Below are 227,912 nucleotides of genomic sequence, written 5' to 3' on the forward strand. Positions count from 1 at the left end.
ATTCCTCCCGGAACGCGGCGTCGTATGTCTTTCTGCGGGTGGTCATCTGAAACTGAGGCTCCCATCAAGCTGTCTCACAAAACCATACGGCCGCACGTCGCGAGGTTTGCCCCCGAAGCGGCGAGGGACACGATGGTCAGAAGTTTCATGACGCTGTCATCCACATCCCCAGGCATGCGACAGGCCGCTAAGTTGGCGCCAGTTCATAATTCCCTCCCCAAGGGTTACGTCGTTTGGTTAGGAAAGCCTGAGAGAAAGATAAACCTCCGAAAGCCCGTCTCCGTGTGGAATCGGTCGAATCTCCGTGCGTTTTGGGCGAATCTCCGTGTGAAAATCGCAAAATTCAGTGGAGGAGAGGCGGCGTCTACGTGTTTTGGGCTACCCGTGTCTACGTGTTCGCGCTGGAGGGCGCGCCGTCGAGCTCCGCGACGGAACCACGCAGGAACTGAACGCAACCGCCCAGGTGCCGGACGACGTCGTACGCCTCAACCTGGGCGACCCGACGCGCCACCTAAACCCTCACACGGTCTACTTTCTCTTCCGTCAGCAGCATGCCCTGGATTCGCGCGATACCCGCAGTCGCCTGGTCCACCTCATTTGGCTCTGAGGTCATGCGTGGGCTTGGGGGACTGGGCGGGGTTCTCGGTCGCCGCCCAGGAGGCGAGGAGTTTGAGGGCTTCTTCCGAGGGGCTGCCGGGAATGGCGGGGTAGACAGTCAGGGTGTGGCCGGGGTCGTCCTCGAGTTCCATGGCCTGGTAGGTCAGTTCCAGGAGCCCGACCACGGGGTGGTTGAAGAACTTGGTGCCTGAGTAGTGGCGGCGGACATTGTGTGCTGCCCAGCGCGTGCGGAATTCCTCGCTGCGCATGGAGAGTTCGCCAACGAGTGCTGCGATGTCTTTGTCGTGGGGGTTCCGGCCCGCGTCGCGGCGCAGAATGGCGACGTTGACATTCGCTGCGCGGTCCCAGTCGGGATAGAAGTTGTGGGCCCGGGGGTCAAGGAAGATGAAGCGCGAGTGGTTCGCGGGGCGTGCCGGGCTGCGGTACATCTCGGAGTAGAGGGCGTAGCCGAGGGCGTTGGCGGCAACGATGTCCATGCGGTTGTTGCCGATGAAGGCCGGGGCGCCGGTGATGGCGTCGAGCAGATACTGCATCACGGGCCGCACGGCTGACGCCGGTGGGCTCGCGGGTCTCCGCGCAGAGGTACCGGCCGCACGTGCCAGGTCATAGAGGTGGTCGTGTTCGGCGCGGTCAAGCTCAAGGGCCCGGGCGATTGAGTCGAGGACGCTGTCCGAGACCCCTGTGAGGTTTCCACGCTCGAGGCGGGTGTAGTAGTCGATGCTGACGCCGGCGAGACGGGCGACTTCTTCCCTTCGGAGACCGGCCACGCGGCGCCGGCCGCCGATGGGCTCGATGCCTGCCTGCTCGGGGGTGATGCGTCCTCGGCGGGAGACCAGAAACTCTCGTACCTCGGCTCGGTTATCCATAAGGAAACGGTACGGCGTAACCGGGAACGGTTGGGAGGTTCTGTCATAACCCGTTTCGGCAGAGCCCTCGCTACGCCTGCACGATGCGGGTTTCATGGAAATCGAAGGTCAAGCATTCGATGAAATGGAGCACCAGCGCATGCGCGCAGCAATCATGTATGCCCCCGGAGACGTCCGCGTCACGGAACGGGACAAGCCCGCTCTCCGGAAGCCGACGGACGCAATCATCAAACTGGTCGCAGCCTGTGTGTGCGGCTCGGATCTGTGGCCCTACCGCGGAGCCGACAGCATCGAGGCGCCCAGGCCGATGGGACACGAGTACGTGGGCGTCGTCGATGAGGTCGGCGCCGACGTGCGGAACGTCCAGGTGGGCCAGTTCGTCGTCGGGTCCTTCTTCGCCTCCGACAACACGTGCGAGATCTGCCGCTCCGGGTACCAGACCGGGTGCATCCACCGCGAGGGTGTCGGCGGAGCCCAGGCCGAGTACATGCGCGTGCCCCTCGCCGACGGCACCTTGGTTGCCACGCCGGAAATGCCCGACGCCGGCAAGGTCCCCTCGCTGCTGGCCGCGTCCGACGTCCTGGGCACCGGGTGGTTCGGCGCGAAGGCCGCAGAAGCAGGGCCGGGTAAGACGGTCGCCGTCGTGGGTGACGGCGCCGTGGGGCTTCTCGCGATACTGGCGGCGAAGCAGATGGGTGCCGAGCGGATCATCGCCATGTCCCGCCATGCCTCCCGGCAGGCCCTTGCCCGCGAGTTCGGCGCAACGGACATCGTCGAGGAGCGCGGCGACGCGGGCGTGGCAAAAATCAAGGAACTCACCAACGGCCTCGGTGCGCACTCTGTCATCGAGGCGGTCGGTACCCAGGAATCGATGATGCAGGCCATCCGTGCCACCCGCGCGGGTGGGCACGTGGGCTACGTCGGTGTCTCGCATGACGTCGAGCTCCCTGGACTGGAGCTGTTCTTCTCGCACGTCCACCTGCACGGCGGCCCGGCCCCCGTCCGGGACTACCTGCCGGAACTGATCGACCTGATCCTCCGCGGCGAGATCGATCCCGGCAAGGTCTTCGACCTCGAGCTGCCCCTTGAGGAGGCAGCCGAAGGCTACAAGGCCATGGACGAACGCCGGGCCATCAAAGTGCTGCTCCGCCCGTGAGCACGCCAACCACAACCAAGGTGCCGTCGTCGGGGGCGGTCCCGGCGGCACTCGTCGCCACCGTCATCTTCCTCACCGCCGTCGCACCGCTTGCCACCGACATGTACGTCCCGGCGTTCCCACGCGTGTCGCAAGAATTCGGCACCTCGGCCTCGTCGGTGCAGCTGACCCTGACGACCTTCTTTGCCGGGATGGGACTCGGGCAACTGGTCGGAGGTCCGTTCAGCGACCAACGCGGCCGGCGAATACCTCTTGTCGCCGGCACGATACTCATGACCATCGCGACGGTTGGCTGCGCCCTGGCACCGAGCATCGGATTCATGATGGTCGCCCGCTTCCTGCAGGGCTTTGGCGGGGGATGGGCCATGGTGATCGGCCGGGCCGTCATCGTGGACCTGGCCCACGGCCCGCAGCTGGTCAGGGTGCTCAACATCGTGATGGGCATCGGCGGCGTGGCACCGATCATCAGCCCCTTGCTCGGCGCGGTCATCCTGCAACTGACCGGGTGGCGGATGACCTTCTGGACACTGGCGGCCCTCGGCGTCCTGATGACCCTCTGTGCCCTGTTCATCGTGCCGGAATCCCTGCCGCCCGGGAAACGTCACGCCGGCGGACTGCGTGAATTCGGGCACGCGGCGCGCACTGTCCTGGCGAACCGCCGGTTCGTTGGATACGTGATGGTGGCGTCTTCGGCGTTCATCGCCTTGTTCGCCTACGTCGCCGCGTCCGCGTTCATTCTGCAGAACATGAACGGGTTGTCACCTGTGGCGTACTCCATCGTCTTTGCCGCGAACGCCGGCGGGATGACCATCGCCGCCCTCGTCTCGGCGCGGCTGGCGGGCCGGGTGCCCACCCGACGGGTCATCCTCGCAGGGCAGATCATCGCCCTGGCCGCCGGCGTCCTGATGCTGGCCGGCGCACTCTGGTGGGGCACTCCTTTGCTCGTCGCAATGGGCAGCTTCTTCGCCCTCATGGTGGCCCAGGGGCTCATCAATACCAATGGCGGTGCCCTTGCCTCGGCCGAAGTACCGGCGCACCCGGGCACGAGTTCCGCCGTCCTTGGCCTGGTGCAGTGGACCACGGCCGGCATCATCGCACCGATCGCAGGGCTGGGCGGCACTGACACAGCCGTCCCCATGGCAGCCATCATGATCGCCGGGGCACTCCTGTCCCTCGTCGGCCTCCTCATGGTGGCCCGGCCCGCCACTCCACGACCCGACTCCGATTCCCGGAACCCGCAACTCGAAGGAGCCAGCTCCCCGTGACAACCATCCCAATCATCGGCGCAATGTCACGGCCCGGCTACTGTCCGAAATAAAGTCAAATCGATTGACATGACGTAAGTCACTTTTTATATGCTGGAAATAGGTCAAGCAGCTGGCTTTCTCGATTTAGTACGAGGAGGTCAGTCATGGCACCTATTCAACCCAGTCACCCCCACCTTCATGGTCAAGGGGTCGGCCACCCCGATGTCCGCACTGCACGGCGCGGGGCGCCTTTCACGCAAGCGTCCTCCAGCGAACCTTGGCGGGGCTACCTACCCAGGCAAAGCGCAGTTCAACAACTGTTTCGGCGGTGGCCATCCGTGCCGACGCGCGAATTGGAACGCATCCGTCGCGTGCTTCTGCACTGCGACGAAATAGCGCGCCCGGCCGCAACGCACCGCCTCTCCGAACCAGCCCAAGCGTTGCTGGACCTCGTGACGGGCGAACTTGAGCGACGACGGGAATCGGGAAAACATCAACCACCCAGTGGCAGCCCGGCTACTGGGCATCCCGGACTGCCCAAGCTTGCTCCTGGACGCCGTCGGGGAGAACTTCTCTGATGGCCGGACATTTTGAAGTGTTCACCGACAACGGAGGCCGGTGCAGGGTCAGGCTGGTTGACGAGTTTGGAAAAGAGCTTGCTGTCTCCGCCCCTTTCCGTGATACGGACGCCGCGGCCCGCGGGATCTATGCCTTCCGTGAGATCGCGGCGAGCGGACTCATTGAAGACCACACTTCCCGATTCTGAACCTTTGTGCGCGCCGGTGGCATCACCGTCGCGGCAGTTACGTCTTCGACGAACGCGGTTTCGCAGCTTTCGGCGGGAGAGTCGCAACGTAGGCGAACGCCTTCTCGACCCATTCCGCCGTTTGCTCTTCGTCGCCGTTCCAGGCTTCGGGCAGGCCGACGTAGCCGCCCATGGCGCGGCCTTCCGGGCCGAATGGAAGCGTTTGGTGGCCGGCCTCCAGAGCTGCCTTGTCGGCGTCGGAAAGCTTGACGCCGATCATCGGACCGAACAGTCCGGCAAACATGTTGCCGTTCACGAAAGCGCCCAGGTTCCCGAACATCGGCTTGACGACGACGTCGGGATGCTCCGGGACCACCGCGCGGAAGCGGTCTTTGTCGGCGTCGGACGGTTTGGGTATCTGCATGTGTCTTCTCCGCGGTGGGGGATCGAAAGCCTAGGACTGCATGCAGCATACGACGGCGGGATGCGGGCTGCCAGCGTCGGGGCACCGTGCCCCTTGTCAAACAAGGACAGTGGGACGGGGCAATGTCGAGTCTGGTGGGCGCAGAGAGTGCGTCTGATTTCCTTACCGGGCTCACTCGACGACGGCCATCGGCAGGCCGCCCCCGTGCACGTTGGGGGCGATGCTGTCCAACTGCCAGCCGTTCCCAGATGAACGGAACGTCGCGGTTTGAGGTAGCGAGTAGCCCGACGGGACGCTGCTCGGCCCATTCGCCGTCGAGGCCTGGTATTCCTCGGTCAATTCCTTGAACCGGACGCTCGCCTCCGAACCGGTCACCTCGACCGATTCGACCGTTATTTTGGTCGAAAATGACGTGTACCAGAAGCCCATTGCCTTAAATCCGGCCTTCGAACGGGCCACCTTTGAGAGGTCCTGCTCGCGCTTGGAGAGGTAGGCCGCCGTCGCCTGCCCTCCGGCAAGGCTCGCGGCAGGGGGAGTGTCGAGGACTGTACCGTTTCGATCCTCGACGGCTGCCTGGATGATGGCCGCGAGCTCGGTCGGCGAGGGGCTTGGGGCTGCTGCGGGCGATCCCGCCGTGAGCGGCCCGGCGGCGGGCTGGCAACCGGCAAGGGCTAACCCGAGCACAGCCGCTACGGCGACCGCGTATGTCGGGTGCTTCATCGTGGTCCCCCTGCCGTAGATGTCCTCACAGCCTGCCGTGCCCGCCCCACCCCGTCAACAGGGGTCAGTGATGTGCCGCTACGGGCCTGGCTTACGGGCGCTGTCGAAGTGCGCGACCGTTTCAGTCGGGGTCCGCTACGTGTTAGTTGGAGGAAGCTCGGAGAACGCAGCTCCCTGCGCGCGCTGAGAGCGTGACGCTTGAGGATTCAGGTCGGTGCACCATGCCGGATAGACGCGGAAACCGCGCTTGCCGGGATGCAGGTCGGAGCTGACGTATCCGAGCGAGCTCAGGTGCGCCGCGGTGAATTGGAAGACCCCGAACCGTTCCTTCTCCTCTACGAACACGAGCAGTCCAGACATCGACTCGTCGGTGGTGAATGGGCGGGTCGATCCGCCGTCGCCGCGCTTCCAGACCGCGACGAAGGCGCCGGGCTTCGTCGGTGTGATCCGGGCGGTGCGGATTCGCCACTGTTCCTCCCCGATGCTGGCGACCCCAGATTCGTAGTCGCTGCTCTGTTCTTCAACCTGGATGAAAGGCTGTGCATCGGCATGCGCAGGCGTAAGGTCGATGAAGCGCTTGAACGCTTGGAAATTCACTCTCAAACTGTATTCGCTCAAAAATCCGGCCTGAAGTCTGTCTGGTTGACGGTCCCTAAGCATGCCCACCGTGGAAGCCAGGGGGCGCTGCATCGATTACTTGGCAGAGGGCTGGTCGCTGAAATGGAAGCGAGACGTGGTGTCCCAAGTGAAGGTGCCCCGGTTGACGTCCTGGTGGACGGCTATCAAGTGCACCTCGTTGATGGTCAGCGGTGGCAGCGCAGATGCCCTCAGCTGATCGGACGCTTGTTGAATGCGTTCGGTACTGCCTTCGGCGACGGCCTAGCCCAGGGTGAGATGGGGCCTGAAGGGGGCGTCGGGTAGGGGGCGGCCATTGTTGATGGTCTCGGCAGCTGCGTCGCGGACCGCTGCGGTCAGTTTCGCCCATGATGACGTTATGGTCCCTCTGACCCCGAGCGAGTAGTCATCCGCTTCCGGTTCGCCCAGCTCGACCCTGAACGGCTTGGTCTCGGCCGTCAGGCTCTTAAGCCTGACCATGAAGGCATCCATTTCTTCGGGGCTGACCTCGTCAGAGGCAACCGCGAACTGCTGCAATGTTGCGTGCAGGTAGTTTGCTGGCTGGATGGAGCAGTAGTCGAACGTCTCCAGGACGCGCTGACGTTCTTCCAGTGCCGACCGGAGGTCAGAGTCGGGCAATGCGTAGACGTGCAGGCGGTTCCGCATAGACGGCCACAAGGTCATGGGGTGCCCAAAAAAGCGCTTCACGTGGAAACCGTAGCGTCGTCGTATGAATCGGAGGTGAACCGCCTGCCTAGTAGGCAGCAGGAGGCGCCCCACGCGCCTTGATGGTGGGCGTGAGTCGATCTGTCTGAGGCTCTCAGCGGCCAAGTACCGAATGCGCGATCTGACGACGTCCCGTTCCCCGTCGTTCAGGCCCGCGGTGGTGTCGATCAGTTCGCGGACGTCGCGTTCGGCGTCGAGCCTCGCTGCCACCGATTCAGCATGGTCTGCCTCATGTTCGCCGTGCCGGGGATCCGAGTGCGGTAGCCTCGCAAGGAAATCCGCGTGCCGGCGGGAAGCCCTGGCTCGGTTGCGGTTCGCGTTCGTCGCGACCCCAAGCAGCCACGGAAGGACGGTTTCCCTCCGCGGTCTGAGCCTGTTCCGTTGCCGCCACGCCTCCAAAAAGGTGATCGAGACGAGTTCCTCGGCGTCATGCCAGGACCCGCACCGGGACAGGCAATAACGGAAGACCGCGTCCGCGTGTCTGTCGAACAGCACCCCGAATGCATCGGCGTCGCCCGCAACGCACTCACGCAACAGGTCTTCGTCGGTTTCCCCCATTAGCCTCATGCCTTGTAGTGTCCGCAGGACCCGAAAAGGTTCCCGAGTCCCAAACAATTTTCACCACCCGATGCCCCCAGCTTCCGTCGAACAGCTCACGGCACCGCTCGACGCTACCGGAATTCTGTGGTCAGTCGAGCGAGTCAACCCAACTGGTACTGCACGTTGGCGGACTCGGCTATGGGGTGTCCTGGTCGAAGCAGGCCGCGAGTTCTGTGATGCGTCGGGAGCGGCCTTCCGGACGCATGCGTCCGGCGCGTTCGAGTTGGCTGATGCCGTGCAGGGCACCCCAGAACACCTCGGTCCTCGTTCCATCGCCGTCATCGCGAACCGCATCGGCAAGGGCCTCGAATCCTGCTCGCAGTTCAGGCTCGGTGTCCTCGCTCGCGAAGCGAGTTTCGATCGGTTGCTGGAACATCGCTTCGTAGACAGCCGGATGCGCGGCGGCGAAGTCCAGATACGCGACGGCGACGGCTTCAATCGCGCGGGGTCCGCGCGTGTGCACGACGGCCGAGCGGCACAACCGCGTCAGCTCGACGAAGCCCTCGAATGCGATGACCCGCATGATCTCCGTCTTGCCGCCGGGAAAGTGGCGGTAAAGCACCGGCTGGGTGTATCCGATGGCATCCGCGAGGTGCCGGGTGGTCACGGCCGTCCAGCCCTCGGCATCGGCGCGCTCTTGTGCGGCATCGAGGATGCGCCTGCGCCGCTCGTCGCTGCGTCGTTGCCGGGCCGTGGGTCCAGTCATCGGTCCTCCTCTTGCGCTCTGGGTCTCCATGGGTTTATGTTAGCACCGCTAGAAAAAATAGCACTGCTAACTAGAGGGGAATGTCATGATCCCGGTTCTCTCCGTCGTCACCGCGACCGTCCTCGGCCTTATGGTCGGTGTGGAGTTCGCCGTCGCGTTCGTCATCAATCCGATCCTGCTGCGGCTGCCGGCTGGCGCGTCACTCGAAGCGCGCGCAGACGGCGGCCGAATGCTGGGACGCGCGATGCCGTTCTGGTACATCGGATCCCTGGTCCTCATCGCAGCACTCACTGCAGTCACCTGGGGTACGCCGACCGCTGCGCTGTCACTCGTCGCGGCAGCACTGCTCGCCGTGAGCATCATCATGTCTGTCGCGCTGCTCGTTCCTATCAACAACCGTTCGGTCACCTGGACGGCCGACGACCATCCGGCCGACTGGCGGGAACAACAGCAGCGCTGGGACCGCCTGCACTATGCCCGCGTCGCGATCATCGTCACAGCGTTCGTGCTCCTACTTGTCGCGACAGCGCGCTGACCATAGCCAGAGGCCGTTTCGTGACCGCTCCGTAGCCGTCACCCGTGCGTTGAAGGATCTACACCCGGCGCGCATGCCGCCACAAACCGTTGACAGAGCTACACCACTCACCGCTGCGATCCATCGCGCCTAGCGGGTCCCTTTATGGTCGGCTGACGCCGTCGATCTTGCGCTTGAGCGCCGCGCGTTCGGCGGCGTTCCCGCACAGCTCGAGGGCCTGCAGGAGTGCGGACCGCGCTTCGTCGCGGCGACCGAGCCGGGTGAGCATCTCGCCGCGCACTGCGGGGAGCAGATGCGAGCCGGTCAGTTCGCCCCGTGACGAGATCGCGTCTACCAGTTCGAGACCCTCCGCTGGACCGGCGGCCATCGCGACCGCGACCGCCCGGTTGAGTTCAATGACAGGCGAAGGCGTCAGCCGTCCGAGGGCTTCGTAGAGGATCACGATTCGCTGCCAGTCCGTTTCGGCAACCGAGCGCGCCACCGCGTGACACTCCGCGATGGCGGCTTGGAGGCCGTATGCGCCCAGCCCGCGTCCGGCCCCCGCGGCCCGCGCCAGCGCCGCACGTCCGCGCCGGATCGCCGACTGGTCCCACAGCCTCCGGTCCTGGTCCTCCAGAAGCACCGGGTTGCCGGACGCATCGAGCCGGGCCGGGAAACGGGCCGCCGTGAGTTCCAGCAGCGCGAGCAGGCCGAATACCTCGGGCGCGGGCGCGAGCCGCACCAGGACGCGGGCCAGCCGGCGCGCCTCGCCGGCCAGATCCGTGCGGATCCACTCCTCGCCGCCCGACGCAAACGAGCCCTCCGTAAAGATCAGGTAGATGACCTGAAGCACCGAGCCGAGCCGCTCGGTCAACTCCTGCCGTTCGGGCACAGCGAACGGCACCCGCGCGGCCGCCAACGTCTTCTTGGCCCGCGTGATGCGTGCCTGGATCGTCGCCACCGGAACCAGGAACGCCTTGGCGATCTCGTCGCTGCCCAGTCCGCCGACCACCCGCAGCGTCAATGCGATCCGTGCCTCCTTCGACAGCACGGGATGGCACGAGATAAACATCAACCCGAGCACGTCGTCCTCAATCGCGTCAGGGTCGAACAGCACGTCCGCCCCGGGCGCTGAGTTGTCCAGGCCGCGGGCGAGCACGGCGTACCGTTCGTCGCGACCGGCGCGCCGCCGGAAGGCGTCGATGGCACGACGGCGGCCGGTGGTCAGCAGCCACCCTGCCGGTTCGGTGGGCACCCCGTTTACGGACCAGGAGACCAGCGCCTCGGCGAGGGCTTCCTGCGCGAGATCCTCGGCCAGCGAGAAGTCGCCCGTATAACGGGCGAGGGCGCCGACGATGCGGGCGGACTCCATCCGCCACACAGCCTCGACGGCGCCCCGCGCCTCTGCGCTGCTCACCGTCGGGTCAGAGCTGCCCGGTCAGCTCGCGCCACGCGCGTTCCTTCTGGATCCACTGGTTGTCCTGCGGGAACTCATCGATCGTCGTCACGCGGCGGATCTCGGTCTTGCTACCCGCCGTGAGCGGCGCCCGCTTGGCCCACTCGACGGCCTCCTGCTTCGACGCGACATCAAGGATGTAGTAGCCGGCGAACAGCTCCTTGGTCTCCCCGTACGGGCCATCGGTGACAACCGGCGTCTCGCCGGTGAAGTCGACCACCACGCCCTCATTCGCATCGTCCAGGCCTTCGGCCGCCAGCAGGACACCGGCACGAATCAACTCGTCGTTGAACTTGCCCATGGCATCCATGATCTCCGCGAAGTCTGTGTTCGCGAAGTTCGCGAAGGACTCGTCCGTGGGACGCATGATCAGCATGTACTTGGCCATCGAATGCTCCTTGATTCCGGAAGGTCGCTTTTTCGACCTTCTCACCCACAGGTCGAACGGCGCGAGGCCGGATCGACACAGACCGAAGAATCTTTTTTGTTTGCTTCCGCGCGGGCTTTTGCCGCCGTTCGACCAACGCTAGCTGACCGGCAACTGACCGTATTGTCAAGGGCGCGCAGTGACCCCACCTGTCAGCGGATCCCTCACCGGGACAGACGTTGCAGTCTGCCGTGACGTCACGCCCAGAGGCGTTGATGGATCCAGCCGGCGTCGGTGATCCCGAGTCGGCCGTGAACGGTTGGGTCGGGTCTCCGTAACCGCGCGCAACCGACTCTAGGTGATCGCAGTACTCGTGCCACCACCGGAAGCCTCAAGGTCAGAAATCATTTGCGGAATCCAAGTGGCCGGTCCTGGAACCTGTCGCGGGATACGCACGCTGAGGGATCCTTTACCGGACACTTGCGTCCGGATTCAGTGTCCTTCACTGGTTGATAGACGCCGCGGGCGGCTCTTCGCGTGCGAAGAGCCGCCGTACGATCCTCACTACTAGCAGGGTGAATGTGAGCTCCACGGCAGCGAACTCAATGTCGAATTCGCCTCGCGGCCACGTGATCACGCTGTGAACGAAAGACTGATCCTGGATCTTCAGTTCGTCGCCGAGCACTTCGAACGCGGTGCCGGCCTCGCCGAAACCCGCCCTAACAACAGAGAGGCTGGCCAAGTAGCTGGCCTAAATCCACTCATAACCCAATTTGGCTGTCGCCGATCAATGCCCGGAGCTCGACGACGTCACGATCGACCTGGCCGAGCGAGTCGATAACACCGTCATGGACGTTGGCGTCGATGAGCTTCTGGGCTCCGGCGTGGAGCACGGGCCGGATCGACTGGCGGGCCCCCAACCGGCAGTCCCGGTGTCAGTGGGAGAAGTTTGCTGAGATCTCGGCGAGGGTGCGCCCTTTCGTCTCAGGCGCGAGCCATTGTGAGAGGGCTGCGCCGAGTAATGCGACGGCGGCGGCCACGACCATGCTTGGGCCCAGGCCGATGTTGCTGATCGCCCAGGGCAGGGCGAAGGTGCCGAGTGCGGCTCCGATGCGGCTGAAGGCGGCGGCGAAGCCCATGCCGATGCCGCGCAGGTGGCCGGGGAATACCTCGGCCGGATAGACCTGGGTCATCGTGGTGTAGCCGGCATTGAAGAAGGAGAAGGCGAGAAAAAGGGCGAGCACGAGGATCGCTGGTGCGTTCGTCCAGCCTCCGATGATCAGCAGGATGCCTGCGCAGAGCCACTGCCCGGGCACGGTGAGAATTCGACGGCCGAGCCTGTCAATCAGAAGCACGGTGGTGACAACGCCCGCGGCCGCAAGTGCGGACAGGCCGACTCCACCGGTCCAGCCGCCGAAGCCGAATTGGTTGAGCACGTCGTCGGCGAAGGTCGCGATCGCGAAGTACGGAGTGACCGCACAGAACCAAAAACCTGAGGTGAAGAGGGTGGTGCGCCAGTACTGCCTCGAGAACAGCATCCCGAAGGAAGCGCCCTTGAGTTTGGTCCTGCTCTGCGCGGCTTGGGCCTCCTGGATCATCCTCAGATCGATCTCTTCGGTGATGCTGTCGTGCATCTGGGGCGATTCGACGTATCTGCGTGCAATCGCGAGTGCTTCCTCACGCCGTCCCTTCGTAATGAGCCAGCTCGGCGATTCGGGGAGGCCCATGCGGGCGAGGAACAGGACGAATGCGAGTATCGTGCTCGTGCCGATTACGAGGCGCCATGGGGTGCCGGCGTCGTGCAGGAGCGTGCCGATGATGAATGCCATCATGAAACCGACGTACCAGGCGATCAGAGTCAGCCCGAGCAATCGCCCGCGGAGCTTTGGAGGGGAGAACTCTGATAGCAATGGCCCACCGATTGAGTACTCGCCGCCGATCGCGACACCCATGAAGAACCGGATGATGGCCAGCTGGATCACGGCCCCTTCTCCGGAGGTTACGAAGAACTGGGCCGCTGAGGCGACCAGGAACAGGCCCATGTCCACGAGGAACATGGGCTTGCGTCCGAACTTGTCAGTAGCCCAGCCGGCCAGCGGGGAGCCGACGAAGATACCAACCAGCGGGCCTGCAGCAATCATGCCCAGAGATAGTGCGTCGAGCTGGAGATCTGAGCGCATGAGTCCGCTGACGGGGCCGATGATTCCGAGGATGTAACCATCGAGGAACATCCCGCCGATGAAGACAGAGACAAGCCGCACCATGAAGCGGCGTTTGAACTTGGAGCTGGTCTCTCTTGATTTGGAGGTGTCGACGGAGGCCGTCGTCCCGGTCGGATTGATCATTGAGATTTGTTCCCTTCTGACTTCAGCGCAAACCGCTGACGCCGTTTCCTAGACGCACGGACAGCCGCAGCCCTTAGTGACCGGTGGACGATGCCGACCGGCTTGACGCCAGCCGATATGGCGGCGCAGGACTCGCGAGATGATTTCGGCGTCGTCATGTATCACTGTTGCCAAATGTGACATATGACTCATATATCAGAAAACTCTAAGGGTGCGATCCTCGCCCGGTCAAGAGTTTGATGTGTTAATTGGTTGTATCCGTCGGCTCACCTTAATTGGTTGTATCCGTCGACTCACGGGGGTCTGTCTGAACCGGCGCAGGTTCCGTGCCGCAGTCATAGGAGTTGCGGGGGGGGGGGGGGCGTAGTGGACCGCCTCGAATTCGGTCGGCGTGGCCATTTGCGATGGCTGCCGTGGAGCCTGCAGATCTTTAGGCCCCACAAGCATGAACCAAACGTCCCTGACCACGACTCGTAGTGCCCGGTGCAGGATCCTCTACCGCGCTGCGGTCACCCAACGCCGTTAGGCGAAGGAGTCAACAAAACCGGGGGCAGTCTCCCGACCAACGAATGTCGGTCACGTCTGAGATGCTTGACTGATGGCGCTCAAGAACCCTGTTTACCTCGATCTAGAGACCCTGCTCGCGCAAGCTGAGTACAACGACGTGCAAGTGCCGGTTCAAGCCGACATCGTGGAAAAGACAGTGAAGCAGCGCTCTGGTAAAGCAAATTTCGGCTACGGCGGCCTGGGTGCCGGTGGTTCAGCGGGATCCGAGGTTGAGTTTCAGACGAGCTACACGATGACACCTACCGAAAAGGCGACTGTCAGTAAGGTTATCGACGGATTGATTCGCGCCGACGTGGTGTCCATGGTTCCTGTGTCAAAATCTCTCGTCAAGGACGATCTTTTCGAGCTTGAGGGAACAGCCCGCATTACCGCGGCGAGCCTTGCCGGGAAGCTATTCAACCTTCTGTTCCAGTATCTGAAGGACATTGACCAGGACATCACGAATATTCAGTTCACGGACATTGCCCCAGACATCAAGCAGCTTATGCAGAAAGTTTACCTAGGCAACGAACTCGTTCCCATTCCCCTTCTCATCGAACTGGAGAACACTGGGCTCGAACAGAAGGTCTTCGTCAACCTTCGTCCGAGTTTCTTCATCGAGAGCGCTTCACTTGACCGCATCGAAGGCGAGATGCGCGTGTTAGGCACCATCCGCAATCTCATCGACGGCGGTGATGAAGGGTACCTAAGTTCCGAGGAGTGGCTCCTTCATGGCTGGGAGTACCTAATGAAACGCATGATGATGTTGAACCTCAACGAGCAGGTAGAGGGCCTCACGGCGGCCCTGAAACTTGATATGCCGGAAGATGATGTCCATGCCTGGATTAAGGGCCCCGCAATCGTAATCGACGCTATCGCCATCTACTAGGCGCCCTCTTCCACTGAGGTAACCTTCGGCCTATGCCGGAAAGCAGTGTCCCAGTGAAGGATCCCTGAAACGAGCTATGGCACGTCAGTCCACAACTGCAGCGATAGCCTCAATCTCGACGAGTTGGTCGGGGTAGCCAAGAACCGTGACACCCATCAGCGTGCTCGGCACATCGTGCCCGCCGAATGCCGCCCGGACCACATCCCACGCCGTTACCAGATCAGCGTGGTGGCCGGACGCGACGAGGACGCGGGTGGAAATCACATCGTCAATACCCGCGCCGGCGGCTTCCAGAGCAAGGTGCATGTTCTGGATCGCCTTCTCAGCCTGTGCCGCGTAGTCCCCGACACCAGCCGTCGATCCATCCTCATTCAACGGGCACGCTCCGGCCAAGAAGATGAGCCGCGCATTGCTGGGAGCGGTTGCCGCGTACGCATATTGGGCAACATCGGCAAGTGCGCCCGAACGAATCAGAGTGATCGAGGCCGGCATGGTAGTCGTGTTGGATCTTCTGGTGCCACCGTAACAACGGAGGACGCCAAGCAATCACCACGTCCCGTAAGCCGATCCCGCAACGGTAAACGGACAGCACGCGACCAGTTCAGCGCCCATCGGGCAACCTTGATCTGAGTTCTTCTGCACGGGAAGCGATGGCCTGACGCTGGTCCCGGGTGAATCTTTTGGCCTGCATGTCCAGGACTACACGGCTGCCGACTGCCCCCACGCCCAACAGCTGACCCACCCGACGGATGGCTTCGTCCACGTCCTCTGAATCGTCTATCACCTGGAAGACCTCGTCGCGCCGGTCCATCGCCTGCTCCAGGGCCTCGAGGATCATCAATTCATCCCTGGTCTGCCGCTCGTCCTCATCCATGCCGCGATTCTTGCACGACAGGCAGTCTTTGGGTCATTTCCATCCAGTTTGGGGATCCCCATCCGGGCAGCTCTACGCCAGCTAGCGAAGGAGTAGTTGACACGCTGGGTTGAACCTTCTGCGCTGGTCGAGGTGACCTGCTAGGCAAGCTCCTCGGGAGCAACTGTTGCGACGGGGAGGGGAAGTCCATTCGCCTCGTACAGCGCAAAAACGGTTTCTTGGATGGCGCTGGCTTTGAAGACGATTCCTAGGTCGATCATGTCGTCGAAGGTGGCTATACCGGCGCTCACCATCTGTACGGCTCCGTTGACCCGGCGGGTGTGAACCGCAGCAACGACGCCGAGGAGTGCCATTCGGGAACCGTGGTGGGTTGATCCGTCGCGAGTCGTGAACGTCCCGCGGTCGTAGAGCACAACCGGGCTTCCGCTGGATCCTGGGAAGACCGAAGCATCAATCAGGAAGGCTGGCAGATTGTTGTAGTCGTTGAAGATTGGCGTTGCTGTCTGACCACGTCTTGCGATCGGCAGCATGGAGGACTGGTCGAATAGGCCATTTGGGTATCCAATCATGGTGATTTGCTCGATAGAGTCGAGTGAGTTCGCGGTGTCTTGTGTAACAAGCTGCTCGGGCCTAAACCCTCGATAGAACGGGGCAGCACCCCTATTTTCCATCGACTTCACAACGTCGGCGAAGAACATGGCGCCGATGTCGACACCTGAGTCTGGGTGCCCTACCCAAGTTTGGGCATTGAATCCGGTGACCAACGTGCGTGTACCGCGGCTGGCTGGCTGGCCCGTGTTTTCCGCGGCGGGCATGGTGAAGGCAACTTGCTCTGCCCCGTCGAACACATGTTTGTTTGTGACGAGGACCGGCTTGTGGCCCCCCTGAACGGGGTAGTTGATTATGAAGCCTGTTCCCGTGGATCTAGCTGTAGGGGTAAAAGCTTCAATGAACACCGTTGTGAAGAAGAGCTGATCCGCGATCGTTTCAACTGGGGGTCGCACCATGGGCAAAGCCTATCCCGCCAGCGCAAGCCCGCGGTCATGAGACTCACACGGCTTCCCACCAGGGCTCACAATGCCCTGACCTCGTCGCGGTGGGATGTTTATCGACCATTCATGCGGCCCGTAAGCCGGTCCCTCTCCGGACCTCTCCAATGGTTGTATCCATGTGCCCGGTGAAGGATCCTTCACCGGGCACCCGAACCCACTTGCACGTTCCGTCGCTGTCATCGTCGCATGATCCAGTCCACGGGGTAGCCGAGTTCCTCGAGAGTTAGGAGCAGCGGTTCCGGGGGTGATGCATAGACATAGATCTCAAAGCCTTCCCCGCGGATGTGGATTCGCGTGGAAAATAGTCCCCGTGTTGTGAACACCTCGAATACCTGTTCCCTGCGGAAATGCCATGGCCCGAAAATGAGTCCAAGACCGAACCGAAACCTAAGATGGAGTTCCGCTGAGGTCGCGCTGAGTTCTACGAGCGGTATCGTGGCTCGGATTGTCCGGTACTCGATGCCGACATTACTTCGATAAGGCTCCGTCGGCCTTCGGCTCCCCGGTCGGCTGAGTGAGTTCGCCAAAAATACTGCCTCGTGCTCCTGCGCGCCACTTCCTGCGGAGTGTGGTGACCTCTTGCCGAGAGCCACCAGGATCATCCAGAGAGCCAAGGCGGCAGCGCCGACGAGTGTGACGGCGGCGCTCATCTCGGCCATGGCGGACGCCGGCTCGTGGCGTCTCCACGCGAACCAGAAGACGCCGCCGAGGCCAAGCCAGTAGCTCAGGAACGAAAACCCCAAGAGCGGCATGGCTGGTGCGGCTTCGCTCAATCCCTTGAGGTCGTTGCGCCTGAAGAGACTCAGAATCTTCCCGTAGTCGGGGTCGGGACCGGTCAGGGAGTTCACCGAGAAGATGAGGCCGACAATGACTGAAGCGTGGAGTCCGAAGGCCAGCAGCCCAAGGGGCCCTGATTGGGCCGTGCCGGACAGGACCGCCGCGGTGCTGCTGGATACGGCGTCTGCGATAAACACGCCCAGGATGATTAGGTTGGCCACGGCGCAGATGCCGACCGCAACCCGTCCGATCACCGGAGTTGCCCCGACGTCTGACTCTGAGTCCCCCATGGCTGAAAGTGTAGGCCTCCGCGCCGGTATTGGTTCGGTACTGCCAATTGAAGGATAGATTGCTGCCGGTGACCCTGACGGGACAACGTCCGTTAGCCGGTTGATCATCGCACTGTTGGTGCCCGTTAGCCGAAGGTCCAACGGGACGGACTCGCCAGGGCGTGGGGGTTGTCCCGCACGAGGATACCCACGGACGCCGCACCCCTAGGGCGACATCAATGCGGACCATGTCTCCAGCATGTGCCCATGAATCCCCCGAGTGGCTTACGGTGGGTGACATGTTTAGCCCAGGTCAGAGAGCAGCCGTGCGCTCCGCCTTTAACCTTGCGGGCTATCGTGGTCCGCTACGGACATTGACGGTCGAGTCCGAGGACGAGCGTTGGTTCATTCTCAGCGATGAAGACTTAGAGCGTCTCCACTCTCCCGGAGATCTGGATCAGGTCCTAACTCAGTTGCTTGGCCGGAAGGTGGGTGTCCTCCCACTCACGGACGACTCGCCCACGGTGCCTTTCGAATAGAGCCGCGAAAGTTGGGGTCCCGGTGAGGATCCTTCACCGTGCATAGGACTTCGAGCATCGACGACCGCAGGAAGCCGCGGTGCGGCGAGTTCAGAATGGCGGTTTCCAGAGCCCGGTTTGGCGGTGTTGAACTTGCGATCGGCTGAACTCTTACCGGCCGGCTTCTGCCAGCCTCAGTACAGGATCCTCGAAGAGGTCACTCCGGTGGGCCTCCAGGCTCTAATGTGCGGGCAAGGAACCTGCCAGCCCGCTGGAAGTCCCGGACAACGAACATCGTCCCAAGCACCAAGACAACCACGCTAGTCGCCATGAGCCATTGGATGAACCCGGCTCCGAATAGGACCTGGGGAATGAATACAAGCGGGAGCATTGACATCCAGATGAGCTGTGTGGCGAGATTCTTTCGCGGTTGCACGGCGGCGGCCCGCGAGACGACAAGATGGTCCGGGTCAACGGGTGTCTTCCCGAGAACCTGGCGCCGGATGTCCTTGCGCTCTTCGTCCTCCAGCGAGAGCAGCACGTCGATCCTGCCCACCTCCGCTGCAGGCGCGATCTTCTTCGCGTTGTAAATGAGTCCACCGATGGCGGCACCCAGCACTGCAAGGAAGAATCCGAACAGCAAAAAGGACGCCCAGTCCGCCGTGCCGCCTCCGAAGGCCAGCATCCCGCCGACGGTCCCCGCCGTGACAAGGATGATCACCCCGGCCGGGAAATAGAGCGTGTAATAGGTCTTCAGGGCACCGCCGAGGCCCAGGTCTGCAATGCCTTGCGCTCGTCTTGTGGCAGTGGTCCAACGGTCGTCGGACTTGGGTATGAGATCGTCGATTCCGCTCATCGTCCGCTTCCCACTGAGCACGAGCAGTGGTGCAGGGGCCCTCGGCTGTCCTCTGCCAATGCCACTGAACCTGATGCTCAAATCCTGAACTATCTACACCCAGAAGCCAATAGCACGCTACTTGACGAAAAACATAGGGGCACCTGTTCAGCACCAGGCATCGATTGCCGGCTTGAACGGGTACGGCCGGGCGAGGACCTCTCGGGCGTCTTCCGCGCCGGCGGACAGGGTCCGAAAAGGCCTGAGTTTTCCGCCCGGTCAAGGTTCCCCAAGCGTGATTCCACTACCGCCACTTGGGCTGCGATTTAATCGCCCTTCTCGACTAGCGCCGCTTGCGGAGGACTGGCCGGTAACCCCTGTCAAAAACGTTGGTTGTTAACCCTCGCTGTTAGCTAGGTGGTCGCCACTCAATCGGACTTCGGAGGGGCCTCCTATACTGAGCGCAAGTGCTGGACACGACCAAGGCAAGGCGTCGATGAACCGAAGCGAAGATGGGGAGGCGACTCGGCGTTGGGCTGAGGCGGAACGCTTGGCAGCAGGCTTGCCATCGGAGACCGAGCGTTCACGGAGTCGCCGGGCCTGGGCGGTCATCGTCTTAATCGTGTTGATCGTTGTGGCGCTCAGTGGCGCTGCCGCGTTCCTTCTGCCGCAGGACCTATTAGGTGATGCCGTCGCAGTGCCCGACTGGCTGAAAATAACGGGCTACATAATCGAGGCTGTCGGGATACTCCTAGGCATAACCATCTGGGTTCACGCCACCCGAACCGGACAACAGCCCACCACCCGGGGCCTGGTTCTGGCTCCCCTGTCGCTCACGCAACGGCGGCGCATCGCCAACCAGATCAAAGGTCGTGAGCCGGCCGTTTCCGACGAGATGCCCGTGGTGCTCGCCGTCGCCCGGCAAAGTCTGGTCAGCCAACGATTCTCTCTGCGCATTCTGCCGGCCTACTTTCTGTGCACTTTGGGTTACCTGTTGTGGACTGATTGGGGCCTCGCAAAGTTTCTCTTCGTCGTGGTGCTGATCATGTTTGTCGTGGCTGTTCCCATCGCGCTTAGAAGCTTGCGGCGGACGAAAGACTTCCTCAAGAACGCAGGCCCCGACGCGTCAAAGGCACAGTGAATCTGTCTTTCCGCGACCAGAGCACGGTAAAAGCAGGTGGCCAGAAAGTGATCGCATGAGGGGTCAGTCTCTACCAGCACCTTCACCGGTTTCCGCCGTCCTCGATATCGGGGATGGGGTTCCGGGGTCTTGCCAGTAGGGCCTGTTAACCGGCTTCTTCCGCAGTGTCGGCCGGGCAGTGAGGACCCCACACCGTCCTTTCAGTTGATGAGGAGGCGTCCGGTGCGGGATCCCTCTGCGAACGCGGACACAGTTGGCTTCGAGGACGATCCTAATCGGCGGTGCGTTTGATAGGCCCTAGAAGCTCGATCGAGTCCACTGCTCTCCCACCGCGGATCGCTCCGCTTCTTCGTTCGGACCTAGGTCGAGGACCTCAGAGACTGACGGGTCGCTGTCGATTACATGGCCGATGCCAACGACTCGGTATACGCTCGCATCATCTGGATGCTCATCACCGCAGAGCGCGCACCAATCCCCGTCTGGCCGAGCGACAAAGAGCACGGGCCTAATTCCGTCGAAGACATCAATGCACACGTAGCACCTCGTCTCATAGGGCGGACCCTGCTGTAGCGGTGGGTGCGTCACAGATATGCGCCCCTCGTCGGGGGTACTGGAATGCGCCCTACCGACAATCCGTTTCCCCGGCTTCATGCCGCAACTATCGCACGCGTCAATCTTCCGGCGGCTCAACGAAGTCGCGACGCGCGGGGCCAAAAATGCACACTATTTCGCGCACGGGCTTCCCCTTCCTTCCTTTCCCCAGGGCGTCCGTAAGCCCGTCGATTGCCGTGCCGCTGTAACCCGCCGGCCCGGCCCGCGGAATTGCTGATCACGGCCATGTACGCAAGACCCGCACGATGAAATGCACGATGACGGGGGGGTTACTGCAACCATTTCTCACCGCCCGCCACTCGCCCCGGAACATACTCGGCATCCACGCCCACCCCGCCGACGATCGACGAGTAGTGCCCTTGCAACCACGGCAGCCCGAGCGCATACAGCCCCGGTTGCTCAGTGAGGCTGCGGACGTGTCGCCCCTTGGCTTTTGGAAATTCCAGTTTTGGGCGCATGGAGCTCCGCCAGACGTTCAACGCTGAAGCCGCCGTCCGACGTCGCGATCCGCGTGATGTCCATGCCCGTCCGGACCGGGGCATCGATCCTCTGGGCATAGTAGCGGAAGTAGTGAATGACCAATCAGGCAACTGCCGCAACTTTTGGCATTCAGAACTGCTACAGAAGTAGCAGCCAATAATCGTAAAGTTCATTTTCAACTGCACCTTCGTCGCAGCCGATCTCATATGCAGGGAGGAAGCCAGAGAACTGGCCAGTTGAGAGACTGCGCCTACAGAAAATACTGGGGTTTCTGCTGAAGGACCGGAGGAGCATATTGCTGAACGCCCGACGGCCCAGTCCCGGCGATCAGCGCCGCGCCCCCAGGGACTCGGAGTCGCGCATCCGTTGGTTCCTACAGCAGACCATCGGGAAGCCTGCGGGATCGCTGGCCGGCCTAATCCCTCCGGTGTATCGCGCTTATCCTCGGGTGCTGAATCCCGCTACGTCGCCAGATGGGGGAGACGTCTGCGCTGGTCACAGCTTGCTGCTGATCTCGACGCCTGACTAGTCCTGGCTGTTTCTTGGCGGGAAGCGGGGACCATTTCGGCCCAGGTTATTACCTGTGCAAAGCCTGTTCGAGTCCTGTGCAAATACTGCGCCAAGTGAAGCAGGTATCGACGCATGCTTAAACACGCGCGGATAAAGCGCAGACGTACTTCTGGGGGGGGAATACGACACATGGGCAGACCATAGCGCGCCTCTCTCAGCGCCGATCCTCATCGAATCACGGACGTAACCCGTCCAGCGGATGACAAAACCTCGCACCCACCATTCCCACGTGGAAGCCCGCTTCAAGGGCGTCCCTTTGAAAGGAACCTCAATGAGTTCAGCTGACCCCTTCGGCGCGCCGCAGCAGCCGCAGCCGCAGCCGCAGCCGCCCTACGGGCAGACCCCCGCAGGAACCCAGCCCTATCCTGGCGCGCCGGCACCCTATCTGGGGGGCCCGGCCCTTGGCGGATACGGCATCAGTAGCAAGTCCTTCCTCGTTACTTGGCTCCTCTCCCTGCTCCTCGGCGTTTTCGGCGTGGATCGGTTCTACCTCGGCAAAGTCGGTACCGGCATCCTGAAGCTGTTCACCTTCGGCGGCCTCGGCATCTGGGCTCTCGTCGACCTGATCCTCCTGTTGGCGAACAAGACCCGCGACAAACAGGGTCGTCCGTTGGACGGTTATGACAAGCACAAGAAGGTGGCGCTGATCGTCACCGCCGCCTTCATCCTCCTGAGCATCATCCTGAACAGCACCCGAGCGGGCGCCGTCCAAACGTCTGCCTCGACCACCCCCGCACCGAACATATCTGCCGCCACCCCCTCGGCGGCTACAGCGTCTGAGGTCGCTGCGTCTGCCAAGGCTTCGGCTGAGGCTTCAGCTAAGGCCTCGGCTGACGCTGCCGCCAAAGCGAAGGCTGATGCCGACGCTGCCGCAAAGGCGAAGGCCGATGCTGACGCTGCCGCAAAGGCGAAGGCCGATGCTGACGCTGCCGCCAAAGCGAAGGCTGATGCCGACGCTGCCGCCAAAGCGAAGGCCGACGCTGACGCCGCCGCCAGGGCTCAGGCCGAGGCGGCCGCCAAAGCGGCAGCCGGGACAGTCAGTCAGCAGAACGCTCTCCGGAAAGCTGCTGATTACCTTTCTTTCAGTGCCTTCTCGCGCACCGGACTGATCGGCCAGCTGGAGTTCGAGAAGTATTCCACGGAGGATGCAACGTGGGCCGTGGATCGCGTGAAAGTCGACTGGAACCAGCAGGCAGCTAAGAAAGCCAAGGACTACCTAGGATTTACTTCCTTCTCCCATTCCGGGCTGGTCGACCAGCTGATCTTCGAGGGCTACACGCCGGAGCAGGCAGAGTACGGAGTGAGCCAGGCGGGTCTCTGACGGTCGAGCTCACCGCCCTGCCACGCACCCCGCGACATACTCCGCATCCACGCCCACCCCGCCGACTATCGACGAGTAGTGCCCTGTCAACCACGGCAGCCCCACCACATATAGGCCCGGACATTCGGTGACGCCGCGGACATGTCGTGGGTAGTTCCATGCGTCCAGGACAGGAATGTCCACGAAGCTGAGGGCGAGCTGGTAACCGGTGGCCCAGAGCACCGAGGTGATGTTCTCGGCCGCCAGGTTGACCCGCGCCGGCGAGGCGACAGGAAGCCAATCGTCCACCGGCGCCGGCAAAGCCGCAGGTGCATCGATGCCCGCGGCGGCGATGTAGGCGTCGAGGGCCCTGCCCATGCGCTGGCCGAACCCGGCCTCGACTGTTGCCAAGCGTTCGGGGAGGTCGTCCGTGAAGGTGAGCTCGCCGTCGTCGGCTCCTTCCAGGTGCCCGTGAAGCCGGACCCCCTGGCGGCCGAGTTCGCGGAGGTGGATATTGTGGCCGCCGTCGGTGCCGGAGAGCAAGGGGTTGCAGGCGAATCGGGCCGCGGGGGAGGGCAACTGCCCGACCGTCAGGGCGGTGATCCCGTACTCGGGCCCGTGGATTCCAGCTTGCAGGAGCCAATAGAGGATGTCGTGCCCGCGATACCGGCGCGGCGCCTCCGGACACGTCGACACCGCCAAATGCACCTCGCGCCCGGCTGTGAGCAGGTCCTCCGCGATCTGCCCACCGGACTGCCCGGTCCCGACGATCAGCACGGCGCCGTCGGGCAGCTGCTCCGGATTGCGATAGTCGTGCGTGTGAAGCTGCAGGATGCTCTTTGGGAGTCCGGCCGCTAGTGCCGGGATCTTCGGAATTTGATACGCGCCGGTCGCCAGCACCACATTGCGTGCCCGCCAGCCGCCGTCGGACGTTTCAACGCTGAAGCCGCCATCCGACGTCGAGATCCACGTGACGTCCGTGCCGGTCCGGACCGGGGCGTCGATCCTCCGCGCGTAGTCGCGGAAATAGTCCACGGCGTCGTCACGCGCCATGAACGCCTCCGGTTCCGGCCCTGTGTATGGCATGCCCGGCAGGTCGAGCGAGAAGTTCGGCGTGTTCAGCACGAACGCGTCCCAGCGATCCTGCCACGCGCCACCCAGCGCGGCCCGCCGTTCAAGGATCAAGTGCTCGACGCCGGCCCGGCTGAGAAAGTAGCTCGTGGCCAGTCCCGCTTGGCCTCCACCGACAACGAGCGTATCGATTTCGAAGGGGCGGTTCTGTTGTGCCGCTCTGTTCTGTTGAGCGGCTCTGGGCGGGGCAGTCTCCATGAGCGATCCTTCCGGTCCCTTGGCAGAACTTTACGCCCAGAGATTCGGGTGCGGGAGCCTGAAGCACGGGCATCGAGACGCGAGTGCAAGGTTTTGTCGAAGAATTGCCCAAGATTCGTCAATCGCCCAACCAGCTGGGGCAGCTTATGGAAGCATCGTGCTCGGGGCCTTTCCCGTTGGATGTTGGGGGTAGCGATGTTCGTTCCGAATTCCGATGATCACTTCCGCGAGGATGATCTTCCAGCCCAGATTCGCGCGCTACGGATGCCGCGTTGGGCTGGTGCGGCCCTCGGTGCTGGACTCGTGGTGATCGCCGTGGCAGCGGTCGCTGGCTCGATCCTCGTCAACGAGAGCGACCGGACGATCATCTCGTTTTGGGTCGAAGCGCTCATCCTGGCGGGAGCTGTAATTTCGGCGATTTCGGGTGCCGTCCTGCTCTGGTATGCCGGGGAGTGGGTCACGCTCACACGGGACGAGGCGATCGTGACGAAGGCATTCTTCGTCCAGGTTCGTGTCTCACGCATGCAGCTTGAAGACTTCCACGCCTACCTACACCAGTACGCCACTCGCGGGGGAGTCCAGTACCGCATGGTGCCGACCTTCACCACCAAGGACCTGTACGACCGGCTTCGGGACCTGCCACTTCCATTCCTGTCCTACTGGAACCTGGCCGGAGGCACGGAAGCTCCCTTACCGCCGCGCGCCGCGTATATTGAGGCCTGGACCCGCGCGGGCAGCAGCCCTTACTCGAGAACCATGCCCGCCGGCGTCGTACCCTACACACTCTCGATGCACCGGCAGGCCGTACGCACGGGCCTACGGCGCCGTGCGCTCATGTGGGCGATCCTCCTTCCGGTCGTCTCGATCGGGCTCGGTCTAAGCCTCGGCGTCGGACTCGGACCTGTCGCCAAAGCCCTGGGCCATAGCCGCAGCAGCCTCGACAACCGCAGCGTCGACGCCCAAACGAACCGCACCGGCATCCGCGACCTCGACGACGCGCTCACCCCCGCCGTTACCTCCTTCCAATGGCGTGCGATGGTGTATCCGGCGACCGGCACGAGGGATTTCACCTTCTTCCCGACCATACGGTCCCTGCCGTCGGCGCCGTACACGGTCCGATACTTCATCCGTGACCCCGCGCAGCACGGCACGGATCTCAGTGTCCCGGAGCAGAAGTACGGCCGAATCGTCTCGCAGGGGACAATTTCCGTAAAGAACCCCACGATCGAGTTCACGCTCGACCACGACGACAGCACCTTCACGTTCGAGGTCTACGTCACCGACGACCACGGGCACACCACGCTCGACTCGGATCTCTACGGGAACCTCGCCGCGCTTCCGGCATCGACACCCACTCCTATGCCCACACGCTGAGAAGCCCGGCGATTCAGGCGCGGGAGGTGGACAGCGCTGACAGCCCCGTGGTTGCGTGGAACTTGTCGGCATGGCCGCCAACGGAAGGAACAACAGTGAGCAAGCTAGCACTTATCACGGGCGCCAGCTCCGGAATCGGCTGGGCATTCGCCGAACGCCTGTCCGCCGACGGATACGATCTGGTGATCGTGGGCCGACGGCAGGAACGCTTGGAACAGTTCGCCGATTCGCACCCCAAAACAACGGTCCGGACCGTCGTTGCCGACCTGTCCACGACCGAGGGGATCGACTCGGTCGCTGCAATTTGCGCGACCGAGCCGGTGACAATGCTCGTGAACAATGCCGGCGTCGCGCACTACATGCCCTTCGCCGAGCTTCCCGCCGACAAGGCCACGGAACTCGTCAACGTCAAGGTCCTCGCTCCCACCATGCTCAGCCGCGCAGTCATCGCGGGCATGCAGGAACGTGGCGAGGGCACGATCATCAACGTGTCCGGAATGATCGCCTTCGGCGGCCCCGCCCCGCACACCCAGATGCCCCGCCGCGTCGTCTACGGCGGGAGCCTCGCGTACCTCGTCGCGATGTCCCAGACACTCAGCGCGGAGCTGGAGGGCACCGGAATCACGGTGCAGGTCGTCTGCCCGGGCGTGGTAGCCACCGAGTTCCACGAACGCCAAGGCATGGACTTGAGCCTGATGCCGCGGATGAGCGCCGCCGACGTCGTCACTGCGAGCCTGCGCGGGCTGGAACTGGGCGAAACCGTCTGCGCCCCGGGCGTAGAGGAAAGCGGAGTCCTCGACGCAGTCTTCCAAGCAGACCTCGCCGCTTTCGGAGCGCAGAGCCCGGAACTCGCCACGCGGTACCGCTAATTCGGACCGCAATTCCGACGGACAAACTTGGTGCGATCCTCCGGAAACGGTCCTAGAGTGTTGGCCATGGCTATCGCACGCTTCCCCGTTGTCGTACTCGATTGTCCCGACCCCAAGACCCTGGCCGAGTTCTACAGCGCCCTGCTTGAGTGGAAGATCGAGAGGAACGACGACGACTGGTGGTCCGTCCGCGCCGAGTACGGCGATTCGCTGGCTTTCCAGAAAGTCGACTCTTACAGGGCGCCTCAATGGCCCGGCCAGGACGTCCCGCAGCAGATGCACCTCGACGTCGTGGTCGAGGACCTCGACACGGCTGAGGCGGCTGTGCTCGAGCTCGGCGCGACCAAACACGAACACCAACCGGGAACGACATTCCGAGTGTTCCTCGACCCCGCGGGTCATCCTTTGTGCCTCTGCCTGGACTGATTTGACTGACGGGGAGGGCAGGCGCTGCGGTTTCCGTGTAAAAGTCTGGTCACAGTTGTCGATCTGTGCTTGTGGCGCGCGTCGTATAAGTAAGGGCCCGAATGGAAGGCCCTACTGACAGCGACGAAAGGAACAGGCCAATGTTGGAGAACGAGCCCACCGACGCTCAGTCCGAGGCGACCGACGAGGTCCGCAGCCTCTTCGGCGAGATCTACGCCGCATGGGCAGACAATGATGCGGATGCTTTCGTGGCATCGTATCGGGACGACGCCACGGTGGTTATGCCGCGGGCGTATCACCGCGACAAGCAGGAAATCCGGAGTTCCATGGCCGCCGGCTTCCAAGGTCCGCTCAAAGGTTCCCGGGCGGTCGATGAACCTCTGAGTATCCGGGTTATCGGTGGCCACACGGCGATCGTAGTCAGCAGGGCCGGCATTCTCATGGCGGGAGAGGCCCAACTCCCCGTCGACCGCGAAGTCATTGCCACGTGGGATTGGTTCGAGAGGATGGGCGCTGGCTCGTCGCCTCGTATGCCAATGCGCCGGCCCACTGAAAATCGTGTCGAAGAGCCGAACCCGCAAGGTGTTCGGTGTTGATGGAGCGAAAACCCAAATCAAAGTTCAGACGAAGGGACTGCGAAATGTCAAAGTATTTGGTCCTGATCTTCCAGGATGAGGTGGCTACAAAAGAAGTCGCGGGCGAGACGGTCAGCGCCGACTACCAAGCGTTCATGCAGCGCCGTGGGCGGTCTCTGCTCGGCGGGGCCGCACTTGAGCCGGCGGAGACGGCGACGTCCATCCGGCGCGACGGGTCCGGTGGATTCTCGGTGACGGACGGTCCCTTCGCCGAGTCGAAGGAGACGCTTGGCGGCTACTACCTCATCGAGGCCGCCGACCTCGATGAGGCGCTGGAGATCGCCAAGGAGGTTCCCGCCGGCGCCGGAGTCGAGGTTCGGCCCGTGCGAGTGGCAAGCTGATGCCGGCCGCCAGCTCACATGTCGCTGCTGCGGTCGCGGAGGCGCACCGTCGGGAGTGGGCGTTCGTGTTGGCGGCCACCATGCGTATTGCCGGTGATATCGACACAGCGGAAGAAGCCGTACAAGATGCGTACGCCAGCGCATTGTCGACGTGGGGTACGCGTGGCATCCCGGAGAACCCTGGAGCGTGGCTCACCGTGACCGCGCGGCGAAGGGCAATGGACATGCACCGACGGGCCGCGACGGCACAGCGGGCGCTCCCCAAACTTCTCGACCCGGAGGTGCAGTTGCTAGACGACCCCGGCCGCGAGACGGAAGACATCACCGATGACCGGCTGCGGTTGATATTCACGTGCTGCCACCCCGCCCTCGCGCTTGACGCTCAGGTCGCCCTGACGCTGCGCCTTTTGTGCGGGCTGTCCACGGCCGACGTCGCGCGCGCGTTTCTGCTCCCGGAGGCGACGATGGCTGCGCGGATTACTCGGGCGAAAAAGAAGATCGCGGCCGCGCACATCCCGTACCGTGTGCCAGCGGCGTCCGAGCTGCGCGAGCGTGTCGACGGCGTGCTGTCCGTTGTCTACCTGGTGTACACGACCGGGCACACCGCCCCATCAGGAGCGAACCTGATGCGCAGAGATCTCGCCGAACGAGGCCATGAGCTGGCGAGAATGCTGCGCGTCCTGCTGCCCGGCGACCGCGACGTCGCCGGGCTTCTCGCACTCGTGCTGCTCACCGACGCCCGCAGGGGCGCGCGGCTCGATGAGCACCGTGAACTCGTGCTGATGGAGAACCAGGACCGATCAAAATGGGACCGATCGGCCATTGATGAAGGGGTAGCGCTCCTGCGCGAGGCTTTGAACCTACGGCCACCGGGCCGTTTCGCCCTCATGGCGGCGATCGCTGCCGTCCATGACGAGAGCAAGTCGTGGTCCGACACTGACTGGCAGGAGATCCTGGGTCTCTACGACCTGCTCATGGAGACGTGGTCCTCTCCGGTCGTCAAACTTAATCGGGCCATCGCCCTCGGCTTCGCGGTCGGCCACGCGGAAGGTTTGGCCGAGTTGGATGCGCTCGGAGCCGAACCGCGACTCGCCCGATACCCGTATCTTGCCGCTGCACGCGCCGACTTCCTGACCCGGCTGGGCCGTTTCGACGAAGCCCGGGTTGCCTTTGAAGAGGCGCTAATCCTCACCGAGAACGACACCGAACGACGCTTCCTCCGGTCCCGACTGAGTGAACTGATGGAATGAATCCAGCAGGCACCGATCTGTCGGGCGTCCCCGCCGGCGGTGCAATTTGCCGGTCTGAAGGGCCACCGCTTGCGCGGGTCAGGCGCGATCGTGGAGGGTGATTTGGTATCCGTCGGGGTCGGCGAAGGTAAAGGTACGCCCGAATGGGCCGTCGAACGGTTCGACCACGATTTCGGTACCGGTTGCCGCTAATTTGTCATGGATCGTTTGCGTGTCCGTGGCGTGCAACCACAATCCGATGCCGAGGCCGGGCTGTGGCGTGGAGGCAAGGCTGACGCCCGGCGCCAGGTCCCGGACTGCGAACGCGACCGGTTTGGTGTCAAATACCACCGCGTGCGGAGGCCCCGCTGGGGAACGGGTCAGCCCGAGGTGCTGCTGGTAGAAAGCGGCAGATGCTTCGAGGTCGCGTACTTGAATTGAAATGAAGTCGGGTCCGGTGACCGGCATGAGGAGCTCCTTAGTGTCAGTTAGTTGACACTAAGGATATGTCAGAATATTGACATGAGTCAAGACGTCACAGGAGTCAGCCTCGATACATCGCTCGGATATCTCCTTAAGGAGGCGGCCAGTGCGCTTCGCACGGCAATGGAGAGTGTGTTGCGGCCGCTCGGCATGAGCATCACCCACTACGCATGCCTGGAGCTCCTTGCCCAGCGGCCGGGGCTATCCAACTCCGAGCTCGCGAGAGGCGCCTTTGTGTCCCGACAGTCGATGAACGTTCTGTTGCAAGCGCTGGAGCGTGAGGGTCTTGTTTCTCGCGCAACCGAGGCTTCGGTCGGCCGGATACTGCCGACTGAACTGACGGCGCATGGCCGCCAGCAGCTCGAAGCCGCCAGTGCTGCAGTCAAGGCTGTGGAGGACACCATGCGCTCGGGCCTCACTGGCGAAGAACAGAAACAGCTTCAGGCCATGTTGAGGACATGCGTCGCTTCCCTGCAAGCGGCCAGCCAATAGAATCGGTCAGGATCGGAGAAGCGGTCGATGGGGCCTCGGCATAAAGTCGAAAGCACAAAGCAACCCACTCACTGGAGGACCTGCCATGACCGCCATCGAATCAGTCACCCTCGAAGTTCCTGACCCCGCGGCCGCCACCGCTTTCTACGACGCCGCCTTCGGATTAGGCCCGCGGGTGCGCGTGCGGGCCTCGGATGCTCCTACTGACGGCTTCCGGGGGTTCACGCTGTCGCTCGTCGTGTCGCAACCGTCCACCGTCAGCAGCCTCATCGATTCCGCTGTGGAAGCCGGCGCCACGACGCTCAAGCCGGTGGCGAAGTCATTGTGGGGCTACGGCGGCGTCGTACAGGCTCCGGATGGCACGATCTGGAAGGTCGCGACGTCGGCGAAGAAGGACAGCGGCCCCGCCACCCGGGAGGTCGACAAGATAGTGCTCCTGGTGGCGGTCGCGGACGTATCGGCGAGCAAACGGTTCTACGCCGACCGGGGCCTTTCCGTGGGGAAGAGCTTCGGCAAGTACGTCGAGTTCGCCATGCCGTCGAGTCCCGTCCAGCTCGGGCTCTACGCGCGCCGCGCCCTCGCCAAGGACGCCGGCGTCTCTCCCGACGGTACCGGATCGCACCGGCTCGCGATCGGCAGCGACGCCGGCCCGTTCACGGACCCGGACGGGTTCGCGTGGGAGCCAGCCTCAGCGTGAGGCGTTAATGCCGGGGCCGTCGCCAGTAGTCCATCGGCCCGGTGGCTTGGATCGCAACCAGCGCGAAGCATCGGAAGCGGGCTTCGATTTCCTAAGTAGGGGCCCTACCGCGATTCCCATCGGAACCAGCGGATTCCGATGAAGGCGAACACCGCGACATAAGCGACGCACGCCAGGAGCGAGCCGGTGTCCTGGCCGCTCCATGCCGACTGGTTCAGAACGTCCGAAAAGAGCGTCATGAGGGCTCCGACTGGAGACCAGTCTGAGATTTCCTTGATCGTGTCGCCGAGGATGCCGGTTCCACCGAGGACGCCGAGAAGCAACAGGGCGATCATGAGCAGCCGGCCGATCGCGCTGATGGCGTTGGTGGACCGGATCAAGCCGACGAGCGCTTGTCCGATGGCCAGGAAGACGGCGGCCCCAAGAATAGCGACGGCGATGACCAAGAGGTACTGGCCAACGTTCAGTGTCAGGCCGTGAACGATTGCACCGACGATTACCACGATGACGGAAGCGATCAGATTGGTGGCCACCTGCACGATGAGGCGGCTGGTCATGATCATCCAGTTCGGTGCCGGCGTGACCCGCAACCTTTGCAGCACGCCGATGTCCCGGTCGTGTGCCAGGGCCAGCGTGAACCCGAGCAAGCACGACGTGAGCAGGCCAAGGGTCAAGGCCAAACCGACGATGAGGGTGGATCCGCCTAGCCGCGATTGCCCTTTGCCGAAGGTTGTGGCCACGAGGATCACGATCGGCAGCAGGGCGCTCAACACAAGTGAGGTCTTGCTGTTGAGCATCACAATGGAGTCCGCGCAAAGCAACGAGCGCATCGCCAGGCCCATCGGCGGGCGGGCGGTATCGACCCTGGCGTTAGTCACGGATCTCACTTCCTGTCAGCCCTATGAAGACGTCTTCCAGGGTGGGAGCGCCGTGGGCTACTGAGAGCACCCGCGGATCCTCCCTGTGCTTGTCGATCAGCTCCGATGGCTCTCCAACCGTGAGAAGCGCCCCATGGTCGATGATCGCCACCCGGTCACACACGGCCTGCGCTTCCTCCATTGAGTGTGTGGTGAGAAGAATGCTGTTGCCTTCACCCCGGAGTTCCTCGATGCGACGCCACAGTCCTCGGCGCGCCTGCGGGTCCAGCCCGGCGGTTGGCTCGTCGAGGAGCAGAAGAAGGGGGTTGTGGATGGTGGCAATGAACAGTGCGAGCCGTTGCTGCTGCCCGCCCGATAACTGTTTGAACCTCTTGCCCAGCTCTTGTTCGAGTCCGATGGCCCGCATGCTCGTACCGATCTGCTCACGCGAGAGTTTCACTCCGTAAAGCCCGCCGTAGAGCCTTGCGATCTGCTGAATGGTCAGTTCGGCCTGGAAACTGGAGGACTGCAGTTGCACCCCGAGGCGGGCTTTCGCGTCCAGAGGCTCTTCTTGAACGTCGATTCCGTCCACCAGCAGCCGCCCGGATTTCGGCTTGACCAAACCCTCGATGGCACTGAGTGTGCTCGTCTTCCCTGCGCCGTTCGGACCCAGCAGGCCGAAGATCTCACCGCGATGAATCTGAAAACTGACGCCGTCGACGACGGTCCGCGCACCATAGGCGACCCGCAAGTTGCTGACGTCCAAAACCGGCGGTTGTGTCGGCATATTCACTTCACTCATCGAGCCGTATCCCTCTCAGGCTGGCCGAGCCGCCCATGGCAGGGCGACGTTGCGATGAGTCTATATGCGGGAACCTGAGGTTTTCATGGGAGCCGAGGAGTGTCTAATCGGGCCTGTGCTACCTCGCTGATCGGTGTGAAGAAGTTGATCAGGTTTCCGTCCGGATCCCTGACGAGGAGAGAACGGTTACCCCAGGGCATGTCCGTCGGCTTATTGACGAACACTTCGACGACATCCTGAAGAGCCTTATAGGTGGCGTCGACGTCGTCGACGAGGAAATCCAAGATGATGCTGTGATTCGCGCGAGCCTCGGCGGCATTTTCTCCGAGCAACGGCACTGTGGCTGTGCTTGCGAAGGCTAGCGTGCCGAATGGGGTGCGAAGCTCGGCGAACAACGGGTGAAGCCGCACGCCCGTGATTCCGGTGGCTGTTTCGTAGAACGCGACGAGCGCGTCGACGTCGTCGGTGATGATGCGGGTGGCTGTCAACTGCATTGCTGTCTCCTCCTGTTGTGAACGTGAATTCGGCCCACGAACCTGGCCATGGACATGACGGTACCGGGTATACCGGGCGAAAACTGCCCGGTATTTTGGCGATAATGGGTGTCATGGCCGACACAACCGCGCGAGCGTTGCAGTTGCTCGAGCTTCTGCAGTCAGCGCAGCTGCGCACTGTTGCCGAGCTGGCAGAACGCCTCGGCGTTGACGAGCGGACGGTTCGCAGAGATGTGGCGCGACTGCACGATCTGGGACTGCCCGTCGAAACGCTGCGAGGGCGCTACGGCGGTTACCGGCTCGCGCCCGGCCAGCGCGTCCTCCCGCTCATGTTCAGCAATGAGGAAGTGGTCGCGGTCTTTCTTGGGCTTGCCCGTGCGAAGGCGGCGTCACACGAACCCGGGATTGCCGCACAGACTGCCCTGTCCAAGATCAAACGAGCATTGCCGATCGCTGACGCGAAGCGGATCGACACCCTGCTCGGGGTGATGACGCGTACATCCCAGCACAGGGGAGCCGCTCCCGACCCTGCCGTGATGTTGACCCTGGCGGAGGCCGTGAACCTTCGACGCGTCCTCGACGTGCGCTACCTTAGCGGCGACGGCGTCCCGTCGCGGCGGACGATCCACCCCTATGGCCTGGTCGCGCACTCAGACCGGTGGTATCTCGTTGCGTTCGACATAGACAAGCAGGAGGAACGTACGTTCCGGGTAGACCGGATTCGAACGGCTCGGTCGATACCCGGAACCTTCGAGCCGCCGCAGCAACCCGTGGAAGGTCGCCTCCTGGACCTTTTCGCCGATGCGGACTATCGATGGCAGGTCGTGCTGCGAATTCGAGAGACCGAGGACAACATCCGGGCACACCTGCCGCCCAGTGTTGCTCGACTCGAAAGACTGGACCGTGCGGCAGAGCAAGCGAGCGCAGACTCCCTGCCCTGGCATCGGGCAGAGATCCACGCCCAGAACCTCGACTGGCTACCGTCCGTCATTGCGGCGCTCGACTGCGAGGTGGTGATCGATCGCCCCGACGAACTTCGAAACCGGGTGAGGGCTGCAGCGACGAGGATGCTTCACTCGGCCGGTAACGATCAATGATCAACCCGGGCATGTTCGCAGCGGGCGATCCGCGACGAGTCCGCTGAGGGGGCGTGTGTCCTAGACAACCCGATCCGCACGTTCCCAATGCTCCCGCAGCAACGCTCCAAGCCGGTCGGGTTCGATCCGGTGCGGGGGATCGAAGTGGTGGCGGTCCGGGAACACTTCGAGGCGGAAGTCCTGGAACACCGTGGACAAGCGCTCGGCAACCTCGCCATAGTCGTCCGGGTTGCTCAGGCCGCCAAGGACGAAGAACACCGGCCGGTCGAACGCGGCAAGCCGCGCCCTGTCCAGGTCGTAAATCTTGAAGTCCCGCAGAAACGCCCTGATCCCCGCCGGCCGTTTGGCCATCCACGGCGGCGGTCCGCCTTCGGGCGGTGGCGGAAGGACGACGTCGGGCTTCACTCCCAGCCTCATGAACGCGGCCATGAACTGATCAGGCGGCAGCGATTCCAGCGCCTCGTATTCGTTCCAGAGTTGGGTGTGCGCGGGACTCCAGTCCCAGCTTCCCGCCCATGCGGGCTCCAGGAGCGTGAGGCTGAGCAGTCGCTGTGGATGCTTGGCGGCGAACGCCAAAGACGCTGCCCCGCCGCCCGAATAGCCGAGCAGATGGAACGTTTCCCAGCCGCGGGCGTCGGCCTCGCGGAGGACGCCCTCGATTTCGGTGTCCAGGTTCCAGCCCGGTGGCGGCTCATCGCCGTCGTACAGTTCCAGGTCCTTCGCGACGGCGTCGACGTCGGGACCCAGCGCTTGGATCAGCGCCCCATAGGCGGGTTGGGCGGGAAGAACGCTCCCCGGAAGAAGGACCACCCGAATCGGCTCCATGGCGGAACTCTACGCCGCTTGGGGCGCCAAGGGAGGGGGAGGAAGGACTATTTTCCGGGGGCGAGGACGGTGACGCCGGCGTCAAGGGCAGCGGCGAGAAGCGCGCCGTCGTAGGCCACCAGCAGATCAGTTTGGAGCCTGATCGCGGTAGCCAGATGGATCGCGTCTGCACTCCGCAGCCTGCCGGGAAGAGCGGCAGCGTACATCAGATCGGAACGGGCAATGTCTACCAGGTTGATGCCGCTCAGGACGGTGTTGACCGGCTCTGCGCCCAGTCCCCGTCGCCGCGCCGCGCAATGAAGCTCCGTATAGAGCAGCATCGAGGCTACGAGGCGGTGTCCTGTCGCCGCGGACGTCGAAAGATACTCAGCGAGGGCAACAGATTCCGGTTCGTCGACCAGAAGCTTGAGGATCGCCGAGGTGTCCACGTAAGTGATCACCGATCGCCACGCAGGTCTGCCAGCATGTCCGAGGTGCCCATCTCACTCTTGATGCGGGTCACGAGCCTGAAATCCACGGGACTCTCAGCAGCAGGGCGGACGCTGCCTGACTGCAGCAGCCTTTCGAACGGCGAGGCGGAAGGCGGAATGAGTGTGGCCGCAATTTCCCCATTATTTGTCACATCGATGATTTCGCCGTTTTTGACGCGCTCCAGAATCTTGCTGCTGTTGTTGCGAAGTTCGCGGTGCGGGATCGTAGTCATCATTACCTCCGTAGCAATCGTAGCACTTGCCGGGATTCTGGCTTCGACCGGTAGTTGCCGCAGACCGCAGGAGATCCAGTTCGCGGCGCGCGGCAGATGAAGGATTTTGAGAAATAGTAGCCATCCGCCCAAAGCCCTGTATGCTTGTAGCTGTTGTTGTGTTTGGCATTTGGTAGTTCAGGCAGTTCCCGCGGTTCATCAACCGCGACCTTCTGAAGTAACGGTGGAGAACACCCCACACCGGAGGCCCGACAGTCGGGACAACCTCCACCTTCAGTAAGGAAACTGAAAAAATGGCTACAGGTATCGTCAAGTGGTTCAACTCCGAAAAGGGCTTCGGCTTCATCTCCCCGGAGGATGGCAGCCAGGACGTTTTCGCTCACTACTCCGCAATTAACTCGGGCGGCTACCGCTCCCTCGAAGAGAACCAGAAGGTTTCCTTCGACGTCGAGCAGGGCCCCAAGGGTCCCCAGGCAGTAAACATCCAGGCTCTCTAAGCTTCGGATTTCAAAAAGCAGGGCCGGTCATTGACCGGCCCTGCTTTTTTGTGCCCTGTTTTTGGGTTGGGGTGACTAGGAAGCACTTCGCGACGCGAAAATTACCTGGAGATGCGCTAAATCCCTGTCGACACCTGAATACGGGTGTCGACAGGGATTTGGCGTGTCGCCCAGCTTTTGCTGTAGCGCTCGGTCCCGGGCCGGTCATGTCCGTCCCGGGAGCGTCTCCGCTGAGATGACGGATTCCGCTCAATCATTCGAATGGACAAATTCCGGGCCCGCGGAATCACGGGAGGGGCAACTTCGGCGGAGAGAATGATCCAGCAGAATCCGACGGTGTTCATAGATCGAGGAACCAGCTTCACCCGCCAACACTGGGAATCAAGCCCTTCCCATACGCACGTTTTGTCGTATAACCCCTATTTCTCGCAGCCGATGCCGTCGCCGTCGTTGTCGAGACCGTAGATGTCAGTCCCGATCACCTTCACCGGGCCACGCACATAGGCAGGCCCATTGCCTTTTCCTCCCGCGCAGTCGACGTCTGAAGCAATCGGAACGCAAGCCCAGGCATAGTTGGGGTCACAGCCCGACGGCGCTGCGGGTGCCGCTTGCTTTGCGGCCGCCGCCGCTGCGGCTGCTTGCGCCGCTTGTGCTGCGGCAGCATCGGCGTCTGCCTTCGCCTGGGCCGCAGCCTGAGCTGCCGCTGCATCGGACGCAGCCTTGTCAGCAGCGGCCTTGTCAGCAGCCGCCTTGTCGGCCGCAGCCTTGTCTGCCGCCGCCTTCGCCGCCGCTGCGGCGCGAGCGTCCGTCACTCTCTTGGACTCTGAGCGTTCCATCCAGACCAAAGCGCCGGCGTCGGACTTTGTGCAGATGTATTCCTTCGGCGAATAGCTCTCCGTTGCGTTCTCCGTCACGCAGGACACGGACTTCGGCGCGGTGGGTGTCGGGGTTGGGGTGGGTGTCGCCGATGCGGATGCCGACGCAGATTGCGTGACGCCCGCTTGGGAGGTTGTTGGGCCGGCTCCGCCGCATGCGGCAAGGGAGAGCGCTGCGGCTGTTGATGTGACGATGGCAAAGACCTTGAAAATAGCTTTGCGGGATTTCAAGAAGTCGTGCGACGCGTGCTTTATTGCCCCATTGTTTTCAGGCGCGCGAGTATTCATTTATTGCCCCCATGATTCAGTTCTTGATGCAAATGTCAGCAGATCTTAGCATCTGAAATGCGAGAAAAGAAGGAGTTGTCCACATCGCTGAGAGGGCCTCTTGACAGGGTCTTCAGAATCAGGGCGCCTGACTCAGATTAGAAACTGTGTTCGATATCAGAAAAGAAGATTCGAATAAATATCCACATGCGCGAGGTTCGATCTAGAGGCGGCCACGAAACCCCCGTAGCGTCGTAAACAAGAGACCACCACCAGGAGAGCCATGGAGAAACCACTGCCAAACCTCACCTCCTTGGACGCCGGGGGAACACTGAGTTTTCATCGGCGCACACGTAGATGCGGAACAAAACCCCACGTCGGCACACGTAGACGCCTCCCCGCGCACACTGAGTTTCGCCAAAACGACACTTAGACGGCGGTTTCGGACTTTACGGTTTCCCTTGGAACGAGGTTCGTCAGCGCACCCCGGGGGGATTCCGTCGGAGTGCCTGGGAGTCCGCTTGCCAACGCCCCGCTTTGGGCAGGAAACAGTTGAATCGGCTGGACCTCGCGCCACCCAGGGCCCGGAGAGTGCTGGATCAGCGCATCAGAGAAAGTTGGATCGCGAGTGTTCGATCAAGAAGTTCGGCGAACGCTGGACTACGTTGCTCGCGGAATGATGGTTCGAATTGTCGGCGCGCCTGGCAGCGGTCGCACGAGTGTCGCACAAAAAGCTATCGCCGATCTGGAAAATACCGGAGCAACGGTTTATTCCATTTCGGGACTCCGCTCACATCGCGGAATACCATTTGGTGGAATACATAGCCTGAGCCTGGATATTCGAATAGGGCAATTGGGAGTTCTGGGTGTGGCTGACACCCTGGCAAGCCGCCTCTCCAGGCCGGGGGAGCGCGTGATCGTAGTCGACGACCTCGAGTTCGTCGACACGGAGACTGTAGCGGTTCTGGACGCCGTCCGGCGTCGGACAAAACGGCCCATGATCGTCACCATGAGCGAGTCTTCCATCTACTCGATGGCACAGCCTGCGGTGCTCAGCCCCGGCCCGGAAGCCAGGGTTCAGCTGAATCCGCTTCGCTACGAGCAGGTGAACGAGCTCCTGACCGACATTCTGGGAGCTCCGGCGGACACCGACACCACTGCCCGGATCCTGACGAAATCGGCAGGGAACCCGCGGCTTGTGGTTCGTATCGCGGAAACGGCTTCGCTCAGTGGCTTGATTGTCCTCCACCATGGTCAATGGCACATGACGGGCGACACTCTGTGGAATGAGCACCTCCATGGCACGGTCGAATCCCTCCTCGAAGGACTTGAACCCGACGAACTCACGGGCCTTCAAGCCATGGCCATCGCCGGGACGACGCCCCTCGATGTGCTGCAACAGGTAGTCCATTCCGACGTTCTCGACAGGCTCGAACAGCGCGGCCTCGTTTCCGTCATTGAGGATCTCCACAACACGGTCTGCGCTTCGATCACGCCACCCGTCCTGGCCGACTACTTCCGTGGTCAAAGAGTGCTCACAAGCAGGCGGGTCCTGAAGAGTCGAATCGCCCGAGCCCTCAGTGGTTTGCCACAGGAATCCCACGTTGACGTCAACTCGGCCGATTCGCTGCTGAGGGTTCTGGCCGCGCTGCGCCTTGAACGGAGCTCCGACGACGCAGCCACGGCGCGCCATTTTCATGAGCAAATCTCCGTCCTGGAGCGTCAGCGCTACGAGCTGTGGAATGCCGACAGATCGGTATCGAATGCCGTGGCACTTCTGATGGTCTACTGGGGCTCTCCTATCGACGCATCGAGAATTGAGCGTGTCCTTGCCCAGACCTTGACCTCGGAAGGAGAATCCTGCGATCTCCTGTTCCTGGCATTTACCAAAGCGCTTTGGGCGATCCATCAAGGCAAAGGACTGGATTCTGCAGCCGCCGTCCTCAGGAGCTTCGGGGCGGAACGTCCCAAATGGTCCGCCGAAGCCGAAGCGGCGGAGCATTTCCTCGTGGCGTCCTACGACCGAATGCCGGAGAATCTCGACGAAATCTTCGCGCGGCTACACGATCGTCACCCTGAGAGCGGTGTCATATCCAGCATCCGGGGCATTCTGGAACTTTACCGATTCAACCCGTCTGCCGCGCTCAAAGCCATCGCTACTTCAGGCGGATTAAGAGGCATTCCGGGAATCGAACCGTTCATCCGCGGTATGGCTTTGTTCAGCTCGGGGCGGATTGAGGAGTCAATTGTTTTTGCGCTTGACCAGCGCGCAGAAGCTCGCCGCAACCTCGACCAACTCGGGATGATTACCAACACCTATGTGGCCGCCCAGGCCTTGATCTACCGCGGCTATTTCGACGACGCCGAGTACCTCATGGGGAGTGTCTTTGCCATGGGGCGGCCAGGCTTCCTGGTGGCTTCCCTCCACGATGCCATGCTCAGGCTCGCCGGACTGAGGACGGCGACGTCCGCGATCTTGCCTGCAGCGACGCTTGCCACCCAGGCGCGGCGCGAAGCTGAAGAGATCGGCCCGCTCCCCGGGACCGCGAGAGGAGTCTACGAGCTCGTCGCCGCGCGGCCCCTCATCCCGGCTGTATTCGACGGGAAAGCCGCGAAACTCATTCAACGGCAGCTCGAACGTGGCTATGTCCTCGAGGCGATCTATTCCGCCTTGTTCTTCACGTGCCTTCTCCCGGGCCGCAAGGTACTCGAACTCCTTCGGCAGACCTTGAAAGAGTATGCCCCCTCCACTTCACATGATCAGCTTTTGGCAATTGCCGCTGCCGTGGTGGAGGACGACCACCAAATGCTGGGCGCGTTGCTCGAGCATTACGAGCCCGACGCCGATTTCTACCAGGTACGGATGCTGCTCCGCGGTGCTTTCAAGCGGTATGCATTCGTGGACGACACCATCGGTGCGGCCGCGATGGACCGGGCGTACTCCATCTTCGCGACACGATTTCCATCGCCGGATGAGCCTGTCGCGTTTAGTTCCGGAAGCTACTCGCCCCTGACGGTCCGGGAAATTGAGATAGCAGCCCTCGCAGGTCATCGCTCCAACCCTGAGATTGCCGAGCATCTGGGAATCAGTATCAGGACCGTCGAAAGCCACATCTCCAACGCGCTGCGCAAGACGGGAAGCCCGTCCCGCACTGCCCTCTTCGACCTTGTCCGGGATTCGTCTCCGTTCCGCGAGAAACGGCTTTCCGAGTGATCCGGCGTTGTGGGTCTCTGTCTACAACCTTGCTTACTCCTGCTTGAAGACGAAGGAATGGCTAACGGCCAGCTGTTCCGGAACCGTGTGGGAGATAAGGACCACTACTTTGTGCTGTGCCCACTCGCCGAGCTCGCCGATCAGGGCCTCGATGCCTTGAACATCCATGCCGTTGAAAGGTTCATCGATGGCGACTACGGGGGTGTCGGCGACGGTGCACATGAGCAGCCAGAGCTTCCGGATATTGCCCGTGGACAGCATGGAGGCGGGCTGCTCCGCCCAGTCCTCCAATCCGTATCTGGCCAGTCGGGCGAGTCCGGCCTCCGGGCCGAGCTGACGGCTGCGGGCGGCAAGAGCCAGATGATCGTGAACGGTCATGGAGGGGTAGAGCGCCGGCGTCGTACGGCAGACGCTCCGTACGTGGCGCGCATCGGGAGAGCCGGCGTCGATGCCGCAAAGACTTACGCTTCCGGCCCAAGGTTGGAGGAAGCCGCTGATGAGCTCCAGGAGAGTCGACTTCCCGCTGCCATTGCTGCCGGCCACCCGGTAGAGCCCCGGCCCGTTCATGCTGAGACTGAGTCCGTCCAGGACGGGTGAGCCTTGCCGGTAGCCGGCGGTTACAGAATCAATTTCGATCGAAGCCTCAAAAGACGTTGGTGCAGGCATGCGGCGGCTCCCAGGATCAAGAGGATGGAATAGCCCAACAACAGCACGGTGCTGAACTCGGGGCTGACAATAAGGATGAGCGAGCAAGGAGAAATCAGGAGGAGTGTGAAGAGACCGTCCATCACATCATTGGACTTGGTGCCGTCAGTGGTGGTTGGCGGACGGGAGACGGATTCCGCGACGACTCCGGACGCTGCGACGATCAAGCCCGCGAGGACAGCACCAGGAGCCGGAATGTCCAGCGCGAGAAGTGCCCCTAGGAAAACAAATCCACCAGTCGCCGCCCCTGCCATGACGTAGATTCCAACGAGCCGGACGACGATCGCAGTGGCGGAGAAGCCGTTCTCCCACGCGAAACGGTAGTGGTACAGCTTCGCTGTGGGCCCGATCCGATAGAGCGTCGGTTCCGTGACCCCAAGGCCCAGGAGCACGGCAATACCAACCAAGGATTTGTGCAGATCCCCACCGCCGAGAGTCGAGTCGAGGGGGAGGATGCCCCTAGCTCCCAGAAGGATGCCAACGACGGCGATCCAGGCGAGGACGATGGTGGTGATCACCGAGCCCTGTTTGCTGCTCAACAGATCGGTGACAACGAAAAGCCCGAAGCTTTTCACCGCTCGTTGACCGGTCCGCCGTTCGGTGCTGAAGGAAATCCTGCGGTAGCTGAGGCGGCGCCACGCGTGGAGGCTGAGGAGGATCAATATCGCGGATGCAACGACCGCTAGCAAGCACAAGGCAGGAAGGAAGCCAGAGGGGCCCTGGTCGAGGCCGTCCAGCCGGGAGAGCTGAGGCACGAGGAATCCGGTGGCAGCCCCGAGCAACAGCCCGAGGATGAGAGCCAAGAGGCAGTACAGCCAACGGAGGCCTATCCGTCGTGCAGGTGTTGAAGCGAAATGGAGGACGCAGTAGACGCACGCACAGGTGGCGAAAGCCAGGACGGTGACCGAAGCAACCACGACGTTGAGGTAGCTCGACGATTCCTCGAAGAAGACTAAGAGGAATACCGCAGCTGAATACCAAAGGATGCCTGTGCGGCGGAGCGTAGGGAGCAGGCCGTATCTCACCACAACCTGCGGGAGAGGAAGTTCCATCGCACGGAAGAGCTCCAAGTGCGGACTGCCGGACACCGCCAGCCGTCGGCTTGAAACTACCTCGGTGAGCACTGTCGCGCCAGCGGAGTAGAGGATCAAGAGGAATCCCCAATTGAGTACGGTGGCCGTGTCATGGCGGAGCGGGCCGTCGCGGAGAACAGCCATCGTGGACGCGAACACGAGGGTTCCGAGCACGATCATGGCTATCGATCCGAAGATCGCGAGGGCCCTGAAGCCATCCAGCGTGAGCGGCAAACGCATCGCGTTGACGATTTCGAACGCGCGGAAGTCCCGCAGGGTTCGGTAATCGGACCCCCGGACCGACCCGGCAGGGGTCTTGGCGTTCGACATCTGGCCTGTGACGGCGACGGGAGAGACTTTGGTCCCCATCAGCGCCTAGAACTTGCTCCGCGGACTCTTCTTCTGGACCGAGTCCATGAAGGCCACAATGGTGAGGACCGCAAGCCCGAGCGCACAGACGGCGGCGACGGCCGACGTCGTTCCCTGGAACGGGACGACTATTACGGGACTGAGAGCAGCCGCGTTGGCGAAACCGGCGACGGCGAAAACGGCCGCTTTGAGCGGTAGCCATTTCCCGGCCGGGCTGAAGGCCGCAATCAGCGGTACGGACACGCCGAGGACGAGAAGTACGGTGACGGTCGTGTTCTTCAGGGCGAGGGGATCTATGTTCTTGAGGCCTTCCGGGGCAGGAGAAGCCCAAATCAGGCCGAGGGAAATGCAGGAGAATGCGGCGACCATGAGGCCCACAATTCGTAGAAGAAGGCTGTAGAGCTGAGTAGTCATTGATAATTTCTGTCCGTGGGTGGTGGTTGATGGAGGTCAGCCGATGGCGACTATTGTTGACAGACCAATGGCCGAAAGCACAACGAGGATCTTCCTGCCTGTGGAAAACCCCCGCCAATGTCGGTAGAAGATCGCCAGGGCAAGTACGGCCATCGAGGGGAAATAGGCCCAATATCCGGGGACTTCCCGCGGTTGGATGACGCCGAACACCACGCTGAATAGGTTCACGGGGATCGTGGCGAGAATGGCGATCACAAAGAACGCCCCGATATTGACGCGGCCCGCGAGTACCGATTTTCCCGGAATCACCCGTTTGTCCAGGAACGCGGCGAGGGAGAAGTACAAAGCGATGATCACCGCGTAGACAAGGAAGAACAAAACGGTGCCGACGGTCATGGAGAGACTAAGCAGGCGATCGTCGCCGATTTCCGAACGCACGTCCGCCGGGACGTTTGCGTTGAGATACTTTCTGGTCAGGGGAAGCCGGAGGGCTACCAAAGCCATGAGCAGAATGTAGCTCGCGATCCACAGACCGCGGGACGTGGAAACCCATTCCTTGGCTGCAGTTGGCTCGGGCCGCAAACTTCCGACCTTCGCGACGCTGATGACGGTCTCGGACTCCCGGCCGTCTTCCGTGCTGGTCATGAAATCCTCCTCAGGTCTTTAGCTGAATCACGATGGCCTCAATGGCGGCACCGAGGACTATCAGGGCGATGGCAATGAGCAAAGTGCCGAGGGAACGGGCCATGTCGTCGATGAACGACCTCAGGGTTGGAGGCTCGTTCTTCATCAGCAGCCTGCGAGCCAGGCCGGCGGCGGGCTGGAATCCAGCGGTCGCCGCCATCACCAGGCCGAAGAATTCGAACGGGACATACCAAATGACGTCGGCAACCAGGCCGGCACCGCCGACGGAATGCACTCCGAGGGACACCGTCGCCCCGACATACAGCGCCAGGATTCCGGCTCCGATGAGCGTAGTGAGCCCAAGGGTCGCGACTCCGGAATACAGCACCAAGGCCGCGCCGACGTTCCGCCCGAGGATCTGGAGGAAATCTTTGCTGTAGAGGGGGCTCCCACCCATATCCCTCGCGTCCCGAATCCAGGACAAGTCCACGGCCGAGTAGCCGAAGACGGCTATGGCCGCCATGGCCAAGCCCGTGCTTGGGAGCAACCATCCAGGGATGCTCCCAAGCACGCGTGCTGTCTTAGCAAGCATCGAGTTAGGCGACCGCTTGCGCCCGGCCGATGCGGAAGAGGATGCTTCGAGCCGTTGCGATCAGGGCACCCGTGATTCCTGCCCCGAATATTGTGCCGATGACAACGAGAGCCCAGCCTCCGACCTCGATGGCGTGCATGATCTGGGACGCCGCCGCGGCAGAGATGCCAAGGGACCCCGCGATCCATGAAACGGCCAGGCTCGCACCGAAGATCCCAACCACAGCCAGCGCCGCGGCTGCCGCAGCCTGAAGCCCGGTCCTTTTCGTCATTGTTGATTCCACTACAACCCCATTTCTCGAGTAGAACGGCCAACGGGTATCGCTGGCCTTGAATAGTGGTGCCCCTCCAAAAGGAAGGCCATCCACGATTCAGATTCTCTCGGTGAAATTGGCGTCTACGTGTAAAAAACGGAAAAATCCGTGTGCAAAAGGCCGTTTCTCAGTGTGAACAAGCCGGATCTCCGTGTGCCCGGAGGCCCGTCTACGTGTTAACAGGGCGAAAACACTGAGATCCGCTAGTGGCCCTGGGAACGGTGAGGAACTTAGGCGTGGTCGGTCTGGTCGTGGACCGTCAATGTCCCGGCGAGGTCGAGGTCTGCGCCGGTGCCGTGTGCCCCAGCGTGTGCGAGAAGTGCGGCACCGAGTGCGGTGCTCCAGAATGTCTTGGCTTCGACGTCGATGGGTCGCCTGAGGCTCCAACCGCGGCTGTCGATGAGCTGGCTCATGAAGCGCTCCGATTGGCGGAACAGCAGTTGGAGGTGCTGGTCGACTACCGGGGCGAGCTCGGCTTTGGCGATTCCGGTCGCGAGTGCTCCCGCGACCGAAGGGAGCGAGGGCAGGGCGAGGACCGCGCGGGCGATGTTGCGCCGGAAGGTCGCCGCGTCGGGGGCCTGGCGGCCAATCCGCTCGATCCGCCGGGTGTCGTGGAGCAGACCCAGGAACGCGGCGTGCACGAGTAGTGAGTCCTTGGAACCGAAGTAGTAGGTGATCTGGTTGGGGAACACCCCTGCCGCGTCTGCGATCTCCGCGACGCTCAGCTGGGCTCCGTGGCGCTCCTTGCCGAGCCGGGCCGTGGTCTCGATGAGTCGCCTACGGGTCGCGCGTCCGCGCTCAAGCGTCGAGGTCTGCGCCTCGGGTTCGGTTCGCTTCTGAATCACCTCTCGATTGTATGTGATACAAAAGTAGTGTTAGTTGTATGGCATACAAGAGAGGTGGTTGAAGGGCATGGGACGGAATGAGGTTGTCGTGACCGGACTCGGCGCGATCACGCCACTCGGAGGCGACGTCAGATCGACGTGGGAAGCCCTGCTGGCCGGTGAGTCCGGCATTAGGGGCAAGGTTCTACCCGGCCATGAGGACGGCGAACTGGCCGGCACCGTGGCCGGGACGATGGCGATCGACCCGGCCGAGCGCCTTTCCCCGGTGCAAGCCAGGCGTCTGGACCGCTCGCAGCAGGCAGCCCTCGTCGCGGCCGCCGAGGCTTGGGCTGACGCCGGTGCCCCTGAGGTCGACCCGGAGCGACTTGCCGCGGCGATCGGCACCGGAATCGGCGGCGTGCAGACCCTGTTGGGGGAAGACGACGTTCTTGAGCTGTCGGGTGCCCGCCGTGTGTCGCCACGAACCGTCCCGATGCTCATGCCCAACGCCGCCGCCGCGCTGATCAGCATCGCCTACGGTGCGCGCGCCGGGGTATACACACCAGTCTCGGCCTGCTCATCCGGTGCCGAGGCGATCGCGCTAGGGGCCAGGCTCATCCGCGCTGGCGAAGCAGACGTGGTCATTGCTGGCGGAACCGAGGCAGCGATTACCCCGATCACGGTCGCCGGTTTCAAGCAGACCCAGGCGCTGTCGCGTCACACGGCGGAGCCGGCCTCAGCGTCTCGACCGTTCGCCGCGGACCGCAGCGGATTCGTCCTGGCAGAAGGTGCCGCGGTCTTGGTGCTCGAGAGTGCCGAACACGCCGCTGCGCGTGGTGCACGGGTCCACGCAGTGCTCGCCGGAGCCGGCATCGCGGCCGACGCGCACCACATCACCGCCCCCGCTCCCGATGGCAGCGGTCAGATCTCGGCAATGCGGAAGGCTCTCGCGCAAGCTGGACTTTCTCCCGAGCAGATCGGGCACATCAATGCACACGCTACTGGGACGCCGGTGGGAGATGCTGCCGAGTCCCGTGCGATCAGGGAGGTTTTCGGGCACGCGACCGTGACGGCGCCCAAGGCGGCGCTCGGCCACCTCTTCGGGGCTGCGGGGGCGATCGAGGCTCTCATAGCGGTCCTCAGCGTGAAGCACGACGTCGTTCCGCCGACCCGCAACCTCACACCGACCGACGTGGATCCCGACATCAACCTCGACGTCGTCACCCAACGACGCAACCTCCCTCAGCACGCTGTGCTCAGCAACTCTTTCGGCTTCGGCGGGCAGAACGTCTCCCTCGTCGTCACCGCCGTCACGGCCTCATACAGCTAGGTGCGGCGGCCGCGGGCAAGCAACGCTAACGTCGGGTCGAGGGTGCCTTGGCCTGCGAACCGACAATGAACGGCCGTGTGTTGACCGGTTCGACGGGAAGGACAGCTGGCTTGACGTCAGCAATCGGCTCTGAAGGCTCAGACTGAGAGCCGGTTCCGAGCCCGCGAACCGTCCAGCCTTGCGCCTGCCATGCTCCAGCGTCCAGGACGTTCCGCGCGTCCAGCACCATCCGGCGTCGTACGAGAGAGCCTACGGCGGCGGGTGAGAGGGCGCGGTATTCGTCCCATTCGGTGAGCAGCAGCACCAACTCAGCGTCTTCGAGAGCGCGCGTTGTGGACGCTTCGAAGCGGAGCTGGGGGTAGCGCATCCACGCATTGTTGATGGCCTTGGGATCGGTCACGGTAACGTGGGCGCCGGCCGCCGCCAGTTGGAGTGCGACGTCCAGGGCGGGGGAGTCACGGATGTCGTCAGTGTCCGGTTTGAAGGCTGCGCCCAGCACGGTGACGGTGCGGCCGGACAGGAAGCCTTTGCACATTTCACGGGCGACGTCCACGGCGCGGGCTCGCTGGCCCAGGTTGATGGAGTCGACCACGCCCATCCACTCATCAAGGGAAGGCACGGACAGTGCTTCTGCCTGTGCGCGGAACGAGCGGATGTCCTTCGGCAAGCAGCCGCCGCCGAAACCCAGGCCGGCGTGTAGGTACCTGTTGCCGATGCGCGGATCCAGGCCCATCGCCTCACTGAGCTCAGTGACGTCGGCCCCTGAGGCGTCGCAAAGTTCGGCTATCGCGTTGATGAAGCTGAGCTTCGTGGCGAGGTACGCATTGGAGGCGGACTTGATGAGCTCGGCCGTCGCGAAGTTGCAGACCAGCCGCGGGATCCCTGCGGAAATCAGCGGTTCGTAGACGGCGTCGAGCGCTGCCGTGATCGGGGCGCCGGCGGCAGAATCCTTGCCGCCCGGCACGCCGTACACCAAACGGTCCGGCACCAATGAATCCTTCACGGCCGTGCCTTGGCGCAGGAACTCGGGGTTCCAGCCGAGCAGGACATCCGGCCTGCGGGCAAGGATGCCGCGGAGCATGTCCACTGTTCCCACGGGCACGGTGGATTTGCCGACGACGGCGGCGCCCCTCGCCAGGTGCGGGAGGAGGCTCTTCGTGGCCGCGATCACGTAGGAGAGGTCCGCGGTATCCGACGTCTTGGACTGCGGGGTGCCCACGCAGAGGAAGTGCGTCTGGGCGTCGGCGGCATCCGCGAAATCAGTGGAGAACGTGAGCCGCTTCGTGGCGAATCCGTCCCGGAGAAGTTCATCCAGGCCGGGTTCGTGGAAGGGCGCGAAGCCCTTGTTCAGGTGGGCCACCTTCTGGGCGTCGACGTCGATGCCCACCACGGTGTGGCCCATCGATGCGAGCGTGGCGGCGTGCACCGCGCCAAGATAGCCGCAGCCTACAACGGAGATTTTCATGCTGGGAGTCCTTTGCTGGAAGTCACGGAAATGGTGGCGGGCTCAGCCGCCTGAAGCTCTGCCGCCTGAAGTTCGGCTGCCTGAACCGTGTGGCTGGGTGCCGCGGCCGGCTCCACGAGTGCTTCGCCGGCGATCACTGCCTCGTAGTGCTCGACGAGTTGGGCACTCAGCACCGGCCACGTCCGTCCCTGGACGGAAGCGAGTGCCGCCGTTCCGAACGCACGGCGCTTGGCGTCGTCGCCCACCAGGTCCTGCACGTAGCCGCGCAACTGCGCAAGGTCTCCCGGCTCGTAAAGCCAGCCGGTACGCGAGTTTTCCACGAGATCGAGGGGCCCGCCCCGGCCGGTGGCCACGACGGGAACACCGGACGCCATGGCCTCCTGGATCGTCTGGCAAAACGTTTCGAACTCGCCAGGATGAACGAAGAGGTCAAACCCCGCCACGACTTGGGCCAATTCGTCGCCGCCGAGGAACCCGGTGAAGAAGGCGTTGGGCAATGCTGCTTCGAGGGCAGCGCGTTGTGGACCGTCGCCCACAATGACAAGCCTGGTTCCTGGCAGATCCGCAAGCACGGCGAGGTCCTCCACTTGCTTCTCCACCGCGAGGCGGCCGACGTAGCCGATGATGCGCTCGCCGTGGGGTGCCACGGAGGTGCGCCACGCCGTCGAGCGCTTGGCGGGGGAGAACCGCGCGGTATCCACACCGCGCCGCCACATGCCCACCCTTAAGATCCCGCGGCCGCGCAACTGGTTGAGCGCGAACGTGGACGGGACCAGCGTCCGGTTAGCCCGAAGATGGATGTTGTCCACCCGGTTCCATGCCCAGTTCTCCAGCAAGGGGACGCCATACCGGGCCGCGTAACTGGGGACCTCGGTTTGGTAGATGGCAACCGTCGGGATGCCGAGCTGGTGCGCAGCCTGCACAGCCCGCCACCCGAGGACAAAAGGGGATGCGAGGTGGACGACGTCCGGTGCGTAGTCGGCAAGGATTCTCTTGACCCGGCTCACACCGCCCAACGCCACCCGCACGTTTGTGTACCCGGCCAGGGGCACGGAGGGGAGGCGGTGGACAAAAGCACCGTTCACGACGTCCGAGACAGCAGTGTCCGACGTCGACGGCGCAATCACCATCACTTCGTCGCCGCGATCTTGCAGATGCTCCAGCACCCGCAGGATGGAGTGGGTTACCCCGTTCATGAGCGGCAGGAATGATTCGGCAACGATAGCGATCCTCACCCCTCCACGGTGTGCGCGGAGGTTGGCGAAGCGGGGGAATGGGCGTGACGGTAGGGGGAAGGTTTGGTTAACAAATCGATGCTTATTCTCGAGTGGAAGATCCCGAGCGACGGAAAATGCGCCGATCTAAGTAATTACGGAGCTGAAAAACGGGTACAACTTACTCTTATTCGTCACCATGCGCCCGACTTACGGTGACACCATAGTGAACCTCGTGGCCATGACTGGGGCTTGTCCCGGGCACCGGGGTATTTCGGCAAGAGGGCGTTGACTGGGCGGCGCGCCCTCACGCGCTGAACAGCGCAGGGTGTTTTCGCCCCGCGCCTGCCCCTATGTCAGGCCAGGCTGTTGCCAAGAATCGAGCCAGACCCTATGAAACTCTTCAACCGTACTGACCAGGTTGACCGGCACCGGGCGTTCAAAGGGATGATCCCCGGGAAATGGTTTACCTGGTTCTCCACCGTCGTGGTGGTACTCGCCTTTACTGGCGTCACCGCCGGCATCACCGCGCCGGCAGCCCAAGCTGCCAACCCCACCGTGGTAACCCTGACCTTTGACGACGCAAATGCCGATCAACTCACCGCCGCGCAGACCATGCAGAGCCTCGGTTTGGTGGGTACCTTCTTCACTCCGTCCGGATTCATTAACAATCCCAATTACTTGACGACAAGCGACATGCAGGGCCTTGTGGCGAACGGCAATGAGATTGCCGGCCACACCGTCACCCACCCGGATCTGACCACCGTGACGGCGGATGAGGCAACTCGCCAGATTTGCAACGACAGGGTGAACCTCAGCAACCTTGGATTCACGATCACCGACTTCGCGTATCCCTTCGCTGCCGAGAACGCATCGATCGAAACCATTGTGAAGAACTGTGGTTTGAACAGCGCCCGCGGCCTTGGCGACATCAAGACGCGGTTCAGCTGCGCCGGCTGCCCGCTGGCCGAGACCATCCCTCCTGCGAACCCGTACAACACCGCGGCCCCGGATGAAGTGGACAACACCTGGACCCTGGCGGACCTGCAAAAGTCCGTCACCCAGGCGGAGCCGGCAGGCGGGTGGGTCCAGCTCACCTTCCACCACATTTCGGCTACCAGCACGGATCCGCTGAACGTCACGCCAACTCTGTTCAACCAGTTCGCCACGTGGCTCAAGTCCCGTCCTGCAACCACAAGCGTCAAGACAGTGCGCCAAGTCATCGGCGGAACCGTCAAGCCGGTCGTCTCGGGACCGCCGGCCCCGCCAGAAGGTACCGGCAACCTCATCAAGAACCCAAGCCTTGAAACCTTGGTCAGCGGAGCTCCCCAATGCTGGGCCGGTGCCGGTTACGGCACCAACACGGCGACCTTCTCCACCGTCAGGCAGGCACACACGGGGAAAGTCGCTGAACAGCTCGTGGTGAGCGGATATGTCGACGGCGACGCCAAGCTGTTGCCCACCCTTGACCTGGGAGGGTGCTCACCCACAGCCACACCCGGGAACGCCTATTCCATAGGTGCCTGGTATAAATCGACCACAAATACCCAGTTCGAGCTCTATTACCGGACAGGCCTTGGCACGTGGAAGTACTGGACATCAAGTCCCTGGTTCTCAGCGGCCACGACCTTTCAAAAGGCCACGTGGACAACGCCTCCACTGCCTACCGGTGCGAGCGGCATCAGCTTCGGACTCAACCTGTTCAGCAACGGCACCCTGACCACGGATGACTACGAGATGTTCGACGTCGGCACGCCGCCACCGCCTCCGCCGCCACCACCAGCCGGCGGCAACCTGGTACAAAACCCCAGCCTTGAAACGGCCGGTACGGGCCCGTTCCCACAGTGCTGGCAGGCCGGTGGATACGGCACCAACACCGCCACGTTCAGCACGGTGGCTACCGCACACACCGGTACCAAAGCGGAGAAACTCACCATCACGGGTTACTCCAGCGGTGACGCGAAACTGCTTCCGACGCTGGACGCCAGTACCTGCCCACCTGCGGCGGTCGCAGGACACACCTACTCGGTGCGTGTTTGGTACACCTCCACAGCCGTCACACAGTTCGCCTTGTATTACCGTGACGCCTCAAACAACTGGGTGTATTGGACCTCCGGACCGTGGCTGGCCGCCGCCAGCACCTATACCCAGGCAAGCTTCACGACGCCGGCACTTCCTGCCGGGGCCACTGCGATCAGTTTCGGGTTGAGCTTGTTCAGCAACGGATCGGTCACCACGGACGACTATGCGATGTATGACACCGTGGGAGCCCCGCCGCTGGGGTGAGCAATCCATCAGCGACAAAAAGCTGAGGGCGGCTAACTAGCCGCCCTCAGTTGTTTTATCTGGCAGCTTTCAGAACGTCCGGCAGCTCATCAACGAATACAGTTCCGGGCGGTTCGTAGTAGATGACAAGCACCTCATCACCCACGTTGAAAACACTGCTTTTGTCGAAAGGATGCGCGTGGAAGGCGCTTGTGCCACCGTGGAACGGCAGCATCACTTCCCCCACGGTGCCTGGCCCAATACGGCCCGTGACCCTGCCGATTTTGCCCGTCAGGCTCCGATCAACCTCTTTGTGCATCGGTGTCCCTACGCATCAGGGGTTTTGGTGGGCCGCTTGGGCGGTTCCTTGCCGTTCTTGAGCGCTGCTGTGATCGACGGCAGGTAGTTGCCCACCTGGGACAGGATCCCACCCACCATGCTGTTGAGGCCCTCGCCGCCGTTCAGAACCGTCAGGTTACCCACGTGGGCAAAGGGTTCAGCCGCGGCTGCCACGATCGCAGGCATGTTCTCCGCGAGCTGCTGGGAGATAACGGCCTCTTGGTTGGTTCCGAGAGCCTCGGCACGGGCCTTGATGCCGTCCGCTTCCGCCAAGGATTTGGCCTTGATGGCCGAGGCTGCAGCGTCACCCCGCGCCTTGGTGGCTGCCGCTTCGGCTTCACCGGTGATCTTCGTTGCCCCCGCAATGGCGGCCGCCGCCGTGGCGTTGGCCTGCGCTTCGACTTCCACCTTGCGGGCGTTCGCCTGGGCCTCGAGTTCCGTTCGCCGTGCCCGCGCCTCGGACGCGCTGATGTCGGCAGCCTTTTGGGCTTCCGCCTCGGTCCGCTGCGCGTACGCCTTTGCATCGGCAGGCTTTCGGATGGACGTCTGGAGCTTCTGCTCCTCGCGGTCCGCCTCCAGCTTGGCCACCTCGGTTTCCTGGACCACCACTTGCTGGCGCGCCGTGGCATCGGCCAACGGTCCCGCCTGCGCGGCATTGGCCCGGGCGGTTTCGGCGTTGGCTTGTGCCGCTGATTGCTTGATCGCCGAGATGCTCTGGGCATCCGCGATCTGCGCAGCTGCCTCGGCTTCCCGTTCCGCGGCCTCGCGGTTCCGGGTGGCTTCAGCGATGCGGGCTTCCATTTTGACCTGCGCAATGTGCGGTTTGGCCAGGTTTTGGATATAGCCCGTGGGGTCTTGGAGATCCTTGATCTGCAGGGAATCAACCACTAGGCCAAGCTTTTCCATTTCTATGCCGCTGGCGCTGCGGACCAACGACGCAAGTTTGTCGCGCTCACGGATGATTTCTTCCATGGTCATGCTGCCAATGATCGAGCGCAAATGCCCCTCAAAAACGTTGTAGACCTGGCTTTGCATTTTGGGCTGCTGGCCGAGAAACCTCCTCGCGGCATTCGCAATGAAAGGAGCGGCGTCACCGATTTTGTAAATAACCACACCCTCCACGATCACCTGGATACCTTGCGAGGTCACGCAGTTGACCTGGAGTTCTGTTTCATTCAGCGTGAGGGACAAAGTCCTCACGGTTTGGAGCCCGGGAACCACCAAGGCGCCTTTCCCGGTGACGATTTTGAAATCCATTCCGTCCCTGGTGTCCAAGCTTCCCCGAGTCAGGCCGGAAATGATCAATGCCTCGTTTGGTTCAGCCACCTTCCACATCAATTTAATGAGCAGCCGAATGACGGCAACGGCGACAACTACCCCCAATACGGTGACAAGAATCGGGAGATAAGCAACGAGGTCGAACATGACTGTCCTTTCAACGGCAAGCACCCAAGCGGCTCGTGTAGTCAGTCTGCTTCGGTCTGCTCCAGGAGTCCAGCAATTTGTTTACCTACAATTGACACAACGGATGCTCCTAGGCGTGCGTTCCCGCCAGCGACTCGGTTTTCACCTCGGCGGTACCGTCCGCCGGGACGCCGTCGCCATCTTGGCCGTACAGCCAGTCGTTGTACTGGAAGTCGCCATCCTTGCGGCTCTTGAACAGCAGGTTCCGTAAGACGCGTGCGATGCCGGACACGTGCCACGACTCTCCCCAGACACGCGCGGTGCGCTGGACGCGGGCTGTGCGCGCTGCGCGGGCTGAGTTGAAATCGCCGATGGCGCGGTCCCACGCACCGGTGTCCACGCCGTCGTCGTTGAACACGGAACCCACGGTGGAATCCTGGAGGACCGCGGCGTCTTCAAGCGCCTGGCAGGCTCCCTGGGCCAGGTACTGGAGCATGGGGTGCGCGGCGTCGCCCATCAAAACCAGGCGCCCGTCGATCCAGTTCTCGATGGGATCGCGATCGTACATGGGCCAGCGGATGCCGGTCGCAAGGTTCCGCAGTGCCAGCTGTACGGCCGGAACGCAGTCCTTGTAAGCGGCCTCGAGTTCGTCGACGCCGCCGTACTGTTCCTCGCCGCGCTCGAACGAGGGCGACTTGAAAACAGCCACCGTGTTGAGCAGTTCGCCTTTGCGCAGCGGGTATTGCACGAGGTGGCAGTCCGGCCCGAGGTAGACGACGACGTCCTCAAGGTCGGTCGCCGGGGTTTCAGGCGTGATGGGCACCGTTCCGCGATAGGCGACGTACGACGACGACACCGGCCCGTCCTGTGCGACGGCGGCGCGGAGCGTGGACTTGAGGCCGTCGGCGCCGATCACGACGTCGGCCTCGTAAACGTCCCCACTCGAGGTGTGCGCCAGGCCGCGGGCGTTCACGGTCTCGACTCTCTCGACGACGACGTCGTTCACCAGCCGGACGCCGGCATCCTGGCAGGCTTCCAAAAGGATCCGGTGCAAGTCGCTGCGGTGGATCACCACGTACGGAGCGCCGTAGCGCTCTTCGAACTCGCCTCCGAGGGTCTGACGGGTGAGTTCCTCGCCGGTCAGGGCGTCGCGGAACACCAAGTGCTTGGGCCGGACCCCGATCTCGAGCGCCTTCTCGAGGAGGCCCCAACGCTTCAGGACGCGGGAGGCGTTGGGTGCCATCTGCAGTCCCGCCCCAACCTCGCCGAACTCGGGGGCCCGCTCTACCAACGTCACCTCGGCGCCGTTCGCGCGGAGGGCCAGGGCGCCGGCAAGGCCGGCCATTCCTCCGCCGACAACGAGGACTTCAGTGGATGGTTTGCGGTCAGACATTGCTTGCTCCTACAGAGGTGGTGTTTTTGGATTGGATGTTGGCGGTGTTGATCTTCGCGGTCTTGATTTTCGTGCCGATGGCGCCGAGCAGGATGGCCGCGACGGCGGCGGCCCCGGCAAATGCCAGGAAGTTCGAGTTGACGCCCAGCCCGGCCGCGAGCAGCAGCCCGCCGACCTGGGGAGCGGCGACCGCACCAATGCGGCCGACGCCGAGTGCCCAGCCGAGCGCTGTGCCCCGCAAATGCGCCGGGTAATGGCTCGCCACTGCCGCGATGATGAGGCATTGGGTTCCGTGGGTGCCGACCCCGGCCAGCACCAACATGACATAGACAAGCCCCACGGGCGGACCCGCCACCAGTACGGCCAGCGCGACGGCGGCGACGGCGGCTGCCGCGATCGCCGTCGGGATGGGACCGAATCGGGTTCCCGCCCAAGCCGTGGCCACCGAGCCGACGACGGCACCGAGGTTGAGTGCCAGCGCGAAGGTCAGGGCGGACCCGAGGTTGTAGCCGGCCAGTTGCATCAAGTTCGGGAGCCACGTGCCCAGGCCGTACCAGGCGAAGAGCGTCACGAGGGTGGAGATCGCGAACAGGAGACTCATGCCGAGGTACGGTGCACGGAGCAGGGACTTGAAGCCCGCTGCTTGTTTCGCATCTTTTGCGGCCGGAGGTGTTCCCGGAAGCGTCTCCGGGAGGGTTTCCGGGAGGAAGCGCATGCCCAGCGGAACAACCACGAGCAGGGCCACAGCGGCCACCAGGAACATGACCGGCCAGCCGAAAGCGGGAATCAGCGGAATGCCTGCCAAAGCGGCGATCGAGCCGCCGATCGGCACTCCTGACATCATCAGCGTGGCGATGGTAGACCGCCATTTGGCGGGGACCAGCTCCGCGACCAAGGCGTTTGCCGAGGGAACAAGTCCGCCCAAGCCGATGCCCGCCAGCAAGCGCAGGCCCCCGAAGACTGCTGCGTTCGGGGCGAACGCGCACAGGATAGTGAAGAGCGAAAACAGTGCGGCGCAGGCCATGATGGTCCGGCGGCGGCCCCAGCTGTCCGACATCCGGCCGGCGAAGATCGCTCCGATCATCATGCCCAGGAAAGCCATCGAGCCGACCGTTCCGGCTGTTGCCTTGGTGAGGCCCCAGCCGGTGTCGGTGATGAGGGAGCTCTGGACGGTGCCGTAGACGATGAGGTCGTAGCCGTCGAAAACCACCAGCAACCAGCAGACCAGGACAGCGGCGGCGGAACGCTTGGAGAACCGGGCAGAGGCCCCGGGGGAGTGGTGAACGCCGTCTTGGGTCTGCTCCGGCGCTGCAGCGGATGGTGTGTGATTCATCCCACCACTGTGTGGCCGCCGCTCGTTTGCACCAATAGAATTCTGTCGTGCAGAATCTTCCGGCCCGCAAAAAACCCGCCTATTCCATTGAGGCCGTGGACAACGCCCTTCAACTCCTTCAGCTCTTGCGCGACGGCGGCAGCCTGCGCCTCAAGGACGCCGCCGCGGAGTTGGGTGTTGCCCCCTCCACCGCCCACCGGCTGTTGGCCATGCTGGTCTACCGGGGGTTCGCGGTCCAGGACGAGACCCGCCGCTATGTGCCCGGGCCGGCCATGGGGGTTGGCCCAGCAGGACTCAGTTGGAGCCGTTTGCTGCGCACCGTGGCGCAGCCGCACATGGAACTCCTGAGTGGCCGGATCAACGAGACCGTCAACCTCATGGTCCGCGCGGGTACCAAGGTGAGGTTCCTGGCCACCGTGGAGGGGACCAACGCGCTGCGGGTGGGCGACAGGCAGGGAACCGTACTGCCCGCCAACAAGGCCTCGGGCGGCAAAGCGCTGTTGGCCGAACTGGAACCCGCCATGATCGAGCAATTGTTCCGCAGCCACAATGCGGAGATCGGCGGCGACAACATTCCCGACTCCGAATATCCGGCTTTCCTCCGCGAGCTCGAGACAATCCGGAGCAATGGATTCGCCGCGAACTTCGAGGGCACCGAGGAAGGGATCAGCGCCTTGGGGGTGGCCCTCCACAACGGTCAGGGCGTTGCCGTGGGCGCGCTGAGCGTCGCGACTCCGGTGGCAAGGTTCCGCAGGCTCTTCGATGCTGGACTCGTGGGTATCATGCGGGAAACCCAGCGCCAATTGGAGATCGATATCGCAGCCAATCCGGCCGAGTCCCAGCCCTGACCTACCCAAGCCGTGACAGACCCAACTGACTCGCATTAGTTGTCGTTTTGAGGCCCCATAACGACAACTACTGCGAGCTAGTTGAGGCCGCCTGCTGGTCAGTTGGGCCAGCGGATTCTGTCTAGCAGAATATGCTGGAGATCACTCGAGGGCTTCCCTAGGGTCTGGAGTACGCCAAAACTGTCCCGTACCCCCGAGGAGGCCCCTGTGTCCATCAGCGCCGATAGCACAACCCACAAATCAGTTGCCACTGATCATTCCGTTGGCACAGCGCACGCGGTTCCGGAGCCGACCCCCGAAGAAGCTGCCCAGCTGGAGCAGCTGTATCAGGATTTCGAGGCCGGGAACCTGATTCCGCTCTGGACCGAGATCGCGGACCTGATGCCGATGGTTCCTTCCCCGAAGGCTGTGCCGTATGTGTGGCGCTGGAACGATCTGTACCCTTTGGCAGCCCGCGCCGGTGACCTTGTGCCGGTGGGCCGGGGCGGGGAACGCCGGGCCATCGCGCTGGCCAACCCTGGCCTGGCCGGCACGCCGTATGCGACGCCGACGTTGTGGGCGGCGATCCAGTATCTGGGCGCGCACGAAACTGCCCCGGAGCACCGCCACTCGCAGAACGCCTTCCGTTTCGTCGTCGAGGGCGAAGGCGTCTGGACCGTTGTCAACGGGGATCCGGTGGCGATGCGCCGCGGGGACTTCCTGCTGACGCCGGGCTGGAACTTCCACGGCCACCACAACGACACCGATCAGCCGATGGCGTGGATCGACGGACTGGATATCCCCTTCGTGCACTACGCCGACGCCGGATTCTTCGAGTTCGGCACCGAGCGGGTCACGGATGAGGCCACTCCGGACGTTTCGCGATCTGAGCGGCTCTGGGCTCACCCGGGTCTCCGTCCACTGTCCGGGCTGGATGACACCACGAACTCGCCCATCGCGGCTTACCGTTGGGAGCACACCGACGCCGCCCTTCGCGAGCAGCTGCTCCTTGAGGATGAGGGCCACCCGGCCACGGTGTCCCAGGGCCACGCCGCTGTGCGCTACACCAACCCGACCACCGGCGGGGACGTGATGCCCACCATCCGCGCCGAATTCCACCGCCTGCGCGCAGGCGCTTCCACCAAGGCCGTGCGTGAAGTCGGCTCGAGTGTCTGGCAGGTCTTTGAAGGACGCGGCACCGTGGTGCTGAACGGAGAGTCCAAGGTCCTCGAGAAAGGCGACCTCTTCGTGGTCCCGTCCTGGCAGGAATGGTCCATCGCGGCAGAGAGCGAGTTCGATCTCTTCCGCTTCAGCGACGCACCCATTTTCGAACGACTGAATTTCAACCGCACGTACATCGAAGGACGCAACAAATGAGACTCCTCACCCTCCGCACCGCTGCAGGCACGGTGGCCGTACGCCAAGACGGCGACACCCTGACCGAGATCGACGGGTTCTCCGACGTCGGCGCCCTCCTGCAGGAACCCGCCTGGGCGGCCATCGCGGAGGCGGCCAGCGGCGCAACGCACGCGTACGACGGCGCCGACCTCGCCGCCGTCGTGCCCTCACCGGGCAAGATCATCTGCGTCGGGCACAACTACCGCAACCACATCAAGGAGATGGGCCGGGAAATCCCCGAGTACCCCACCTTGTTCGCGAAGTACCAGGAATCGCTGATTGGTCCCAACGACGATCTTGCGTTGCCGCAGGAATCGGACACGGTTGACTGGGAGGCCGAGCTCGCCGTCGTGATCGGCAAGAAGGGGCGGCGCATCAGCGAAGCCGACGCGGCCGATCACATCGCCGGGTACTCGGTGCTGAACGACATCAGCATGCGCGACTATCAATTCCGCACCATCCAGTGGCTGCAAGGCAAGACCTGGGAAAAGTCCACGCCGTTCGGGCCCGCCTTGGTCACGAAGGACGAGTTCAGGGCCGGGCCGCTGATGACTTCCGCCGTCGACGGCGAGATCCAGCAAAGCACCCCCACCGGGGACCTCGTGTTCACCCCCGAATTCCTGGTCTCCTATATCTCCACCCTCATCACGCTGAACCCGGGCGACGTCATCGCGACCGGAACGCCCGGCGGAGTGGGCCACGCCCAGAACCCCAAGCGGTACCTCCAGGAAGGCCAACTCCTGGTCACCACCATCGAGGGGCTGGGCCAGCTAAACAACCGCGTGGTCAAGGAAGCCTGATGGTCGCACGCCACGACCTCACCACCGATCCGGGCCTGCAGGAACAGCTCCTGCAGGCCCGGCGGGGAACCGCGTTCTTCGCCCGCAAGCTCAACGAACTCTCCGATGCCGAGCTCGACGGCGATTCGCTGCTTCCCGGCTGGAGCCGCCGCCACGTTGTAGCACACATCGGCTACAACGCCCGGGCCATCGCCCGCTTGGTGGAGTGGGCCTCGACCGGTGTGGAGACTCCGATGTATCCCTCTGTCTCGGTGCGGGATGAGGAGATCAACTTCGGTGCCACCCTGTCGCCCATTGCGTTGCGGAACCTCTTCGACCACTCCGCCGTGCACTTAAGCGTGGAATGGCGCGACCTTCCCGAGGACGCCTGGCACCACACGGTCCGGACCATCCAGGGCAGGGAAGTCCCGGCGTCGGAAACGGTTTGGATGCGCACTCGCGAAGTCTGGGTGCATGCCGTGGATCTCGACAATGGAGCATCGTTTGGTGACATCCCGGCGTCGGTACTGGAACGGTTGCTACGCGATATCACCGGTTCGTGGGCCACGCGCGGCGCCGACGCCGGGTTGTTGGTCCGGGTCACCGGCACGAACCTCACGTTCGGCGATCCGGACGCCGCCGTCGTGGTGGCCGGGCCTCTTGCCGGCGTCGTGCAATGGGCCACCGGGCGGGGGACCGACGGCGTGACCGCGGGCGCTGGGCCCGTGCCGGCGGCACCCAAGTGGATCTGACGGCGTCGGGCACAAAGAAGGTTGGCACAGCTCCCGGCTTCTTCACCGCAGGAACTGCACCAACCGCTTGTATGACTATTCAGATTTGGCTGTAGATCCTACCCATTGGCGGCTCCTATAATCCCGGGCTAACTCAATCCGGGCTTGTGAATAGGGCTACTTTGCGTCGTCAGCCAGATGCCGTGAAAACATCCAGCCCGCGGCGACCATCAGGATGCCCAAGACCATGAACGTCCAGTTGTCGAGCGTGTTCAGCGACAGGAAGTTGGCCGCCGAATCAACCCCGACACTCAGTCCGTACACACTGAACACGATGTACAAGGCACCGAAGCTCATCAGGATATTGCGTGCGCTATGGCCGCCCGAGCGGGACATCGCCCAGCTGGTTCCGCCGATGAGGAGCTGCACAATGTTGAGCAGCAGCGACACTTGGAACACACCCAGGAGCATTGCGTGCGAATTTGGCCCGAAGAACTGCAATTCCCCGTACCGCATGGTGATGCCCGGAATGAATCCGAGAAGGCCCACCAGCGCCATCAGAATACCTACACCCATGCCGATGTTCTGGATGTCCGTCCGTCCAAAGTGAACACCGTGTGCATGTGGGGTTGCGGTAGTCATTTATGCCCTCCATCCACCTATTGCGAACACTCCAATTTTACGTCTGACTTATGCAAAAAGCGCTGGGAGCGTGGGCGTCCCGGCGGCCCCCGGCCTGCCCCGGTGCGGCCCCGACACGGCCCCGACACGGCCTGCGGCTTGCCCCGGTGCGGCCCCGACGCTCGCTCACCTATGTCGGGTTTCCTGCTCACGCGCGCTCACGTATGTCGGGTTTCCTGCTGATGCTCGCTCACATAAACGACGACGGCGGCGCGGCGGACATGCAGGAGCGTTTGGCTTTCGGGGGTTGTTGGTGAGCGAGGGTTGGCCGGGAGGGGGTTGTTGGTGAGCGAGGGTTGGAGGATTGGCGGGCCGTGCGGGCGCCTGCCGGGGGAGCGGGGCACGCCGTGGCACGATAGGACACGATGAAACTGCGCGCTGATCAGACCGGTAACCGTGGCCTGCCCATGCCTTTGTGGCTGCAGGGTGCCCTTGAGTCGGCGCAGGCCGCCATCATCTCCGCGCTCGTGGTGGTCTTGCCGCTGGTCGGCGTCTGGGCAAGTGACGGATTCCAGAACCACACCATCGATTTCCTGGCACGCCTGGCCGGCCAAACCTGGCTCTTGGTCCACGGTGTGCCGCTGCAGCTTGCCACCGTCAACCTGGGAACCGCGGGTCTACCTGGTTCCGGCATGCTGTCCCTTATCCCGCTCGGACTGACTCTGGTCCCGTTCCTCCTGGCGTGGCGCGCTGGCCGCCGGCTGGCCAGGGCTTCGTACACGGACCAGCTGTGGCAGGCCTTCTTCGGGGCGTTGCTTGTTTATGGGGCGTTCGGCGCGGCTACCGGATTCGTGTGCCGCACGCAGGACGTAGTGATCAACATCTGGTTTGCCGCATTACTTCCGCTTATCCCGTTCGGCCTCGGCATGGTGGTGGGCGCCCGGCGTGAGTCCGGCTCGTGGAGCAGGCTCATTGGCGTCGACGCCGTCGATTGGCTCGCGCGCACAAGCCAACATTCCCGTTGGGCCGGTTCCTACTTTGGCTCCGCCATCAAGGCGGGATTCGTGGCGATCATGGCGGCCATGACACTCTCAGCGACGCTGCTCGCCGTCGACCTCGTCATCCACTGGACGGACATCATCGCCGTCTACGAAGGCCTGAAAGCCGGGGCCCTCGGCGGTGGCGTCCTGACCGTCGCCCAGCTCGGCTACCTGCCCAATCTGGCGGTATTCACCCTGGCCTGGTCCTCCGGCGCAGGGTTCTCCCTCGGTGTCGGCTCACACGCCGGGCCGCTGGGCACCGCCGTCGGGCCCCTGCCTGCGATTCCTGTCTTCGGCGCGCTTCCCACCGGCCAGCTCGAATTCGGAGCCGCGGCCCTCGCCCTTCCGGTGATCGCCGGTCTGCTGGCTGGCTGGTGGTTCCTGCGTGCGGGGGAGAACCATTTCGACGAATGGCTCTCCATCAAGATCAAGGCGCGCTGGTTCACGGCCCCTGTTTCCACGCTGTTCCTTGGCGCGCTCGTCGGTGCGGTGGCAGGGGCATTGGCCGGAGGCCTCGCGTGGCTGGCACGCGGTTCCGCCGGAATCGGACGCCTCACCGAGATCGGACCGGACCCGCGGTGGACGGCAGTCTGGACCGCCGCGGAGGTGGGGATCGGCGTCGTGATCGGTTACTGGGTGGGGCCATGGCTCGAGAGGCGGCAGAAGCTCCGCGAAGCGGACCTCGACGATTCCGTGTACGACGGCGACCACCGCTAAGGTGCCCGCCTCGCCTTGGATTGCGCCCGGCTAGCGCAATCCGGAGGGAATGGAGTTCTGGAAATCCACCTGGCACGAGTTCTGGGCGTGGAGCGTCAGCGCGCCTCGTGCGCAGTCCTGCAAGGTGCGGATCTGCTGGAAGAAGACGACGGCGGTGAGCACCAGCAGGCACATGATGGCCGTGACAACCAGTCCGGAAATGGTGCCAAACAGTACGATGCGCGGCTGCTTGAACCTGATGGCCCGCACGAGGACCACCACTCCGAGCACCCCCGCGATGACGGTGAGGATCGCGCTGAGCCAGACGTAGCTGATGTTCAGGATGTAGACGAAGAGGGCGCCAAGCACCGTCAGCAGGAATGTCCTGAACAGTGTTTGGGTAACGGCAAGCGCTGATTTGGCAGCCTCGCTCTGTGGCTGATGCTGCGGAGTGGGTCCAACGCCGGAATTCATGTTTTCCAGCCTACGCGAGCCAGCCATAAGCTAGTGCAATGCGCATTGTTGTCCTCGTCTCCGGCACCGGTTCCAACCTCCAAGCAGTAATCGACGCCGTGAAGGCGGGCGAGCTGGATGTTGAGATCGCAGCCGTGGGAGCAGATCGGCCGGGTACCTACGGAGTGGAACGCTCCGCCGAAGCCGGACTGGACACCTTCGTGGTGGACTTCAAGGACTACGCGGACCGGGCCGATTGGAACGCCGCGCTTACCAAGGCCGTTGCCTCCTTCGATCCGGACGTAGTGGTTTCCTCCGGGTTCATGCGGATCGTCAGCCCGGAATTCATCGATGCCTTTGGCGGCAAGTATCTCAACACCCACCCCGCACTGCTGCCCGCTTTCCCGGGAGCCCACGGAGTCCGCGATGCCATGGCCTATGGCGTGAAAGTGACTGGATGCACGGTCCACTGGGCCGACGCCGGCGTGGACACCGGACCCATCATCGCCCAGGAGGCCGTCGACATCGCCCCGGACGACACCGAAGACACCCTGCACGAACGCATCAAGGTGGTGGAGCGCAAGCTTCTGGTCCGGACCCTCGCAGAGCTCGCGGCGGGAAAGCACGCCTAAGTCCAGGGCGCCCAACCCAACTGACTCGCATTTGTTGTCGTTATGACGGCTCAAAACGACAACTAATGCGAGCTAGTTGGGCAGGCGAGGGTGGCAGCGGGGACTAGTTGGGGGTGCGGAAAGGGGCAGGCTCAGTCGAGCTCGAGTTGCTTGGTCTCCGGCGCGAACAACGCCATCCACAGCACCGCCACCACGATCAGCCCGCCAGCCAAGGCGAAGGACGTGGCCAAGCCAAACTCGGGCCAGAAATACGAGGCGAACACGAGCGGCCCTATCCCTGCGCCAACCCGTGAGAAAGTGGACGCCCAGCCAAAGCCGGAGCCCCGAAGCTCGGTGGGGTAGAGCTCCGATACGTAGGCATAGAGCACCGGGATGGCCACCTGGATGACGAAGCCGAACGCCAGGAGCCAGAACACCGCCGCGTCGGGAATGTCCACCACCAACGAAACGATCACCAAGGTCAAAGCCGACAGCGGCCCGGTGATGGCCAGGATCCATTTGCGGCCCACGCGCTCCACGAGCACTGCCGCGACCGCCACGCCCAGGAGCCCGACGCCGGCCATCCCGGCTGTCGTCACGAAGGCCTTGTACTCCTCGAATCCGGCGCCGATCAGAATCCGCGGCATCCACGTCAAGCTCAAGTAGTAGACCAGGAGGATGCTGAAAAACAGGGCCCAGGCCGCCGTCGTGATCTTCCAATTGAACTGCCAAAGGCGGCGCAACTGTTGCCATGCGCTGCCGGCCGAGAGGCGCGGCGCGTCTTGCGGGGCGGGCAGGCTGTAAGCGCGCGGCTCGGCTCCGGTGGCCAAGACGAGGCTGTCGATGACCTCGGCGGCTTCTTGGCGGCGTCCCTTGCGGATGAGGAAGAGCGGGGATTCCGGTACGCTCCGCCTGACCCAGAACACCAGCAGGGCAGGCAAGACCATCACGAGCATCGTCAGGCGCCAGTCCGCGAAGACCGCAACAAGTCCGGCCGAAATGAAGCCGCACAGGGCGGCGCCGACGGGCCACCAACCATCCATGGCGGTGAGCACTTTGCCGCGTTGCTTCCGCGGAGTGAATTCACCCACCAGGGCATAGTCCACGGGAATGCAGCCGCCCAGTCCGAAACCGGCCATGAAACGGAAGATGCAGAACCACACGATGTCCGGGGCGAAAGCTCCCAACACAGTAAAGACGGAGAAGATCAGGAGGGTAGCGGTGAATGCCTTCTTACGCCCGATCGTGTCCGCGATGGTGCCCCAAGCGAAGGCGCCCAAGGCCATGCCGATCAGGTTTGCGGTGCCGATCCATCCGGCGTCGGCGGGCTGGAGAGACCAATGCTTGGAAAGCAGCGGAATGAGGATGCCGTTGAGCGTGACGTCCCACGCGTCGAACATGAAGCCGAGGCCGCCAATCAGGAAAATCCTGCCCTGGACCTTCCACCTCCACGGCAGCTCCTGGACAACCTGCTCGCCGCTCGGGACGGTTGTGTAAGTATTCATTTCCCCTCCTGGGGAAACTCTATCCGTGCTTCTGGATCGCCTTTCGCAGGAAGCCGCCAGCCTCATCCAAAGCGCTCTTCGCCTGGCCCGGATCGATGCCAGTCAACACCACCAGGATGGCCGCCTTGACCGAACCGCCCACGGAATCCAGCGCTTGAATCGCCGTCTCCGCGTCCACGCCGGTGGCGTGCTGGATGGTCCGTTGGGACCTTGCGAGGAGTTTGTTGTTGGTGGCGCGCAGATCGACCATCAGGTTTCGGTAGGTCTTCCCGAGCTTGACCATGGCGAGCGTGCTGATCATGTTGAGGACGAGTTTCTGTGCGGTCCCCGCCTTCAGCCGCGTTGAACCGGCAACGAATTCGGGACCGACCACGACGTCGATCGCTACGTCCGCCAGTTTGCTGATGGGCGAATCGTGGTTGCAGGCGAGCGACGCCGTGAAGGCGCCCCGGCTGCGGGCCTCTTCGAGGGCGCCGATCACGTAGGGCGTGCGTCCCGAAGCCGAGATTCCGACGACGGCGTCCGCCTCGGTCACGCTGATGTCGTGCAGGTCCCGGGCTCCGGCCGTGGCGTTGTCCTCGGCGTACTCCACCGGTTTCTGGATGGCCTGGTTGCCGCCCGCGATGATCCCGACGACGAGTCCCGGGGGAGTGCCGAAGGTTGGCGGGCATTCGCTCGCGTCCAATACCCCGAGCCGCCCGGCCGTTCCAGCTCCGACGTAGAGCAGCCGGCCGCCGCGGGCGAGGCGCTCCGCAACGGCATCGACCACTGCGGCGATCTCCCCGCTGGCTTGTGCGACGGCGGCCGGGACGCCGCGATTCTGCTCGTTCATGGCGGCGACGAGCTCGGCCGTGCCCATGGTGTCCAACTCACTGAGCGTGGGCGATGCCGCTTCTGTTTGCAGGCCCGCGAGCTCGGAACGGAGTTCCGCGAGCCCATCAGGGGTACCGGGGGAAGATGGGTCAGGCTGTTCCGTCACGGTGAATGTACCTTTCCTGGAGGAGCCCGCGGCGGTTCGCTGCGAGGGCGGCCCCGTCCATGCCATCGCCGAGTGCCGCAACCACCTCAATCCCAGCCGAAGCGAGGGCGTTGTGCAAGAGCCCGCCGAAGAACTCCGATTTCACGACGCCGCCAAGGAGAGCCACCTGCTTCGTCTCGCCGGAAGCAAGGGCCACGGTGTCCACGAGGAGCCTGCACGCTTCGTCCACTATGCGGCGTGCGACGGCGTCTCCCGCCTCCGCCTCTCCGAGGAGCACGGGGGCGAAACGCGCCATCTCCCGGGCCGGGTTGTCGGATTCGGCGAGCCACGCCGGAAGCTGCGCGGGCGAGCCGAGCAGCGCCGCAGCGGCGCCGAGCAACGACGTGGCCGCTCCGCCGTCGTGCGCTTGCAACGCGGCCTGAAGACCCTGCTGGCCGATCCAGCGTCCGCTCCCGCGATCGCCCAACAGCGGTCCCCAACCGTCGGCGCGGTGGAGGGTCCCGGCGTCGTCGAAGCGGAAGGCAACAGCCCCCGTGCCAACAATCAGCACCGTTCCGGGTGCGCCGTCCAGGGCGCCGAGCTGGGCCGCGGTGGCATCCGAGAGGACCGCGGCCGGGACCTTGAAGCGTTCGGAAAGCAGGACGGCGAGTTCGTGTGAGTTCGCCGCCGAGGCCTCGACCCCGGCGACGGCGGCGCCGATTCCCCGCAACGAACCTTCCGGGAATGCTGCCGGTAGCCCGCGCGGCAGCATGGCCGCGGTATCCGCGAGCAGCTCGAAGGCGAGCCGGGCGCCGTTGTCCATGCCCAGGCCGGGGAAGCCTTGTTGGTCCGCCGAGCCCAACACCTCATCGCCTTGCCTGAGTTCCACCCTGCATCGGCTCTTCCCGACGTCGGCTACCAAAATCACATCCGCGGAATCCATGGCCCAACCATATGTTGCGGGCGTCGCTACGTCTCGAAAAACGAAGACGACCCACAACACGATAAACTCGTCCGTATCCCCAGCAACCGCGGAATCCCGCGATATAAGACGGAGACTTTTGTGAGCTTGACGCAGCTTGACCGTGTTCCCATCCGCCGTGCACTGATCTCGGTTTACGACAAGACGGGGCTGGAGGAGCTCGCAAAGGGCCTGCATGCAGCAGGAGTCGCGATCGTCTCCACCGGTTCCACCGCGAAGAAGATCGCCGCAGCCGGTATTCCGGTCAAGGAAGTCGAAGAAGTCACCGGTTCCCCGGAGATGCTCGATGGCCGGGTCAAGACCCTGCACCCGCGTGTGCACGGCGGCATCCTCGCCGACCGCCGCGTTCCTGCCCACATGGAAACGCTGGCCAAGATGGAGATCGAGCCCTTCGACCTCGTAGTGGTCAACCTCTACCCGTTCGTAGAGACTGTCCGCTCCGGCGCGGCCCAGGACGACGTCGTCGAGCAGATCGACATCGGAGGCCCCGCCATGGTGCGTTCGGCCGCCAAGAACCATGCCGCCGTCGCGATCGTTGTTGACCCGAACTTCTACGGCGCTGTGGTGGAAGCCGCCGCCGCGGGTGGCTTCGACCTGAAGACCCGCCGCCGCTTGGCCGCCAAGGCTTTCGCCCACACCGCAACCTACGACACCGCCGTTGCCACCTGGACCGCCAGCCAGTTCCTCGACGAAGACGGCGACGGCGTCATCGACTGGCCCGCTTACGCCGGCCTCGCCCTTGAGCGCTCCGAGGTCCTGCGCTACGGCGAAAACCCGCACCAGCAGGCCGCCCTTTACGTGGACAAGGCAGCCCCCGCCGGCATCGCCCAGGCTGACCAGCTGCACGGCAAGGCCATGAGCTACAACAACTTCGTCGACGCCGACGCCGCCCTCCGTGCCGCGTTCGACTTCTCCGAGCCCGCCGTCGCCATCATCAAGCACGCCAACCCCTGTGGCGTGGCCGTTGGTTCGGCCGATGCCGCCGACCCCATTGCCGACGCCCACGCCAAGGCCCACGCTTGCGATCCGGTGTCCGCTTTCGGCGGCGTCATCGCGGCCAACAGCATTGTCACAGCCGGTATGGCCAAGACCGTGGCAGGGATCTTCACAGAGGTTGTCATCGCCCCGGGCTTCGAGCCGGAAGCCGTTGAAATCCTGTCCAAGAAGAAGAACATCCGCCTCCTGGCACTGCCCGACGGTTATGGCCGCTACCCGACGGAGATCCGCCAGGTCTCGGGCGGCGTCCTCGTCCAGCAAGCCGACAAGGTGGACGCCGACGGCGACAACCCCGCCAACTGGACCCTCGCCGCCGGCGAAGCCGCCGACGACGCCACGCTGGCCGATCTCGCGTTCGCGTGGACCGCTTGCCGCGCCGCCAAGTCCAACGCGATCCTCCTCGCCAACAACGGGGCGGCAGTGGGCATCGGCATGGGCCAGGTCAACCGCCTGGACTCCTGCAAACTGGCCGTTGAGCGCGCCAACACCTTGGGCGTTCAGGTGGAGTCCGACGTCGATGGCGCCGGCGGTGCCTCAAACACCGATTCCAGCGGTGCGCCCGAGCGTGCCCGCGGTGCCGTGGCCGCTTCCGACGCGTTCTTCCCGTTCGCCGATGGCCTGCAGATCCTGATCGACGCCGGTGTACGCGCTGTCGTCCAGCCTGGCGGTTCAGTGCGCGACGAGGAAGTCATTGCCGCGGCTAACGCCGCCGGCATCACGATGTACTTCACGGGAGCACGGCACTTCTTCCACTAAGTCCGAGCTTCCACTGGCTCCGGGCGCTCCACCAAGTCCGGGCGCTCCACCAAAAAATGGACATGTCCTCCCTTCCCAGGGGACATGTCCATTTTTTGTGGTCAGGACTGGGCATATTGGCAATATGTCCGGCCCTGGGAGCTAGCAGGGGGCATGTCCCTTGCTTCCGCGCTGGGCTTTCACGTGCCGGGCAGGTTACGGGGCCGTGGACGCGGTCTGGTAGGTGCCCTGGATGACCGTGCCCCAGTACGGGCCGTACATCTTGGTGGAGTTGCTGCCGTAGCCGTAGCTGTTCACCGAGTTCTGGTATCCGCTGGCGCTGGTTCCAATGAACCACGGACCACCGGAGGAGCCACCCGTCATGTTGCAGGGGATCCCTTGGGTGTTGTACTGGGGGTTGTAGGGATCGTTGGCGGCCGTGCCGGAACAACTCTTGAGCGACTCGCCGTTAAACGGGGGTGCCGCAGGATAGCCGAACGACTTGTATGCCAGTCCGCGGGCCGCATTGAACTGGACTCCGGAGGCACCCACCACGTCTGAAAGCTTCTGGCCATTGAGGGTGTTCATGACGGCGAATCCGGTGTCGTACTGCATGGCTCCGCTCGAGGACCACTGGCTGGTGGTGTAGAGCGCCTTGGCCGTCCACTTGCCGTAGGGCGCGGCCCCGTTCAGGTAGGCAGGAACGAACGTGAAGTTGCTCGCGAATGCCCCAGGGCCTTCGTTGAGGCAGTGGCCGGCGGTGGACACCGTGCTCTGGTTGGCCGAGGTGACGGAGTTGCCGGAGCAGACATAGTTCACCCCGCCGAGGGTGAAGAACACCTTCCCGATGTGCGAAACGGGAGACTCGCCGGCATTGGCTTTACGGTCCAGGGCGGGGGACGGCGCCGGGGTGCTGCTGGCCTGCTGGCCTTCGATGGCCAGGGTGTGGCCAAGTTCGGGAAAAACCTGCTCGGGAGAAATTGGTACGTCCGAAAGGCCAACCGCAGCCCGTGCCCGGCTAAGTGCCTTGCTCGCCAGAACGTCGCCAGAGACGGCGTTCTTCATCCGCTCAGGAGTCCAATAGTCAGCGGTGTTGCCGTCCGACGCCGAATTGCTGCTGACGGTCGACGCATCGGTGCCGTTGCCCATCGACGGAGCCGCAGTGGCTCCGCCGCCGGAGCCTAGCGCAAGTAAGGCGGCCGCAGTCAGGCTGAACAGGCTTGTGGCCAGGGTTTTGGTTCTCGTCACAGTTGTCCTAGATATCGGGGGAAGGCGGCCGGTTTGTGGTGGCCGCCGATTGACGGAACCGAAACTACCCAAGCCGTGACAAGTATGTAAAGAGTTTTGTGAGATTTGACTTTCGTTTTGACAAGAAGCGAATTCTGCCCTATTTCCGAGTGGCCGAAAGACCTAGGAAGTGGACGCCATATCGTAGGCATCCCGGATGACGGAGCCCCAATAAGGCCCGTAGATCACAGCGGGGCCGCCGGGGTAGCCGTAGCTCGTAATGGAGTTTTGGTAGGAATCCCGGCCGGAGTCGACCATCCAGGGCCCGCCCGATGATCCACCGGTCATATCGCAGGGAATGCCCTGCGCCTTGAACTGTGGATTGATGGGATCCTTGGTGGCGTCACCCGAACAGCTCTTCAGCGATTGTCCGTCGAACGGCGGGGCGGCAGGGTAACCAAAGGCTTGGTAGCTGAGCCCCCGGTCCTGGTTGAACTCTACGCCGGACGCGCCAACGACGTCGGCCAAGTGCTTGCCTTTCACCGTTGCTGTGACAGCGAAGCCGGTGTCATAGCGGATGTCGCCCGCCGTGCGCCACTGGGGTGTGGTGTAGAGGGCTTTAGCAGGCCAGATGCCGTAGGGGGCCGTGCCGTTCAGATAGGCCGGAACGAATATGAAGTTCTGGACAAACGCTCCGGGACCCTCGTTGACGCAGTGGCCCGCGGTCGCCACAGTGCTGTCGTTATCCGACACGACGACGTTGCCGGAGCAGACGTAGGCGAAAGCACCCATGGTGAAGAAGACCTTGCCGACGTGGTCAATGGGGTCTTCGTCTTGATGCAGGCTCCCGCTGCCGCCCTTGGCGCCGGCGATCTTCACGGGCGGGCCGGTTTCGACCGTGCCGCCGGCGACGCCGCCTCGAGTGAGGGCTTTGCTTGCTAGGACATCGCCAGGGATTGCTGCTTGCATCCGTTCGGGAGTCCAGTACCCCGTTGGGTCGGTGTTTGTTGTCGCCATGCTGACGAGCTGCTGCGTCCCAGGCGCTGCGAAGCTCGAAACCGCACTGGAAGGCGTTGCGGCTGCCGCCCCTCCAGCGGCACAGAGGGTCAAAACGGCGGAGGTAAGGAGGCTCAGGAGACCAGTGATGGGGAGTGATTTCTTTGTCATGATTGTCCTGCCAATCGTTTGGCGGCCACGTGTCGTCGGCCACAGTTTGACCCAATGAACCTACTCCGATTTGCCGCCGAGGTACATAAGGTTCGATGGGGTATGACGTTGAACAGCTCGCTTGGGGCCGTCCCAGTACGCGCCAATCCGGCCCCCTCAGGTAAGTTAGAGATGTTGAAATCTGCAGACTTTCAGGGAGATGCCCCGCCAATGGCAAAGATTATCTATACCCACACTGACGAAGCGCCGATGCTGGCGACGTACTCGTTCCTGCCGATTGTGGAAGCTTTCGCCTCGACGGCCGGCGTGGAGGTCGAGACCCGCGACATTTCGCTGGCTGGCCGAATCATCGCAGTCTTCGGTGACTACCTGACTGAAGAGCAGCGGATCAGTGACGCACTGGCCGAACTGGGCGAACTGGCAAAGAAGCCCGAAGCGAACATCATCAAGCTCCCCAACATCAGTGCATCCGTTCCTCAGCTGAAGGCAGCCATTGCCGAACTGCAGGGGCAGGGCTACGCACTTCCGGACTACCCGGACAACCCCTCCTCTGACGAAGAGACGGACATCCGCTCGCGTTACGACAAGATCAAGGGCTCGGCCGTGAACCCGGTCCTGCGTGAAGGCAACTCGGACCGCCGCGCGCCCCTGTCGGTGAAGAACTACGCCCGCCAGAATCCGCACTCCATGGGTGCCTGGAGTGCTGACTCCAAGACCAATGTTGCGCACATGACCGCGAACGACTTCCGTTCCAACGAGAAGTCCGTTGTGATCCCCGCCGATGACACCATCAAGATCCAGATTGTCCGCGGAGACGGCACCGTCAAGGTCCTCAAGCCGGCCTTCCCCGTTCTCGCCGGTGAAGTAGTGGACGGCACCGTGCTGCGCGCCGCCGCCCTGGACGAGTTCCTGGCTGCCCAGGTGGTCCGCGCGAAGGAAGAAGGCGTGCTGTTCTCTGCGCACCTGAAGGCCACCATGATGAAGGTCTCCGACCCCATCATCTTCGGCCACGTCGTCAAGGCGTACTTCTCCGAGCTTTTCGACACCTACGGCAAGCAGATCGCTGCTGCCGGCCTGAGCGCCAACAACGGCCTCGCGTCCATCCTCAACGGCCTCGATGAACTCCCGGAGGACGTCCGCGAAGGCATCAAGGCGGCCATCAAGAAGGGCCTGGAAGACGGCCCGGCGCTGGCCATGGTCGATTCCGACAAGGGCATCACCAACCTGCACGTACCGAGCGACATCATTGTTGACGCTTCGATGCCGGCAATGATCCGCAGCTCCGGCCACATGTGGGGACCGGACGGCAAGGAATCCGATACCCTCGCGGTCATCCCGGACAGCTGCTACGCGGATGTCTACCAAGTGGTCATCGATGACTGCCGTGCCCACGGCGCCTTCGATCCCACCACCATGGGTACGGTTCCGAACGTCGGCCTGATGGCACAAGCGGCTGAAGAATACGGCAGCCACAACAAGACCTTCGAGGTTGAGTACGCGGGAACCATGCAGGTTGTGGATTCCTCCGGCACCGTGCTGATCGAACACCAGGTCTCCCCGGACGACATCTGGCGCGCCTGCCAGACCAAGGACGTGCCGATCCGCGACTGGGTCAAGCTGGCCGTGACCCGTGCGCGCGCTTCCAAGATGCCGGCTGTCTTCTGGCTCGACGAAACCCGCGCCCACGACGCCCAGCTGATCGCCAAGGTCAAGGAATACCTGAAGGACCACGACACCGAGGGCCTGCAGATCGAAATCATGTCCCCGGAGAAGGCCACCGCGTTCACCCTGGAACGGATCCGCAAGGGCGAAGACACCATCTCGGTGACCGGCAACGTGTTGCGTGACTACCTCACCGACCTGTTCCCGATCCTCGAACTTGGCACCAGCGCCAAGATGCTCTCCGTGGTCCCGCTGATCAATGGCGGTGGACTCTTCGAGACCGGTGCCGGCGGCTCGGCTCCGAAGCACGTCCAGCAGCTCCTGCAGGAAAACCACCTCCGCTGGGACAGCCTGGGCGAATTCCTCGCCCTCGCCGTCAGCTTCGAGCACCTCGCCACCACCACCGGCAACGCACGGGCACAGGTCCTCGCTGACACGCTCGACCGCGCCACCGGCACGTTCCTGCTGGACAACAAGTCCCCGAAGCGCCGGGTGGGCGAACTCGACAACCGAGGCAGCCACTACTACCTCGCGAAGTACTGGGCACAGGAACTGGCCCAGCAGACCGACGACGCCGAGCTCGCCGCGGCGTTCTCCGCCGTCGCCGGGGCCTTGACGTCCAATGAGGAAACCATCATTGCCGAGCTGCTCGGAGTCCAGGGTTCGCCTGCCGACATCGGCGGCTACTACCGCCCCGACGCCGCGAAGGCAGAGGCCGTGATGCGTCCGTCCGCAAAGCTCAACGAGGTTGTCGCGACGCTGAACTAAGCGCCCCGCTCCACCCAACTAACTCGCAGTTGTTGTCGTTTTGAGCGCTCAGAACGACAACAACTGCGAGCTAGTTGCATTTAAGCGCGGCGGAAGCGGTGCGGCGCGTCGATTCCGTCGACAAGATCGGCGAGTACGCGGCCGATGGTCGGCGTGAACTTGAATCCGTGCCCGGAGAACCCGGCCCCGACAACGAGCGGTCCAAAACGGTCGAGCACGAAGTCTTCGTTGGCCGTGCTCGTGTAGGTGCAGCTGATGGGCACCGCCGATCCGGCGTCGACCCCAGGCAGCCATTCACGGGCGTAGCGGCGGAGGGCCTCCAGTTGGACCGGCTCGGCTTCGAACGTGCGGGCATCGGGATCGGTGACCGGTCCTACGCCATGCCACCCCGCTTTGACCCCCTCGCCCGGCGTGAGCATGCCATAGACAGGGCTGTACCAATAGTCGTCACGGGGATCGCCGGGGTCCGGCGCGTGGTTGAAGCTCGGCCAGGGCTGAGAATCATCGACGGGCGTGAAATGGGCAGGTTGCTCCTGGGTGACCACCAAACGGGGGAGTGGCACCTGCGCCCCGACAAGCTTGCTGGTCCAGGCGCCCGCCGTGATGACTACCCGGCGCGCGGCGATCTCCAGCGAATCAGTCACGACGACGGCGCGATCGTCACCGAGGATGCGGATGTCGCGAACCGGGGTGGAATAAGTGAAGCGAGCGCCGTGCGCCTCGGCCGATGAGCGGAGCGCCCTGAGAGCCTCGGCCGCCCGGACCCTGCCCGATTCCGGAACGAAGAGCACATCGCTTCGAAACACCATGCCTGGCCAGCGCTCTGACGCTTCCTTTGCGGAGATGAAATGGCTTGAGATGCCCCGCTCCGCGTGCGCGGTGCGGACTTCCCGGAGCCGGGCAATATTTCCGTGGTTTGCCAAACCCACAAGGTCCAACAATTGCGTTTCGGTCTCCTCCGCGAGCCCGTCCCACAAGTTCCTCGCTTCGCTGACCAGGGCGAGATAGTCGTCCTCCGCGTATGCCGTGTTGAAGTTGCGCGTCGCTCCGTGGGAGGCGCCCACATGGTGCCCTTCCTTAAACTGCTCAAGGAGGACCACCGATCGCCCTCTGAGTGCGAGCTGCCACGCTGCAGCCGATCCCATAGCGCCTCCGCCGACTACGACGACGTCAACATCCATCCCGGATTCACCTATCCTGTTCCGCGGGCCTCCCAGCGAGGCCTACTGCGGTTTCCATTCTGCCGTCCGCCGGGTGATCCCCGAGGTCAGGAGGCGAACTCTTCTCGGTAGCGGCTTGGTGTGTTACCGAAAGCAGAACGGAAATGTTGCCGGAAGGCGGCCGAAGAGCCGAACCCGCAGGAGCCGGCAATTTCTTCGATTCCAGCATTGCTTGATTCCAACATGGTTCGTGCTTGGTCCAGCCGCTGCTGGGTGAGCCAATCAAGGACGGTTGTTCCCGTCCGGCTGCGAAAGTGCCTTGTGAAGGTCCTGCGGCTCATCGAAGCAGCTGCCGCCAGCTTGTCGAGGCCGATTGGCTGGCCGAGGTTTTCGCGGGCTAGCGTCATGGCGCGTTCGATTCCGTCGTGGCCCGCGCCGCGGGGGAGCCTTGCCGGAATGAATTGCGCCTGAGTGGCGCTGCGGTGAGGTGCCATGACCAGCCCGCGCGCCACGCGATCGGCTGCGTCCGAGCCGTAGTCTTTTCGAAGCAGATGGATGCAGCAGTCGAGTCCGGCCGCAACGCCCGCAGAGGACACGACGTCGTCGTGGTCGGCCCACAGCGCATTCTCCACTACCCGCAGGGCGGGATAACGCTGCTGCAATTTCCCGGAGTATCCCCAATGGGTCACTGCTTCGCGGCCATCCAGTAGCCCCGTAGCAGCCAGCAGGAATGCGCCGAGGCACAGTGAGACAACCCGGCTACCACTCCCATGAGCCATCCGGATTGCATCCACGAGTTCACTCGAAACCTCGACCACCGGATCCCAGCTCGGGAGGACCACAGTGTCTGCCCACGCCATGGTTTCCAACCCGGGTTCAACCACCATGTCGGGGCCGTGGCCCAGCCGGACGCGGCCCGGATGGGGCGTGAAAACCCGCACCGTGTAGCGCGGGGTAGCCCCGGACGGGTCGGGATCTTCGAAAACCATCTGGGGTACTGCAAGGTGGAACGGGCTCATGCCTGGCATCGCAAGCACTGCAACCTTGTGGGATCGGTGAACCATCATGGCCCGATCCTAGCGATAATTGTCTTCCGGGCCACTTTTTCAGCACAAGCTGGACGGGCAGAGTTGCCTCATGAACATTGCACAAGACTTCAAGCGGCCCGTATTGACGCATGTTGGCGGACCGACCATCCTGATCCGCTATGCAGGACTGAACTTCCTCACGGATCCCACTTTCGATGCTCCAGGCCAGTATCCGGTAGGCGCGGGCCGGACCCTGGACAAACTGACCGGTCCGGCTGTGGCGGCAGAAGACCTGGGCCGAATCGACGTCGTCCTCCTTTCGCATGATCAGCATGCCGACAATCTGGACAACAGCGGGAGGGTGGTACTGAAGGACGCCGAAATGGTCCTGAGTACGGGTGAAGCTGCGAGCCGGATGCCCCTGGTCCGCGGACTCCGGCCCTGGGAGCCGGTGACGGTAGCGGGGGACGCGCCCGTGGTGATCACCGCCGTGCCGGCGCTGCACGGACCTAGTGGCGCCGAACTTGTCACGGGTGAAGTCACCGGGTTCGTGCTCGAGGCGGATGGCTGGCCGACGATGTACGTCTCCGGGGACAACGCATCGCTGGAACTGGTTGCCGAAATCTCCCTGCGGTTTCCGGCCACCGCCGTTGCCGTGGCTTTCGCAGGGGCCGCACGAACCCCGCTTTTCGGGGGCGCACCGTTGACGCTCACTTCGCAAGGCGTTGTGGAACTGGCCCGACTTTTCCCGCTTGCCACTGTGGTCCCGGTGCACACAGAAGGTTGGCGGCACTTCACGGAAGGGCCCGACGTCGTGAAGCAGCTCATGGGGGACGCCGGCCTGGCCGCGCGGCTCGCCGTTCTTCCGCTCGGCGAGCCGAAACAGGCCTGACTGTCCGTGCCCTGGATAGCCGGCTCGTGGAGGACTAAGACGGCGGCAAGCGCGACCGCCGTCGCGATCCATCGGAGGGCTGCTTCGGAGCGGCCGTTTTGAGCTGCGCCGTCGGCATGGAAGATTGGACCGGGTGAAATTCCTCCTTCCTTCGCAGACATCGTCCTCGCGCGGCACAGCGTTTCTGAGGATAGTGTTCGGTGGCCTTTTGCTGCTGCATGGAGTCCAGAAACTGCTCGCAGGGCAGCCTGCGTTTGAGGCAACCATCGCCGCGATGGGTGTTCAAAAAGCCGAGCTGATGTCCTGGCTGGTCATCTGGGGCGAAACCGGGCTGGGCGCACTTTTGGTGCTCGGCGCCCTGACCAGGGTGGCCGGCTTCCTGGCAGCCCTCATGTACGCGGGGATCTGGTTCGTCACCGAATCAGGCAAGCCGCTGCTGAGCGATAGTCCCGGAATCAACGCTGAGCTGCTCATCCTGTACATCGCGTTGGCGTTGGCGTTTGCCTTCATCGGTTCAGGGGCGTTTTCGCTGGACAGGAAACTGTTTTCCGGGAAGCCTGCCCGCAAGTCACGGCGCTAGGCGCCCTACCGCCGACCGGCCTGGAGACCCGCGCGGGCCATTGCGTCCGCGTAGGAGCGTCCCATTTCTATCAACCATTCGGTCTGGCGTTCCTTGGAACCGGCGAACGCGCGCCCGTGCAGCGAACGTGCCTTGTAGACCTTCAGGCCGCGGCGCCAGATCAGCTGGTTGTCAGTCTTGAGGAGCATCTGCGCCAGGCGGTTGGCTTCCGTTCCGTGGGCAACGATCGCCGAAGCGCGCGGAACGAGTTTGAGGAAGGCGATGAGCGGCTTGAGGCCGGCGCTGACCTGCTCAGGAGTCAGCTTTCCGTTCGCCTCGCCGGGAGTGAACCACGGGTGGGTGTTCCACGGCATCATCCATTCCGGGCGCAGGCCGAGCTGGAACTGCAGGCCCAGCAGCCGGGTGGCGGCGGCGTCGTCGCCAGCCCAGACAACGCCCCGCGGGGAGGCCTCGCTGGTGTTGGAGAACAGGGTGACAATCCGGCAATCCTCCACCGAGTGCATCGGGTCCACATAGGGGACCTCGAAGCCCGGGCGGAGCTTGCGGAGGAACTCTACGTGCTGGTTGACCGGGGCGATGTGCGGTGCGAAGAAGGGGCTGTCCGGAACCGCGGGAGCCTCGGCTTCTTCGACGGCGGCAGGTTCGACGGCGGTCGGTTCGACGGCGGCGGGTTCGACGACGGCCGGTTCGACGGCGGTCCGTTCGACGGTCGGTTCGACGGCTGGAGCGGGAGCTACGGACGGCTCTCCCGCAATGGGAACCTCGACAAGGCCACCTTCGGCGGGGTCGGCACGCGGTGCCTCAATCGCGGGAGCCGCCACAGGTACCACTCTGCGGGTAATGACAGGGCTGGCCTCGGGCATCGATTTTGAGGAAGCCTTCTTCGGCGTCGCCGTCTTTACCGCAGCGGCCTTCGGAGCGACTTTCCTGGCCGGAGCCTTCTTTTCGGCCTTGGCCGGGGCGTCGAAGTCATCATCGTCGTCGAACAAACCATCGAAGAGTTTGTCGAGCTCGTCGTAACCGCTGCCGTAGTCGTCGTCGAGCTCGGGGCCGCGCCCGAAACCTTCTTCGTACCGCGAGTCCAGTTCGCTGCGGTAATCCTCGTCGTGGACCTCGAAATAGTCTGGTTCGGCCAATGCGGTCATGAGAGCAGGGATCTCCTGGGGTCGGGCAGGGGCCGGTGCCGGCGCGTGGGGACGCGTCCGTTTCCGGGCCATTTGATGGGGAGGCTCTCCGGGGGACCGGTTGAGCCTTTAGATCTTAGCAAGCCACAGATGGTCTGGTGTCCTTCGGTCGTTCATCTGACTCGGTATGTCGCGCCGCCTCGGGGCATGAAGGAATCGCGGTGCGTCGAATATCACCTGAATGCGCCGACGAGGGGGCGCGCAGAGACGCGAGAGGGCGGTGGAATGGACGACTAGTCCATTCCACCGCCCTTGTCCGGCGTCAGTTGTCCGGCGTCAGCGCTCAGACATGGATGACGAATTGCGCAAGCGCTGCGGCCGCTACGAAACTCGCGGAGAACGTGATTGTCGCCACAATCACCGTGCGCCAGTTCAGGCTCTTCAGCGCGTTGACGTCGCGTCCCACGTTCATGCCGAGCAGGGCGATCGATCCAAGGCCCACGTAGAGGGGGTCAAGGTTGTGGGTGAAGGAGACGATCATGCCACTGAAAGGAAGGATCGGAGCCGTTGCCAAGGTGGCGAGGGCAAGGACCCATACGCTCGACGGCACAGCCGGCACACACTTGGCGAGCACGAACGCCAGGGCGGTAAGGAGGCCCAGGATCACCACGCCGACCACATCGTTGACACTGAAGGACTTGGTACCCAAGGCGTTGAGGACCACGCCCGCCGCGATGCTTGCAACGAAGGCGATGATCCACGTGGAAGGCTTCATGCGCACCTCCGGGTCCTGGAGCACGGCTGAAACGTCCACCTTGTTTCGGGCCTGTGGCCGGCGCAGCTTCGCCGCGACGGCGTTCCCGTTGCGATCAAGGCGCTTGCCCTCGTCATCGCGGCGGAAGAGTCGCGACCAGAACTTGTAGAGCCGCAGGGACATCGGCAACGAAAGGAAGGCCCCTGCGTAGAAGCCGACAAGGTTCGTCACCAGGTTCGACAGGGCCGCCAACGCCATGATCTCGGGTGCCTGCCCCGGATGGAGGATGGACAGGGCTGCCACGCCGCCGAGCATCATGGATCCCGAGCCGAGACCCAGGCCCAGCGCGAGTGCAAGCGGGTCGAAGATCCCCATCCCGCCGAGGAGTCCGGCCAGCAGGGAGATGAACACTGCTCCGAAGACGCTGCCCAACAGCCACACGGAGAACACGCCACGGTAGACCGGGGACTTCACCCCGAAACGCTGTAATGCGTAGGCCAAGTAGGATTCACGGTCGATTGCCCACGTGGCACCGATAGCCGTGCGGCCCATGCCCAGTGCGACGCCGACCGGCAGCGCGATGATGACCGTTCCGAAAATGTGGCCTACTTCCTGGAGCAGGATGGCTGGGCCGAGGGAGGTCAGTTTGGCGAAGGAGGGCCCCACCTGGGTGCCCAAGGCCCCCAGGAACATCACGATGCTGACGTTTAGCAGCACCGAGGCCACGGCGCGGCTTTGGCCGGACATGGGGCGTACCTTCTGCACGCCGATGACGGCGCCGATCAGCACGGCCCACAAGACCGGCATAAGTACGATTGCGGCGTTGCCCAGGGGAATCTTGTGCGTTCCGGCCAGGATGGCGACGGCGCAGACGGCTGTCGACAACAGGATCATCGATGCCCATTGCCGCGCGGTCGGGGTGAAGAGGCGGGCCGGGCCGTCGTCGACGTTGACTACGGGCGTATCCACCTCCGGAGTGGTTGTGGATTGGTTCTTCATTGTTGTGCACCCTTCGTGTGCTGCTAAGCGAAGGACGGATGTGTCCCACACCATTTGGTATACCAAAAATGGTAAGGTGGATCACATCGCAATGCAAGACATGTCACAAAAGCTGCAAAAAGTCCCGAAACTGAGAGCTTCCATGCGCTCAGTCGACTTCGAGCTTGATCTGCGGCTATTTGACCTGGGATACCAAACTTGGAGGGTTTTATGATCACTCAGCTTTCTGCCCGGTACGTCCTTGGCTATGACGGGACCAGTCATGTGATGCACACGGACGGGCACGTCGTGATGCGGGATGACAAGATCATCTACGTCGGGACCGACTACACAGGTCCAGTGGACGAACGCCGGGACTTTGGACAGAGCCTGATCGCACCTGGCCTCATCGATCTCGATGCCTTGACGGACATTGATCACATGATCTTCGACTCCTGGCCCACGGAGGAGACGGCTCCGGGATTGCAATGGTCCGAGGACTACTTCCGCAACCGCCGCCGCGACGTTTTCACCGCGGCGCAGCGCCAGATCGTGCGTAAGTTCGCACTGGCGCAGCTGGCCTTGCACGGCGTGACCACCTACATGCCGATCGCCTCGGAGATCCACAGCTCATGGGCTGAAACCTTCGACGAACTCAAAGGAATGGCGCAGTCCAGCGTCGAGCTCGGCCTGCGCGGGTTCCTTGGCCCTGCGTACCGCTCAGGGATCAATGTCACCGACGACGATGGTCAACGCGTGATCCTCTTCGACGAGGAGGAGGGGCGCAGAGGACTTGCCGACGCCGAACGGTTCCTCGACTACACCGACGAACTCGCACACCCGTTGCTAACCGGCGTCCTGCTGCCGTGCCGGATCGAGACTCTCTCGGACGAACTGATGCGCCAGACAGCCGAGCTGGCCACCGAACGCAACGCACTAGTCCGCCTGCATTGCCTCCAGGGGACCAATGAAGACGGGTTCCTCATCAAGCTCAGCGGGCGCACCGTCCTGGAACAACTTGCGGATTCAGGCCTGCTGGACACTCGGCTCCTCATTCCGCATGGGGTTGTCATTGACGGCACCGACCCGTCCTCCAGCGCAGAGGGCGGGCCGTTGGACGTGCTCGCCCGGCATGACGTCAGCATCATCCACTGCCCCCTGACGTCGTTCCATTACTCAGGCATGCTCAAGTCCTTTGACGCCTTCGCATCCGCAGGGGTCAACATGTGCCTGGGAACCGATTCGTTCCCGCCGGATCTGATCAAGGGCATCGACATCGGCACCCACCTGGCCCGCATTGCAGAGGGCCGCCGGGACGCAGGCAGGGTGTCGGCGTTTTTCGACGCTGCCACCCTGGGTGGTGCCAGGGCATTGGGGCGCGACGACCTGGGACGCCTGTGTCCGGGCGCCCAAGCGGACATCATGGTCGCGTCACTGGGGGACTTCCGTGACGGGGTCGTGGAAGATCCACTGCGCACGCTGATCCTCAACGGCTCGGCACGCAACGTCACGGACACGTACGTCGCGGGCCGCCCCGTGGTTGTTGGCGGCTCACTCCCCGGCATCGACCTGGATGAACTGCGCGCTGAGGGTCAACAATTTTTTGGGCAGATGGTGGAAGCCTACGGCGAACGCGACTACCGGCGTCGCGATGCCTCCGAGCTGTTTCCACCGGTCTATGCCCCGGCGGCTGCCCAGATCCGAGTCACTGCGATTTAGCGAGCCATAGGGTCGCAATTCCGCGATACCACGCATGAGCTCCTCCGCGGGGCTGTTGCCCTGCGGAGGAGCCGGGAACCGGGCTACATCCAGTGCGGTGGAGGAGCCCGAGCCGGTGATTATGCGGGAATGGTTGCCCGGATCTTCCGGCTGCCCACCATCACGATGAGTCCGAGGAGCACCAGGGCAGCCGCGAACAGCAACCACAGGCCATTGAAGCCAGTGCTTGCGAGAACGGCTGCTCCAGTTCCGGCAGCAACCGCTGCAGGAACTGAAGCGGCGCCGGTTTGCACCGCAGTTCCGGTTGACGGAACGGCGGCAGGGCCAACGAAGCCTTGAGCATCGCTCGGTGCGTTCGCCACCGGCGGGGTGACAATCCCCGGAGTGACGGTTGGCGGATTGACCACGGACGGGGTGACTACCGACGGGTTTACGACGCCGGAAGGCAGGCCCAAGCCAATCGAGACGGTGCCGGCCGTCAGCGGGACATTCAAGGGTGCGGTGAGCCCCCCACCCAAGAGCGAACCGGTGACTGTCGGTGTGCTGCCGAGCAGGTTGACGGAGGTGTCGCCCACGGTGACAGGAGCGGTTACAGGTGCCGTGACGCCGGTACCTCCGGTGGTTCCGGTCGGCGCGGTGATTGCCGGTGTAGCGCTGAGGACGCTGACCGAAGTGTCGCCCACGGTGACAGGAGCCGTTAACGGTGCCGTGACGCCAGTGCCTCCGGTGGTGCCGCTTGCGGGGGCGGTGCTGAGGACGTTGACAGAGGTGTCGCCGACGGTGGCCAGTCCGGTTACAGGCGCCGTGACGCCGGTGCCGTCGCTGCCGCTTGCGGGCGTGGTGCTGAGGACGTTGACGGAGGTGTCGCCGACGGTGACAGGGGCCGTTACCGGTGCCGTGACGCTGGTGCCTGTAGGCGTGGTGCTGAGGACGTTGACGGAGGTGTCACCGACCGTCGCTAGTCCGGTTACCGGTGCCGCTACGCCAGTGCCTGCCGGTGTGCCGCCACCGGTGGTGCCGGCCGGCGTCGTACTAAGCACGTTGACGGCGGTGTCGCCGACGGTGACAGGAGCCGTTACCGGTGCCGTGACGCCGGTGCCTCCGCCGCTGGTGCCTGTAGGCGTGGTGCTGAGGACGTTGACGGAGGTGTCGCCGACCGTCGCTAGCCCGGTTACCGGTGCCGTGACGCCTGTGCCTCCGCCTGTGCCTCCGCTGGTGCCTGCCGGCGTCGTACTAAGCACGTTGACGGCGGTGTCGCCGACGGTGACCGGCGCGCTGACGGGAGCCGTCGCCTGGGTGCCGGAGGCTATTCCAGGGGCCGAATTGCTCAGAACTGCCAGTGAGGTGGCTCCGATATTAACAGGGACCGATATCGGAGCCACCACCTGGGTTCCGGACGGGACGGCTGCTCCGCCGGAATTGGTCGCCGGGGCCGGAGCCGGGGCGAGTGCAGGGGTGGTGGTCGTGGCGCCCGAATTTCCAAGTATTGAGAGCGACGTCGACCCGAGGTTCACCGGAATGGACACCGGTGCAACGACTTGAGTGCCCGAGGTATTGCCTTGTGCACTTGTAGTGGCGTCTGCCGCGTTCGCGGCAGTTGCGCCGAGGGCTATCAACCCACCGGCAAAGAGGGTGCCAAGCAGCCCCTTGCGAATCATGCTGTGCATTTTGTTTTTCTCCTGAACGAGTAGTTCCCAAAGGCGCATCGGTCCGCAGCAAACTGCGGGAGCGCCCGGATCGGCCGTTTGCCGCGGCCCGAAATGGTCTTTCGGGGAGGCGGCAGGGCTCGGAACTAGTCAGGGGAAGAACCCGGGTCAAACGACACCGGAGCCGGAACTCTGCCGGCAGCAGCCGTGGACACGAGGGTCCCGGCCAAGGGGTAAAACAGGTTCGTGCCTTGGAGCCAGGCAGCAGCAGCCCCCGAAGGATTGCTGGAAAGGACTGCAGAGCCGCCCACGGTGTCGCTGCCGCCCGGGGTGCCGGGCGGGAACGTCCCGTCGGACGGAGGCGCGGAAGGATCCCCGGTACGGCTAGCCCAGACTGTCGCCTTCGAAGGTGTCCCAGTCAGGCCCGGCGGGCCACTGGCGCCAGCCAGGTTGAGCAACTGGGCCGCGACATCCTGAGCCGGCGTTGTGAGGACCCCGCCGGCGGTAGCAAGAACAGTGGGTCCCTTGGAAAGAGCTTCGGCAATTCCGACGTCATCGGGGAACTGGATGGCAGGGACCGTTATGGCTATGTCGGGGATGATGACTGGAAGGCTGCCACCCGGAAGCGTCTCCACGGTGGATCCGACCACTCCCAGTGCGCGGCCAACCAAGGAGCCAACGCTTGACCCAACCCCGTCAACCGCGCTGGCGGCCGGCGATACAACGGGTGGTGTCACGGCACCAACGGTTCCCTCAGGAAGGACTGCGCTGACCACGGGAGCGCTGGCCACCAGTTGGTCGACGTTCCCAGCCAGCTGCGGAAGGTCCGCCGGCAGATGGACCGCGGGCAGATGGACCGCCGGCACCCGAACCGAGGGCAGATGGACAGCCGGGGCAGGTACGGACGCGACACCTGCCGGATCGGCATTGCCGAGGGTCCCGGATAGGTCCCTGGCAGCGTTGTGCACGACGTTTGACACTGAGGAACCCGCGCCGCCCAGAAGGGTGTGGTTGTTGGTGCTTCCGGAATCGGCGTTGGCTGCCGCGGAGGAGAGGGCCATCCAAACAACGGCGCCGGCACCAGCGAGCATGACGGAGCGGAGAATATGAAGAACGCGCGGCTTATTTCGCTTGACTTCCATCTCGACACCCCCCAGCGTCAGCTTGGATCGACGATCGCTCCCATCCTAGGCCTCCCTAGTTAACTAGTCCAGACGTTGGACGACGGATTCGTCATTGAGCTCAGCGGGCGTCGTTGGCGTATCGGACTCCGAGCTGGGATCGCACCCCGTCGAAGAGACGCATGGTGTTCAGCGAATCGTCCAAGGGCATCACGGGACTTTCGGTCAGTCCTTGCTGGACACAGCGGGTCACCTCACGCAGCTCGTAGGTGTAGCCGATCCCTACCGCGTCAAAGCGTTCGATCCGTGGTTCGTCCCAGCCGGTTCGAATCAGAAGCTCGCGCGGATTGTTGATGGACCCTTGCGTCTGGAGGAAGCCCTTGGAGCCGGCAACGGATGCCGATCGTGGCCCATGGGCCAGCAGAGAAGAGGTCAGCTGGGCGATAGCACCGCCGTCGTAAGCCAGCGTGAGCGCATTCTGGGAGTCGACGCCGTCGTCCGTCAAAGTGCCGATTGCGCTGACCGACTGCGGGAAACCGAGGGTACCCAAGGGCCACAGCAGGGCATACACCGTGAGGTCCAAAAGGGCTCCGCCGCCGTCCGCCGGGGCCCAGATCCGGGCGGAAGGATCGTAAGGGGCGGGGAAACCAAGGTCGGCGCTGACCCACTTGATGTCGCCCAGTTCGCCGGACGCTGCAATGGCGAAGGCCCTCTGCATGCTGGGCAGGAAGCGACTCCACACGGCTTCCATGAGGAACAATTTCCGTTCCCGGGCCAATGCGACGAGCTCTGCCGCTTCACGGCCGTTGATGGTCAGGGATTTCTCGCACAGGACGTGCTTGCCTGCGTTGAGGGCATCCCTGACAATCTCGAAGTGCTGGGCGTGCGGGGTGGCCACGTAGACGACGTCGACGGCGTCATCGGCGAGCAGCCGCTGGTAGCCGGGCACATCGCCGTCGTCCCCGTAGGACTTCGTGACCCCATGCCCGGCAGCAAAGGCGTCCGCCGATTCCTGGCGCCGAGAACTCACGGCGTAAAGGTTTGCGTCCTCGAGCTGCGCGAGGTCGCCGGCCACGGTCTTGGCGATCCCTCCGGTTGCGACAATTCCCCAGTTCAGGGCCTTGCCGGTGGCTGCGCGGGGATCCTGGTTCGGCTGGCTGAACAACCACGGCTTGGCGATATGCAGACTCATGCGGCCTATCTTCTCATTCCGCCGCAGGCGTCATGCAGCACACGCTCAAGTCACGAGCCATCTGAACTTCGTCGGAGCCATCGCCTAAGCTGATGGTCATCATCCCTCGCGGAGAGGTTCTGTGGGGAGTTACCGAATGGAGTAGGGATGGGTGTTTTTCGACGCGTCATTTTGCCTGTGGCATGGCTGCTGGTTTTTGCAGTGATCGCTGTGGCCTTGGTGAAGATCGCCTTCGTGGACGGGCTAAAGCCGGAGGGTGCCGAACCGGCCCCGATGGCCAGGGTGGAGACGCCCGTTGTGCCCGCCGCGCGCGCAACGGTCACCAATACTGTGCAGATCAAAGCCACCGTTCAGAGCGACCCCGTTGTCGGTGTCCGGAGCACGGCGGCGGGAACGGTTGTGCATATCTACGTGGAGCCGGGTGTGACCGTGGCCAAGGGTGACAAGCTCTTCCAGGTCAAGTCCGAGCGGGTCAAGCCTGCCGGCGCTGCCACAACGCCGGGAGAGAAGACCGCGTCCGAACCCGTCTACGTATACACGGACGTGCTCGCTCCCGCCGCCGGAAAGCTCGATGAACTGACTGCCCTCCTTGACCAGCAGTTAAGCGTGGGCCAGGCTGTGGGCAAGGTCGATCCTGGGACATTCACGGTTTCCGGCCCGGTCAACGCCGCCCAACAGTATCGGCTTCTTGCCAAGCCGGGCTCAGCCCAGATCTCCCTGGTGGGTGGTCCGGCTCCGTTCACCTGCCCTGCGGTGACGCTGAAGAACAACGCCAACGACGCCGGAGCTACTGCCGGCGGGAGCGGAACCGGCGGCGTGGGGATGGCCGCGGCGGCCGGTGCGCTGCCGTTGGCCGCGGCTGGACCCGGTGGTGCAACGCAAAGTGACAGCGTGAGCACGGGGACGCTTGGTTGTCCTGTGCCGGCCGGAACGGAAGTCTTCGCCGGCTTGGGAGCAACCATGACAGTGAGCGCGGGCGAAGCCAAGGACGTGGTGACCGTTCCCCTGACCTCGGTGAAGGGCAGTGTCAAAGAAGGTATTGTCTGGGTGGCCGCTGCAGCAGCCGAGGGTAAAGCACCCGAACAACGGCCTGTAAAGCTGGGCCTCAACGACGGCGACAAGGTGGAGGTGCTCTCCGGCCTTGCCGAAGGGGAGCGGGTGCTTGAATTCGTCCCCGGCGCCCCGGCCGCTCCTTCCCAGCAAGGTTACGGGCCGGGCCCGGCGTACCGTCCGGCGGGGGGCTAGGCATGGAAAGCCTCGTGAGCCTGCGCGGCGTCACGCGTACCGTGGTGCTGCCTGATGATCAGAAGCTTCATATCCTCCGCGGGATCGACCTCGAGGTTTCCGCAGGCGACCACACCGCGATCATCGGCCGTTCCGGTTGCGGGAAGTCAACACTGCTGAACCTCCTGGGTCTGCTTGACGTACCCACGGACGGTGAAATCCGGTTTCTTGGCACACCTGTGCTAAAACTCGGTGACAGCGCACGTGCCCGGCTGCGCGGCTCCACGGTGGGGTTCGTGTTCCAGCAATTCAACCTGCTCCCCGGACGGAGCGCATTGGACAATGTCATCACGCCGCTCCTCTACGCCCGCGGCCGCGATTTCCTGCGGCGACGTGAACTGGCCATGGACATGTTGGACCGTGTGGGACTTGCCTCCCGTGCCCGGACCATGCCGAACATGCTCTCGGGTGGTGAGCAGCAGAGGGTGGCCATCGCGCGGGCCCTCGTCCGGCGGCCCCGTTTGATCCTTGCCGACGAACCCACAGGCGCGCTCGACGTAGAGACCGGGCAATCGGTCATGGCGCTTCTGGACCAAGTGGCCACGGAGTCAGCCGCGGCACTCGTGACCATCACACACGACAGCAATGTGGCGGCACTGGCACGGTCCAGCTTCCGTCTGGACTCGGGCGTTCTGCATCCCCTTGACGGCCAGGGGACTCCGGGGATCGCTTTGTCGGGACCGGCCTTGTCGGCACTGGTATCGTCGGGACCGGCTCCGTTGGGACCCACATCGTCGGAGGTCCGTCGATGATCGGTTTCATGTCAGCCATGGTGGAAGCCTGGCAAGAATTACGGATCAATAAAGTCCGGATCCTGCTGGCTCTGCTGGGCGTAGCGTTGTCCGTCGCGGCACTCACTTCCGTGGTGGGCGTCGGCAACCTTGCCCGCGAGGGATTCAAAGCCTCGTCCGAGCGCACCGGCGGACGCTCAGCCACGCTCGCGCTCGGGGTCAACGGTCCAACCCAGCCGGATCCCGCGCGCCTGGATGTGGCTTATCAGTCCATCGTTGACCGTTACGGTATTGCCTTCTCCTCCCACGAGGGCCACGCCGAACAGCCGTTCCAGTTCCCCCGCGGCGTCCAGTCCGTCCAATTGGTGGTGGTGGACCCCGGCTATGGCGTCATCCACCGTCTGGAGCTACAGCAAGGGTCTTGGTTTGCCAGCGACGACGAACAGCGGCTGGCGCCCGCCGTCGTCGTCTCTGAAGCGTTTTACAACGCGGCAGGCAGGCCCGATCTTGCATTGCAACCCGGTGTCAAGACCGCAGGCGAGCAGGAATCGAATACGGTGATCATCGGCGTCGTGCCGAACACCTGGCCGGACGCGCCTCCGACGGCGTACATCCTGTCCGGCGCCGCCAAGCAGATGGGAGTCAACCAGCTTGGTGGGCAGTTCAGTGTATGGGTACAGGACGGGCAAGCAGAAATGCTCTCAGCAGCCATCCAAGCCGATTTGGCGCAACAGTTCCCCGAAATGAACATCATGGCGCAGCGGATGGACTTTGCCGCCCACGGAGATCCGCTCGCCCCGGTGCAGCTGGTGGTGGGCGGTATCGCAGGCCTGGTCCTCTTATTGGGCGCCGTAGGGATGTTGAACATCTCGATGGTCACAGTCCGCTACCGGGTGCGGGAAATCGGTATCAGAAGGAGCTTCGGAGCTACCTCGGGGCGGATCTTCCTGGGGGTGATGATGGAGTCCGTCGTTGCCACCGCAGTGGCCGGGCTCGCCGGTGTCATGGTGGCCGTGGCGGTGGTCAAGCACCCCTGGATCCAATCAAAGGTTGCCCCGGCCCTGAGCCAGTACCCGCCGTTCCCCATCGAAGCGGCCATGCTCGGTTTCGGAGCTGCCGTACTGGTGGGCGCGTTGGCCGGCGCCATCCCGGCCCTTGTGGCCGTGCGCGTCAAGGTTATTGACGCGATTCGCTTCTAAGGGCTGCCCGGGGCTCGCAGCCCGGCGTCGCCCGGGCGCCCTCGGCAGCCACCAGCAGGCCAGACGGAAGGGCCGGAAACCATTCGATTCCCGGCCCTTCTGTCCCTCAATGATTTTTCAGAGATAGCATCAGGCCCCGGCAACCACCCGTGGACGCACAGTTTCCTCGCTCAGTTTGCCCTGTTGAAGCCTGAAGCGGCGCTCGGTCTTCTGGGCCAGGCTCCGGTCGTGCGTTACCACCAGGATGGTGGTGTTGTGGTCCCGGCTCAAGGAACTGAGCAGTTCGATGATGTGCTCACCGGTCTGTTCATCCAGGTTGCCGGTGGGCTCGTCGGCCAGGATGAGCTTGGGCTCGTTGGCCAGCGCCCGGGCAATCGCGACCCGCTGCTGCTCGCCGCCCGAGAGCTTGTTGATGCGCCGGGACTGTTTCTCCGGATCCAGCTGCACCTGCTCCAGGAGGGACCGCGCCCGCTCCAGGCGGGCAGCCTTCCGCATCCCCGCGAACTCCATGGGCAGCATCACGTTGTCCACAGCGGAGAGGTTGGGGATGAGGTTGAACTGCTGGAAAACGAAGCCGATGTCCCGGCGTCGGTATTCGGTGAGTTTGCCGGCGGGCAGACCGGCCAGGCTGACCCCATCCACTACGACGTCCCCGCTGGTGGGTTTGTCGAGGGCGCCGAGCAGGGAGAGCAGGGTGCTCTTGCCGCTGCCGCTCTTACCCACGATCGAGGCGAGGGTGCCCTTTTCGAGCTCGAAGCTCACGCCATTGACGGGCTTGATGGTGCGGTCGCCGGACTTGAACTGGCGGACCAGGTCTTTGACTTCAATCATGGCTATTCTCCTCGGAGGACTTCGATGGGACGGATGCGGGCTGTGAGCAGCGCTGGTACCAGGGCGCCCACGACGGCGACGCCGAAAACTGCGGCAACGCCGGCCGCAATGACGCCGGGGGAGGCGATCGCCGTGACCGAGGTCAGTAGCTGGGAGGCTCCGCCGAAGGGGTTCCCGCCGGGAAGACCAGCGCCGCCGAAGCCTCCGCCGCCGGGGCCCCGCTGGCTCGTGGCCGACGTCGAGCTGTTGGAACTGATCAGAGCCGATGCGATGCCGCCGCTGGCGAAGGAGGCAATGGCTGCGCCGACGACGCTGCCGAGCGCGACGAGGACGAGGGCTTCGAGGACGAACTGCAGGCCGATGGTCCGGTTGCGGGCGCCGATGGCCTTCAGGACTCCGATCTCACGGCGGCGCTCGCGTACCAGCATGACCATGATGAGCAGGATGATCAGGCCGGCGGTGCCGAGGGCTGCGATGAAGGCGACGAGTGAGATGTTCTTGACGCTGTCCAGGGAACTGACGGCGGTTTCGAGGTTCCGCTGGCCCTGTGTGACGTCGGCCTTGCTGGAGCCGAGTGCAGTTTGAAGCGCCGTCTTGGCAGCGTCCACGTTTTCCATGCTGTTGACGGTGACCACCATGCTGGAGAGCTCGCCCGGAGTCGCGGCGAGGGCCTGGGCCTCGGCGAGTGTCGTGTACACGGCGTTGTTGCCGAAGGTAGTTCCGGCGTCGAAGATGCCTGCCACCGTGAACGTCTTGCCGGCGATGGTGAAGGTTGAGCCGGCCTTGAGGTTGTTCTTTGTCGCGAGCGTGGTTCCGACGAGGGCCTTGGTGCTGGCCACAGTGTAGTCGCCCAAGCCCGCGCCGCTCGTGATGTTCAGTGCCTTGCCGGAAGTGTCCACTTCGGCGCCGACGCCGGTAGCCGTGATGGGCAGCGAGAACGCCGGCGCGGTTCCGGTGCTACCCGAGCCGGTGCCCGTATTTCCCGAGCCGGTGCTGCCGCTGGTGTTGTTGCGATTGCCGAGCGTTCCGGCGTCGATCGCTGCTTGAAGGTTTGTGGTGACGCTCGTGCCGCCGCCGGGACCGCCACCTGGTCCGGCCTGCTGCGTCGTCGTGCCGGTGGTTGAGGTCGTGGAGGCCGCCGTTGCGGTCTCGAGCCGCAGCGCCTTGGTGCCCACCACGGAAACGACGTTTGGTACCGCAGCCGCCGTCGCGGTCTGGGCCGTGGTGAGCGGCTCGCCGCCGCCGTCGAAGCCCTGAGCACCGGCGGGGTTTACGGTTAAAACCGTGCCCACGGAGGCGTTGAGTTCCTGGACTTTGCCGCCAACGGCTTGGTTGGCCACGAGCATGGCCAGCGCCAGCCCGATCGCGACGGCCAGGACTGCCACTACAGCCGCAGTTCTTATCTTGTTGCGGAAGGCATTGCCTACACTCCGGGCGAGGACGCTCACGATTCTCCTTAGGGACCTGGCCCGCCCCAGCGGCGCGCCTGCTCACCTAACAGTGCTCACCGGGGCTGTGCGGCTGCGCAGTTGAAGCTATGCGGGGCCTGTGAAGCGTTGCGCCACCGCGGTTTGAACCGGACACGACGACGGCGGCCACCCCCTCGAGTGGGATGGCCGCCGTCGCTGGTGCCTAGATGAGAACTACTACTTGGTGATCGGGCCGAGGACCGGATCGTCCACGTAGGCCGTCTTCACGTTGGCTAGAGTCACGATGACCGGGGGCAGCAGGTAGGCCGGCACGGTCTTGACGCCATTGTTGTAGGACTTGGTGTCGTTGATCTCCGGGGTCTTGCCGGACTGGACGTCCTGGACCATGGTGATGGCGTGCTCAACGAGCTTGCGGGTGTCCTTGTTGATGGTGGAGTACTGCTCACCTGCAAGGATGGACTTGACCGACTCAACTTCGGAGTCCTGGCCGGTCACGACCGGAAGCGGCTTGCCGGCCGCCTTAACCGAGGTCAGGATGGCGCGGGCCAGGGTGTCGTTCGGGGACAGCACACCGTCCAGCGAAGCGCTGGTGTAGGTACCTGCGAGCAGGGTATCCATGCGCTTCTGGGCGTTCTCTGCCTTCCAGCCCTGGGTGACGGCCTGCTCGAACGACTTCTGGCCGGAAACCACCTTGAGGGTTCCGTCATCGATCTTCGGCTGCAGGATGCTCATGGCGCCGTCGAAGAAGACCTTCGCGTTGGCGTCATCGGGGGAACCTGCAAACAGCTCGATGTTGTACGGGCCGTTTGGCTTCTTGGCCTTGAGTCCGTCCAGTAGGGCCTGGCCCTGCAGTACGCCGACTTTGAAGTTGTCGTAGGCCACGTAGTAGTCCACGTTGGAGGTGTTCAGGAGCAGGCGGTCGTATGCAATGACCGTTGCGCCGGCGTCCTTGGCCTGCTTGAGCTGCGTGCCCAGCTGGGCGCCGTCAATGGCGCCGACGATGATGAGCTTGTCGCCCTTGGTGATCATCGCGCTGATCTGGTTCTGCTGCTCCGAAACGCCACCGTTGGCGAACTGCACATCCGGCTTGAAACCTGCGCTCGTGAGCCCGTCGTTGAAGAGCTTCTCCGCCAGGACCCAGTTCTCACTGGTCTTCTGGGGGAGTGCGACGCCGATCGAGGATCCCTTGGGGAATGCCTCGCTGCCGCTGGATGAACCACCGGAGCTGCCGCTGTCCGTACGGCCGCAGGCCGTCAGCGCCAGTGCCGCGATCGCAGCTACTGCTGCTGCCTTTCCTGCTTTACCAAACATTCGCATATCTTGGTTCGCTTTCTTTGTTGTGGATGGAACAAGTCGTCTTGAAGCCGATCAGGCTTCCTTGGAGATGACTTCCTTGGTTGAGGTTGTCTCGTCCGGGGCGTTTTCGCTGCTCCGGCCGAAGTTCTTCATCATCATTCCGATGATCGATTTCTTGCCCTGCGTCTTGTTGTAGACGTCGAAGGCAACTGCTGCCAGCAGAACGAGGCCCTTGATGATCTGGGTGAGGTCCGCGCCGACGCCGAGCAGTTGGAGGCCGTTGTTGAGGACAGCCATGACCAGGCCACCAACGATGGAGCCGATCACGGTGCCCACGCCGCCGGTGACCGCTGCGCCACCGATGAATACTGCAGCGATCGCATCCAGTTCCCAGCCGACGCCGTCGAACGGACCCGAAGCGGTGGAGCGGCCCACGAAGATCATGCCGGCGAGGCCGGCAAGGATGGACATGTTCATCATGACCATGAAGTTGACCTTCTTGGACTGAACTCCGGAGAGCTCGGCCGCGTGGCGGTTGCCGCCGACTGCATAGATGTGGCGGCCAATGACAGTCTTGGCGGAAATGAAACCGTAGATCAGGACCAGCACGGCCAGGATGAGGCCTGGGATGGGGAACGAGGTGCCGGGGCGGCCAGTCGCGAACAGGTACGTGGCGTAGAGGATGGCTGCGTTCACCAGCACGAGCTTGGTGACCATGACCCAGCCTTCTTGTACTTCGGCGCCCAGTGCCTGGGCGGTGCGGCGGGAACGGATCGCACTGATAATCACGAAGGCGACGGCGATAAGGCCCAGCAGGATTGTCAGGTTGTTATACCCCGTCTTCGGCCCTATCTCGGGCAGGTACCCGGAGCCCAGGTACTGGAAGTCTTCGGGGACCGGAACGGTGTTGGACTTGCCGACGAACTGGTTGAAACCGCGGAACAGCAGCATGCCCGCAAGGGTCACGATGAATGCCGGAATGCCGACGTATGCCGTCCAGAATCCTTGCCAGGCTCCGATCAGGGCTCCGAGCAGGAGCCCGAACAGGACTGCTGCGTACCAGGGCAGGTGCCAGTCCCTGATGGCCAGGGCCACCGAGATGCCGACGAAGGCCGCTACCGAACCTACGGAAAGGTCGATGTGGCCGGCGATGATGACCAGGACCATGCCGATGGCCAGGATCAGGATGTAGGAGTTGCCGTTGAAGAGGTTGATGACGTTGCCCGGGGTGAGAGTGCGGCCCGAGGTGAAGATCTGGAAGAAGATGACGAGTGCAACCAGGGCGAAGATCATGCCGAATTGGCGGGTGTTGCCACCGAATAGCTTCTTGAGCGCGTTCATTGTTTTGGGTCCTTGTGTCCGTGTGGTTCTGGAGATGACCGGGGTCAGGCAGCTTTGCGGCTGGATGTCATGAGCTTCATGAGGCTTTCCTGGCTGGCTTCGTCCTTGTTGAGTACGCCAGTGATGGAGCCCTCGAAGATGGTGTAGATACGGTCGGAGAGGCCCAGCAGCTCGGGAAGTTCGGACGAAATCACAATGACGCCCTTCCCTTGGTTGGCCAGCTGCTGGATGATTCCGTAGATCTCGTACTTGGCCCCAACGTCGATTCCGCGGGTGGGTTCATCCAGGATGAGAAGGTCCGGATCCGTGAACATCCATTTCGCGAGCACCACCTTCTGCTGGTTTCCGCCGGAGAGCTTCGATACGCCTTCCTCCACCGAGGGGGTCTTGGTGCGCAGTGACTTCCGGTATTGCTCGGCCACCATGAATTCCTTGTTGGTGTCCACAACGATTCCCCGGCTGATCTTCTTCAAGTTGGCAGACACCGTGGTGGTCTTGATGTCGTCCAGGAGGTTCAGTCCCAGGCTCTTGCGGTCTTCCGTGACGTAGCCGAGACCCGCGTCGATCGCCTGGCGGACACTGCGCATGGTGATCGGCTTGCCGTCCTTGTACACCTGTCCCGAGATGAACCGGCCGTAGGAGTGGCCGAAGACGGAGCGGGCGAGCTCGGTGCGTCCGGCGCCCATCAGGCCCGCAAAGCCGACGATTTCACCGCGGCGCACATGGAAGCTGGAGTTCTTGCAGACCAAGCGGTCCTGGATCTGGGGATGCCCGACGGTCCAATCCTTGACCTCGAAGAACACCTCGCCGATCTTCGGCGTGTGGTCGGGGAAGCGGGACTCGAGCGTCCGCCCGACCATGCCCTTGATGATCCGGTCCTCGTCGACGCCGTCTTCCACCACGTTGAGCGTCTCGATGGACTTGCCGTCGCGGATGATGGTGATCTCGTCCGCGATCTGCTCGATCTCATTGAGCTTGTGGGAAATGATGATGGACGTGATGCCCCGGCCCTTGAGGCCAAGGATCAGGTCCAGCAAGTGCTGGGAGTCCGATTCGTTGAGGGCGGCAGTGGGCTCGTCCAGGATGAGCAGCTTGACGGACTTGTTCAGGGCCTTGGCGATTTCCACCAATTGCTGCTTGCCGACGCCGATTTCCTTGATGGGGGTATCCGGGTCCTCGCGCAAACCAACCCGTGCGAGCAGTTCGATTGACCGCTTGCGTGCTTCGGCCCAGTCGATGATGCCGCGACGGACGGGTTCGTTGCCGAGGAAGATGTTTTCCATGATGGACAGCTCGGGGATCAGCGCCAGTTCCTGGTGGATGATCACGATTCCCGCGTGTTCGCTGGCCCGGATGTCCTTGAACTGCTGGACCTCCGCCTGGTACACGATGTCGCCGTCGTAGCTGCCGTAGGGGTAAACCCCGGAGAGCACCTTCATCAATGTGGACTTGCCTGCACCGTTTTCGCCGCAGATCGCGTGGATTTCGCCCACCTTGACCCGGAGGCTAACGTCCGAGAGCGCCTTGACTCCGGGGAATTCCTTGGTGATGGACCGCATCTCGAGGAGAACCGGATCCTGGTGCGTTATGGGGGTCGACATACCCTCGCGCCTCCAATGTTTGACGTCGTTGTCGGCTCGGGGATGGCGAGCCTATCTGATGAGAAAGTAAACTGGATCACACCGCTTGTCGTCAAGACTTTAACGCAAGACGGCGATAACAGCGTGGTAACGAAATGTTCAGGACTGCTTGATACCGGCGTGCTGGAACACCAAAGCGGCCGCCCCAAGGGCCTCCGCCCGGGCGCCGAGCGAAGACATCGCCAAGTGCGTTGTCTCGCCGATTACGGGCACTGCGTGGCGGACGAGGCCGCGTCGGATCGGGTCCAGGAGGATGTCGCCGAGGCCGGCCAAGGGGCCGCCCACCACGATGACTTCCGGGTTGATGAGATTCGCCACATTGCCCAGTGCTCGCCCCACAGCGAGCCCCGCGTCGTCCACCACGCGAAGGGTTGCAGGGTCCCTCGCCAGGGCGTTCCGGACAATGTCCTCGGGCTCGAGGTGCAGTCCCGATCCCTTTCCGAGCAGCTCGATCATGGTGGTGGTGGAAGCCATCGTTTCCAGGCAGCCCCGGTTGCCGCAGCGGCAGATGGCGCCGTATTCGTGGATGGTCGCATGGCCGATTTCTCCTGTGATTCCCACCGCCCCGTAGTAGGGCGCCCCGTTGATGATGAGGCCCGCTCCGATGCCGGAACCGATCTTGAGGAACATGAGGTTATTGATCCCGCTGTGGGGCCCCCATGTGACCTCGGAGAGGGCGCCCAGGTTGGCGTCGTTGTCAACGTATACGGGGAGATCGAGGGCTTCCTCCAGTCGTTCGAGAATCTGGATCCCCACCCATTCGGGGAGGATGGCTCCCTGTGCCACAGTGCCGGAACGGCGGTCGATCGGGCCCGCTATGCCGGCGCCCGCGCCGACTACCGCGCTTCGGTCGACCCCACTTTCGAGCAAGAGTTTGTTGAGGAGTGCGACGGCGGCGCTGATGCCTTGTTCGGCGTGGTGGCCAAGGGGCAGCGTCACCGTTTCCTCGACGATGATGTGATAACCCAGTGAGGCCAGGACCACCCGCAGGTGGCGACGGCCAAAATCGATCCCGACGGCGACCGCGCCGTTGCTGTTGAGCCTGACGTTCAGCGCCCTGCGTCCGGAGCTCGTGATCGGTTCCGTGGAGACGAGTCCCGCGTCCTGCATGATCTTGACGATGTTGGACACCGTTGCCGTGGAAAGACCCGTCTGCCTGGCGAGTTCGGCCTGGGTGGATGGGCCGCTCAGCAGGCATTCGATGAGCCGCTGCTGGTTCAGGTGGCGCAGCGCTGATTGCGAGCCGGGGTTCTTGCGGTGGCTCTTCGTCGAGCTGGATGTTGCAGGCATGACATGAAGCGTGCCTCAAATCACAGTTGCAGTCAAGAAGTTAACGCAACGGCGTGAAGTTGCATCTTCGTCATGGACTGTGCCGCCAATTTGTACGATCCATCCCCGGCGGGCCGTCCGCAGGTCCATTTGTCCTGTGGGAGCGGACGGCGGCTGGCTAGGCTGGAACCACGAGTAATCCCGGGCGTGTCTCCCAAGAACGCCCGACGGGGGACGCAAGGTTCTATCGAGGTGGTAATGATGCTGCTGTCCGTTCTGCAGGCCAACGCTGTTGTCCTGGACATCGACGCCAATCTAAAGACGGTCGATGCGGCGGCGCAACGCGCTGCCGCGGCCGGCGCTGCCTTGCTGTTGACCCCCGAGCTCTTCCCTGTGGGGTACGCGCCGCTGAGGCTCCACGCGGAGTTGGATTTCGCAACGCTTCCGAGCATCCGGCGTCGCCTGGCGGACATCGCCCGCACGCACGGCATCGGACTCGTGTACAGCCTTCCCGCACAGGCTGCCGATGGGGGCTGGCATATCTCGGCCACTCTTTTGGACGCGTACGGAACCGTGCTCCTGGACTACGACAAAGTGCACCTCTTCGGCGGGGAGGAGCGAAAGGCGTTCTCCGCCGCCCGAGCAGCTCCCGGCGTCGTGGACTTCAACGGGGTCAAGATATCGCTGCTGATTTGCTACGACGTCGAGTTTCCGGAAACTGTCCGCGCTGCGGCCACGAGAGGCGCTGAGCTTCTGCTGGTTCCCACAGCCCTGTCCGCGGGCTTCGACACGGTACCGCAAGTCCTGATCCGCGCCCGGGCGCTGGAAAGCCAGCTCAACGTGGCCTACGCGAACCACAGCGGCCACGAGGACGGCTGTGATTTCCTCGGCGGGAGTGTGGTCGCGGGTCCGGATGGTTCATTGCTCGCTGCTGCGGGGGATGGTGGGGCATTGCTGTTCGCCGAGATCTCCACGGAAAGCGTCAAGGCGGCCCGGGAACAAGTGCCGTACTTGCGCGAACGCCGCCCGGAGCTGTACCGCGAGTGGGAAGGTTCTGCTCCAGAAGGTTGAGGTCCGAATGGATGGGTGGATGAGTAGCTCAGCGGTTGATTACGGGCACGCGTAATTCAATCGGGCGCGCCCACTTGCGGAATCCGAGAATGAGGCTGCGTCCATCGCCAAAGAATGGCAGAAGGAAGACTGCATGCAACAGGAACCAGTACTGCAGGAATGAACCGGGTGCCAGTAGTGCAACAAGCGCCCCCACCAAGCATGAAGCACCCGGACCGAGTATCGCCACGATTGCGATCTGCCACCCGTAGAGATGCCCGACGGGAATGACGGAGAAGCAAAGGATGCCGGAAGATACTACGACGTCGGAAATCCCGTGAAACAGCCTCATGCCCGCAACGTGAGACCACTCATGCACCAGAAAACCGCACAGCAGGCAAAGCACATGCACAAGAAGCCACAGGCCAGCCTGGAAAAGTATCGGGTCAGTGGTCATGGCGGCCAGGAAGGTGCACGCTGTGAAGCCGAGAGCCGCGGCGGCAAAAGGCAATCTACATGACCATATGAGTTGCTTGGCTATCAGCCCGGCAGTCACATCCCGGAGGGCGAACTTTCGAACGGTCAATCCGGGTCCGCTTGCAGGAGTCGCTTCTTGTGGAGCTTTAGGCGTTCCAGGACGGATGCAACGGCAACATAAAAGACCAGCGATGCCGCGAACACCACGGCGATGGGCGCGCCGTTCGCCACCCCGATTTCCAATGCGGTCGCCCCGTTGGCCTGTTCATGTGGCTCGAAGAAGAGCGCGCCGAACAGGCCGAATTTTCTGACTCCTATTTCTGACGCCGAGAACATCGTGGTGATGAAACTCGTGACAACGACGATCATGGTGACAACAAAAGAGACTGTCAGCCCGACCGTGAATCTAAGCAGCCACTTCATGGCGCGCAATCCTTTCCATTCTTCGCATGCCCAGAATGCTGTAAAAGACGACCAGCAAGTTAAGTACGGCGAAAATTCCCGCACTGATAATTGGATCAAAGTTAAAGACGTTCAATCCAAGCGCCACAATCATGACGACTATCACGGTGAGAAGGACTCCGATGATGACAGTGAATGGGTTTCCCTTCTCGGGAGGGAACGCGATGCCAACCAGGGTTGATATGAGAATGTTGCTCAAACAGAATCCTGCCACCGGCAGGCACGCTTCGAAGGCAACTCCCTGGGCCACGGAAATCGCGATGACTGGAATGCCGACAACCAGCAGGAGGACGCCTTGCGAGCCTACGAGGCGTAAGTAGTTCACCGGGGTGCGGCCTGGATAGGTGACCGAGCGTCGCAGGGGCTCCGAGTTTGAAAATGCATAGACTCCCTGAAACGTTATGAGGGCAAGCGCGTAGGGTGGCAACACCAAGTGCTCGATCCAGGTGAAGACTGAATAGACGATGACAAAAGAGGCGGCCACCATTGTCTCGAAACTCCGAAACAAGACCAGAATGTAAACGCCGAACTTACGCTTTGCCAACCATGAAGGCAGGAAGACGAAGAAGCGACGCATTGGGACATAGTTCCTGGGTGCGACCGCCACTATTGCTGGAATTATCGCGGCCGATGTCGCAAGCAGCACTAAGCCGGAAAACCAGAGCCCGATGTCTTCCTGAAGCTTTGCGTAGAGCAATACCGGCGCGAAGTAGTCTCGCCCGTTCACGTAGCTTTCGGTGATCTGGCTGCCCTGCTCGTTGGTTTGCGGAAAGGCCACCGCCAGTCCGAAAGCCAGTGCCATCGGGACTATCAGGCCGCGAAGCCGAGCAATCCTGAGGGCCTGCAGAGCACGTTCAAGGAGATAATAGCCGAGGCTCAGAAGCAGGTACGTTGAAATAGCGGGGAACCAGATGGACGCCAGAACCCTCGGAATGTAATCCGTCCCCTCGATCAGCACGGTTGAAATGGAGAAAGCACCGAAAATGAACACAGTCACGAGGAGGACGAGGGACGACTCAAAGAGCGCAAATGCCATGGTCCTTTCCCTGTTGGTCGCCGGCAGATTGAAGGAGAGTTTTAGAAGCTCGTCGGCCTTCATAAAAAGCACCCGGATTAGTGTGTACGCAATAAGTACCCAGAATCCGACGGATGCGTTGGCTACTTGAAGAACAGGATCAAGTAGGCCGGTTCTACCGAGATACTGGCGGATGACCACATAGCTCAACGCGTTGAATCCGGCGAACGCGACAGCGAGTAGGAAAATGGCAGAAAGCCGAGCAGCCGGGCTGGCCAGCAGTCCTCGTCCCAGGACGCATCTCACGATGAAGAGCCAGAACAGTCGAAACAGCAGGACAACGCTCTTGAGGCGCATTTATGATGGTTCCATTGCCTGGATGAATTCGTTGGCAAGGTCAGCTATCGTGCCATGATCTTGGATAATTTTTCGGACCGGAGCCTGAATCACCAGGGCCCCTTGGATTAGAAGCGCCAGCTCGTCAGCGACGTGTTCCAACATGGCGAAGTCATGACTGCACAGCAGAACTGACCGGCCTTCTGTGGCAAGTTTCCGGATGTCCCGTTCGAAGAGGTTGATGGCATCGATGTCGACGCCATTGAGGGTTTCATCGATGACGGTAAACCTTCGTCGGAGCATGAACGCGGCGATGAGTTGCAATTTCTTCCTCATGCCGTGCGAGTAGTCTTCGATCAAATCGCGGTGCCTGTCGCGCATGGAGTACCTGACGAATTGAGTCCTCAGTGCCGCGTGATCCATGGGTTCTCGGTAGAGGCCGTGCATAAAGCGCAGGTATTCCTCGCCTGTGAGGAACTCAGGGAGGTAATCATTGCTGGACAGGTAGATCGAAGACATCTTGGCGCTGCGGCTCTGACTGCTTTCAGACCCGATGCAGATGCGGCCGCTTTGAAGTTGGAGCAGATCCAGGATGACCTTTATCAGGGTGGACTTCCCGGACCCGTTGGGACCAATGAGGCCCATGATCTGGTCCTCTGGGATCGTGAACGAAACATCATTGAGCACTTGGGTTCTGGAGTTGTAGGCGTAGTTGACGTTGGCAACGCTGAGAGTCATGAGGCGAATTCCGATGCTCTGGTCCTGGTGGCAGCTTGTCAGTGCCACCACGACGGTTGGCTTGCAGCTGGTTACCTGCATTCAACGAACACAGAGACGCCCCATTGGCTCCAACTCCAGTTGCCAGTGAACCGGCCTCGTCCCTGCGCCAAGCACCAGATGGCCATCGCTGCGAGCAATACAAAAGCAAGCGCCATCAGGACGGCGAGAAACACCAGAAACCAGCCATCGTAACGAACAATCATTTCGTCAATCTTGGTTCGTGCCGCTGCCATCGTGCTGCTTGCATTCAATGCGGTCGTAGTGAGCATTTCGTTCCTCCACTTCGATTTGAGCTACTGGCGGACGCCGTGTAGCCGGCAGTCGAATGCTAGGCCCGGAAAACCCCGTCTCAGTGGTCAAACGGCGAAATTAAGTGGTGGAACCGGCCAAAATGCGTGCAAAATCGGCGTTTCTCAGTGTGCCTGCGGCCCCGTCTACGTGTGTTTGGCCGCACTACACGTAGACAGACCCCGGCCAGGAAGTGCCGAAGACTAAGCGCCCCCTCCGCCCACCAAAACGTCCGCGTACTGCAGGGCGATCCAAAGCTCCGCCCGCACTTGGGCCTGGTTCAAGTCGGTGTCGAGCAGTTCGGCGAGCAGGCCGATTTGGCGGCGCACGCTGTTGCGGTGCAACCCCAGCAGCTTCGCGGAGGCATCCCAGCTGCCGTTTTCGCTCAGCCACCCCCGGAGCACTGCCAAGAGGGGATCGCGCCGATCAGCCTCCAAGGAAAGTACCGGTTCAAGAAGCCTCGCCGCCAGCATGGACCCGGCCTCGCGGCCCAGGAGTCCGGTGACGGACCAGGTCACCTCGTCGACACGGGCGCTCCGTCCGCTGGACTGGACGCGTGAACGGAGCGACGTCACCCGCTGATGCGCTGCGGCGAGCCCGGTCAGTTCCGTCGGGTCTCCAATAACGAGCCGCCAACCCAGCTTTTCGACGTCCGCCAGGAGCGCGTCGTCCACCTTCAAACGAGTGATCGCAGCGAATCCGTAATCGGTGATTTCCACCAGTTTGGTGTCGAAGAGGCGCCGCCATTGCAATAGCTCTCGCACCGGGCTGTCGCCGGCGGGCCATTCGGGAGAGTCCACCTTGATGCCTTGGACTACGCGCAGGGGAGCGGATCGCGTGGAGGACAGGCTCTGCGCCAGGAGGTCCTTGAGCCCGTTGACGTGCCGGGTGCCACCGGTCGCAAGGCTTTCCGGGTGCAGCAGCAACGCCGTCGCCAATTGGCTTGGCGCGAGGGAGCCGCTGGTCCGTTGGCGGACGAGTAACTCCAGTAACCCCACGACGGACTGCACCACGCTGTTCTGGGCAGGAGTCAGCGCAGCGTCCGAGCCCAGTATCAGGGCGCCCAGATTGGCGTCCTTGGTGCTCCGCAGCGGGTGGCCGAAAACCATCTCGGAGCCAGGCTGCCCAAAGCCGTCCACCTCAACCCGCGGCCCGCTGCCCGAAAGGAGCCGTTCCAGCATGGGTTCCAGCAGTGAATGCTCGACGCCGGTGCTGCCGCCGGCAGCATGGGCGCGCGCACGTACCCGCCCGTCCGCGCCGACCAGAAGTGCCCAGACGGGCACCTTCTGGACCAAAGCGGCGAGCAGCTCATGTTCAGGCCGGGGGGAGAGGACGGCCCGCATGAGTTGCCTGTTGGTGTCCGCGAGCTGGCGGAAGACCTTCGCGTTGTCCGATTCCAGGAGCTGGGAAAACTCAAGCCCGATCGCGGCGAACGGTAGGGATTCCGGAATCTCGATCAAGGTGAGCTTGTGCCGCCTGCAGGCCTTGAGCAGCTCGGCCGGGACGGCGTCGAAATACGGCCTGATCCCGAACCCGAGCGCCGCCACCTTGGCCCCCACCAGCCGCTTCACGTAAGCATCCACGCTCTCCCTGGACCCGCCATCACCCAGGAAAGGGAGCCCCGCGGTCAGCAGGAACTCCCCCTCCGGCAGGTAGGGCGTAGGGTCGTCCAGTTCGCTGGGTTCAACCCAGCGCAGCAGCTCCCCGCCGCTGCCGCCGTCGTGGAGTATCTCCAACTCGGGCGGCAGCTGCTTCAGGAACTGCTCAAGCGTGACGAAACTCAGGCGGCCGGCGGCCGGCTCAGGCGACATCGCTCGCTGCCTCCTGGTAATCGGGGCACTCGTAGGCGCCGGATTCGTACACTCGGGGCAGCCGCGGTGCGATCCGGTTGATGATCTCGTCGCCGTGGCTTCCGATGGCGGCGCCCCAATCGTCGGCGCTCGCGGCCCCTCCGGCCGGATCGCCGAACAGGACCGCGGTGTGTCCGACCTCGATTCCAGTCGCATCCGGGCCGAGGTCCACCATGAACTGGTCCATGCACACCTTGCCGATCACCGGGACCTTCCGTCCAGCGATCTGGACCAGGGTCCGGCCGCTGATGCCCTTGGGGATTCCGTCGGCGTAACCCAGGGGGATGAGGCCGAGGTAGCGCGGCTCATGCGTGATGGCTTGGTGCTCGTAACTGACCCCGGTTCCCGCGGGTACCTTCTTGACCATGACGAGCGGTGCCGTGACGCTCAAGGCGGGGCGCAGTCCGAAGTCGGCGGGATCCAGGTGGTCAGCGGGTGCCAATCCATAGATGGCCAGTCCGGCGCGGACCATATCGAAGTGGAATTCGGGCCGGTCCAGGATGTTTGCCGAGCTCGACACGTGCCGCAATTGCGGGTCCAGGCCGGCAGCTTGGGCTTCACGAACGGCTTCTTCGAACTCCGCCACGGCGGCGGCGTTGCCGGGGTGGGCGGGAACGTCGGCCCACGCCAAGTGGGTCCAGATGCCGCGGACCAGAACCGTGCCGTCCTGCTCCGCCTTGCGCGCCTGGGCCACCAGCTCGGGCCAGTCTTCGTTGCGCGCACCGCCGCGGCTGAGGCCGCTGTCCAGCTCGAGGTGCACGACGGCGGGGCGACCCAATTGCCTCGCGATCCCGGCCAGGACTTCAAGTTGACCGACGCTCCCAAGCGAAACGTCGACGTCGTACTCGAGTGCCTCGCGAATGGTCGCGCTGGACTGGGATGCCAGATACAACCACGACAGGACCGGCACGGTGATGCCCGCCTGGCGCAATGCGATGGCTTCGCTCAACTGGGCGGTTCCCAGCCAATCGGCTCCTGCCGCCACTGCCGCGCGGGCAACATCCACGAGGCCGTGGCCGTAGCCGTTCCCCTTGACGACGGCCATGAAATGTGGCGCGGCGGTGCGCTGCTTGAGGGCTTTGATGTTGTCTGAAATCGCAGACAGATCAACGCTGACCTGCCCGGAAAGTGCCGCTTCCGGCGTCGTTTCTGATTGTGCAATACGTCTCATGGTTGATCACTATAGGTCATTTTGCACCGTCATGAGAGCTGGCTCACAGGCTTACGGTTGTCAGGGGAAACCGCCAACTACTCTGAAGGGACGTCAACGGTGACTGTGCCTACCTCCACCCAGACCAAGCCAACGCACGCCGCGAATACGGATGCCGGCAACACCGCCCGCCGCCCGGGGCTCGGTTCGCAGCTGCTCCGCCGCAAGCCGATCGGGCAGATGGTCAGCGAAGCCGGAAGCAGCGAAAGCGGTACGCCGCTGGTCCGCAGCTTCGGTGTGCTCCAACTGACGATGATCAGTGTCGGCGCGACACTGGGCACCGGCATCCTGGTGATCCTGGGTGAATCCGTGCCGCTGGCCGGACCCGCGGTCTGGATTTCCTTCGTCGTCGCGGGCCTCGCTGCCCTGTTCTCAGCGGTGTCCTACGCGGAAATGGCCGGCCTCGTACCCGTCGCCGGATCCAGCTATTCCTACTCCTACGCCACGATGGGCGAGGGCATGGCCTGGATCTGTGGTTGGTGCCTCGTCCTCGAATACGCGGTTTCCGTGGCTGCCGTGGCCGTCGGCGCTGGGCAGTACGTGAACGAGACCCTCGCCGCGTTCGGGCAGTTCCTGCCGGACGCGATGTCCCAGCCACCGGGCAGCGGCGGCGTGGTCAACGTGCCGGCCATGCTGATTGTGGTCCTCGCCATGGTCCTGCTGGTGCGCGGCGCCAAGGAAAGCGCCTGGATCAACACCGCGATCGTGACCATCAAGATCGTCATCCTGCTGTTCTTCTGTGCCGTCGCGTTCACCGCGTTCAACGCCGGGAACTTCGAACCCCTCATGCCCATGGGCGCCGCAGGCGTCTCGGCAGCAGCATCCCGGGTGTTCTTCTCCTACATCGGCTTCGACGCCGCCTCCACCGCGGGCGAAGAGGCCCGCAACCCCAAGCGCGACCTGCCCCGGGCCATCCTGCTCTCCATGGTGATCGTGACCAGCATTTACGTCCTGGTTGCCGTGGCCGCCATCGGCGCCCGTCCCTGGGAGTGGTTCGGCGGCACCGAGGCCGCGCTGGTGCAGATCCTCGAGGAAACCACCCACCAGCCCTGGATCGCCCTCGTCTTCTCCATCGGAGCCGTGCTCGCCATCGCCAGCATCGTCCTGACCGTGCTCTACGGCCAGACCCGCATCCTGCTCTCCATGTCTCGCGACGGACTGGTCCCCGAAGTCTTTGGTCGAATCTCCCCGCGCACCGGCACCCCGGTGGCCGGAACGCTCATCGTGGGCACCGCCGTCGCACTCACCGCAGGGCTTGTCCCGCTCGGCGCGCTCGCCGACGCCACCAGCATCGGCACCCTCTTCGCGTTCGCGCTGGTGAACGTCGCCGTCATCTACCTGCGGCGCAACCGGCCGGAGCTCAAGCGCAGCTTCCGCGTCCCGCTCTACCCGATCACCCCCGTCCTCGGCACGCTGATGTGCGCCTACCTCATGGCCAACCTGGGTGCTGACACCTGGGTGGTGTTCGGTGGCTGGATGCTCGTGGGGATCGCCCTCTACTTCGGCTACGGACGCCGGAACTCCAAGGTAGCGGCCCTGACCGAACAGGAATACCGTGAACTATCCGCCAGGGTCGCCGACCCGGAAACTGTGAAGGCAGAACTTTCATGACCATCGCCACCGAATTGCCCACGGAACCCACACCCCGCGGTGAGACCGGGATTTCCCAAGCAACGCCGGCCGACGCTCCCATCACCATGCTGAACCCGGACTTCCCGTTCAGCTACGACCACTACCTGGCCCATCCCGACGGACTGGCGGTTGTTCCGCCGGAACTGTTCGGCACGGAGGTCGCGGTGATCGGCGCCGGCTTGTCGGGACTCATCACGGCCTACGAGCTCATGAAGCTCGGGCTGCGCCCCGTGGTCTACGAGGCTGACCAGATCGGCGGGCGGCTGCGCACTGCGAGCTTCCCCTCCGCTCCCGGAGTGGTGGCAGACCTCGGCGGCATGCGCTTCCCCGTGTCCGGCAAGGCGTTCTACCACTACGTGGATCTCCTCGGCCTGGACACCCAGGAATTCCCCAACCCGCTCGCTCCCGCAACATCGAGCACCGTGATCGAGCTGGCCGGACAGAAGCACTACGCCGCCACCTCTGCCGAGCTGCCTGAGTTCTTCCACGAAGTCGCCACAGCCTGGAAGGCCGCAGTGAATGACGGCGCAGCGTTCCAGGAAATGCAGGACGCGATCCGGGCCCGCGACACCAAGCGCATCAAGGAACTATGGAACGAACTGCTCCCGCTCCTGGATGAGCAGACCTTCTACGGCTTCATCGCCGCAAGCAAGTCCTTCAAAGAGGCCGGATTCGCGCACCGCGAGGCCTTCGGGCAGGTAGGTTTCGGTACCGGCGGTTGGGACACCGACTTCCCCAACTCCATCCTCGAGATCCTGCGCGTCGTCTACACTGACGCCGACGACCAGCACCGGCTCATCACCGGGGGAGCGCAACGGCTCCCCGAGGCACTCTGGCACCACGCGCCGTCGGGCATGGCCCACTGGCCCGAAGGCACCTCGCTGGCATCGCTGCATTCCGGTTCCCCGCGCGGAGCCGTGGACCGCATCGAGCGTGGAGAGAACGGCGACCTTATGGTGCGCGAACGGTGGGGCCGCGAAACCGGGTACCCCGCCGTCGTGACCACATGCCAGTCCTGGCTGTTGTCCACGCGGATCCACACCCAGGAATCGTTGTTCCCCTCGGAACTGTGGACCGCGATCGAGCGCTCGCACTACATGCAGTCGTCCAAGACCTTCGTGATGGTGGACCGGCCGTTCTGGAAGGACATCGACCCCGAAACGGGCCGGGAAGTGTTGTCCATGACCCTGACCGACCGGCTCAACCGGGCAACGTACCTGCTCGACGACGGTCCGGACAAGCCTGCAGTCATCCTGCTTTCCTACACGTGGAACGACGACGCCCTGAAGTGGCTCTCGCTCAGCGCCGAGGAACGCGTCAAGCTCATGTTGCACTCGCTTGAGCAGATCTACCCCGGCGTGGACATCGCGAGCCACATCGTCGGCCAACCCATCACCGTTTCCTGGGAGGCCGACCCCAACTTCATGGGCGCCTTCAAGGCCAACCTGCCAGGGCACTACCGCTACCAGCAGCGCCTGTTCACGCACTTCAAACAGGACAAGCTGCCGGAGACCCAGCGGGGCATCTTCCTGGCGGGCGACGACGTCTCGTTCACCGCTGGCTGGGCCGAAGGCGCCGTCACCACGGGGCTCAACGCTGTGTGGGGCGTGGTGAACCACCTTGGCGGTTCCTCAGTGGCAGGCAATCCAGGTCCCGGTGACGTGTTGGACGAACTGGGTCCGATCAGCCTGGACTAATTGCCGCTGTTGCGTTTGCGAGGTCCACTCTGCGTTCCTGAACCTGATCCAAGGACGCAGAGCGGGCCTCGCATTTTAGTGGGTTGCGCGCCTGCGTGGACCAGTTCGGTTCGTGAGCTGAACACGGTCCACAGCCATTGTTTGGCGTTGCTCTTCCGCTGAACACGCCCAGGCCTGTATCCCGGACATCCACGCCTGCAGGCATCGGCCAAGAGTCGGCTTGACCGGATAAAAGATAGTGAGCTATTATTTACATAATCATCAAAATTGGCCGCCTAATCCGTTTGTGAACGTTAGCCGGGGGGTGGACTCATCATGGCGCCGACTTGCTGTCGATGGCGGTTCTAGAACCGGCTCCACCAATGTTTGATGGCGGCGGCTATTAGCTACGACCCTTTACGAAAATAAAGCCAATTTGGGGGAATAATGGCAGACGTAATGGTGATCCGTGCGCAGAAATTCATCAACACCTACAACTCCGCAGGCATTCCAAAAGTGGAGGAGAATGGGCGAACGAGCTGGGCGGTCATGTTCGCTCTGACCCGGGCGCTGCAATTCGAGCTTGGTATCACCGCGCTGTCGGACAGCTTTGGCCCAACGACGTTGGCGACTCTTCAATCCAAAATGCCAAATATCGACGGGGCCACTCCTGGCGCTGGGCGCATAAATAAGATCATCCAATCGGCTCTGTATTGCAAGGGTTACGATGGCGGAGAAATCGACGGAATCTACAATCAGCGGGTCAAGGACGCCGTCCGAAAGCTGAAACTGGACATGGGAGTCCAAGCGGCCTTCCCTGGCGATGGCATCACACCGAAAGTGTTCAAGGCCCTTCTGACGATGGATCCATACGTTCTGCTGCCAGGCGGAGACGGTGCTGTCCGTTCGGCCCAACAATGGCTGAATGCAGCGTACATCGGGCGTCGTGAATTCTTCATCGTCCCCTGCGACGGTTTCTTCTCGCGGAATGTGCAGAAGGCGCTTATGTTTGCCATTCAGTACCAGATCGGCATGAGCGACAATGTGGCCAACGGATTCTTTGGACCAGGTACACAATCAGGGATTCGCAATAACACGTTGACAGTTGGCTCTACGGGAATCTGGGTTCGGCTGTTTAGCGCAGCTATGATCTTCAATAAACGTGCCAGAACCGCGTTTGCGGATGTGTTTACCGCTCAATTGTCTGCACTGGTGTCCGATTTTCAAGGCTTCGCCAAATTGCCCGTCACGGGAAAAGGCGACTTTCAAACATGGGCGTCGCTTTTGGTTTCCACCGGCGATGTCACCCGGAGAGGAACCGCTGCCGACTGCATCACCACGATCACTCCGGCACGGGCTTCGGCTCTGATGGCGGCGGGATATCAGATCGTTGGCCGTTACCTGTCTAATGCCCCCCGCTCTACTTGGAACAAACAGATCGAACAAGGAGAACTCGCGGCCATCCAGTCGAGCGGTATGTGCATCTTCCCCATCTACCAAACCTGGGGTGGTGCGGCGTCATACTTCAATTCCGGACAGGGGCAAGCAGATGCACTGGCAGCCATCGAAAGACTCCGCTTCTACGGGTTCAAGCCCGGCACGACCGTTTACTTCGCCGTTGATTTCGACGCCCTCGACTATGAAGTTACAGAGAACATCATCCCTCACTTCCGCGGGATCAAGTCCACGATGGACTTCAACGCCGCAGGCTACAAGATCGGTATCTATGGTCCTCGTAACGTGTGTTCCCGTGTGGCCGGCGAGGGGCTTTCAATAGCCAGTTTTGTGTGTGACATGTCCACCGGATTCTCGGGCAACCTAGGATATCCGCTGCCGGAAGATTGGGCCTTCGACCAGATATCAACCATCACTGTCGGGACGGGCGCCGGAAGCATCGAAATCGACAAAAACATCGCGTCGGGACGCGATGCGGGACAGAATTCATTCAATCCGCCGAAGGAAACTCAGGTGGTGGACGTCCTCCTTGATGCTCAGCTACAAGGGGCATTGATGGCCGACATCAAGTCATATCTTGAGTCGATCGGGGTTCCGGAGAAGGGCCTTGAATACGAAGGCGAGCCTCTGACCACGCTGCGGTCTAACACTGAGGCGGTCGAGATGATCTTTCGTTTCGATGCGCAAATCACCCAGGCTGCGGGTCAGTTCCGAGTGCCTAAATCGTTGGTCCAATGTCCCCTGTTGTGGGAGTACCGCAAGTACACGCACCTCGACACGGTGGCGGACGAGGGAGTGCGGCTCTACTACGCAGGACTCCTCGGGCGCGGTAACGATGATTCAAGCACCGGTCTGGGACAAATCTTCGCGAGGACTGCCATCCGGGCGCAAAACTACTGCATCAGCCAAGGAATGATGCCGGGCACAATCATGGATCCCAATAATAAGCCCGATGTGTGGACGATGTGGCAGAAACTCCAGGACGACAACTTCAATGTGCAAACCGCCGCCCAGGTCCTGATCCATGGAGCCGTCGATCAGGACGTGCTTCTGGGCAGGGGAAACCCCGAAAGCGAGTATCAGACGACTCTGGCACGCTATAACGGAACCGGTCCAGCGGCCCAACGCTATGGCGAAGAACTCGTAGGCCTCTACCGGGTATTTGAGAAGTACAACGGCCTCATGAGGAACAAGTGAGCATGGCAAAAGCCCAGCCCGCATCGCCCGGCGCGGGGGAGCCCGGTTCGCTTGCGGCCGTCGTTTTCCTGAATCTGCTGGGCTTCCCATGGTTGGCACTAGCTTCACTGAACGCCGCGCACTTGATCCTGGAAAATGGCGGATACCCGGATGCCCGCTACGGTCAGGACGACACGAATCTCAGCATTTGCATTTTCTTCTTCGTTCTCATCACTGTGGTGTTTCTTCTCGCCGATGCTGTCGTGCTGCTGAAGCTAAGGCAACTCAAGAACCTTAAGTCATGGTCAGCGGGGTTGGGAACACTCCTTCTGCCAGCAATTGCCCTGTTTGTCTTTCTTGTCCTCACCGAGACCAATCTCGGTTGACTTTCCAAGCCGTTGGTCAACCAATTCGCGTCGTGAAAGGTCCAATCCCGTGAAGACTCCAAGTCGAAAAGTCGGCCGCCGCTCCCTTCTCGGCGCTGTATTGGGGGGAGCAATAGTCGTCGCGGGCGGTGCAATCGTCACGGCATCCCCAGCCGTCGCCCAAGCCACGCATGTTGTTCGGGCACCTTCAGGGAAGCAACCGAAACGAAGCAACAACGGCTGGCGAACGGCACAATCATCCGATACGGACGAAGGAGTTTGGGCGCGTCCTGTGCCCGGAAGTGCCGCATCAGTGTCGGTCCGTGCCGGAGATCCCGAAGCGATCCTGATTTACGTCGCTCGCCGCTTCAACTATGAGGTCCGGCCGCTAGGTAAAGGGGACGTGGTTGGCTTCCGACCGTTGTCAGAGATCGCGGCGGGTGTTTCGACGAACTTGGCATCAGGCACGGCTATTCAGATCTTGCCGGGTTCTTTCCCGTTCGGAAGCCGAGGCAATCTATTCGGCTCGGAGCTTCGAACCATCAGAAGCCTGTTAGCGGAGTGTGCTGGGGTCGTGGCGTGGGGTGGAGACTCAGATAACCCCGATGAATCTCTGTTCGAGCTCGTCAAGGGCCCCCGTGACAAAGACCTTGCAGCTCTTGGGACCAGAATTCGGCAGTGGAACGATGAATCCGGGCAGGGCGCAGGGACAGTGATGATCGGGGCATAGTCTGCCCTGAAAGCTCTGACAGCCTGTCCGTCCGCAGTGTCCTTTCTATAACTGACTTGCGTCTCTTGGAAATCGCCCTTGGACGAACTGGGGCCGATCAGCCTGGACTAGGCCTGCGCGTGCATGTCGCGGTGCGCTGCCGCCAGTTCCCTGTAGTGCGCCGCGTTGCGCTTCACGCCGTCGAGCTCTTCCTCGCTCAGTTCGCGGCGCACTTTGGCGGGCACCCCGGCAACCAGGGACCGCGGCGGGATGACAGTTCCCTCAAGCACGACGGCGCCGGCGGCCACAAGCGAACCGGTACCGATGACGGCGCCGTTCAGGATAGTGGCGCTCATGCCGATGAGGCAGTCGTCCTCCACGGTGCACCCGTGGACGACGGCGCCGTGACCGACGCTGACCCGCGCGCCGACGGTGCAGGGGAAGCCGGGGTCGGCATGCAGGACCACATTGTCCTGGAGGTTCGAGCCCGTGCCGACGCTGATGGCGGCAGTGTCGGCACGGACCGACACGCCATAGAAGGCGCTGGAGTCCTCGCCGAGGGTGGCCTTGCCGATGATGGAAGCCGTGGGTGCCACGAAGGCGGTGTCATGGATGGCCGGGGTATCCCCGCCGAAGGTGTAAATGGGAGCCATGGGGCAAGCCTAATCCCCACCGCCTCCCTAACCTCGCTTCGCTCGGCCAGGGAACCCTGGCGGCGTGGGCCCAAGCGAAGGTGTCCGGAGGACCAGGAACTGGTAGTGCTGAGTCCAATTCCCCGCACCCGGCCCGGACTCGGCTCCCGTGCCCTCGGGCCAGGTCTCGAAGTGCTCCACTGTGCCGTGCGCACCGAAGATGCGGCGCACGACGTCGTCGCTCCGGCGGCTGAAAAAACGCCTCGGCTCGACTTCGTCCTCGGGGTTGAGGACTTCTTCATCGTTACCGGACCAGAGCCCGACGGCGATTGGCGCGCCAGGCGCGGCGACCCGCACGAGTTCGCGGACGACGTCGTGGATTCCATCGTTGGGGACGTGCAGGAGGGTGCTCATGGTCCACACAGCCGGGAACGTGGCGTCGGCGAACGGCAGGGACCGGCCGCTGGCCACGCTCGCGTCCAGGCCCTTGGCTCGGGCGACGTGGATGCTCTCCTCGGAAAGATCGACGCCCGTGTAGTGCAGTCCTGCCCGCACGAACTCCAAGCCTTCGACGCCGGTGCCGCAGCCCAGTTCGAACAGCGAGTGCCTGTGTTCGTCCTTGAGAAGACGAATGAACCAGTCGCGGCATTCCGTCCGAGGTGGTGTCATGGCGCGGGTGTTCTGAATGCCGGCCTGCCGGTCGTAGTAGACGGCCAGGTTCGCCTCGTGATTGTCGGTTTCATCGCTGAAGGCCCTCGGGGTCCCGTCCATGGACCCAGCGTAGAACACCCAACTAGCTAGCAGTAGATGCCGTTATGAGGCGTCAAAACGACATTAAATGCGAGCTAGTTGGGTGGGGCGCTGGTAGGTGGGCGGGGCAGGGAAAGCCGTTAGTTGAACACCACCGTGCGGGTGCCGTCGAGCAGAACGCGGTGTTCGGCGTGCCACTGCACAGCTTGGGCGAGCGTGCGGCCTTCGACGTCGCGGCCCATCTGCACGAATTGCTCGGTGGTGCGGGCGTGGTCCACCCGGATGACTTCCTGCTCGATGATCGGGCCCTCGTCGAGGTCCGCCGTGACGTAGTGGGCAGTGGCCCCGATGATCTTCACGCCCCGGGCATGCGCCTGGTGGTAGGGCTTGGCGCCCTTGAAGGACGGCAGGAAGGAGTGGTGGATGTTGATGGCCTTGCCGTTGAGCTCGGTGCAGAGCTCGTTGGAGAGGACCTGCATGTAGCGCGCCAGGACCGTCAGCTCGATGCCGTGCTCATGGATGAGTGCGAGCAGCTTCGCCTCGGCCTGGGGCTTGGTGTCCGGAGTGACCGGGATGTGGTGGAAGGGGATCCCGTAGAACTCCGCCAGGCCTTCGAGGTCCCGGTGGTTGGATACGATGGCGGGCACCTCGATGGGGAGGGTTCCGGAGCGTTGCTGGAAGAGCAGATCGTTGAGGCAGTGCGCGTCCTTTGAACCCAGGATCAGGGTACGGACCTTCTGGCCCACCGGGTTGATTTGCCACTTCATGCCGAATTCTTCGGCCACCGGGGCCAGCTCCGAACTCAGTTCAGCCTGGGTCGAGGACGTTGTGGCTTCCACCCGCATGAAGAAGTTTCCCGTGCTGGGGCTGCCGTATTGCTGGGAATCGGCGATGTTGCAGCCAGCCTCCAACAAAGCGCCAGCAACGGCGTGCACAATTCCGGGCCGGTCCGGGCAGGACAGGGTTACAACAAAAGACGTAGGCAGGGTGGAATCAGTCACACGTAAAGCCTACCGTTGCGCACCTGTTGTACTGTTTAAGTCGTCGCGACTGGCGTTGGGTGGTGTACCACCAGGGAGCGGCATTGTTGAAGACCACGGATCGTACGCCTGGGCCGAGGGTCACGTTTTACTGTCGCTGTGCCACGCCCCGTAATCAAAGGCATGGAAAAAACCCAGCCGGTAGCCTGACCTGTAGAAATACCCGTTGCCTATCCAGGAGATCTTCGTGACCACGTCCACCATCACCTCCGCGACCATCAGCAACCAGCCGCTTTCCGAGCTCGACCCCGAGATCGCCGCGGTTCTGGAACAGGAACTCGGCCGCCAGCGCGGCACCCTGGAAATGATCGCTTCCGAGAACTTTGCGCCCCGCGCCGTCATGGAGGCCCAGGGCTCCGTCCTGACCAACAAGTACGCCGAAGGCTACCCGGGCCGCCGCTACTACGGTGGCTGCGAATACGTCGACATTGCCGAGCAGCTGGCCATCGACCGGGTGAAGGAGCTCTTCGGCGCTGAGTACGCCAACGTGCAGCCGCACTCGGGTGCACAGGCCAATGCCGCAGCCCTGTCCGCCATGATCACTCCCGGTGACAAGATCCTCGGCCTTTCCCTGGCCCACGGCGGTCACTTGACCCACGGCATGAAGCTCAACTTCTCCGGAAAGCTCTACAACGTAGCTGCCTACCAGGTTGAAGAAGACACCTTCCGCGTGGACATGGACAAGCTCCGCGAACAGGCCATTGCCGAGAAGCCGCAGGTCATCATCGCCGGCTGGTCCGCTTACCCGCGCCACCTCGACTTTGCAGCCTTCCGTTCCATCGCCGACGAGGTTGGCGCGCTTCTCTGGACGGACATGGCCCACTTTGCCGGCCTCGTCGCAGCAGGCCTGCACCCGAGCCCGGTGCCGCACTCCGACGTCGTGACCTCCACGGTGCACAAGACGCTGGCCGGACCCCGTTCCGGCGTGATCCTCGCCAAGCAGGAATGGGCTAAGAAGCTCAACTCCAACGTATTCCCGGGCCAGCAGGGCGGCCCGCTCATGCACGTGATCGCCGCCAAGGCCGTTGCTTTCAAGATCGCAGCCGGCGAGGAATTCAAGGAGCGCCAGGAGCGCGTCCTCGAAGGCGCCAAGATCATCGCCGATCGCCTCAACCAGGCCGACGTCGCTGAAGCCGGTGTTTCCGTGCTCACCGGCGGCACCGACGTCCACCTGGTCCTCGTGGACCTGCGCAACTCGCAGCTGGACGGCCAGCAGGCCGAAGACCTCCTGCACTCCGTGGGCATCACCGTCAACCGCAACGCCGTTCCGTTCGACCCCCGCCCGCCGATGGTCACCTCCGGCCTGCGCATCGGTACTCCGGCCCTGGCTACCCGCGGCTTCGGTGCCACCGAATTCACCGAGGTTGCCGAGATCATCGCTTCGGCGCTGAAGGCCGGGTCCGCTGCCGACGTTGAAGCCTTGCAGGCCCGCGTCGACAAGCTCGCCGCCGATTTCCCGCTGTACCCGCAGCACGAGCAGTGGTGACCCCGTCCATGGCGCAGACCGCGAAGATCCTTGACGGCAAGGCCGCCGCCGCCGCCATCAAATCTGAGCTGACTGAGCGAGTCGCTGCCCTGAAGGCCCGCGGCGTAACTCCGGGCATTGCCACTGTGCTCGTAGGTGCGGACCCTGCCTCGCAGCTTTACGTGTCCATGAAGCACAAGCAGTCTGTGGAGATCGGGATGAACTCGATCCAGCGTGAGCTTCCGGCGGATGCCACCCAGGCGCAGGTTGAGGCCCTCATCGACGAACTCAATGCGGACCCCGCCTGCCACGGTTACATCGTGCAACTGCCGCTGCCCAAGCACCTGGACACCGATGCCATCCTCGAGCGAATCGACCCCGCCAAGGATGCCGATGGCCTGCACCCGACCAACCTGGGCCGGCTGGTGCTCAACGTCAACGGAGAGATCACCTCGCCGCTGCCGTGCACACCCCGCGGCGTCATCGAGCTCCTGGAGCGCAACGGCTACAGCCTGGCCGGCAAGCACGTTGTGGTGGTCGGCCGCGGCGTTACGATCGGCCGCTCGATCGGCCTGCTGCTCACCCGGCGGGCCGTGAACGCCACCGTGACGCTGACGCACACCGGCACCAAGAACCTCTCGGAGCTGCTGCGTCAGGCGGACGTGATTGTAGGCGCGGCGGGTGCCAAGCACATCGTCAAGCCTGCGGACGTGAAGCCGGGCGCGGCCGTGCTCGACGTCGGTGTCACCCGTGAAACCGACCCCGAGACGGGCAAGAGCAAGGTCCACGGCGACATCGATCCCGCCGTTGCCGATGTAGCCGGCTGGATTTCGCCGAACCCCGGCGGCGTGGGTCCCATGACCGTGGCGCTGCTCATGACCAACGTGGTCGAAGCCGCGGAACGCCAAGTGGCAGCGGGAAGCGTCTCCGGCGTCGCCTGATTTTGCACCCCACCGCGATGTAGGGCGCCTACTCCCTCGGGAGTAGGCGCCCTACACCGTTAACCCGACGACGCCGGCGCCCTCCGCGACTAGGCTCGGAGCATGCAGCGGCGTTTCCAGGGTCCTCCCACGAGTTTCATCGTGATCGCAGTGGCCCTGATCCAAGTCTTGGGGACCGTCTTTTCGGCGAGCCACCAGGTGGCCCTGCGTCCCTTGGACCCGCTCGCCTTCATCCTGTTGTTGGCGGGCCCCGCGGCCTTGGCTTTCCGGATCCGCCGGCCCGCCGTCATGCTGCCGATCACCCTCGCGGCCACGTCCATCTATTTGCTCCTCGGTTACGCCTGGGGCCCGATTGTGCTGTCCCTGGCTCTCTCGATCATCCTGACCGCAGCCGCGGGACTGCGCTGGCAGGCCTGGCTCGGGGCTGGGATTTCCGCCGCCGCCGTCGTGCTGATGGCCGTCCTCGCCGGAGATGAGACGGGGCTTGTCCGGGCCTCTGCCGGTGTTGCCTGGGCTGCGATCCTTGTCCTGATCGGTGAAGGCTTCCGACGGCGGGGCGAACGGATGGCCGAATACCGGCGACGGCGGGAGGCCGCGAAACAGGCCGAACGGGACGAATACCGCCTCACGCTCGCCCGCGATATCCACGATGTTGTGGCGCACTCGCTGTCGATGATCAACGTCCAGGCCTCGGTGGCGCTCCACCTAGGCACGAACGATCCTGAGAAGCTCCGCCCGGCGCTGGAGGCCATCAAAGCCGCGAGCAAGGAGTCGTTGGCCGAAGTCCGTCAGCTCCTCGGTGTACTGCGCGACGACGCCCCGCTGAGTCCCGCGGCGCCGCCAAGTCTGGTGCGGATCCCGGAACTCGTGGACGACGCGCGGCGAGGCGGCTTGGAGGTGCGGTTCGAAAATTCCGTGGGCCCTGAACTAATTGGTACAACACAGCAGGAAGCCGCCTACCGGATCGTCCAGGAAGGTCTGAGCAACGTCCGCCGGCACTCCGGCGCGGCGTCCGCCGTCGTACTTCTGGAATTGGCGGGGAACGCGCTGCGGGTGAGTATCGACGACGACGGCGGAGGCCTCCGGGGAGCGCCCGCCGGGAACGGGCTGAGGGGCATGCGGGAGCGCGTCGAGGCCCTCGGCGGCACCCTTGGGCTGACGGCGCTGGAACCCGGACTGCGCGTGGAAGCGAACCTCCCGCTGAACCCCCGCGAGGGAGGACTCCAACCATGATCCGCTTGCTGCTCGCGGACGACCAGAACCTCATCAGGGCGGGCTTCCGGGCCCTCTTGGACGCCGAACCAGACATGGAAGTGGTGGCGGAAGCCGGTACTGGGCGGGATGCCGTCAGGCTGGCCGAGCGTGAGGCTCCCGACGTCGTCCTCATGGACATACGTATGCCGGATGGCGACGGGCTGGCCGCGACCCGGGAAATCCTGGCCAACCCGCGCCTCGTGCACACCCGAATCATCATCCTCACCACGTTCGAGCTGGACGAATACATCGCCGAAGCCGTGCGCGCGGGTGCCGCCGGTTTCCTCGTCAAGGACACCGAACCGGAGGAACTGATCCGCGCCGTGCGGGTAGTGCACGACGGCGACGCCCTCCTTTCGCCGTCCGTGACACGCCGCATCATGGCCCAGCTCGCCCTGCACAGCAAGGCTGCGTCGAAGATAGTGCCCTTGGAGCAAATCACCGAGCGAGAACGGGAAGTCCTGGCGCTTGTAGGCGAAGGACTGAACAACGCAGAGATCGCCGAGCGGCTGTTCATCACCCCGTTGACAGCGAAGACGCACGTTTCACGGATCATGACCAAACTGCTGGTCCGGGATCGTGCGCAACTGGTGGTGTTGGCCTACGAATCCGGCTTGGTGCGGCCGGGCTGGAGCAGCTAGCCCTGCCCTGCAGTCTCCCGGGGGAGTAGGCGGCAAGCCGCAAGTGACTCCCGGTGGCCGACGTGTTTCGATGGGCCAAAAACCAGACTGGAACCAGAGCCGAGATACGGCCTGTTGAGAGTTTGGACTGGACATGTTGACATCATTGAGCACCGCCATCGGCGCCGCGGCCGCCCAGCTGCCCGCCGACGTCGTTCACGGACCCGGGGACGGATTCGTCTTCTGGCCGTTTTTCCTCCTGATCCCGTTGTTTTGGATCCTCGTGATCGGATTCTTCATCTTTTTCGGCCGCCGGATGTGGCGCCGGAACCACTACTGGGCAGCAACACAGGGCGCTGAAAGCGTGCTGAGGGAGCGTTACGCACGGGGCGAAATCGACGAGACCGAGTACCGCCAACGCCTGGAAGTGCTGCGGGCACATCCCACGAAATGACGAACCGGCGGATCCTGCTGGATCATTCGTCTGGATAAACCATCAGGCCTTGGAATCACGCGGTTCCAGGGCCTGAGGTTTGGAGTGATCCAGCAGAATGTCCCGCTGTGGTTCCCGGGTTACTCCAGAAAATTGCGGAATACCTCTTTCACGTATTCCTTGGCTCTACTAGTCTGCTGGGGTGCACAATGAAGCCACCCGCTCTTTCTCCACGTCAGCCAGCTTCCAGATGAACCCACCCGCAGTCATCACAGCCGAAAACCTCACCAAGAGCTACGGCGAGCTTGTCGCCGTCGACGGTATCTCCTTCGAGGTCCCGGCGGGGGAGTCCTTCGGCCTGCTTGGCCCCAACGGCGCCGGCAAATCGACCACCATGAAAATGATCGGCGGAGTCTCCCAGCGCACGTCCGGGAAGCTGAGCATCATGGGCCTGGACCCGGAAACGCACGGGCCGGAAGTCCGCGCGCACCTCGGAGTGGTGCCACAGCAGGACAACCTGGACGAGGAACTGAAGGTCCGCGAAAACCTGATTGTCTACGGCCGCTACTTCGGCCTGCCCTTGAGCTACTTGCGCCCCAAGGCCGATGAGCTGCTCGAGTTCGCCCAGCTGACGGACAAGGCCAAGTCCAGGGTTGATGCCCTCTCCGGCGGCATGAAACGGCGTCTCACGATTGCCCGCTCTCTCATCAACGAGCCCAAGATCCTGCTCTTGGACGAGCCCACCACGGGGCTGGACCCGCAGGCCCGGCACATCCTGTGGGACCGGCTGTTCAGGCTCAAGGAACAAGGCGTCACCCTGATCCTCACCACGCACTACATGGACGAGGCCGAACAGCTTTGCGACCGGCTGATCGTGGTGGACAAGGGCCGGATCATGGCCGAAGGCTCGCCGGCCAGCCTGATCCGCGAATATTCCACGCGGGAGGTCCTGGAACTCCGCTTCGGTTCGGAACGCAACGCCACTATCGGCGTCGAACTCGCGGGCGTCGGCGAACGCGTCGAGACGCTTCCGGACCGGGTGCTCATCTACGCGGACGACGGCGAATCGGCGCTGGAGCAGGTCTCCGCACGCCGGCTCCGTCCCCTGACTTCGCTGGTGCGGCGTTCTTCGCTGGAGGACGTCTTCCTCCGGCTGACCGGACGGAGCCTCGTTGATTAGCGCACACTCGCCTGCCGTTTCAGCCAGCCGGGCGAAGCGCTGGGGATCTTTCTTCTACGCCGAGCAGGTCCTGCGTGTGATGCGTGGCTACGGCTGGTCCGTGTTCCTGTACAGCGTGGGACAACCGGTGGCGTATCTGTTCGCGATGGGCATCGGGTTGGCGAGCCTGGTGGATGCGAACAGCGCGGCAGTGTTTGGTGGAGTGAACTATTTGACCTTCATCGCGCCGGCGCTGTTGGTTTCATCCGCGGTCATGACAGCGTCGGGGGACTTTTCCTACCCGATCATGGACGGCTTCAAATGGCGCCGCGTGTTCTATGGCCCGCACGCCTCCCCGCTGGTGCCGCAGCAGATCGCCGCGGGCCACATCATGGCAAGTGCCTTGAAGTTCCTCGTGCAATCGCTGGTCTACTTCGCCATCGTGGCCATGTTCGGTGCCTCGCCGAGTCCGTGGGGCTGGGTGTCGGCGATTGTTGCCACGGTGGCCGGGCTCTCCTTCGGGCTGCCGCTCATGGCCTACGCCTCGACCATCACCAAAGACTCCGGCCAGTTCGCGTTGGTGCAGCGATTCATCGTGGTACCCCTGTTCCTGTTTTCGGGCACGTTCTTCCCACTGGATTCGCTGCCGCTCGCGGTGCGCTGGATCGGTTGGATCTCCCCGGTGTGGCACGGAACGCAACTGGGCCGCGTCTTCACCTATGGACTCGAGGAGAATCCCTTGTTGACCCTGACCCACGTCCTGTTCCTCGTGGGCGCCGCCGCTGCAGGTTGGACGCTCACGCGGCGCCAGTTCGCCCGGAGGATGGGGGCATGAGCGCCCTGGCCGAAGGCCAGACAGGACCGCACAGCGCCACCGACGCCGCCCGTGAACGTACCTTCGGCCCGCTGTACTCACGCAACGCGCTTGCTGTGGTGTCGCGGGGCCTCATGGCAGCGAAAAGCAGCACGTGGTTGATCCTGGTTTCCGGGTTCTTCGAGCCGGTGCTTTACCTGATTTCGATGGGCGTGGGACTCGGCCCGATTGTGGGTACCGTGGCGGGACCGGGCGGCCAGGAAATCAGTTATGCGGCCTACATCGCGCCCGCGCTCCTAGCCGTGTCCGCCATGAACGGCGCCGTCTATGACTCCACGTGGAATGTCTTCTTCAAGATGAACTTCGCCAAGCTGTACCAGGGAATGCTCTACACCTCGCTCGGACCATTGGACGTAGCCATCGGGGAGATCTTCCTGGCCCTGTTGCGCGGACTCCTGTACGCCACGGGGTTCACGGCCGTCATGGCCGTCATGGGACTCATCACCACGCCATGGGCGGTCCTGGTCATCCCCGCCTCAGTGCTGATCGCTTTTGGCTTCGCGAGTTTCGGCATGGGCATCACCAGCTTCATGAAGACTTTCCAACAGATGGACTGGATCAACTTCTTCATGCTGCCCATGTTTCTTTTCAGCGCTACCTTCTACCCGTTGAGCGTCTATCCGCAATACATCCAGTGGCTCATCCAAGCGATGCCGCTCTGGCATGGCGTGGAACTCCTGCGGCAGATCAGCATTGGTTCCTTCAGCCCGGCCACGGCAGTCCATATCGCCTACTACCTCGTGATGATCGCCCTCGGCATCACGCTCACTACCGGAAGGTTGCGCAAGCTCTTCCTGAAATAGCGGCACGGGCTGTTCGCCGGGGGTGGAAGCGGGCAGTTCGCCGTGCGGAGTTTGCGACAATGGGTGCATGCGATCCCTCGGCGACTCCCCGTCATCTGTTCCCTCGTCCGCTTCCGCCAGGAGCCCTTTCAAAGGCTTCCGCATCGGTGGACTGGGCATGACGGTGGTGCTCATCGCTTTCCTGGTGGCCGTGATCTTCGCCGCCAACCATAACGACGTCGTCGGTTGGATCGTTGCCGTTGTCTCCTTCGGCTGGCTCGCGCTCGCCGCTTTCGTGGTCTTCAGCATCCAGAAGGCCGCCAAGCGGGCCGGTGAAAAACTCACCGAAGCGCAGAACGCCTTCAACGCGGCAACCGGCCGGGCGCCGTCGTCGTCGAGCGCCGACCACGGTGGCACCCGGGTGGTCTCGGAACGGAGCGAAGCTGACGAAATGCGGGACCTCAAACTGGACCACTCTTTCAAGATTGTCCAGGTGCAGGTACGCGTGGTGGAGGACGAGCGCGCCAAGGGCGACGCCGCCGACCAGGACACCATCAACCGCGCCTTGGAAACCATCGCCATCACATCAAGCAATGCCCGGGACATGATCAAGTCCTCCGGCGGCGACGAGCCCGTCTCGGGCACCATCATCGACTAGAGTAGGCGGGGTGAGCTCGGCATTGAAGAAGGACTTCCTTCGCATCGCAACGGTCAACGTCAACGGCATTCGTGCCGCCTACAAGAAGGGCATGGCGGAGTGGCTGGAACCGCGCGACGTCGACATCCTGTGTCTGCAGGAAGTCCGCGCGCCCGATGAGGTGGTCCACCAGCTCATCGGCGAAGGCTGGCACATCCTCCACGCCGAAGCCGAGGCAAAGGGCCGCGCCGGCGTCGCGATTGCCTCCCGGCAGGAACCCGTGGCCACCCGCGTGGGTATCGGCGACGACTATTTCGCCACCACTGGTCGCTGGGTCGAGGCGGACTACGTTGTTCGGGACGGCGGCGGCAAGGACACTACCCTGACGGTCGTCAGCGCCTATGTGCACTCGGGCGAAGCGGACACACCCAAGCAGGTGGACAAGTACCGCTTCCTGGACGTCATGACCACAAGGCTTCCTGAACTTGCCAAGCACAGCGAACATGCCCTGGTGGTCGGCGACCTCAACGTGGGCCACACCGAGCTCGACATCAAGAATTGGAAGGGCAACACCAAGCGTGCCGGGTTCCTTCCTGAGGAGCGCGCGTACTTCGACCGCTTCTTCGGCGACGAGATCGGATGGAGGGATGTCCACAGGGGCCTGGCAGGAAATGTCGATGGCCCCTACACCTGGTGGTCCCAGCGCGGTAAGGCCTTTGACACTGACACAGGCTGGCGCATCGACTACCACATGGCCACTCCTGGACTCGCGGCAGCCGCACTTTCGGCCGTCGTTGACCGGGCGCCGTCGTGGGACACCCGTTTTTCCGACCACGCACCGCTGGTAGTCGACTACCAGCTCTAGGCTTTCGAAAGTTTCCTCATGACCAGTTCCACCACGACTGAACCCGCTGCAGCCGCAGCCAAGGCAACATCCACCAAACTGGCCGCCGGGGCCAAGCACCGTGTGCTCTCCGGCATGCAGCCCTCCGCTGACTCCCTCCACCTGGGCAACTACCTTGGTGCCCTGGTCAACTGGGTCCGCATGCAGGACGAGTACGACGCCATCTTCTTCATCCCGGACCTGCATGCCATTACGGTGCCGCAGGATCCCGCTGAGCTGGCCCGCCGGACGCGCGTCACCGCTGCGCAATACATCGCAGGCGGCGTAGACGTCAACAAGTGCACGCTGTTCGTCCAGTCCCAGGTTCCTGAACACGCCCAGCTGGCGTGGGTCCTCGGCTGCATCACGGGCTTCGGCGAGGCCTCGCGCATGATCCAGTTCAAGGACAAGTCCCTGCAACACGGTTCGGACCACGCGAGCGTCGGGCTCTTCACGTACCCGATCCTGCAGGCAGCCGACATTCTGCTGTATCAGCCACACGGGGTGCCCGTAGGTGAAGACCAGCGGCAGCACATTGAACTCAGCCGCGACCTCGCCCAGCGTTTCAACAGCCGCTACGGCGAGACGTTCCAGGTACCGCAGGCCTTCATCCAGAAGGAAACGGCCAAGATCTACGATCTCCAGAACCCCACGGCAAAGATGTCCAAGTCCGCGGAGTCGCCGGCCGGCCTGATCAACCTGCTCGATGACCCGAAGATCACGGCCAAACGCATCAAGTCGGCAGTCACGGACACCGAGACGGAAATCCGCTTCGACCGCGAAGCCAAGCCCGGGGTGTCCAACCTGCTGAGCATCTACTCGTCCATCAGCGGCCAGCCGGTGGAGAAGATCGTCGCGGACTACGAAGGCAAGATGTACGGCCACCTAAAGGTCGATCTCGCTGAACTCGTTGCAGCCCACCTCGGTCCAATCCGGGACCGCGCCAACGAGTTGCTGGCCGATCCGGCCGAACTCGACCGGCTCCTGGCCCACGGGGCGGACAAAGCCCGCGAGATCGCCTCGGCCACGCTCGCCGACGTCTACGCCAAGGTGGGCTTCCTGCCTTACGGCGGAGCACAAGGAATCCGCTAAAGCCATGTGCGCAGCTGGCAAGCTCAGCGTCCAGGCCGGCTCCCTTTCAAGGGGAGCCGGCCAGGCCACTGATGCCCGCCTGGACACGGCTGCACGCCAGCCTGCCAGTGCGTGCGGGGAGAGCCTGTGCGTGGGGGTCATCCTGGGGTTCCCCCAGGATGTCGCCCGGGAACTGCAGCAATGGCGTGCTTCCTTCGGTGATCCCATGGCGGAAGTGATCCCGGCCCACATCACCCTCGTGACCACCACGCCTGCCCAGGACTGGGAAGCCACTCGCGAGCATGTTCGCGACGTCGCACGTCGCCAGGCACCATTCAAGATCACGATTTCCGGCACGGGCTCCTTCCGTCCGGTATCCCCGGTGGTGTTCCTGAAGGTAGAAGACGGTTTCGAGGAGTGCGTGGGCCTGCACGAACAACTGCAGACCGGCCCGCTGGAACGCGATCTTCCTTTCCCCTACCACCCGCACGTGACAGTTGCCCACGACGTCGCCCCCGAAAGCCTGGACGAGGCCGAAACGGTGCTCAAGAACTACACCGCCACCTTCCCTGTGGTTAGCATGGGACTCTACGAGCACGACGACAACGGCATCTGGCAGCTACGGGAAGAGCTCGACTTTGGCGGCGACGCAGACCAATCACGGGAAAGCACAGCACAACGATCGGCAACAGGCGGAGAGGCCCCCGCTACCGACTGAAGGAGCGCAGCTAAGGCTGCAGCTCATTCACCGGCAAGTCGAATGGGGTAAAGCCCGGCGCTCGGGCAATAGAGGCGCCACAATACCGGCCTTCATCAACCTGGCCCTCGCCCGGCTCAGCAACTTCCGGCCCATGCGCGCGTTTAACCTCTACAACCTGCGCCATGGTCCGTTGTTGAGCGCCGGCATAGGCTTCACGATGTTCTTCTCCATAACGGGCTTGCTGGCAACGGGATTCGCCGTGACCGGCCTGGTCCTCAACGGACAGCCCCAACTGGTTGATTCAATTGTCTCGAGCGTCGCCACGGCGGCCCCTGGACTCCTGAAAACGAACGGAGGCAACGGCCTGGTAGATCCGCATGATCTCCTGAATCCCACAGGCCTTGGCTGGACGGCTGCCATAGCCGCCGTCGTCACGGTGTTTACCGCGCTCGGCTGGATCGCCGGGATTCGGGAGGGACTTCGCGGGGTTATCGGACTGGACCCCGTCCAAGAGAACCCGCTCCTGATGAAGGCCCGCGACGCCGGTACCCTCCTGCTGCTCGGCGCGGCCCTGGTGGTCAGCGCCGGTGTTTCGCTCGTATTCGGGACAGCCGCCGGATGGATCATCGAACGGCTCGGCTTGGCTGACGCGGTGGCCGGCCCCGTTACCTGGCTCGTCCGTACGGCTGTTCCACTGGTCCTCAACTGGGCGACGGCGGTGATCATGTTCCGCTTCGCGGGCCGCCTGAAGCTTCGCCGCCGAGCGTTCCTGGAAGGAACGGTGCTCGCCGGAGTCGGGACCACCATCCTCCAGATCTTCAGCACCGAGCTGCTGGCGAATGCCGGACGGAATCCCATTCTGGCCTCATTCGCCATCATCATCGGGCTTCTCATTTGGTTCAACCTGGTCAGCCAGGTCTATTTGGTATCCGGCGCGTGGGCGGCCATCAGGGAAGCGGACACGGGCGCACAAGGGCACCCCAAACCTGCCCTCGGATCACGACACCCTTCGCCGCGCACGTTCCACGCAAAAGACTCCTGAGGCGCAGCGAGAGCCCCAAGGGCGAGGTTCCTCTTGCTAGTCGCCGAGGTACTGGTCTGCCCACGCAGAGATGATTTTCGCCACCCGAGCGGCCTGTCCCTTGCCGGTCAGGAGATGGTCGCTGCCTTCGAGGGATACGAAGCTACGTGGGTGCCGCGCCGTCTGGAAAATGGTGCTGGCGTTGTCGATCCCTACCGTGTTGTCGGTGGGGGAGTGAAGAACCATGAGCGGCTTGTGCAGCGTCCGGATGCAATCGCTGAGGTCCGCGTTCTGGAGGTCCTCCACGAAGTGGCGGCGGATCTCGACGCGCTTGCCGCCCAGGTCCACCTCGGCGCTTCCTTCGCTGAGGATCTTGTCCATCGCCGAATCGAAGACGTGCTCCACGTGCTTGGGCGAGAACGGCGCGCCGACCGTCGCCACTGCGCGGAGATCCGGGATATCGCGTGCCGCCGCGAGGACCGCAGCACCGCCGAAGGAATGTCCCACGAGCAGGGTGATCGTCTTGCCTTCGGACCGCATGAATTCGGCGGCTCGTACGGTGTCGGCCACCTTGTGCGTGAATGATCCCTGCGACCATTCTCCGCCCGAGCCGCCCAGCCCGAGATTGTCGAAGCGGAGCATGCCTACGCCGGCCGCTGCCAGGCCCTTGCAGATGCGCGCAGCGGCAGGACTGTCCTTCCCCAGGGTGAAACCGTGGGAGAACACACCCCAGCCGCGCACCGGGCCGTCAGGCAGGTCCAGCAACCCCGAAAGCATGTCCCCGGTGGTGCCCTCGAAGGTGACTTTAACGGACGTTGTCATGTGTTGCCTTCCACTTTAAACGACGACGGCGCCGAATCCCCCAACACTCCCTACCCTCGCAAGTCCACACCGGCTCCCGGCCTTCGCAAGCTCAGGCTGGGACCCTCGCCGGGGTGGCTCCACGGGCAGGGAACCTTGCGTTGGTGGGCCCTGTTAAGGGGCGGCGCCGTCGTCGTACTTTAGGTTCAGAAACTAGATCTTGCGTGCCAGGATGGCCTGCTTGACTTCGGCGATGGCCTGGGTCACCTGGATGCCGCGCGGGCAAGCCTCCGAGCAGTTGAAGGTGGTGCGGCAGCGCCACACGCCTTCCTTGTCGTTGAGGATCTCCAAGCGCATGTCGCCGGCATCGTCGCGGGAATCGAAGATGAAGCGGTGCGCGTTGACGATGGCTGCGGGGCCGAAGTACTGGCCGTCCGTCCAGAACACGGGGCAGGACGACGTGCAGGCGGCACACAGGATGCACTTGGTGGTGTCGTCGAAGCGCTCACGGTCCTCAACCGACTGCAGTCGCTCCTTGGTGGGCTCGTGGCCCTTGTTGATCAGGAACGGCATGACCTCGCGGAAGGACTGGAAGAACGGCTCCATGTCCACGATCAGGTCCTTCTCCACAGGAAGGCCCTTGATCGGCTCAACAGTGATGGGCTTGGACGTGTCCAGGTCCTTCAGCAAGGTCTTGCAGGCGAGGCGGTTGCGGCCGTTGATGCGCATGGCATCGGAGCCGCAAATGCCGTGGGCACAGGAGCGGCGGAAGGACAGCGAACCGTCGATCTCCCACTTGACCTTGTGCAGGGCGTCCAGCACGCGGTCGGTGCCGTACATCGTCAGCTGGTGGTCCTGCCATACGGGCTCTTCCGAGACCTCAGGGTTGTAGCGGCGCACGCGCAGCGTGATGTTGAAGGTGGGGATCTCCCCGCCTCCACCGATACCTGCGGGAAGCTCGATCTTGGAGGCCGGCTCAGCCATTTCGGTCGTCATTAGTACTTACGCTCCATTGGCTCGTAACGGGTAAAGACAACGGGCTTGGTCTCGAGACGGATGCCCGCTACGGATTCGGCTGACGATTCGGTGGTGACCGAGATGTCCTTGTAAGCCATGGAGTGCTTCATGAATTTCTCGTCGTCGCGGTCCGGGAAGTCCTCGCGGTAGTGGCCGCCGCGGGACTCTTCACGGTGCAGCGCACCGACCGTCATGACCTTCGCCATGTCGAGGAGGAAGCCGAGTTCAACGGCCTCCAGCAGATCCAGGTTGAAGCGCTTGCCCTTGTCCTGGACAACCACGTTCTTGTAGCGCTCCTCGAACCCGGCGATGTCGCTGAGGACCTGGTCCAGGGATTCCTTGGTGCGGAACACCTGCATGTTGGTGTCCATGGTTTCCTGCAGTTCCTTGCGGATCTGCGCCACACGCTCGGTCCCGTTGCCGTCCAGCAGCCCGGACAGCATAGTGCGGGTGTGTGCCTCGGGATCTTCCGGGAGTTCGACGAAGTCCGCAGTCTTGGAGTATTCCGCAGCAGCCACGCCGGCGCGCTTTCCGAAGACGTTGATGTCGAGGAGCGAGTTGGTGCCGAGGCGGTTGGAGCCGTGCACCGAAACGCAGGCGACCTCGCCGGCGGCGTACAGGCCGGGAACGATCGTGTCGTTGTCCTGCAGCACCTCCGTGGTGATGTTCGTGGGGATGCCGCCCATGGCGTAGTGCGCCGTCGGGAACACCGGAACCGGCTCCGTGAACGGTTCCACACCCAAGTAGGTGCGGGCGAACTCGGTGATGTCCGGCAGCTTGGCCTCGATGTGCGCGGGCTCGAGGTGGGTCAGGTCCAGGAGGACGTAGTCCTTGTTCGGACCACAACCACGGCCCTCACGGACTTCGTTGGCCATGGCGCGGGCCACGATGTCACGGGGCGCGAGGTCCTTGATGGTGGGGGCGTAGCGCTCCATGAAGCGTTCACCCTCCGAGTTACGGAGGATAGCGCCCTCTCCGCGTGCACCTTCGGTGAGGAGGATGCCCAGGCCTGCAAGGCCGGTCGGGTGGAACTGGAAGAACTCCATGTCTTCCAGCGGGATACCGCGGCGGAATGCGATGCCCATGCCGTCACCGGTCAGGGTGTGGGCGTTGGAGGTGGTCTTGAAGACCTTGCCCGCGCCGCCGGAGGCGAAGACCACGGACTTGGCCTGGAAGACGTGCAGTTCGCCCGAAGCGAGGTCGTAGGAGACCACGCCGGCAACGCGCTTCTGCTTGTACGGCGTGCCGTCCTCGCGCACTGCGTCTTCTTCGACGAGCAGCAGGTCCAGGACGTAGTACTCGTTGTAGAACTCAACGTTGTGCTTGACGCAATTTTGGTACAGCGTCTGCAGGATCATGTGGCCCGTGCGGTCTGCTGCGTAGCAGGCGCGGCGGACCGGAGCCTTGCCGTGGTCACGGGTGTGGCCACCGAATCGGCGCTGGTCAATGCGGCCTTCGGGCGTGCGGTTGAACGGCAAGCCCATCTTTTCCAGGTCCAGCACGGCGTCGATGGCTTCCTTCGCCATGACCTCGGCCGCGTCCTGGTCAACCAGGTAGTCGCCACCCTTGATGGTGTCGAACGTGTGCCACTCCCAGTTGTCCTCTTCGACGTTGGCCAGGGCTGCGCACATGCCGCCCTGGGCTGCGCCAGTGTGGGAACGGGTGGGGTAGAGCTTGGTCAGTACTGCGGTGCGTGCGCGCTGGCCGGATTCGATCGCGGCGCGCATGCCGGCGCCGCCGGCACCGACAATAACGACGTCGTACTTATGGACCTGCATACCAGATGCTCTTTCTCTCTAAGTCAGATGGTCGGCGGAGCCTGCTCCGCGAATTGTGCACAGCCGGCAAGCCGGTGGTGCAGCGGAGCCGCTACGGCGCCGGGCAGAACCCGCCCGGCAGCTGAACGCCGTTGGCGACAGGGCACGGGTTGAAAGTGAAAATCACCAGTGTGCCCAGAACGACGATGACGACTGTAGCCGCGTAAAGGACCACCTTGAGCCAGAAGCGGGTGGCGTCCTTCTCGGCGTAGTCGTTGATGATGGTGCGGACACCGTTGGTGCCGTGCAGCATGGCGAGCCACAGCATGGCCAGGTCCCAGAACTGCCAGAACGGGTCGGCCCACTTGCCGGCCACGAAGCCGAAGTCGATGCCGTGGATGCCTTCGCCCACCATGAGGTTCACGAAGAGGTGGCCGAAGATCAGAACCACAAGCACGACGCCGGAGAGCCGCATGAACAGCCATGCGAACATCTCGAAGTTCCCCTTGGAACCGGTGCCGCGACGGTACTGCGGAGCAATCTTCCCGCTACTGTTTTTTCCACTGCGTGGGGTCTGAATATCAGTACTCATGGCTTAGTGGCCTCCCAGTGCGAGGGACAGGTGGCGGATGGCGAAGGCCCCGAAAACGACCAGCCACAATACCAGGACGGTCCACAACATCTGGCGCTGGTATTTTGCGCCCTTCTTCCAGAAGTCAATGGCGATCACGCGCAGGCCATTGAAGGCGTGGAAAACGATCGCTGCGACGAGGCCCGTCTCGCCCAGGGCCATGAGGGGGTTCTTGTAGGCGCCGATAACGGCCGTGTAGGCCTCCGGGGACACACGCACCAATGAGGTGTCCAGCACATGGACCAACAAGAAGAAAAAGATCACAACACCGGTAATGCGGTGTCCAACCCAGGACCACATGCCTTCACGGCCGCGGTACAAGGTGCCAGCTGGTTTTGTCGGCACTGAATAAACCTTCCTGCAACACAGCGGCGCTGGCACGGGATCCATGCGGGGGAAACGCCAGCTGCGAGAGCACTCGTAGCTCAGCCTAAATCTAGGCTTCGCTCACAGCTTATTCAATTTAGGCGCCCCTTCTTGTAACGAGAGTGCGGGTGTTCGCCTGAATTCCGGCCTTTTCGCCACAAGGGTGAGACGAAGACCACAAAGCGGGACTTGCGCGCATGTTCGATATGGTGTTGCGGTGAGTATAGAAAACGCTGCAAGCCTCGAATCGCCATTGCGCCACTTCCACGCGGTTATTCCGGCCGGCGGAGTGGGCACGCGCCTGTGGCCGCTTTCGCGTGCTGCTGCGCCCAAATTCCTGCACGACCTCACAGGTTCGGGAAGCACCCTCCTGCGGGCAACGTACGACCGCCTCGAGCCGCTGGCGGGCAACCGCGTGCTGGTGGTTACGGGTGTGGCGCACCGCACCGCAGTCTGCCGCCAGCTTCCCGAAGTGGGCGACGACGAGCTGGTCCTCGAAAGCGAACCCAAGGACTCAGGCGCGGCGATCGGCCTCGCCGCCGCCATCCTGCACCGCCGCGACCCTGACACCATCATGGGTTCCTTCGCCGCGGACCATGTCATAAGCCCGGACAACCTCTTCCAGGAAACGGTCCGCGAGGCCATCCACACTGCGGCTGCCGGAAAAATCGTCACTATCGGCATCAAGCCCACGCATCCCTCAACCGGGTTCGGTTACATCCGCACCGGCGACCTGCTCAATATCGACGACGCGCCGAACGCGCATGCCGTGGTCGAATTCGTCGAGAAGCCGAGTGAAGACATCGCCAAGAAGTACCTTGAGACCGGCGACTACGTCTGGAATGCCGGTATGTTCGTCGCCCCGGTTGCGCTCATGCTCAAGCACCTGGAGGCAAACCAGCCGGTCTTGTTTGCCGGGCTGCAGGAAATCGCCGACGCCTGGGACACTCCGGAACGCGATGAAGTGACCGCCCGGGTGTGGCCCACGCTGCCGAAGATTGCCATCGACTATGCCGTGGCGGAACCCGCCGCAGCGGCGGGGGATGTCGCCGTCGTACCCGGTACTTTCCGCTGGGACGACGTCGGAGACTTCGCCGCGATCGGTCGCCTCAACAACGCCGGCGACGTCGACGAGGTGACCGTCCTCGGTGAAGGCGCCCGCGTGTTCACTGAGAACGCCAGCGGCGTGGTGGTCTCCGACACCAAGCGCGTGATTGCGCTTATCGGAATCAAGGACGTCGTGATCGTCGATACGCCGGACGCGCTGCTTGTCACCACGAAGGAGCACGCCCAGCGGGTCAAGGGTGCGGTGGACGCGCTCAAGGCCAGCGGGGACACCGACGTTCTCTAGCTCCCGTGCCGCGCTGTCCGGTGGCGCCGTTCGTAACCAAGAGACCCCTTTCGCTATTCGGAGGGTGCGGATGGCTAGAGTTGTGAGGTGCGCAATTTCACTACCGAAACCGAGCCGACCCCTGTGGTGAAGCCATGGCTTGACGATCTCTTGCCGGAACTCATTGAATTCCGGAGGGACCTGCATGCGCACCCCGAACTTTCCTTCAAGGAATTTCGCACCACGGACAAGTTGGTTGAACGGCTCGAGGCGGCCGGCCTTGAACCCCGTCGGCTGGAAGGATCGGGGCTGACGGTCGACGTCGGCGAGGGGCCCATCGCCACCGCCCTGCGCGGAGACATCGACGCCCTCCCCATCATCGAGGAGACGGGCCTTCCGTTCGCGTCGAAGAACCACGGTGTCACCCACGCGTGCGGGCATGACGTCCACACCACCAGCATGCTCGGCATTGCCTTGGTACTGCATGCCATGCACCAGGAATCCCCCTTGGGCGGCACGGTGCGCATCATCTTCCAGCCAGCGGAGGAAACCATGCCGGGCGGTGCGCTGTCCTGCATCGAGCAGGGTGTGCTCCAGGGTGTCCCGCGGATTCTTGCGCTGCACTGTGATCCGCGGATCAACGTCGGCAAGATCGGCACCCGCATCGGCGCCATCACCTCGGCGTCGGACACCATCAAAATCGAATTGACCGGACGTGGCGGCCACACTTCCCGTCCGCATTTGACCGAGGACCTGGTCTTCGCGCTGGCCCAGATCGCCGTCAACGTGCCGGCCGTCCTGTCCCGTCGCGTGGATGTGCGCAGCGGGGTCTCGGTGGTGTGGGGCCAGATTGCGGCAGGTTCCGCGCCCAACGCCATCCCCGCCAATGGCTACATGGCCGGCACTATGCGTTGCCTGGACCGGGACGCGTGGCATAGCGCAGGGGAGTTGCTCGACGACGTGGTCCAGCAAGTTGCCGCGCCGTACGGGGTGGACGTGCACCTCGAGCACACCCGCGGCGTCCCTCCCGTGGTCAACTCGGAACACGAGACTGCCCTCATCGAGGCCGCGGCCCGCGCGGAACTCGGCGAGCACGCCGTCGTCCTGACGCCCCAGTCCATGGGCGGCGAGGACTTCGCCTGGTTCCTGGCCGACCTGCCGGGTGCCATGATGCGGCTCGGAACCCACACCCCCGGCGGCGAGGAATACGATCTCCATCGCGGTGACTTCATCGTGGACGAGCGTGCCCTCGGCTTCGCAATCCAAGTCCTGGCCGCCGCCGCATTGCGAACCATCCGGGATCTCTAAGACCCGGACGCTCGCTCACTAACGTGGGGTTTTGGCCGGACGCTCGCTCACTAACGTGGGGTTTTGGCCGGACGCTCGCTCACTCTTGTGGGTCGATCGGTGGACGCTCGCTCACCAACGTGGGGTCGATCGGCGGACGCTCGCTCACTAACGTGGGGTTTTGGCCGGACGCTCGCTCACTAACGTGGGGTTTTGGCCGGACGCTCGCTCACTAACGTGGGGTTTTGGCCGGACGCTCGCTCACTCTTGGTTGAAAGGCCGGGGATCCTCCTGCGGATTATCTGCAGGAGGATCCTGTCGTTTGGGCTTGTTTGTGAGCGGGGGTTGCCGGGGTGGGCTTGTTTGTGAGCGGGGGTTGCCGGGGGTGGGCTTGTTTGTGAGCGAGCGTCGCACTGGAGTCAATTGAGTTGTGCACAATTTAATTGTGAGCTATCGTTATTCCCATGAGTGAAGCCCCCCGCCTCGACCGCCAGGTCTGTTTCGCGCTCTACTCCGCCTCGAAGGCCGCCACGGCGGTCTACCGGCCGGTGCTGGACGAGCTTGGACTGACGTATCCGCAGTATCTCGTGATGCTGGTGCTCTGGGAGAACGAGCCTCGAAGCGTCCGGGAACTGGGTGCTGAGCTGGGACTCGATTCGGGAACCCTGTCGCCGCTGCTCAAGAGGCTTGAAGCTTTGGGCCTCGTGGAGCGCCTGCGTTCAGCCGAGGACGAGCGCCGCGTCGAAATCCACCTGAGCGATGCCGGGCGGGACCTCAGCGCCCGGGCCGGGGCTGTTCCGCAACGGCTCGCCGACGCCGCGGGCTTGAGCGCCGCCGAGCTTGCTCAGCTTCACGACACCTTGGGCCGGCTTACGGCCGCCCTCCACTCAGCCATCTGATCGTCCATCCCATAGAAGGAAAAGGAACCACAGTGAAGACTCTGTACGTAGCCGAGGCGCTTGCCTCCGGTGAAGGCCGCGAAGGCAACGCACGCACCAATGACGGCAAGCTGGACGTCGCTCTCGCCAGCCCGGTGGAACTGGGCGGGAATGGCCAAGGCACCAACCCTGAGCAACTCTTCGCCGCCGGATACGCGGCATGCTTCCACTCGGCGCTCAGGATGGTGGGACGCAAGGCCCGCGTGGATCTCAGTGATTCCGCTGTGGCCGCCAAGATCCACTTCGGTGCCCTGGAGGACCGCGAAGGGTATGGGCTCGCCGCCGAACTCGAGATCGCGCTGCCCGCCCTCGACCGGGAAACAGCGGAGCAACTCGTGGCCAAGGCCCACCAGATCTGCCCCTACTCCAACGCGACCCGCGGGAACATCGCCGTCGACATCAAGCTTGTGGAGGTGGCGGCATGAGCACGGTACTTCCCAAGAGCACCCGCGAAATCCGGCTGGCATCCCGCCCGCAAGGACGCCCTGTCAAGGAAAACTTCCGCCTGGCGGAGCGCGATCTGCCGGAGCTTCAGGACGGCCAGGTCCTGGTCCGCAACGAGTTCATGTCGGTCGACCCCTACATGCGCGGCCGCATGAACGACGCGAAGTCCTATTCGGCACCTTTCCGGCTCGACGCAGCGCTCGACGGCGGTGCGGTGGGCGAGGTGATCGCGTCCCGTTCCGAGGCTTTCAAGGTGGGCGACGTCGTCGTGCACCCGCTCGGCTGGCGCGAATATTCCGTGGTGGATGCGGCAAGCGCGACGCCGGTTCCGGCCGGCCTGGCACCGACGTCGGCATTCCTCGGGGCGCTCGGCATGACAGGCCTGACCGCGTACGCCGGACTGCTCAAGGTGGCCGAGTTCAAAGCCGGGGACGTCGTCTTCGTTTCCGGTGCCGCAGGCGCAGTAGGCTCGATTGTCGGCCAGATCGCCAAAGCCATGGGCGCCTCCAAGGTGATCGGCAGCGCCGGTTCCCCGGAGAAGGTGGCGCGCTTGCTGGAACTCGGCTTCGACGTGGCCTTCGACTACCATGACGGACCGGTGGCGAAGCAACTCCATGAGGCGGCGGGGGAGCGGGGCATCGATGTCTACTTCGACAACGTTGGCGGCGAACACCTCGAGGCTGCCCTCGCAGTCCTCACTGTGGGCGGACGCGTAGCAATGTGCGGCGCCATTTCGCAATACAACTCCACAGAGCCCACACCGGGCCCGCGCAACCTGGCCGTGGCTATCGGAAAGCAATTGACCCTGCGTGGCTTCCTCGTAGGCGGCCAGCGCCAGCACGCCGCCGAGTTCGCCGGGAAGATGGCCGGATGGCTGGCCGACGGAACGGTCCGCTACGACGAGACGATCGTCGACGGGCTGGAAAACGCGCCGCAGGCCTTCATCGACCTCCTGGACGGAGCCAACACCGGCAAGATGCTGGTCCGCCTGTCCTGAGGGATTCCCGGCGCGAACTGGCGGCAGATGCCCGCAAAAGGCGATTTTTGGGTCATCTGCTGCCAGTTCGCGCGCTTGGGAACGGGCATCCTAGAACCGTTGGCTGGGAGCACCACTACTGCTTGGTAACAAAAGCTCAACAATCTTCGGGTTGTTGGGCTTTTGTGTTACCCGGGTGTGTTCAATCCCACTAAAGTTGTGCCATCAGTGCGCCCTAGGCGCAGTGCTGCGAAGCATCAGTGAAAACAGAATTTCAGACTCGAGTTTTCGAAACGGACACTCATTGACCAACTGTCGTAGCATCAATCACTTTCTTCCTGGAGGAAAATTGAAGCAATCACTGCGTGCCACACTAAAGCGCGGTTCATTTGCGGGCGTCGCAACTGCGGGCGCCGCTGCACTTTTGCTGGCAGGCTGCGGTAGCGCACCGTCTGCTTCGAGCTCGGGCAGCGCCACCAAGTCGGACTACACCGCATGCATGGTGTCCGACTCCGGCGGCTTCGATGACAAGTCGTTCAACCAGTCAGGCTTCGAGGGCCTTCAGGCGGCAGCCAAGGACCTGAGCATCCAGGAGAAGCACGTCCAGTCCAAGGCCGACACGGACTACGACCCCAACCTTCGTTCCATGGTCCAGCAAGGCTGCAAGCTGACGGTTACGGTCGGCTTCCTCCTGGGCGACGCCACGAAGAACATTGCGACGGCGAACCCGAACAGCCACTTCGCCATCATCGACTACTCGGACCCCACCTTCCCGAAGAACGTCAAGCCGATCGTCTATGACACGGCCCAGGCCGCCTTCCTGGCCGGGTACCTCGCCGCCGGCACGTCCAAGACGGGCAAGGTTGCCACCTTCGGTGGTCTCAATATCCCCACCGTGAGCATCTTCATGGACGGCTTCTCTGACGGAGTGAAGTACTACAACCAGAAGAAGGGCAAGTCCGTCCAGTTGCTTGGCTGGGACAAGGACAAGCAGGACGGAACGTTCGTCGGCGACTTCAAGCAGGTCGACAAGGGCAAGGTCCTCACCCAGGGATTCCTGGACCAGGGAGCCGACGTGGTCCTTCCCGTCGCTGGTCCGGTTGGAGCGGGCGCCGGAAGCGCCATCCTTGACGCCAAGGCAAAGGGCACGGACGCAAAGCTGATCTGGGTCGACTCGGACGGCTACCTGACCGCACCCGCCTACAAGTCGGTCATCCTGACCTCGGTCCAGAAGACCATGGCGACCGCCGTCGAAACGGTCATCAAGGCCGACAAGGACGGCAAGTTCGACCCCAGCCCCTACGTTGGCACGCTCGACAACGGGGGCGTGGCGCTTGCCCCGTTCCACGACCTCGACTCCGCAGTGCCGGCCGACATGAAGAGCGATCTTGACCAGTTGAAGAAGGACATCATCTCCGGCGCAGTCAAGGTCGAATCGAAGTCCAGCCCCAAGTAATCATCCGGGCTAAACCGCGTCGCGCTGCCCTTCAGCCGAGTTTTGGCAGAAGGGCAGCGCGTTCTGCGTTGCCTTCAATTTGCTCTTCGACACTCCTTTGCCGAGCACTATGCTGGGAGCACGGTGATGACGAGGAGCCATCCTTTATAGATGGGTTGGAGTTTTGAAACTCGAACTGAAAGGGATCACGAAGCGCTTCGGATCCCTCGTAGCCAATGACCACATCGATCTCGTGGTTGAGCCGGGCCAAGTCCATTGCCTCTTAGGCGAAAACGGCGCCGGTAAATCCACCCTGATGAATGTCCTTTACGGACTCTACGACCCCAGCGACGGCGAAATCCTGGTCGACGGAAAGCCGGTCGTTTTCAAGGGTCCCGGCGATGCCATGGCGGCAGGGATCGGAATGGTCCACCAGCACTTCATGCTGATTCCGGTATTCACCGTCGCCGAAAACGTCGCATTGGGAAACGAAGCCACCAAAGCGGCCGGTTTCCTGAACCTGGACGAAACCCGCCGCAAGATCTCCGAGATTTCCAAGCAGTACGGATTCCACGTGGACCCCGATGCCCTCGTGGAAGACCTTCCCGTGGGCGTGCAGCAGCGGGTCGAGATTATCAAGGCGCTCGTCCGCGACGCCGAAGTCCTGATTCTCGACGAACCGACCGCGGTTCTCACTCCGCAGGAAACCGACGAACTCCTGGACATTATCCGGCAGCTCAAGGCCGCAGGAAAATCAATTGTCTTCATCTCCCACAAACTGCGTGAGGTCAAGGAAATTTCGGACATCATCACGGTGATCCGGCGGGGCAAAGTGGTGGGCTCGGCTGATCCTTCCGCGTCCCCGACGGAACTCGCTTCGGCGATGGTGGGCCGGGCGGTCAGCCTGACCCTGGAAAAGAAACCCGCCCAACCGGGCGAGGCAACCTTCAAGGTCCGGGACCTGACGGTTGTCGACCACAATGGCCAGCATGTCGTGGACGGGCTGAGCTTCGACATCGCCAAGGGTGAAGTGCTTGCCATCGCCGGTGTCCAAGGCAACGGCCAGACGGAGCTCACGGAAGCCATCCTCGGCGTCCAGCCCCACGTCACCGGGTCCATCGTCCTCGACGACGTCGAACTGCTCGGCAAGACCGTCAAGCAGGTCCTATCCGCCGGCGTCGGGTTCGTCCCCGAGGACCGCAAGATCGACGGCCTGGTAGGCACGTTCTCGATTTCCGAGAACATGATCCTGGACCTGTACGACAAGCCGCCTTTTGCCCAAGGCATCGGCATGAAACCGGCCTTGATTGCTTCCCACGCGGAGAAAAAGGTCGAAGAGTTCGATGTGCGGACGCCGTCGATCGACGTCGCGGTGGGTACGCTCTCCGGAGGCAACCAGCAAAAGGTGGTCCTCGCAAGGGAGCTGTCCAGGCCACTGAGGCTCTTCATCGCATCGCAACCCACCCGCGGCCTTGACGTCGGATCCATCGAATTCGTGCACAAGCGGGTCATTGCCGAACGTGACAACGGTACTCCCGTCATGATCGTGTCCACGGAGCTCGATGAAGTGCTCGAACTCGCTGACAGGATCGCCGTTCTCTACCGCGGAAAACTCGTCGGGATCGTTCCCGCCGGTACCTCCCGCGATGTGCTGGGCTTGATGATGGCAGGCGTTCCGGAACACGAAGCAGAACTGACTGCGCACAAGACCCTCGAGGGAGGAACACATGTCTGAGTCCAACACCCCTCGACAGGAAAACGAGGTCGAGCCGGAGCGCCCGGAAACTTTGAAAGACGAGGTCGTCCTCGATGTCGCGCTGGACACGGCAGACGGTGCAATGGCCCCGTCAGTCATCCCGGCTACGAGCCAAGGCGGACAGATCCCCCACGCCCCCGGTGGCTCGGTCTTCCGGCAGATCGTGACCGGAAACGCCATGGTCTCGGTGTTGTCCGTGATCCTCGCGATTGTGCTCGGCGGAATCCTGATGGCCGTGACGAATCCCAAAGTGGCTGAAACGGCAGGCTATTTCTTCGCGCAGCCGGGGGACATGCTCACCGAGGTCTTCAGGCCCTATGTGGCACTCGTCCAGGGTTCGATATTCAACTGGGCCGGGGCCGACGCCGCAGCCCAGCTGTACCCGATCACTGAAACCCTGACGGTGTCCACGCCGCTGATCCTGGCAGGACTCGGCGTGGCCTTGGCCTTCCGCGCGGGACTGTTCAACATCGGTGCGCAAGGCCAAATCATCTTTGGCGCCCTGTTCGGCGCCTACGTAGGATTCACTTGGCACTTGCCGTTCCTGGTTCACTTGCTGCTCGTCATCGTTGCCGGATTCATCGGCGGCGCGGTGTGGGGAGGCGTCGTCGGCCTCCTCAAGGCCCGGACCGGTGCGCATGAGGTCATCGTGACCATCATGCTGAACTACATCGCGAACTTCCTGCTCCTGTTCCTCCTGACCACCCCTGCATTCCAGCGCAAGGGTTCGACCAACCCGATCTCGCCCTTCCTGGACCAGTCGGCACTGTTCCCGGAGTTGCTCGGGCCGCAGTTCCGGCTCCATGCCGGCTTCCTCCTGGCAGTGCTGGCAACGGTTTTCGTCTGGTGGCTCCTGAAGCGCTCCACGCTCGGCTTTGAATTCCGGGCCGTGGGCGCCAACCAGAGCGCGGCACGCACCGCTGGAATCAACGTTCCCCGCGCCGTGATCCTCGTGATGGCGATTGCGGGCGCGCTTGCAGGCCTGGCCGGCATCGCGCAGGTATCCGGAACGGAGAAATACCTCTCGGGAGGCGTCGCGGCCTCCATTGGATTCGATGCCATTACGGTCGCCTTGCTGGGCCGTTCGACGCCGTGGGGAACCTTCTTCGCAGGGCTTCTGTTCGGCGCGTTCCGTGCGGGAGGCGTCGCGATGCAGGCTGAGACCCAGACCCCCATCGACATCGTTTTGGTCATCCAGTCCTTGATCGTCCTCTTCATTGCGGCACCGCCGCTGGTGCGCGCGATCTTCGGACTGAACCCGCGGAAAAAGAAGAAGGCCACTGGCGGCCCCGGCTCCGGAACCATCCCCTCCGGAAAAATCGAGAGCGGAGCTGCAACAGCATGAGCACCACCACAACTCAGCCCGGCGGTGGCACCCCCGCCGGTAGCGCCCCGGCGAGCCCCGGAAAAACGGCTGCCACCGAACTGGTGAGCTGGAAGGCCGGAATCGGGCTATCCCTGCTCGCAATCCTGGGAACCGTGCTGTTCGGGTTCATGTCCAATTCGAAATCGGCAGGCTTCGGCATTGCCGAGGCGGCCAATGAAGCCGCCTCGAGTGTTGCCGCGTTGGTCACGTTCGTCCTCGCCCTCCTGCTTTCCGTCGGACTCGGATACCTGTGGTTCGTCCGCCGTCGTTCGGGCCTGGCATCAGGTTCAGGCGCAGTGTCGGGTTCAGGAACGGTACCGGGTTGGTTGCCCCCGTCCACCGTCGCCGCCGTGGTGGTCCTCGGCCTGGCCGCGCTGGGAGTGGCGAAGGTTTCCAAGATCACGCTTCCTTCCGCGGCCATTGGCTGGATCGCTTCGGTGATTCTCCTGGGCCTGGCCGGCTACACGGTGTACCTCACCCAGGCGAAGAAGGCCACGCCCCGCTGGGTGGGCGGTACGTTTGCCGCAGTGTTCCTCATCGGGTTCATGGTCTGGATCGTGGCCGGCGGAAACGGCGATGAGCCGTCGATCTCCCTCGCCGGACTGATCGCAGGATCCGTAACCTTGGCCGTGCCCCTGGTCTTCGGATCCCTTTCCGGCGTCCTGTGCGAACGCGTCGGTGTGGTCAACATTGCCATTGAAGGGCAGCTCCTCCTGGGAGCGTTTTCCGCGGCCGTTGTTGCCACGGTGACGCACAATGTCTACGCCGGGCTGGTCGCGGCCGCCGTCGCCGGAGCGCTGGTTTCCTTGGTCCTGGCCGTGGTCAGCATCAAGTACCTCGTCAACCAGATCATCGTCGGCGTCGTTCTCAATGTCCTCATCAGTGGACTGACGAGCTTCCTCTTCTCGACGCTGCTGACGGCCGACCCGGATGGGCTCAACAAGCCTGGGCGCTTGCCTCCGGTGGACATTCCCTTCCTGTCCGATATCCCCGTCATCGGCCCCATCCTGTTCCACCAGTCCCTCGTGGGCTATTTGATGTACATCGCCGTGATCGTGGTCTACCTCGGCTTGTTCCACACGAAGTGGGGACTGCGCGTGCGGGCCGTCGGCGAGCACCCGCAGGCGGCCGACACCGTGGGCATCAACGTCAACCGGACCCGTTTCTGGAACGTCCTCATGGGCGGTGCGATCGCGGGCATTGGCGGCTCGTTCTTCACGCTGGTATCCGTGGACGCGTTCAGCAAGGACATGTCCGGGGGCCGCGGGTACATCGCCCTGGCGGCGCTGATCTTCGGGCGCTGGAACCCGATCGGCGCCTTCCTGGCCGCGTTGCTTTTCGGTTTCGCGGACAACCTCCAGAGCGTCATCACCATCATCGGATCGCCCGTGCCGAGCCAGTTCATGGCCATGCTGCCTTACGCCTTGACGGTCTTCGCCGTCGCTGGATTGGTGGGCAGGTCCCGGCCGCCGGCGGCTAGCGGCATACCGTACGTCAAGGGCTGACCGTGGCGGTCACGGATACCGAAGTGGACTGGGCGGCCCTCGAGGCCGCCGCGGTCGCCGCCATGGGCAAGGCCTACGCTCCGTATTCGAAGTTCCCGGTAGGGGCTGCTGCCCTCACCGAGGACGGGCGGATCGTCAGCGGCTGCAACGTCGAGAACGCCAGCTACGGACTCACTTTGTGCGCCGAGTGCGCCTTGGTGGGAGACCTCCATATGGGTGGCGGCGGCAGATTACGGGCGTTCTATTGCGTCGACGCCAAGGGTAATGTCCTCATGCCGTGTGGCCGTTGCAGGCAATTGCTGTATGAATTCCGGGCACCCGGCATGCAACTCATGACAACGCAAGGCATCAAGACCATGGACCAAGTGCTGCCGGATGCCTTCGGTCCCGACAACCTGGAGGAGAAACGGTGACACAGACTGAAGCGTTTGATGCCGTCCAGATCATCAGCATCAAGCGGGACAAGGGCACCCTGAGCCCGGAACAGATTGACTGGACCATCGATGCCTACACCCGCGGCGTCATTGCCGACGAGCAGATGGCGGCCCTGAACATGGCGATCCTGCTCAACGGGATGGACCGTGCCGAAATCTCACGCTGGACCGAGGCGATGATCGCCTCGGGCGAGCGGATGGACTTCTCCAGCCTCCGGCGTCCCGACGGCGGCATGAAAGCCACCACCGACAAACATTCCACCGGGGGTGTCGGGGACAAAATCACGCTTCCGCTGGCGCCGTTGGTGGCGGTCTTTGGAGTGGCGGTTCCCCAGCTTTCCGGCAGGGGACTGGGCCACACAGGAGGCACCCTCGACAAGCTCGAAGCAATCCCAGGTTGGCGGGCGAACCTGAGCAACGAGGAAATCCTGGCCCAGCTGCAGGACGTTGGTGCCGTCATCTGCGCCGCCGGCACGGGTTTGGCGCCGGCGGACAAGAAGCTCTATGCCCTGCGCGACGTCACGGGCACGGTGGAAGCCATTCCCCTGATTGCCTCGTCCATCATGAGCAAGAAGATCGCCGAGGGCACGGGGTCCCTGGTGCTCGACGTGAAGGTGGGTTCCGGCGCGTTCATGAAGGATGAAGCCCGTGCCCGCGAGCTGGCCGAAACCATGGTGGCCCTGGGCAAGGACGCGGGCGTCAATACGGTGGCCCTCCTGACCAACATGGGCACCCCGCTGGGCTTGACTGCGGGCAATGCCATCGAGGTGGAGGAATCGGTGGAGGTGCTTGCGGGCGGCGGCCCGGAAGACGTCGTCGAGCTGACCATCAGGCTCGCCGAGGAGATGCTTGCCTGCGCCGGAGTGCACGACGCCGACCCCGCGGCCGCCCTCAAGGACGGCCGCGCGATGGACGTCTGGAACCGCATGATCGAAGCCCAAGGCGGCGATCCGCGTGCCGCACTGCCGGTGGCCAAGGAATCCGAGGTCATCCCGGCGCCGGCCGACGGCGTCCTGGTGGAGCTCGACGCTTTGTCCGTGGGCGTGGCGGCGTGGCGTCTCGGCGCCGGACGTGCCCGGAAGGAGGACGTCGTCCAGGCCGGTGCAGGGGTGCGGATGCACGCCAAACCGGGTGCCTTGGTCCGGGCGGGGGAGCCACTCATGACCCTCCTGACCGACACCCCGGAGAAGTTCGAAAGGGCCAAGGAAGCCTTGGAAGGAGCCGTACTCATCGCGCCGGAAGGCTCACGGCCCGCGCAGCGGCTCATCATCGACCGGATCTCCTAGGCTGGTCTCCCGGGCATTTTTGGGATGCCCGGGAGACAATCCCTGCGGCCATTCGTTAGGAAGACCGTGCAAGCCATCAACGACTTCATCCTCGCGGCAGCCGGGCAGCCCTGGGTTTTGCTTCTCGTGCTTGCCTGCTGCGTGATCGACGGATTCTTCCCGCCCATTCCCAGCGAGTCGGTGGTGGTGGGACTCGCGGCCGTCTCCGCGACCGCAGGGGTACCTAACGCATGGCTGCTGATCCTCGTGGGCGCCCTCGGGGCTTTCACGGGCGACAACATCGCCTACTTGATCGGCCGCAAGATAGGTGTTCGCCGCTGGCGGTGGATGCGTTCCCAAAGGATGCAGGGCGCCTTCCGTTGGGCTGGGCGGGAACTTCGACGCCGGGCAGCGTCTCTGATCATGGTGGCCCGGTTCATCCCCATCGGCCGGGTGGCGGTCAACCTCACAGCCGGTGCAACCCATTTCTCGCACGGCATGTTCGTGGCACTCACGGCTATGTCTGCCGTTCTGTGGGCCAGCTACTCGGTGGCTATCGGTTTGTTCTTCGGCCAGTGGTTCGAACACAACCACCTGCTCGGAGCGATCATCGCGATCATCGCGGCCGTCATCCTGGGAATCATCGTGGACCGGGTCATCAGCAAAGTCCGCGGTGCCACGCCCGCCACCGAAGAGGACGAAGAAACCGGAGAGCCCGAAGAGGAACCCGTCATATAGCGAGGCGGAGCCAAGGTGGCGGATCTCCTCCTCGAGTATGACCCGCCTGCCTCCGGAAGATCCCTCCACGGGGGGATGCTTCCATTCCACCTTTGGAGCTAGCCTTAAATTGTGTTCTCCGCGGCTGGGGCGTAGCGAACGACGCTCCGGCCGTGGGACACTGGATAGCGATCTGTGTCACGCAACCGTGTGACTTTCCTTGAGGAGCAATGCCTGCGTGGAATTCATGAACCACATGCTCGAGCATGCCGCCGGGCAACCGTGGATCTACCCGGTGCTCCTGGTTTTCTTTTTCATCGACGGCTTTGCCACGATCCTTCCCAGTGAGACCGCGATTGTCGGGCTCTCGGCTTTGGCAATGCACCGGGGCGAGCCCAATCTGTGGCTCCTCGGCGCTACGGCCTTGGTCGGTGCTATGGCCGGCGACAACACGGCCTACATGCTGGGCCGCAAGATCGGCTTGGACCGCTGGAAATGGATGCGCAAGCCGAAGGTCCAGAAGATGTTCGCCTGGGCACACTATGAGCTGGACAAGCGCGGCGCAGTCCTCATCTTCACCGCCCGGTACATACCCTGGGGCCGTGTGGCGGTGAACTACGTCGCCGGACAGACTGGATTCCGACACAAGACCTTCTTCTGGCTGGATGCCTTCGCCTGCTTCACCTGGGTAGGCTATTCGATCGGCGTTGGATCCCTTGCCGGCCACTGGGTGCACAACAACCCGCTCCTCGGCGTCGGGATTGCCGTGGCATTCGCCGTGGTGCTCGGCGTCATTGTGGACCACACCTTGCGTTGGTGGCACAAGCATCTCGAAAAGAAGGACGGCGAGAAGAGGGAAGCAGCTTCCGCGGAAGCAGCCGCAGCCGACGCAGCCACCGCGGTTAACGCGACGGCCGGCGTCGACCGCTCAAACCCTGCTGGCTAAGCTTCTTCCGTCCCCCTAGAGTTGAGTGGTGACTGAGCCCATTGTTGATGCCGCCCCTGCCCTTGACTTCGACCTGAAGAGCCTGCCGAAGGTTTCCCTTCACGACCACTTGGACGGGGGACTGCGCCCGGCCACCATCATCGAGCTGGCGGAGGCCGTCGGCCACACCCTGCCTTCCACGGATCCCGTAGCGCTGGGCCAGTGGTTCCGTGAGTCCGCGGACTCCGGTTCTTTGGTCCGATACCTCGAAACCTTCGACCACACGATCGCTGTCATGCAGACCAAAGAAGGCCTGGCGCGCGTCGCCAAGGAGTTCGTTGAGGACCTGGCTGACGACGGCGTCGTCTACGGCGAGATCCGTTGGGCACCTGAACAGCACCTGCAGAAGGGCCTCACCCTGGACGAGGTTGTGGACGCGGTCCAGGAAGGGCTCGACGCCGGCGTCGACGCCGTTGAGGAGTCCGGCCGCCAGATCCAGGTGGGCCAGCTCATCACGGCGATGCGGCACGCGGACCGCGGCCAGGAAATTGCCGAACTCGCCGTACGACACCGCTACAACGGTGCTGTCGGCTTCGACATCGCCGGAGCCGAAGACGGCTTCCTGCCTTCCCGTTTCAAGGACGCCTTCACCTACCTGGCCGAGCACAATTTTCCGGCTACCGTCCACGCTGGCGAAGCCGCGGGCCTGGACAGCATCCAGTCCGCCCTTGTGGACGGCCGTGCCCTGCGCTTGGGCCACGGCGTGCGCATCGCCGAGGACATCACCGTTGAATTCGAAGATGCCGAGGGCGAAGAAGCCGACGACGACGCCGAGGACACCGTTGGCATGGTCACCTTGGGTGAGGTGGCCGGCTGGGTCCGCGACCGCGGAATCGCGCTGGAGATCTGCCCCTCGTCCAACCTGCAGACCGGCGCAATCGCGAACTTCGGCGAAGGCATCGAGAACCACCCGCTGGACATGCTGTACCAGCTGGGCTTCAACGTCACCATCAACACGGACAACCGGCTCATGAGCGGCGTGACGCTGACCGATGAATTCGAGCTTCTCGTGGAGACCTTCGACTACGACCTCGACGACCTCCTCGAACTGACCCTCAACGCTGCCGAGTCCTCGTTCCTGCCGTTGGACGAAAAAGAAGCGTTGGTGGAGTACATCAACGACGCCTACGCCAACCTTGGCTAAACAAACTCCCGCAGGCGCAGCCTCTGAAAGTCCCATGACAGTGCTCGGTGGGCCCACGGCAGCGGGGGTCCCCGGCCGAGCTTGCGAGGTTGGGGAGCTGCTGGGGAGAATTGCCTCTTTGCGCGAGCACTGTCCGTGGATGGGTGCGTTGACCCACGAATCGCTCGTCGAGTACCTGATCGAGGAAGCGTACGAAGTGGTCGATTCGATCGAAGCCGGTGCGTCCGGTTCCGATACTGCCGACGAACTCCGCGGCGAGCTGGGCGACGTGCTGCTTCAAGTGGTACTCCACGCCCGGCTCGCCGAGGAGCAAGGACAGTTCACCTTCGACGACGTCGCCCGCACCATCACAGAGAAGATGGTGCGGCGCAATCCGCATGTCTTCAAGCCGGACGGATCCTTGCAGGATTCCTTCCCGGCCACCGTGGAGGAGATCGTCGAAAAGTGGGATGCCGTGAAGAAGGCCGAAAAACCCGGGCGTTCGGATCCCTTCGAAGGCATTCCACCCCACCTTCCTGCCCTCGCGCTCGCGCAAAAGTCGCTTGACCGTGCCGAGCGCGCGGAGCGCGCGGGCGGCCCGGAACGCAGCAGCCGTCCAGTCGCGGCGGTGGAGGTTCCCGACTCCGAAGCTGCGCTTGGAGACTTGCTGCTTGCCGTCGTCGCGGGCTCGCGGGAGAAGGGTTTCGACGCCGAAAGGGCCTTGCGCGGTGCCGTCCGCCGCTACCAGGGGCGGGACGGCGAAGCCACAAAACGTGAGGAGCCCGACGCTGTTCCGTAACGTTGGCCTGTCTCGACTAGGCTAGTGGCGACGAGGACGTCGAGAATTTCCCTCAAGATTCCCAGTAAATCGCTTCACCATAAGGAGCAGTCCATGGCGCTTATCGATGCCATCCACGCCCGCGAGATCCTTGATTCCCGCGGAAACCCGACAGTAGAAGTTGAAGTTCTGCTTTCCGATGGCCAGATCGGCCGCGCGGCAGTTCCCTCCGGTGCTTCCACCGGCGAGCACGAAGCCGTTGAACTGCGCGACGGCGACAAGGGCCGTTACCTCGGCAAGGGCGTCCAGAAGGCCGTTGACGCGGTCATCGACGAAATCGCCCCGGCCCTGATCGGCTTCGACGCCACGGACCAGCGCAGCATCGACCAGGCCATGATCGACCTCGACGGCACCCCGAACAAGGGCAAGCTCGGCGCGAACGCCATCCTCGGTGTTTCCCTCGCCGTAGCCAACGCAGCCGCCGCCTCCGCGGACCTGCCGCTGTACAAGTACCTGGGCGGCCCGAACGCCCACGTCCTGCCCGTCCCGCTGATGAACATCCTCAACGGTGGCTCCCACGCCGACTCCGACGTCGACATCCAGGAATTCATGATCGCCCCCATCGGCGCCGAGACCTTCTCCGAAGGCCTGCGCTGGGGCGTTGAGGTCTACCACAACCTCAAGTCCGTCCTGCAGGCCAAGGGCCTCTCCACCGGCCTCGGCGACGAAGGCGGCTTCGCGCCGAACCTGCCGTCCAACCGCGCCGCACTGGACCTGATCCAGGAAGCCATCAAGAACGCCGGCTACACCCCGGGCAAGGACATCGCCCTCGCGCTGGACGTCGCCTCCTCCGAGTTCTACAAGGACGGCGCCTACCAGTTCGAAGGCAAGGCACTCTCGGCCACCGAGATGAGCGCCTATTATGCCGAACTCGTCGCGGACTACCCGCTGGTCTCGATTGAAGACCCGCTGGACGAAAACGACTGGGAAGGCTGGAAGACCCTCACCGAGACGATCGGCGACAAGGTCCAGCTGGTTGGCGACGACCTCTTCGTCACCAACCCGGTCCGCCTGCAGCAGGGCATCGACGCCGCCACGGCCAACTCCCTGCTCGTCAAGGTCAACCAGATCGGTTCCCTGACCGAAACCCTGGACGCCGTTTCCCTGGCCCAGCGCTCCGGTTACACCACCATCACCTCGCACCGCTCCGGCGAAACCGAGGACACCACCATTGCTGACATCGCCGTTGCCACCAACGCGGGCCAGATCAAGACCGGTGCCCCGGCCCGCTCCGAGCGCGTCGCCAAGTACAACCAGCTCCTGCGCATCGAAGAGGAACTCGACGACGCCGCTCGCTACGCCGGCCGCAGCGCCTTCCCGCGTTTCAAGGGCTAGTATCCGCTGAAACAGCTGACCGGTGGCTATGGTGGAAAGACCATAGCCACCGGTTCTGTTTAACGAAATGTGCGAGCACTTCGGGCAAACCGCAGGCTCCGTGAGGCACGCAACGCGCAGCAACCCGCCAGGCAAGCACCAGGCATTACAGGAGTGTCATGGCCACCCGCCGCCCCAAGGTCCCACGGGCAGATGCCCTGGGCCGCTCGCCCCAAAAGAACCCCGACGGCGGCCATGTCATCCGTGCCGACTTCGGCGAGTCCCGCAAGGCAACCGCCCAGCAAGAGACCCAAGTTCAAGTCGGGTCCAGGGCGCCGTCCAATTCCAAAGCCGAAGGCAGCACCCAAAGCAAGGGCCAGCCTGGCTCCAAGACTGGTTCTGCCGCGAAATCGGGACGTTCGCTTCCGGGCGGGCCGGGCAACACCCCGGTTGTCGGCAAGGCATCCAACAAAACGTCGGGTGCGGGCTCCGCCCACCCCGAGAAGGACCACAGCGCGCGACCCGTGCCCGCGAAGGCGTTCTCCGGCCGCATGCTTGCCCTGGCCGTGGTGATGATAGCGATCACCATCATGCTCGCGCCGACGGTCAAGATCTGGTTGGAGAAAAAGGCGGAAATCTCCGGCCTGGAAGCCGACATCGCGAGCAAACAGGCCGAGCAGGCCAGCCTCCAGAAGCAGATCACACGGTGGCAGGACCCGAACTACGTGAAACAACAAGCCCGGGACCGCATTAACATGGTTATGCCGGGTGAAGCAGGCTACTGGGTGTTTGGTGGAGACGTTCCCGCCGGAACACCGGGCGGAAGCACCAGTTCAGGAGCTTCCGGAAGCCCGTCCAATCTGCCATGGGTGGATGGGCTGTGGGAATCCATCAGGCGCTCGGCAACAGACTAGACGCGGTGCCCGCCGCCGTCGCGCCCTGAGGGGCGTGGCCAAACAGGGCAGGAAGGATGGCAGCGCCAGTGGAAGACAACTCGGCACCTGCATCGCAGGAATCCCGCAAGCCATCAGCACATGATCTCGAAATCCTCAGCCGCCAGCTCGGACGGCCGGTGCGCGACGTCGTCGAAATCCCGGCGCGCTGCGTCTGCGGCAACCCGCTGGTCGCTGCAACCGCTCCGCGCTTGAGCAACGGCACCCCGTTTCCCACGACGTTCTACTTGACGCACCCCGTCATCACCGCCGCTGTGTCGCGGTTGGAAGCCGGCGGGCTCATGAATGAGATGAACGAGCGGCTCACGGCTGACGAGCCTTTGGCTGCGGCTTACAGGAGCGCCCACGAAGCCTATCTCCGGGCGCGTGACGAGATAGCCGGACGTGCCGGTACAGGGGATGTTCCGGAGATCGCCGGAGTGTCGGCCGGCGGCATGCCCACCCGCGTCAAATGCCTGCACGTGCTGGTCGGCCAGTCCCTGGCAGCCGGTCCCGGGATCAATCCGCTCGGCGACGAGGCCATCGAGGCGATCAGCGAATGGTGGACCGCGGACCGCTGCTATTGCGACGGCGCGTGGGACAGTGCGGGGGAGGCCCCGTCCAGGGACCTCAGCCGCCACGGACCGCAGGGCCTGCCGGACATCGTGGGCCGTCCCGCCCCCGTCCGCAAATCCAAGTCCTCCCACGCAACAGAGCCATCGGGAGAGCCAGCCGCAGGGGAGCTCAACGTATGAACCGGGTAGCTGCCATCGATTGCGGCACCAATTCGATTCGCCTCCTGATCGCGGATTCCAACGGCGCTGACGCAGGGTCTCCCTTGCGGGACGTTGTCCGCGAGATGCGCGTGGTGCGCCTCGGCCAGGGTGTAGATGCTACAGGCGAACTTGCCCCCGAGGCGCTCGAACGCACCTTCGCGGCAACCGCCGACTACGCCGGGCTGATCCGCCATCATGGTGCCCGGGGCGTCCGTTTCGTGGCGACCTCCGCCAGCCGCGACGCCCGCAACCGGGACGTCTTTGTTGACGGGATCCGTGAGCTGCTCGGCGTCGAACCCGAGGTCATTTCCGGCGACGAAGAAGCAGCCCTTTCCTTCGCCGGTGCAAGCAGCGTGCTGCCTTCGCGCGGCAAGGACCCGGTGCTTGTGGTGGACCTTGGCGGCGGGAGCACCGAGTTCGTCCTCGGAGACTCCGACGGCGTGATTGCCGCCAAATCCGTCGACATCGGCTGCGTGCGGCTGACCGAACGGCACCTCCGCAGCGATCCTCCGACGCCGGAGCAGATCGCCGCAGCGGAAGCCGACGTCGACGCAGCCATTGACCTCGTAGCCCGTACGGTCCCGCTGGAGCGGGCCACCGCCGTCGTGGGAGTTGCCGGCTCCATCACCACCATCACGGCACATGCCCTGGGCTTGAACGAGTACGATCCCGCACTCATCCACGGTGCCAGCCTGGACCTGGAGACCATCAGCGACGCCGCCACAAGCCTGTTGGAACTGAGCCGCGAAGAGCGTGCCCGGCTGCCCTACATGCATCCGGGGCGCGTTGACGTCATCGGAGCCGGAGCCCTCGTCTGGCGCCGAATCCTCCAGCGCTTGGCTGAGCTCGGAGGGGGCTCCATCACTGCTGCCACCTCCAGCGAGCACGATATCCTCGACGGCATCGCGCTGAGTATTCTGAGTATGCCGAGTACTCGGTAAGAGTGGGTATTCGCTGATGACGTTGCCACACGGTTGGCGCCGCCGGACAGCATCGGCCGCCCTGGCCGCCATGCTGGCCGGGGGAAGCCTTGCAGGGGCCCTGCTGACTGCGCCTTCGGCGTTCGCCGACTCTTGGCGGGACAAGGAATACTGGCTCAACGAGTACGGCATTTCCGCAGCCTGGCAGGTGTCCAAGGGCGCGGGGGTGAAAGTGGCCATCATCGACAGCGGGGTGGACGGGCAACACCCTGACCTCAAGGGCGTGGTAGTCGGGGGAACCGACGCATCGGGTGCGGGAGATCCGAACGGACAGAAGAGTATCGGGGCCAAGCCTGAGCACGGGACCCTCGTGGCCACGCTCCTGGCAGGGCGTGGACACGCTTCGCCCAGCCCGTCAGGGCCTCCGTCGCCGGCGTCGTCTCCCTCGCCCGGTTCCAGTGTCGGCCCCGACGGAATCGTCGGCGTCGCCCCCGAGGCCCAGATCTTGGCTGTTTCCGCCTGGCTCGGTTCGCCGAATCCCGCGGGCAAGACGGACCAGGAACAGATCCCCGCAGCTGTCCGATGGGCAGTGGACAACGGCGCCAAGGTCATCAATATTTCCCTCGGCAGCACCTCCCCTGATTGGCCCCAAAGCTGGGACGCGGCGTTCCTCTATGCCGAACAAAAGGACGTGGTGATCGTCGCCGCGGCGGGCAACCGGATCGGTGGAAATGTCCAGGTGGGCGCGCCCGCCACGATTCCGGGCGTACTGACCGTGGCAGGACTCGACCGGAACCGCGCGGCCAGCGTCGACGCTTCCTCGCAGGGAATCAGCATCGGCGTCTCGGCGCCCGCGGAAAAGCTGGTGGGTGGCCTGCCCGGGGGGAGCTATGAAGATTGGGCGGGCACGTCCGGCTCGGCGCCGATTGTCTCCGGCGTCGCGGCCCTCATCCGCTCGAAATGGCCGGATATGAGCGCCAATCAGGTCATCAACAGGATCGTGTCCACGGCCGAGGATGCAGGGGCGCCCGGCAAGGACCCCATCTATGGCTACGGCATCCTCAACGCCGAGGCGGCCCTGAAAGCCGATGTGCCCGAGGTGACGAGCAATCCGCTGGGATCCATTGCGGACTGGATCCGGGTCCATCGGCGCGGGGACCTCAGCAGCCCTACACCTCAGCCAACGTCCAAACCGAGCATCCCCGCGGCCACCTTGGCCGATCCCACAGTTCCGGCGGCCAAGGCACCCTCGCAGTCCGACACGGCGATTCCTGCGGCTGTGGTCATCGGCTTTGGTTCGCTTTTCGTGGCGATCGTTGCGGGCGCCTCCGTGCAATTGAGGCGTGCCTCCCGGACCTCCCCGGAACTGCCCGACGAGCCCGCTACCGGCGTGGTGGACATCGTGGAACCGAGCGGCCCGAAATAGCCTCCGACGCCCGTGCGTAGCTTCGGGGAAATAGTTAGTGAAGATTTTCACAAGGTGCTGTACTCTATTGTTATGGCAACCACCCCTGAGCTCATTGACCGTCCCCGTGTTCTCGTTGTCGGCGGCGGATACGTCGGCCTGTACGTAGCACTCAAGCTGCAGAAGAAGATCGCGAACGCCGGCGGAATCGTCACCGTCGTTGATCCCCTTCCCTACATGACCTACCAGCCCTTCCTCCCCGAGGTGGCCGGCGGCAACATCGAGGCACGCCACGCCGTCGTCTCGCACCGCCAGCACCTCAAGCAGACGGAACTCATCCAGGGCCGCGTTACCAGCATCGACCACAAGAACCGCACCGCCGTTGTTGCTCCGGCCGACGGTGGAGAGCCTTTCGAGATCCCCTACTTCGACGTCGTGGTTGCCGCCGGCGCCATTACCCGCACCTTCCCCATCAAGGGACTCGCGGACGAAGGCATTGGCCTGAAGACCATCGAAGAAGCGGTCGCCCTGCGAAACAAGGTCCTTGAGCGCATCGAGGTCGCCTCCACCATGACGGACGCCGCCGAGCGCGCCAAAGCCCTGACCTTCGTTGTCGTGGGTGGCGGTTTCGCCGGTATTGAGTGCATCACCGAGATGGAAGACCTCGCCCGCGCCGCCGTCAAGAACAACTCGCGCATCCGCCAGGAAGAAGTCCGCTTCGTTCTGGTCGAAGCCATGGGCCGCATCATGCCCGAGGTCACCGCAGCCCAGGCCGAGTGGGTTGTTGAACACCTGCGCAGCCGCGGCATCGAGGTCCTGCTCAACACCTCCCTGGACAACGCAGAGGGTAGCCTCAAGCTCATCAACCTGCCGGACAAGACCCCTGCCCAGGAGTTCGAAGCCGACACCCTCGTGTGGACTGCAGGCGTGCAGGCCAACCCGATGATCCGTTCCACTGACTTCCCGCTCGAGCCGCGCGGACGTGTCCGTGTCCTTCCGGACCTCCGCATTGCGGGCGACGAAGGCATCATCGACAACGCCTGGGCCGCTGGCGATATCGCTGCCGTTCCGGACCTCACGGGCAGCGGCCTGCCGGACGGCACCTGCGTCCCGAACGCCCAGCACGCACTGCGCCAGGCCAAGCGCCTCGCCAAGAACCTGTGGGCATCCCGCTGGGACAAGCCCATGGGCGACTACAAGCACAAGAACCTCGGTGCGGTTGCCGGCTTCGGCGAATGGAAGGGCGTTGCCAACATCAACCTTCTGGGCCGTATCGGCCTCAAGGGCGGACTCGCCTGGCTGGCCCACCGCGGCTACCACGGCCTGGCCATCCCCACCGGTGAGCGCAAGGTCCGCGTGATCTTCAACTGGCTCCTGGGCATGACCATGGGCCGGGACACCACCCAGCTGCTCGACCTCGACAACCCGCGTGGAGCCTTCGTGGCCGCGGCAACCCCGGCTCCCAAGCCGGCCGCCGCACCCGCGCCGGCGGCTGAGCCCGCCGAAGCCAAGGCTCCGGTCACGGCCGACGCCAAGTAGCAGCACCCAAGCAGTCCCGCCGACGGCGGCCGTCTCCCACGCGGAGGCGGCCGCCGTCGTCGTTTTACTCCCGGCTCCTGTCCGCGGCGGCTGGGGCGTTATGGTCCGCGACGGCGGGTCCTAGACTTGCAGCATGGCTGGCGAAAGCGATCTTACGACCCTCCTGACATCCATGCATCCCGTGCTTCGGGACGGTGACTACGTGTACGCGTTGTGGCCGCACGGCAAACCGCTTGAGGGCAATATCGAAGCCGCTGTCCGCGAAGCGGAAGGCCTCACGGTGGTCCTGCACCGCGAGGAAGCCGGACGCCTGGGACTGTCCTACGACTTTGTGGCGGCGTGGATCACTCTTCAAATCCACTCTGCGTTGGACGCTGTGGGGCTCACCGCGGCCGTCAGCTCCGCCCTCACGGCAGCCGGGATCAGTTGCAACGTCCTGGCCGGGTTCCATCACGACCACCTGTTGGTTCCATCGGCCGAGCGAGGGCACGCCATGGAAGTGCTTCGACTGCTGGGCCAAGGTGTGGTGCTGCGAACGGAGAGGGAGGCGGACCGCGAGTCCGTGCTTGCGCTCACGGCTGCCGCCTTTTCAACCAGCCCGGTCACCGGGTTGCCCGTTGAAGGAGTCCCGGCCGAAGTAAGGCTGCTGCGGGAACTCTTCGACTGCGATGAGTACCTGCCGGAATTCAGCATCGTGGCAGAGGTCGCCGGTGAGATCGTGGGCCACGTCATCAGTACCCGCGGCTGGGTCGGGGAGCTCCGGCTTTTGGGACTGGGCCCCATCAGCGTCCAGCCGCACCTTCAGCGGCGTGGCATCGGATCCGCGCTCTTGCGGGAAACCGCCCGACGGGCCGAAGATGCCGGCGAGCCGGGCATCGCCCTGCTGGGAAGCACCGGATACTATCCCCGCTTCGGGTTTCTTCCCGCACGCGCGCTTGGTGTGATGGCCCCCGACGCCGGGTGGGGAGACCATTTCCAGCTGTTGCGTCTCAAAGCATGGCCCGACGGCGCCAGCGGAACCTTTCGCTATGCCGCGCCGTTCCAAGCGCCCTAGGAGGTCAAGGAGGGGGAGTGCGCTGGGTTACCATTATCCGGGCGCCCCAGTAGCCCAATTGGCAGAGGCAGCGGACTTAAAATCCGCGTGTTGTGGGTTCGAGTCCCACCTGGGGCACGCGCGCGAATTGCGGGCCGTGCCGGCCCCTTCTTTGCGCCAAGCTGTGCCGTGACAGGAATTTAACCCCGCGTTCATCCGAAGAGCTGTCCGGGGCAGCGCGGAGATCCACCGTTATTAGATCCTGACCTGCGTATATGTGTTCTAGGACACATATTTGGTAGTACTCTCATGGAACATGTTCGAAGTGAAAGTGACTTCGGGCGAATGACCACGAATCAGACGCACCGCGGAGGCTATTTATGTACAGGAAGAAAGTCATTTCGGCGATCGCAGCAGCGGCCACCCTTGGCATGCTGGTGGCGGGCTGTGCGAACCAGACCGCCCCTAGCGGCACCGAAACCTCGGGTGGTGGCGGCAGGATCAATATCCCTGCGATTTCCAAAGTCGACGTTCCTGCCGGAGCTGTTTTGCCTGCAGGCGATGGCAAGGGAACATGTCCGTCGACGACAACCATTGCTTATGCCGGTGCCGAGACTGGACCCAACGCCCAGTTGGGTATCAACATCTTCAACGGCATCCAACTGGCCATCAACCAGCACAACGCCGCGAACCCCGGCTGCCAGGTCCAGTTCAAGAAATTCGACACTGAAGGCGATCCGAACAAGGCCACAGGCCCTGTCACGCAGATTGTTTCCGAGCCGGACATCGTCGGCGTGGTGGGCTTGCCGTTCTCCGGTGAGTCCAAAGCCACCGGCAACATCTTCGAGCAGAAGGGCTTGGTGCACATCACGCCTTCCGCTACCAACCCGAGCCTGACCAAGAACGGATGGACCACTTTCTTCCGCGCCCTCGGCAATGACGCCGTCCAGGGCCCGGCGGCAGCAAAGTTCCTCACGGACAAGCTGCAGGCAAAGAAGGTCTACCTGGTCCAGGACGACTCTGACTACGGCATCGGCCTGGGAACCACAACGTCCCAGGCTCTTGGCTCCGCGATGGTGGGGTCCGACAAGGTCGTCACTGGCCAGAAGGACTTCTCGGCAGTGATTTCCAAGATCATGAACGCCAAGGCAGACACCGTCTACTACGCCGGCTACTACGCAGAGGGTGCACCCTTCGACCAGCAGCTGGTTGCAAAGGGATTCACCGGATCCTTCGTGGGCCCGGATGGAGTGAAGGATGACCAGTTCATCAAGCTGGCAGGCGATGCGTCGTCCAACTCGTACTTCACCTGCCCCTGCATCCCGGGCGAACTGATCCCGAGCTTCGAGAGCGAGTACAAGAAACTGGCCAACGCGGAACCCGGAACCTACTCCATTGAAGGTTACGACGCCGTCACGGTCCTGCTCTCGGGCATCGACAAGGGCAAGCAGTCCCGCGCGGACCTCCTTTCCTGGGTCAAGTCCTACGATGCAGATGGCCTGTCGAAGCACTACAAGTGGGACTCAACCGGCGAACTGGCAACGCCTGATGTTTACGGCTACAAAGTTGAGAACGGCAAGATCGTTCCCATCGGCGTCATCGGAAAATAACACCGAGCCCAGATGAATGCTGGGGGTTAGCATCCATGCCGACCCCCAGCATTTCTTTTGATTACATCAGGAAGTGCCATGATCAGTGAAGTAATTCCCACTCTGCTCCACTCGGTTCCCGTGGACGACACGTGGATCACCTTCGACGTAAACTCATTTACCCAGAACTTCTGGAGTTCCACCTTTGACGGGCTGACCTTCGGGGCTATTTACGCTTTGGTTGCCCTCGGATATACCCTCGTCTACGGCGTTCTCAACCTCATCAACTTTGCCCACTCCGAAGTGTTCATCACGGGCTGTTACGGAGTGTTCTTTACCCTCAGCGCCCTCAATTTCGGCCCCTCTGCTCCGCGGCTGGGTTTCTGGGCCATCGTGGGAAACCTTGTCCTCGCCCTCATCGTCGCCATTATCGCCTCGGCCTTGATGGCAGTGATCGTGGAACGGGTGGCTTATAAACCTTTGCGCCAGCGCAAGGCGCCTCGCCTGGCATTCCTGATTACCGCCATCGGTGTTTCCTTCGCCATTCAGTACACCATCTACTGGTGGCGCGGACCGAGCCCGGAAGCTGCGCTGACGATGTTCCGGCCGCTCGCAATTTTCGACGTCTTCGGAACCATCGTCGATTCGCAGCAGGTGGTTATTGTCATCGCCGCGATCATCCTCATGATCGCCACCGATCAGTTCATTAGGCGGTCGCGGACCGGCCGAGGCATCCGTGCCGTGGCACAGGACCCGGATACCGCAACCTTGATGGGTGTCAACAAGGAAAAGATCATCGTGACCACCTTTATCATCGGCGGTATCTTGGCCGGAGCGGCTGCTTTGTTCTACGTCATGAAGATCCCGTCCGGCGTGCAATACAACGGCGGATTCATCCTCGGCGTCAAAGCCTTCGCCGCCGCCGTCCTCGGAGGCATCGGCAATGTGCGCGGTGCTTTGCTGGGCGGCCTGCTGATCGGTTTGATTGGCAACTATGGCCAGGTGCTCCTGGGGAGTTCCCAATGGACGGACGTTGTCGCGTTCGTGGTCCTGGTGTTGGTATTGATTGTGCGACCCGAGGGTGTCTTGGGTAGCTCGCTTGGAAAGAGTAAGGCATGAGCACAACAGACGGCCCCACACTTATTCCCGATGATGCCTCAGCACAGGAGATTGCCGACCGCGAAGCCAGGATGCGGCGCCGCAAAGGCTGGTTCCCGGGGCTCAGCGACAAATGGAATGCGCTCCCGCGCCAAACACAATGGCTGATCCTGATCGTCGTCGTTGTCATTGCCTATTTGCTTCCCATCCTCAATCCGCCGTTGATCACGACGGAACCGGGAAACAATTGGCAAATCGCACTCGCGCAAATGTCTGTTTATGCCCTGGTGGCTGTTGGCTTGAACGTGGTGGTCGGCTATGCGGGCCTCCTCGACTTGGGCTATGTGGCATTCTTTGCCCTGGGTTCCTACACGGCTGCAATGTTTACCAGCCCGGATTCGCCGTATGTGCACATTCCCTACCTGTGGACGCTGCCGCTGGCGATGGCTGTCGCCATGTTCTTTGGCGTGGTCCTGGGTGTGCCTACGCTTCGCCTCCGCGGCGACTACTTGGCTATCGTCACGCTCGGCTTCGGTGAGATCGTTCGCATCCTGGCCACTATCATTCCGGCGATGAAAGGCCAGGTTGGCTTCCAGAACGTTGGCCACCCTCCGGGAACGGATTCGAGCGGGCAAACAATCTTCCAGAACTCGAACGGAACCCCCTGGTACTGGCTGACGCTGACTATCATCATCCTCGTCCTCCTGGCCGCCGGGAACCTCGAGCGCAGCCGGGTGGGGCGCGCGTGGATTGCCATCCGCGAGGATGAAGACGCTGCGGAAATCATGGGCGTGCCCACATTCAAGTACAAGGTGTGGGCGTTTGCGATCGGTGCTTCTGTAGGCGGACTCTCGGGTGCCTTGTTTGCCGGCCAAGTGGGCTTTGTGAACAACCAGAAGTTTGACATCGCCACATCCATCTTGTTCGTCGCGGCTGTTGTCATGGGTGGCACTGGAAACAAGGTCGGGGCGATTCTTGGCGGCGCGTTGGTGGCATATATTCCACTCCGTTTCACCGCGATTGCCGAGTTCAAGTATCTGATCTTCGGCGCGGCGCTGGTTGTCATCATGATTTTCCGGCCCGGTGGCCTTCTCCCGGCACGCCAGAGCCTCCTCGCATACGGACGCTTGGCTTACAACAAACTCAAGGGCACCCTGGGCGACATTCCTGCTTCGGGCAAAGTCGTTCTGGAACCGGGAAAGGGGGCTGACAAGTGAGCGAAGCGATCGAACCGGATATTGATGTAGAGGCACTCAAGGAACAAGGCGTGGACCTCGAGGTCGCCGAGAAGGTGGCCCCCGAAAGGGACATCGTCACCAAAGTGGGCGAAGCCTTGGTCCAGGTCCAAGACCTGACGATCAAATTCGGTGGCCTGACGGCTTTGGACAATGTCACGTTCGATATCAACCGAGGCGAAATCCTCGGTTTGATCGGCCCTAACGGTGCCGGCAAAACCACGTGTTTCAATGCCATGACGGGGGTGTACAAGCCGACGTCCGGAAAGGTCTTGCTGGAAGGACAACTGCTCAACGGGTTGCCGCAGCACCGGATCACCAGGCGGGGCTTGGCGAGGACATTCCAGAACATCCGCCTTTTTGGCGAGATGACAGCTTTGGAAAACGTCGTTGTTGGTCTCGATGCCCGCCACCGCACGAGTGTGGGCGGGGCACTCCTGCGTCTGCCCACCCACGTCCGGGAAGAGAAAACCGCCATTGAACGCGGCATGGCATTGCTTGAGTTCGTTGGCATCGCTGATCATGCACATTTCCTGTCGCGGCACCTTCCATATGGGTATCAGCGTCGCCTCGAAATCGCGCGGGCATTGGCTACCGACCCGAAGGTCCTGTGCCTGGACGAGCCCGCCGCCGGGTTCAATCCCGCGGAAAAAGAAGAACTCATGGCCTTGATCCGGACCATCCGTGACGACGGCTACACGGTTCTGCTGATTGAGCACGACATGAAATTGGTCATGGGCGTGACCGACCGGATTGTGGTCCTGGAGTTCGGGAAAAAGATTGCGGATGCGTTGCCCAAGATTATTCGCGATGACCCGAAAGTTATTTCCGCCTATCTCGGGGAGCCTGAAGATGACCTTGCTTGAGCTGAAGAACATATCCGTCCACTACGGCCGGATCCAGGCAATTTCCGATATGTCATTCAGCGTGGAAGAGGGCGAAATCGTCTCGCTCATCGGCGCCAATGGTGCCGGCAAGACCACCACCATGAGGACCATCTCCGGATTGCTGGCTCCCTCGGCCGGCTCCATCACCTTCGCCGGCCAGGACATCACCAGGATGAAGGCGCACATCCGCGTCGTCCAAGGTATTTCGCAAGCGCCGGAGGGGCGGGGAATCTTCCCTGGCATGACGGTGGAGGAGAACCTTGACATGGGTTCCTACGGACGCAAGGACCGGACCAAGGTGGCAGAAGACTTGGAACGTGTCTTCGACCTGTTTCCACGGTTGAAGGAGCGTATCAAGCAGTTTGGCGGCACCATGAGCGGTGGCGAACAACAGATGCTCGCGATCGGCCGGGCGCTGATGTCCAATCCCAAGCTGTTGCTTCTGGACGAACCTTCCATGGGGCTTGCTCCGCAGTTCATCCGCCAGATCTTCAAGATTGTCACCGAGATCAACAACCAAGGCACCACGGTGCTTCTGGTGGAGCAAAACGCCAACCAGGCCCTCGCCCGTGCACACCGTGCTTTTGTCCTTGAAACCGGGTCAATTACGCACAGGGGCACCGGCAAGGAACTGCTCGCCAACCCGGCGGTCAAGGAAGCGTACCTCGGCGTCGGATAGCCGCACATGCCGGCACCCTCACAACAAGCAGGGTGCCGGCATCGACGGCGGTGGAACTTTCGGTGCGGACCAAGCGTGGGAATTGGTAGCGTGAACTATCACTTCGCACCCAAAGCAAGAAGGACACCCACCATGGCACTCGGCGGCAACCCGATCTTCAACGGAAAGAATTTCCGTGGAGCCACACAGGCTCCGCCTGTTCCAAGCTACTCCCACGGCCAGAACCAGTACGGCCAGGTTCCGGGCGGCGTCCCCGGCCAAACCCAGTACGGCCAGAACCAGTACGGCCAGCCCGTCTGGGCGGCACAACCGCAGATGACCAGCGATCAGCTGCAGCAGATGTACAACCAGCCCGCAGCGGGTCCGGCCGAGACCGGCCGCATGACTTTCGACGACGTCATCGTCAAGACTGCGGCCTGCCTCGCGGTGCTGTTGCTCGGCGCAGCTGTCACGTTGTTCGTTGCGCCCGGCACGGCAAGCCTCCTCATGGTTGTCGGTGCGCTGGGCGGTTTCGCCTTGGGCATGGTCAACTCTTTCAAGAAGCAGCCGTCCCCGGCACTGATCCTGACTTACGCCGGCCTTGAGGGCTTGTTCCTCGGAGGCCTGACCCGCCTTCTGGATGGCATGTTCCCAGGCGTTGGCCTGCAGGCAGTCATCGGTACCCTTGCGGTGTTCGGCGTGACGTTGGCTCTCTTCAAGAGCGGCAAGGTGCGCGCCACGCCGAAGGCAGTGCGCTTCTTCATGATCGCCATGCTCGGCTACCTCGTCTTCGCAGTCATCAACATGGTCCTCGTGTGGACCGGCGCCGTCCAGTCGCCTTTCGGCCTGAGCAGCAGCGTGCACATTTTCGGCATCCCGTTGGGCGTTTTCATCGGCATCCTGGCTATCGGCCTGGCCGCGTTCTCACTGGTCATGGACTTCACGAGCATCGAGCAGGGTGTCCGGCAGGGCGCTCCGGAGAAATACTCCTGGACGGCCGCTTTCGGCCTGACCGTCACGCTCGTGTGGCTGTACGTGGAGATCATCCGCCTGCTGGCGATCCTGCGCGGCGACGACTAGCCTCCCCGGGTTTATGCAGCGTAGTGCCCCTGAAGATCCGTCTTCAGGGGCACTACGGGTATACAGACCCTTTTCGGGGGGCCTAAGACAGCCGCTCGAAGACAACCGCCATGCCCTGCCCACCACCGACACACAGCGTCGCCAATCCCAAGGTGCCGTCCCGTTCGCGGAGGCCATTGAGCAAGGTGGTGGTCATGCGGGCGCCCGTCATGCCAAAGGGGTGCCCAAGGGCGATGGCGCCGCCATGGACGTTGAGCTTCTCCGGATCGATGCCGAGTTCACGGGCGCTCGCCACCACCTGGACGGCGAATGCCTCGTTGAGTTCTACGAGGTCAATGTCTGCCATGCTCAGCCCCGCCAAGGCCAACGCCCGGCGCGATGACTCCACCGGTCCCATGCCCATGAGTTCCGGGGAAAGGGCGCTGACGCCTGTAGAGACGATGCGTGCCAGCGGCTCGAGGCCAAGTTCCCGGGCCCTGAAATCGCTCATGACCACCACGGCGGCGGCGCCATCGTTGAGCGGGCATGCGTTGCCGGCAGTCACTGTCCCTTCCTTGCGGAAGACCGGTTCCAAGGCGCTGACGGCTTCGAGGGTGACGCCGGAGCGGGGTGAATCGTCGCGCTCGACGACGGTCCCGTCTTTGCGGGTATACGGCGTGATCTCCCGGGCGTAGAAACCGGAGGCGATGGCCGCCTCGGCACGGTTCTGGCTCTGGACCGCCCACAGATCCTGCTCGGCCCGGCTGATTCCGTGGCTCGTGGCGACGTTTTCCGCGGTCTGTCCCATCGCGATGTAGACGTCCGGCATCCGTCCACCCATGCGGGGATCCGTCCATGGGGTGTTGGACGCGGCCCGGGCGGCCGTGCGGGCACGCGCGGCTTCAAACAGGGGGTTGTGCAGGCTGGTGTCCGTTTCCCCTGCCCCGACCCAGTTCTGGTAGCGGGACACCGACTCGACCCCCGCCGAGACGAAGGCATGGCCTTCCCCGGAGCTGATGGCGTGGAAGGCCATCCGCAGGGTCTGCAGGCTCGAGGCGCAGAAGCGGTTGATGGTGGCCGCGGGGACGGTGTCCAGGCCGGCCAGGACGGTCACCACCCGGGCCATGTTCGAACCGGCTTCGCCGCTGGGCTCGGCGCAGCCAAGGTAGAGGTCATCGAGCCCGCGGCCGTCCAGTGCTCCTGGATCGAAAGCCGGAATCTTCGCCAGCGCGGCAGTCACCATGGCCGCCGCGAGGTCGTCAGGACGTTCGTCCTTGAGGGACCCTTTGAAGGCCCGTCCAATCGGGCTTCTGGCGGTGGAAACGATGACGGCCTCAGTCATGCCCCCAGCTTACGCCGGGGCCAGCTCGCCGAAAGGCGGCGGATGCGCGGACCTCAGGCGAGGCGTGTGGCCCCGGCGGCCGGGGTCACGGTGAAGATGTCCGGCGTCGTGAAACCGGCAGCCTCGAAGGCGCGTACGACGGCGTCACGCACCTCCTGCTCGTGGCCCACCGGGGTGAGGGCGATAGCCGAGCCGCCGAAGCCGCCGCCCGTCATCCGGGCGCCGATGGCGCCGTGGGCGCGGGAGGTTTCCACCGCGAGATCCAGTTCCGGGCAGGAGATCTCGAAGTCATCGCGCATGGACGCATGGCTCGCATCGAGGAGCCTGCCGATGTGGGCGGGTCCCTCCGTGGTGAGGCGTTCCACGGTCTGCAGCACGCGGTCGTTCTCGGTGACGATGTGCCGGACTCGCCGGAAAGTGGTGCTGTCCAGGAGTCCGCTGGCTTCCTCCAGGTCGCCGATGCCGACGTCGCGGAGGGCCGGGACCCCCAGTACTTGGGCGCCGAGTTCGCAGGAAGCCCGACGGGAGGCATAGCCGCCATCCGCATGCGAATGGGAGACCTTGGTGTCGATGACCAGCAGCACGAGGCCGGCTTCCTGGGCGTCGAAGGGGACCAGTTGTACGCTCTGATCGCGGCAGTCCAGGAAGACGGCATGGCCCTTTGATCCACGAAGCGACGCCGACTGGTCCATGATTCCGGTGGGGGCGCCCACGAAGTCGTTTTCGGCCCTCTGGGTTGCGAGGACCATGTCTTCGGCGCCCAGTCCCGCACCCGTCAGTTCGTTGAGGGCCGAGATGACGGCGCATTCGATGGCGTGCGAGGAGGACAGCCCCGCGCCAAGGGGGACATCCGAATCCATGAGGAGATCGAAGCCCGGGACAAGGATGCCCCGCTGTTGCAGGGCCCAGGCCACGCCGAGCGGATACTTCGTCCAGCCCTTGGCTTCATCCGGAACCAACATGTCCACGTCGGCCTCGACCAGGCCCTGCCCGCCGAAAGTGGACAGCAGGCGGACGCGTGAATCATGGCGGATCCGGACTGCAACCTTCGCGGTCTTGTCGATCGCGAATGGCAACACGAAACCCTCGTTGTAATCGGTGTGCTCGCCGATCAGGTTCACGCGTCCCGGTGCCTGCCACACGCCGTCGGGGGCTGAACCGAAAGTCGACTCGAAAAGCCCGGAGAGGACGCTCAGGGCGGGGGCGTCGGGAGTGGAGGTCATGCTTGGGCCCCTTCTGGAATAGCGCGCTGCGAATCGCTGGCGACTGCGCGCAGCCGTTCTGCTACGGATTCGGGCGTGGTGTCGTTGATGAAAGCTCCCATGGCGGCCTCGGAACCGGCAAGGTACTTGAGCTTGTCAGCGGCGCGGCGCGGGGAGGTGAGTTGCAGGTGCAGGTGGCCGGACGGCCTCAAGACGGGATCCAGGGGTGCCTGGTGCCAAGCGGAAATGTACGGCGTGGGAGTTGGATACAGGGCATCCATGCGCTTGAGCAACTCAAGGTAAACGCTGGCTAGCTCGTCGCGTTCTTCGCCACTCAAAGCGGCGAGGTCCGGAACTTGCCGATGGGGGACGAGGTGGACCTCCAGCGGCCAGCGGGCAGCGAACGGCACGTAGGCGCTGAAATGCTCGGCTTCGAGCACCATGCGGCTCCCGTCCAAGCGCTCGGCCTTGAGGATCGAGGATGTCAGCGATTCCCGGCCCTTGGAGTCGTCGAAGTACCGGCCGGCGGCGGCGCCAAGGCTTGCCGCCCTCGGCGTGACGTAGGGGTAGGCATAGATCTGTCCGTGCGGGTGGTGGAGCGTTACCCCGATGTCCGCACCCCGGTTTTCGAACGGAAACACCTGCTGGATTCCAGGGAGCGCGCTGAGCGCCTTGGTCCTGTGCGCCCAGGCTTCAATGACCGTGCGTGCCCTGGTTTCGCCAAGCTCGGCGAAGGATCCGGTGTGGCTGGGCGTGAAGGAGACAACTTCGCAGCGGCCGTAGGCCGGGCCTGAGGTTCCCCAGGCGGGCATGCCGGGGATCGTGCCGACGGCCGGCCCCAGTGAGGGGAAGCGGTTCTCGAAGACCACGACGTCGTAGTCCGGCGCCGGGATTTCGGAAGGGTTCGCGGGCGTGGTGGGGCAGATCGGACATTGGTCCGCAGGTGGCAGATGGGTGCGGCTTTGGCGGTGTGCCGCGACGGCGACCCATTCGCCGCTCAACGCGTCGTAGCGCACCTCGCCCGGATCGGCGCGCGGCGGCAGCTCACGGTGATCCGTCAGCGAGCCGGGATCGCGCTCCGGCGAGCCGGCGTCGTCGAAATAGATCAGCTCCCGGCCATCGGCGAGGCGTGTGCTGGTAAGGCGAGTCATGGATTTATGGTGCCACAGAGTGCTCAAAAAGGCAAAATATCTAACAAAAAAGAACATTAAGGGTGGAGTCAAGCAACACTCGGGATGCAGTACGGTGGTGCCATGACTCCCACAACACCGTCCTCCGCACCGGGCGAAGAGACCGTATCCCGCCGCTTTGCCAGCGGACGCCAATTCGAGATCCGCCGCGGCGACGCGCTCGCCGTCGTCACCGAACTCGCTGCGGGCCTGCGGTTGTTCAGCCGCGACGGCGTCCAGCTCACCGAGAGCTACGGCGACGGGCAACTACCACCGGGCGCCACCGGGATTACCTTGGCCCCGTGGGCCAACCGGATCGAGGACGGGATCTGGTACCTCGACGGCAAGAAGCAGCAATTGGACATCACCGAGGTGTCCCGCAACAACGCGAGCCACGGGCTCCTGCGCAACTCGTCCTACGGCCTCGTGGCGGAAGACGAGTTTTCCGTGACCCTCGAAGCCGTGATCTTCCCACAGCATGGCTACCCCTTCCTGGCCCGGCACCAGGTACGGTACGAGATCGACGCCGGGCTCGCGCTGCGGGTCTCCCAGGGTTTCATCAATGATTCGGCGGCCCCCGCGCCCTTCGTGCTCGGGGCGCACCCATACTTGCGCGTGGGGGACGTTCCGCCGGAAGAGATGGTCCTGACTGTCCACGCCGGCACAAGGCTCGTGGCCGACGAGCGGCTGATCCCGCGTAGTTCGGTGCCCGTCGACGGTGATTTTGATCTCGGTGGCGGCCGGAGTGTGGGCGGTTTGGATATCGATGTGGCGTTCACGGACCTGGAGTTCGACGGCGGCATCGCCCGCCAAACGCTGTCGGCGCCGGACGGCCGGAGCGTCTCCCTGGAGCAGGACGAAAACTGCGCCTACGTCCATGTCTTCGTCACGGATACTTTTCCGGGGCGCTCGAAAGCCGTCGCGATCGAGCCCATGACCGGTCCGGCGAACGCCTTCAACTCGGGGGAGGGCCTCCGGTGGCTTGAGCCGGGGGAGACCTTCACCATGGGGTGGGGAATCGTGGGCGCGCTGTAGATGGGTTTCCCATCCGGCAGTCCCTGCGGAATTATGGGGGAATGACGCCAGCACAGGACGCCACGCCATCAAGTGATCCCGTTTCGGCCGCGCCCCGGCCGGTGTCGGAGCATCACATCGCGCAGGACATTCCGTACGGAGTCCGGATTGCTGCCGCTTGGTCCTGGCGGGTGGGGCTCATCATGGTGGTTGTGGGAGCCCTCATCTGGTTGTTGGGGAAGGTCAGCTTCCTGATCATCCCCCTCATGGTCGCCTCCCTCCTGGCCGGCCTGCTCTACCCCGTCACGGAGTGGCTCAGGAAGCTCAAGATGCCGCAAGGGGCGGCCGTCGCCATCACGGTGGTGGGGTTCCTCGGGGTCATTACGGGAGCCCTGGCGTTGGTGGGACGGCAACTTGCGGTGGGATTCGGCGAGCTGTGGCAGGAGGCGCTTACGGGCGTCCAGCAAATCCAGGGGTGGCTCGCTGACGGGCCGTTGCATCTGACCGCGGACCAGATCGACACCTACATCCAGAGCGCCACCTCGGCCCTGCAGAACAACAGCAGCAGCATCCTCAGCGGTGCCCTGTCATTTGGTAGTACCGCCGGGCATTTTGCCGCGGGCATGGTCCTGGCCCTCTTTATCCTGATCTTCTTCCTTCTCGAGGGGTCCAGGATCTGGCGGTTCATTGTCGGGCTCCTGCCCCGGACTGCACGCCCGGCGGCTTACGGCGCGGGCAAGCGCGGATGGTCGTCCATGGTCAGCTACGTGCGCATCCAGATGTTTGTGGCGTTCGTGGACGCGGTGGGGATCGGCGTCGGCGCAGCGATTATCCAAGTTCCCCTCGCCTTGCCCCTGGGTGTCCTCGTGTTCATCGGTTCATTCATCCCCGTGGTTGGTGCCCTCGTGACGGGAGCTATCGCAGTGCTCCTGGCATTGGTAGCCAATGGTCCCGTCAACGCGCTCGTCATGTTGGCCATCGTGCTGTTCGTGCAGCAGCTCGAAAGCCATATCCTCCAGCCGCTCATCATGGGCAAAGCCGTATCGCTGCACCCTGTCGCCGTGATCTTGTCGGTCGCAGCCGGTTCCTACCTGGCCGGAATACCGGGAGCGCTCTTTGCCGTCCCGCTCCTGGCCGTAGCAAATACGGCGGTTCGCTATATTGCCGCGCGGACGTGGGAACATGATGAAGGACTGATGACGGCGTACGCCGGCGCAGGGATTGCACCACCGGACTCCGATGAGGAACCAATCACCATCGAGGAAATCCACCGTCCCGGCGCCAACGCGGGCGCACGGTCCAACAGCGGCGAAGATGCCGCAGGTCAGCACGCGGCTGCGGAACGGACATTCGCCAAGGATGCCGCAGAGCACACCAACAAAGGAGAATAACCCGTGAATACCCTCGATACCCTGCCCGTCACCCTGGACGATGTCCTTAAGGCGCGGGAGCTGCTCGAGGGCATTATTACCAAGACCCCCATCGAGTCCTCGCGGGCCCTGGGAGCGATGGTAGGCGGAGAGGTCTTCTTCAAATGCGAGAACCTCCAACGGGCAGGTTCCTTCAAGGTCCGTGGTGCTTACGTGCGGATGGCACGCCTTTCTCCCGAGGAGAAGAAGCGCGGCGTGGTCGCGGCTTCGGCCGGCAACCACGCACAAGGCGTTGCGGTGGCGGCAAAAAGCCTGGGAATCAAGGCACGCATCTACATGCCGCTCGGTGTAGCGCTTCCGAAGCTTGCCGCGACCCGCAGCCACGGAGCCGAAGTTGTCCTGCACGGACACAACGTCGATGAGGCCCTGGCCGAGGCGCAGCGCTACGCGAACGAAACAGGCGCCGTCTTCGTCCACCCCTTCGACAACGTCGACGTCGTGGCGGGTCAGGGCACCGTCGGGCTCGAAATCCTCGACCAGGTCCCCAATGTCGACACTGTCCTGATGGGCGTCGGTGGCGGTGGCCTGCTGGCAGGAGTCGCCGTCGCAATCAAAGCGAGGGCCAGGGAGCTGGGACGCGAGATCCGGATCATCGGCGTGCAGGCGGAGAATGCTGCCGCCTACCCGCCGTCGCTCGCCGCGGATGCCTTGGTGCCGCTCAAGAAGGTTTCCACCATGGCGGACGGCATCGCCGTCGGACGCCCCGGCCAGCTGCCGTTCAGCATCATCCGCGAACTCGTGGACGACGTCGTGACCGTGAGCGAAGACTCCTTGGCCCGGGCGCTCATCTTCCTGCTCGAGCGCGCCAAGATGGTGGTTGAGCCGGCCGGTGCCGTCGGCGTCGCCGCCCTCATGGACGGCAAGATCGAAAACCCGGGGACCACCGCCGTGATCCTGTCCGGCGGCAACATCGACCCCATGCTGATGCTCAAGGTGATTCAGCGCGGCCTCTCGGCGGCGGGACGCTACATGACCGTGCGCATGATGCTGGATGACCGGCCCGGTTCCTTGGCCACCATCGCCCGCATCATCGCCGAAAACGATGCCAATGTGACCGGCCTGGACCACACCCGGGTGGGCGGCGCGATCAGCATGGGCGACGTCTCCATCACCGTCAACCTCGAAACCAAAGGCCACGAGCACAGCGAGCAGGTCCTAGCAGCCCTTCGCGCCGAGGGCTTCCACCCGATCGTGGTGCACTGACGGGCTGCTGACCATGGCGCTTTACGGCAACGGGGACGGGCCGATAACGGCCAAGGAGTCACTGGCCATCCGCGCCAGGGGCGGATTGCTGTTCATGGGTGGCTTCGTGGGGCTGTTGGCGGTCATTGAGCTGGTCAACACCTTGATGTCGCACAGCCTCAACGTCATCTTCGGGCTGCGGCCGCGGAGCGTGGACGGAGTTTTCGACATCCTGACGTTTCCCTTGCTCCACGCCAATTTCGGGCATCTCCTGTCCAACGCGCTGCCGCTGGTCATCTTCGGCTTCCTGGTGTTCCTGTCCGGTCTCCGGGTGTTCCTGACGGCACTGGCGTTCAGCTGGCTAGGCTCAGGCCTTGCCGTGTGGCTCATCGGCGGGGGAGGTGTGACAGTGGGCGCTTCGGGCCTGGTTTTCGGGCTCTTCGCGTTCCTGCTGGTACGTGGCTTCTTCAACCGCAGCTGGTGGCAAATCCTGCTGTCCGTGGTGCTTTTCCTGGCTTACGGCGGCATCTTGTTCGGTGTGTTGCCCACCGTGATGGGTTTCGTCTCGTGGCAGGCTCACCTTGGCGGCGCCGTCGGGGGAGTCGTGGCCGCAGTGCTGCTGCGCCCGCGCCCCCGCGCCGTAGCCCAGCCCAACTGACGCCGTGGCCCAGCCCAACTGACTCGCATTTGTTGTCGTTATGAGCGCTCATAACGACAACAACTGCGAGCTAGTTGGGGGACCAAAAGCGAAACGCCGGCCCTCCCCGCGAAGGGGTGGGCCGGCGAAACGACAACACCGCATGGGCCCACGCCGCCAGGGTTCCCTGGCCGTGGGGCCTTGCGAGGCGAGGGCCCCGGCCTGAGCTTGCGAAGGCTGGGAGCCGGTGGGGACTTGCGAGGCGAGGGTGGCTGTGGGGATTATTAGCCAGCGAACGGCTTGGCGGAGACAATCTCCACCGGGATTTCCTTGCCGTTGGGGGCGACGTAGCTGATCTTGTCGCCTTCCTTGTGGCCCATGATCGCCACGCCCAGCGGGGACTTCTCACTGAAGACGTTGAGATCGGAATCGCCGGCGATTTCGCGGGATCCGAGCAGGAAGGTCTCTTCGTCACCGGCGATGCGCGCGACGACGAGCATGCCGGGCTCGACGATTCCGTCATCGGCCGGAGCTTCGCCAACCTGGGCATCGCGCAGGAGCACGGTCAGCTGGCGGATGCGGGCCTCGATCTTGCCCTGCTCTTCCTTTGCGGCATGGTATCCGCCGTTTTCCTTGAGGTCGCCTTCCTGACGGGCGGCTTCGATCTTCTGTACGATCTCCGCACGGCCAGGGCCGGAAAGGTGGTCCAGCTCTGCCTTCAGGCGGTCAAATGCGTCCTGGGTAAGCCAAGCTGCAGGCGCGCTGTTGGTGGTCGACACGGACTTCTCCTTATGGATCTGACAAGCAAAGACCCCGCCGGTGCAGGCCACTCGTGGAACTCAGCAACCAACTCAGCGGGGTTAAGGTATTGATCCAGTGTAGTCAATCCTGTGGACAAACCCAAGCTCACTGAGTCGCGGGTCACACGTTTGTTATTTGCCGCTGTCGACAATCCAGCAGTTGTCCACGACGGCGGACACGGCCGCGGACTCGGTCCGCAGTACGGTCCTCTGGGCGGTTGTCTGGCCGCCGTCAGCGCCGTCCTTGGGGGCATTCGGGCCGATCTGGACGACTTTCCAGCCGACCACCGCGAACCCGGAGTCCATTGCCTTGATGGCACATTTGGCAGTAGCGCCGGGGTTCTTGGTGACCTGGAAATCGACCGAAAGCTGAGTGGCGTCGGTGGCGCTGTAGCCGATGTCCTTGAAAGTCACAGACGACTGCGAGGAAGAGGTGGTGACCCAAAACAAGAGACCGATGACCACGAGGAGGACGGCGATGACGATGTTCCGTTTGGTTTTCCCCCCGAAGGCGCGCTTTTGGCTGCCGTAGCGATTGGCTAGGCTGGTAGTTGCCGGCAGCGCCGTGCCCGATGGGTCTTCCGAAGTCACCCACCTAGTTTAGTGGGCTACCGGCGCCTCCTCGCACACAGTGGAGTCGCACGCGTTAGAAATGCCTGATCAACACCCGGCCGTCAGCAAACCCAGAACAGCATGACCCAGAAAGAGGAACCGTACCGGATGAGCACATCCACCAGCCCCGACACGCAGCTCCGGCTGCTCGCCGTCCACGCACACCCGGACGACGAGTCAAGCAAGGGCGCGGCAACCATGGCGATGTATGCGGCTTCCGGCGTGGAGGTCATGGTGGCTACGTGCACTGACGGTTCCCGCGGGGACATCCAGAACCCGGCCATGGAGTCGGCTCCGCACCCGAAGAGGGACATGGCAGGCGCGCGCCGCTTGGAAATGAAGCAAGCTGCCGCAGTCCTGGGAATCAAGCAGCGTTGGTTGGGTTTCGTGGATTCCGGACTGCCCGACGGCGATCCGTTGCCACCCCTGCCCTGCGGCTGCTTTGCGCTTCAGCCCCTTGAGCGGGCGGCGGCACCGCTCGTCCGCTTGGTCCGCGACTTCAAGCCGCACGTCATAGTGAGCTACGACGAAAACGGCGGCTATCCGCATCCTGACCACATCATGGCCCACAAGGTTGCCGTCGAAGCCTTCCATGCTGCCGGTGACCCGGAGCGCTACCCCGGGACGGGCGAAAGCTGGGCGCCCAGCAAGCTGTACTACGACCGCGCCTTCAGCCCCGACCGTTTCCGCGCCTTGCATTTCGCCCTCGAAGAGGCAGGACTGCAATCGCCTTACGCCGAACGCTTGGCTTCCTGGCTGGAAGCTGATGCCGAAGGCCATACTCCGCCGAGGCCGATGCACCAGACCACCACGCAGGTGGATTGCGGAGACTACTTTGAGGCCCGTGACGACGCGCTGAGGGCGCATCGGACGCAGATTGATCCGCTTGGCTTCTTCTTCGCTGTGTCCCCGGACATGCAGCGCAGGGCCTGGCCGTGGGAGGACTACACGCTGGTCCACTCCCGGATCCCGGCCGAACTGCCGGAAAAGGACCTGTTCGCAGGGCTAAGATAGGATCGCCGGCGATTTCTATCAAGCGTAGAAGTCGCCAACCGGCTGGAAACTCCCATAGAAGGTTTGAACCGTGCACCACTTTCTCATCGCCCTGGCCACGACCCCGTCGCCTACCCCGACCCCGTCGCTGCGCCCCGGCTTGTCGGAAGACCAGGTGACCCCGGGGACCTGGGGTTTCGTCCTGACTGCCTTCATCGTGGTGCTCACGACCTTCCTGATCGTTGACATGGTCCGCCGGATCCGGCGGGTACGCTACCGCGCCCAGGTTGAAGAAGCCTTGGTCGGCGAGACCGACGGCGCTGAGACTGATGAAATAGTCTCGGGCAAGCCGGGCGCAGAAGACTCCGACGGCGATGCCGGCTCCGGAGCCCGCTGACCCGGGCAACACCCGGCAATGGCCGGGGGCGTCCAACGCCCTCGGCTCGGAACCGTCCGCCTATCTTCGCCAGCACGCCGACAATCCGGTGCACTGGCGGCCGTTCGGCGATGAGGCCTTTGCGTTCGCGACGGCTCGCGATGTTCCCGTATTTCTTTCCATTGGTTACGCCGCGTGCCACTGGTGCCACGTCATGGCCCACGAGTCCTTCGAAGACCCGGACACCGCCGACTACCTGAACGCCCGGTTCGTGGCCATCAAGGTGGACCGCGAAGAACGCCCCGACGTGGATTCGATCTACATGGCAGCCACCCAGGCCATCAGCGGAGAAGGCGGCTGGCCGATGTCCGTCTTCCTGACGCCCGATGGCCTGGCCTTCCATGCAGGAACGTATTTCCCGCCAACGGCCCAGCCCGGGAGGCCGTCCTTCCGCCAAGTGCTTGAAGCGGTCCACGAGGCGTGGCTGGAACGCCGGGACGCCGTCGAGCAGAATGCCCGGATGCTCGCCGTCGGCATGGCCAATGCCCAGCTCGCCGCGGCAGTGTTCCTGGACCGGCCGCCTGAAAGCGTGGACCGAAGCCTGCTGCCGGAGGCAGTGCGACTTCTCGCCCGCTCTGAAGACCCCGACGGCGGCGGCTTCGGCGGCGCTCCCAAGTTCCCGCCGTCGGCGGTCCTTGAGTTCCTGATACGGCACGCTGCCGTGCCGTCGGACACCTCGGACGCCGCCCGCGACATGGCGGGCCGCACGCTCGCCGCAATGGCCCGTTCCGCACTGTGCGACCAGCTCGACGGCGGCTTCGCCCGGTATTCCGTGACCGCGGATTGGTCCGTGCCGCATTTCGAGAAGATGCTTTACGACAACGCCCAGCTCCTCCGGGTCTATGTCCATTGGGTCCGGCTGCGCGGCGATTGGGTCCTGCCGGCCGGCGAGGCCGCTACTGTTGCGTCGCGGGTCGCGGACTGGATGCTGGACTCTCTCGGGGTGGGCGATCCCGCAATCCCGGACGGACTCGCTTCCTCGCTGGACGCCGATACCGTGGTGGACGGAGTGCATCACGAAGGGGCGTCGTACCTGTGGATTCCCGCGAGCCTCGAAGCCGTGCTCGGCCCGGGAGACGGCGCGGCCGTGGCCAGGCTGATGAACGTGGGGCCGTCCGGGACGGTCTCGGAGCTTGGATCTCCGCTCCATCCCGGACGCCAACTGTCCGGCGCGGAATCGCGGTTGTGGAACCGCGTCAGGCCCGCCTTGCGCGCCGCGCGCTCGGCGCGCCCCCGGCCCGCCCGGGACGATAAGGTCGTGGCAGGGTGGAATGGCCTGGCCATCGCGGCGCTTGCCGAAGCCGGTGCGGTCCTGGACAGGCCGGAACTGGTGACCGCCGCGGAAAGCCTCGCCGAGTACCTGGCGCGGGTCCATTGGCGGCCGGGCTCAAAAACCGGCGCAGGGGTGCTGATCAGGGTTTCGCACGATGGCGTTGCGCGAGGGATCAGCGGCCTGTTGGAAGACTATGCGTTTTGCGCCGAAGGCTTCCTGGCCCTCTACGCTGTGACCGGCCAGCGGCGTTGGTACGGCTTCGCGGAGGAGCTGATCAGCGGCGCCTGCGCGCGTTTCGTGGTGGACGGCAGGTTGTCGGACTCCGTGGGGGAGTCGGCCCAGGTATTCAACGCGCAGGGCCAGCACGCGGGCCTGGACCCCTTTGACAATGCCGCCCCCAGCGGGGCAGCGGCCTTTGCCGGAGTGTTGCTGAGCTATGCGGCCTACTCCGGTTCGCACGAGCACAGGGCCATGGCAAGCAACATCCTCTCGCTCCTGCCGTCCATAGCCGGGCGGGCACCACGGGTAGCGGGATGGCTGCTTGCGACCGCCCAGGCAGCCGCGGCTGGTCCCATAGAAGCCGCCGTATCCGGCCCACCAGGCCCCGAACAACGGGAACTCCACCGCGCGCTGTTGGCGTCGTCGAGCCCGGGAATGGTGGTTGCGGTCCAGCTCGGTGTGGCCGGCGAACAAGCGCCCGACGACGGCGCGCCGCCCGGGTCCCGCGCCACGGAACCGGAGGTGCCACTGCTCGAGGCCCGCACGGCTGCTGCGGACGGCTCACCACAGGTGTATTTGTGCCGGGGGATGGTGTGTGACCTGCCGCTTGGCTCTGTCGAGGAACTCGTGCAGCGCCTGGACGCCATGACGGGTGCCGCAGGCTAGCTCAGCACGGCAATCATGATTGCGGCGAAATGTGCAGCGAAGGCCAGCACCGTGAGGGCATGGAAGAGTTCATGGAAGCCGAAGTTCAACGGACTTAAGTTGGGCTTCTTGATCCCGTAGAAGACCGCCCCCGCGATGTAAAGTGCCCCGCCGACACAGATCAGGATCGCGGCTGGAACGTTCGCCGTGAAGAACTCCGGCAAGTAGAACAACGCCCCGCAGCCCAGTGCAACGTAGATAGGCACATAGAGCCAACGTGGAGCGCCCGTCCAAAGAACCCGGAAGAGTACTCCCAGCAGTGCTCCGGACCAGATCACCCACAGCAGGAGCACGGCCTTGGGGCGCTCCAGCAGCGACCAAGCGAGGGGCGTGTAGCTGCCCGCGATCACCAACATGATGTTCGTGTGGTCCAGGCGCTTGAGGACCATCCGGGTCTTCGGCTCCCAATTGCCACGGTGGTAGACCGCGGACACGCCGAAGAGCAGTACACCCGTCAAAGCGTAGATGGCGGAAGCGATTTTGCGATCTGTCGTTGGCGCCAATGTCACCAGGACGATCCCTGCCGCGACGGCGAAAGGCGTGGCCACAGCATGTATCCAGCCGCGCCACCTTGGCTTGATTATGAGCAGCTCCGACATCGTTAAAGCGTAACCCGGCCGCGGATAAGTTACTGCGGAGTAATGAGTTTTGCGATCGTTTTCTGCTGCTCAGGTGTGCCGACTGGCCAGTTCGGGAAGGTAGCCTTGGTGGTGCGCCTACGGCAGCAGTCCGGAGGCGTCGATAGTTGTTCGGCGGAAGGTCTGCTGCCAACGGGCCAGCCGCCGTCGTTGTTTGTTTCGCTTTTCACGTTTTGTTCAAAGGAAGTCAGGTGAGTGTCCGGATGGAGTGGCCCGGCTTCCTCTACGGCTTCTACGAGCGCAAACTGCTCCGTTCGCTCGAGCAGGAGAAGATTCCCCGGCACATCGGCGTCATGGTGGATGGCAACCGCCGCTGGGCGCGGCAATTCAACGCTCCCACGAGCGAAGGCCATCAAGCAGGCGCGGACAAGATCCACGAATTCCTCGGCTGGTGCCAGGAACTTGGAGTCAAAGTCGTCACGCTGTACATGCTCTCGACGGACAACATGAACCGCTCCGGCGAAGAGCTCGAACTGCTCATGGGAATCATCGCCAACACCCTCGATCGCTTGGATGACGACGCCAACATCTCGGTCCACGCCATGGGTGCGCCCGAGCTCCTTCCGGACTACCTCGCCGAGCGGCTGAACAAGCTCACGGCCCGCACCCCGATCCGCTCGCGGCTGCACGTGAACGTCGCCGTCGGTTACGGCGGACGCCGCGAAATCGTTGACGCCGTGCGGGAACTGCTGCACGACGCCGTCGCGCACGGCCGCAACATCACCGAGCTGGCCGATGAACTTTCGGTGGACGACATCTCTCGTTTCCTCTACACGCGCGGCCAGCCGGACCCCGATCTGGTGATCCGCACGTCAGGCGAGCAGCGCTTGTCAGGTTTCCTCATGTGGCAAAGCGCCTACAGCGAGTTCTACTTTTGCGAGGCGCTCTGGCCCGCGTTCCGCAAGGTTGACTTCCTGCGGGCCCTGCGGGATTACGCAGGCCGCCAGCGCCGTTTCGGTTCCTGACATGTGACTTCCCGGTGAGCACCCGTTTACGGGAAGTTCACATGTTGTCTACACGAATCGCCGTTTGGGCTAACCGGAAATGTAATCGCACGGGAATACGTTAATCCCATCAGTAGGCAAACCGCCTGCTGATCGGGGAGGCCAGTAGATGGAGCGAATCATCGCACCAGTTACGTGGGGGGCCGCGCCCGGCCTTCCGGCCGAGCCGCCTCACGAATAAGCCGGGTTCGCCCGGGGCTGGAGTCGATGTGGCTATTTCTGAGCAACTGCCCGTAGTCGTTTCCGACGGGGAAAGTTCAGCTACCTCTCGCACCAAGCGGGCCAACGGTGGACGGACGGCAAAGTCCGCGACCCCGACAGGTCGAAGCTATGTGATTGACACTTCCGTATTGCTTTCCGATCCGCACGCCCTGTTGCGCTTCGCGGAGCACGAAGTCATTGTCCCGATCGTGGTCATCACAGAATTGGAAGGCAAACGCCACGATCCCGAGTTGGGCTACTTCGCCCGCAAGGCCCTCAGGCTCCTGGACGACTTGCGCATCGAGCATGGTGGCTTGAATCAAGCCATCCCGATCGGATCCGACGGTGGCACGCTGCGTGTCGAGATGAACCATGTGTCCACCGAAGTGCTGCCAGCAGGATTCCGCGGCCCGGACAACGACAGCCGCATCCTGGCCGTCGCCAAGAACCTCGCCAACGAAGGCCACAACGTCACGGTCGTCTCCAAGGACCTCCCCATGCGCGTCAAAGCCTCCGCGATGGGGCTGTTCGCGGACGAATACCGCAATGAACTCGTCAAGGACTCCGGCTGGACCGGCATGGCGGAGATCGAAGCCAGCGAGGACGAAATCACCACCCTGTACGGGCACGAACCGGTTTTCATTCCGGCAGCAGCCGAGCTGCCCGTCAACACGGGCCTGGTGCTGCTCTCGAACCGGGGCTCCGCCCTGGGCCGCGTGGGTGCGGACAAACAGGTTCGGCTGGTCAAGGGTGACCGTGATGTCTTCGGACTCCACGGCCGCTCAGCGGAGCAGCGGCTTGCGATCGACCTGCTCATGGATCCCAGCGTCGGAATCGTGTCGATCGGCGGCCGGGCGGGCACTGGAAAGTCGGCACTCGCCTTGTGTGCGGGACTCGAGGCCGTCCTCGAGCGCCGGGAACACCGCAAGGTGATCGTCTTCCGCCCCCTGTACGCGGTGGGTGGACAGGAACTTGGCTACCTGCCCGGTTCCGAGGCGGAGAAGATGAACCCCTGGGCGCAGGCGGTCTTCGACACTCTCGGTGCACTCGTCAGCCAGGAAGTCGTGGAAGAAGTCATGGACCGGGGCATGCTCGAAGTCATGCCGCTGACCCACATCCGCGGACGCTCGCTCCATGACGCCTTCGTGATCGTGGACGAGGCACAGTCGCTCGAAAAGAACGTGCTCCTCACGGTCATGAGCCGTATCGGCCAGAACTCCAAGATCGTCCTGACCCACGACGTCGCCCAGCGGGACAACCTCCGTGTCGGTCGGCACGACGGCGTCGCCGCCGTCGTCGAGACCCTCAAGGGGCACCCGCTGTTCGGCCACATCACCCTGACCCGCTCCGAACGCTCGCCGATCGCGGCCCTCGTGACGGAATTGCTTGAAGGGGCGGAAATCTAGAGCTCCATGTGCGCAGAGGGCCGTGGCCGGGTTCGCCGGGCCACGGCCCTCGTGCCTCCGTCACTGACGCTCGCTCACATTTGTCGGCTTTCCTGCTGACGCTCGCTCACGTTTGTCGGGTTTCCCGCTGACGCTCGCTCACGTACCTAGGAAGTTGGCTGTAGTCTCGTGGCCCTCTACCTTTAGCTTCCAGTCCGGTCTGATGAACGATTCCGGAGTGAGTCGGACGCGTTGCACTTCCACGACGTCGGCGCCCCATTGGTCGCGATAGACACCGTTGAACTCATAGCCGAGGCTGGTGGAAACGCCCAGGGATTGCTTGTTCCAAATGGCAGCCTCGGAGGTTGCTATTTCTGCGTCCAGGTAATCGAAGGCGTAGCTGAGGGCGGCCGCGCGCATCTCTTTGCCGAGGCCTCGGCCTTGCGCGCCCTTCTTGAGCCAGGAACCGGTGGAGACAGTCTTCAACGATGCGAAGTTCTTCGCCTCCACATCTTGGCAGCCAATGAACTCGTTGTTGTGCCAGATACCGAAGAGGAGCGTCCACGATTCGGGGGTCATTCCTGCTCGGCAGCGCCAATACCATCGGGCCATGTTGGCACCCAACTCATCTTCGGGAACTTCCGTCCAGGGGTTGCTGAAGGGCGATTTCCCAGGCTCGTGAATGCCGCTGAGGGCCGCATTGACCGCTGCGGGGATGTCAGCGTCCAGGATTGGGCGCAACTGCAAACGGGGTGTGCTCAGGGTGAGGCCGAAGAGGGGCCAGATGGCGCTTAGCTCGTTCATCCGGGAAGCCTAGCGGACGGCCCGGGGTAGCTTGTCATGTGTCGGCCCGGACCGCTTTCTCATCAGCTGGTGAGCGGGCGTTTGGCCAACGGGGGCTGTATGTGAGCGGGCGTTTGGCCAACGGGGGCTGTATGTGAGCGGGCGTTTGGGGGGTGGGGGGCGGCGGGACGGCTCTTACGCGCGGGGGCCGATGTCCCAGCTGATGTGCTTGCGGACGTCGGTGAGGTTCATCGATTCGGCGAGGAACAGATCGTCAAGCATGTATTCGTCCACCCCCAGGATCCGCATCCAGTGCCCCTGGCCAGTGGTATCGCCGTCGAGCGATTGGCTGGAAACGCACACGCCCGTTCCCGAGTCCACCCGCAAGAGCGTGCGTCCGGGGAAGCACAGCGGTGTTGCCGCATCAGACGCCACGTAACTGTGTCCCGGCGTCGCGATGGTTTCCAACGCCGGGCGCCCCTCGTGGTCCACTTCCCGAATGGGGCCGAACGACACCCGGTTGGACTCGGGAAATTCCATCGGCACCGGCGCATTCCCGGCGAGCTCCACAGGATCGAGGGCTGCCGCGAGCCGACCGTTCCCGAAGGACGGTTCACCGTAAGCAGCCTCGGGACGCCGGCGGACCAAGCCTGCGGAGTCGTAAACGGGGGTCACCAAGTGGGCCGGCAACAGCCAGGACTTGCGCTTGGAACCGAGGTAAAGCCCATCGCGGGAATCGTTGATGCCGGTGGTGCTATGCAGCAACGCGCCGTCCATGGTTTCGAGTCGAAGCGCTCCCGGGCGACGCAGCCAGGCCCGCACTGTGGCGTCCGTGTTGCCGGGCCGATCCAGGTATTCGAACCTCAGGCTGGTCCATTTCCACGGGGAGGAACGGCAGAGGTTTCGGAAGGTGGAGGACATGTCGGCGTCCGGATTGCCTTGGATTTCTGCACTGTAGCGCCCCATATCCACAGTCTAAGCGTGCGTGACCGGCGCAGGTTTGAGAAAACCGATAGCATCCGAGAGTGATCCGACGACTCGGCGAATTGTGGGGGACCAGTTTCCCGGCCTTCTGGCTCTTGCTCGCAGCTTGTGTGTACTTTGCGATCATGGCTGCCCGCCTCACGATCATCGACGTCCGTCACCACCTCTTGCCCAACCGGATCGTCTTCCCGTCTTATGCCATCGCCGGTGTGCTCCTGCTCGGCGCAGCAGTATCTGTCACCCTGGCCGGCCGAGCGGCAACGAACCTCAGCGGCGGAGCGGCAGGGTCCACGCCCGACGGCGGTGCCTCCTTCCTCGGGGTGCCCGCCTTGGGAATCGTGGCCGGGGGAGCCACTCTATGGGTGTTCTACTTCATCCTGCGATTGGTGTACCCGCCCGGGATGGGCTTCGGGGACGTCAAATTGGCAGGTGTCCTCGGCCTCTACCTTGGCTATCTGGGTTGGGCGCATATTTTCGCCGGAACGTTTGCTGCGTTCCTCTTCGGCGGACTGTGGAGCCTGGGAGTCCTGGCTGCCCGGCGGGGAACCCTGAAATCATCAATACCCTTCGGGCCGTTCATGCTCGCGGGTGCCGCTGCGGCGATGTTCGCCCTGCCCGCGTGAGGACGGCAGCGAGCAAGGCGGCGCGAGAGACGGCCGTTCGAGCAGCCTGCCGCTGTCAATCGGGCATCGCCGGTGGGATACTCGCCCTACTGGCGGATCCGATCCTGAAGCGGAGGCAGTGCTCTTGTTGGTGATGATCGATTCGAAAGCGGGCTAGGCAGTGGCGGTCCCGGAATTCATCCTGCAAATCCGCGAGAAGATCGGCAACGACCCGTTGTGGCTACCCGGCGTGCGCGGCGTGGTCCTGGACGACGAGAACCGGGTCCTGCTGTGCCAACGGGCCGACAATGGCCGTTGGACCCTGATCACGGGAATGCTGGAACCCGGGGAGCACCCCGCCCCCGGTTTGCTCCGCGAGATCTTCGAGGAGACTGCCGTGGTGGCCGAAACCGAGCGGATCCTGGCGGTGGGAGTGATCGGCCCGGTCACGTATCCCAACGGAGACGTGTGCGACTTCCTGGATATTGCCTTCAAATGCCGCTATGTCTCAGGGGAGGCCCGCGTCAACGACGACGAATCAATCGCCGTCGGCTGGTTCGCCCTCGACGAGTTGCCTGAGATCAGTGCCGGCCACCGCGAAACCATCCGGCTCGCTCTGGAGCCAGGCTCCGCCGTCGCGTATCAGCGTGATTGACGGGCCGCGAGGATCGCGCGGGCAGCGAAGAGGCACGCGGCGGCACCGCAGGCAATAGCGCCTAGGATGGTCCACCATTCGCCCCTGGCGGAGGCAATGGAGACAGCCAGAAGGCCGAAAAGGACTGCCCCTAATCCCCATCGAACGGCCGGGCTGATGTTCGCGGATTCTTCGGGCTCTGAACTCATGGGTTCCAGCCTAGGCCAGACGCCCCTGGGCCGGACAACCCAAGGCCGGGCATGTCCCGGGCTCAACGTCGGGCGAGCTCGCCGTCGTTGTCGCCCACCGGACCGGACTGCGGCTCAGCGTCCGCGACCGCCGACCCCTCGACGGATTCCTCCGCGGACGCTTCGGCGGATCCTCCGAGGCGTTCGGCTTCGAGGCGTTCGGCCTCCTCGCCTCCGACAGCCTCACCTCGGGCCACCATTCCGGCGGTGTCGGAGAGCGGGATCTGCTTGAGGGTGACGGCGAGCAGAAGGGCGGCCGCGATGAACGGGATGAGGTACCAGAACACGGGTGCCAGCGAATCGGCATAGGCGTTGACGATGGCGTCCTTGATCTGGGCCGGCAGTTGGGCCAGCGTCTGCGGATCGAGCTTGCTCGTGGATTGAGCAGCCTGTGAAGCGGAAGCACCGGCGCCCGTGAATGCCTTGGTGAGGGACTCGGCGAGCCGCGTGGTGAAGATCGAGCCGAAGACGGCGACGCCCAACGAAGCCCCGACCTCGCGGAAGTAGTTGTTTGTGCTCGTTGCCGTGCCGATCTGCTCGGCCGGAACCGCGTTCTGGACCACCAGGACGATGACCTGCATGATCAAGCCCAGGCCTGCGCCGAAGATGAACAGCTGGATGCAGATGACCCAGATCGGAGTTGCTGCGGTGAGCGTGGTGAGCCACAACATGGCAACGATCGTGAGGCTCGCTCCGAGGATCGGGAACATCTTGTACTTGCCGGTCTTGGAGATGCGGATACCGGAGTAGATGGACGTGCCCATGAGCCCCACCATCATCGGCAGCATGAGCAAGCCGGAGACGGCGGCTGAAGTACCGGAGGACATCTGCAGGAACGTCGGCACGAAGGCGATGGCGGCGAACATGCCCAAGCCCAAGGTGAAGCCGATGGCCGTTGCGTTGATGAAAATCCGGTTCTTGAACAGGCTCAGCGGAATGATGGGGTCTTCGGCCTTGCGCTCCACGAGGACGAAGAGGAAGGCGGCAAGCACCATGCCGGCGCCGAAGGCCCAGGTGAGCGGGGAGTCCCAGCCTTGGTCCTTCTTGCCGCCGAAGTCGGTGAAGAAGATCAGGCAGGCCGTGGCAGCGGACAGCAGCAGCACGCCCAGGATGTCGATGCGCTTTTCGGCCTTCTTATTCGGCAGAGTGAGCGTGAACCAGGCGATGGTGAACGCCGCAATGCCGACGGGGATGTTGATGTAGAAGGCCCATTCCCAGGTCAGGTGATCGACGAAGAAGCCGCCCAGGAGGGGACCGGCCACGGCGGAGAGGCCGAAGATGGCGCCGAGGGGGCCCATGTATTTGCCGCGTTCCTTGGCCGGCACGATGTCCGCGATGATGGCCTGCGACAGGATCATCAGGCCGCCGCCGCCCAGGCCCTGGATGGCGCGGAAGATCACGAAGCCCCAGAAGTCGGTGGCGAAGGCGCAAGCGATGGAAGCTGCGGTGAACAGACCGATGGCAATAAGGAACAGGTTCCGCCGGCCCAGGATGTCACCGAACTTGCCGTAGATCGGCATGACGATGGTGGTCGCGAGCAAATAGGCCGTGGTGATCCAGGCCTGGTTCTCCACGCCGCCAAGCTTGCCGACGATCGTGGGCATGGCCGTGGACACGATGGTCTGGTCGAGGCTCGAGAGCAGCATTCCGGCGATCAACGCCGAGAAAATGATCCAGATCCGTTTCTGGGTCAAGAGCAGCGGTGCGGCTGCTTTGGTCTTGAGAGTTGTACTCACGGTTGATCCTTCTGGGGTTCGACGGGGTTGGCGTCCAGCGGTTGGGCGAAGAGCGTGCGGGCTGCGTTGAGGTTCCTATCCAGCAGTTCCCGGTAGGGCTCGGTGTTCTCCTCGGAAAAGAACTGTTGGCTTGTCTTCTTGGTGACGGCGCCGAAGACCGCGGCGGCCATGATGATCTCGGCGTGGTCCGCGGCGAGGCCTTCACGGGCGGCGATCAGCTCGGCGAATTGGCGCTCGCGGACTTCGCCTTCGCGGGTCAACCGGCCCAGGAGCTGGGGCTCGGCTGTGACAGCGGCGATGAGCTGGCGGATCTCCGAAGGGCTGACGGTGGACCGCTCGAGGACCGCCAGGGTGAATTGCCGCAGTGCGGACAGCAGCGAGTCGGAGATCGTGCCGTCGGCACGGGCGGGATTGCGGCTGAAGCCCTCCAAAGCGTCCTCGGGAAGCTCGTCGGAGAATGAGCCGATCACCGCGTCTTCCTTGGTGTGGAAGTAGTTGAAGAACGTCCGCCGCGATATCCCCGCCTGTTCGCAGGCCTCCTCGACGGTAAATCCGTTGAGTCCGCGTTGGGACGTCAGGGACCGTGCGACGGCGGTGATCGCCGCGCGGGTCTGTGCGCGTTTGCGCTCCCGGAGTCCGCCGTCGTTAGTTGCACTATTTTCCACAAAGTAAAGTTTTGCACTTTTTGTAGTGCAAGAAAGCTTCCACGGCCAGGAACGACGACGGCGGCCGGCACCTTCCGTGGGGAAGGTGCCGGCCGCCGTCGGGCTGGCCAGTCGGGCTGGCGGGAAACTAGGCCTTGTGGGCCGGGCGGGTCATGGTGGTGACGTCGAGAGCCTTGTCGAGCTGCTCTTCGCTCAGTTCGCCGCGCTCAAGGTAACCAAGTGAGATCACGGCTTCGCGGATGGTCAAACCCTCGGCAACAGCCTTCTTGGCGATCTTTGCCGCCGCTTCGTAGCCGATGAACTTGTTCAGGGGGGTCACGATGGACGGGGAAGCCTCGGCAAGGAAGCGGGCGCGCTCCACGTTGGCCGTGATGCCGTCGATCATCTTGTCGGCCATGACGCGGCTGGTGTTGGCCAGGAGGCGGATGGATTCGAGCAGGTTGGCAGCCATCACGGGGATGCCGACGTTGAGCTCGAAGGCGCCGTTGGTACCGGACCAGGCAATGGCGGTGTCGTTGCCGATGACCTGGGCGCAGACCATGATCGAGGCTTCGCAGATGACCGGGTTGACCTTGCCCGGCATGATCGACGAGCCGGGCTGGAGGTCCGGGATGGAGATCTCGCCAAGTCCCGTGTTGGGGCCGGAGCCCATCCAGCGGAGGTCGTTGTTGATCTTCATGAAGGAGATGGCGATGTTGCGCAGCTGGCTGGAGCCCTCGATGAGCCCGTCGCGGTTGGCCTGCGCTTCGAAGTGGTCGCGTGCCTCGGTCAGGGGCAGGCCGGTGTCGGCCGCGAGGAGTTCGATAACGCGCTCCGGGAAGCCTTCCGGGGTGTTGATGCCGGTGCCGACCGCGGTGCCGCCCAGGGGAACTTCGGCGACGCGGGGGAGGGCGGCGTTGATGCGCTCGATGCCGTAACGGACCTGCGCGGCGTAGCCGCCGAACTCCTGGCCCAAAGTCACCGGAGTGGCGTCCATGAGGTGGGTGCGGCCGGACTTGACGACGTCCTTGAACTCCGCGGCCTTGCGGTCCAGGGAAGCAGCCAGGTACTCAAGGGCCGGGATCAGGTCGTTGATCAGGGCCGACGTCGCGGCGACGTGGACGGACGTCGGGAAGACGTCGTTCGAGGACTGGGAAGCGTTGACGTGGTCGTTCGGGTGGACAACTTTGTCGCTCCCGGCCGCCGCGAGGGCACGCGTCGCCAGTTCAGCGATGACCTCGTTGGTGTTCATGTTGGAGGACGTACCCGAACCGGTCTGGAAGACGTCGATGGGGAAGTCGCCGTCGTACTTCCCGGTGGCAACCTCATCGGCAGCGTTGGCAATAGCCGCGGCGAGCTCGCCGTCGAGCACCCCAAGTTCAGCGTTTGCCAAGGCCGCAGCCTTCTTGACGCGGGCCAAGGCCGCGATGTGCGCGCGCTCAAGCGTCTTGCCGGAGATCGGGAAGTTCTCCACGGCGCGCTGCGTCTGGGCGCGGTACAGGGCGTTCACAGGAACGCGAACTTCGCCCATCGTGTCATGTTCAATACGGAACTCGGCCGTGTTGGATTCTTGAGTGGAAGTCATGGGGCTAGCTTATGGCGAGCAGCCGCTTGACCGAAAACCGGTGGAGCAAAGCTACGGCCGCTGGTTGCCGCCCTTTGGGGGCGGCCCGGCATCCGGCCTAGAGCTTGCCGATCCCGGAAACCAGCGCCGCGCGGCCTTCGTCCAGTTTGTAGGAAAGCCCGACGACGGCGGCCCGGCCGTCGTCGATCGCGTCGGAAATCACACGGGAACTGTCGGCCAGGCGGCGGGCCGTCTGCTTGACGTGCTCCACGACCATCTCGTTGACGTCCGTCTGCTCGTTGCGCATCGCGGTGAGCACGGAAGGCGTGATGCGCTCCACGAGTGAACGGATGAAACCTGCAGGCATTTCACCGGTCTCCACGGCACTCTTGGTCGCGGTCACTGCGCCGCAGCTGTCGTGGCCCAGGATCACGATGAGGGGGACATGCAGTTGGGAGATGCTGTACTCCAGCGAACCGAGGACCGCGTCGTCGATCACCTGACCGGCGGTGCGGACCACGAAGGCATCGCCCAGGCCGAGGTCGAAGATGATTTCCGCGGCCAGGCGGGAATCCGAGCAACCGAAGATCACGGCAAAGGGGTGCTGGTCCTCGACCAAGGAATGCCGCCGGGATGCGTCCTGGTTGGGGTGCAAGGATTCCCCGGCGACGAAGCGTTCGTTTCCTTCGCGCAAGCGGCGCCAGGCAAGTGCAGGAGTCAGATAGGTAGCCACGGCGCTACTTTACGGCTTTGAGGTTGCAGGCTGCGAAACTGTGTCGCCCGGCTTCGTGCTCGGGTCCGCGGAAGCGACCGGAGCTGCGTCCGCTGCCTTCACGACGGCTGCGGCCAAGGTGGAGAACTCGTCCAGTCCTGCGCTGCCGCTCAGGATGATCGTGGTGCCGCGGTAGCTCAGGACCATGCTGCGATTGCCCTTTGCCGTGTCATGGAGCTCCCAGTCGTGGCCGCCGGCGCTGCGCGTTCCGGTCACCGGAGCGCTGCCGGTCTGCTGGAAAATCCAGGTCGGATTGGCCTTGCGGGTCTGGACAATTCCGATGAACGCCTGCTTGGGAGTGACGTATCCGACCTCCCACGTGGGTACGCCATCGCCGGTTCCGGATGACCAGCGAGCGTAGTTCGGACTAAATGTGTCGCCGGTATCCGGCGCCACTGGTGTGAAACCCGCCACATCTTTCGCGTTGGCTGCGGTTGCCGCCACATCGACGTTGGGCTTGTAACCGTTGCTCTTTGGAGCAGGATTCATGAGGACAATCGGCAGGAACGCGAGCACGCAGAGGAGCAACGCGATGAGCATGCCAATCACCGACGCATTCGCCCTTTTGGCTGCTTTCGCCGCGATAACGGGCTTCACCGCAGGCTGACCGGCGTCGTCGGAGCCAGCTGCGCCCGTGCCTCCGCTGGCGGAGGGGGCGGCGGCAATTGCTTTGTCTTGCGTTTCACTCACGCTTCAATAGTCTCCTATCCAAGCGGCTAATACACATCGGCCGGTCCGCGCAAGGGGCGTCCCGGGAGTTGGTCATCCCATGACCGCGCCGCCCCGCCCCGACTATGATCTGTTCTAGAGGAATCATTCAGGCCGCCAAGCCCAGCCATTCCTGGTCCCACGAATCGCGTCATCGAAGAAGAGGTTCACGTGTCTCCAGCGCCAATGTCCCAGAAGTATTCCACGATTTCGCCGGCGCTCGCCGTCGGGACCGATGAGCCGGACCGCAACCTGGCCCTCGAACTTGTCCGCGTTACAGAAGCAGCCGCCATTGCCGGCGGTCACTGGGTTGGTTTCGGCGACAAGAACAAGGCAGACGGCGCCGCCGTTGACGCCATGCGCTCCTTCCTCCACACCGTCCATTTCAACGGCGTCGTTGTCATTGGCGAGGGTGAAAAGGACGAAGCCCCCATGCTCTTCAACGGCGAGCACGTCGGTGACGGCACCGGACCCGAGTGCGACGTCGCCGTCGACCCCATCGACGGAACCCGCCTGACCGCGCTGGGCATCAACAACGCCCTCGCCGTGCTGGCAGTGGCCGAACGCGGCACCATGTTCGATCCCTCAGCCGTGTTCTACATGGAGAAGCTCGTCACGGGTCCTGAAGCCGCCGATATGGTGGACCTGCGCCTGCCGGTGAAGCAGAACCTGCACCTGATCGCCAAGGCCAAGGGCGTCAAGGTCAACCAGCTCAACGTCATGATCCTGGACCGCGACCGCCACCGCCCGCTGGTGGAGGAAATCCGCGAAGCCGGTGCGCGCACCAAGTTCATCATGGACGGCGACGTTGCAGGCGCCATTGCCGCCGCACGTTCGGGCACCGGCGTCGACGCCCTGATGGGCATCGGCGGTACCCCGGAAGGCATCGTGGCCGCTTGTGCCATCAAGTCCCTCGGCGGTGTCATCCAGGGCCGCCTGTGGCCCACGAGCGACGACGAGAAGCAGAAGGCCATCGACGCCGGACACGACCTCGAGCGCGTCCTCTCCACGAACGACCTCGTCACGAGCGACAACTGCTACTTCGCAGCTACCGGCATCACCGACGGCGACCTCCTCAAGGGCGTGCGCTACTCCAAGGACAAGGTCCTGACCCAGTCCATCGTGATGCGCTCCAAGTCCGGCACCATCCGCTTCGTCGAAGGCGAGCACCAGGCCAGCAAGTGGGAGGGCTACGCCCGCAAGTAGGACCAGGCTCCCGCGCGAACTGGCAGCAAATGCCCTCTGGATCGAGATTTGGAGGCATTTGCTGCCAGTTCGCGTTAAGGAGCGGAATCCGTCCTGTGGATAACTCAATTTAGGGCTCGAAGCCGGGCAAGAATTGAGCATGTCCCGGACTCCGATGCCCCCTCAGCTTCCAAACGGTTCCTTTCCGGCGTCGGCCGCTGAGAGCCTCGGACTGAGCCAGAAGCAACTGCGCCGCGACGGCATTGTCACGTTGTCGAGGGGACTGCGCCTGCCGCTGCACAGCACAGGGACGGTGGCGGAGCATTTACGGGGTTACACCGAGCTCGATCCAGAGTGCTGCCTTAGCCATGGATCCGCGGCGCGGGTCCATGGCATCAGTTTGTCCAAAGCACTTGAAGGGGACTGGCGGATTCACCTTGCCCGCCCTGGCGAGAAATGGAAGCCGCGGAGACGCAACGTTGTTGGACACCAACTGACGTTCAAACCGGGTGAAGTGATAGAGCTCGACGGCGTCCGGCTTACCTCGCCTGCGCGTACGTGGCTGGACTTGGCCCATGTGATGAGTATCGATGACATTATCGCGGCGGGCGACTCGATCGTCGTCGAGCACGACGAAAACCATCCCAGGCCGCGTCAGGCGTTGGCGACCGTTGACGAATTGAAGGCAATCGTCGCAGCCCACCCCGGTATGCGAGGGGTCCGCAAGGCCCGGCTGGCCCTGGACCTGGTTCGAGTCGGAGCGGATTCGCCGCGGGAAACGCAGATGCGCCTCATATTGCTGCATGCAGGGCTGCCCGAACCCACGCTAAACCACGTCATCTTCAATGAGTGGGGTGCCCCTGCCCTTTGGCCCGATGCCGCTTACGTGAAGGAGCGGATCTCGCTCCAATACGAAGGCGGCCATCACGGGGAGGCTGAGCAATACAAGAGAGACATCAGACGACAGGTGCTGACAGAACGGCTGGGTTGGCGCGAAGTCCGGGTCCACCATGACGATTTGCTCGGGCCCCGGCCGGAAGTGGTGGATAAGGTTCGGCGGGCGCTCTGGACAGGCCGCGGGTTGGCAGCAAATGCCCGCAGAATCGGAATTTGAGGGTATCTGCTGCCAGTTCGCGCCGAGGAAACTCAGCGGAGCTTTTCGCGCAGCTTCCGGGCCACTTGGTAGGCACCGTACCGGAACTTGTTGACGGGAAGGTCCCATGTGCCGGGGTAGGCGATTTCGCGGCCCCCGAAGGACTTCTTGAAGGCGGTGAATCCGGCCCACTTGTGGTCAGGCTCGTCTTCCGGAGCCACGCCCCACAGGTCGACGTGCTTGAGTCCCTTGTCCTTGGCATCCGCCATGAGCGTCACGAGCAACGGAATGCCCGCGCTGAGCTTGCGGTGCGTGTCATCGAGAGCTGCGTGGGCGTAGGTGCGTGTGTCGGCGGAGTCGTACGCCAGGGCGGCCGCTATGGGCTCGCCGTCGAGTTCGGCGATGAACAGGGTGCCGGCACCGGCCGGCATGAGGGAGCGGGCCACCGAGCTCAAGTAGTCATCGCTCTGGGGCTTGAAACCGTTGCGCGCGGCGGTCATGTGCAGGAAGTCGAGAAGCACCGAGATCTCTTCAGGATCCTGCGAGGACCGGAAGGTGACACCCTTCTTGTGGATGTTGCGGTACAGGTTCCGGTTGGTGGGTTTCATGCCCGCAAGGACGTCCTTGAAGTCGCCGTCCAGATCCACAATCCAGCTCAACTCCGGCTGCTGGTTGGACGGCGCCGGCTGCAGTCCGCGTTCCCTCAGCACCGCACCGGCGTCGGCGGCTTCGAACCCGGCGGTGACGGGTTCCATCCGGACAAACACCGCGCGGCTGCGGCGCGCGATCGCCACAAGTGCGGCTACGGCATCGTCGAAGGCCTCCAGCGAATCGGCCACGGGTCCGTAAGGCGTGTAGATGACCTTGCCCGCAGGGTTCTTTTCCTCGACGGCGAGGAAACGCCAACCCTGACCGGACTCCTCGTGCACGGTACGGCCGAGGGATCGCTGGAAGGCCGCCCAGGCGGGCGTCTGCAGGAAGTACTCCACCCTCTAGTTCCCCAGGCCCGTTGTGACGGCGAAGGCAACGCTCGTTCCGCTTGCACCGGCGACCGGGTGCACCATGACGGGTTCTTCGGATGCCGGGATGAACGCACTCCCGCCGCGCTCCACGGCGAGCTCGCTCTTGGGGGAGTCGAGCACGACGGAACCCGAAACCACGACGACGACGGCGGGGCCGGCTTGCGCCATCGGCACCGGTTCGGCTCCGGGAGCCAACTCGATGCGCTGGAGCTGGAATTCCTTGAACGGCGGCACATACAGATCCTGGCCGAATCCGGAGGTCCTCGGCTCGATGCGCGGTACGCCGAGGGACGCGAATTCGATGGTCTTCAGGAGTTCGGGGACATCGACGTGCTTGGGTGTGAGGCCGCCACGGAGCACATTGTCCGAAGCCGCCATCACCTCAACACCGAGGCCTTTCAGGTAGGCGTGGACGTTTCCACCCGGCAGGTACACCGATTCGCCCGGGGACAGGAAGACAAGATTCAAGAGCAGGGAAATCAGGACACCGGGATCTCCCGGAAACTCACTGTTGATGTCCACCAAGGTGGACAGTTCCGCGGCGTGCTGACCCATCGGCGCGCCTGATCTCAGGATGGAAACCACCTGATCGGTGGCAGTTGAGACGGCATCCCCGCCGGTAATCAGGCGGGTGAACGCAGTTTTGAGTGCTGTCGGCTCATCGGACCCGGAGAGGTCCGCGATGACGCCGGTAATGACGTCCGGAACGTCGACGGCGGCAAGGTCCAGGAGGCTCGCGAGGTGCTCGAAGACACGCTGCGAATCGGCGGCCGGACGGAAACCGCAAAGGGCGTGAAACGGGGTCAGCGCGAAGATCATCTCCGGCTTGTGGTTGTCGTCGCGATAGTTGCGCTCGGGTGCGTCCGCCGCCATGCCTGCGGCATTTTCCTTCGCGAAACCGTCCCTGGCTTGCTGTAGGCGAGGGTGGACCTGCAAGGACAGGGGCTTGTCCGCTGCAAGGAGCTTGGTGAGGAACGGCAAGCGGGGACCGAATTCGGCCACGCTCGTTTCACCAAGGAAGTGCACCGGATCCACGCTGATCAGGGCGTCCAGGGCGACGGAAGACCCATCCGGACGGGTGGCTACGGACGGCGAGTCCGGATGCGCTCCGATCCACAACTCCGCCTCCGGACCACCCGAGGCGGGCCTTCCCAGCAGAGCGGCGATCGCCGTCGTCGATCCCCATGCATAGGGGCGGAGAACATTCTCAAGCTGGTACACGGCAGGGGATCCTTGTCATTGCGGGACGGTTCATTCGAAAATGCCGGGGATGACCTCTTAGCGGCTGCCCGGGCTCCTAGCGGCTGCTCCGTGCGGAGACGTTCGCCGTGGAGAAGACTTCGGCGACCTTGTCGCGGAGCCTGGCGCCTTTTTCGGTGGCGGTGTTGTTGAGCTCCTGGGCGAATTCGAGCAGCTCGCCGCGAAGCCGGACGGCCAGCTCATCGGTTCCGGACGCCAGAATGCGCACCGCCAGGAGGCCTGCGTTGCGGGCGCCGCCGATGGAAACCGTGGCTACGGGAACGCCGGCGGGCATCTGCACGATGGACAATAGGGAATCCATGCCGTCCAGGGTCTTCAACGGGACCGGGACGCCGATGACGGGCAGCGGGGTGACGGAGGCGAGCATGCCCGGCAAGTGGGCTGCGCCGCCTGCTCCGGCGATGATGACGCGGAGGCCGCGCTCGTGGGCAGTCTGGCCGTAGCGGATCATTTCCGTGGGCATGCGGTGCGCGGAGACGACGTCGGCTTCGAAGGGGATGCCGAATTCGGCCAGGGCGTCCGCTGCGGCTTCCATGACGGGCCAGTCGGAGTCGGAGCCCATGACGAGGCCCACGATCGGGGCTGCGACAGCCGCGCCCGCGTTGTCGGCATCCATCGTTTCTGCGCTCATGCGGTCTCCTCGGAGGTGGTCTCGGCCGGCATGCGGCCGTCACGGATGATGTCGGCCACTACGGTGGCACGGTGTCGGATGGAATCGACGTCCGCCGTCGAGTTGCCGACGAGGTTGACGTGCCCGATCTTGCGGCCGGCCCGCACGGACTTGCCGTAGCAGTGGACCTTTGCGGCCGGTTCGTAGGCGAGGGCCTTCGGGTAGGCGCTGAAGAGATCCTCGTTGTCGCCGCCCAGGAAGTTCTTCATGACAACCACCGCGCCCAGGGCGTCGGTGGCACCGAGCGGGAGGTTGAGGACTGCGCGCAGGTGCTGTTCAAACTGGCTCGTGACCGAGCCGTCTTGCGTCCAGTGACCGGTGTTGTGCGGCCGCATGGCGAGCTCGTTGACCAGGAACCCGACTCCGACGCCGGGAGTTTCGAAGAGTTCGGCCGCCATGACGCCCGTGACTCCGAGTTCATTGGCGATCCGCAGCGCAGCCTCTTCGGCCGCCGCAGCGACCTCCACGGGAATGTCTTGGGCCGGCGCAATCACTTCGTCGCAGACACCGTCCACCTGGACGGTTTGGACGACCGGCCAGGCGCGGGATTCGCCGTCGGGGGTCCTTGCAACGAGCGCGGAAAGCTCGCGGCTGAACTCAACCTTCTCTTCGGCCAATAGCGGGCTCATGGCTTCGAACCAATCCGAGGTGGTACGGGCTTCGTCGGCGGAGTGAATGATGCGCACACCCTTGCCGTCGTAGCCCCCACGGGGGGTCTTCAAGACGACCGGCCAGCCGGTCTGCTCGCCGAAAGCGACCAGGTCTTCGACGCCGTGGACTGCAGCCCACGCTGGATTGGGGAGTCCCAGGCGGTCGATCGCGGCGCGCATCACGAGTTTGTCCTGCGCGTGCACCAAGGCATCAGGGCCAGGCTGGACGTTGACTCCGGCCTCGATCAGTGCCCTCAGGTGCTCGGTGGGGACGTGCTCGTGGTCGAACGTCATGACGTCCAAGCCTTCCGAGAACTCAAGGAGGGCAGCGAGGTCCTTGTAGTCGCCAACGGGGGCTGTTGCCACGGCCTGGACCGCGGAAACGTCCTCACCTTCGGCAAGGACGCGGAGTTCAAAGCCAAGGGCGGTTGCGGCCGGGGCCATCATTCGTGCGAGCTGGCCGCCGCCCACCACGCCAATTACAGGAAAAGTCACAAGGATCAGCCTACCGAACCAGCAGCTGGTTCTTAGATTCTGCTCCCTGCCCGGTCCCGTACAGCGTCGGTGGGAGGCTGTCAGCGCGGAATGATTCGGCAAGCTCCTAGGAATCGGAGCTAAAATGGAACCTTCGGCCCATCGGCCCCCTAGAACAACGGCCATGGAGGGTCATGATCAACACACTTGCAGATCGCATGCGCGGGCTCGCCTCGCTCTTTTGGCGCGAAGTAGCGAAGTTCGGCGCTGTAGGCGGTGTTGCGTTCGTCATAGATAACGGCTTGACCTACTACCTCATGCACGGCCCGATGTCGGACAGTGAGGCCAAGGCCCGTTTCGTCGGCGCCACCGTAGCCACCGTGTTCTCTTGGATCGCCAACCGCTTCTGGACCTTCCGCCACCGCCGCCAGGCGAACGTGGTGCGCGAGTTCGTGATGTTCATCATCATCAACGGCATTGGTATCGGAATCTCCACGGGTCTGACTGCCATCGCAAAATACGGCATGAACATCCAGGACAAGAACGTCCTCTTCGCTGCCGGAGTCGTCGGCATCCTCGTGGCCACCGTGGTGCGCTTCTTCGCTTACCGCTTCCTGGTGTTCAACAAGGAGCTCGACGAAGAGCCGGCCTTCTCGCATGACCACGAGATCATCGAAGCCCACCACAGGGCCAAGGCCAAAGCCATGCATGCAGCCAGCGTTGAGACTGACTCCGATCAAGGCGAAGACGCGGTCAAGCGCCGCTGACGCGCTCGTTGTCCAGCAGGTGCCGGGTGACGTCAACGTCCGGGTGCACCAGGACTACTGAACCGTCTTTGTTCCACGCGCCCAATGCGTCCGCGAGGGCCGACTCCAAACCGTCGGCCGCGCGGACCAGAAGGCGTACGCCGGCATCATGTTCCTTGGCGAAGCCGTCCAGCAGTTCGCCGTGCGAGTGTCCGGCTTCAGGGCGGCGCAGGGCCGGCAGTGCGGCGTCCGGTTCGGCGTGCGCCATGAACACGTCGCCGTGGGAGCGGACCTCAGCCGCGTAGTCCACGACGCCGACCGGCAGTTCTCCCGGCCAGCGCATCGCGAGTGCCGCGAGCGGCACGGCGACGACGGCGTCAAAGCCGGCTCCCGCACCGACGTCGGGGGTGTCTGTGACAAGCAGGTCGGCGCTTCCACCGTCGAGCACCAACTCCATGCCCAGTTGCCATCCCGCCAGCGCCCACACGAGGGACTTCCAATGGGCCGGCAGGTCCAGGCGAAGGCTCATGCCTGGTTCAGCGTCGAACTCGTCCTGAAGCAGGTTGCTGGTCTTGGCCACCCAATTGTCCAGGACCCGGCCCGAGAGCTCCACCCGTTCGGCGTCCGGCCCGTACCAGGTCAGCCGGGGGGACGTGGCGTGTCCGGAACGCAGGGCTGCCATCAGGTTCATCGCTGGGGTGTTCATGGCTACATCTTGCCACGGGGCGCCCCGGCCGGCATTGGTCCGTATAAAACGTGTGAATTGCACCACATTGGGCTGTGGGGCGGCACTACCGCGGTTCTTGAAGGGCTGGGCGATTTCCCTGAAATTCAATGAAAATGCATCTTAAGTGATGTCAGGCTTCCGTTTTTCGCGGTGTCGCGCGGGCGGGGCGAAAAAATCCCGGGCGTGGCGCGGCGGGAGTTAGTGCGGAAAGTTGATTATTATCCCGGCGCGGCTTGACGGCTTGGTAGTTACACACGTGTAATTAGATATCGAACGCCGCTGCGGGAGTATCGGGTACATAACCGAGTACCGAATGAGCACGGCAGCAGCTGCAAACATCAGGAGGGACGCCATGGGGCAAGCGTTGCGTATCCAGGAAGATGCAGTCGTCGCGGAATATGCGTCGGTGAAGTACCGCTCGCGCGAAGTTCCGGGGGATTGGTATGTGGACCCGGCAGATCCGCAGGCGGCGGACCGCTATATCGAGACCACTCGGGAGTCGCTGGAAGATCAGGCAACAGCCTTTCTTGCTGCACACGAGGCTCTTGCGGGGGACACACCGGCAGATCCGGAGGACGATCTCGACGATCCTCCCATGGAGCTGCGCCGTCCGCTCGACAACCCGGCCCAGCCGGTGTGGATCGGGCTTCCGGGCCAAAGCGACTTCGATGACGAAGGCGAACTTGGTTGGCAGACGGACGCCTTGTGCGCCCAGACGGACCCGGAGGCGTTCTTCCCCGAGAAGGGCGGCTCCACGCGGGATGCCAAGAAGGTTTGCGGTGCGTGCAATGTCCGTTCGCAGTGCCTTGAATACGCACTCGCCAACGATGAACGTTTTGGTATCTGGGGCGGGCTCTCCGAGCGTGAACGCCGCAGGCTGAGGAAGCGAGCGGTCTGATTCTCAAGGCAGTACACGTTACCGCCGTCGTCGTCTCGCACGACGGCGGTAGCTATCTCCCCAGAACCCTGGCGGCTCTGCTGGACCAGACGCGTCCGGCAGATGCCGCCATTGGCATTGATACGGGCTCCCGCGACAAGTCAGCGGCGTTGCTGCAGCGGGCTCTTGGTAAGGCCAATGTCACCAGCACAGGCGAACACAAAGTGGGTTTCGGCGCGGCCGTGATGGCTGGCCTGGCCCGTTCGACCCCCTCGCAGGAGCCGGGCACGGTCGAATGGATCTGGTTGTTGCACGACGACGCCGCTCCCGCCCCGGATGCCCTCGCCGAGTTGCTTCTGGCAGTCGAGCGCGCTCCTTCGGTCACTGTGGCCGGTTGCAAGCAGCTGGCCTGGGATGCGGAACGCAGGCTCATCGACGCCGGCCTGTCCACAAGCCGCTGGGCCGAACGGCTGACCCTCATTGAAGCCGACGAACTGGACCAGGGCCAGTACGACGGGCGCACAGACACTTTCGCGGTGAATTCCGCGGGCATGCTCATCCGCCGCGACGCCTGGGAACAGCTGGGCGGTTTCGACCCGGCGCTTCCCGGCGTGGGAGACGACGTCGATTTCTGCTGGCGCAACTGGCTCGCGGGCAACCGGGTTGTGGTGGTTCCGGCGGCGCGCATGTTCCACGTAGAGCACCGTCCCAACGGCTTGGCGACACCCGCCGCCGCACGCAAGAGCCAAATCCACTTGAGGCTCACACACGCTTCGCCGTGGAAGGTTCCGCTGCACGCGCTCGGCGCGTTGCTCGGGAGCACGGTCAGGCTCGTCTTGAGCATCCTCGTTAAGGAGCCGGGTTACGGGATCTCCCAACTTGGCGCCACCCTTGCGGCGATTGGCCGTCCCCGCGCGATCTGGCGTTCCAGGCAGAACGCCGCCCGGACGCGGCGCGTGCGACGTTCGATGGTCAAGGGCCTGCAGACTCCGCGGCGCGAGGTCTGGGCCCACCGCCGCTCCCTCGTCGAGGCGATTGGCGCGGACGAATTCCAGGAGACCGATTCCCTGGCTCCGGAACCGAGCGGTGACGCCGGTGACGATTTCGTGGCCCTCGAAACGAATGAACGAGGCTGGATAGGGACGGGCGCAGTCGCCGCCGGATTTGTTGCGCTGGCCGCTTCCATCGTCGGGTTGCTGGGGCTCCTGGGGGCAAGCGGGGTGACAGGCGGAGGCCTGTTGCCGTTGTCCGCCGCCGGGGACATTTGGCGGTCCGCGTCCAGTTGGTGGATCAGCTTAGGCGCTGGCTTGCCCGGACACGGGGATCCATTCGCCTACCTCCTGTGGCTTGTGTCATTGCTCGGGGGAGGCGACTCCAGCGCAGCCGTCGTTTGGCTGTTGTTGCTGGCCATGCCACTGTCTGGCCTGGGCGCCTGGTTCGCCGCTGGCGCGATGACCACGCTGCGCCGTTACCGCTTTATTGCGGCCTTGGTCTGGGCCGGAGCACCAGCCCTCCAAGTCGCCTTGAACCAAGGAAGGGCCGGCGCCCTTCTCGCCCACGTCGCGATGCCCTTGCTGGTGCTGGCCCTCTTTCGGGCCACGGGATCGGCGCTGGGGCGGGGCACTACCTTGGACCAGATCCAGCCGTCCGGCCACGCCGCAGCCAAGCCGTTGCCGGGCAAGCCGGGCGTCAACGGCACTCCGTCGTGGACGGCTGCTGCCGCGGCGGGCCTGGCGCTGGCAGTCGTAGCGGCCTCTGCGCCATCCCTGCTTCCTCCCTTTGCCGTCCTCATTGTTTTTTGCGGCATCGCCTTGGGGCGGCGGGGGCGGACCATTTGGTGGTCGCTGCTTCCGAGCGCTGCGCTCTTTGCGCCATATGTCCTCTCCGTCCTGGAACGGCCCCGCGCCATGCTGGCCGATCCGGGCCTGCCGCTGGGTTTCGAAGCCGCACCGTTGTGGCAGCAACTGCTTGGCCAACCCTTGAAATTCGATGCCAACGGCGGTTTGGCCGGCTTGGCGCTATTCGGCCCGTCGGGTATTCCGTGGGCGCTGGCGCTTGCCCTGCTGCTCGGCGCGCCGGTCCTGCTCCTGTCCATTGCCGCACTCTTTGTGCCCGGACGGCGGTCCCGCGTCACGCGTTTCCTCTGGGCCGGGGCCCTCTTGTTCCTCGCATGGGCATGGCTTGCCGGACACGTGGCAACCGGTGTCGACGGCAACGTGCTAGTCGCACCCTTCACCGGGCCGGCTGTTTCCGCCGCCGGGTTCGCCTTCCTGGGAGCGGCGTTGATCGGCGCCGACAACCTCCTCCAGCTGAAGGCCAAGGCAGAAGACGGCCGCCCGGTCCAGCGCGCGGCAGTGCGGATCGTCTCCGCAGTAGCGACGCTTCTCCTCATTGCCGGACCCCTTGCAAGCATGGGCCTCTGGGCAACCCAGAATGTCCTGGCCAGCGCAGACACCTCGACTTCGAGCAGCGGCGCGCTTGGCACGCCGCGCCTGGTCCAGCCCTCAGGGCCGGGCACATTGCCGGCCACCGCCGTCGACCACGGCCAGGGGCCGGAACAGACCCGTACGCTGGTCATCACCGCCGGTGAGAACGGTGGCTACACGTCATCTCTCATGCGCGGAGCCGGAACTACATTGGACTCGCTCTCCACTGTCGCTGCGGGACGTTCCATCGTGGGATCACCCGGACAGGAACGCCTTGTGGCCGACGACGACGCCACCGCCTCCATCCGGAACGCCGTGGCCACGATTGTCGCGGGATCAGGCGTAGACCCCCGGCCCGGCCTTGAGCAGCTCGGCGCCGGATTCGTGGTTCTGAAGTCGGCCGACACCGCTGCCCAGTTGACGGCCAACCGGATCGATTCCGTTCCCGGCCTGGTGGCAGTGGGCAAGACCGATTCCGGGTGGCTGTGGCGGGTCACTCCGCTCAACCAGGCCGCCGCAGCCGACGCCGAGACGGCGCACCGTGTCAGGGTGGTGGATGCCAAGGGTGCCGTTGTTGCCCTCTTGCCCTCCCTTGGAACCACTGCCGCCGGCAACATCCCGGCAGGCGGGGACGGACGCCTTGTAGTGCTCGCCGAGCGGGCAGACGCCGGCTGGAGCGCTTGGTTGGATGGCCGCCCACTGAGCCCGACGACGTCCGGATGGGCCCAGGCATTCACGTTGCCTTCCGCAGGCGGCCAGATCGAGATCCGCTACACCACCGTCTGGGAGCCTTGGCTCAGCATCCTGCAGGCCGTCGTCATCGGATTGACCGCGGTGCTGGCCATCCCCATGCCCGCCCGCAGGCCGAAGGCCGGCCTCCTGAAGGAACAAAACTCTCTCCGTAAGGAGTACAGCAGTGTCTGACAACCAAGACCCGGCACCCAAGGTCAGCGCGGGGTCAAGGAAGCGCAGCCAGCGCAAAGCCGGAAACAAGAACAAGGCCGTCGTGTTGGGAGCACTTTCCGCAACGTTGCTCCTTGCTGCCGGGGCCGGGATGGTGTCGGCAGCATCGATCGTGCCGTCCCCGTCGGGAAGCAAAACGGTGGACATGTCCCTTGCGGATGTCCCCGCAGGCAGGACAACCGCGGTGTGTCCGGCTCCTCCCCGCCTCCCCGAAGGAATCGCCGCGGGCACCGACACCCAGTTCAACCCGGTTTCACGTTCGGCAAAGAGCTTCCTGGATGCCGTGGTGCTCAGCGACGCTAGCGGATCCGTTCCGGGGAGCAACCTGGCCTCGCTCGGTGGCTCCGCTATCGCAGACATTGCCAAGCCTCCCGCGACCACCCAAGCCCCTGCGTCCGGGCCGCCGGTGCTTAACGCCGGCGTCGTGGCCCAGAGGCCCGCGGGCGAGGTCACCGTCGTGGGCGCCGATCCCATCAGCGGCCAGAAGGCGGCGGTAGCGGGCTTGATGAGCTACACCGCCAGCGACGGCGATCTCCGCGGACTGGCGGCGGCACCCTGCCAGCAGCCGGTCAACGATGCATGGCTCCTGGGAGCGAACACCGCACTGGGGCGGACAGCGGTTTTGAACATCAGCAACGCCTCAGGCACGCCGGCCACCGTCAACCTTGAGCTGTTCGGTGCCCGTGGACAGATCCAAGCCCCGGACAGCCGTGGCTTGCTCGTTTCGCCGGGAGCGACGCGGTCCATCAACTTGGCCGGACTGGCCCCGAACGAGGGCCAGCTCTCGGTGCATCTGCGCAGCAGCGGCGGCCCGGTCGCGGCAACCATCCAGCAGAGCGTTCTCCGGGGCCTCACCGCAGGTGGCGTCGAGCTCATTACTCCCGGTGCCGGCGCCGCTGATTCCCAGGTCATGACCGGGGTGGACGTCCAGGATCCGGCCGCCGTGAAGTCACTCGCGGACAAGCCCGGGTTTGCCGACGTCGTTCCGGCCTTGCAGATTACCGTCCCCGGTCCTGTGGACGCCGTGGTGGATGTGCGCTTGTACGGGCCGAACGGCCAGCGCGCCTTGCCCGGTGGGGGAGCGGTGACTGCCAAAGCGGGTTCGGTTACCGAAGTGCCGCTCACCGGCATCCCGGCCGGCATGTATACCGTCAGTGCTACTTCGGATGTTTCCTTCGCCGCGTCCTCCCGCGTAACGCGTGGGCTCAAAGCCGGGGATCCTGTTGATTTCGCCTGGTCTCCGGCCGCGGTCCGTTTGGGCAGCCAGCATGTGATGGCGGTGCCCCAAGGCGGCACCCGTTTCCTGGGCTTCGGCGTGCCGACGGGCCGGGCCACGGTCAGTTACACGCCGGTCACTTCGGACGGCAAGGTCCACAAGACGGAAACCGTCGACATCGCCGGGGGGACCACCTCGGTCATCGGCGTGCCGGATAAGTCCGACGGCGCCGCAGTCTCCGGCTACATCGTGTCGGCGGCAGGGGACGCGGCCTACGGCGCGCTCGTGCTTGGCGAGGCCGATCAGCCCGGGGTTTCGGTCCTGACCATCCAGGATGGCGCTGCGGGGCATGAAAAAGTACAGGTCACGCTGGGTTACTGATAACGACGGCGGTAAACGGGGTCCAGGGTCTCCGGAGGCACTCCAAGCATTTCGGCGGTGTACTCGACGACGACGTCGTGCACCAGGTCCTGGAGGTCCTCGCGTCCGCCGGTGGTGTGCTCGACGACGCGCCGATAGATGGTGATGACGGGTCCTGCGCCGCGGGCCGCCGGAGTGTATGAGCCCAGCGGGGCCGCGGTTCCCTCAGCCACCAGTTGCTCAAGGTTCGGCGGGATCTCGTCGACGGCGAAGGCTACGCCGTCGAGCCGTTTGCCCCACATATCCTGCAGCCGTTCCGCGGAATCGAGCACGAGGTCGTCGAACCTTTCGGCGCGCGTCCGGTAGCCGGGAAGGTTGGGAAGGATGATTTCACCGCGCAAGCCCCGCCCGTGGCGGTTCCTGCGGCGCTCCCTGAAGCCGCGTGCGGACGTGCCCGCCGTCGTCGTTTCCGGGCTGTCCCCGGTGTCGGACAAATGGACTGTGAAGCCCGGAACGTGGTGCTGTGACTGCATATATCGACTCTAGACCCGTGATTCCGCCAACGCGACATAATGCCCGTAAAGAGGCAATGCACCGCGTCGCGGCCAAGTGCGGCTAATCTGGGATGTTGTGGGTGCCATTCGTCAGTGTTCCAGATCAGCCTGCCGCCAATCCGCGGTAGCTACTTTGACGTACGTCTACGCCGAATCCACGGCGGTGCTTGGTCCGTTGGCTACGTACGCCGAGCCGCATTCCTACGATCTGTGCGCCCAGCATGCCGAGTCGCTGACCGTACCGCGGGGCTGGGAAGTCATGCGGCTCGCCATGCCGTCCTCGCCCCCACAGCCCGGACCGGACGATCTCCTTGCCCTGGCCAACGCCGTGCGCGAAGCCGCGTCCGCCCCGGCCGCACCGGAACAGCGCACTGTCCGCGCACCCTTTGACGGACCGGCCCCCGTAGAAGGAACCAGGCGCCACCTGCGCATCCTGCGCGATCCCTCCTGACTCCCGGGGCAACGGGAACCGCGTCGTCTGACGCCGTGTGTCGACGCTCCCTGTGTGACAAGCTGTGTGACACCGTTCCCTGCGCCGCCGGGTTGTACTCTGGAAGCTGCCATATCTGTCCAAAGCGGCGTCCGCGAGATGCCATCCAGGGAGCTTCAACCATGCCAAAGGTCAGTCCTGAATTGTTGTCCATCCTGCGGTGCCCCGTCACCGGGTCCCCGCTGGAGCAGGACGGCGAGGAACTTGTCTCGACGGCCGCGGCTGCCTCGGGCGAAAAGCTCCGCTATGCCATCCAGGACGGAATCCCCTTGCTCCTGCCCCCGGAGCTGCTGGCCGCCGCTAACGCCGCTGCCCCAGACCAACATGACGGAGCCCAGCACGACGGCCCCCTCCACGCCTGAGCCCCACCTGACTTGACCATTCGGTACTTCCAAAGGACTTCCATGACTTTCGACTACAAGGTTGCAGACATCTCCCTGGCTGAAGCCGGCCGCCACCAGATTCGCCTGGCCGAGCACGAAATGCCGGGACTCATGTCGTTGCGCGCCGAGTTCGGTCCGAGCCAGCCGCTCAAGGGCGCGCGCATTGCGGGATCCCTGCACATGACCGTACAGACCGCGGTGCTCATCGAGACGCTGACAGCCCTCGGCGCCGAGGTGCGCTGGGCCTCGTGCAACATCTTCTCCACGCAGGACGAGGCCGCTGCCGCCGTCGTGGTCGGCAAGGGTACTGTCGAGGATCCCCAAGGCGTTCCGGTGTTCGCTTGGAAGGGCGAGACCCTCGACGAATACTGGTGGACTGCCGAGCAGATCCTCAGCTGGCCGGGCGCTGACGCCAACCCGGAGTTGGGTCCCAACATGATCCTCGACGACGGCGGCGACGCCACGCTGCTGGTCCACAAGGGCGTCGAGTTCGAAGCTGCGGGCGCGGTGCCGGCCGCCGCGGAAAACGATCCCGAAGAGTATGCACTCGTCCTTGACGTGCTGCGCAAGAGCCTTGCCGCCGATCCGAAGAAGTGGACCCGCATCGCCGCCGGCATCCGTGGCGTGAGCGAGGAAACCACCACGGGCGTGCACCGTCTCTACCAGCTCGCCGAACAGGGCAAGCTCCTTTTCCCGGCCATCAACGTCAACGACTCGGTGACCAAGAGCAAATTCGACAACAAGTACGGCATCCGCCACTCCCTGCCGGACGGCATCAACCGCGCGACGGATGTCCTCATGGGCGGCAAGGTTGCGGTCGTCTGCGGCTACGGCGACGTCGGCAAGGGCGCCGCCGAGGCGCTCCGCGGCCAGGGTTCGCGCGTGATCGTGACGGAGATCGACCCCATCTGCGCACTCCAGGCAGCCATGGACGGCTACCAGGTGGCCAAGCTGGAATCGGTGTTGGAACAGGGCGACATCTTCATCACCACTACGGGCAACAAGGACGTCATCATGGCCTCCGACATGCTCCGCATGAAGAACAAAGCGATCGTGGGCAATATCGGCCACTTCGACAATGAGATCGACATGGCCGGACTGGCAAAGATTCCCGGCGTTCGGAAGGTCGAAATCAAGCCGCAAGTGCACGAGTGGGTGTTCGCCGCAGCCGACGGCCGCGAAGAGCGATCGATCATCGTGCTTTCCGAAGGCCGCCTCCTGAACCTGGGCAACGCGACAGGCCACCCTTCGTTCGTCATGAGCAACTCCTTCGCCAACCAGACGATCGCCCAGATCGAGCTGTGGACCAAGAAGGACCAGCCCGAGGCCGAGCGCGAATACTCGAACCAGGTTTACGTGCTGCCCAAGATCCTCGACGAGAAGGTCGCCCGGCTGCACCTGGATGCTTTGGGCGTGGAATTGACCGAGCTCAGCAAGGAACAGGCGGAATACCTGGACCTTGACGTGGCCGGTCCATACAAGCCGGAACACTACCGGTACTGAGAGCACCGGCTGGGAGCACGCCTGCAGGCGGGCTCCCAGCCAATATCAAGCCGCACCCTCTAGGATGCGGCTGTGACATGAGTTTTTTGGGGGGCGTGGGTTTCTTGGGGGGCGTGAGTTTTGGAGAAAACAGGAATGGGTCTTAATCCCGACGGCGAGCAAGCGGACACTTTCGAGCATGTGGATGGTGCGCCGACGAAGCGAAGCAGGTTCCGCAAGGTCGCCTGGATCGTGGTTGTCTGCCTCATTGCCGCGCTCAGTGGCACGTTCGCCGCAGTGGCTCCGCATGCGGCCAGTGCGGCCATCGAGTCCGAGGGATCCTCAGGTGAACGCAGCGAGGCCGCAGCCGTGCTGCCCGTCGTGAAGCCCGCCACGGTGGTTGCCTCGCCTGCTAGCGGGGCCAAGCAAGTGAACCCGGCTGCGCCCGTCACCATCAGCGTCAAGGACGGAACCCTGGACAGGGTCTCCTTGACGAGTTCCCAAGGCAAGACCGTTGACGGTGCGTTGACCCCGGATGGGCTGAGCTGGACCGCGTCCACGCCCCTCGAATTCAACTCCTCCTACACCTTCAATTACACCGTCGCGGATGCTGCCGGCCGCGCAACGTCGAAGACCGGATCCTTCACGACGGTTTCCACCCAGAACGAGGCAGACGCCGCCATGTACCCCCTGGACGGGTCCAAGGTAGGCGTGGCGCAGCCCCTCCAGCTCACGTTCAGTGAACCCGTGGTCAACAAAGCAGCCGTCGAGAAGGCCATCAAGGTCACGTCCACCTCGGGCCAGGCCGGGGCCTTCCACTGGTTCAGCGACACCATGGTGCGCTACCGTCCGGAAAACTTCTGGGCAGCGAACAGCACTGTGACAGTGGACCTCAAGCTGTTCGGGGTGGACTTCGGCAACGGCCAGATCGGCAACTTCAACAAGACGAACACCTTCAAGATCGGCGATAAGAAGGTGGCGGTGGCCGACGCGGTTGCCCACACGTTCACGGTCAGTGTCAACGACCAGCAAGTGGGCCAGTGGCCGGACACTATGGGCGACACCAGGTTCCCTTCCGCGCGCGGCTACTTGGTGCTCATGGAAAAGTACCGGGTAGAACACATGGATGCCTCCACCATTGGCCTCAAGCCGGGGGATCCGGCCTACTACGGACAGCTTGATGTCAACTACGCCACGCGCCTGACGCCGAGCGGCGAGTTCATCCACCAGGCCACGGACACGGCTATGCCATACGTCGGTGTCACGAACCTCTCGCATGGTTGCATCGGTTTGGGAGCGGACGGGGCGAAATGGGTGTACGACAACATGACAACCGGAGACGTCGTCCAAGTGGTCAACACCGAGGGTGACTACGCCAACTACGACGACGGTTTTGGCGACTGGAACATCCCCTGGGCGCAATACGCCAACTGATAGGGCGCGCCTAGCCGCACGGCCCGGGACGCATCAGTACCCCGGTAGACTTGGCGGGTCAGTCTTGGGGGCTGGCGTTTTGCCGGGGGATGTGGAGTTGCACTATGGCGTCGCAAAGGAAACGCAAGACCGGGAAGATTCTCGGAATTATGGGGATGTTTACCGGCGTTGCGGCCGGAGGAATCGGTGTTGCAACCGCCCCGAATTGGCTGGGCACAGCTGTGGAGTCCGAATCGCGATCGCCGCAGCGCACCGACGCCGGGCTGGCGTCCGCGGTTGTGAAGGCAGTGGAACTGGGAATCACGCCCCTTGACGGTGCGCGCGAAGTGAATCCGGCCGTCGGGCCTTCCGTGAAAGCCGTACACGGCACGCTGAAGGACGTCGAACTCGTCCCGGCCAAGGGCGGCCAGGCCATCAGGGGAACCATGAGCGCTGACGGCAGCACCTGGTCCACGCTGGGTCCCTTGGCTTTCAACACTGAGTACCGTTACGGGTTTTCCGTTGTTGACGGCGCGGGCCGGGTAACCCGGAAGACACAATCCTTCACCACGGTGTCCACGCCCAATGAGGCCAATGCCGTAGTGTTCCCCAACGACGGTTCCATCATGGGTTCGGGGCAACCCATCGAAATCAACTTCAGCGAGCCTGTGGCGGATAAAGCCGCCATGGAACAGGCGGTGAAGATCAGTGTTTCCTCGGGCCAGGAAGTGGCCTGGCGCTGGTACTCGGACCGGAAAGTGCGGATCCGCCCGCAGGCATTCTGGGCCGCCGGCACGAGCGTCACAGTGGACATGCCCTTGTTCGGCAGGGACTTCGGCAACGGAATGATCGGCAACTCCAACACCAAGGCCACGTTCAAGACCGGTCCGCGGCGGATTGCGGTGGTGGACGACGCCACCAAGACCATGAACGTGTATTTCGACGGCGCACTCGTCAAGACCGCTCCTGTCACACTCGGCAGCCCGGACTGGCTCTCGCCCACCGGCTATGCCGTGATCATGGAGCAGGAACGCCACTCCAAGTTCAACGCCGGCAGCATCGGCCTCAAACCCGGTGACAAAGGCTACTACGCGCCGCTCGTCGTCGAGCACGCCAACCGGCTCACGAACTCCGGCGTGTATGTGCACCAAGCGCTTCCATCTGCCTACGGGGCCGTCGGCGTAGACAACGTCTCGCACGGCTGCGTTGGCTTGCTCCCGGCCGACGCCGCCTGGTTCTTCAACAACATGCGGACGGGGGATGTGGTCCAGGTCCTGAACACCGGAGCCCCCGCGGTGGAACCGCTTGAAGGCTTCGGCGACTGGAACATTGCCTGGGCCAGCTATGCGAAGCGCTGAGCGCCGCCGGGACTTGCCGCAGTGGTGCCCGACGGCGGCGCGCACCTCGCGTGCCGGCTGCTTGGCTAGCGCGTGAACGGGAGCCTGTTGAGTCGTTCCCCGACGACGGCGCTGCGTTGTTCTGCGCGGCGCAGCCGTTCCAGGTCCCGGTTTCGCCGCTCACCCAATACTGCGTGCAGGTAGCCTTCCGGCGTCGTTCCCGGCGGCGGTGGTGGGGCGACGTAAGCCGCCAGTTCGGTCGCGAGGGCCGCGGCCAAGTGGGCGCGCGAGTCGGGAGCCATCCGCGAGGCCTGCTGGATGAACTGTGATGCCCGCCGCGCCGTGCCGTCCGGAACCCTGCCGATATCCGCGAGCCCCACCCACACCTGCAAATGCGGGGGCGCGAAGGGGAGGATTTTGGGTTCAGCAGGAACCCGCTGTCTGAGCGAATACGTTCCGGCCACGACGTCTCCGAGCCTCTTCGCCTTGTCGTTGAACAGCGCCACGGCGATCGCCAATCCGCCGAACGTCGCGTAGATCTCCAGGAAGCCGATCAACCCGCGGATCACCGCGTGCCGGAAACGGATGGATCCGCCGTCGTCGCGCACGATCCTGAGCCCGGTAGCCAGCTTGCCCAGCGAGCGGCCGCGGCTCAGCGTCTCCACCGCCACGGGGACCACCACGAGGCACAACACCACGCTGGACAAGGCCATGGCACGGCCCGCGGCCGCGTCCACATCCGGAGCCACCGCACTGAGCAGGAACAACAGACCCAACAGCAAAACAATCTGAACCAGGACGTCGAGCATGAGCCCAAGGGCCCTCGCCCCGAACGATGCCGGCCGCAGTTCAAGGACCACGGCCTCGCCGGTAATGATCGAACTCAAGCCCGCCCCCAAGCATTGCCACGATGTCTGCAGGACCGGACGGCTCCCGCTGGATCGAGTCTAGCCGCGGCCACGGATGCGGAGCAGGGGTTGCTCGGATGTCGGGACTGTTGGGGAGGGTTGGGATTAGGGTAGAGCCGTGGACATGGATGCCTTCTCTGTCGTGAACGGGACCAAATGGTCCCGCTTGTACGAGCTCGCGTACAAACGACGCCTTGACGGCGGCGAAGCCGACGAGCTTCTGCGTTTGTACCAAGTGGTGTCATCACACTTGTCCCTCATCCGCTCCGTGGCCCCGGAGAGCGCACTCTCCGCCTCGTTGTCGGCGGCCCTCGCCCAGGCCCGTACCCGCTTCACAGGGGCACGGTCGAATTTCATGGAAGACCTCGCCCGCTTTTTTGTGGTGTCCCTGCCGGCCGCGTTCTACCGCTTGCGGTGGCTCACGGTCTGCTGCGGGGTTTTCTTCTGCCTTGTGGCGGCGGCTTATACGCTCTGGATCGGATCGTCCCCGGACGCCCTGAGGGCCTTGGGAAGCAACGATGCCGTGAAGCAGTACGTCGAGCATGACTTCGTCGGCTACTACTCCGAGAACCCTGCTGCGTCCTTCGCAGGTGCTGTCTGGACCAACAATGCCTGGATCGGGGCGCAGGCCGTAGCCTTGGGCATCACCGGCTTCTGGGTGCCGTACATGCTGTTCTCGAATGCACAGGGCGTGGGAGTCGCTGCGGGAGTCTTTGCCGCCACCGGCAAGATGGATGTGTTTTTCAGCTACATCCTCCCGCACGGCCTCATGGAGCTGACGGCCGTCTTCATCGCCTCCGCAGGCGGTCTCCGCATTTTCTGGGCCCTGGTTTCCCCAGGCCCGCGCCGCAGGATGCAGGCAGTGGCGGACGAGGGGCGTTCGCTGATCACGGTGGCCCTTGGCCTGGTGCTTGTCCTGTTCGTTTCCGGACTCGTCGAGGCCTTTGTGACGCCCAGCCCGCTTCCGGTTTGGGCCAAGATCCTGATCGGTTCGCTCGTTCTCGCGGCATACTGGGTCTATGCCTTGGTGCTGGGCGGGCGGGCATTCCGTGCCGGCGCTACAGGCGACCTGGACGCAAACGACGCCGGTTATCGGGAGATCGCCGCCTGACGGCTCCCGGGTCCGGCCGCAATCCGGCGTTCGCCGGGGTGGCTCATCGTCTGTCTGCGAGGGCTGACGGTAGGCTCGAAGGCAGAGAAGATTGCCAGCGGACCGTTCCTGCTCCGGCATGTGAATCCTACGGAAGTGAAATCCAAGTGACCGAGAAGAGCCCCATCCCCAAAGACCCGGACGCGGATATCCACGACGACGGCGATGAGCCGGCCTTCGAATGGATGAAGCCTGCTCCCAAGTCCACGGCCGCTGACGCTCGCCCGGCACGGGCTGCTGACGCACGCCCGGCACGGGCTGCTGACGGAGACCAGGACACTTCGGCGAAGCGGATGCCCCAAGAGGGCAGGCCGGGAGCCGGGTCCGCCTCAGGGGCAGTTGCAGGCGGGGCCGCACGGCCCGTGGATGGACAGCCTGCGGGAGGACAACAGCCGGAGAGCCGGGCAGACCGCAAAGCCGCTGAAGCAGCGGAGGCCGGGCCGGAACCGGCCCTCTTCGCGGAACCTCTGCCGACGTCGGCCCTTCAGGTCCGCCCGCCGGAGGCCGAGGTGGAACGTCGAAACCATGAGCGGGAGCAGGCCGCCAACGCCAAGCCTGTGGCGCCGCGTATTTTCCAAGTCCTGCTGGCCGTTTTCTACCCGGTGGTCCTCCTGGTGCTGGCAATCCGCGCCGTGGCTAGTCCGCTGTTTTTGTGGGTCGAGTATTACCGGCCGGGATTCCCCGGCGACGGCTATGGTTTCAACGCCGACGACCGGATGACCTATGGTTCCTATGCCCTGGACTATCTCAGCAACTGGTCCGGGCCACGCTACTTGGGGGACCTTGTCAACCAGAACGGCGAGAAGCTGTTCAAGGAGGGCGAAGTTTCGCACATGGCCGACGTCAAGACCGTGATGCTCTCCGCGTTCGGTGCCGGGGCCCTCATGATCATCATCGGCATCATCGCAATGATCTATCTGCGCAAGCGAAGCACGGGCGGGATCCGCCGCGGCCTGTTTGCCGGTTCGATCGTCACCTTGGTGCTCATCCTGGGACTGGGCACGCTTGCCGCACTGGGCTGGCAGCAGTTCTTCACGGACTTTCACCACATCTTCTTCGCCAACGGCACCTGGACATTCGCGCTCGACGACACGTTGATCCGATTGTTCCCGGGACAGTACTGGATGGACTCCGGGATTGCGATCGGTGCCCTGGTCTTCATCACTGCCCTGCTGACGCTCATCTTCACCTGGCCTACCCGCCGTCGTCGCGGACTTTCTCCGAAGAACGAGGCCGCAGCGGAAGGCGCCGCGAAGGCTGAGGATGCAGACGCAGAGGCCCGCGCGGAGGCCGGTGCGCCCGAGAAGTAACGCTTCGCCTACAACGGAAAAAGCGGCCCGCCTGGGAATTTCCAATTCCGAGGTGGGTCGCTTTTTGTGTGGGTGCTGTCCCGACCTTCCGGGCAGGCGCCTTAGATCCAGGACGGCATCCACATGCGCATGCGCCAGTCCTGGTAGCTGATCACTTCCGCTGTCCACACCGGATAGAAGAACGCCGACAGCAGGACGGCAAGGACCACCACAAGGCCGACCAGGTACAGGCCGGAGCGGCGGCGCCACGGCGGAGCGTCGCTCCTACCGAGCACTAGTCCCAATCCATAGACGAGAGCCAAGATCAGGAAGGGCTCGAAGGAAAGCGCATAGAAGTAGAACATGGTGCGTTCCGGATACATGAACCACGGCAAATACCCGGCGGCGACCCCGGCCAAGATTGCTCCTGCCCGCCAGTCGCGCCGTCCTGCCCACCAGAACAGCACCACGAAGAGCGCAATCGTGGCACCCCACCAGACCACCGGGTTGCCGACCGACAGGATCGCCGAAGTGCAGTTGGGCAGATCGCAGCCGGAAGTTCCCTGCTTGGGGGACTCATAGTAGAACGACGTGGGCCGCCCCATGATGAGCCAGGTCCACGGACTCGCCGAATACGGGTGCGGAGAGCTGAGGCCCTGATGGAAGTTGTAGGCCTGCACGTGGTAGTACGCCAGGGAGCGCAACGGCCCGGGAATCCATCCCCACGCGGCAGAGGGATTCGTATCGGCCCAATGCCGGTAATAGGCGTCTTTGGAAAGGAACCAGCCCGTCCACGTGGACAGATACACGGCACTTGCCACAGGGATCATGGTGAAGAACGCCGGAATGCCGTCCTTGATGACCGCGGCGCTGGGCCAACTCCGGATGCCCGCAATGCGCCTCGCGCTCATGTCCCAGAACACCGTCATAAGGCCGAAACCTGCCACGAAGAACAGTGCCGACCACTTGGTTCCAACCGCCAAGCCAAGGCAGACACCGGCCGCCAGCCGCCACCACCGGAATCCGAGCCACGGCCCTGAGGCGAGGTGCAACGCCGTCGGTCGGCCGTCCTTGGAGGCGCCAGCCAGGGCGGCAAGCCGTGCCGCCAGACGGCGCCGTCCGTCGTCGCGGTCCATCAGCAGGGCACCAAAGGCTGCGAGCAGCCAAAACATCAGGAAGATGTCCAGCAGGGAGGTCCGCGACAGGACCAAGTGGTGGCCGTCGACGGCGAGCAACAGACCCGCGGCCGCGCCCAGGATGTGGGAACGGAACAGCTTCAGGGCGATCAAGGCGATCAGGAAGATGGAAAGAGTGCCCGTCAGGGCCGCGGAAAACCTCCAGCCGAAGGAGTTGTCCGAACCGAAGAGCCACATCCCGAAGGCGATCATCCATTTCCCGACCGGGGGATGCACCACGTACTCGGGAGAGTTGAGCAGGACGTTGGGGTTGCCTGCATTGAAGGCATCGTTGGCCTTGTCCGGCCAGGCCCGCTCGTATCCGCTGACCAGGAACGAGTAGGCATCCTTGACGTAATAGGTCTCGTCGAAGACGAGGCTATGAGGGTCATCGAGGCGGACAAAACGCAGGATCCCGCCGATCACCGCCGTGACGGTGGGGATCAGCCAGAACCACAGCCTCAAGGACGGCGGATAATCCCGCCAGCTTTGGATGCTGCCAATGAGCCGCGTCCGCAGGGCCTCGGCCGTGAAAGCCTCCCGGGGCCGTATCAGCCAGGTTTGCGGGGCGGGGCGCACGGAGGTATCGGTCACTCAGCCCATGCTACCTTTTGCCTCCGGGAGCTCCCTGAAAGCCCTAGCGGGGGCATTAGGCTTGTTGGGTGACTGAACAGCTGAGCTCCCCGGATGAAACCACCGTTACTGACTCGGCGGAGGCCCTTGAGGCGCAGGCGCTTCCTGCCCTGCCCGATGGCGTAGGCCGGATAGTGCTGGCTGCCACTCCCATCGGGAACGTAGGCGATGCCTCCAGCCGGCTCATCGAGTTGTTGCAGACAGCCGACATTGTTGCCGCGGAGGACACCCGGCGCCTGCATCGGCTGGTCCAGTCGCTCGGCATCACCGTGTCGGGCCGGGTCATCAGCTACCACGAGCACAACGAAGCCGCCAAGACCGAGGAACTGCTGGATCACGTCCGGGCCGGCAAGACCATCATCATGGTGAGCGACGCCGGCATGCCCGCAGTGTCCGACCCCGGCTTCCGCCTCGTGGAGGGAGCCGTGGCAGCAGGGCTCTTCGTCACCGCCTTCCCCGGCCCGTCCGCCGTGTTGACTGCCTTGGCGCTATCCGGGCTGCCCACGGACCGGTTCTGCTTCGAAGGATTCCTGCCCCGCAAGGCCGGAGAACGCAGCTCCCGGCTTGCGGATCTTGCCAATGAACGCCGGACGATGGTGTTCTTCGAGGCCCCGCACAGGCTTGAGCCAATGCTCCGTGCCTTGCACGAGCGGTTCGGCCCGGACCGCCGCATCGCCGTTTGCCGCGAATTGACGAAGACCTACGAGGAAGTCATCCGGGGAACCGTCCGGGAACTGCTCGAGTGGGCTGAAAACAACGAGGTCCGCGGCGAGATTGCCGTCGTCGTGGCGGGCGCCCCCGAGCAGGCGCCGGGCAAGCCCGAAGACCACGTTGCCGCTGTCAATGAACTCATCGCCAAGGGCGTCAGGCTCAAGGAAGCGGTGGCCGCAGTGGCCGAAGACGCCCGCATCAGCAAGCGCGAACTGTACTCTGCCGTGCTCGCGGCGCGGTAGGGCCGTGCTCGCATCGTGGTAGCTTCAGGCCCAACCCGGGGGCTGTGCAACTGCACAAACTCTTGCTCCCGCGGCAGTGCGTGAAGGCGTAGACACTGCTTCGCGGCGGGCAGTACCGTGACAGTAATTCCACAAAAATCAAGTGTTGGTGCATCTCTACAACGTGCACCGACTGACGAAGGAGTCACTGTGACTGTTACCGCCGATCGCGAAAGCGAACTTCTCGCCTCCGTTCCCACGGGGCTGCTCATCAACGGCCAGTGGCTGCCTGCGGCATCCGGCAAGACCTTCGACGTCGAGGACCCCGCCACGGGCAAGGTGCTAATGAGTATCGCCGACGCCGGAGCAGAGGACGGCGCCGCGGCACTGGACGCTGCTGCCGCCGCCCAGGCCTCCTGGGCCCGTACCGCTCCGCGCGAGCGTGGCGAAATCCTGCGCCGCGCGTTCGAACTCGTCACGGCACGCGCCGAAGACTTCGCGCTGCTCATGACCTTGGAAATGGGCAAGCCCCTGGCCGAAGCCCGCGGCGAAGTAGCCTACGGCGCCGAGTTCCTGCGTTGGTTCTCCGAGGAAGCCGTCCGCGTCAGCGGCCGCTACTCCGCAGCCCCGGACGGCAAGAACCGCATCCTGGTCCAGAAGAAGCCGGTTGGTCCGTGCCTTCTGATCACCCCGTGGAACTTCCCGCTGGCCATGGCTACCCGCAAGATTGCCCCCGCGGTTGCCGCCGGCTGCACCATGGTGCTCAAGCCCGCCAACCTGACCCCGCTGACCAGCTTGCTCTTCGCCCAGGTCATGCAGGAAGCCGGCCTGCCCGCGGGCGTGCTCAACGTCATCCAGACCTCCACGGCCGGAGCCGTCACCGGGCCCCTCATCAAGGACGACCGGCTGCGCAAGATCTCCTTCACGGGCTCCACCGCCGTCGGGCAGGCCCTCATGCGCGAAGCCGCGGACAAGGTCCTGCGCAGCTCCATGGAACTCGGCGGCAACGCACCGTTCGTGGTCTTCGAAGACGCCGACCTGGACAAAGCCGTCGAAGGCGCCGTCGCCGCCAAGATGCGCAACATGGGCGAGGCTTGCACCGCAGCCAACCGCTTCATCGTGCACGACTCCATCGCAGACGCCTTCGCAGACAAGTTCGCTGCCAAGATCTCGGCACTGAACACCGCGCGCGGCACCGAGCCGGACTCCACGGTCGGCCCGCTGATCGATGGCAAGGCCCGCAACGGCGTGCACGCCCTGGTGTCCGACGCCGTTGCCAACGGCGCGGTTGCCGTCACCGGCGGTGCCCCGGTGGACGGCCCGGGCTACTTCTACCAGCCCACCGTGCTCAAGAACGTATCCGCGGACGCCCGCATCCTGAAGGAAGAAATCTTCGGACCTGTGGCACCGATCATCACATTCAAGAGCGAAGATGAGGCCATTAACCTCGCCAACAACACCGAATACGGGCTGGTTGCCTATGTCTACACCAGGGACCTGAACCGCGGACTGCGCGTCAGCGAACGGATCGAGACCGGCATGCTCGGCCTCAACGCCGGCGTCATCTCCAACGCCGCAGCACCTTTCGGTGGGGTAAAGCAGTCCGGCCTGGGCCGTGAAGGCGGTTTCGAAGGCATCGAGGAATACCTCACCACGCAGTACGTCGGCATCGCGGACCCCTACGCCGACTAGCAGGACTTCGGCGGACCTCTCGCAACGGGGAACTGCCGTTGAGTGAAAGGCAGGGCACCGAACCTTCGGGTTCCGGTGCCCTGCCTTTGCCGTTCCAAGCCCAACTGATCCCCACCGCCACCCTCGCCTCGCAAGTCCCCACCGGCTCCCAGCCTTCGCAAGCTCAGGCCGGGGCCCTCGCCGGTGGGGCCCCACGGCCAGGGAACCCTGGCGGCGTGGCCCCTCACTGTCGTTTTAGGCGCCCATAACGACAACAACTGCTAGTGAGTTGGGTCAGCGCCGCCAGCGGATGGCTTCGAAGAGTCTCTGGACGGATGTTGCCGCCCGGCGTGCTGCCGCCGCGAAAATGCCACCCAGCCGGCGGAAGGGCGACCATAGCAGCTGGAACCACCTGGACATCAAGGACGGCGGGAACCACTCAGCACGGAAGACCGCGAACCACGAGGCATTGTGCCGGAACGCGGCACGGACTGCGGCGATCCGGACTGAGGCCGCGTGCGTTTGCTCCGCCGCAGTATTTGCCGGGACTCCCGCCGGGGGACCATAACGCTGCCGTTCGAAGTCGCCGGTGAGTGAGGCGACCGCGCGCTGCCCGGCGTCGTCGTCGGCTCCCGACGGCGACGCTGCCGCCACCGGCGCTCCGAGTACAGCCGAGTTGCTCAACCGGCCCGCGAAATGCCGCGGGGTTTCGCTGGGCACGGGCGGTACACCGTAATCCGTGGCGAGGTCCTGGAGCTCAGCCCATGCAAGGACCGGACCACCCGGCCTCAGTCGCCGCGCCCGGATGCCGGAGCGGACCAGCCGCGGAGAGGCCGCCAACACTGCCAAAAGAAGCGCGGCTGCGGTGACGTAGAGAACGGTTGCGGAGACGGTGCCCGTGCCCGATCCAGCCCCCGGACCGGCAAGCGGAGGCACAGCAGCCGTGCTCGGTGCGGGAGTCGAGGAGCCCGGGACCAGGTTCTCGTCATGCAGGTTGGTGCTCGGGCCGCCCGCTGCAACAGGATCGGCAGCATAGGGCGGAACCACGCCGCGGGAAGGGGTTGGTTCGAAGGCGACCCAACCGACTCCCTCGAAATAGAGTTCGGGCCAGGCATGGGCGTCACGGGCATCCACCTGGTACTCCGGCAGGGGTTCTTGTCCCGCCACGGCAACTGTTGCTCCTGTGGCGTGACCCGGCGCATAGCCGACGGCGATGCGGCTCGGGATTCCCTCCAGCCGCGCCATGACGGCCATCGCGGAGGCGAAGTGCACGCAATAGCCGCTCTTCTGCTGTAGGAAATCCGCCAGCACGGACATGCCGTTGCCGTCATAACCGCCCTGGACGGGAGCCTGCAGTGAGTAGCTGAACTGGGACGAGCGCAGGTAGTCCTGGATTGCCATCGCCTTGGCATAGTTTCCGTTGGCGCCGGCCGTCACTGTCTTGGCGGTGTTCTTCACGATGTCCGGAACATTGCTCGGCAGCTGGATGAAATCCTGCGAGATGGAGGTGGGCTTGGCGTTGTCCTGGCTCAACGTTGCGGTCGTCAGGGCGGGCAGCGCGGAATACACGGTGTACTGCTGGTTCCTCGTGGTGCCGTCCTCGCCGCGGATGCTAAGCGTCTCGGGATCCCACGACCAGCGTCCGCTCAGGCCGTTGACGGCGGTTGGGGCATACGGGACCGGCAGGTACGGACTGGTGAACTGCCCGGTGTCGATCACCGTCAATTGGCGCACCAGCTCAGAGGGGAGTGGGTAGTCCGGCGCCATGCGGCCCGGTCCTATGCGCCGGGAGGCTTCGCGGTCGTCCGGTGCCCAAGTATCGCCGTCGAACTTGTCAATGGTGACGGAGCGCAGGTACACCGGGGCCGTGGAACTCGTGGCATAGGTGATGCTGCCATCGCCGGTGGGATTCCGCAGGCTGTTGCCGAGCGTGATCATGGGGTTCAGGCCGTTGGAGACGCCCCAGGGATTCAGCCGCGAACCCACCGGAAACGTCCCTCGCTCGAAGCCCGGGATCGCCAACGGCAAGAGGAGCCCCAGCACCAGGGCCACGCCACCGATCAGCATCGACCGTTTGAGCTGACCAGTGCCGTGGGAGTTGTCGTTCTGCAGCCGCGAGTCCGGCGCGAACCACTGGCTGCAACCCAGGATCAGGATGAAGCCGACGGCGGCGGCGAGGAATCCGAGGAGCCCACCGCCTTGCGGCTTGATGGTCGCCGGGAAAACGAGGACCACCAGCAGGCCCAAGCCACTCGTGGCAGGCATGCCGAGCGGGACCGCCAGGGCATCGATGAGGACAGTTACCAGGCCCAGGCCCGCGCAGGCGACGAACACTATTCCGGCGTTCGGGGAGACGGGCGCAGTCTCCGAGACCACCGTCTCGCCGGCGCGTTTGAGGAATTGGCCCAGCGCGTCAAGGGTCGCTCCGGAGGGAATGAAGCCCGCGATGCTTTCCGGCCGGAAGAACGTGAAATCGAGGATGAACACCAAGGCGATCAAGCCGCCCAACGTCGTGGGCAACGGGTGCACCCTCAGGGCACGAAGGACAGCCAGGGTCAATCCGACGATAAACACCGTGGTGATAGCTGGAACCAGCCACACCCAGCCCCTGAAGACCCCGTTGAGCGAGAGGGAAGCTCCGAGCACGGCGACGGCGATGGCCGCGGACATTGCCCAAGGGTAGGCTCCCGGTCCTTGCTTTCGCGGGGTGCGGGGCGCCGTTCCCGGGCCGCCGGCACTTCCCCCACCGCTGGAGGAGGCGTCACCGCTCGCTGCCGGCCCCGGGAGCGGGGACCGTCCCGGAGTGCCGTTCCTGGAGGTCGTGGTCATCGTGGCACCGCCGCGCCACGGCGGACGTCCATCGCTGCGGCAGCGGCGGCGAGGATCTCTCCTTGATCGAAACCGGCCCATGCAGCTGGAAGGTCCGTTCTCGAACTTACGGCGACGGCACGCCAGCCGCCCAGCTTCAGGGCTTCGATGACGGGCTGGACATGGTGCGGGTGGTCGGTAACCACGAGGGCAAAAGCGTTGGCCCCGTAGCCGGCGGCCGGTGCCAACGCACGGGCCTCGGAGAGCGGCATATTGCCGAGCAGCGCGAGAACGGGACCACGCAGGCGGTGTGCCGCCAGTTTGTCCATCAGGTGGTCGTCGAAGGGCGCCTCAGTACCCTCGACTACGCTGGCGGCCTCTTTGCGGCCGCGCTCGCCATGGACATGCCGCGGGCCGCTGAGCTGAATGGCGGCGAGGCTTTCGGCGATGGATTGCAGGCCTCCCAAACCACTGAATTCCTCGGTTTCCGGATACGGCGCGGAGCGGGATGCGCGAAATGCGGGGTGACCTGCGGCATCGAGGAAACGCAGCGAATAGTTGCGATCGGCGAGGTGGGCGCTGATCGACATCGCTGCCGTCACGACCCATTCGAAGTTCTCGCTGCTCACCAGTTCAAAAGCGTCGTCGTGGGCAGGGCCGAAGACCGCGGCCGAGCCCGACACGAAAGCGGAATAGCGCTGGTCCAGGATGATGGTCGCCTCGGGCGTGGTGACGGATTCCTCCTGCCGCACCATGAGTTCGCCGTGCCGCGCTGTCGCGGCCCAGTGGACGCGTCGCATCGGGTCGCCGTGCCGGTATTCGCGGGTCATCACGTCGTCGTCGCTGGGATTGGCGCGGATCCGGGTGGCCGTCACACCGTCGTTTCCGCGTGCGCCGGCGAGTCCGGTGGCGGGGAGTTCGACGGCGGCAGGCGTCACGGTGAGGATGTCGCCGTCGTCGATCTCGTGCCGGTGCAGCGACAAGCCGAAGGGATCGCAGAACTCGGCCGTGACCGGACCGATCCTGAACTGGCCGCGCTTGCCCGAGCGCAAATGGTACTCATAGCGGCTGGTGCCACCGGAAGCGGTCCGGGCAGGAAACCGAAAGGCTGGAGGTTCGCCGAAGCGCGGCGGCAACTGTTCCTCCATGATTACGGGCCCGGCGGCTGCTCCGGTCCGTGCCACCGCCAACCGCACCGTGGCCGTGGAGGAGGTCTCCACGGAAGAGGGATGGAATTCGCGGAACACCTGGAAGCGTGGTTTGAGGATGCGGACGCCGGCAAGCGATACCAGCGGCAGCACCAGCAGCAGGATCCCGAGGGCCAAAAGATCGCGCCTGCCCATGATCTGGGCAAGCAGCAAGGAGCCTACACCACTGGCCAGCAAGCCCCACCCGCGGGTGGTGAACAGATGCTTCGGAAGTAGATCGATCAGCGCCATGCCTGCCCCCTCCCTCGATCTCCTAGCTACTGCGGCGTTCCGCGCCGGCGTCCTGGCTTACCGGGAGGGAAGACAGGATCGCCCGGATGATGCTTTGCGGAGTGTCACCGGAACTCGCGGCCTTGCGGTCAAGGATGATGCGGTGTGCCAGGACGGATTCGGCGACGGATATGACGTCGTCGGGAAGGACGAAGTCCCTTCCGTCAAGGGCGGCCGTCGCTTTGGCCGCCCGCAGCAGTTGCAGCAGGGAGCGCGGGCTGGCGCCGAGACGCAGGCGGGCGCTGTCCCGGGTGGCCCGGCCCAAGGCAACCGTATATTCCTTGACGGATTGGGAGACGAAGACCTGCTGCACCGTGGCGATCATCGCGGCGACGTCCGCGGAAGTGACCACCGGGGTGACATTGGCGAGGGGTGAGACCGCCTGATGCGTCTCGAGCATCTCGATCTCCGATAGCTTGTCAGGGTAGCCCATCGAGATGCGGGCCATGAAGCGGTCGCGCTGCGCCTCCGGCAGCGGATACGTGCCTTCCATCTCGATGGGGTTCTGCGTCGCGACAACCATGAACGGCTCGCCCAGTTGGTACGAATGGCCGTCCACCGTCACCTGGTGTTCCTCCATGCATTCGAGGAGGGCGGACTGCGTCTTGGCGGAGGCGCGATTGATTTCGTCTCCGATCACGATATTGGCGAACACTGCACCCATCCGGAACTCGAACTGACGCGAGGACTGGTTGTAGATGGAGACGCCCGTGACATCCGAAGGAAGCAGGTCCGGGGTGAACTGGATGCGGCTGACCCTGCAATCGATGGTGCGGGCGAGGGTCTTGGCGAGCAACGTCTTGCCGACGCCCGGCACGTCCTCCACCAGCAGGTGGCCTTGGGCGAGGAGCACAGTGAGGGCAAGTTTGGCGGCCTCGGCTTTGCCGTCGATGACTTTGTTGATGGCCGCCAGGATCTTCTCGCTGGCGGCGTGGAATTGCTCAGGATCCATGACGGTCGGCTTGTACCCGTTGAGGGACTCGCGCTCAGGCGGCAAGGCAACCACGGCCTCGTCCCGCAGCAATTGTTCGTCAACGGTGCCGTGTCGCTTTGAGTCCATGGACAATCCCCTCAGCCATGACAGCATCCCAGCCGGGCCGCGGTGCCTTGGCCGGGATATATACCGCCTTTTGTACCAGACTACCCAGCCTAGGCCCGCCGCAGACAGAGGCATGTTCCGTAGGGAGGGATACAGGAGGGATCAGGAAGGGATCAGTGCGCAGTCAGGAAGGGATCAGCAGAGAAAGATAGGGTGGATCCATGTGCAATTCCCTCCCACCGGCTTCCTACCGCGCGCCTGAAACCGGCGATTCCCGCAAGGAGTACCCGCCTGCTCCCGAGCCGCTGCCGGTCCCCGTGATGGACAACCACACGCACCTCGACTTCCGGCACGGCCTGCTCGAAGTCGCGGTAGCGGATGCTTTGGACGCGGCCGAAGCAGTGGGTGTCCAGGGCGCGGTGCAGGTAGGTTGCGATCTGGAGTCATCGCGGTTCACGGTCCAGGCGCTTGACGCGGACCGCCGGCTCCTCGGAGCTGTCGCGATCCACCCCAACGATGCCCCTGTGTACGCGGGCCGCGGAGAACTGGAATCGGCGCTCGCGGAAATCGAAGAACTGGCGGCCCATCCGAGGGTCCGGGCGATCGGTGAAACCGGGCTTGATTTCTACCGCACCCACGGCGACGGCTTGGTGCACCAGCGCCATTCGTTCCGCCGCCACATCGATATCGCGAAGAGGCTGGACCTCACCCTCCAGATCCACGACCGTGACGCCCATGACGACGTCGTCCAGGTTCTCCGGGAGGAGGGCGCCCCGGAGCGGGTGGTATTCCATTGCTTCTCGGGCGATGAAGAGCTGGCACGGATCTGTAACCTGAACGGCTGGTACATGTCCTTTGCAGGCACCATGACGTTCAAGAACGCCGCAAATCTGAGGGACGCGCTGGCCATCGCGGATCCGGAACTGGTGCTCGTCGAAACCGATTCCCCGTTCCTCACACCCCACCCCTACCGGGGCCGGCCGAACGCGAGCTACATGGTGCCGTACACCGTTCGTTCCATGGCTGAAGTGACCGGAACAGAGCTTTCCGCGCTGTGCTCGCAACTGGCCCAAAACACCGTGGCGACATACGGATCCTGGGACTGAGCAGAAATCGTTTTACATACCCGGTATGTAAATATCTTGGTCACTTTATAACGCTTCGGTTACAGTGGGTAACCAGTAGCCGGGGTCGGGGAAGGCCTTCGGACAACTAACTCCGTTCGCAATTGGTGTTTTCAGTTGAATTGAGTGTGGCGGCGCACAACTCCGCTGCAGTCCTCCTGCATGCTTCGGCACGCATCCCGGACCGCGGCTGGAGGCCCCTGTGCGCTTTTCCCCGTGCCCGGATGGTCCAAAAGTTACGGGCAAACATGGTCAAGTTCTTCACCACGGGCGGCAAGTTCAGTTTCGTCAAGGTCGGTGCACAGTTGCTGGTGCTTTCAGCACTGGTACTGGGAGTGGTTGCTTTCACGGGCAACAACAAATCAGTCACCCTCAACGTCGACGGCAAAGTGAGTTCCGTCCAGACCTTCGGCAATACCGTTGACCAAGTGGTCAAGGCTGCCAAGGTTGATCTGAAGGCTGAAGACCGGGTTTCCCCGGCTTTGGATGCCTCGGTGCAGAACGGTTCCATCATCAACGTCAACCTGGCCAAGGCCGTAACCGTGAGCCTTGACGGCGCCCAGCGGACGGTCAACACCACGGCTCCCAACGTCGAAGGCCTCGTCTCCGAACTGGGCGTCGCGAGCGCATCCGCTGTCTCCCAGCCCAAAGATACGCAACTCGCCGTCTCCGGATCCTACGTTTCGATCCTGACCCCCAAGACGATCAGCCTGATCGTGGACGGCCAGAGCTCCTCAAAGACCACGACGGCCCCCGACGTGGGCACCGTCCTCAGCGATGCCGGCGTCTCGCTTGGCGCGAACGACCGGGTTTCGCAACCCAACTCGGCTCCGGTAGTCCAGAACATGGTGATCAAGGTTTCCCGGGTGGACACCAGCAAGACCGCCACCGAGACGGAGAACGTCCCCTTCGACACCGTCACCACGGAAGACGCCACCCAGTTCAGCGACCAGAAGACGGTAACGCAGGAAGGGGTCCTCGGGCTGCTCAGCAAGACGTTCAAGCTCGTCCTGGTGGATGGTCGTGAGGCTTCCCGGACTTTGGTTTCCTCTGACGTCACCGTCCAGCCGGTCCCCGCGAAGGTAACGGTCGGCACCAAGGAGCGCCCCAAGCCTGCCGCGGCTGTTGCCTCCGGACCTACTGGCGCGCCGAACGAGGCCATGTGGGACAAGATTGCGCAGTGTGAGTCCGGTGGGAACTGGGCCATCAACACCGGCAACGGTTACTACGGTGGCCTGCAGTTCGACATCCAGACCTGGATCGGTTCCGGCGGTGGCGCCTACGCTCCCAACGCGGCCGCCGCCAGCAAGGCCCAGCAGATCGACATCGCCAACCGCGTCTACGCGCAGCGTGGCCTCTCGCCGTGGGGCTGCGGATGGGCAGCTTCCAGCTAGGCAGGAAATGAAATTGGCCGGGTCCGGATTCTTCGGGCCCGGCCATTTCGCATAGTGAAGAGGGCGCGCGGGCGCCCCCGCCAGTGCTCAGACGATACGATACCTAGGTGACTGAACCGAATTCCGAACACGCCGCCGTCGCGCCCCTTCTGGGAGCTGCGGACATCCGACGGCTCGCCGAGGAAATCGGTGTCCGACCAACCAAAACCCTGGGGCAGAACTTCGTCATCGACGGGAACACGATCCGGAGGATCGTCTCTGCCGCCGGTATTGATCCCGAGGAAACCGTGCTGGAGGTAGGGCCGGGGCTGGGTTCGCTGACGCTCGGCCTGCTCGACGCCGCCAAAACCGTTGTAGCCGTCGAAATCGATCCCGTACTGGCCGGCAAGTTGCCGGAAACGGTCCGTACTTGGCGCCCGGAGTCGGTGGACGATTTCCACCTCGTCCTCTCCGACGCCATGAAGGTCACTGAGCTTCCTGTGCAGCCCACCGCGCTTGTGGCCAACCTGCCGTACAACGTGGCGGTCCCCGTGGTTCTTCACCTGCTCCAACATTTCCCGAGCCTGCAACACGGGCTGGTCATGGTCCAGGACGAGGTGGCGGACCGGTTGGCCGCGGGTCCCGGCTCCAAGATCTACGGAGTCCCGTCGGTCAAGGCCGCTTGGTACGGCCACATGCGCAAGGCCGGCGTGATCGGAATGAATGTCTTCTGGCCGGCGCCGAAGATCCACTCCGGACTCGTGTCCTTCACGCGCGGCGCGCCGCCGGCAACCCACGCCACGCGCGAACAGGTCTTCGCAGTCATTGACGCCGCGTTTGCCCAGCGCCGCAAGACGCTCCGCGCGGCCCTCGCAACGTGGGCCGGGAGCGCCGCGGAGGCCGAACGTTTCATCGTCGCTGCCGGAGTTGACCCGACTGCCCGCGGAGAAGTGCTCGATATCAACGCGTTTGTCCGGATCGCCGAGGCACGCCACCCCCTGGACGCATGAATCCGGCAATCAGCGGTGTGAACCGGGGGCGCTTCGTCGCCCGGACCGTACGCGTCCGGGCGCCCGGCAAGGTGAACGTTTCCCTCAACGTCGGCCCCTTGCGGCCCGACGGCTATCACTCTGTGGCCAGCGTGTATCTCGCGGTTTCCCTGTACGAGGAAGTAGCCGCCACGAGCACGGAGGGGACCGGGATCACTGTCAGCATCGCTCCCGCGAGCACGTTGGATCTCGACGATGTGGACATCCCGCTGGACGAGCGGAACCTCGCCTACAAGGCTGCCGCCATCATGAGGGATGTCTCGGAGAACGCCACGGGCGTGCACTTGGAAATCACCAAGCGCGTCCCCGTCGCCGGGGGCATGGGCGGTGGCTCGGCCGACGCCGCGGCGACGCTCCTGGCCTGCGATGCCCTCTGGAACAGCGGTTTGTCACGCGAAGAACTGGCCCATCTGGCCGCCGAGTTGGGTGCGGACGTGCCGTTCTCGCTTCTCGGAGGCACCGCCGTCGGGCTTGGCGTCGGCGACGAACTCTCACCCGCCCTCGCGAAAGCGCAGATGGACTGGGTCCTGGTCTGTGCCGACTACGGACTCTCCACACCCGAGGTCTTCCACACCTTGGACAGGCTTCGGAACACTGAGAAACTCGAGATCCCCGAGCCGCTTGAGGTCGACGCCAAGATCCTGCAGGCGCTGCGCGACGGGAATCCGGACGCCCTGAGCAAAGTCCTCATCAACGACCTCCAGCGCGCTTCGATCGAGCTGGCCCCGCAATTGCGTGACACCATCGGGATAGGGGAGTCGAACGGAGCCCTCGCCGGGATTGTTTCCGGTTCCGGCCCCACGGTGGCTTTGCTCGCCCACAACCCCCGGGCGGCCGAGGGGCTCGCCGAGGACCTTCGACACCTGGGACACAACGCCCTCGCTGTGCACGGCCCGGTTCCCGGTGCGCGGATCATCTCCGATACCCTCCTATGACAAGTCGCCAGTAGCGATTTCCTGATTATTCACACCAGAAAGTAGTACCCAGTGGCCCACCTGCTCGGCGGCGAAAACCTCACCGTTTCGTTCGCAACCCGCACCATCCTCGACGGCGTAACCCTTGGTTTGGAGGACGGCGACAGGATTGGCATGGTCGGGCGCAACGGTGACGGTAAATCGACGCTGATGCGCTTGCTGGCATTGCGCTCGACGCCGGACTCCGGCCGCGTCACCAAACGCGGCGACGTCAATGTCGGCTATCTCGACCAGTCCGACGTGCTCGACGGCGACCTCACGGTCGGCGTCGCGATCGTCGGCGACCAAGCCGACCACGAATGGGCCGCGAACCCCAAGATCCGGGAGATCATGGGCGGCCTCGTGGCCGACGTTGATTGGCACGCCAACGTGCACGCGCTCTCCGGCGGACAAAAGCGCAGGGTCGCCTTGGCCAAACTGCTCATCGAGGACCACGACGTGATCATGCTCGACGAGCCAACCAACCACCTCGACGTCGAAGGCGTCGCCTGGCTCTCGCGGCACTTGAAGACCCGCTGGCGGGCCAACCAGGGCGCGTTCCTCGTGGTGACCCACGACCGGTGGTTCCTGGACGAAGTCTGCAACCGGACATGGGAAGTGCACGACGCCATAGTGGACCCGTTCGACGGCGGTTACGCGGCCTACGTGTTGGCCCGCGCCGAGCGTGACCGCACCGCATCCGTCGTCGAAAGCAAGCGGCAACAGCTGGTCAAGAAGGAACTGGCGTGGCTGCGCCGGGGAGCCCCTGCGCGCACCTCGAAGCCGAAGTTCCGCATCGAAGCCGCCAACGAGCTAATCGCCGATGTTCCTGATCCGCGCGACTCGGTTGCCCTCAGCAAGATGGCAACCGCGCGGCTCGGCAAGGACGTGCTGGACCTTGAAGGCGTCTCCCTGGACTTTAAGGGCGACGACGCCGGCCGGAAGCTCTTCGACGACGTGACCTTACGCTTGGCGCCGGGGCAGCGGCTTGGACTGGTGGGCGTCAACGGTGCCGGAAAGTCCACGCTCCTGAGGCTCCTCAACGGCGAGATCACGCCGAGTTCCGGCAAGGTCAAGCGCGGCAAGACTGTTGTCACCGCCGTGTTGAGCCAGGACGTCAAGGAGCTCGACGACGTGTCCGACCTTCGCGTGATCGAGGTCATCGAACGCGAGAAGCGCTCCTTCAGCGTTGGAGGCAAGGAATTCACGGCCGGCCAGCTCGTGGAGCAGCTTGGATTCACGAAGGAAAAGCAGTGGACCCCCGTCACTGACCTTTCCGGTGGCGAACGGCGCCGTCTGCAACTCTTGCGCCTGCTGGTGGGCGAACCGAACGTCCTGATGCTCGACGAACCCACCAACGACCTCGATACCGACACCCTTGCCGCCGTCGAGGACGTCCTGGACGGTTGGCCCGGCACGCTCGTCGTAGTCAGCCACGACCGCTACCTGCTGGAACGCGTCACGGATTCCCAAATGGCACTCTTGGGCGACGGCAAGTTGCGCGGACTTCCCGGCGGTGTGGACCAGTACCTGGAATTGCGCGAAGCCGCGCTGGCGAGCGGCGCAGTGACCGGCGGCGCGTCGAGCGGGAGCGCCAGGCCGACGGCGGCAAGCGGGTCAGGCACCGACGCTTCCGGGCCGAGCGAAGCCGAAAAACGCGAGGCCCGTAAGGACCTGAACCGGATCGACCGGCAGCTCGGCAAGATCGCGCAACAAGAAGAGAAGCTGCACGTCCAAATGGCGGCGAAGTCCCAATCCGGCGACTTCGACGCCCTCGGCGAACTGAACACCAAGCTCCAGGAACTCCTCGAAGAAAAAGAAGGCCTGGAGCTCGAGTGGCTTGAGGCCGCGGAGATCCTGGGGGAGTAGGCGGGCAGGGACGGGCGGCGGCATCCTTTGCGTGGTCACCTTGGGTGCCGGAGCCGGCCCTTCCGCGTCGCTTAGCGCGGAGGTTCCTTCCCAAAGCTCGCAAGCTCGCTTCGGGGCCCTCGGAACGCCGCTTCGACGCAAGAGGGCCCGCTCGCTCGCTGAGCGACCTCCGGCCCACGAAGGGCCGCGATGCGCTCCTTTCGGAAGAACCGCCCCCGGCGAGGAAAGTCACCTCGCGGGGCGGCGGACTTCCGGCGTCGTCCGCCAGCGGTGGGATGGATAGGGGGGCCGTGGAACTCGAGGCACAAGGGAGACTGAAGGTCGTCGCGAACGAGCGAACCGACACCCAAATTTGCCCGCGACTCGGATCGAGGAATTCGATGCGCGGATTCCGGTGTCGATAGGAATTTTGCGGGTCGAAGGGGCACATCTGGGTCGGAAGTCTAGGCGCGGGTCGGAAATCGTTGCTGGTGAATCGGGGGGGCGATTCTCGACACCCAAATTTGCCCGCGACTCGGATCGAGAAAATCGATGCGCGGATTCCGGTGTCGACAGGGATTTTGCGCGTCGACGGGGGCACCTGCGTCGGAAGTCTAGGCGCGGGTGGGAAATCGTTGCTGGGGAATCGGGGGGGCGATTCTCGACACCCAAATTTGCCCGCGACTCGGATCGAGAAAATCGATGCGCGGATTCCGGTGTCGATAGTGATTTCGCGCGTCGACGGCGGCACGGGCGTCGGAAGCAAGGCGCGCCAAACGGAAGGTTGGCAGGAGCGGCGCTGCGGGCCTTCGGGTAGGAGCGCATCGCGACGCAACGGGCACTGGAGGTCGCTCAGCGACCGCAGGTGCCCTTTTGCGTTGTGTCTAAGCGACGGCGAAGGGCCGTTGCGTCGCGGAGGCAACTACGGACGCTACTACGGAGGCGACCACGGACGAATCCCGAACCGGGAACACGGCAGCCGCGAAGGTGACCACGGAAACGCGCCCACGGATGCGCCGTTAAACGCAACCGCAGAGCAACCAGAGCCCCTACCCCTCGCTTCGCAGTTCCGGTTCCTTTTGCAGGCCTGTCAGGCCGTTCCATGCCAGGTTGACCAGGTGGGCGGCTACTGCGCGTTTGTCGGGCTCGCGGTGGTCCAACCACCATTGGCCGGTCATGGCCACCATGCCTACCAGCATCTGGGCATACATGGCGCCGTCGGCTGCGCTGAATCCTCGCCGCGAGAATTCGTCGGCGAGCAGGTTTTCCACGCGATCGGCCACGTGGGAGAGCAGCGTGGAGAAGGCGCCTTCGGGCTGGGAGGGCGGAGCGTCGCGCATGAGGATCCGGAAGCCGTCGCTCCGCTCTTCGATGTAGCCAAGTAGGGCAAGGGCTGCCTGTTCAACGAGGACGCGTGGTTTGGCTTCGGCTGCGAGGGACTCGTTGATGGCGTCGAGCAGGATCCGGAATTCGAACTCCACAACCTGCGTGTAGAGGCCTTCCTTTGAGCCGAAGTGCTCGTAAATCACCGGTTTGGACACGCCTGCGGCGGCTGCGATTTCGTCAATGGTTGTGGCGTCTAGTCCCCGGACGGCGAAGAGGCCCCGGCCTATTTCGATGAGCTGGGAGCGCCGCTGGGAGCCCGTCATCCTGGCACGGGCAACCTGGCCTGCGGGTGGGTGGTTGATCACCCTGGAACCCGTCGACTGCCGGGGAAGTCCTGTGCTGTTGCTCACGCATCCATCATGCCTTATGCCAAGCGTGAAGCGGCCTCGGGAGGGCCTGCCAATACCGCTGGAAAGGACTCGGGGATGCGCCAAGTCGCGAACACCGCAATGGTCATGGCAAACTAGATTCTTGTGTGTGCGACCCGGTCAAACGGGAACCCCGCGGACCTCGCGTCCGCAAGGGCCTCGTGCGCACGGTCCGCTCTGGTGTAATGGCAGCACCCCGGCCTTTGGAGCCGTGGAGTATAGGTTCGAATCCTATGGGCGGAACTTGTCGGTGGTCTGCCGGCACCGCCTCTGATGGCACTGCGTATCCCGAAGCTGTCCACTGGCTGCGCGGAAAGCTGTGAATCGGCAAGAGTAGGATAGAGCAGATGCCGCAGCCGGGTTCGCCCGGACGTAATCGAGCAAGGAGAGCGACTTCGTGAGCCCCGATACTACTGGCCCCGCCGCTGTTATTGTCCTAGCTGCCGGAGCCGGTACGCGCATGAAGTCGCGGACTCCCAAAATCCTTCACGAAATCGGCGGACGCTCCATGGTGGCGCACGCCATCCTCGCGGCGCGTTCCATCCAGCCCCAGCAGCTGGCCCTGGTGGTCCGCCATGAACGGGACCTCGTCGCAGCGCACATTGAACTGATCGATCCCGACGCCGTCATCGTGGACCAGGACGATGTTCCGGGAACCGGACGCGCAGTGGAAGTAGCTCTTGACGCCTTGGACGCGAAGGCCGAACTCACTGGGACGGTAGTGGTCACGTATGGCGATGTGCCTCTGCTGACGGGTTCCCTTCTCTCCGAGCTTGTCGCCACGCATGAATCCGAGGGCAACGCCGTGACGGTGCTGACCGCTGTCCTCGACGACGCCAATGGTTACGGCCGTATCCTTCGTGCCGAGGACGGCACCGTGCTTGGCATCCGTGAACACAAAGACGCCAGTGACGCTGAGCGCTCCATCCGCGAGGTCAACTCCGGCATCTATGCCTTTGACGCAAAGGTGCTCCGCGCGCAGCTGCACAAGGTGACCACTGACAACATCCAGTGCGAAAAGTACCTCACTGACGTGCTCGGACTGGCGCGCGACGCCGGAGGCCGGGTTTCCGCCGTCGTCACCAAGGACCGGTGGCAAGTGGAAGGCGCTAACGACCGCGTCCAACTGGCCGCCCTCGGCGCCGAGCACAACCGCCGTACGGTCGAGGCCTGGATGCGTGCGGGTGTCACGGTCGTTGACCCGGCCACCACGTGGATCGATTCCACGGTCACCTTGGACGAAGACGTCCGGCTCCTGCCCAACACACAGCTCCACGGCACCACCACCGTGGCGCGCGACGCCGTCGTCGGGCCCGACACGACCCTCACCGATGTTTCGGTGGGCGAAGGCGCGAAGGTGACCCGCACCCACGGCTCCGGATCCACTATCGGCGCCAAGGCCACGGTAGGCCCGTTCACCTACCTGCGTCCCGGCACTGTCCTCGGGGAGACCGGCAAGATCGGCGCCTTCTACGAAACCAAGAACGTGACGATCGGCCGCGGTTCCAAGCTGTCCCACCTCGGCTACGCCGGCGACGCCGAGATCGGCGAGGACACCAACATCGGCTGCGGCAACATCACGGCCAACTACGACGGCGAGAAGAAGCACCGCACGGTGATCGGCTCCGGCGTGCGGACCGGTTCCAACACCGTCTTCGTGGCCCCCGTCACGATTGGCGACGGCGCGTACAGCGGCGCCGGCGCCATCATCCGCAAAGACGTTCCCGCCGGAGCCCTCACCTTGAGTGTCGCTCCCCAGCGCAATGCAGAAGGCTGGGTCATCGCCAACCGGCAGGGCAGCAACTCGGCCCAGCGGGCGCAG

At 63.7% G+C, this 227,912-nt stretch carries 212 protein-coding genes and 2 tRNA genes (1 of these 214 running past the window's edge); 114 read left to right on the plus strand and 100 right to left on the minus strand.

The window, feature by feature from the left end; all coding sequences use genetic code 11:
• Positions 1-388 precede the first annotated feature (388 nt).
• Both ACFVTG_RS07830 and ACFVTG_RS07835 read right to left on the minus strand, forming a co-directional pair.
• Positions 389-511, minus strand: a complete 123-nt coding sequence (locus ACFVTG_RS07830; RefSeq protein ID WP_390279367.1) for a hypothetical protein — start codon at positions 509-511, stop codon at positions 389-391.
• 82 nt (positions 512-593) lie between these two features.
• A complete protein-coding gene (locus tag ACFVTG_RS07835; RefSeq protein ID WP_390279369.1) occupies positions 594-1,484 on the minus strand; it encodes a helix-turn-helix transcriptional regulator in 891 nt (296 codons plus the stop codon).
• 139 nt (positions 1,485-1,623) lie between these two features.
• Here ACFVTG_RS07835 and ACFVTG_RS07840 point away from each other — a divergent pair, with 139 nt between their 5' ends.
• From ACFVTG_RS07840 to ACFVTG_RS07850, 3 genes are all read left to right on the plus strand, one after another.
• Positions 1,624-2,640, plus strand: coding sequence for a zinc-dependent alcohol dehydrogenase family protein (locus ACFVTG_RS07840; RefSeq protein WP_390279371.1), 1,017 nt, complete (start codon positions 1,624-1,626; stop codon positions 2,638-2,640).
• Positions 2,637-3,905: a multidrug effflux MFS transporter gene (locus ACFVTG_RS07845; RefSeq protein WP_390279373.1), complete on the plus strand. Its 1,269-nt coding sequence runs from the start codon at positions 2,637-2,639 to the stop codon at positions 3,903-3,905. The genes ACFVTG_RS07840 and ACFVTG_RS07845 overlap by 4 nt, the downstream gene beginning before the upstream one ends.
• A 559-nt stretch (positions 3,906-4,464) precedes the next feature.
• On the plus strand, positions 4,465-4,653 hold the full coding sequence (locus ACFVTG_RS07850; RefSeq protein ID WP_284751806.1) for a hypothetical protein: 189 nt from the start codon (positions 4,465-4,467) through the stop codon (positions 4,651-4,653).
• A gap of 37 nt (positions 4,654-4,690) precedes the next feature.
• Here the strand turns inward: ACFVTG_RS07850 and ACFVTG_RS07855 are convergent, their stop codons facing one another.
• The 5 genes from ACFVTG_RS07855 to ACFVTG_RS07875 all read right to left on the minus strand — a co-directional run bounded on the left by ACFVTG_RS07855 (position 4,691) and on the right by ACFVTG_RS07875 (position 8,423).
• Positions 4,691-5,056, minus strand: a complete 366-nt coding sequence (locus ACFVTG_RS07855; protein ID WP_390279375.1) for a TfoX/Sxy family protein — start codon at positions 5,054-5,056, stop codon at positions 4,691-4,693.
• Positions 5,057-5,227: 171 nt separating this feature from the next.
• The gene (locus ACFVTG_RS07860; RefSeq protein ID WP_390279377.1) at positions 5,228-5,776 is read right to left on the minus strand and encodes a hypothetical protein; all 549 of its coding nucleotides are present in this window, start codon (positions 5,774-5,776) and stop codon (positions 5,228-5,230) included.
• A gap of 135 nt (positions 5,777-5,911) precedes the next feature.
• A complete protein-coding gene (locus ACFVTG_RS07865; RefSeq protein WP_390279379.1) occupies positions 5,912-6,373 on the minus strand; it encodes a MepB family protein in 462 nt (153 codons plus the stop codon).
• A 282-nt stretch (positions 6,374-6,655) separates the two neighbouring features.
• Positions 6,656-7,675: a sigma factor gene (locus tag ACFVTG_RS07870; protein ID WP_390279381.1), complete on the minus strand. Its 1,020-nt coding sequence runs from the start codon at positions 7,673-7,675 to the stop codon at positions 6,656-6,658.
• A 178-nt stretch (positions 7,676-7,853) separates the two neighbouring features.
• A complete protein-coding gene (locus ACFVTG_RS07875; RefSeq protein ID WP_390279383.1) occupies positions 7,854-8,423 on the minus strand; it encodes a TetR/AcrR family transcriptional regulator in 570 nt (189 codons plus the stop codon).
• Between the two features lie 85 nt (positions 8,424-8,508).
• Here ACFVTG_RS07875 and ACFVTG_RS07880 point away from each other — a divergent pair, with 85 nt between their 5' ends.
• Positions 8,509-8,958 carry a DUF1772 domain-containing protein gene (locus tag ACFVTG_RS07880; RefSeq protein ID WP_284751815.1) on the plus strand — a complete coding sequence of 150 codons (450 nt, stop codon included), beginning with the start codon at positions 8,509-8,511 and terminating at the stop codon, positions 8,956-8,958.
• A gap of 142 nt (positions 8,959-9,100) precedes the next feature.
• On the opposite strand, the gene ACFVTG_RS07885 is transcribed toward ACFVTG_RS07880, so the two are convergent.
• The 5 genes from ACFVTG_RS07885 to ACFVTG_RS07905 form a co-directional block, all read right to left on the minus strand.
• Positions 9,101-10,354 carry an RNA polymerase sigma factor gene (locus ACFVTG_RS07885; protein WP_390279385.1) on the minus strand — a complete coding sequence of 418 codons (1,254 nt, stop codon included), beginning with the start codon at positions 10,352-10,354 and terminating at the stop codon, positions 9,101-9,103.
• Positions 10,355-10,361: 7 nt separating this feature from the next.
• Positions 10,362-10,781 (minus strand): YciI family protein, encoded by a 420-nt coding sequence (locus tag ACFVTG_RS07890; RefSeq protein ID WP_306962323.1) that lies wholly within the window; start codon positions 10,779-10,781, stop codon positions 10,362-10,364.
• Between the two features lie 481 nt (positions 10,782-11,262).
• Complete coding sequence (locus ACFVTG_RS07895) at positions 11,263-11,502, minus strand: hypothetical protein (RefSeq protein ID WP_390279387.1); 240 nt, start codon at positions 11,500-11,502, stop codon at positions 11,263-11,265.
• A 19-nt stretch (positions 11,503-11,521) separates the two neighbouring features.
• Positions 11,522-11,680, minus strand: a complete 159-nt coding sequence (locus tag ACFVTG_RS07900) for a hypothetical protein (RefSeq protein WP_390279389.1) — start codon at positions 11,678-11,680, stop codon at positions 11,522-11,524.
• A gap of 15 nt (positions 11,681-11,695) precedes the next feature.
• Positions 11,696-13,105 carry an MFS transporter gene (locus ACFVTG_RS07905; protein ID WP_390279391.1) on the minus strand — a complete coding sequence of 470 codons (1,410 nt, stop codon included), beginning with the start codon at positions 13,103-13,105 and terminating at the stop codon, positions 11,696-11,698.
• A gap of 598 nt (positions 13,106-13,703) precedes the next feature.
• Here ACFVTG_RS07905 and ACFVTG_RS07910 point away from each other — a divergent pair.
• Positions 13,704-14,540, plus strand: a complete 837-nt coding sequence (locus ACFVTG_RS07910) for a hypothetical protein (RefSeq protein WP_390279393.1) — start codon at positions 13,704-13,706, stop codon at positions 14,538-14,540.
• Between the two features lie 84 nt (positions 14,541-14,624).
• Here the strand turns inward: ACFVTG_RS07910 and ACFVTG_RS07915 are convergent, their stop codons facing one another.
• The 5 genes from ACFVTG_RS07915 to ACFVTG_RS07935 form a co-directional block, all read right to left on the minus strand.
• On the minus strand, positions 14,625-15,032 hold the full coding sequence (locus ACFVTG_RS07915; protein WP_390279395.1) for a RidA family protein: 408 nt from the start codon (positions 15,030-15,032) through the stop codon (positions 14,625-14,627).
• Positions 15,033-15,141: 109 nt separating this feature from the next.
• A complete protein-coding gene (locus ACFVTG_RS07920; RefSeq protein WP_390279397.1) occupies positions 15,142-15,414 on the minus strand; it encodes a DNA gyrase subunit A in 273 nt (90 codons plus the stop codon).
• A gap of 140 nt (positions 15,415-15,554) precedes the next feature.
• The gene (locus ACFVTG_RS07925; protein ID WP_390279399.1) at positions 15,555-16,421 is read right to left on the minus strand and encodes a trypsin-like peptidase domain-containing protein; all 867 of its coding nucleotides are present in this window, start codon (positions 16,419-16,421) and stop codon (positions 15,555-15,557) included.
• A 221-nt stretch (positions 16,422-16,642) separates the two neighbouring features.
• Positions 16,643-17,533 carry a hypothetical protein gene (locus ACFVTG_RS07930; protein ID WP_390279401.1) on the minus strand — a complete coding sequence of 297 codons (891 nt, stop codon included), beginning with the start codon at positions 17,531-17,533 and terminating at the stop codon, positions 16,643-16,645.
• A 714-nt stretch (positions 17,534-18,247) separates the two neighbouring features.
• Positions 18,248-18,886 (minus strand): hypothetical protein, encoded by a 639-nt coding sequence (locus ACFVTG_RS07935; protein WP_390279403.1) that lies wholly within the window; start codon positions 18,884-18,886, stop codon positions 18,248-18,250.
• Positions 18,887-19,361: 475 nt separating this feature from the next.
• On the opposite strand from ACFVTG_RS07935, the gene ACFVTG_RS07940 reads away from it, so the two are divergent.
• Both ACFVTG_RS07940 and ACFVTG_RS07945 read left to right on the plus strand, forming a co-directional pair.
• The gene (locus ACFVTG_RS07940) at positions 19,362-20,006 is read left to right on the plus strand and encodes a hypothetical protein (protein WP_390279405.1); all 645 of its coding nucleotides are present in this window, start codon (positions 19,362-19,364) and stop codon (positions 20,004-20,006) included.
• A gap of 1,933 nt (positions 20,007-21,939) precedes the next feature.
• Positions 21,940-22,989, plus strand: a complete 1,050-nt coding sequence (locus ACFVTG_RS07945; protein WP_390279407.1) for an Ltp family lipoprotein — start codon at positions 21,940-21,942, stop codon at positions 22,987-22,989.
• Between the two features lie 9 nt (positions 22,990-22,998).
• Here ACFVTG_RS07945 and ACFVTG_RS07950 read toward each other — a convergent pair whose 3' ends face one another.
• Entirely contained in the window at positions 22,999-24,297 is a 1,299-nt protein-coding gene (locus ACFVTG_RS07950) for a flavin-containing monooxygenase (protein WP_390279409.1), read from the minus strand.
• Between the two features lie 264 nt (positions 24,298-24,561).
• Between ACFVTG_RS07950 and ACFVTG_RS07955 the strand changes: the two genes are divergently transcribed.
• The 6 genes from ACFVTG_RS07955 (at position 24,562) to ACFVTG_RS07980 (ending at position 29,192) form a co-directional block, all read left to right on the plus strand.
• Positions 24,562-25,671: a hypothetical protein gene (locus ACFVTG_RS07955; RefSeq protein WP_390279411.1), complete on the plus strand. Its 1,110-nt coding sequence runs from the start codon at positions 24,562-24,564 to the stop codon at positions 25,669-25,671.
• A 95-nt stretch (positions 25,672-25,766) separates the two neighbouring features.
• Positions 25,767-26,540, plus strand: a complete 774-nt coding sequence (locus tag ACFVTG_RS07960; RefSeq protein WP_390279413.1) for an SDR family NAD(P)-dependent oxidoreductase — start codon at positions 25,767-25,769, stop codon at positions 26,538-26,540.
• 66 nt (positions 26,541-26,606) lie between these two features.
• Positions 26,607-26,966, plus strand: coding sequence for a VOC family protein (locus ACFVTG_RS07965; RefSeq protein WP_284751829.1), 360 nt, complete (start codon positions 26,607-26,609; stop codon positions 26,964-26,966).
• 140 nt (positions 26,967-27,106) lie between these two features.
• On the plus strand, positions 27,107-27,562 hold the full coding sequence (locus ACFVTG_RS07970; RefSeq protein ID WP_390279415.1) for an SgcJ/EcaC family oxidoreductase: 456 nt from the start codon (positions 27,107-27,109) through the stop codon (positions 27,560-27,562).
• Between the two features lie 44 nt (positions 27,563-27,606).
• On the plus strand, positions 27,607-27,942 hold the full coding sequence (locus ACFVTG_RS07975; protein ID WP_284751831.1) for a YciI family protein: 336 nt from the start codon (positions 27,607-27,609) through the stop codon (positions 27,940-27,942).
• Positions 27,942-29,192, plus strand: a complete 1,251-nt coding sequence (locus tag ACFVTG_RS07980; RefSeq protein WP_390279417.1) for an RNA polymerase sigma factor — start codon at positions 27,942-27,944, stop codon at positions 29,190-29,192. Before ACFVTG_RS07975 ends, ACFVTG_RS07980 begins: the two co-directional genes overlap by 1 nt.
• A gap of 78 nt (positions 29,193-29,270) precedes the next feature.
• On the opposite strand, the gene ACFVTG_RS07985 is transcribed toward ACFVTG_RS07980, so the two are convergent.
• Positions 29,271-29,639, minus strand: coding sequence for a VOC family protein (locus ACFVTG_RS07985; protein ID WP_390279419.1), 369 nt, complete (start codon positions 29,637-29,639; stop codon positions 29,271-29,273).
• Between the two features lie 54 nt (positions 29,640-29,693).
• On the opposite strand from ACFVTG_RS07985, the gene ACFVTG_RS07990 reads away from it, so the two are divergent.
• Both ACFVTG_RS07990 and ACFVTG_RS07995 read left to right on the plus strand, forming a co-directional pair.
• A complete protein-coding gene (locus ACFVTG_RS07990) occupies positions 29,694-30,146 on the plus strand; it encodes a MarR family winged helix-turn-helix transcriptional regulator (protein ID WP_390279421.1) in 453 nt (150 codons plus the stop codon).
• A gap of 85 nt (positions 30,147-30,231) precedes the next feature.
• Entirely contained in the window at positions 30,232-30,843 is a 612-nt protein-coding gene (locus ACFVTG_RS07995) for a glyoxalase (protein WP_284751835.1), read from the plus strand.
• A 104-nt stretch (positions 30,844-30,947) separates the two neighbouring features.
• Here ACFVTG_RS07995 and ACFVTG_RS08000 read toward each other — a convergent pair whose 3' ends face one another.
• The 3 genes from ACFVTG_RS08000 to ACFVTG_RS08010 all read right to left on the minus strand — a co-directional run bounded on the left by ACFVTG_RS08000 (position 30,948) and on the right by ACFVTG_RS08010 (position 32,996).
• Complete coding sequence (locus ACFVTG_RS08000; protein WP_390279423.1) at positions 30,948-31,721, minus strand: ABC transporter permease; 774 nt, start codon at positions 31,719-31,721, stop codon at positions 30,948-30,950.
• Positions 31,714-32,502, minus strand: a complete 789-nt coding sequence (locus tag ACFVTG_RS08005) for an ABC transporter ATP-binding protein (protein WP_390279425.1) — start codon at positions 32,500-32,502, stop codon at positions 31,714-31,716. The genes ACFVTG_RS08000 and ACFVTG_RS08005 overlap by 8 nt, the downstream gene beginning before the upstream one ends.
• 83 nt (positions 32,503-32,585) lie before the next feature.
• Complete coding sequence (locus ACFVTG_RS08010) at positions 32,586-32,996, minus strand: VOC family protein (protein ID WP_390279427.1); 411 nt, start codon at positions 32,994-32,996, stop codon at positions 32,586-32,588.
• A 113-nt stretch (positions 32,997-33,109) separates the two neighbouring features.
• On the opposite strand from ACFVTG_RS08010, the gene ACFVTG_RS08015 reads away from it, so the two are divergent.
• Positions 33,110-34,093: a helix-turn-helix transcriptional regulator gene (locus ACFVTG_RS08015; protein ID WP_390279429.1), complete on the plus strand. Its 984-nt coding sequence runs from the start codon at positions 33,110-33,112 to the stop codon at positions 34,091-34,093.
• A gap of 60 nt (positions 34,094-34,153) precedes the next feature.
• Here ACFVTG_RS08015 and ACFVTG_RS08020 read toward each other — a convergent pair whose 3' ends face one another.
• Genes ACFVTG_RS08020 through ACFVTG_RS08030 form a run of 3 tightly spaced genes read right to left on the minus strand, consistent with a single transcriptional unit; the run spans position 34,154 to position 35,621 of the window.
• Complete coding sequence (locus tag ACFVTG_RS08020) at positions 34,154-34,918, minus strand: alpha/beta fold hydrolase (protein WP_284751840.1); 765 nt, start codon at positions 34,916-34,918, stop codon at positions 34,154-34,156.
• Positions 34,919-34,965: 47 nt separating this feature from the next.
• Entirely contained in the window at positions 34,966-35,358 is a 393-nt protein-coding gene (locus tag ACFVTG_RS08025; RefSeq protein ID WP_390279431.1) for a type II toxin-antitoxin system VapC family toxin, read from the minus strand.
• Entirely contained in the window at positions 35,355-35,621 is a 267-nt protein-coding gene (locus tag ACFVTG_RS08030; RefSeq protein ID WP_390279433.1) for a type II toxin-antitoxin system Phd/YefM family antitoxin, read from the minus strand. The genes ACFVTG_RS08025 and ACFVTG_RS08030 overlap by 4 nt, the downstream gene beginning before the upstream one ends.
• Before the next feature lie 293 nt (positions 35,622-35,914).
• Between ACFVTG_RS08030 and ACFVTG_RS08035 the strand changes: the two genes are divergently transcribed.
• On the plus strand, positions 35,915-36,118 hold the full coding sequence (locus ACFVTG_RS08035) for a cold-shock protein (RefSeq protein WP_028266315.1): 204 nt from the start codon (positions 35,915-35,917) through the stop codon (positions 36,116-36,118).
• Between the two features lie 419 nt (positions 36,119-36,537).
• Here ACFVTG_RS08035 and ACFVTG_RS08040 read toward each other — a convergent pair whose 3' ends face one another.
• The gene (locus ACFVTG_RS08040) at positions 36,538-37,281 is read right to left on the minus strand and encodes a hypothetical protein (protein WP_390279435.1); all 744 of its coding nucleotides are present in this window, start codon (positions 37,279-37,281) and stop codon (positions 36,538-36,540) included.
• Between the two features lie 847 nt (positions 37,282-38,128).
• Here ACFVTG_RS08040 and ACFVTG_RS08045 point away from each other — a divergent pair.
• Entirely contained in the window at positions 38,129-40,474 is a 2,346-nt protein-coding gene (locus tag ACFVTG_RS08045) for a LuxR C-terminal-related transcriptional regulator (RefSeq protein WP_390279436.1), read from the plus strand.
• A gap of 33 nt (positions 40,475-40,507) precedes the next feature.
• On the opposite strand, the gene ACFVTG_RS08050 is transcribed toward ACFVTG_RS08045, so the two are convergent.
• The 7 genes from ACFVTG_RS08050 to ACFVTG_RS08080 form a co-directional block, all read right to left on the minus strand.
• Positions 40,508-41,140 (minus strand): ATP-binding cassette domain-containing protein, encoded by a 633-nt coding sequence (locus ACFVTG_RS08050; RefSeq protein ID WP_284751845.1) that lies wholly within the window; start codon positions 41,138-41,140, stop codon positions 40,508-40,510.
• Positions 41,092-42,621, minus strand: a complete 1,530-nt coding sequence (locus ACFVTG_RS08055) for a hypothetical protein (RefSeq protein ID WP_390279438.1) — start codon at positions 42,619-42,621, stop codon at positions 41,092-41,094. Before ACFVTG_RS08055 ends, ACFVTG_RS08050 begins: the two co-directional genes overlap by 49 nt.
• Before the next feature lie 6 nt (positions 42,622-42,627).
• The gene (locus tag ACFVTG_RS08060; protein WP_284751847.1) at positions 42,628-43,035 is read right to left on the minus strand and encodes a hypothetical protein; all 408 of its coding nucleotides are present in this window, start codon (positions 43,033-43,035) and stop codon (positions 42,628-42,630) included.
• A 36-nt stretch (positions 43,036-43,071) separates the two neighbouring features.
• Positions 43,072-43,680, minus strand: a complete 609-nt coding sequence (locus tag ACFVTG_RS08065; RefSeq protein ID WP_284751848.1) for a hypothetical protein — start codon at positions 43,678-43,680, stop codon at positions 43,072-43,074.
• Between the two features lie 10 nt (positions 43,681-43,690).
• Positions 43,691-44,251 carry a hypothetical protein gene (locus tag ACFVTG_RS08070; protein ID WP_390279441.1) on the minus strand — a complete coding sequence of 187 codons (561 nt, stop codon included), beginning with the start codon at positions 44,249-44,251 and terminating at the stop codon, positions 43,691-43,693.
• A gap of 4 nt (positions 44,252-44,255) precedes the next feature.
• The gene (locus ACFVTG_RS08075) at positions 44,256-44,522 is read right to left on the minus strand and encodes an uberolysin/carnocyclin family circular bacteriocin (protein ID WP_236816065.1); all 267 of its coding nucleotides are present in this window, start codon (positions 44,520-44,522) and stop codon (positions 44,256-44,258) included.
• Positions 44,523-44,794: 272 nt separating this feature from the next.
• Positions 44,795-45,409, minus strand: coding sequence for a TetR/AcrR family transcriptional regulator C-terminal domain-containing protein (locus ACFVTG_RS08080; protein ID WP_390279444.1), 615 nt, complete (start codon positions 45,407-45,409; stop codon positions 44,795-44,797).
• A gap of 67 nt (positions 45,410-45,476) precedes the next feature.
• Here ACFVTG_RS08080 and ACFVTG_RS08085 point away from each other — a divergent pair, with 67 nt between their 5' ends.
• Positions 45,477-46,718 (plus strand): beta-ketoacyl-[acyl-carrier-protein] synthase family protein, encoded by a 1,242-nt coding sequence (locus ACFVTG_RS08085; RefSeq protein ID WP_390279446.1) that lies wholly within the window; start codon positions 45,477-45,479, stop codon positions 46,716-46,718.
• A gap of 25 nt (positions 46,719-46,743) precedes the next feature.
• Here ACFVTG_RS08085 and ACFVTG_RS08090 read toward each other — a convergent pair whose 3' ends face one another.
• Together ACFVTG_RS08090 and ACFVTG_RS08095 are read right to left on the minus strand one after the other, a co-directional pair.
• Positions 46,744-48,183 (minus strand): UDP-glucose dehydrogenase family protein, encoded by a 1,440-nt coding sequence (locus ACFVTG_RS08090; protein ID WP_390279448.1) that lies wholly within the window; start codon positions 48,181-48,183, stop codon positions 46,744-46,746.
• A complete protein-coding gene (locus ACFVTG_RS08095) occupies positions 48,180-49,418 on the minus strand; it encodes a glycosyltransferase family 1 protein (protein WP_284751853.1) in 1,239 nt (412 codons plus the stop codon). Before ACFVTG_RS08095 ends, ACFVTG_RS08090 begins: the two co-directional genes overlap by 4 nt.
• Positions 49,419-49,790: 372 nt before the next feature.
• Between ACFVTG_RS08095 and ACFVTG_RS08100 the strand changes: the two genes are divergently transcribed.
• Entirely contained in the window at positions 49,791-51,683 is a 1,893-nt protein-coding gene (locus ACFVTG_RS08100) for a polysaccharide deacetylase family protein (RefSeq protein ID WP_284751854.1), read from the plus strand.
• Positions 51,684-51,738: 55 nt separating this feature from the next.
• Here ACFVTG_RS08100 and ACFVTG_RS08105 read toward each other — a convergent pair whose 3' ends face one another.
• The 4 genes from ACFVTG_RS08105 to ACFVTG_RS08120 form a co-directional block, all read right to left on the minus strand.
• The gene (locus tag ACFVTG_RS08105) at positions 51,739-51,981 is read right to left on the minus strand and encodes a hypothetical protein (protein WP_284991741.1); all 243 of its coding nucleotides are present in this window, start codon (positions 51,979-51,981) and stop codon (positions 51,739-51,741) included.
• An 8-nt stretch (positions 51,982-51,989) separates the two neighbouring features.
• Positions 51,990-53,426, minus strand: coding sequence for a flotillin family protein (locus tag ACFVTG_RS08110; protein WP_390279451.1), 1,437 nt, complete (start codon positions 53,424-53,426; stop codon positions 51,990-51,992).
• A 109-nt stretch (positions 53,427-53,535) separates the two neighbouring features.
• Positions 53,536-54,798, minus strand: coding sequence for an FAD-dependent oxidoreductase (locus tag ACFVTG_RS08115; RefSeq protein WP_390279453.1), 1,263 nt, complete (start codon positions 54,796-54,798; stop codon positions 53,536-53,538).
• Positions 54,791-56,131, minus strand: coding sequence for an MFS transporter (locus ACFVTG_RS08120; protein ID WP_390279455.1), 1,341 nt, complete (start codon positions 56,129-56,131; stop codon positions 54,791-54,793). The genes ACFVTG_RS08115 and ACFVTG_RS08120 overlap by 8 nt, the downstream gene beginning before the upstream one ends.
• Before the next feature lie 47 nt (positions 56,132-56,178).
• Here ACFVTG_RS08120 and ACFVTG_RS08125 point away from each other — a divergent pair, with 47 nt between their 5' ends.
• The 4 genes from ACFVTG_RS08125 (at position 56,179) to ACFVTG_RS08140 (ending at position 59,887) form a co-directional block, all read left to right on the plus strand.
• Complete coding sequence (locus ACFVTG_RS08125) at positions 56,179-56,979, plus strand: IclR family transcriptional regulator (protein ID WP_390279457.1); 801 nt, start codon at positions 56,179-56,181, stop codon at positions 56,977-56,979.
• A 207-nt stretch (positions 56,980-57,186) separates the two neighbouring features.
• Positions 57,187-58,335 (plus strand): cupin domain-containing protein, encoded by a 1,149-nt coding sequence (locus tag ACFVTG_RS08130; protein WP_390279459.1) that lies wholly within the window; start codon positions 57,187-57,189, stop codon positions 58,333-58,335.
• Entirely contained in the window at positions 58,332-59,156 is an 825-nt protein-coding gene (locus tag ACFVTG_RS08135; RefSeq protein ID WP_390279461.1) for a fumarylacetoacetate hydrolase family protein, read from the plus strand. The genes ACFVTG_RS08130 and ACFVTG_RS08135 overlap by 4 nt, the downstream gene beginning before the upstream one ends.
• A complete protein-coding gene (locus ACFVTG_RS08140) occupies positions 59,156-59,887 on the plus strand; it encodes a maleylpyruvate isomerase family mycothiol-dependent enzyme (protein ID WP_390279463.1) in 732 nt (243 codons plus the stop codon). The genes ACFVTG_RS08135 and ACFVTG_RS08140 overlap by 1 nt, the downstream gene beginning before the upstream one ends.
• 156 nt (positions 59,888-60,043) lie before the next feature.
• Here ACFVTG_RS08140 and ACFVTG_RS08145 read toward each other — a convergent pair whose 3' ends face one another.
• Positions 60,044-60,508 (minus strand): DUF4383 domain-containing protein, encoded by a 465-nt coding sequence (locus tag ACFVTG_RS08145; RefSeq protein WP_390279465.1) that lies wholly within the window; start codon positions 60,506-60,508, stop codon positions 60,044-60,046.
• A 404-nt stretch (positions 60,509-60,912) separates the two neighbouring features.
• Between ACFVTG_RS08145 and ACFVTG_RS08150 the strand changes: the two genes are divergently transcribed.
• Positions 60,913-62,244, plus strand: coding sequence for a DUF6350 family protein (locus ACFVTG_RS08150; RefSeq protein ID WP_390279467.1), 1,332 nt, complete (start codon positions 60,913-60,915; stop codon positions 62,242-62,244).
• 30 nt (positions 62,245-62,274) lie between these two features.
• Here ACFVTG_RS08150 and ACFVTG_RS08155 read toward each other — a convergent pair whose 3' ends face one another.
• The gene (locus ACFVTG_RS08155) at positions 62,275-62,697 is read right to left on the minus strand and encodes a hypothetical protein (protein ID WP_390279469.1); all 423 of its coding nucleotides are present in this window, start codon (positions 62,695-62,697) and stop codon (positions 62,275-62,277) included.
• A 38-nt stretch (positions 62,698-62,735) separates the two neighbouring features.
• On the opposite strand from ACFVTG_RS08155, the gene purN reads away from it, so the two are divergent.
• A complete protein-coding gene (gene purN, locus ACFVTG_RS08160; RefSeq protein ID WP_390279471.1) occupies positions 62,736-63,308 on the plus strand; it encodes a phosphoribosylglycinamide formyltransferase in 573 nt (190 codons plus the stop codon).
• Positions 63,309-63,439: 131 nt separating this feature from the next.
• Here the strand turns inward: purN and ACFVTG_RS08165 are convergent, their stop codons facing one another.
• The 3 genes from ACFVTG_RS08165 to ACFVTG_RS08175 are packed head-to-tail and all read right to left on the minus strand — an operon-like array spanning position 63,440 to position 66,693.
• Positions 63,440-64,792, minus strand: coding sequence for an MFS transporter (locus tag ACFVTG_RS08165; protein WP_390279473.1), 1,353 nt, complete (start codon positions 64,790-64,792; stop codon positions 63,440-63,442).
• Between the two features lie 19 nt (positions 64,793-64,811).
• Positions 64,812-65,771, minus strand: coding sequence for an N-acetylmuramic acid 6-phosphate etherase (gene murQ / locus ACFVTG_RS08170; protein WP_390279475.1), 960 nt, complete (start codon positions 65,769-65,771; stop codon positions 64,812-64,814).
• Positions 65,755-66,693: an N-acetylglucosamine kinase gene (locus ACFVTG_RS08175; protein WP_390279477.1), complete on the minus strand. Its 939-nt coding sequence runs from the start codon at positions 66,691-66,693 to the stop codon at positions 65,755-65,757. The genes murQ and ACFVTG_RS08175 overlap by 17 nt, the downstream gene beginning before the upstream one ends.
• A gap of 120 nt (positions 66,694-66,813) precedes the next feature.
• On the opposite strand from ACFVTG_RS08175, the gene purH reads away from it, so the two are divergent.
• Positions 66,814-68,484, plus strand: coding sequence for a bifunctional phosphoribosylaminoimidazolecarboxamide formyltransferase/IMP cyclohydrolase (gene purH / locus ACFVTG_RS08180; protein WP_390279479.1), 1,671 nt, complete (start codon positions 66,814-66,816; stop codon positions 68,482-68,484).
• A gap of 195 nt (positions 68,485-68,679) precedes the next feature.
• Here purH and ACFVTG_RS08185 read toward each other — a convergent pair whose 3' ends face one another.
• Positions 68,680-69,711, minus strand: coding sequence for a trypsin-like serine peptidase (locus tag ACFVTG_RS08185; RefSeq protein ID WP_390279481.1), 1,032 nt, complete (start codon positions 69,709-69,711; stop codon positions 68,680-68,682).
• A gap of 162 nt (positions 69,712-69,873) precedes the next feature.
• On the minus strand, positions 69,874-70,857 hold the full coding sequence (locus tag ACFVTG_RS08190; protein ID WP_390279483.1) for a trypsin-like serine peptidase: 984 nt from the start codon (positions 70,855-70,857) through the stop codon (positions 69,874-69,876).
• A gap of 210 nt (positions 70,858-71,067) precedes the next feature.
• On the opposite strand from ACFVTG_RS08190, the gene ACFVTG_RS08195 reads away from it, so the two are divergent.
• Positions 71,068-73,287, plus strand: a complete 2,220-nt coding sequence (locus tag ACFVTG_RS08195) for an NADP-dependent isocitrate dehydrogenase (protein ID WP_390279485.1) — start codon at positions 71,068-71,070, stop codon at positions 73,285-73,287.
• 80 nt (positions 73,288-73,367) lie between these two features.
• Here ACFVTG_RS08195 and ACFVTG_RS08200 read toward each other — a convergent pair whose 3' ends face one another.
• Positions 73,368-74,468 carry an FAD-dependent oxidoreductase gene (locus tag ACFVTG_RS08200; protein WP_390279487.1) on the minus strand — a complete coding sequence of 367 codons (1,101 nt, stop codon included), beginning with the start codon at positions 74,466-74,468 and terminating at the stop codon, positions 73,368-73,370.
• Between the two features lie 86 nt (positions 74,469-74,554).
• A complete protein-coding gene (locus tag ACFVTG_RS08205) occupies positions 74,555-75,514 on the minus strand; it encodes a GlxA family transcriptional regulator (RefSeq protein WP_390279489.1) in 960 nt (319 codons plus the stop codon).
• A 70-nt stretch (positions 75,515-75,584) separates the two neighbouring features.
• Between ACFVTG_RS08205 and ACFVTG_RS08210 the strand changes: the two genes are divergently transcribed.
• Both ACFVTG_RS08210 and ACFVTG_RS08215 read left to right on the plus strand, forming a co-directional pair.
• A complete protein-coding gene (locus ACFVTG_RS08210) occupies positions 75,585-76,367 on the plus strand; it encodes an MBL fold metallo-hydrolase (RefSeq protein WP_390279491.1) in 783 nt (260 codons plus the stop codon).
• A gap of 133 nt (positions 76,368-76,500) precedes the next feature.
• Complete coding sequence (locus ACFVTG_RS08215; protein WP_284751877.1) at positions 76,501-76,947, plus strand: DoxX family protein; 447 nt, start codon at positions 76,501-76,503, stop codon at positions 76,945-76,947.
• 5 nt (positions 76,948-76,952) lie between these two features.
• Here the strand turns inward: ACFVTG_RS08215 and ACFVTG_RS08220 are convergent, their stop codons facing one another.
• Positions 76,953-77,450, minus strand: a complete 498-nt coding sequence (locus ACFVTG_RS08220; protein WP_284751918.1) for a uracil-DNA glycosylase — start codon at positions 77,448-77,450, stop codon at positions 76,953-76,955.
• A gap of 964 nt (positions 77,451-78,414) precedes the next feature.
• Entirely contained in the window at positions 78,415-79,824 is a 1,410-nt protein-coding gene (locus ACFVTG_RS08225) for a DUF3100 domain-containing protein (protein WP_284751878.1), read from the minus strand.
• Positions 79,825-80,034: 210 nt separating this feature from the next.
• On the opposite strand from ACFVTG_RS08225, the gene ACFVTG_RS08230 reads away from it, so the two are divergent.
• A complete protein-coding gene (locus tag ACFVTG_RS08230) occupies positions 80,035-81,522 on the plus strand; it encodes a chlorohydrolase family protein (protein WP_390279493.1) in 1,488 nt (495 codons plus the stop codon).
• A gap of 119 nt (positions 81,523-81,641) precedes the next feature.
• On the opposite strand, the gene ACFVTG_RS08235 is transcribed toward ACFVTG_RS08230, so the two are convergent.
• The 3 genes from ACFVTG_RS08235 to ACFVTG_RS08245 all read right to left on the minus strand — a co-directional run bounded on the left by ACFVTG_RS08235 (position 81,642) and on the right by ACFVTG_RS08245 (position 85,481).
• The gene (locus tag ACFVTG_RS08235; RefSeq protein ID WP_390279495.1) at positions 81,642-83,189 is read right to left on the minus strand and encodes a hypothetical protein; all 1,548 of its coding nucleotides are present in this window, start codon (positions 83,187-83,189) and stop codon (positions 81,642-81,644) included.
• Positions 83,190-83,314: 125 nt separating this feature from the next.
• On the minus strand, positions 83,315-84,259 hold the full coding sequence (locus tag ACFVTG_RS08240) for a hypothetical protein (protein ID WP_390279497.1): 945 nt from the start codon (positions 84,257-84,259) through the stop codon (positions 83,315-83,317).
• 151 nt (positions 84,260-84,410) lie between these two features.
• Positions 84,411-85,481, minus strand: coding sequence for a Gfo/Idh/MocA family protein (locus tag ACFVTG_RS08245; RefSeq protein WP_390279499.1), 1,071 nt, complete (start codon positions 85,479-85,481; stop codon positions 84,411-84,413).
• Between the two features lie 147 nt (positions 85,482-85,628).
• Between ACFVTG_RS08245 and ACFVTG_RS08250 the strand changes: the two genes are divergently transcribed.
• Genes ACFVTG_RS08250 through ACFVTG_RS08260 form a run of 3 tightly spaced genes read left to right on the plus strand, consistent with a single transcriptional unit; the run spans position 85,629 to position 88,695 of the window.
• Positions 85,629-86,726, plus strand: a complete 1,098-nt coding sequence (locus ACFVTG_RS08250; protein WP_390279501.1) for a hypothetical protein — start codon at positions 85,629-85,631, stop codon at positions 86,724-86,726.
• A 2-nt stretch (positions 86,727-86,728) separates the two neighbouring features.
• Entirely contained in the window at positions 86,729-87,517 is a 789-nt protein-coding gene (locus ACFVTG_RS08255) for an ABC transporter ATP-binding protein (protein ID WP_390279503.1), read from the plus strand.
• 8 nt (positions 87,518-87,525) lie between these two features.
• A complete protein-coding gene (locus tag ACFVTG_RS08260; protein WP_284751885.1) occupies positions 87,526-88,695 on the plus strand; it encodes an ABC transporter permease in 1,170 nt (389 codons plus the stop codon).
• 129 nt (positions 88,696-88,824) lie between these two features.
• Here the strand turns inward: ACFVTG_RS08260 and ACFVTG_RS08265 are convergent, their stop codons facing one another.
• From ACFVTG_RS08265 to ACFVTG_RS08290, 6 genes are all read right to left on the minus strand, one after another.
• The gene (locus ACFVTG_RS08265) at positions 88,825-89,526 is read right to left on the minus strand and encodes an ABC transporter ATP-binding protein (RefSeq protein WP_390279505.1); all 702 of its coding nucleotides are present in this window, start codon (positions 89,524-89,526) and stop codon (positions 88,825-88,827) included.
• 2 nt (positions 89,527-89,528) lie between these two features.
• Positions 89,529-90,974: an ABC transporter permease gene (locus tag ACFVTG_RS08270; protein ID WP_390279507.1), complete on the minus strand. Its 1,446-nt coding sequence runs from the start codon at positions 90,972-90,974 to the stop codon at positions 89,529-89,531.
• A 198-nt stretch (positions 90,975-91,172) separates the two neighbouring features.
• Positions 91,173-92,273 (minus strand): sugar-binding protein, encoded by a 1,101-nt coding sequence (locus ACFVTG_RS08275; RefSeq protein ID WP_284751888.1) that lies wholly within the window; start codon positions 92,271-92,273, stop codon positions 91,173-91,175.
• A 51-nt stretch (positions 92,274-92,324) separates the two neighbouring features.
• Complete coding sequence (gene mmsB, locus ACFVTG_RS08280; RefSeq protein ID WP_390279509.1) at positions 92,325-93,593, minus strand: multiple monosaccharide ABC transporter permease; 1,269 nt, start codon at positions 93,591-93,593, stop codon at positions 92,325-92,327.
• Between the two features lie 44 nt (positions 93,594-93,637).
• On the minus strand, positions 93,638-95,194 hold the full coding sequence (gene mmsA, locus ACFVTG_RS08285) for a multiple monosaccharide ABC transporter ATP-binding protein (RefSeq protein WP_284992025.1): 1,557 nt from the start codon (positions 95,192-95,194) through the stop codon (positions 93,638-93,640).
• 138 nt (positions 95,195-95,332) lie between these two features.
• Positions 95,333-96,523, minus strand: coding sequence for an ROK family transcriptional regulator (locus ACFVTG_RS08290; RefSeq protein ID WP_390279511.1), 1,191 nt, complete (start codon positions 96,521-96,523; stop codon positions 95,333-95,335).
• Positions 96,524-96,763: 240 nt separating this feature from the next.
• Between ACFVTG_RS08290 and ACFVTG_RS08295 the strand changes: the two genes are divergently transcribed.
• Positions 96,764-97,573, plus strand: coding sequence for a carbon-nitrogen hydrolase family protein (locus ACFVTG_RS08295; RefSeq protein WP_390279513.1), 810 nt, complete (start codon positions 96,764-96,766; stop codon positions 97,571-97,573).
• A 28-nt stretch (positions 97,574-97,601) separates the two neighbouring features.
• Here the strand turns inward: ACFVTG_RS08295 and ACFVTG_RS08300 are convergent, their stop codons facing one another.
• From ACFVTG_RS08300 to alr, 7 genes are all read right to left on the minus strand, one after another.
• Positions 97,602-98,009: a hypothetical protein gene (locus ACFVTG_RS08300; protein WP_390279515.1), complete on the minus strand. Its 408-nt coding sequence runs from the start codon at positions 98,007-98,009 to the stop codon at positions 97,602-97,604.
• A 125-nt stretch (positions 98,010-98,134) separates the two neighbouring features.
• A complete protein-coding gene (locus tag ACFVTG_RS08305; RefSeq protein WP_390279517.1) occupies positions 98,135-98,452 on the minus strand; it encodes a hypothetical protein in 318 nt (105 codons plus the stop codon).
• Positions 98,436-99,863, minus strand: coding sequence for a hypothetical protein (locus ACFVTG_RS08310; protein ID WP_390279519.1), 1,428 nt, complete (start codon positions 99,861-99,863; stop codon positions 98,436-98,438). Before ACFVTG_RS08310 ends, ACFVTG_RS08305 begins: the two co-directional genes overlap by 17 nt.
• Positions 99,864-100,661: an ATP-binding cassette domain-containing protein gene (locus ACFVTG_RS08315; RefSeq protein ID WP_390279521.1), complete on the minus strand. Its 798-nt coding sequence runs from the start codon at positions 100,659-100,661 to the stop codon at positions 99,864-99,866.
• Positions 100,652-100,891, minus strand: a complete 240-nt coding sequence (locus ACFVTG_RS08320; RefSeq protein ID WP_390279523.1) for a hypothetical protein — start codon at positions 100,889-100,891, stop codon at positions 100,652-100,654. Before ACFVTG_RS08320 ends, ACFVTG_RS08315 begins: the two co-directional genes overlap by 10 nt.
• Before the next feature lie 222 nt (positions 100,892-101,113).
• Positions 101,114-102,721: a PucR family transcriptional regulator gene (locus ACFVTG_RS08325; RefSeq protein ID WP_390279525.1), complete on the minus strand. Its 1,608-nt coding sequence runs from the start codon at positions 102,719-102,721 to the stop codon at positions 101,114-101,116.
• On the minus strand, positions 102,711-103,931 hold the full coding sequence (alr, locus tag ACFVTG_RS08330; RefSeq protein WP_390279527.1) for an alanine racemase: 1,221 nt from the start codon (positions 103,929-103,931) through the stop codon (positions 102,711-102,713). Before alr ends, ACFVTG_RS08325 begins: the two co-directional genes overlap by 11 nt.
• Positions 103,932-104,150: 219 nt before the next feature.
• Between alr and ACFVTG_RS08335 the strand changes: the two genes are divergently transcribed.
• The 4 genes from ACFVTG_RS08335 to ACFVTG_RS08350 all read left to right on the plus strand — a co-directional run bounded on the left by ACFVTG_RS08335 (position 104,151) and on the right by ACFVTG_RS08350 (position 110,295).
• Entirely contained in the window at positions 104,151-105,581 is a 1,431-nt protein-coding gene (locus ACFVTG_RS08335) for an amino acid permease (protein WP_306964071.1), read from the plus strand.
• Positions 105,578-107,299: a flavin monoamine oxidase family protein gene (locus ACFVTG_RS08340; RefSeq protein WP_390279529.1), complete on the plus strand. Its 1,722-nt coding sequence runs from the start codon at positions 105,578-105,580 to the stop codon at positions 107,297-107,299. Before ACFVTG_RS08335 ends, ACFVTG_RS08340 begins: the two co-directional genes overlap by 4 nt.
• A 438-nt stretch (positions 107,300-107,737) precedes the next feature.
• The gene (locus tag ACFVTG_RS08345) at positions 107,738-109,930 is read left to right on the plus strand and encodes a glycoside hydrolase domain-containing protein (protein ID WP_390279531.1); all 2,193 of its coding nucleotides are present in this window, start codon (positions 107,738-107,740) and stop codon (positions 109,928-109,930) included.
• A 2-nt stretch (positions 109,931-109,932) separates the two neighbouring features.
• Positions 109,933-110,295 (plus strand): hypothetical protein, encoded by a 363-nt coding sequence (locus tag ACFVTG_RS08350; RefSeq protein ID WP_390279533.1) that lies wholly within the window; start codon positions 109,933-109,935, stop codon positions 110,293-110,295.
• Positions 110,296-111,111: 816 nt separating this feature from the next.
• On the opposite strand, the gene ACFVTG_RS08355 is transcribed toward ACFVTG_RS08350, so the two are convergent.
• The 3 genes from ACFVTG_RS08355 to purU form a co-directional block, all read right to left on the minus strand.
• Positions 111,112-111,636 (minus strand): gamma carbonic anhydrase family protein, encoded by a 525-nt coding sequence (locus tag ACFVTG_RS08355; RefSeq protein ID WP_390279535.1) that lies wholly within the window; start codon positions 111,634-111,636, stop codon positions 111,112-111,114.
• Between the two features lie 27 nt (positions 111,637-111,663).
• Complete coding sequence (locus ACFVTG_RS08360; protein ID WP_390279537.1) at positions 111,664-112,386, minus strand: class I SAM-dependent methyltransferase; 723 nt, start codon at positions 112,384-112,386, stop codon at positions 111,664-111,666.
• Positions 112,387-112,505: 119 nt separating this feature from the next.
• Complete coding sequence (purU, locus tag ACFVTG_RS08365) at positions 112,506-113,366, minus strand: formyltetrahydrofolate deformylase (protein ID WP_390279539.1); 861 nt, start codon at positions 113,364-113,366, stop codon at positions 112,506-112,508.
• A gap of 226 nt (positions 113,367-113,592) precedes the next feature.
• Here purU and glyA point away from each other — a divergent pair, with 226 nt between their 5' ends.
• From glyA to ACFVTG_RS08430, 13 genes are all read left to right on the plus strand, one after another.
• Positions 113,593-114,891: a serine hydroxymethyltransferase gene (gene glyA / locus ACFVTG_RS08370; protein ID WP_284751900.1), complete on the plus strand. Its 1,299-nt coding sequence runs from the start codon at positions 113,593-113,595 to the stop codon at positions 114,889-114,891.
• Positions 114,892-114,899: 8 nt separating this feature from the next.
• Positions 114,900-115,811, plus strand: coding sequence for a bifunctional methylenetetrahydrofolate dehydrogenase/methenyltetrahydrofolate cyclohydrolase (locus ACFVTG_RS08375; protein ID WP_390279541.1), 912 nt, complete (start codon positions 114,900-114,902; stop codon positions 115,809-115,811).
• A 102-nt stretch (positions 115,812-115,913) separates the two neighbouring features.
• Positions 115,914-117,044 carry a sensor histidine kinase gene (locus ACFVTG_RS08380; protein ID WP_390279543.1) on the plus strand — a complete coding sequence of 377 codons (1,131 nt, stop codon included), beginning with the start codon at positions 115,914-115,916 and terminating at the stop codon, positions 117,042-117,044.
• Positions 117,041-117,706: a response regulator gene (locus tag ACFVTG_RS08385; RefSeq protein ID WP_390279545.1), complete on the plus strand. Its 666-nt coding sequence runs from the start codon at positions 117,041-117,043 to the stop codon at positions 117,704-117,706. Before ACFVTG_RS08380 ends, ACFVTG_RS08385 begins: the two co-directional genes overlap by 4 nt.
• Positions 117,707-117,839: 133 nt before the next feature.
• A complete protein-coding gene (locus ACFVTG_RS08390) occupies positions 117,840-118,139 on the plus strand; it encodes an SHOCT domain-containing protein (RefSeq protein WP_390279547.1) in 300 nt (99 codons plus the stop codon).
• Between the two features lie 229 nt (positions 118,140-118,368).
• Positions 118,369-119,298 (plus strand): ABC transporter ATP-binding protein, encoded by a 930-nt coding sequence (locus tag ACFVTG_RS08395; protein WP_284751920.1) that lies wholly within the window; start codon positions 118,369-118,371, stop codon positions 119,296-119,298.
• Positions 119,291-120,112: an ABC transporter permease gene (locus ACFVTG_RS08400; protein WP_284751905.1), complete on the plus strand. Its 822-nt coding sequence runs from the start codon at positions 119,291-119,293 to the stop codon at positions 120,110-120,112. Before ACFVTG_RS08395 ends, ACFVTG_RS08400 begins: the two co-directional genes overlap by 8 nt.
• Positions 120,109-120,954, plus strand: a complete 846-nt coding sequence (locus ACFVTG_RS08405; protein WP_390279549.1) for an ABC transporter permease — start codon at positions 120,109-120,111, stop codon at positions 120,952-120,954. Before ACFVTG_RS08400 ends, ACFVTG_RS08405 begins: the two co-directional genes overlap by 4 nt.
• Positions 120,955-121,021: 67 nt before the next feature.
• Positions 121,022-121,591 carry a hypothetical protein gene (locus tag ACFVTG_RS08410; protein WP_284751907.1) on the plus strand — a complete coding sequence of 190 codons (570 nt, stop codon included), beginning with the start codon at positions 121,022-121,024 and terminating at the stop codon, positions 121,589-121,591.
• 10 nt (positions 121,592-121,601) lie between these two features.
• Positions 121,602-122,435 (plus strand): exodeoxyribonuclease III, encoded by an 834-nt coding sequence (locus ACFVTG_RS08415; protein WP_284751908.1) that lies wholly within the window; start codon positions 121,602-121,604, stop codon positions 122,433-122,435.
• Positions 122,436-122,453: 18 nt separating this feature from the next.
• Positions 122,454-123,545 (plus strand): tryptophan--tRNA ligase, encoded by a 1,092-nt coding sequence (gene trpS / locus ACFVTG_RS08420; RefSeq protein ID WP_241709461.1) that lies wholly within the window; start codon positions 122,454-122,456, stop codon positions 123,543-123,545.
• A 4-nt stretch (positions 123,546-123,549) separates the two neighbouring features.
• A complete protein-coding gene (locus tag ACFVTG_RS08425; protein ID WP_390279552.1) occupies positions 123,550-124,242 on the plus strand; it encodes a 2'-5' RNA ligase family protein in 693 nt (230 codons plus the stop codon).
• Positions 124,243-124,375: 133 nt separating this feature from the next.
• Positions 124,376-125,266, plus strand: coding sequence for a YihY/virulence factor BrkB family protein (locus ACFVTG_RS08430; protein ID WP_284751910.1), 891 nt, complete (start codon positions 124,376-124,378; stop codon positions 125,264-125,266).
• 36 nt (positions 125,267-125,302) lie between these two features.
• Here ACFVTG_RS08430 and ACFVTG_RS08435 read toward each other — a convergent pair whose 3' ends face one another.
• The 5 genes from ACFVTG_RS08435 to sdhC all read right to left on the minus strand — a co-directional run bounded on the left by ACFVTG_RS08435 (position 125,303) and on the right by sdhC (position 129,796).
• Entirely contained in the window at positions 125,303-126,067 is a 765-nt protein-coding gene (locus ACFVTG_RS08435; protein WP_390279554.1) for an alpha/beta hydrolase family protein, read from the minus strand.
• 192 nt (positions 126,068-126,259) lie between these two features.
• Positions 126,260-127,042 (minus strand): succinate dehydrogenase iron-sulfur subunit, encoded by a 783-nt coding sequence (locus tag ACFVTG_RS08440; protein WP_284751912.1) that lies wholly within the window; start codon positions 127,040-127,042, stop codon positions 126,260-126,262.
• A complete protein-coding gene (gene sdhA / locus ACFVTG_RS08445; protein WP_284751913.1) occupies positions 127,042-128,841 on the minus strand; it encodes a succinate dehydrogenase flavoprotein subunit in 1,800 nt (599 codons plus the stop codon). Before sdhA ends, ACFVTG_RS08440 begins: the two co-directional genes overlap by 1 nt.
• A gap of 91 nt (positions 128,842-128,932) precedes the next feature.
• Positions 128,933-129,412 (minus strand): succinate dehydrogenase hydrophobic membrane anchor subunit, encoded by a 480-nt coding sequence (locus ACFVTG_RS08450; RefSeq protein WP_390279557.1) that lies wholly within the window; start codon positions 129,410-129,412, stop codon positions 128,933-128,935.
• A gap of 3 nt (positions 129,413-129,415) precedes the next feature.
• Positions 129,416-129,796, minus strand: coding sequence for a succinate dehydrogenase, cytochrome b556 subunit (sdhC, locus tag ACFVTG_RS08455; RefSeq protein WP_078105987.1), 381 nt, complete (start codon positions 129,794-129,796; stop codon positions 129,416-129,418).
• A gap of 238 nt (positions 129,797-130,034) precedes the next feature.
• Here sdhC and ACFVTG_RS08460 point away from each other — a divergent pair, with 238 nt between their 5' ends.
• The 29 genes from ACFVTG_RS08460 to ACFVTG_RS08600 all read left to right on the plus strand — a co-directional run bounded on the left by ACFVTG_RS08460 (position 130,035) and on the right by ACFVTG_RS08600 (position 160,682).
• Positions 130,035-131,168: a mannose-1-phosphate guanylyltransferase gene (locus ACFVTG_RS08460; protein WP_390279559.1), complete on the plus strand. Its 1,134-nt coding sequence runs from the start codon at positions 130,035-130,037 to the stop codon at positions 131,166-131,168.
• Positions 131,169-131,255: 87 nt separating this feature from the next.
• Entirely contained in the window at positions 131,256-132,455 is a 1,200-nt protein-coding gene (locus tag ACFVTG_RS08465) for an amidohydrolase (protein WP_236816172.1), read from the plus strand.
• 443 nt (positions 132,456-132,898) lie between these two features.
• Entirely contained in the window at positions 132,899-133,333 is a 435-nt protein-coding gene (locus tag ACFVTG_RS08470; protein WP_390279561.1) for a MarR family winged helix-turn-helix transcriptional regulator, read from the plus strand.
• Between the two features lie 32 nt (positions 133,334-133,365).
• Positions 133,366-133,797, plus strand: a complete 432-nt coding sequence (locus tag ACFVTG_RS08475; RefSeq protein WP_390279563.1) for an organic hydroperoxide resistance protein — start codon at positions 133,366-133,368, stop codon at positions 133,795-133,797.
• Positions 133,794-134,813 (plus strand): NADP-dependent oxidoreductase, encoded by a 1,020-nt coding sequence (locus tag ACFVTG_RS08480; protein ID WP_390279565.1) that lies wholly within the window; start codon positions 133,794-133,796, stop codon positions 134,811-134,813. The genes ACFVTG_RS08475 and ACFVTG_RS08480 overlap by 4 nt, the downstream gene beginning before the upstream one ends.
• 328 nt (positions 134,814-135,141) lie before the next feature.
• Positions 135,142-136,248, plus strand: coding sequence for a BMP family ABC transporter substrate-binding protein (locus ACFVTG_RS08485; protein WP_284752450.1), 1,107 nt, complete (start codon positions 135,142-135,144; stop codon positions 136,246-136,248).
• 163 nt (positions 136,249-136,411) lie between these two features.
• Positions 136,412-137,962, plus strand: a complete 1,551-nt coding sequence (locus tag ACFVTG_RS08490) for an ABC transporter ATP-binding protein (protein ID WP_390279567.1) — start codon at positions 136,412-136,414, stop codon at positions 137,960-137,962.
• Positions 137,955-139,328 carry an ABC transporter permease gene (locus tag ACFVTG_RS08495; protein ID WP_390279569.1) on the plus strand — a complete coding sequence of 458 codons (1,374 nt, stop codon included), beginning with the start codon at positions 137,955-137,957 and terminating at the stop codon, positions 139,326-139,328. Before ACFVTG_RS08490 ends, ACFVTG_RS08495 begins: the two co-directional genes overlap by 8 nt.
• Positions 139,325-140,854 (plus strand): ABC transporter permease, encoded by a 1,530-nt coding sequence (locus ACFVTG_RS08500; RefSeq protein ID WP_390279571.1) that lies wholly within the window; start codon positions 139,325-139,327, stop codon positions 140,852-140,854. The genes ACFVTG_RS08495 and ACFVTG_RS08500 overlap by 4 nt, the downstream gene beginning before the upstream one ends.
• A 2-nt stretch (positions 140,855-140,856) precedes the next feature.
• Positions 140,857-141,267, plus strand: a complete 411-nt coding sequence (locus ACFVTG_RS08505) for a cytidine deaminase (RefSeq protein ID WP_390279573.1) — start codon at positions 140,857-140,859, stop codon at positions 141,265-141,267.
• Entirely contained in the window at positions 141,264-142,574 is a 1,311-nt protein-coding gene (locus tag ACFVTG_RS08510; protein WP_390279575.1) for a thymidine phosphorylase, read from the plus strand. Before ACFVTG_RS08505 ends, ACFVTG_RS08510 begins: the two co-directional genes overlap by 4 nt.
• A 66-nt stretch (positions 142,575-142,640) precedes the next feature.
• Complete coding sequence (locus ACFVTG_RS08515; protein ID WP_284752454.1) at positions 142,641-143,291, plus strand: DedA family protein; 651 nt, start codon at positions 142,641-142,643, stop codon at positions 143,289-143,291.
• 235 nt (positions 143,292-143,526) lie between these two features.
• On the plus strand, positions 143,527-144,216 hold the full coding sequence (locus ACFVTG_RS08520; protein WP_284752567.1) for a DedA family protein: 690 nt from the start codon (positions 143,527-143,529) through the stop codon (positions 144,214-144,216).
• Between the two features lie 28 nt (positions 144,217-144,244).
• Positions 144,245-145,399: an adenosine deaminase gene (locus tag ACFVTG_RS08525; protein ID WP_284752455.1), complete on the plus strand. Its 1,155-nt coding sequence runs from the start codon at positions 144,245-144,247 to the stop codon at positions 145,397-145,399.
• Positions 145,400-145,538: 139 nt separating this feature from the next.
• Positions 145,539-146,177: a MazG nucleotide pyrophosphohydrolase domain-containing protein gene (locus ACFVTG_RS08530; protein ID WP_390279577.1), complete on the plus strand. Its 639-nt coding sequence runs from the start codon at positions 145,539-145,541 to the stop codon at positions 146,175-146,177.
• A gap of 93 nt (positions 146,178-146,270) precedes the next feature.
• Positions 146,271-147,551: a phosphopyruvate hydratase gene (gene eno, locus ACFVTG_RS08535; protein ID WP_390279579.1), complete on the plus strand. Its 1,281-nt coding sequence runs from the start codon at positions 146,271-146,273 to the stop codon at positions 147,549-147,551.
• A gap of 158 nt (positions 147,552-147,709) precedes the next feature.
• Positions 147,710-148,444, plus strand: coding sequence for a septum formation initiator family protein (locus ACFVTG_RS08540; protein WP_284752458.1), 735 nt, complete (start codon positions 147,710-147,712; stop codon positions 148,442-148,444).
• Positions 148,445-148,500: 56 nt separating this feature from the next.
• Positions 148,501-149,217 carry a DUF501 domain-containing protein gene (locus ACFVTG_RS08545; RefSeq protein WP_390279581.1) on the plus strand — a complete coding sequence of 239 codons (717 nt, stop codon included), beginning with the start codon at positions 148,501-148,503 and terminating at the stop codon, positions 149,215-149,217.
• Positions 149,214-150,179, plus strand: a complete 966-nt coding sequence (locus ACFVTG_RS08550) for an exopolyphosphatase (protein ID WP_390279583.1) — start codon at positions 149,214-149,216, stop codon at positions 150,177-150,179. Before ACFVTG_RS08545 ends, ACFVTG_RS08550 begins: the two co-directional genes overlap by 4 nt.
• A 16-nt stretch (positions 150,180-150,195) precedes the next feature.
• Positions 150,196-151,584 carry a S8 family serine peptidase gene (locus ACFVTG_RS08555; RefSeq protein WP_390279585.1) on the plus strand — a complete coding sequence of 463 codons (1,389 nt, stop codon included), beginning with the start codon at positions 150,196-150,198 and terminating at the stop codon, positions 151,582-151,584.
• A gap of 72 nt (positions 151,585-151,656) precedes the next feature.
• Positions 151,657-153,102, plus strand: a complete 1,446-nt coding sequence (locus tag ACFVTG_RS08560) for an FAD-dependent oxidoreductase (RefSeq protein WP_284752461.1) — start codon at positions 151,657-151,659, stop codon at positions 153,100-153,102.
• Positions 153,103-153,235: 133 nt separating this feature from the next.
• Positions 153,236-154,156 (plus strand): N-acetyltransferase, encoded by a 921-nt coding sequence (locus tag ACFVTG_RS08565; protein ID WP_390279587.1) that lies wholly within the window; start codon positions 153,236-153,238, stop codon positions 154,154-154,156.
• Positions 154,157-154,199: 43 nt separating this feature from the next.
• Positions 154,200-154,273, plus strand: a tRNA-Leu gene (locus tag ACFVTG_RS08570).
• Positions 154,274-154,515: 242 nt separating this feature from the next.
• Complete coding sequence (locus tag ACFVTG_RS08575) at positions 154,516-155,745, plus strand: branched-chain amino acid ABC transporter substrate-binding protein (RefSeq protein WP_284752463.1); 1,230 nt, start codon at positions 154,516-154,518, stop codon at positions 155,743-155,745.
• Between the two features lie 78 nt (positions 155,746-155,823).
• On the plus strand, positions 155,824-156,843 hold the full coding sequence (locus ACFVTG_RS08580) for a branched-chain amino acid ABC transporter permease (protein ID WP_284752464.1): 1,020 nt from the start codon (positions 155,824-155,826) through the stop codon (positions 156,841-156,843).
• Entirely contained in the window at positions 156,840-158,039 is a 1,200-nt protein-coding gene (locus ACFVTG_RS08585; protein WP_390279590.1) for a branched-chain amino acid ABC transporter permease, read from the plus strand. The genes ACFVTG_RS08580 and ACFVTG_RS08585 overlap by 4 nt, the downstream gene beginning before the upstream one ends.
• Positions 158,036-158,923: an ABC transporter ATP-binding protein gene (locus ACFVTG_RS08590; RefSeq protein WP_284752466.1), complete on the plus strand. Its 888-nt coding sequence runs from the start codon at positions 158,036-158,038 to the stop codon at positions 158,921-158,923. The genes ACFVTG_RS08585 and ACFVTG_RS08590 overlap by 4 nt, the downstream gene beginning before the upstream one ends.
• Positions 158,916-159,623 (plus strand): ABC transporter ATP-binding protein, encoded by a 708-nt coding sequence (locus tag ACFVTG_RS08595; RefSeq protein WP_390279740.1) that lies wholly within the window; start codon positions 158,916-158,918, stop codon positions 159,621-159,623. The genes ACFVTG_RS08590 and ACFVTG_RS08595 overlap by 8 nt, the downstream gene beginning before the upstream one ends.
• 132 nt (positions 159,624-159,755) lie before the next feature.
• Positions 159,756-160,682 (plus strand): Bax inhibitor-1/YccA family protein, encoded by a 927-nt coding sequence (locus tag ACFVTG_RS08600; protein ID WP_390279592.1) that lies wholly within the window; start codon positions 159,756-159,758, stop codon positions 160,680-160,682.
• Between the two features lie 82 nt (positions 160,683-160,764).
• Here ACFVTG_RS08600 and ACFVTG_RS08605 read toward each other — a convergent pair whose 3' ends face one another.
• The 3 genes from ACFVTG_RS08605 to galT are packed head-to-tail and all read right to left on the minus strand — an operon-like array spanning position 160,765 to position 164,356.
• Positions 160,765-162,003, minus strand: coding sequence for an acetyl-CoA C-acetyltransferase (locus ACFVTG_RS08605; RefSeq protein ID WP_284752469.1), 1,239 nt, complete (start codon positions 162,001-162,003; stop codon positions 160,765-160,767).
• A gap of 53 nt (positions 162,004-162,056) precedes the next feature.
• Positions 162,057-163,226, minus strand: coding sequence for a galactokinase (gene galK, locus ACFVTG_RS08610; RefSeq protein WP_284752470.1), 1,170 nt, complete (start codon positions 163,224-163,226; stop codon positions 162,057-162,059).
• A complete protein-coding gene (galT, locus tag ACFVTG_RS08615; RefSeq protein WP_284752471.1) occupies positions 163,223-164,356 on the minus strand; it encodes a galactose-1-phosphate uridylyltransferase in 1,134 nt (377 codons plus the stop codon). The genes galK and galT overlap by 4 nt, the downstream gene beginning before the upstream one ends.
• Before the next feature lie 102 nt (positions 164,357-164,458).
• Here galT and ACFVTG_RS08620 point away from each other — a divergent pair, with 102 nt between their 5' ends.
• Genes ACFVTG_RS08620 through ACFVTG_RS08635 form a run of 4 tightly spaced genes read left to right on the plus strand, consistent with a single transcriptional unit; the run spans position 164,459 to position 168,658 of the window.
• Positions 164,459-165,409 carry an aldose 1-epimerase family protein gene (locus ACFVTG_RS08620; protein ID WP_390279596.1) on the plus strand — a complete coding sequence of 317 codons (951 nt, stop codon included), beginning with the start codon at positions 164,459-164,461 and terminating at the stop codon, positions 165,407-165,409.
• Between the two features lie 41 nt (positions 165,410-165,450).
• Entirely contained in the window at positions 165,451-166,779 is a 1,329-nt protein-coding gene (locus tag ACFVTG_RS08625; protein WP_390279598.1) for an AI-2E family transporter, read from the plus strand.
• 3 nt (positions 166,780-166,782) lie between these two features.
• Positions 166,783-168,021 carry a threonine ammonia-lyase gene (ilvA, locus tag ACFVTG_RS08630; protein ID WP_284752474.1) on the plus strand — a complete coding sequence of 413 codons (1,239 nt, stop codon included), beginning with the start codon at positions 166,783-166,785 and terminating at the stop codon, positions 168,019-168,021.
• Between the two features lie 13 nt (positions 168,022-168,034).
• Positions 168,035-168,658: a rhomboid family intramembrane serine protease gene (locus tag ACFVTG_RS08635; protein WP_390279600.1), complete on the plus strand. Its 624-nt coding sequence runs from the start codon at positions 168,035-168,037 to the stop codon at positions 168,656-168,658.
• Between the two features lie 263 nt (positions 168,659-168,921).
• On the opposite strand, the gene greA is transcribed toward ACFVTG_RS08635, so the two are convergent.
• Together greA and ACFVTG_RS08645 are read right to left on the minus strand one after the other, a co-directional pair.
• Positions 168,922-169,416 carry a transcription elongation factor GreA gene (gene greA / locus ACFVTG_RS08640; RefSeq protein ID WP_184736437.1) on the minus strand — a complete coding sequence of 165 codons (495 nt, stop codon included), beginning with the start codon at positions 169,414-169,416 and terminating at the stop codon, positions 168,922-168,924.
• Positions 169,417-169,569: 153 nt separating this feature from the next.
• The gene (locus ACFVTG_RS08645) at positions 169,570-170,028 is read right to left on the minus strand and encodes a DUF4307 domain-containing protein (protein WP_390279603.1); all 459 of its coding nucleotides are present in this window, start codon (positions 170,026-170,028) and stop codon (positions 169,570-169,572) included.
• A 129-nt stretch (positions 170,029-170,157) separates the two neighbouring features.
• On the opposite strand from ACFVTG_RS08645, the gene mca reads away from it, so the two are divergent.
• From mca to ACFVTG_RS08660, 3 genes are all read left to right on the plus strand, one after another.
• A complete protein-coding gene (gene mca / locus ACFVTG_RS08650) occupies positions 170,158-171,063 on the plus strand; it encodes a mycothiol conjugate amidase Mca (protein WP_390279742.1) in 906 nt (301 codons plus the stop codon).
• A gap of 70 nt (positions 171,064-171,133) precedes the next feature.
• Complete coding sequence (locus ACFVTG_RS08655; RefSeq protein WP_284752477.1) at positions 171,134-171,439, plus strand: hypothetical protein; 306 nt, start codon at positions 171,134-171,136, stop codon at positions 171,437-171,439.
• Entirely contained in the window at positions 171,417-173,636 is a 2,220-nt protein-coding gene (locus ACFVTG_RS08660; RefSeq protein ID WP_390279605.1) for a thioredoxin domain-containing protein, read from the plus strand. The genes ACFVTG_RS08655 and ACFVTG_RS08660 overlap by 23 nt, the downstream gene beginning before the upstream one ends.
• Here ACFVTG_RS08660 and ACFVTG_RS08665 read toward each other — a convergent pair.
• On the minus strand, positions 173,633-174,274 hold the full coding sequence (locus tag ACFVTG_RS08665; protein ID WP_390279607.1) for a hemolysin III family protein: 642 nt from the start codon (positions 174,272-174,274) through the stop codon (positions 173,633-173,635). The two genes, ACFVTG_RS08660 and ACFVTG_RS08665, sit on opposite strands and share 4 nt — an antisense overlap.
• 242 nt (positions 174,275-174,516) lie before the next feature.
• On the opposite strand from ACFVTG_RS08665, the gene ACFVTG_RS08670 reads away from it, so the two are divergent.
• Together ACFVTG_RS08670 and ACFVTG_RS08675 are read left to right on the plus strand one after the other, a co-directional pair.
• On the plus strand, positions 174,517-175,278 hold the full coding sequence (locus ACFVTG_RS08670; RefSeq protein ID WP_284752570.1) for an isoprenyl transferase: 762 nt from the start codon (positions 174,517-174,519) through the stop codon (positions 175,276-175,278).
• Positions 175,279-175,649: 371 nt separating this feature from the next.
• Positions 175,650-176,924, plus strand: a complete 1,275-nt coding sequence (locus tag ACFVTG_RS08675; RefSeq protein WP_390279610.1) for a PhoH family protein — start codon at positions 175,650-175,652, stop codon at positions 176,922-176,924.
• 138 nt (positions 176,925-177,062) lie between these two features.
• On the opposite strand, the gene ACFVTG_RS08680 is transcribed toward ACFVTG_RS08675, so the two are convergent.
• On the minus strand, positions 177,063-177,707 hold the full coding sequence (locus ACFVTG_RS08680) for a GNAT family N-acetyltransferase (protein ID WP_390279612.1): 645 nt from the start codon (positions 177,705-177,707) through the stop codon (positions 177,063-177,065).
• A gap of 174 nt (positions 177,708-177,881) precedes the next feature.
• Positions 177,882-178,652 (minus strand): hypothetical protein, encoded by a 771-nt coding sequence (locus ACFVTG_RS08685; RefSeq protein ID WP_284752482.1) that lies wholly within the window; start codon positions 178,650-178,652, stop codon positions 177,882-177,884.
• A gap of 59 nt (positions 178,653-178,711) precedes the next feature.
• Between ACFVTG_RS08685 and ACFVTG_RS08690 the strand changes: the two genes are divergently transcribed.
• Complete coding sequence (locus tag ACFVTG_RS08690; protein ID WP_390279614.1) at positions 178,712-179,293, plus strand: prepilin peptidase; 582 nt, start codon at positions 178,712-178,714, stop codon at positions 179,291-179,293.
• Between the two features lie 160 nt (positions 179,294-179,453).
• Complete coding sequence (locus tag ACFVTG_RS08695) at positions 179,454-179,927, plus strand: NUDIX domain-containing protein (protein ID WP_284752484.1); 474 nt, start codon at positions 179,454-179,456, stop codon at positions 179,925-179,927.
• On the opposite strand, the gene ACFVTG_RS08700 is transcribed toward ACFVTG_RS08695, so the two are convergent.
• The 6 genes from ACFVTG_RS08700 to ACFVTG_RS08725 all read right to left on the minus strand — a co-directional run bounded on the left by ACFVTG_RS08700 (position 179,915) and on the right by ACFVTG_RS08725 (position 185,560).
• A complete protein-coding gene (locus ACFVTG_RS08700; protein ID WP_284752485.1) occupies positions 179,915-180,115 on the minus strand; it encodes a hypothetical protein in 201 nt (66 codons plus the stop codon). The genes ACFVTG_RS08695 and ACFVTG_RS08700 overlap by 13 nt on opposite strands.
• A gap of 62 nt (positions 180,116-180,177) precedes the next feature.
• Entirely contained in the window at positions 180,178-181,890 is a 1,713-nt protein-coding gene (locus tag ACFVTG_RS08705) for an MDR family MFS transporter (RefSeq protein ID WP_390279616.1), read from the minus strand.
• Positions 181,887-182,555, minus strand: coding sequence for a TetR/AcrR family transcriptional regulator (locus ACFVTG_RS08710; protein WP_390279618.1), 669 nt, complete (start codon positions 182,553-182,555; stop codon positions 181,887-181,889). The genes ACFVTG_RS08705 and ACFVTG_RS08710 overlap by 4 nt, the downstream gene beginning before the upstream one ends.
• A 127-nt stretch (positions 182,556-182,682) precedes the next feature.
• The gene (locus tag ACFVTG_RS08715) at positions 182,683-184,119 is read right to left on the minus strand and encodes a class II fumarate hydratase (protein WP_284752488.1); all 1,437 of its coding nucleotides are present in this window, start codon (positions 184,117-184,119) and stop codon (positions 182,683-182,685) included.
• A 97-nt stretch (positions 184,120-184,216) separates the two neighbouring features.
• Positions 184,217-184,831, minus strand: a complete 615-nt coding sequence (locus ACFVTG_RS08720) for a carbonic anhydrase (protein WP_078105935.1) — start codon at positions 184,829-184,831, stop codon at positions 184,217-184,219.
• 9 nt (positions 184,832-184,840) lie between these two features.
• Positions 184,841-185,560 carry a DUF4245 domain-containing protein gene (locus tag ACFVTG_RS08725; RefSeq protein WP_390279620.1) on the minus strand — a complete coding sequence of 240 codons (720 nt, stop codon included), beginning with the start codon at positions 185,558-185,560 and terminating at the stop codon, positions 184,841-184,843.
• 204 nt (positions 185,561-185,764) lie between these two features.
• Here ACFVTG_RS08725 and glpX point away from each other — a divergent pair, with 204 nt between their 5' ends.
• Both glpX and ACFVTG_RS08735 read left to right on the plus strand, forming a co-directional pair.
• A complete protein-coding gene (glpX, locus tag ACFVTG_RS08730) occupies positions 185,765-186,784 on the plus strand; it encodes a class II fructose-bisphosphatase (RefSeq protein ID WP_184736742.1) in 1,020 nt (339 codons plus the stop codon).
• A gap of 139 nt (positions 186,785-186,923) precedes the next feature.
• Entirely contained in the window at positions 186,924-187,877 is a 954-nt protein-coding gene (locus ACFVTG_RS08735) for a hypothetical protein (RefSeq protein ID WP_390279622.1), read from the plus strand.
• Between the two features lie 32 nt (positions 187,878-187,909).
• On the opposite strand, the gene ACFVTG_RS08740 is transcribed toward ACFVTG_RS08735, so the two are convergent.
• The 4 genes from ACFVTG_RS08740 to ACFVTG_RS08755 all read right to left on the minus strand — a co-directional run bounded on the left by ACFVTG_RS08740 (position 187,910) and on the right by ACFVTG_RS08755 (position 191,953).
• Positions 187,910-188,845: a lipid II:glycine glycyltransferase FemX gene (locus tag ACFVTG_RS08740; RefSeq protein WP_390279624.1), complete on the minus strand. Its 936-nt coding sequence runs from the start codon at positions 188,843-188,845 to the stop codon at positions 187,910-187,912.
• Between the two features lie 3 nt (positions 188,846-188,848).
• Positions 188,849-190,099: a mannose-6-phosphate isomerase, class I gene (gene manA / locus ACFVTG_RS08745; protein ID WP_390279626.1), complete on the minus strand. Its 1,251-nt coding sequence runs from the start codon at positions 190,097-190,099 to the stop codon at positions 188,849-188,851.
• Between the two features lie 76 nt (positions 190,100-190,175).
• Positions 190,176-190,769, minus strand: a complete 594-nt coding sequence (gene purE / locus ACFVTG_RS08750) for a 5-(carboxyamino)imidazole ribonucleotide mutase (RefSeq protein ID WP_284752493.1) — start codon at positions 190,767-190,769, stop codon at positions 190,176-190,178.
• Entirely contained in the window at positions 190,766-191,953 is a 1,188-nt protein-coding gene (locus tag ACFVTG_RS08755) for a 5-(carboxyamino)imidazole ribonucleotide synthase (protein WP_390279629.1), read from the minus strand. The genes purE and ACFVTG_RS08755 overlap by 4 nt, the downstream gene beginning before the upstream one ends.
• 173 nt (positions 191,954-192,126) lie before the next feature.
• Here ACFVTG_RS08755 and ACFVTG_RS08760 point away from each other — a divergent pair, with 173 nt between their 5' ends.
• On the plus strand, positions 192,127-192,699 hold the full coding sequence (locus ACFVTG_RS08760; protein WP_284752495.1) for a GtrA family protein: 573 nt from the start codon (positions 192,127-192,129) through the stop codon (positions 192,697-192,699).
• On the opposite strand, the gene ACFVTG_RS08765 is transcribed toward ACFVTG_RS08760, so the two are convergent.
• Positions 192,686-193,384 (minus strand): TIGR03089 family protein, encoded by a 699-nt coding sequence (locus tag ACFVTG_RS08765; protein ID WP_390279631.1) that lies wholly within the window; start codon positions 193,382-193,384, stop codon positions 192,686-192,688. The genes ACFVTG_RS08760 and ACFVTG_RS08765 overlap by 14 nt on opposite strands.
• Before the next feature lie 373 nt (positions 193,385-193,757).
• On the opposite strand from ACFVTG_RS08765, the gene ACFVTG_RS08770 reads away from it, so the two are divergent.
• From ACFVTG_RS08770 to ACFVTG_RS08780, 3 genes are read left to right on the plus strand one after another with little or no spacing between them, the layout of a single operon-like run.
• The gene (locus ACFVTG_RS08770) at positions 193,758-194,303 is read left to right on the plus strand and encodes a WhiB family transcriptional regulator (protein WP_284752571.1); all 546 of its coding nucleotides are present in this window, start codon (positions 193,758-193,760) and stop codon (positions 194,301-194,303) included.
• Entirely contained in the window at positions 194,303-197,632 is a 3,330-nt protein-coding gene (locus ACFVTG_RS08775) for a glycosyltransferase (protein ID WP_390279744.1), read from the plus strand. Before ACFVTG_RS08770 ends, ACFVTG_RS08775 begins: the two co-directional genes overlap by 1 nt.
• The gene (locus ACFVTG_RS08780; RefSeq protein WP_390279633.1) at positions 197,625-199,268 is read left to right on the plus strand and encodes a DUF5719 family protein; all 1,644 of its coding nucleotides are present in this window, start codon (positions 197,625-197,627) and stop codon (positions 199,266-199,268) included. Before ACFVTG_RS08775 ends, ACFVTG_RS08780 begins: the two co-directional genes overlap by 8 nt.
• Here ACFVTG_RS08780 and ACFVTG_RS08785 read toward each other — a convergent pair.
• On the minus strand, positions 199,262-199,780 hold the full coding sequence (locus ACFVTG_RS08785) for a metallopeptidase family protein (RefSeq protein WP_284752498.1): 519 nt from the start codon (positions 199,778-199,780) through the stop codon (positions 199,262-199,264). The genes ACFVTG_RS08780 and ACFVTG_RS08785 overlap by 7 nt on opposite strands.
• A gap of 97 nt (positions 199,781-199,877) precedes the next feature.
• On the opposite strand from ACFVTG_RS08785, the gene ACFVTG_RS08790 reads away from it, so the two are divergent.
• The 5 genes from ACFVTG_RS08790 to ACFVTG_RS08810 all read left to right on the plus strand — a co-directional run bounded on the left by ACFVTG_RS08790 (position 199,878) and on the right by ACFVTG_RS08810 (position 204,927).
• The gene (locus tag ACFVTG_RS08790; RefSeq protein WP_284752499.1) at positions 199,878-200,252 is read left to right on the plus strand and encodes a DUF3499 domain-containing protein; all 375 of its coding nucleotides are present in this window, start codon (positions 199,878-199,880) and stop codon (positions 200,250-200,252) included.
• A 161-nt stretch (positions 200,253-200,413) separates the two neighbouring features.
• Entirely contained in the window at positions 200,414-200,653 is a 240-nt protein-coding gene (locus tag ACFVTG_RS08795; protein WP_284752500.1) for a Trm112 family protein, read from the plus strand.
• 42 nt (positions 200,654-200,695) lie between these two features.
• Positions 200,696-202,177 carry an adenosylhomocysteinase gene (gene ahcY / locus ACFVTG_RS08800; RefSeq protein WP_284752501.1) on the plus strand — a complete coding sequence of 494 codons (1,482 nt, stop codon included), beginning with the start codon at positions 200,696-200,698 and terminating at the stop codon, positions 202,175-202,177.
• Positions 202,178-202,312: 135 nt separating this feature from the next.
• Positions 202,313-203,590 (plus strand): Ig-like domain-containing protein, encoded by a 1,278-nt coding sequence (locus tag ACFVTG_RS08805; protein WP_284752502.1) that lies wholly within the window; start codon positions 202,313-202,315, stop codon positions 203,588-203,590.
• 149 nt (positions 203,591-203,739) lie between these two features.
• The gene (locus ACFVTG_RS08810; RefSeq protein ID WP_390279636.1) at positions 203,740-204,927 is read left to right on the plus strand and encodes an Ig-like domain-containing protein; all 1,188 of its coding nucleotides are present in this window, start codon (positions 203,740-203,742) and stop codon (positions 204,925-204,927) included.
• Between the two features lie 65 nt (positions 204,928-204,992).
• Here the strand turns inward: ACFVTG_RS08810 and ACFVTG_RS08815 are convergent, their stop codons facing one another.
• Positions 204,993-205,793, minus strand: a complete 801-nt coding sequence (locus ACFVTG_RS08815) for an RDD family protein (protein WP_390279637.1) — start codon at positions 205,791-205,793, stop codon at positions 204,993-204,995.
• A gap of 139 nt (positions 205,794-205,932) precedes the next feature.
• Here ACFVTG_RS08815 and ACFVTG_RS08820 point away from each other — a divergent pair, with 139 nt between their 5' ends.
• Positions 205,933-206,925, plus strand: a complete 993-nt coding sequence (locus ACFVTG_RS08820; protein WP_390279639.1) for a stage II sporulation protein M — start codon at positions 205,933-205,935, stop codon at positions 206,923-206,925.
• 146 nt (positions 206,926-207,071) lie between these two features.
• Complete coding sequence (locus ACFVTG_RS08825) at positions 207,072-208,274, plus strand: TIGR01906 family membrane protein (protein WP_390279641.1); 1,203 nt, start codon at positions 207,072-207,074, stop codon at positions 208,272-208,274.
• Positions 208,275-208,375: 101 nt separating this feature from the next.
• Here ACFVTG_RS08825 and ACFVTG_RS08830 read toward each other — a convergent pair whose 3' ends face one another.
• Positions 208,376-210,022 carry a dolichyl-phosphate-mannose--protein mannosyltransferase gene (locus ACFVTG_RS08830; protein ID WP_390279643.1) on the minus strand — a complete coding sequence of 549 codons (1,647 nt, stop codon included), beginning with the start codon at positions 210,020-210,022 and terminating at the stop codon, positions 208,376-208,378.
• A gap of 149 nt (positions 210,023-210,171) precedes the next feature.
• Between ACFVTG_RS08830 and rsmI the strand changes: the two genes are divergently transcribed.
• Both rsmI and ACFVTG_RS08840 read left to right on the plus strand, forming a co-directional pair.
• A complete protein-coding gene (gene rsmI / locus ACFVTG_RS08835; RefSeq protein ID WP_284752573.1) occupies positions 210,172-211,014 on the plus strand; it encodes a 16S rRNA (cytidine(1402)-2'-O)-methyltransferase in 843 nt (280 codons plus the stop codon).
• A gap of 189 nt (positions 211,015-211,203) precedes the next feature.
• A complete protein-coding gene (locus tag ACFVTG_RS08840; protein WP_284752508.1) occupies positions 211,204-212,685 on the plus strand; it encodes an NAD-dependent succinate-semialdehyde dehydrogenase in 1,482 nt (493 codons plus the stop codon).
• Positions 212,686-212,958: 273 nt separating this feature from the next.
• Here ACFVTG_RS08840 and ACFVTG_RS08845 read toward each other — a convergent pair whose 3' ends face one another.
• The 3 genes from ACFVTG_RS08845 to ACFVTG_RS08855 all read right to left on the minus strand — a co-directional run bounded on the left by ACFVTG_RS08845 (position 212,959) and on the right by ACFVTG_RS08855 (position 218,010).
• A complete protein-coding gene (locus tag ACFVTG_RS08845; RefSeq protein ID WP_390279645.1) occupies positions 212,959-215,334 on the minus strand; it encodes a transglutaminaseTgpA domain-containing protein in 2,376 nt (791 codons plus the stop codon).
• Positions 215,335-215,489: 155 nt separating this feature from the next.
• Positions 215,490-216,911: a DUF58 domain-containing protein gene (locus ACFVTG_RS08850; RefSeq protein WP_284752510.1), complete on the minus strand. Its 1,422-nt coding sequence runs from the start codon at positions 216,909-216,911 to the stop codon at positions 215,490-215,492.
• A gap of 22 nt (positions 216,912-216,933) precedes the next feature.
• Positions 216,934-218,010 (minus strand): AAA family ATPase, encoded by a 1,077-nt coding sequence (locus ACFVTG_RS08855; RefSeq protein WP_390279647.1) that lies wholly within the window; start codon positions 218,008-218,010, stop codon positions 216,934-216,936.
• A 200-nt stretch (positions 218,011-218,210) separates the two neighbouring features.
• Between ACFVTG_RS08855 and ACFVTG_RS08860 the strand changes: the two genes are divergently transcribed.
• From ACFVTG_RS08860 to ACFVTG_RS08880, 5 genes are all read left to right on the plus strand, one after another.
• A complete protein-coding gene (locus ACFVTG_RS08860; RefSeq protein WP_390279649.1) occupies positions 218,211-219,095 on the plus strand; it encodes a TatD family hydrolase in 885 nt (294 codons plus the stop codon).
• Between the two features lie 266 nt (positions 219,096-219,361).
• Positions 219,362-220,507, plus strand: a complete 1,146-nt coding sequence (locus tag ACFVTG_RS08865) for a resuscitation-promoting factor (RefSeq protein ID WP_284752513.1) — start codon at positions 219,362-219,364, stop codon at positions 220,505-220,507.
• Between the two features lie 107 nt (positions 220,508-220,614).
• On the plus strand, positions 220,615-221,496 hold the full coding sequence (gene rsmA, locus ACFVTG_RS08870) for a 16S rRNA (adenine(1518)-N(6)/adenine(1519)-N(6))-dimethyltransferase RsmA (RefSeq protein WP_284752514.1): 882 nt from the start codon (positions 220,615-220,617) through the stop codon (positions 221,494-221,496).
• On the plus strand, positions 221,493-222,470 hold the full coding sequence (locus tag ACFVTG_RS08875) for a 4-(cytidine 5'-diphospho)-2-C-methyl-D-erythritol kinase (protein WP_284752515.1): 978 nt from the start codon (positions 221,493-221,495) through the stop codon (positions 222,468-222,470). The genes rsmA and ACFVTG_RS08875 overlap by 4 nt, the downstream gene beginning before the upstream one ends.
• Before the next feature lie 51 nt (positions 222,471-222,521).
• Positions 222,522-224,357, plus strand: coding sequence for an ABC-F family ATP-binding cassette domain-containing protein (locus tag ACFVTG_RS08880; RefSeq protein ID WP_284752516.1), 1,836 nt, complete (start codon positions 222,522-222,524; stop codon positions 224,355-224,357).
• 1,028 nt (positions 224,358-225,385) lie between these two features.
• Here the strand turns inward: ACFVTG_RS08880 and ACFVTG_RS08885 are convergent.
• On the minus strand, positions 225,386-225,985 hold the full coding sequence (locus tag ACFVTG_RS08885; RefSeq protein ID WP_284752574.1) for a TetR/AcrR family transcriptional regulator: 600 nt from the start codon (positions 225,983-225,985) through the stop codon (positions 225,386-225,388).
• Between the two features lie 276 nt (positions 225,986-226,261).
• Here ACFVTG_RS08885 and ACFVTG_RS08890 point away from each other — a divergent pair.
• Positions 226,262-226,333: transfer RNA gene (locus ACFVTG_RS08890), tRNA-Gln, on the plus strand.
• A gap of 154 nt (positions 226,334-226,487) precedes the next feature.
• Positions 226,488-227,912, plus strand: partial view of a bifunctional UDP-N-acetylglucosamine diphosphorylase/glucosamine-1-phosphate N-acetyltransferase GlmU gene (gene glmU, locus ACFVTG_RS08895; RefSeq protein WP_390279652.1) — the 5' portion only. 84 nt of this gene lie beyond the right edge of the window; the window shows 1,425 of its 1,509 coding nt (coding positions 1-1,425); it begins with the start codon at positions 226,488-226,490; its stop codon lies beyond the right edge, outside the window.

The organism is Arthrobacter sp. NPDC058127 (assembly GCF_042884555.1).
Classification (GTDB): Bacteria; Actinomycetota; Actinomycetes; order Actinomycetales; family Micrococcaceae; genus Arthrobacter.

Bases quoted from the DNA above. Each gene is read 5' to 3' on its own strand.
- ACFVTG_RS08865 (WP_284752513.1), top strand. From the start codon at position 219,362: ATGGTCAAGTTCTTCACCACGGGCGGCAAGTTCAGTTTCGTCAAGGTC.
- ACFVTG_RS08030 (WP_390279433.1), bottom strand. From the start codon at position 35,621: ATGACTACGATCCCGCACCGCGAACTTCGCAACAACAGCAGCAAGATT.
- ACFVTG_RS08335 (WP_306964071.1), top strand. From the start codon at position 104,151: ATGGTCAGCGAAGCCGGAAGCAGCGAAAGCGGTACGCCGCTGGTCCGC.
- ACFVTG_RS08265 (WP_390279505.1), bottom strand. From the start codon at position 89,526: ATGATTGAAGTCAAAGACCTGGTCCGCCAGTTCAAGTCCGGCGACCGC.
- ACFVTG_RS08090 (WP_390279448.1), bottom strand. From the start codon at position 48,183: ATGAAAATCTCCGTTGTAGGCTGCGGCTATCTTGGCGCGGTGCACGCC.
- ACFVTG_RS07930 (WP_390279401.1), bottom strand. From the start codon at position 17,533: ATGGGGGACTCAGAGTCAGACGTCGGGGCAACTCCGGTGATCGGACGG.
- ACFVTG_RS08715 (WP_284752488.1), bottom strand. From the start codon at position 184,119: ATGACTTCCACTCAAGAATCCAACACGGCCGAGTTCCGTATTGAACAT.
- ACFVTG_RS07940 (WP_390279405.1), top strand. From the start codon at position 19,362: ATGAACCGAAGCGAAGATGGGGAGGCGACTCGGCGTTGGGCTGAGGCG.
- ACFVTG_RS08015 (WP_390279429.1), top strand. From the start codon at position 33,110: ATGGCCGACACAACCGCGCGAGCGTTGCAGTTGCTCGAGCTTCTGCAG.
- ACFVTG_RS08250 (WP_390279501.1), top strand. From the start codon at position 85,629: ATGGGTGTTTTTCGACGCGTCATTTTGCCTGTGGCATGGCTGCTGGTT.
- trpS (WP_241709461.1), top strand. From the start codon at position 122,454: ATGACCAGTTCCACCACGACTGAACCCGCTGCAGCCGCAGCCAAGGCA.
- ACFVTG_RS07880 (WP_284751815.1), top strand. From the start codon at position 8,509: ATGATCCCGGTTCTCTCCGTCGTCACCGCGACCGTCCTCGGCCTTATG.
- ACFVTG_RS07970 (WP_390279415.1), top strand. From the start codon at position 27,107: ATGTTGGAGAACGAGCCCACCGACGCTCAGTCCGAGGCGACCGACGAG.
- ACFVTG_RS07910 (WP_390279393.1), top strand. From the start codon at position 13,704: ATGGCGCTCAAGAACCCTGTTTACCTCGATCTAGAGACCCTGCTCGCG.
- ACFVTG_RS08115 (WP_390279453.1), bottom strand. From the start codon at position 54,798: ATGTCTGACCGCAAACCATCCACTGAAGTCCTCGTTGTCGGCGGAGGA.
- ACFVTG_RS08150 (WP_390279467.1), top strand. From the start codon at position 60,913: ATGAAACTGCGCGCTGATCAGACCGGTAACCGTGGCCTGCCCATGCCT.
- ACFVTG_RS08310 (WP_390279519.1), bottom strand. From the start codon at position 99,863: ATGCGCCTCAAGAGCGTTGTCCTGCTGTTTCGACTGTTCTGGCTCTTC.
- ACFVTG_RS08440 (WP_284751912.1), bottom strand. From the start codon at position 127,042: ATGACGACCGAAATGGCTGAGCCGGCCTCCAAGATCGAGCTTCCCGCA.
- ACFVTG_RS08545 (WP_390279581.1), top strand. From the start codon at position 148,501: ATGGCAGCGCCAGTGGAAGACAACTCGGCACCTGCATCGCAGGAATCC.
- ACFVTG_RS08845 (WP_390279645.1), bottom strand. From the start codon at position 215,334: ATGTCCGCGGCCATCGCCGTCGCCGTGCTCGGAGCTTCCCTCTCGCTC.
- ACFVTG_RS08375 (WP_390279541.1), top strand. From the start codon at position 114,900: ATGGCGCAGACCGCGAAGATCCTTGACGGCAAGGCCGCCGCCGCCGCC.
- ACFVTG_RS08300 (WP_390279515.1), bottom strand. From the start codon at position 98,009: ATGACCACTGACCCGATACTTTTCCAGGCTGGCCTGTGGCTTCTTGTG.
- ACFVTG_RS08660 (WP_390279605.1), top strand. From the start codon at position 171,417: ATGCCGGCTCCGGAGCCCGCTGACCCGGGCAACACCCGGCAATGGCCG.
- ACFVTG_RS08760 (WP_284752495.1), top strand. From the start codon at position 192,127: ATGATCAACACACTTGCAGATCGCATGCGCGGGCTCGCCTCGCTCTTT.
- ACFVTG_RS08085 (WP_390279446.1), top strand. From the start codon at position 45,477: ATGGGACGGAATGAGGTTGTCGTGACCGGACTCGGCGCGATCACGCCA.
- ACFVTG_RS07855 (WP_390279375.1), bottom strand. From the start codon at position 5,056: ATGCAGATACCCAAACCGTCCGACGCCGACAAAGACCGCTTCCGCGCG.
- ACFVTG_RS07990 (WP_390279421.1), top strand. From the start codon at position 29,694: ATGAGTCAAGACGTCACAGGAGTCAGCCTCGATACATCGCTCGGATAT.
- ACFVTG_RS08320 (WP_390279523.1), bottom strand. From the start codon at position 100,891: ATGCTCACTACGACCGCATTGAATGCAAGCAGCACGATGGCAGCGGCA.
- ACFVTG_RS08620 (WP_390279596.1), top strand. From the start codon at position 164,459: ATGACTCCCACAACACCGTCCTCCGCACCGGGCGAAGAGACCGTATCC.
- ACFVTG_RS08765 (WP_390279631.1), bottom strand. From the start codon at position 193,384: ATGAACACCCCAGCGATGAACCTGATGGCAGCCCTGCGTTCCGGACAC.
- ACFVTG_RS08255 (WP_390279503.1), top strand. From the start codon at position 86,729: ATGGAAAGCCTCGTGAGCCTGCGCGGCGTCACGCGTACCGTGGTGCTG.
- ACFVTG_RS07850 (WP_284751806.1), top strand. From the start codon at position 4,465: ATGGCCGGACATTTTGAAGTGTTCACCGACAACGGAGGCCGGTGCAGG.
- ACFVTG_RS08850 (WP_284752510.1), bottom strand. From the start codon at position 216,911: ATGGCGCTGATCGATCTACTTCCGAAGCATCTGTTCACCACCCGCGGG.
- ACFVTG_RS08680 (WP_390279612.1), bottom strand. From the start codon at position 177,707: ATGAACGAGCTAAGCGCCATCTGGCCCCTCTTCGGCCTCACCCTGAGC.
- ACFVTG_RS08165 (WP_390279473.1), bottom strand. From the start codon at position 64,792: ATGAATACTTACACAACCGTCCCGAGCGGCGAGCAGGTTGTCCAGGAG.
- ACFVTG_RS08435 (WP_390279554.1), bottom strand. From the start codon at position 126,067: ATGACAACGTCCGTTAAAGTCACCTTCGAGGGCACCACCGGGGACATG.
- ACFVTG_RS08240 (WP_390279497.1), bottom strand. From the start codon at position 84,259: ATGCTCGCTGGTGCCGGCGCCGTTGTTTGGATGGCCCTCTCCTCCGCG.
- ACFVTG_RS08500 (WP_390279571.1), top strand. From the start codon at position 139,325: ATGAGCACCACCACAACTCAGCCCGGCGGTGGCACCCCCGCCGGTAGC.
- ACFVTG_RS08635 (WP_390279600.1), top strand. From the start codon at position 168,035: ATGGCGCTTTACGGCAACGGGGACGGGCCGATAACGGCCAAGGAGTCA.
- ACFVTG_RS08345 (WP_390279531.1), top strand. From the start codon at position 107,738: ATGGTGATCCGTGCGCAGAAATTCATCAACACCTACAACTCCGCAGGC.
- ACFVTG_RS07935 (WP_390279403.1), bottom strand. From the start codon at position 18,886: ATGAGCGGAATCGACGATCTCATACCCAAGTCCGACGACCGTTGGACC.
- mmsB (WP_390279509.1), bottom strand. From the start codon at position 93,593: ATGAACGCGCTCAAGAAGCTATTCGGTGGCAACACCCGCCAATTCGGC.
- ACFVTG_RS08390 (WP_390279547.1), top strand. From the start codon at position 117,840: ATGTTGACATCATTGAGCACCGCCATCGGCGCCGCGGCCGCCCAGCTG.
- ACFVTG_RS08065 (WP_284751848.1), bottom strand. From the start codon at position 43,680: ATGACCAGCACGGAAGACGGCCGGGAGTCCGAGACCGTCATCAGCGTC.
- ACFVTG_RS08195 (WP_390279485.1), top strand. From the start codon at position 71,068: ATGGCAAAGATTATCTATACCCACACTGACGAAGCGCCGATGCTGGCG.
- galK (WP_284752470.1), bottom strand. From the start codon at position 163,226: ATGACCTCCACTCCCGACGCCCCCGCCCTGAGCGTCCTCTCCGGGCTT.
- ACFVTG_RS08155 (WP_390279469.1), bottom strand. From the start codon at position 62,697: ATGAATTCCGGCGTTGGACCCACTCCGCAGCATCAGCCACAGAGCGAG.
- ACFVTG_RS07985 (WP_390279419.1), bottom strand. From the start codon at position 29,639: ATGCCGGTCACCGGACCCGACTTCATTTCAATTCAAGTACGCGACCTC.
- ACFVTG_RS08785 (WP_284752498.1), bottom strand. From the start codon at position 199,780: ATGCAGTCACAGCACCACGTTCCGGGCTTCACAGTCCATTTGTCCGAC.
- ACFVTG_RS07945 (WP_390279407.1), top strand. From the start codon at position 21,940: ATGAGTTCAGCTGACCCCTTCGGCGCGCCGCAGCAGCCGCAGCCGCAG.
- ACFVTG_RS08550 (WP_390279583.1), top strand. From the start codon at position 149,214: ATGAACCGGGTAGCTGCCATCGATTGCGGCACCAATTCGATTCGCCTC.
- ACFVTG_RS08360 (WP_390279537.1), bottom strand. From the start codon at position 112,386: ATGGACGGGACCCCGAGGGCCTTCAGCGATGAAACCGACAATCACGAG.
- ACFVTG_RS08470 (WP_390279561.1), top strand. From the start codon at position 132,899: ATGAGTGAAGCCCCCCGCCTCGACCGCCAGGTCTGTTTCGCGCTCTAC.
- ACFVTG_RS07925 (WP_390279399.1), bottom strand. From the start codon at position 16,421: ATGGTGCGACCCCCAGTTGAAACGATCGCGGATCAGCTCTTCTTCACA.
- ACFVTG_RS08605 (WP_284752469.1), bottom strand. From the start codon at position 162,003: ATGACTGAGGCCGTCATCGTTTCCACCGCCAGAAGCCCGATTGGACGG.
- ACFVTG_RS08885 (WP_284752574.1), bottom strand. From the start codon at position 225,985: ATGACGGGCTCCCAGCGGCGCTCCCAGCTCATCGAAATAGGCCGGGGC.
- ACFVTG_RS08175 (WP_390279477.1), bottom strand. From the start codon at position 66,693: ATGGATTCCGCGGATGTGATTTTGGTAGCCGACGTCGGGAAGAGCCGA.
- ACFVTG_RS08040 (WP_390279435.1), bottom strand. From the start codon at position 37,281: ATGAATACTCGCGCGCCTGAAAACAATGGGGCAATAAAGCACGCGTCG.
- purE (WP_284752493.1), bottom strand. From the start codon at position 190,769: ATGAGCGCAGAAACGATGGATGCCGACAACGCGGGCGCGGCTGTCGCA.
- ACFVTG_RS08795 (WP_284752500.1), top strand. From the start codon at position 200,414: ATGCCAAAGGTCAGTCCTGAATTGTTGTCCATCCTGCGGTGCCCCGTC.
- ACFVTG_RS08245 (WP_390279499.1), bottom strand. From the start codon at position 85,481: ATGAGTCTGCATATCGCCAAGCCGTGGTTGTTCAGCCAGCCGAACCAG.
- ACFVTG_RS08560 (WP_284752461.1), top strand. From the start codon at position 151,657: ATGGCAACCACCCCTGAGCTCATTGACCGTCCCCGTGTTCTCGTTGTC.
- ACFVTG_RS08140 (WP_390279463.1), top strand. From the start codon at position 59,156: ATGGTCGCACGCCACGACCTCACCACCGATCCGGGCCTGCAGGAACAG.
- ACFVTG_RS08010 (WP_390279427.1), bottom strand. From the start codon at position 32,996: ATGCAGTTGACAGCCACCCGCATCATCACCGACGACGTCGACGCGCTC.
- ACFVTG_RS08670 (WP_284752570.1), top strand. From the start codon at position 174,517: ATGGAGTGGCCCGGCTTCCTCTACGGCTTCTACGAGCGCAAACTGCTC.
- ACFVTG_RS08495 (WP_390279569.1), top strand. From the start codon at position 137,955: ATGTCTGAGTCCAACACCCCTCGACAGGAAAACGAGGTCGAGCCGGAG.
- ACFVTG_RS08235 (WP_390279495.1), bottom strand. From the start codon at position 83,189: ATGCACAGCATGATTCGCAAGGGGCTGCTTGGCACCCTCTTTGCCGGT.
- ACFVTG_RS08665 (WP_390279607.1), bottom strand. From the start codon at position 174,274: ATGTCGGAGCTGCTCATAATCAAGCCAAGGTGGCGCGGCTGGATACAT.
- purN (WP_390279471.1), top strand. From the start codon at position 62,736: ATGCGCATTGTTGTCCTCGTCTCCGGCACCGGTTCCAACCTCCAAGCA.
- ACFVTG_RS08050 (WP_284751845.1), bottom strand. From the start codon at position 41,140: ATGCCTGCACCAACGTCTTTTGAGGCTTCGATCGAAATTGATTCTGTA.
- ACFVTG_RS07875 (WP_390279383.1), bottom strand. From the start codon at position 8,423: ATGACTGGACCCACGGCCCGGCAACGACGCAGCGACGAGCGGCGCAGG.
- ACFVTG_RS08540 (WP_284752458.1), top strand. From the start codon at position 147,710: ATGGCCACCCGCCGCCCCAAGGTCCCACGGGCAGATGCCCTGGGCCGC.
- ACFVTG_RS08110 (WP_390279451.1), bottom strand. From the start codon at position 53,426: ATGTTCGACCTCGTTGCTTATCTCCCGATTCTTGTCACCGTATTGGGG.
- ACFVTG_RS08105 (WP_284991741.1), bottom strand. From the start codon at position 51,981: ATGCACAAAGAGGTTGATCGGAGCCTGACGGGCAAAATCGGCAGGGTC.
- ACFVTG_RS08600 (WP_390279592.1), top strand. From the start codon at position 159,756: ATGGCACTCGGCGGCAACCCGATCTTCAACGGAAAGAATTTCCGTGGA.
- mmsA (WP_284992025.1), bottom strand. From the start codon at position 95,194: ATGTCGACCCCCATAACGCACCAGGATCCGGTTCTCCTCGAGATGCGG.
- ACFVTG_RS08770 (WP_284752571.1), top strand. From the start codon at position 193,758: ATGGGGCAAGCGTTGCGTATCCAGGAAGATGCAGTCGTCGCGGAATAT.
- ACFVTG_RS08530 (WP_390279577.1), top strand. From the start codon at position 145,539: ATGGGTGCGTTGACCCACGAATCGCTCGTCGAGTACCTGATCGAGGAA.
- galT (WP_284752471.1), bottom strand. From the start codon at position 164,356: ATGACTCGCCTTACCAGCACACGCCTCGCCGATGGCCGGGAGCTGATC.
- ACFVTG_RS08100 (WP_284751854.1), top strand. From the start codon at position 49,791: ATGAAACTCTTCAACCGTACTGACCAGGTTGACCGGCACCGGGCGTTC.
- ACFVTG_RS08700 (WP_284752485.1), bottom strand. From the start codon at position 180,115: ATGAGTTCAGAGCCCGAAGAATCCGCGAACATCAGCCCGGCCGTTCGA.
- ACFVTG_RS08260 (WP_284751885.1), top strand. From the start codon at position 87,526: ATGTCAGCCATGGTGGAAGCCTGGCAAGAATTACGGATCAATAAAGTC.
- ACFVTG_RS07955 (WP_390279411.1), top strand. From the start codon at position 24,562: ATGCCGCGTTGGGCTGGTGCGGCCCTCGGTGCTGGACTCGTGGTGATC.
- ACFVTG_RS08625 (WP_390279598.1), top strand. From the start codon at position 165,451: ATGACGCCAGCACAGGACGCCACGCCATCAAGTGATCCCGTTTCGGCC.
- ACFVTG_RS08685 (WP_284752482.1), bottom strand. From the start codon at position 178,652: ATGGGGCGCTACAGTGCAGAAATCCAAGGCAATCCGGACGCCGACATG.
- ACFVTG_RS08395 (WP_284751920.1), top strand. From the start codon at position 118,369: ATGAACCCACCCGCAGTCATCACAGCCGAAAACCTCACCAAGAGCTAC.
- ACFVTG_RS08020 (WP_284751840.1), bottom strand. From the start codon at position 34,918: ATGGAGCCGATTCGGGTGGTCCTTCTTCCGGGGAGCGTTCTTCCCGCC.
- ACFVTG_RS08055 (WP_390279438.1), bottom strand. From the start codon at position 42,621: ATGGGGACCAAAGTCTCTCCCGTCGCCGTCACAGGCCAGATGTCGAAC.
- ACFVTG_RS08225 (WP_284751878.1), bottom strand. From the start codon at position 79,824: ATGAAGAACCAATCCACAACCACTCCGGAGGTGGATACGCCCGTAGTC.
- ACFVTG_RS08340 (WP_390279529.1), top strand. From the start codon at position 105,578: ATGACCATCGCCACCGAATTGCCCACGGAACCCACACCCCGCGGTGAG.
- ACFVTG_RS08430 (WP_284751910.1), top strand. From the start codon at position 124,376: ATGCGCGCGTTTAACCTCTACAACCTGCGCCATGGTCCGTTGTTGAGC.
- ACFVTG_RS08860 (WP_390279649.1), top strand. From the start codon at position 218,211: ATGTGCAATTCCCTCCCACCGGCTTCCTACCGCGCGCCTGAAACCGGC.
- ACFVTG_RS08450 (WP_390279557.1), bottom strand. From the start codon at position 129,412: ATGAGTACTGATATTCAGACCCCACGCAGTGGAAAAAACAGTAGCGGG.
- ACFVTG_RS08580 (WP_284752464.1), top strand. From the start codon at position 155,824: ATGATCAGTGAAGTAATTCCCACTCTGCTCCACTCGGTTCCCGTGGAC.
- ACFVTG_RS08325 (WP_390279525.1), bottom strand. From the start codon at position 102,721: ATGTCGCCTGAGCCGGCCGCCGGCCGCCTGAGTTTCGTCACGCTTGAG.
- ACFVTG_RS07915 (WP_390279395.1), bottom strand. From the start codon at position 15,032: ATGCCGGCCTCGATCACTCTGATTCGTTCGGGCGCACTTGCCGATGTT.
- ACFVTG_RS08405 (WP_390279549.1), top strand. From the start codon at position 120,109: ATGAGCGCCCTGGCCGAAGGCCAGACAGGACCGCACAGCGCCACCGAC.
- ACFVTG_RS08060 (WP_284751847.1), bottom strand. From the start codon at position 43,035: ATGACTACTCAGCTCTACAGCCTTCTTCTACGAATTGTGGGCCTCATG.
- ACFVTG_RS08315 (WP_390279521.1), bottom strand. From the start codon at position 100,661: ATGCAGGTAACCAGCTGCAAGCCAACCGTCGTGGTGGCACTGACAAGC.
- ACFVTG_RS08555 (WP_390279585.1), top strand. From the start codon at position 150,196: ATGACGTTGCCACACGGTTGGCGCCGCCGGACAGCATCGGCCGCCCTG.
- ACFVTG_RS07950 (WP_390279409.1), bottom strand. From the start codon at position 24,297: ATGGAGACTGCCCCGCCCAGAGCCGCTCAACAGAACAGAGCGGCACAA.
- ACFVTG_RS08385 (WP_390279545.1), top strand. From the start codon at position 117,041: ATGATCCGCTTGCTGCTCGCGGACGACCAGAACCTCATCAGGGCGGGC.
- ACFVTG_RS08520 (WP_284752567.1), top strand. From the start codon at position 143,527: ATGCTCGAGCATGCCGCCGGGCAACCGTGGATCTACCCGGTGCTCCTG.
- ACFVTG_RS08355 (WP_390279535.1), bottom strand. From the start codon at position 111,636: ATGGCTCCCATTTACACCTTCGGCGGGGATACCCCGGCCATCCATGAC.
- ACFVTG_RS07995 (WP_284751835.1), top strand. From the start codon at position 30,232: ATGACCGCCATCGAATCAGTCACCCTCGAAGTTCCTGACCCCGCGGCC.
- ACFVTG_RS08565 (WP_390279587.1), top strand. From the start codon at position 153,236: ATGGCTGGCGAAAGCGATCTTACGACCCTCCTGACATCCATGCATCCC.
- ACFVTG_RS08210 (WP_390279491.1), top strand. From the start codon at position 75,585: ATGAACATTGCACAAGACTTCAAGCGGCCCGTATTGACGCATGTTGGC.
- ACFVTG_RS07965 (WP_284751829.1), top strand. From the start codon at position 26,607: ATGGCTATCGCACGCTTCCCCGTTGTCGTACTCGATTGTCCCGACCCC.
- ACFVTG_RS08070 (WP_390279441.1), bottom strand. From the start codon at position 44,251: ATGCTTGCTAAGACAGCACGCGTGCTTGGGAGCATCCCTGGATGGTTG.
- ACFVTG_RS08120 (WP_390279455.1), bottom strand. From the start codon at position 56,131: ATGAATCACACACCATCCGCTGCAGCGCCGGAGCAGACCCAAGACGGC.
- ACFVTG_RS08875 (WP_284752515.1), top strand. From the start codon at position 221,493: ATGAATCCGGCAATCAGCGGTGTGAACCGGGGGCGCTTCGTCGCCCGG.
- ACFVTG_RS08005 (WP_390279425.1), bottom strand. From the start codon at position 32,502: ATGAGTGAAGTGAATATGCCGACACAACCGCCGGTTTTGGACGTCAGC.
- ACFVTG_RS08205 (WP_390279489.1), bottom strand. From the start codon at position 75,514: ATGATGGTTCACCGATCCCACAAGGTTGCAGTGCTTGCGATGCCAGGC.
- ACFVTG_RS08480 (WP_390279565.1), top strand. From the start codon at position 133,794: ATGAGCACGGTACTTCCCAAGAGCACCCGCGAAATCCGGCTGGCATCC.
- ACFVTG_RS08350 (WP_390279533.1), top strand. From the start codon at position 109,933: ATGGCAAAAGCCCAGCCCGCATCGCCCGGCGCGGGGGAGCCCGGTTCG.
- ACFVTG_RS07870 (WP_390279381.1), bottom strand. From the start codon at position 7,675: ATGGGGGAAACCGACGAAGACCTGTTGCGTGAGTGCGTTGCGGGCGAC.
- ACFVTG_RS08425 (WP_390279552.1), top strand. From the start codon at position 123,550: ATGTGCGCAGCTGGCAAGCTCAGCGTCCAGGCCGGCTCCCTTTCAAGG.
- eno (WP_390279579.1), top strand. From the start codon at position 146,271: ATGGCGCTTATCGATGCCATCCACGCCCGCGAGATCCTTGATTCCCGC.
- ACFVTG_RS07840 (WP_390279371.1), top strand. From the start codon at position 1,624: ATGCGCGCAGCAATCATGTATGCCCCCGGAGACGTCCGCGTCACGGAA.
- ACFVTG_RS07890 (WP_306962323.1), bottom strand. From the start codon at position 10,781: ATGGCCAAGTACATGCTGATCATGCGTCCCACGGACGAGTCCTTCGCG.
- ACFVTG_RS08290 (WP_390279511.1), bottom strand. From the start codon at position 96,523: ATGCCTGCAACATCCAGCTCGACGAAGAGCCACCGCAAGAACCCCGGC.
- ACFVTG_RS08585 (WP_390279590.1), top strand. From the start codon at position 156,840: ATGAGCACAACAGACGGCCCCACACTTATTCCCGATGATGCCTCAGCA.
- ACFVTG_RS07905 (WP_390279391.1), bottom strand. From the start codon at position 13,105: ATGATCAATCCGACCGGGACGACGGCCTCCGTCGACACCTCCAAATCA.
- sdhA (WP_284751913.1), bottom strand. From the start codon at position 128,841: ATGCAGGTCCATAAGTACGACGTCGTTATTGTCGGTGCCGGCGGCGCC.
- ACFVTG_RS08275 (WP_284751888.1), bottom strand. From the start codon at position 92,273: ATGCGAATGTTTGGTAAAGCAGGAAAGGCAGCAGCAGTAGCTGCGATC.
- ACFVTG_RS08135 (WP_390279461.1), top strand. From the start codon at position 58,332: ATGAGACTCCTCACCCTCCGCACCGCTGCAGGCACGGTGGCCGTACGC.
- ACFVTG_RS08410 (WP_284751907.1), top strand. From the start codon at position 121,022: ATGCGATCCCTCGGCGACTCCCCGTCATCTGTTCCCTCGTCCGCTTCC.
- ACFVTG_RS07920 (WP_390279397.1), bottom strand. From the start codon at position 15,414: ATGGATGAGGACGAGCGGCAGACCAGGGATGAATTGATGATCCTCGAG.
- ACFVTG_RS07980 (WP_390279417.1), top strand. From the start codon at position 27,942: ATGCCGGCCGCCAGCTCACATGTCGCTGCTGCGGTCGCGGAGGCGCAC.
- ACFVTG_RS08230 (WP_390279493.1), top strand. From the start codon at position 80,035: ATGATCACTCAGCTTTCTGCCCGGTACGTCCTTGGCTATGACGGGACC.
- ACFVTG_RS08855 (WP_390279647.1), bottom strand. From the start codon at position 218,010: ATGGACTCAAAGCGACACGGCACCGTTGACGAACAATTGCTGCGGGAC.
- ACFVTG_RS08380 (WP_390279543.1), top strand. From the start codon at position 115,914: ATGCAGCGGCGTTTCCAGGGTCCTCCCACGAGTTTCATCGTGATCGCA.
- ACFVTG_RS08145 (WP_390279465.1), bottom strand. From the start codon at position 60,508: ATGACTACCGCAACCCCACATGCACACGGTGTTCACTTTGGACGGACG.
- ACFVTG_RS08295 (WP_390279513.1), top strand. From the start codon at position 96,764: ATGCTGCTGTCCGTTCTGCAGGCCAACGCTGTTGTCCTGGACATCGAC.
- ACFVTG_RS08190 (WP_390279483.1), bottom strand. From the start codon at position 70,857: ATGACAAAGAAATCACTCCCCATCACTGGTCTCCTGAGCCTCCTTACC.
- ACFVTG_RS07975 (WP_284751831.1), top strand. From the start codon at position 27,607: ATGTCAAAGTATTTGGTCCTGATCTTCCAGGATGAGGTGGCTACAAAA.
- ACFVTG_RS08220 (WP_284751918.1), bottom strand. From the start codon at position 77,450: ATGCACTCGGTGGAGGATTGCCGGATTGTCACCCTGTTCTCCAACACC.
- ACFVTG_RS08305 (WP_390279517.1), bottom strand. From the start codon at position 98,452: ATGAAGTGGCTGCTTAGATTCACGGTCGGGCTGACAGTCTCTTTTGTT.
- ACFVTG_RS08575 (WP_284752463.1), top strand. From the start codon at position 154,516: ATGTACAGGAAGAAAGTCATTTCGGCGATCGCAGCAGCGGCCACCCTT.
- ACFVTG_RS08735 (WP_390279622.1), top strand. From the start codon at position 186,924: ATGTCCCGGACTCCGATGCCCCCTCAGCTTCCAAACGGTTCCTTTCCG.
- ACFVTG_RS08035 (WP_028266315.1), top strand. From the start codon at position 35,915: ATGGCTACAGGTATCGTCAAGTGGTTCAACTCCGAAAAGGGCTTCGGC.
- ACFVTG_RS07835 (WP_390279369.1), bottom strand. From the start codon at position 1,484: ATGGATAACCGAGCCGAGGTACGAGAGTTTCTGGTCTCCCGCCGAGGA.
- glpX (WP_184736742.1), top strand. From the start codon at position 185,765: ATGTCCCAGAAGTATTCCACGATTTCGCCGGCGCTCGCCGTCGGGACC.
- ACFVTG_RS08075 (WP_236816065.1), bottom strand. From the start codon at position 44,522: ATGACGAAAAGGACCGGGCTTCAGGCTGCGGCAGCCGCGGCGCTGGCT.
- ahcY (WP_284752501.1), top strand. From the start codon at position 200,696: ATGACTTTCGACTACAAGGTTGCAGACATCTCCCTGGCTGAAGCCGGC.
- ACFVTG_RS08810 (WP_390279636.1), top strand. From the start codon at position 203,740: ATGGGGATGTTTACCGGCGTTGCGGCCGGAGGAATCGGTGTTGCAACC.
- ACFVTG_RS07860 (WP_390279377.1), bottom strand. From the start codon at position 5,776: ATGAAGCACCCGACATACGCGGTCGCCGTAGCGGCTGTGCTCGGGTTA.
- alr (WP_390279527.1), bottom strand. From the start codon at position 103,931: ATGAGACGTATTGCACAATCAGAAACGACGCCGGAAGCGGCACTTTCC.
- ACFVTG_RS08200 (WP_390279487.1), bottom strand. From the start codon at position 74,468: ATGGATGTTGACGTCGTCGTAGTCGGCGGAGGCGCTATGGGATCGGCT.
- ACFVTG_RS08805 (WP_284752502.1), top strand. From the start codon at position 202,313: ATGGGTCTTAATCCCGACGGCGAGCAAGCGGACACTTTCGAGCATGTG.
- mca (WP_390279742.1), top strand. From the start codon at position 170,158: ATGAGCACATCCACCAGCCCCGACACGCAGCTCCGGCTGCTCGCCGTC.